Consider the following 230,686-nt stretch of genomic DNA (forward strand, 5'->3'; position numbering starts at 1 on the left):
ATTAGAAAGTGCAGCGATTGCTTATGGTGATTTGTCAGTTCTCACTAAGCGACAAGAAATTCAGCATTTAGAAGGCGGTATTATTGAAAAGCTATATGTACAGGAAGGGGATTTAGTCGAAAAAGGTCAGTTATTAATTCAACTTTCTAAGCGTCAAGCTATGGCTAAGTTGGACTCGTTAAGTGGTCGTTTTATCCATACTCTAGCAAAGGAAAACCGTTTAAGTGCGGAGCTTGATGAGCTTCCAACGATTGTATGGTCTGATGATCTTGAAAGCATTCCCCGTGTCGATATCGTACAAGAAGCACAACTGGTTCAAAACAAGATCTTTGAAGCGAGAAAGCGATTCTTTGATAGTAAACTGAGTATCATTGAGCAGAGTATTTCTGGAGCAAATTTAGAGCTTGAAAACCTTCAGCAAACCAAAGTGATTGAGACGGAACGGCTCAACTTTATTGCTGAAGAAATAGACAGCAACCAAGCCTTGGTGCAAAAAGGTTTCTCGGGAAAATCTACCTTACTTCAACTCAAGCGCTTAGCAGCGGAGGTGAGAAGTACCTTAAGCCAGTTAGACAGGCAATCGCTCACCGTTAGAAAAAGGTTAGATGAGAACCTAGCGCAAATTGAAGAGTTGAAGCTTGAAAGGCTGAATGAGATTGTCGAGGAACTACGAAATACCAAAACGGAAATTGTCGCAATTCGGGAAGAATATCGCTCCGCTCAAGATATTGTCGCAAGAACAACGATCAACGCACCTATTTCTGGTCGCGTAGTCAACATGCAAGTGTTTACCGAAAAAGGTGTGATTGGCTCGGGTGAAACGTTACTAGAACTCGTCCCGCAAGACGATAAGTTGTTAGTCGAGGCTCGTGTTAATCCTCAGGATATTGATTTAGTGAATCCAGGCCAGCAAGCGCATGTTCGTCTGACCGCTCTGAATGCACGGACGTTGGCACCTTTAGACGGTACAGTGCTGACGATTTCTGCCGATAAGCTCTCGCAAGAAAACCAAGAAGATTTTTATCTCGCTAGAATTGCAATTTCACCGGAAGATGTGACAAAACATCGTTTAACCTCAGGTATGAATGCCGAAGTGCTTATTTTATCTGAGCCACGAACGCCATTGAGCTACCTAATAAAGCCAATTACAGAAAGCATGAATCGCGCCTTCAGAGAGGAGTAATTTCAAAAAGACTTGAGTGAGCACGGACAACAGACAAAATAATTTGTTATCGTTAGCTGTTACTGGGCCGTATTTTTATTCGAGGGAGCCGTGGAATGGAGAAAGTGCAGTTAGTTGTCGATTTTCTTCTCACTCATAAATTGATTTTTACCGCACTGATCTTTGCGATTATGTGGTTAATTCGTCGTGCAATTTTATCGATGATTCGTGGTGATCACGCTTTTCTCTCAGAAGATCAGCGTAGTTGGATGTCCAGAACTAAAAATGGCACCTTTGCTGTTACATTACTGATTTTATTTATTTTATGGCAATCAGAAATTAACGAGTTTGCTCTGAGTGTAACGGCGATTGCCGTTGCCATTGTAGTGGCATCCAAAGAAATCATTTTGTGTTTTACGGGTTCGATTCAAAGAGCAAGTTCACGTTCTTTTCGCGTTGGGGACTGGATTGAGGTCGGGAAGTTATGCGGTGAAGTGATTGAGCACAATATGATGGCGACGGTGATTCAAGAGATCGACCTGCATCATGGGCAATATCATTACACCGGCAAAACAGCGACATTGCCTAATAGTATGTTCTTTACCTATCCAGTAAAGAACCTCAACTTCATGAAGCGGTACGTTTACCACAACTTTTCTGTAGTGGTGAAAGACTTCGTCAATTTGTATCCACTGCTACCGATTTTAACTGATAAAATTGAAGAACATTGCAGTTACTTTGCTGATGTTGCACATCGTTACAATGCGATGATTGAAAAACATGCCGGTGTTGACCTTCCTGGTTCTGAGCCACATATGCATATTTCTAGCAACATTAATGGTGAACAAATTCTGCACGTGATGATTTTCTGCCCAACCGATAAAGCGAACCACTTAGAGCACTTAATTCGTAAGGACTTTATGGAACTTTATGAGCAGCGTTTTCCTGTAGTGCGAGAAGAATAGAGCATCGTACTTCGCCTTTCATTTCAAACCCCGCTATCAAAATAGCGGGGTTTGTGTTTCTTAGCGTATTTTTAGGCAGTAACAATATTCCCAACTTAGCTGAATTTACTCTTCAGCATTAAAAATAGGAAGTAAGTGCTGCCTATAATAGCGACCAACGTGCCAGCTGCGACCTGACTTGGATAAATAGCGATTTGTCCTAGCCAATCTGCCCACAACATTAGGGTTGCGCCAATTAAGGCACCGACACACAGTTGCTCTTTCACTTTTCTTGCTCCTAACATCATCGCCATATGGGGAGCGACCAAGCCAACAAAAGATATTGGACCAACTGTAGCGGTAGAAAAGGCGCATAACAAAGCAACGATGGTGAGCATAAGCGTATTGGCTACGGTAGGGTTAAGCCCTCGTGCATTTGAGAATTGTCGCCCGATGGAAATTAGTGTTAGCCAACGAGAAATCGAGAATACAGCGGCAAGCAGAACTATTATGGCCAAACATAACATCAGTGCGGTGTCGGCTGTGACTCGATAAATAGAACCAGTTAGCCACAATAAAATTTTGTAACTGTCACCTGAGCCTTGAGCTAGCGAAAATTGAACGAGGGCTTCTAATAGTGCCGTTAGTGCGATGCCGGACAACACGAAGTTAGATGGATTAAAATGGCTTCGTTTACCGATAACCAGCAATAACATCAATACGGACATACTTCCGAAAAAAGCGATACCCCAGCTAAATGCGGAGAGAAGCGACCCAGCGATGACTCCTGTCGTAATAATGGCAAACGTGGCTCCGGAAGACACACCGAGAATATCGGGACTTGCCAGAGGGTTGTAAACTATGCGTTGCAAAATGATTCCGGCAACGGATAGCGCAATACCGACAGAAAGTGCGGTTAACATGCGCGGCCAGCGCAATTGCCATTGGAACTCACCTGGCACAGACCATTGAATTCCGTTTATACCATGGGTAACGAATGAGTAAGCTAGAATCCCAACCAGACTGAATAGCGCAATGCTGCATACCGCGCGTTTAGAAAGCGCCGTTTTTCCTTGGCTCATTGAAAGGTTAAGTTGATCGGTTGCCGTCAGTTTTTTACGAGTAAACCAAATTAAAGCGGGAGCGCCAATAGCTGCAGCCGCTACGCCGCTAGGAATGGTTTCCTCTAACCATAAGCTCAGCGAGATAGCGGCAGAGTCTGTGATGATTAGTAGCATTGCGCCCAAAAGCATGCTGCTGATCAATTCGTCGCGCGGTGTTCTTGCCCCCATCGCTCTGGCAATATTGGGTGTCAGTAATCCGATGAAGCTGATAATACCAACTGCGGTGATGGAGGCAGATACCAGCCAAATACCCATCACCATTAACGCACCAAACGCGGGTAATACCGCTAAGCCTCGGGCTGCTGCGCCTTCTTGTCCTAGTTTCATTAAGGTCAGAATACGTGGTGCGACGATCAAAATTACGATTGCGATAGCGCAGCGAGGCAATAACCACTCAAACCAATCCCAGCTGTATTGAGAGAGGTCTCCTGCTCCCCACATAAAAATATTCTGTGCGAACTGGGCGTTTAAAATAATAATGGCTGTGGCGATAGAACCGAGCAAGATATTGATCACCATCCCCGAAACGACCAACGGCAAACCTGTCATATTACGCACACCGGCAATTGATACGATCAGGCCAAACGCCACTAAAGCCCCAAACATTGCGGCTAATGCAGAGTAATCGGCGACCCAATCGACGAACCAAATGTTTACCACGACTAATGCAAGCCAAGCACCAGAAGAGGTGCCAAGAGTCAACGGCGAGGTGAGGTTATTCTGCGTTAATTGCTGCATTAAGCTGCCGGTGAGACCAAGCATGGCACCAACAAGCAGGGTCATACTTAACCTAGGAAGTTGCGCTTGCGTAAAGAATACATCACGAAACTCGGTTGCTACCTCTGGTTTTGTTAATAATTGCCATTGTTCGAAAAGTGATAAATTAGTATCAATTTGTAGGCTAAAGACGCTAAGTAACGTAATCAGCGCCAGATAACCAATATAATGTTTCGTTCTCATTGTTCTGGTGCCAACTCTATTAGACTGTCGGTAATCGCTTCAGCGGTGTATTGCAAAGACATGGCACCGCCATACGCCCACACTGCTCTGACTGAATTTACCCGCTGCTTTTTCACAAACGGCATCGCTTGCCAAAGTGGCGACTCTTTCAGTTTTCGTTCTTCTGGGAAAGGTTGTACGTAGAGAACGTAGCTGTTTTGAAGGCCCTGAAGCCGATTGATTCGATCTTGCTTTACTCCCCACGCTCGTGGGTCCTCTTTAATTGGAGCCTGTAATCCCAGTTTTCTAACCACGTAGTCAGTGGTGGAGTTTTCGGTTGCAAGTAATACAGTATTCGGAGTTGAAAATCGCATCACAAGAACGCTGAGTGGAGAAGAGTAATAGTGGCGAATTCGCTGGCGCATCTGCGCAAATGAAGCATCTAATTCTGCCAGTTTCTGTTCAGCAAGTGCCTCTTTATTGAATAGCTTGCTGAGCGTACGAAAGTGACGAATGGCCGTTTCAGCTGCGGCCTCATTTTCAGAAAAATTAGGTAAATAGATTACCGGAGCAATTTGTTTGAGTAACGGAATCAAGTCTTGCTGTGGAGACGCAGCAAGGATGACATCTGGTTTCAAACTGGCTATTTTTTCTAAGTTGGGTTCTGCTCGGGTTCCAATATCTTCAATTGACTCTGGTGCAGTTGGATTGACGACCCATTGGCGGTAGCCTGGTAAATTTGGGGCTGCGATTGGTTCTACGTTTAGCGCCAAAACTTGTTCTAAGATGTCCCAGTTTAAGGCTACAACGCGTTGAGGCGCTTGCTCAAAACTATGCTCGCCATATTCATCGGTAACGGTGATGACTGCATGTGCATTGGTCATAAAAAATGCGAGGAGAAAAGCAGATTGTGTAACCACAGTAAGTAAACGAGCTATTATGCGCATACAACAGCCACCTTTTGGCTCGCTAATGTGTTAGCCGGGCTTGGGTGTTCAATCAGCTTAATTGGTGACTCATATAGTTTAGAAAGGCGTGCCTCGTCTAACAACATGTCGGCGTTGCCTTCAAAGGCAATCTTACCTTTTTTGAGCGCAACAATGTGGGTGGCGTAGCGCAGTGCTAAGTTCAGATCGTGCAGGATCACGATAATGCCTACATTCTCGGTTCGATTCAGTTCTGCCAGCAGCGCCATTAGTTGAAACTGATGGTGAACATCGAGCGCCGAGGTTGGCTCATCGAGAATTAAAATTGGCGATTGTTGAGCCAGTAGCATAGACACCCAAGCACGTTGGCGCTCGCCGCCCGATAAGTCATCCGCCAAAGCTTGAGCAAAAGGTGTAACCCCTGTTCGTTCCATAGCCTGCGTGATGATCTGTTTGTCTTCAGCTTTCCAACGACCAAGTGCCCCACGCCACGGAAAGCGACCTAAGCGCACTAGCTCTTCTACCGTTAAACCAGCCGAAGAGGGCAGCTTTTGTGGCAAATAGGCGATCTGTTTTGCCAACTCTTTGGTTTTGAGTGATGAAAGGGAAGTATCGTTTAGTGTTACCGTGCCTTTATCTGGTGGCATTTGACCAGAAAGCAGGTTCACCAGTGTCGACTTACCTGAACCGTTATGGCCTAAAACGACCGTTAGCTCATTTGTTGGGATGTTAAGTTGTTCGATGCCGAGGATCTGACGTCCACCTCGCACGATCTCAATATTAGACAGTTGAAACATGGATGGCTCTTAGGAGAAAACTCCCCTCAATAGAGGGGAGTAGAAGTACAATTACCAGCGGTAGTTTGCGTTTAGCATAACAGAGCGAGACTGGCCGTAGTAACACCAGTAATCGCAACCTGAAACAAACTCTTTATCTAGGATGTTGTTCACGTTTAGCTGTGCTTGCCACTGTGAAGTGATGTCGTAAGTGACTGACGCATCCCAAAGAGTGACAGAAGGAACCGTTAGGTTCGAGCTCTTAGGGTTATCTTTTGACTCACCTACGTAGCGCACACCAGTACCGATATTGAGGCCTGGAATCAGGCTGTAGGCGCTGTAGTCTACCCATGCAGACGCTTGATGCTCAGGAATAAGTGCGGCTTGTTTTTTACCTTGGCCAAAGCTCTCATCTGTTTTCGCTTTAGTGTAGGTGTAGCTTGCCATCAGTTTTAGATCGTCGGTTAGCTGCGCCGTGCTTTCTAGCTCAATACCTTGAGATGTCACTTCACCTGTTTGTGTCGCAATCCATGTTGATGGGTTAGTGACCAACGCGTTCTTTTGCGTGATGTCGAACCATGCAAGGTTGATAAAGCCATCCATAAAGCTTGGCTCATACTTTACACCCACTTCTACTTGCTCGCCTTCCAGCGGTTTGTAAAGTTCATTGGTTGCCGCATCAATAGTGCTGATCACTTCAAACGACTGAGAGTAGTTTGCGTAAGGTGACAGGCCATTGTTTGCAAGGTACATCACACCCGCACTTAGAGAGAGCTGACCATCATCACGAGATTCACTTTGATCAACGGTAGCGCCTTTGCCAGAGTTTTCTGTTTTCACCCAGTCGTAACGAGCACCTATGTTACCAATCCACTGTTCATGCAGTTTCAATTGGTATTGTGAATAGAGACTTGCTTGAGATTTCTCAATCTCACGTTTCACGTTGTTGGCAGGATCAAGAGGGGTGAAGTTGCCGTAAACTGGGTTCCACGGGTTGATAGTGCCAAATGCATAGTTGTCTTGCTCGTCGCCATCGGTTTTGTGGAATTGCAGATCCATACCGATAAGCACTGTGTGCTCTGCGTTGTCTGTCATCCAGTTGCCGACAGCATTGTTATCGAACGTGATGCTCTGGTTTTTTCCGTCACGGAATACGATGCCTTGCGTTAACTCTTCTTTCGCTGGATCGTTGTTTGAGAACGCGTAAGAGCTGCGCAAGTACAACTCATTCGAACCGTAGTTGAGGTTTTGCGAGAGTGACCACATGTCATTGATGTCGTGCTCTAGTAAGTAACCTAGAGAAAACTGCGTGCGTTCGTATTTATCGTAGTTTGGCTGACCAAGGTTAGTCGAAGGATCGATTTTGCCAAAGTTAGAACCAATCAGAGTACCTGCTGCCGGGAAGAATGGGTTAGTTGGTACACCGTCATCATGAAGGTAAGTTGCCAAAACGGTCAGCATTGTACGGTCAGAAATGTCGAACTCGACACTTGGCGCTAGGTAGAAACGCTCGTTATTTGTGCCGTCCAGTTCACCATCTTGGCTTGTCATCAAGCCAACCAAACGATAGCGCACAGTGCCTGCGTCGTTTGCTTCGTCAGCAATGTCAAAACCTACGGATTGGTGTTGGTTGTTGCCAACTTCGACTTTTACTTCGCCTTGAGGCGTAAACGTTGGTTTTTTCTGAACAGCATTCACGATACCGCCTGGTGCCGATTCACCAAACAGAATAGCCGATGGACCTTTAACGACTTCTACACTTTCTAGGCCGTAAGGTTCGACCAACCATGTGTAGTAACCATCGCGGAATAGGCGGTTGCCGTTTAGGTAAGTCGCTGCATCAAATCCACGAACTTTGAACCAATCAGTGTCGTTGTCTGCGCCATAAGGCTGAGCGGTTACACCAGACGTGTAGCGTAATGCTTCATCTAGCTTTTTCGGTGCACGAACACGAAGTTCATCTTCAGAAATGATAGATACGCTGCGCGGCGTTTCTGCTGCCGGGGTTTCTACTTTAAGTGCTTGCGCGGTGACCGTTATGGTCTCCATGGCAATCACGTCATCTTGTACGACGTCTTCTTGAGCTTGTGCTGTGAATGCAACCACTGCTGTAGGTGCTAAAGCACAAACCAACGCGTTGCGGATAGCGATGGTCAGTGAGTTATTCTTTTGCATAAATCTATTCCCGATAATTATGATTAACGCTAAGCTTAATTGTAATTATTATCATTTGAGCTTTTGTTTCGGTATTTTACTGACTTTTGTATCAAAAGATAGTAAAACGTTCGCAAATTCATTCGCGGTACCTAAAGTCATTGTTATGTTCAATTGGTTTGAAAAGCTGACCCAACCCTTTCCCCAGATGGAAACCGAAAAGCCACCGAAGACGCTATTTGGCTTTTGTCGTTTTTACACTCGTGGCTTTGAAGCCCCTTTACTCGTTATGGCTGTGTTCAGTGCGCTTATTGCCATTACTGAGGTGACGCTGTTGCGTTATATGGGCGAGCTCGTCGATATTCTCTCTAATCAAGATCGCGCAACATTCTGGCAAGACCAGGGTGATCGCATGCTAATGATGCTGTTCTTAGTGGCGGTTGTGATGCCAGCTCTCGGTTTTGTCCACTCAATGGTGATGCACCAAACGTTATTGGGTAACTACCCGATGTCTATCCGTTGGTTGATTCACCGTTACTTGCTAAAACAAGCGGTTGGATTTTTCCAGCGTGACTTTGCAGGCCGAGTTGCGACCAAAGTGATGCAAAGTGCGTTAGCGGTACGAGAAACGGTCATGAAGCTGGTGGATGTACTGGTTTATATCAGCGTTTATTTTCTTTCGATGCTTTGGATGATGGGCGAAGCCGATGGTTTGCTAATGCTACCTATTGTGATTTGGATAGGAATGTACGCGGTTATCCAGTTCTACTTTATCCCTAAAATGAAACAAGTAGCGACAGAGCAAGCGGATGCTCGTTCTGTAATGACTGGGCGCATTGTCGATTCTTACACCAACATATCTACCGTAAAGCTATTCGCGCACTCGCAACGAGAGTTGGAATACGCAGAAAGCAGCATGAAGCAATTTTTGGTGACGGTTTACCGTCAAATGCGCATGGTGACTTGTTTACTGTTTAGTGTGGATGCCATCAACTATTTGCTGCTGATGTCTATTAGTGCCATTTCGGTTTATCTATGGCTAGATCACGCTGTAACAATTGGTGCTATTGCGATTGCCATCAGTATTGCATTGCGCGTACAAGGTATGTCGAAGTGGATCATGTGGGAAGTTAGCGCACTGTTTGAAAACATCGGTACAGTAGTAGACGGTATTAATACGATTTCAAACGATGTTGAAGTGAAAGACGTACCAAATGCTAAGCCTTTGCAAATCTCCCAAGGTGAGATCTGCTTTGATCACGTAGGTTTTAACTACAGTGACGAGAAGGCGGTATTTGAGAACTTGAACCTGACTATCAAACCGGGCGAAAAAGTCGGCATTGTCGGTCGTTCTGGGGCAGGTAAATCCACGTTGGTCAACTTGTTGCTGCGTTTTTACGACGTAAATACCGGTAAGATTTGTATTGATGGACAGGACATTTCTCAAGTCGAACAAGAGTCGCTTCGCCAACACATCGGTATGATCACGCAAGACACCTCTTTGCTGCATCGTTCAATTAAAGAGAACATTCTTTACGGTGATCCAGATGCTTCAATGGATGCCGTTATCGCAGCTGCTGAGAAAGCACATGCTCATGATTTCATTCAATCTCTACGAGACGAGCAAGGTAACGTTGGCTATGACGTTGAAGTGGGTGAACGCGGTGTGAAGCTGTCTGGTGGTCAGCGTCAACGTGTGGCGATTGCTCGCGTTCTGCTGAAAAACGCGCCAATTTTGATCATGGATGAAGCAACGTCTGCACTTGATTCAGAAGTAGAATCGGCAATTCAAGAAAACCTTGAAGTTCTGATGGAAGGAAAAACAGTGATTGCGATTGCTCACCGTTTATCAACGATTGCCGCGATGGATCGTTTGATTGTAATGGATGACGGCAAAATCATTGAGCAAGGCTCGCATTACGAGCTGCTGCAATTGGGTGGTGTTTACGCTCAGTTGTGGAAGCATCAAACCGGCGGATTTTTGTCTGAGCAAGGTGATGCTCAACTGCAAGTCATCTAATATGACGCTACACGAAAGAGGAGCAAATGCTCCTCTTTTTTGTGTCTGTCGTTTATACCGAGTAAGTAGGCGTTAATGGGCAACGTTAACTTGTGATTATTCATTGAGTTAGGCCAACTTAATGATGATTATGTTTATAACTCACTGTCGTTATTGAATTTTTTACGCTTTTTTTACGCGAACTCCGAATGGGCTTTTGCTAAAGTTTTCTACATCGAATTTTGGTTGATGTATTTTATGTTTGTTCAATGGCGAGATAACACCTCTCTCTTTTCTACTACCGTGATTGTTGGTGCGGTTGTCGTCTCATGGCTGTTAGACCAACTGTTTGGCTCTACAGCCGCAGTCCTGCTGATTTTACAGTTAGCGGTCGTGGTAGTGGCGTTTCAATGCAACTCGCGATTCGCTTATGCGGCGGCGGTGATCGAAGCGTTGAGCTTCAACTTCTTTTTCACGACGCCTCGTTACTCTTTGCAGATGTTTCGTCCGGAAGACATTTTTAATTTAGTCGTGTTTATGGTGGTGGCTTTTATCACCAGCACCTTTGCGGATCTTTATCGTCGGCAGCAGGGAGAGTTAAAACAAACCAAGCTGCAAAACAGCATCCTGCTATCGGTGTCCCATGACCTACGCACGCCGCTAGCAACCATTATTGGAACACTGACCACACTCAACGAGTACATGCCCAAGCTCGATGACTTAGAGCGTAAAGAATTGCTCGACAGTGCGACTTCAGAAAGCCATCGCTTGCATCAATATATCGAGAACCTCTTACAGGCGACTAAGCTCCAGCACGGCACATTAAAAATTACCAAAAAAGATGAGCCTATTGCGAATATTGTGCGGGATGCGGTTTCTCGTTTGCCGAATTACACCGAGAAAGTATCCATGAATATGGATGATGCCGTTGGCTATTTGTCAGTAAGTCGTTCGCTCATCGAACAAGCGATTTTTAATGTGCTGGATAATGCCATGCGATTTTCGCCAGAGAATGAATCTGTTGAGGTTTCACTTTCTAAGCAGGGTTCGTCGTGCGTGATTGATGTTCGGGACATGGGGATTGGCATCAAAGCTGAAGATGCGGAAAAAATATTCAACCTTTTCTATTCCGGCGCGAACAACAAATCGGCCGATTCAGGCACCGGAATGGGACTCGCGGTTGCCAAAGGCATCATCACCGCACACCAAGGATATATTCAATCTATGCCAGTATCAGAAGGGACGCTGATCCGCATTCGACTTCCACTCAATCAAGGAGCAGAGCAGGCGTGAGTTACAAAGTTTTAGTCGTGGACGATGAGCCTCGCATTCATACCTTTATTCGAATTTCGCTGTCTGCTGAAGGGTTTGATTACATTGGCGCGAGTACCATTGCAGAAGCCAAAGCGTGTTTCGAAGCGTATTCGCCGCACGTCATTCTGCTAGATTTAGGCTTGCCCGACGGCGATGGGGCGGAGTTTCTCACTACGCTTCGTCAGACGTATAAAACGCCAGTGCTAGTGCTGACAGCTCGCGATCAAGAAGAGGAAAAAATCCGCCTTTTAGAAGCAGGCGCGAATGATTACTTGAGCAAGCCTTTTGGCGTAAAAGAGCTCATCGCGCGCATCAAAGTGCTGGTTCGAGATTTGGTGGATGAGCAAACCGTCGCTGATGAGCTGGTGGCTGGCCGAGTCAAAATCATCAAAAGTACTCACCAATTTTGGTTGGATCAGAGGGAAATTCCACTCACCAAGAAAGAGTTTTCTTTCATTGAACAGTTGATTCTCAAGCCGGGAAAACTCATTGAGCAAACTCATTTGCTAGCGGTGATTTGGGGAAAAAGTCATGTCGAAGATACTCACTACTTACGTGTGTTAGTGAGTCAACTACGCAAAAAACTGAACGATAGTGCTGATGAACAGCGGCTATTAAAAACCGAGCCGGGGTTGGGTTATCGTTTAGTGCTAGAGGCGTCCAAGCACCACTAAATTCCAAATTTAATCAACGTTAATGCCAAGGTTTAGTGCTGGTTATCGGCACTCGAACAGGATTCGTGTTGCCTATTTTCCGTGACGGAAAATCAGTCTAACCCTTAACGCATTAGCATTTTCTATACATAAAACACAGTTAGGTATTGATATGGCTCACTTTACAGTAATTGGTCTAGGGCGATTTGGCGTTGCCGCCAGCTTAGAACTTATTCATCTTGGACACACCGTAACGGGGGTGGATAGCGACCCGAAAATCGTCGAAAAATACGTCGAAGAGTTAACGCAAGCGGTCATATGTGACGCAACAGACGAAGGTGCACTCAGAGAGTTAGCGTTAGCGAACAGTGATGTGGTGTTGGTGGCGATTGGCGAAGACATGCAAGCCAGTTTGTTGTGTACGCTGGCGCTGAAAAATCTGGGTGTGAAATCTATTTGGGTCAAAGCGAGCACCAAAGCACACCACACCATCGTGTCTAAGCTTGGTGTACAACGCATTATTCATCCGGAAGAGGAGATGGGCGTAAGAGTCGCGCAGGCACTCAACTATCCGATGGTGAACAACTATTTGGAAATGGGGCATGGTTTGTATGTGGTGGAAATCCACGTTAAATCCAATCTGCACGATACGCCGCTTTCTAAGTTGATCAGCCGAGGCAGTTACAACATTCAGCCTATCTTGGTGAAGCGCGAAGAAGCCGTCTACACCAATATCAATGATGAGTTTGTGCTTAATGAGTTCGACACGCTGTTGCTTTGCGGTAGTCGCGCTGAGCTGAAATACGTCGCTCCAAGGTTGGTGTAACATGGTTTTGTGGCATCCCTCTGTTATCCCAATCGAGCGAAAACCCAAAGCGGGCAAAAAATTGTTGGGCGCACCGCCATTAATACTTAGCCTCAGCTTTGCGTGCTTGATCATGCTCGGCACGGTCTTACTCAAACTGCCGATTGCCACCACAGAGCCCATCACTTGGATTCAAAGCCTGTTTACAGCAACATCGGCCATTACGGTGACGGGATTAGTTGTGGTGGACACGGGCACGGCGTTTACGCCTTTTGGGCAAGTGGTTATTGCTTTCCTGATTCAATGTGGTGGCCTAGGTTTGATGACGTTTGCTATCGTGACCTTGCTGGCTCTGGGCGGAAAAATTGGCTTTTTGGAGCGAGCAGTCGCGAGAGAGGCGTTCAACCAGACTGATTCATCGACACTCATTGCCACTGCTAAATCTGTATTGATGTTCGCTCTGCTCGTTGAACTTATTGGTTTCACTATTTTGAGCGTTTATTGGAGTGAAGAGCTGGGCTGGGAAACCAGTTTGTTCCATGGTTTCTTCTACACCATCAGTGCGTTTAACAATGCAGGTTTTGCGTTGAGTGCCGATAGCTTAATGCCTTACGTGGACGACCCGGTCGTTAACTTCACCATTACCAGTTTGTTCATTATTGGTGGTTTAGGCTTCTCGGTTTGGATTGACTTAAAACGCAATCGCCGTTGGCATCGACTCACCGTTTACAGTCGAATGATGATCTTAGGCACGATGATCATTAACGTGGTGGCACTTATCGCGATTTATCTGATTGAATATGACAACCCCAACACGCTTGCCCCGTTGAGCGAAGCAGGGAAATGGTGGGCATCGTGGTTTCAAGCGGTGACGCCAAGAACGGCAGGGTTCAACACTTTAGCTATCGATCAGTTGGAAGATGCCACAACGGCGATCATTCTGGTGTTGATGTTTATCGGCGGTGGATCATTGAGTACGGCAAGTGGCATTAAAGTTGTGACATTTATAGTGTTAGTCTTGGCGACTTACAGCTATTTGCGTCGCGATGAAGCAACCTATGCCTTTCAACGCGAGATTCCCAAAGAGACCATCAGCAAGGCATTGGCGCTGACTCTGATCTCGGTGGGGGTGACTTGGTTTGCCATATTCACGCTGTTACTGACAGAGAAAGCGTCTATGTTAGACATTATGTTCGAAGCGGTCTCGGCACTGGGTACGGTTGGGTTATCGCGAGGCTTAACGGGCAGTTTGTCCGAACCGGGTGAGTTAGTGATCATCTTCATGATGTTTATGGGACGATTAGGGCCTCTTACATTAGCGTACTTCTTAGCCAGTCCAAGAAAGAAAAAAGCGCGTTACGCGAGTACTAAACTGGCAATAGGGTAAATGGGCTAACTCGTACAAAGTGAGCAAAAGGCTAGACAAAAGAGGAGTAACTGCTCCTCTTTTTGTGCTCGTTGTAGCCACGAAACTGTATACGGCAGTCTCTCTCACAACAATTTATGATTCATCTCTATTTTTTATCATTTATAAATTGTCGTTTTTGAGGTGTTGTCCAGAATGGCATTATCCACGTGCAACATAAGATTGCCGGGAATAAAAATAATTACAATACTGCCTTACTGGAAGATACATGAAAATCAAACCCCTCCCACCTTTAAATAGCCTCGTTGCGTTTGAAGCGTCGGCGCGGCACTTGAGTTTTACATTAGCCGCTGACGAGCTAAACGTGACCCAAGGTGCTATCAGTCGCCAAATTAGACAATTAGAAGAATACTTAGGCAAGGCTATGTTCACGCGAGCCAATCGAAGCATTAATTTAACGCCTACAGGTCTTCAATATTATCAAGCTGTCAGCCAATCTTTGCTCGATATTGCTCAAATCACGGGTGAAGTGAAGAAGTGGCAGGGCGAACAAAAGATCACGGTTGCGACGACAAATGCAATGGCAGCCTTGTGGTTGTTGCCTAAGGTTGCTCAATTTCAAAATGAACATGATGACATCGATATAAGGATATTGGCCTCAGATAATGTGTTGGACTTACGCCGATTAGATTGCGATATCGCCTTGTTTTATTGTCGCACTCCACCTGCGGAAATGGACGTGACAACGCTATTTTCAGAAGAAGTATTCCCTGTGTGTAGCCCGCTTTATCTAGAGAAAATCGGCCAGCCTAGTAAGCCAGAAGAAATCTTCAATAAAACGTTACTCTATCTGGAAGAGTCTCAAAGAGATTGGGTGAATTGGGAGCAGTGGTTTGCGAGTGTAGGATTGCCAAATATTTCGCCTCGTAATCGCATGAACATCAATAACTATCCAATGCTGTTACAAGCGGCAATTAATGGTCAGGGAATCGCGTTAGCCTGGGGGTCATTAGTGGACGACTATTTACAAAGCGGTGCTTTAGTTAGGCCAGTCGAACACGTGCTTTCAACACCTTCCAATTTCTCTATGCTTGAACCTAAAAATAGAGGTTTAATCCCAGCAAGCGTCAAGCGTTTTAGAGAGTGGCTTTTGCAACAGTTGCCAGATGAGGTGGGTGATCGAGGTTTAGCCTAAATCAATAAGCAGAGAAAATAACAGAGTTTGGTCATGTTAAAAAGCGGGAGTACCAGTTCCCGCTTTGTTTTAATTGATTGATGAAACGACGCACTAACTTAGTACTGGTCCCTGATTGAGTGTGGAATCATCTTTTAGTGAGGATGTTGAAGCGATAGGCTCGGAAACCACTGTTTTGCTTTCAACAAGCGGTTCAACAGGACCATCAAGTTTCTCTTGCTCTGGGTGAACATGCTCAGGAAGCATTGCCCATGGCTTAGGTTCGCGTCGAATACTATGAAACAGCGTTAAGCTCATCACTGCGATAAAAATGGCGATAGGGAAACCGGCAATAATGGAGGCCGTTTGCATTGCTTTTAACCCTCCTGCGTATAGAAGTACTCCCGCAATGGCTGCGATCATGATCCCCCACAATACGCGTATAGAGGTAGGAGGCTCACTGTGCCCAGCGGCATCGAGGGTACATAGAACCAAGGTACCCGAGTCTGCGGAGGTAATGAAATAAGTACCGAGTAATAGACACGCAAGCACGCTAAGTAGTTTACCAAACATACCTGTATCTAGATTGTCGAATAGCGTAAACAAAGCGCGTGTCGTATCGGCTTTAGTCGCTTCAAGAATCGGGCCGCCAGAAAAATCCGCAGGTGGTGTTTGTTTGGCTTCTTGTGCCGCAGTGACTTGCTCTTGATGAGCAACACGAGCGTCTTGCTCTACCTTCAACGCTGCACCACCAAATACTGAAATCCATAAAAACGTGATTAGCGTAGGTACGATTAATGCGCCACCGATAAGTTCACGTATTGTGCGTCCTTTAGAGATACGAGCTACAAACATGCCAACGAAAGGCGCCCAAGTCATCCACCAAGGCCAGTAATAAGCCGTCCACCAGTTTTGCCAGCCAGAGTCATTCTGTGCATCGCTCCATAAGCTCATACCGACAATGTTTTGTGCATAAAGCCCCGTACTTTCGAGTAGCGTATTTAAGATATAGCGAGTTGGACCAATGTAAAGTACGACTAGCACGAGTGCGAGTGAAAGCAGCATGTTCCATTCTGATAAACGGCGAATACCTTTTCCTACACCAGATAGCACCGACGCAACCGCACAAGTACAAAGGGAAACGATAATAAAGAGTTGAATCCCCAAACTAATGTCTAGACCAAAGGCTTGATTCAAACCAGAGTTTATTTGGATAACTCCCATCCCCAAGGTTTGAGAGATACCGAAAGCAGTCACCGCGACTGTTAGGATATCAACCGTGTGCCCGATAGGCCCATAAATACGATCACCAATCAAAGGGTACAAGATAGAGCGTAGGGTAAAAGGCAGATCTTTACGGTAGGAAAAGTAAGCTAATGCGAGTGCAACAATGATAAAGACAGACCAAGGATGTAGACCCCAGTGAAAGAATGTCAGTTTCATTGATGTTGTTGCGGCTTCATTGGTCAGGCCTTGAGTAAATGGGTTGTCAGCGTAATGCCACATCGGTTCGGCGACCGACCAGAAAATTAAGCCTATCCCCATGCCTCCGGAAAAAAGCATGGATACCCAAGACAAATAACTAAACTCTGGTTTTTCGTCATCTTTACTCAAACGAATATGTCCATATCGACTAACCATAAGGTAAAGAAGAAAACCGACAACGAGTGAAACAAGTCCGATGTAAAACCACTTCATATTCTGCAGCAAAATGCCGGAAATCGTTTCGAAGTATTGGCCCGCTTGGTTGGCGAGAATGGCGCAGAAAAGTACAAAACCGATAACGACGATCTTTGATGCGATAGTCACAGTCGGATTGAGTCCTTTCAATATCCCAGATGTTGCTCTCATAGGCATCCCTCACAGTGCGTTTGTTTTAGCGTTATTGTTTGTTGCGTTATTGTTAATTTTTGAAAGAGAGTAGAGAGAGGGCTTTTGTGTTTCAACTGATTAATACTCATCGGTTAATGAGTATTAATCATGACAAGAAGATCATTGTTAATTAAAAGGTTATTTTTTTGTTCGAGATCAATGCATGAATGACAAAAACTCATCCAAGCCCGGCGAAAAAGTCGTTTGTTTGTTGCCGGGTTGTTAATCAAAATCATCTCCACTAACACAACACGATGTTGTACGCACTGGATGCAACTCGACTCTCGGAGATAAGAATATGAGCAATGTCAACCAAACCATTATTCCTGTTGAACTTGTTGATAATGTACTGAACCCAATCAGTGAAGCAACAGGAATGCCGAATCAGGCCTACACCAGCGAAGAGTATTTTACTTTTGAGCGTGATCAGGTGTTTGGTAACACTTGGGTATGTATTGGTTTTGCATCAGACCTGCTTAAAAATGGTTATGTGATGCCACTTGATTTCATGAATCTTCCACTACTCATGATGAGAAATCGCCAAGGTGAAGTCCAAGTTTTCCACAACGTATGTAGTCATCGTGGTATGAAGCTGGTGCATGAGGCAGGCGAAGTTCAAGGCATGATTCGCTGTCCTTACCATTCATGGACGTACGATCTTGACGGCAATCTAAAAGGCACACCACACATTGGTGGTATCGCAAAACACAAAGATGACCGATTTAAGTGTGAAAAACATGGCCTTAAGCCACTTCGTTCAGCCGTTTGGATGGACATGGTATTCGTCAACTTATCGGGCAATGCTGAAAGCTTTGAAGAGCATATCGCGCCGCTAGAGCAACGTTGGCAGCAATTCTTAGGTGAAGAAGGATTAGGGCTTCTTCGCCGCGTGAACATGGGTGGCAACTTAGAGATAGAAGTGAAAAGTAACTGGAAGCTTGCCGTAGAAAACTACTGTGAAGCTTACCACTTACCTTGGGTGCATCCGAGTTTGAACAGTTATTCTCGCCTAGAGGATCACTACAACATCATGTTTGCAGAGCGTTTCGCTGGCCAAGGTAGTCTCGCATACAACCTCTCTGATACTGCAGGTACACACTTACCTAAATTTCCAAGCTGGCCAGAAGATAAACTGCGTCATGCAGAATATGTTGCACTCTTTCCAAACGTGTTGCTTGGTATTCAAGCCGATCATGCCTTTGCAATGATGATTGAACCAATCACTGCGAATAAGAGTGTTGAGCACCTACGTGTTTTCTATGTGGGTGATGAAGCAACGAAAGATGAGTTCGCTGCGTGCCGTACTGCTACCGTTGAGTCATGGCGAGTCGTATTCGGCGAAGATATTGGAGCGGTCGAAGGTATGCAGGAAGGTCGTTACTCACCTGGCTTTGGTGGTGGCGTGTTCTCACCAGAAATGGATGTTCCGACGCATTTCTTTCAAACCTGGTTGGCAAAGCAAGTGAAAGCGGCACTGGAGCAGTAATATGATGCATTACCTTAATTATATTGATGGTGAGTGGTGCGATTCAGAGCAAGCGCTGACCGTCATGAACCCTGGCACAGCCGAAGCGTATGCGACGGTTGCAGAAGCCACTATCACCGATGCAGATCGCGCAATGGCAGCGGCACGTCGAGTAGTCAATCAAGGCGTTCTTTCGGACGTTCGTCCAGCCGTCAGAACCGAGTGGATGTTAAAAGCCGCCGCGGCTATTCGTGAAATGGTTGATGAAGGTGGGTTAGTTGCCTGCCGTGAAAATGGGAAATCTTTGCAAGATGCCAAAGATGAGTTTTTAGAATCGGCACGTTACTTCGAATACTACGCTGGCATGGCCGACAAGCTGGAAGGCACGTCAATTCCGTTGGGTAAAGATTATGTCGATTTCACCCAATATGTGCCGTTTGGTGTGTCAGTGCAGATTGTGCCGTGGAATTTCCCAGTTTCTATTTGTGCACGCTCATTAGCACCTGCATTAGCTGCTGGTAACGCAGTGGTGATCAAATCGCCAGAGATTTCCCCACTCGCTATGACGTTGTTGATTAAAGCGATTGAAAAAGCGGGTTTCCCAAAAGGCGCGATTAACTTGCTATGTGGCAAAGGCTCCGTAGTTGGCAGCCACTTGGTGCAGCATCAAGACGTTGATCAAATTGTCTTTACAGGTTCTGTGCCGACCGGCCAACGCATACTGAAAGATTCAGCGCAACGCGCCACACCATCTGTGATGGAGCTGGGTGGTAAATCGGCCGCTATCGCACTGAAAGATGTGAGTCTCGAAACGCTTTTACAAAGCGTTCAAGTCGGTATTTTCTTTAACGCTGGTCAAGTTTGTTCGGCAATGTCTCGTTTGCTAATTCAAAAAGAGCGTTATGAAGAAGTAAAAGCGGCGGTAGTGAAAATGGCGCAAGACCTAACCATTGGTCAAGGTGAAAGCCAGCCGGATATAACACCGTTGGTATCGGCTGATCAACAAGCGCGCGTGCTTGAAATGATAGAACAAGCAAAAGCCGACGGCGCGAACATCCTAACGGGTGGATACGCCCCTGATTTGTCGGGTTACTTTGTGGCACCGACGGTGATTGAAGCCTCACCAGATATGCGTATTGCTCAAGAAGAAGTGTTTGGTCCTGTACTGGTAATTACACCGTTTGAAACCGAGCAAGAGGCCGTTGAAATCGCGAATGGCACCGATTTTGGCCTGGTCGCTGGTGTCTTTGGTGAAAGCCTAAACCAAACATTGCGTGTGGCACAGCAACTGCGTGGTGGACAAGTGTTCATCAATGAATGGTTTGCTGGTGGCATCGAAACACCATTTGGTGGCGTGGGCTTGTCCGGGTTTGGGCGAGAAAAAGGACAAGAAGCGATTTATAGCTACGTCCAGACACGCAATATTGCCATTCGTTTGCAGCAAGACAGCAACGTATAGCTACCGTGTAACTGTATTTTCATCACCTCGTACCGGCTTGGATTTCAGACCACAAGCTAGGACGAGGTTGATGGAATCACAACAAATCTGACAGCGGTTTGTAAACACGGAAATTCTGAACAAGGTAGTTGGAGTATAAGTGATGAGAAAGTGGCTCTGTATTATTTGCGGCTTAATCTATGATGAAGCACAAGGTTGGCCATCCGATGGAATTGCACCAGGAACAGCATGGGAAGATGTACCGGATGACTGGTTATGTCCTGACTGTTTAGTGGGTAAGGCCGATTTTGAAATGATCGAAATCACCGACGATGCGCCACTAGAAGAGGTTGCAGCTGTGTCTTCGGTGTCGGTAGAAGCGTCTGTTCAGCCAAATACGGCTCAGCCTCTTCCATCTGAAGTTACTCAACCTGTATTCTCAAATGACCCTATCGTTATCATCGGTAGTGGCCACAGTGGTTACCAGTTGGCGGCGGCACTTAGAGCGCAATCTGAGACGGTTCCGATCACTGTCTTTACCGCTGATGATGGCGCTTTGTACAGCAAACCAGCATTGTCTAATGCACTGGTCATGAATAAAGACGGCGACGCGCTACAAAGTGAGAGCGCGTTGGAGTGGGAAAGCCGTCTCAATATCCGAGTTTACCCGCATACCCGTGTTGAACAGATCGATCGTGCCAATTCAACGTTACATACCTCCATCGGTAAATACGCCTACAGCCGCTTGGTACTGGCAACAGGTGCATCACCGATTGAAATCCCAATTGAGGGCGATCGCTCTTGGGTTATGAGTGTGAACGACTTAGTTGATTACCGCCGTTTCAGAGCGGAGCTGCAAGACAAAAAGCGCATCGCGATCCTAGGTGATGGCTTAATTGGCTGTGAGTTCGCAAATGATCTGATCGAAAGCGGTTATGAAGTAACAGTTATCGGTTTGGGTCAATGGCCAATGGAGCGTTTGATCCCGCAACAGTTGGGTGAATCATTACAAAGCGCACTTGCCGATCGAGGCGTGCAATGGGCTCTACAAGACAGTATCACCAGAATCGAACCAAGGTCGGAATCTAGTGCGGTTTTACATCTAAACAGTGGCAAGCAGATTGAAGCAGATCTAGTGCTGAGCGCGGTTGGACTCAAGCCAAATGTTTCTCTGGCTGAGCAAGCAGGGCTCGAAGTGGGCCGCGGCATTAAAGTGAATCAATTCGGCCAGACGAGTGATGAGAATATTTACTCGCTAGGTGACTGTGTTGAAACTGAGCAAGGTTGGCAGCCCTATATTGCACCGATTAATCAAATGATCCCTTCTGTAGCGAAAAGCTTGCTAGGCGATGTCGCCCCTATCTCGTTAACACCAACTCCAGTGATTGTAAAAACGCCGATTCTTCCACTCACGATTTTCACGGTAGCCGCTGAAGAACAGGGACAATGGTACATCGAGACCCAAGCAGATGAATTGACCGCTGCGTTTTATTCACCAGAAGGAGCAATGCTCGGTTTTGCGTTGCTAGGAAGAAAAGTACAGTCATTACGCGGCCCTTGGCTAGATCAATTGTCATTGAAACTGTCAGCAGCGTAGCGGAGAAAAAAGATGATTCATTTACCCAATGATGACGTGACGTGTGGTTGGTACCATGCGTTGCCAAGTATTCCAGAAAAATCGGCGTTAAAAGGTAAACAAAGTGCTGACTATGCCGTGTTAGGTGCCGGTTTCGCAGGCCTAGCTATGGCAAGACGTTTAGCTGAACTTATGCCTAATGCACGAATTATACTGATTGATGCGCAACGTATCGGCCAAGGGGCTTCAGGAAGAAATTCGGGCTTTGTTATCGATTTGCCTCATAAGTTTTCACTTGAGCATCCCGACCCTGAGCACAAGCAAAAGTTATTATCACTCAACCGTTCTGCGATTGCTCAGCTAAACACTTTAGTGTCGAAGCACAGTATTTCTTGTCAGTGGTCAGCAAAGGGCAAATATCAAGGAGCCGTAGGGGCGCGCGGTGAAGCGTATCTCGATCACTTTGAGCACCTAATGAAAGACCTTGGCGAACCATACTTCCATGTTAATGGCAGTGAGCTGGCGAAAGTCTTGGGAACAAACTACTACAGCCGCGCAATTTACACGCCAGGTGGTTATTTAATGCAACCTGCTGCTTTGGTGCGTGGGCTAGGGGAAAGCCTTCCAGAGAACGTCGAGGTGTTAGAGAACTCGCCAATCCGCAAGCTCAGTAAAGAAAACGGTTACTGGGTATTACATGGAGATAGTGGTTCTGTTGAAACCACTGAACTGTTACTTGGCACCAGCATTTTTACTCGGGAGTTTGGTTATCTTAAAAACAGATTACTGCCAGTGATGACGTTTGCAAGCTGGACGCGTCCATTGACCGACGCAGAAATGCAACGATACGGAGGTGAGCTGAATTGGGGCCTAACCCCAGCTGATCATGCGGGAACGACGTTACGTATGACCGCTGATCGACGTATTTTGATCCGCAATACTTACAAATACGTGCCGAAGTATGGCTCAAGCATGAACGATAAAGTCAGAGAGCAAATCCGAGACGATCATCGTCAAGTCTTTTTGGCGCGTTACCCCGAGCTGGCCGACGTACCATTTACTCACACATGGGGTGGGGTATATGCCATCTCTCGTAACTTTACTAACTTTTTTGGGCAATTAGATGAAGGTGTTTATGCCAGCGCTTGTGACAATGGTGTTGGCGCTGCGTGGGGAACCATTTCTGGAACGCTGTTAGCTGACTATGTCGTTGGTGCGACATCTAAATCATTGGATGACATACAGCAAGTGACAGGAATGCCTTGTTTGAATCCGCCAGAGCCTTTTTTAGGCATGGGAGTAAAAACGCGTATCCAATTAGCAAAATGGCAAAGCCGGAGTGAATTATGAAGCAAGTCAAACTCGTTGATAGTAAAAACCTAGATTTTAATGTTCGTGGTGATACGCCGGGAATGGCGTACGTAGCCCGAGCGTTAAGCCCGGAAATTTCACCAAACATTGGCGTAGGCTTTGCTAAATGGGAAGACGCTCAAGTGGCTTGGACGGTGCTTTATGATGAAGTTATTTTCGTGATTGAAGGCTGTTTCGAGCTGACCGCAAATGGTGAAACACATTTTGTGCACCCAGGTCAGATGCTGTGGATACCGGAAGGAACTGAATTGGTTTATGGTGGGCATGCTCTGTTCGGCTATGTGGTTCATCCAGGAAACTGGAAAGAGTTACATGGTATTGAATGACTTTTATCATTTAGTAGTGTCTCGGAAAGGCAAAACAAAAAACCGATTTTTACCCATGAGTTTTCGTAAAAGAACTTAATCTCAATGGAGCAAGGGTTTCTTACTTGCTATGTTTCTTGGTCACGTTTCCAGACGTGTTAGACCTTTCTCAATTGCTATTTTATCTATCAAAAAGGGAAGCCTTGGCTTCCCTGTAATGAGTCTTCTTTTGGCTTGGCTAAATCTTTTATTTTAGCTCAAATTTACCCTGCATGATTGCCCAGTGCCCCGGGAATGAACAGAAGAATGAATAGTCACCGCCGGCTTTCATTTTCTCAGTACTGAACGTAATGCTGGTGCTTTCACCGCCACCAATTACTTTTGTGTGAGCGTAGACGCGATCATCATTTGGTTTTACGTAGTTATTTTCTGCTCCAGCTGCCATGCCATCAGTACCGACTGCTTGCAGGTTGGCTGTGTCAGAGATGACCACGTTGTGACCCATCGATTGCGCTGGCATCTTACCTGTGTGATTCAGCGTCAGTTTTACCTCTTTACAAGTGGCTGGTACGCTCAATGTTTTAGTAGAAAACTGCATCATATCGTTAGCATCTAATGACACTTCACACTCGGCACTGGCTTGGGCACCAAAGCTCATTCCGACTAATGCGAAGGTTGTTGCTAATAAACGTAAAGACATATAACACTCTCCATTTTGTATTTTAGGCTGACTTGGATTGATCTTATCCAATAGTTCTCATTATCAGCCAATTTTCACTCCAAAAACGTGCTTCAATCGGTATATTGACGTTTTGTTGCAAGCTTGTACTGGTCAGTTCCGCTATTTGATCACTCAAATACCTTATTTCATGCGATTGCGTGAGTTAAATCAAAAATCGTGATGAACCAGAGTTAAGGTGAAAATAATCTCGCTAAGCGGGTGGCAGAATTGTTTGGTTTTACGGTATTGGAGAGGTTTCGAGAAAGAAGCTCAGCTAAATTGCTGAGCTTCTAGAGAACAGATGACAAGTAAACCTAGCGAGTTTGTTTTAACGTGTGCAACACATCATGCAGTGAAGGTGCGACGGTATGGCCTAATTGTTTTATTTCGTTGCAAGGCTCAACCAAATCAGGAATTTGATAAGTGATCATGTTCGCTGCTACCGCAGCACGCACGCCATTATTTGAATCTTCAAAGGCGAGACATTTGGTTGGATCTACGCTTAGACGACTTGCTGCAAGCAGGTAGATCTCTGGATCAGGTTTGCCGTGTGACACTTCACAGCCCGTCGTTAAGTTGTCGAAATACTTGCTTAGGCCCGCTAACTCCAACTTCTTCTGTGCCACTTCTTTTGCTGTAGAAGTGGCGACTGCAATTGGCAACCCTTGGCTTTTCAACCACTCAAGCAGCTCAATCACCCCTTCTTTTACTGGTATCGCTTGGTGCTTAACCACAGCGTCGTAACGGTCGCGCCACTCTTGGTGTAAGCGGTCAAGATCATCCCCATAAGCTTTACGAAAAATCACTTCAATGCCCGCTGCATTGCGACCAATGATTGAAAGATAAACATCTTTATAGAAGGGTAGGTTCTGGGCTTCACATGCTTCTTGGAAAATATGCATACAGACGCGCTCAGTATCAAGGAGCAAACCATCCATATCAAAAATAGCAGCTTGGTAGTTCATTACATTAAGACTTTTTGGTTGGGATGGCGCATTTTGACACAAGCAGATCGGTTTTTCTTCTAAAAATTAGAACTTGATTTTGATCCTATGAGTTCACATTGCCTTTGAACACACTATACACAGAGTCTATAAATTAGGTGTGAAATATAACATTTTTAAAATTACAAAAATTTCAGTTAAATAGATAAAACTCTATCTTAATATAAGCTAGAGTTTTATTAATATTCTATTGTCATTTTAACTATTGGATAATTTATTAATAGTTAAAATTAATAATAAAATAATACCAAGTCACGATTGTTTACGACTGCATGAGTGTACCAGCTCTTGACTTCAGATATTTGTTGCTCTGATAAGCCTCCGAAGTCAACATTATCTTGGTGAATATCTTGATTTTTTATCATAAAAACAACAGGGAAATCGTCAGGCAATGGGAATTTTATGGGATAATCGGTGTTAGTGAATGGGATATCGCAGAAATCGTTTACATCGCATGGATACCAAGAGTTATTGGACAAGTAATAACCAGTTATCTTACATATAGCTTCAAGCAAGTAAGCATAGGCGTAACCCAAGTGACTGTATTTTATCTCTTCAGACAGCATCTGCATAAGAAGCTCTTCAGCTCGGATGCTTTCGCCACTACTTTCCAGCATTTCATTAATCACTTTAAAGGAGTCTTGACACCTTTCCATGATGGCTTTTTCTAGCTCTGGATTACGCTCATTCTTTAGTACGTTAAAAACCTTTTCAGTATCTAATGAATATACTGTCGCCCCATATCCCATATTTTATTCTCCTCACTTTTATACAGTTAAATTCATTTAAGTGTTTTTATCGAAGGGATTATATTTTGATGTTTTTTGAAGGTAAAGTGTATACATAGAGGTTGTATTTATTATGATGAACTTTGAAAGTTTAGATTCTTAAAATAAATACTATATATTTAATTTTATTAGATCTGACTCATAAAAATACCTTAACTATTATTGTGTTTATTGTTAAGGGTTATTAAATCTGTGAGGTGGTTCAAGACAATAAAATTTAGAAGAAAATACCGTCAAACTTAGGTGGCTATTCTATCTGAGCACTCAGCCCACTACTTATAGTGGGCTGAGTGCGCGGTTGGGCATCAGGCACATTGTTTGGCGATGAATATGCCATATTAGGTGATATTCGTTAGTGTCTATTTTATCCCTAAGCGCTTCGCTAATCGGTGTAAGTTGCCGTTGTCCAGTTCCAACTGACGTGCCGTTGCTGCCCAGTTGCCTTGGTTTTCTTCCAGTGCTCGAACAATCATCGCTTTTTGGAAGGCATCTGTGGCAGGCTTTAATCCACCTTCTGGTAGCTCACGCCGAGAGTTTTGCTCCGTTTCTTCAACATTCTTGATGTTCTGATTCGGCGTTCGAATATCAAAATCTTGCTCAACCAACTCAATGTCTATGGCGTGAGTACGTGCTTTTGCCAAAACACCAGCACGTTTAATGACATGTTCAAGCTCTCGCACGTTGCCTGGCCATGAATAGTCTTTGAGTGCCTGCACCAAAGTGGGAGACAAACGAATGCTGTTCAATCCCAATTTGCTTCTTAAGCGTTCGGCGAAAAAGCCCGCTAACAACACCACATCGTCTTCACGTTCACGAAGAGGTGGAACATGAAGCGGGAAGACGCTTAGGCGGTGATATAAGTCGGCTCGGAAGCGACCAGCAGTCACTTCTTCATGCAATATACGGTTAGTGGCGGCGACAATGCGTGTGTTGACTCGAATATGGCGGTCATCACCCACACGTTGAATGTCTCCATATTGTAGAGCTCGAAGTAACTTGGCTTGCAGCTCTAACGACAGTTCGCCGACTTCATCCAAAAACAGTGTGCCGCCATCGGCTTGTTCGAACTTACCTTTACGATTGCTGATCGCGCCCGTAAATGCGCCTTTGATATGTCCGAACAACTCGCTTTCCGCGACTGATTCGGGCAGCGCTGCACAGTTGAGGTAAACCAAAGTATTGTTCGAGCGGCTAGAGCGATGGTGGATAGCGCTGGCAACCAACTCTTTACCTACGCCCGTTTCTCCCATGACCAACACAGACAATTCCGTATCGGCGACTGCATCAATCTGTTCTTGAAGATTCTTCATGCCCTGAGAGTTGCCAATGATTTCGTTACTCAACGTGCGTTTCTCAGCGTAAGAGTCACGTGGCAGGCTCGCTTGAGTCTCTAGTTGTTCTAGTAGGAGTGCAGTGTGCAAGCCACCTGCTGCCAACGCGCTGACAAAACGTAACTCTTGGTTGCGTAGCCCATCAAATTGGTTGGGGTCGAAGGCGTCAATCGTAATGGCACCAATCAGTTGATCGTCGATCAGCAAAGGTAAACCAATGCAGGAATGGACATGCAGTTTGTCATCGTGGTTTGGAATCAAGCCGTCGTATGGATCAGGTAAGTCGCTGTCGGAGGGAAAGCGCACGATATCGCCTGCTCGGGCAATGGCTTCTAATCTTGGGTGTTGCTCAATAGAGAAACGGCGTCCAAGGACCTCTTTCGCCAATCCATTGATCGCTAAAGGTTTAAAGTGCTGGTCTTCATACAAAAGAAGGGCTGAAGAGTCACACTTCAATACATCTCGAATCGCCGTTAATAACGTATCGAAGCGAGCCTGTTGAGTGAGCGCCGAGTTAAGGTCTTGCGTGATGTGTAGCCATTGCGCGATTAAAGAAGTCATAGCCAATACCGATTGTGTCAATATGACTATTGTAGTGTCTTAATGACAATTTTCAACTGTGTCCAAATGACACTTATCAAAGTTGGATTTTAATTAAGATATTGAAATATATAGTAATAAAAAGTTGGCATGCCCAGTGCAATACAAGAAGAAATTATTTTTGTTTATCCCGTCATTCAAGGTAGTAATTATGACAATTCACGTAAAAAACAACATCCACTGGGTAGGTCAACGCGATTGGGAAGTTCAAGACTTCCACGGCACAGAATACAAAATGACAAAAGGTACCAGCTACAACAGTTATCTAATTCGTGAAGAGAAAACCGTATTGATTGATACGGTCGATCATCGATTCAGTCAACAATTCATCCAAAATTTAGAAATGGAAATCGACCTTAAGTCTATCGACTTTATCGTGATAAACCATGCAGAAGAAGATCACTCAGGCGCATTGTCGGCATTAATGGAGAAGATTCCAAACACGCCAATTTACTGTACAGAAGCGGCGATTGAGTCGATTGTGGGTCATCATCACCATCCTGAGTGGAACTTCAAAACCGTAAAAACGGGCGATAGCATTGATATTGGTAACGGTAAGCAATTGGTGTTCGTGGAAGCGCCGATGCTGCATTGGCCGGACAGCATGATGACCTACCTAACTGGCGATGCAGTGTTATTCAGTAACGACGCATTTGGTCAGCACTACTGCGATGAACGCTTATTCAATGATGAAGTGGATCAAAATGAGTTGATGGAACAGTGCTTGCGTTACTACTCAAACATCCTAACGCCATTCAGCAGCTTGGTAACTGCAAAAATCAAAGAAGTGCTGAGCTTTAATTTACCTGTCGACATGATCGCTACGTCACACGGTATTGTATGGCGCGATAATCCAGTTCAAATCATCGAGCAATACTTGGCGTGGGCAGACAATTATCAGGAAGATCGCATTACGATTTTCTACGATTCTATGTCAAACAACACTCGAATGATGGCTGATGCCATTGCGCAAGGCATTCACGATGTCGACCCTGGGGTCGCGGTCAAAGTCTTTAATGTCTCTAAGCATGATAAGAATGAAATTCTCGCCAATGTATTCCGCTCAAAAGGCATCTTGGTTGGTTCATCTACCATGAATAACGTCATGATGCCGAAGATCGCTGGCATGCTAGAAGAAATTACCGGTCTGCGCTTTAAAGCGAAAAAGGCCGCTGCATTCGGTAGCTACGGGTGGAATGGTGGCGCGGTGGATCGTATCCATGCTCGATTGACCGACGCAGGTTTTGAAACCGCAGTGAGCTTGAAAACCAAATGGCGACCAGATGGTAAAGCGATGCGTGAATGTCGCGAACATGGTCAGAACATCGCGAAATTGTGGGCAAAGCATGACCTGACAAGTCCCGTTATTTCGCCGGCGATTGCTGCGTCTGCACCACAAGTTCAATCACAACCCGCTGCGCCAGCGACAACACAGGCGGTAGTAGATGCTGCTCCTAGCAACCCTAGTACAGAGGCGCATCCTGCAGATTGTCAATGCATGGTTTGTACGGTTTGTAATTGGGTATACGACCCAGCTAAAGGCGAGCCTAATCAAGGCGTTGAACCGGGCACGGCATGGTCTGAAGTGCCAGATTACTTCTTGTGCCCAGAATGCCATTTGGGTAAAGACGTCTTTGTCGAATACAACGGGTAAGGGGGCGAATATGCAAGCACCTATTGTGATTATTGGTAGCGGCTTTGCGGCTTACCAATTGGTGAAAACAGTGCGTCGAATGGACGCACATATTCCGCTGCAAGTGTTTACTGCTGATGATGGCGCGGAATACAACAAGCCCGATTTGAGTCATGTATTCAGCAACAAGCAAACCGCCCGAGACTTGGTAGTTAAAAGTGGTGAGGCGTTTGCACAGGAACACAACATCGAACTGTTCGCCCATACCAAGGTTGAGCATGTCGACGTGCAAGCTCAGCAAGTGGTCGCCAACGGCCAAACCTATCCTTATTCCAAACTGGTGTTTGCGACAGGCGCGAAAGCCTTTGTGCCACCAATATCTGGCGATGCAGCACCTGAGGTGATAACGCTAAACTCGCTACAAGAATATCAATTAGCGGAAGAGCAAATTAGCCGTGCGAAACGAATTCTAGTAATGGGTGGTGGTTTGATCGGCGTCGAGATCGCCATGGATCTCGCAACCAGTGGTAAAGCCGTTACGGTGGTTGAGCCAAATCCCCGTTTGCTCGCTAACTTGATTCCTGAATTTGTTGCATTACCGCTGGAGAATCAACTTAAGCAGCAAGGTATTCAACTTGCTTTGGAGACTGGAGTTGTCGCGATCAATCACTCGGAAGATTCGCTGGTGGCAAGCTTGAGCAAAGGTAAGGAAATCGAAGCCGATGTAGTGATTTCAGCGGCGGGTTTACGTGCAAACACTTGGTTAGCGAAGGCTTGTGGGATGAGTGTCAATAAAGGCATCGAGGTAGATGCTCGATTACAGACATCAGTTGCCAATGTATTTGCATTGGGCGATTGCGCCGAGATCCAAGGTCGAATGATGCCGTATCTCCAACCGATCGTGCTAAGTGCCAATGTTTTAGGGAAACAACTACTGGAGCAAGAAGCAGAGTTGAAACTACCGCCTATGATGGTAAAGGTCAAAACGCCGAGCTACCCAATTCAATTGGCAGGCGATTTTAGTTCGGTGACGAACTGGAGCGTGCAGATTTCTCAAACTGGCATTGCCGCGAAAGCAGAAGATGAAAATAGCCGACTCATGGGCTTCGTCGTGACGGGAGAACAAGTTACGCAAGCATTTCCACTACTCCGAGAGTTGTCTCAAGCCGCTCAGGCTTAACCGATTTTAACGAAAAGAATTGTAATTAGAGAGGGTATCATTATGTCGCATCTAAGAATTCCTAAAGACTGGACTGTTCAACGTTCAACGCCTTTCTTCACTAAAGACAATGTGCCACCAGCGCTACTGACTCATCATAATACCGCTGAGGGAGTGTTTGGACAGCTGTGCGTCATGGAAGGGCAAGTGACTTACTACGGCTTTGCTGATGAAAATGCCACAGAAGCAGAAGTGGTGGTGGTGATTAATGCAGGCCAGTTTGCTACAAGCCCACCGCAGTACTGGCACCGTATTGAGATGAGCGATGATGCTCAGTTCAACATCAATTTCTGGTCGAATAAGGACAAGAGTGGGCAAGCGATGTTCCATGCTAAGCAGTAGTAAACCTTTTTAAGTGCTTTGACTGTTATGCTAATCGTCAAGTAAAGGGGTGTAGAAGGCGCAATAAACGAACTGAAATACTGGATCATCGAGACCGTGGAAAGAGAAATCACGAGTAATGATTTCAATTCTTTAGTAGCATGTTACGAAACATTTCAGTCAGGTGAACTAAGGGAAGCGTGCAATGGAAAAACAACGAGTAGCATTTATTGGTCTGGGTGTGATGGGGTACCCAATGGCTGGTTACCTAAGTAAAGCGGGCTTTGAAACCAAAGTATACAACCGCACAAAAGCGAAAGCCGATAAGTGGGCTGAAGAATACCAAGGTGTGGCTTGTGAAACACCACGTGAAGCCGCAGAAGGCTGTGACATTGTTTTTACCTGTGTGGGTAATGATGATGACGTTCGTAGCGTTGTTTACGGTGAAGAAGGCATTCTGGTTGGTTTGAAAGCGGATGCAGTGTTAGTGGATCACACGACGACTTCTGCAGACCTAGCGGTTGAGCTGGCTGAAGCGTGTGCTAAGTATGGTAATCACTTCATTGATGCGCCAGTTTCTGGTGGTCAAGCGGGCGCAGAAAATGGTGTTCTAACCATCATGTGTGGTGGTGAACAAAGCATTTTTGACTGTGTGTCTCCGGCGATGGATGTGTACGCGAAGCAGATGACGCTACTGGGTGAAAACGGTCAGGGTCAACGCTGTAAGATGGTAAACCAAATCTGTATTGGAGGCGTTTTACAAGGCCTGAGTGAAGCTTTGCTGCTGGCACAAAAATCAGGCTTGGACATCGCTCAAGTTGTAGAAACGCTTAAGCATGGCGCTGCAGGTTCTTGGCAGATGGAAAACCGCGCAAATACGATGGCTGAAGACAAGTTCGATTTTGGCTTCGCTATTGATTGGATGCGCAAAGACTTAGGTTTCTGTCTGCAAGAAGCTGAGCGAGTGGGTCTAGAACTTCCACTGACTAAGAAAGTGGATGAGCAATACGCAGACCTTCAACGTGATGGTTTAGGTCGCATGGATACATCAGTACTGATCAAAGCGGTCGCTAAAAATCAGTAGTTGATGAATCAGTAATAGATAAACAGTTCTTTGGTATCAAAGAGCTTAAAGAAATCTAAGTTAATCATAATGAACCTCCTTGAGCATGGTTTATGACTTGTGATTAAGGATTAGTGATTTGAAATCAGGAGGTACTGTAGAGTACCTCCTTTTTTCGTCTTTAAATCACACAGTGTAATGATTGCAGCGTTCGCTTACTTGTTTAAGCCTAGTGCAATTTCAAGACCTTTGCCGTACGCTTCGTCCGCTTGGTATGCGTGTTGAACGTGGCGCTGTTGGATGAACTCTGGCACACCGTCCATTGCGCGAGCTGTGTTATCGAACAGAGTTTGACGTTGCTCTTCGCTCATCAGACGGAATAGGTCACCCGCTTGGCTGAAGTAGTCTTCGTCTACACGATGATCGTAGTGATCAGCGTTGCCGTTGATGCGTAAAGGTGGCTCAGAGTAATCTGGTTGCTCTGCCCATTCTTGTTTGTAGTTTGGCTCGTAACCTAGTGTTGAACCAAAGTTGCCATCAACGCGCATTGCGCCATCGCGGTGGTAGCTGTGAACAGGACAACGAGGTGCGTTCACTGGGATTTGATGATGGTTCACACCTAGACGGTAACGCTGAGCATCGCCGTAAGCGAACAGACGACCTTGTAGCATCTTATCTGGAGAGAAGCCGATACCAGGTACGACCGCTGCTGGGTTGAACGCTGATTGCTCAACTTCTGCGTAGAAGTTTTCTGGGTTACGGTTCAGTTCGAACTCACCAACTGGGATCAGTGGGTAGTCTTTTTGAGACCATACTCGTGTTAGGTCGAATGGGTTGAAGTTGACTTCATCCGCTTCTAGCTCAGGCATGATCTGTACGTACATCTTCCATTTAGGGAAGTCTTGACGCTCAATCGCTTCGTAAAGGTCACGGTGATGGCTTTCGCGGTCTTTACCTACGATTGCTTCTGCTTCTTGGTCAGTTAGGTTTTTGATGCCTTGCTGAGTTTTGAAGTGGAATTTCACCCAGTAACGCTCGTTTTCTGCGTTGATGAAGCTGAATGTGTGGCTACCAAAACCATGCATATGACGGTAAGAAGCAGGGATACCACGGTCACTCATTACGATAGTCACTTGGTGGAATGCTTCTGGTAGTGATGTCCAGAAATCCCAGTTGTTGGTAGAGCTACGCATGTTAGTGCGAGGGTCGCGTTTTACTGCGTGGTTTAGGTCTGGGAATTTTAGTGGGTCACGTAGGAAGAATACTGGTGTGTTGTTACCAACCAAGTCCCAGTTACCTTCTTCAGTGTAGAATTTTAGTGCGAAACCACGGATGTCGCGTTCTGCGTCTGCTGCACCGCGCTCACCAGCTACAGTAGTGAAGCGAGCGAATAGTTCTGTTTTTTTGCCGATGTCAGAGAAGATCTTAGCGCGAGTGTATTTTGTGATGTCGTGCGTTACTGTGAACGTACCGTAAGCACCAGAACCTTTTGCGTGCATACGACGCTCAGGGATCACTTCGCGGTCAAAGTGTGCCAATTTTTCAAGGAACCAAACGTCTTGTAATAGTTGAGGGCCACGAGGACCTGCAGTCATAACGTTTTGGTTATGTGCGACAGGGCAACCTGCTGCTGTAGTCAATTTCTTGTTTGTCATTTTTCTTCCCCCTCCAGGGCTCAATACCATAGAAACTGTAGAGGAGGTTATTACGGAAAAGCTGGAGGAGAAAACTGATATTGCTTATCAATTCAATAGATGGTGACTATGGTCGAAACTATATTAGAATCAGAAATTTACTACATTAGCTTGATTGACATAACAATCGACGTTCTCGAAAGCGATTGACTGAGGGGGAGCGCTATCCAGTTAGCGTGTCTGCGATGCCAGTAATATCGCCCCTTAAATGAAGTTTTACGTGTCATCAAAGGGGCGAAAGGGGGGAAGTAATTAAGAGTACTTCACTTCAAGTTGTTCAGCTTTTGCAAATGCTGGGTGTGTCGCGAGCTGTTTCCCATAACGTTCAATATTAGGGAAGTGATTAACTAAACCAAACTTTTGAACCAATTCGACAATGAAAGACATCATGATGTCAGCGCCAGTCAGACGCTCTTCTACTAGGTAAGTTTTGCCTTCTAAGGATTGCTCGAAGTAGCCTAGTACATTCATTGCTTCCTTGTCGGCATAGCCTGATAAAAACTGAGTTTCATTTGGCTCTTTGCTTACGAAGATTTTTAGCAGCATAGGTAAAATTGCAGAGCTTTCTGCAAAGTGCATCCATTGCAAATATTCTGTGTGTGCTTTTGTACCACGCTCAGGAGCAAAGGCTCCGTCACTGTATTTCTCAATCAAATATTCGGTCATTGCACCTGACTCAATGATAATCTCGCCGTTATCTTCAAGAACAGGTGACTTTCCTAATGGGTGAACACTTTTTAGTTCTGGCGGTGCCATGAAGGTCACGGAATCACGGACATAGGGTACAATCTCGTAATTTACATCTAGCTCTTCAAGTAACCAAATGATGCGCTTTGAACGAGACTGATTGAGGTGGTGAAGTTTAATCATTTACATATCCCTTTTTATAATGGGTCGTTAATCTGTACTACAAGCTTGCCGAAATTCTTACCTTCCAACAGACCGATGAATGCTTTTGGCGCATTGTCCAGTCCTTGTACTAGATGTTCGCGGTATTGGATCTTTCCTTCTGCCAACCATTGATTAATATCTTGCGCAAATTCACCGTAACGATGTCCGTAATCATCAAAAATGATGAAGCCTTGCACCTTGATTCGTTTGGTCAGGAGCTTACCCATTAGTAATGGAAGATGGTCGGTACCTTCAGGCAGCTCTGTCGCGTTGTACTGAGAAATCAAACCACAAAGTGGGATACGCGCATTTGTATTCAGAAGTGGCATTACAGCCTCGAATACTTTGCCACCTACGTTTTCGAAGTAAACATCGATACCTTTGTCACAGGCATTTTTCAGTTGTTCTGCAAAGTCTTCAGCTTTGTGATCAATACACTCATCGAAACCAAGCACCTCTTTAGCGTAACGGCATTTTTCTTCTCCGCCTGCTATACCAACAACTCGGCAACCTTTGATTTTACCAATTTGACCAACTGTTGCGCCTACAGGCCCCGTAGCAGCTGCTACCACGATGGTTTCCCCTGGTTTTGGCTGACCAATGTCGAGTAAACCCATGTACGCGGTAAATCCTGGCATACCTGCAACGCCTAACGCGTAAGAAGGGTTTTGCGGTTCTTTACCAAGTTTAATGACCATCTCACCAGTTGAGATAGCGTAGTCTTGCCAGCCAACAGTGTAGGCAAGAACCCATTCACCTGCTTCGTAATCTGGGTGGTTTGATGTTTCTACCTGACAAACTGTACCACCGACCATTACGTCATCAATTGCAACAGGGTCAGCGTATGATTCGGCATCACTCATGCGACCACGCATGTATGGATCTAGAGATAAATAAACCGTTCTCAATAGCATTTCACCCTCTTTCGGAGTCGGTTTCGTTACCTCTTCTAAACGAAAGTTTTCTTGTGTCGGTGCACCATGGGGACGTGACGCGAGTACGATTCTGCGATTTGTTGCGTTAGTCATATCTATCTCACTTGTTGATTAGACCGGTCGTCTAGTATTTGTTTCAAAATATCCCGCTTATTTAAAGCGGGAAGGTTTACTGTGTTAACACTGACGCTTTTTCTGACAGTGAAACGTGTGTAGGGTGTTCATTCTGCTTCCACGCCGCCCGTTATGGGCAAGTGCGCGTATTCTGCAGTAAGTGTTGAGTATAGGTCAGACTTTGCGTCAATGCTGCCTGATCTTGATAAAGTTTGTTCAGCAAGCTAGCGCCATTCCAAAGGTAGTATATCTGCCTTGCTAATAACGCACTGTCACCATTGGGGATTGAGCCATCTTGAATGCCGATGTCAATGCAATCCGCTATCGCTTGAATGGTTTTGTCTGCTCCTTGGCGTAATGCCAAGCGCATTGACTCAGAGAGATCGGAGACTTCTGCACTTAACTTAACCAATAAACATTTGTTCGCATTACACACGTCGTCTTCTACTTTGACCATTTCTTCGAAATAGCTCATTAGGCGTTGGTAGCCACTCAGTTCAGTATTGGTAAAGCGTGCGTTTAAACGCTCAAAATACTTAGTAAAGTAGTCTTGAATCATCGCTTCACCAAATTGTTCTTTGGACTTGAAGTAATGATAAAACGAGCCTTTTGGCACTGCGGCCTTTTTTAATAGCTCTGAAAGACCAACACTCGTGAACCCTCGGTTTACGATCAACTCGTATCCGACGTCGAGAATATGTTGGCGTGTGTCATTCGTCTTTGCGTTCATGAAGTTTACTATAGAATGAATTAGACCAGTCGTCTAGTATTTGTTGTGGGTTATTTAATCAGCTCATACTCAATAACAAAGAGCGTGTCGGTATTTGGGTAGATTTCTCTAATTAACTGCTTGAGTTTTGGTAGTTCGATGGCTTCTTGTTCTGCATGAAACTCATTAATATCTTCAAAGTGAAGTGGTTCTACAGAACGTATCTTGATATCGCAGACTTTACGATCCGTTTCTAAGGTAAAAACTTCGACTTCTGTATTGGGAACGTAATGGCTTTCTGATTCATCTCGAATCGTTATCGTCTTTTTGCCTGACGTGATCAACGGGGTTAAGAATTCAAAAAAAGTAATCTTGGTTGGATGAGATGGCATGATGTACTCGTTAGTCTGGTTGTTTGGCGTAATTATATACCCAAATCCCCCAGAGATTCCTGTATTACTAGAACGATCGAGTGCGGATGAAGCGAATTAACTTGGCACTAAAGTAACCTGAGATAACGCCTATCCAGTTGGTGCTGAGATCATCAAAACTAAATGATCGATTTGGAATAAAAAGTTGGCTTATTTCTTCCATTGAAACGATAGCCAACAGCAGTAGCAAAAGACGAATCCCAAAAACGTCGGTTTTATTCGAGCTCACCAGAGAAGGGAACGTGAAGACCGATAAAAAGCCGATCAATAAACTGAAAGTAAAGTGAAGCGTACTCGATCCGCCTAAGTAGGTTTCCATTTGCAGGTAAGCAGTATGGTGTAGGTCAGAGCTTTTCCACAAAGAGAGTGAAGCGGTTAGCATCAGGACTAAAACAAAACTCGTGCGTGCCAGTATTAAAGCCATAATTAACCTATTGGAAAGAAGCCTAAGTAACGTTTTACAAAGTACAGTGCAGCTAAATTCTGGATAGCCATGCCAATTGCCATTGCCCACGCTGCACCAATCACACCAAACATTTGACAAAGCGTAACAAGTAGGCAGATGGACACCGTACCGGAGGAAATTGTAATGTATTTCATGGTTCTCTCATGACCGCTCATTAATAATAAAAAACCTACTGAACCAGTCGCAACATTGACTAACTGCCCCAGAGAAAGGACGACTAATAGTGGTGCCGCGGCGAGAAACTCTCCACCAAAAAGTTGCATTACAAACTCGGGGAAGAGGGTGCAAATAATTACGGGTACAATCGCTAAACCAACATTGGCTCGGCACGCCAAGCGGCTCAGATTCTGCAGTTTGCGCATTTGGCGCTCTTTGTAGAGAGACGCAAACATCGGGGCGACCACAAAGTTAATGGTAATCAGCACAAAGCCAATCAGTAGTGATGTGCGTTGGGCTGCGGCTAACAAACCGAGTTCCGCTGTTGAGATAAAAAAGCCCGCAATAACAAGGCTTCCCCACTGAAGAACATTCGTGAAGATACTGCCAACCCAGACTTGCTTGGCAGAAGCGACCATTTTTTTGTTTGGTACGAAAGCCGATGTTTGATATTGATCTGAGCCCAGCCAATTGGCACTAGATATGACCGCGACACCTATGCTCGCTAAAAGCAGTGCGGTCATTAGATTGTTGATATTTTGCTGACCGATATAGTCTAGGGCAAAGACAAAAATGACCATCAACATGCTTACCCCAAGCTGCAACGCAAACAGAGATGATACGACTTTTCTACATGCTTGAAGCACCCGACTGTTGGTTTGCGCAAGCACCAAGAAAGGTATGCAAAGCAAGCATAAAATAATCGCATACATTGGTGATTGAGTCTGGTTTAGCTGCTCTGGAAACAGATTAAACCCTGCCAACAAAACGCCTATGACGAGCAAGCAAAATGCCATACTTCGATAAAGTGCGGTTTTATAGTTTTGGCTTTGTTCAAGCTTCTCTTTGTTATTAAAAGCGATCGCATTGTAACGAACTAACGAGACATCAAAACCTAGCTGAGAAACGACGGCGAGTAGCGAGACTAGGTTGAATAAAAAGAAAAATTGACCGGCCGTCGAAGCGTCACTGGTCTTCGATACAATCAGAGTCAGTAAAAAAGCAAATAGCGCACTCAACACACGCGTGATTGCGGTTTTTAATCCAGCAGATAACAAGCTTTTTTTACCGCTGGGCATCAACAGTAATTTTTGTTGAACAGTGTGAAACATAGGGGCATTTAACCGTAAAGTTTATTGAGTGCGAGGCGCTGTTTTTCTTCACTGAAGGCATCGTTTAATTCTGCTGTATATTGGCGAAAATCGATCTCTTCATAATGATTGACACAATGCGCGATCTGCTTGGCCATTTCTTCAGGTGTGAGCGCTAAAAACGGGTAGTTGAGATCTTTGGTTGCGCCGATGGTCCGAATAACCATAGGAAGATGTAACTTGGATGCTTCTAGAATGGTTAACGGCATCCCTTCCCATGCTGCAGTATGTAGATAAAGGTCTGAACCCTTGAGCTTTTCAACTACCTCATCGCGAGGCAGCATGCCCGTTACATCCACATTTTCAGTGCGTAATTTCTGTTCGAGTACGTGGTCACCGCCACCTATCCATGTGATCTCTATCGGGCGGTTAAGCGCATACCGATTAAGGAACTGCAATGTGCTGATAAGAAACTGAGGATCTTTTTGGGGCGCGACACGACCAAGTACAACGAGCTTCAGCGCTTCTTGCTTGTTTCGCTCTATACGATCTTCACTTTGATAAGACACGTAGTTGTTGAGCAGTTCGGCACGTTTCGCACCAATGCTAATGGCTAGGTCACACTCTCGTTGGCTACAGCCTGCAACCACATCAATTTTGCTCAGTTTTACTTTCTCTAGTGCTTTATAGATCTGGCGTGCAAGCTCTGAGATATCTTCACGTTCGAAGGCATAACAGTGCGGTGTGTAAACCAAGCGTGCCTTGCCAAGCTTTAGAAATCGGCCGAGAAATCCTGCTTTACTCGAGTGCAAATGCACGACGTCGGGGCCAAGTGATGCAATCTTGTGGTTTGCATCGCGAATAAATTGAAGCAAGCCGCCTTCTACCCACTTTGTCTGTACGAAAATGTGGTGGTTGTTCTCATTGGTCAAGTCGTTTTCTCGGGCTCTGGCTAGCAAGAAATGCTGATAAGGCTCGTCTCTGGATGAGTGAACATAACTATAGAGGGCGGTTTGAACGCCACCTCCAAATGCTTCTGTAACATGGAGTACTTTCTTCATGATGATTTTGTCCCTGGTGTTTGCATCCATTTGTGTTTAAAAGCATCACGCTCTTGCTCTGAATAAACGTGGCGATACAAGGGAAGATCGTACATATAGAACAGTTTTGAGAAGTCGTAGTGATTCTTAAAGTGTTGGTGGATATTGGAGTACCACTTGTTTTTCGCTTCGTTGCTGTTTTTCAGCACGAAGTCTTGCAACTCAAGAAACTCACCGATTTCTTTATCAAGAGAACTGAGCTGTTCGCATTTGATTAGCATGACGTTGGCCTGAGCGTTCTGGAATGTGAAGAAAGGTTGAGTGTTGTCCAGCTCTTGGCGCATCACATCGATATTGAAATTACGCTTTAACTCGTTGTCGAACCAGTCCGCAAAATAGTTGAGATTGATATAGTTATCAAAGCAATGCTCGAGGTGCTGATACGTGACTTCCATATCTCGGTGAATTGCATCATTCTTTTTGCCTTCGATAAATTGCAAATGGAGGTCTTGAAAGAAACGAGAAAAGACAGTTGCGATTGGATCGCGGACCAGCGTAACGATTTTAATCTGCTCGCGTTTTTGTAAGATACGTTTTCGCTGCTTGAGCACTAAGCGATAGAGTGCGCGGTTTCGGAAGTCGAAGAATTTACTCACGTCTTTTTTATTGTGATACATGTGAAATTCTTCGTGATCATCAAAGGTGTGGATGTGATAGCTCGGGATATTTTTCTCCCCTAGCGTGTGCTCAATTGATGAGGAGCCAACTTTGCCCATTTGGTAAACTAAAACAAAATTATCAGCTTGGAGTTCTCGGTTCTTTTCAAATTGTCGAGAGATTGAATACTTCATCTATCCTATCCTTGATTATTCATATTCGTGGTGATGGTTTACCGGAAAAGTATGAGCAATGGCCCTTGAGTCGTTGCTCATGCTGATCATGACGGGTAATAAGAGTATTAAAATTATGGTGGTGTTTACCGCAACGAAAAACACCATGATGAGGGCGTATATCGCAAGTAATAGGCTTTTTCTGTTTTCATTAAGACTACGGAAGCAAAAGCGAATAAAAAGAAAATAACCACCAAACAGCAGACCGATACCAAGCAATCCGTATTCAATTGCGGTATCTAACACAAAGTTGTGGGTGTAGATCGCCAGCTCATCATAATTAAAGTAACTGATCATAAAGTTGGGTAACATTTTCGCGCCGACACCTAACACCGGGTGTTGAAATAAAATATCTAGCCCATTGGCAAGTAAAAGTTTTCTATGAAGATTCGATACCCAGCGGGCTTCACTTTGGTTGGCAAATAAGACGTCTTCTTGGGTTATTTCCAATTTGTCTGCTAGCGTTTCAAACCCAACGTAGAGTGTGGTTGTGACGGCAGTAAACACAATGAAGCTTAAGGCTAATAAAATCGTCCACGTGTACGTTTCGCTGAGCGATTTTCTCATTAAGTTTTTTACGAGCAGTTGGTCAAAGAAGAAAAGCAGACAAAAACCAAGTAGCGCTTTTCTTTCTTGTGACAACACCAGTAATACTAAAGCTACGAGCATCAAAAGGTGGAAAGCGCGAATTTTATCTCGATAAAGGTACAGTAGCGAGCACAGTACACCGAACCCGTATTTACTTACCCCGAGTAACTTAAACCCGCTTTGATAGCCCTGAGCAAAGTGCCATAAGGCAACGAGCGTACAGATGAAAAACAACAGATACGTGAAGTAAACCATTACCCGTTCGTCATCAAACACGCCATAGGCGTACATTAGGCTCAGTAGGCACAAAATCGCTAACCATTGCACAGTTTCTATAACTAGCGGCATTAAAGGGACGCGATTTAGCAGACCATTTATGAACACATACCCAGTGAACAATATGAGGAACCCCATACAGGGATGCATGAGTTTTTCAGCTTTTCCTTCCAATACCACTAATGCAGTAAAACCAATGGACAAAAGGCTTGCGATGTCAGATGGGGCTAGCGCTATTCCTCCAGCACGAAACTTCATAGGAATAAAGAACAATGCTAATAGGCATGCTGCAAGCAATGAGGCGCGATGGCTCGATGGCGCGGAATTATTTGTTGGCGCAAAGCTGCTGGTAGATTCCATAGTAACCTTCACGAAATTTATCGATGGTGTAGAGAGAGGCCCTATTGACTGAGTATTGACTTGCAGCGTCATACCGCTCAACACTTTCACACAGTTGGAGAACTTTTTGGCTCAGTTCAGTGGCGTTACCAACTTGAAATAAATATTCGGCACGTCCGGTGACGTCATCCAAACCAGGTACGTCCGACGATAGTACGGGTAAGCCTGCTGCCATTGCCTCAACCGCCGCCAAACCAAAGCCTTCGACGTGCGACGATTGCACGTAAATATCCATGTCGTTCAAAAAGGCTGGAACGTCTGAAACTACGCCATGAAAGTGAACACGTTGCGCGACGTTGATTTTTGTTGCCAATTCTTGCAGTGACGATTTTTTTTCTCCATCTCCCGCAAGGTGGAGTTCGTATCGTCTTGGTAAATGGATAAGTGCTTGGATAAGCGTTTCATGATCTTTATGTTGGTGAAGTCGGCCCACCATTCCAATCTTGATAACTGGTTTGTCGATTAGGTGGCTGGCGCATCTTGGCGTCATAGAAAACCTTTTTAAATCAACGCCATTGTGCACCACGTGATATTTGTGTTGGTAGCGAGGCATGAACTTCACCAGTTCATCTTGTACTTTTTCACTAATACTGACCGTCAAGTCGTGGCCCCAATACAAGACGTATTCCATGAACTTAAACAGCGGATAGTCACGTCGACGGTTATAAGAACAGTGCTCAGTCTGGATTCGTTTTTTACCTACCGCCAATAGCGCTAGGTAAATGGAAGGGTAGAGGTGCCCGTGAACGACATCCGGCCAACGCAGCAAAGAGAATTTCTCACTCAATGGCAATGTGCGCCAGTTAAAACACTCTATGCCTTGGGCGGATAGCATTGGTAAGTAATCATTTTCATCACACAAGACCAAAATTTTGATTTCGTATTCAGGCTTATGTTCTAAAACAAGGTCGACTAAGAACTTCTGAGCACCGCCGTTCTGAGAAAGATCATTGATAATATGTAGAATCTTGGTTTTCATGATTAATTGGTCAGATATTGCTGTTTAAGGTCGGTGATTTCTGCATTTGAGAAAAAGTGCTTCGTCAATTTAGAATTCAGCATTTCTTCAACGTACTCGGGTGTAGGTTGAAATTGCGTTTTGAATTCTTTCATTAGTGGCGAGTACCATTTGTTGTCTGATTGATTTTCATAAACAACATCCACGGGGTAACCTAAAAAGTCTTCAACTGCGGAGTTAGCCTTCGTTAGCTTGTCACTTCGAATGACCAACAGTGAGAAGTTTTTGTTATGGTATGTTTGATAGCCTACTTCGTGATTAAAAGACTCGTTAAACACATCAATCCCTGTTAGTTGTTTGATCTCGTTGTCAAACCACTGCAGCGCATATTGATGATTCATGTGCTTATCAAATGCTTCTTGGAGTAATTGCGGTCGTTCGGTACGTATTGCGCTGTCATCCTTTAGATATTTGTCCGCCATCCAAAAAGGAAGTGCTTGAAAGAACATTGAGACATTTCGTCCGATCGGTTCACGCACCAGCGAGATAATTCGAACTTTTTTCTTACGCTTTAACATGCGGCTCATTGTTATGCGCTTTAGTCGTCGCTTTAACGCATTGATTTGAGGCTTATGCAATTGCGCTCTAACGGGGGATATTTGTTTTTGCGCATCGACGGTCATAAGGTCGTGCAAGTGAATCGAGTCAGGAATGGAATGCTCTAATGCACTCGAACCTACTTTGCCCATTTGATAGATCAATACCGGCTGCTCTTGGCTTTTCAATGTTTGGTACCAAGATAGGTTTACGCTAGTAGGCGTATTTCTGGACATAAAGCGTCTCTCCTTCCTTGGCCTTGGCTTGTGTGATTAAGACGCCAAGAGATGGAACTGAGTGTTGTATTTGTTTAGATAACGCAAGGTTAACCAGTGATGATTTTGTTGATTCTGAGCGAATGACGGTAATCAGACCATTGGCATACTGACCAAGAATAAGTGCGTCACTCACTGACAGTAGGGGCGGTGTATCGATAATGATCCGGTCATACTTATTTTGAAAATGTTCGAGCAACTTTTTAAAGCGATCAGAAGCCAGTAATTCCTGTGGGTTTGGCGGAATTAGGCCGGCCGATAATACATCTAAGTTGGCTTCTTTTATATGTGTAACACAATCTTTGATTGGCGTATCCATCGTCAGGATATGCGTTAAGCCAGGGCTTGATTCAGCAATACCGAATCGCTTTGCGATGGAAGGTCGACGTAAATCGCAGTCGATGATCAACACCTTTTCCATTTTTGAAAACGACACCGCCATATTGATACTGGTCGATGTTTTTCCTTCTTCTGGAATAGCAGAGGTAAAGGGCAATATCTTTTGCTTCGTGTTGGTTAATCTGAGCAGAAGCGAGGTTCTGACCGAGCGGCAAGCTTCACTAAATAGTTTTTCTTCATCATTTAAATACGCGGTATAACTGACGCCGTTTTTACGCAAATTGCGTTTTTTGACCATAGGAATCACACCTAAACACGTAACACCAAGTTTTTCCTGCACATCGGCTGCGCTTCGGATAACTTCTCGCATCGTTTCTAAGATGATGACTAGAGCGCAAGCAATGGCAAAGCCAAAAAAGGTGGCAATTAGTACCAGTTTGATTCGTTGTGGTGCCACCGGGAATAGAGGAATGATGGCTTTATCAGTAAAGCGAGCAGTGACATTCTTGTAGTCGCTGGTGGCGTTGGTCTCTTTCTCACGATTTAAGAACGCTTCATAGAGTGCCTTATTGGATTCAACCTCGCGTTTTAACTGTTCGTAACGCGCTTTTTGTGACCCTAACGATTGAAAGTCTGACTTTTTGTTATCGAGTTCTGCTCGAAGCATGTCCTCTTGCGCTTTTGCAGCAAGAAGGTCTTGTTGCTTACTGAAGGAAATGTCACGGATGAGTTGCTGGGTTCTTGATTGAATTTCAGCAAGCTGTGCTTTCGCCTGAATCATTCGATCATGCTTAGGTCCGTAGCGCTGTGCCAGTTCAGAGAGATTTTTGGCTGCCTGTGCTTCCGACAATTTTAGATCGCGGATTTGCGCTTGATTAGCGAATTCATCAATTGACAACAAGCTGTCTAAACTTTGCGAAGATTTACGTCGTAACAGTTGGATTAACGTCTGCGCTTCAATACGCTTATTAACAGCGATATTCAGCTTGCGAGTGAGTTCTTCTAGCTCATTTGCGTAAATTTCATCAATACCGTTTATATCGATCAACCCTTCTTTTAACAAGAATTCTTGCAGCGCTTGCTCCGAGTTACGTAATCGCTCCTCCAATTTTTGAGAGTTATTTGTCAACCAAGTAGCCGCATTTTGTGTAACGACCAATTTGGCTTCAAAATTTGCGTCAATATAGGCTTGGCCGACCGCGTTGGCGATTGTCGTAGCAAGCTTAGGATCGGTAGAACGAAAGCGAACTCTGACTAATTGGGTGTTACGTACTGGCTCAATATCGAGTTTACTTCTGAAAGCTTGAAGTGCCTGATAATAGGACTCTGAAAACTGCGCGGTTTCTTTTGGGCTTGGTGCCACATTCAGTAGGTCTTGAACAAAAGGAATCGACTTTATTTGGTCGATTTTTTTATTTAACCCCCCTGAGCTTGTGAATTCAGGTAATGGGGTGAGGTTCAGCTCTCTAATGACCTTATCTGCAATATGATTCGATTTTAAAATGGCGATTTGCGTTTGAAAGTACTCTTTTTTTGTCGTGTCGACGCCATATACTTCCTCGATTGAAAGGGCGCTTTTTTGCTCCTCTTGGATGAGTAGCGTAGCTGTAGCTTGGTATATCGATGCTTTGGAGTAGATATACCAAGTACAAGTTAATGAGAACAGAAGCGTGAATGCTGCGATGCTTAGCCAATTCTTTTTAATCGCTTTGAAGTGATGGCCAAAACGAATCAGTTCTACTTTGTTCATCTGGAGATTATTTGGATGAGTCCCGTTCATTTGATTCCCTGTCACTTAAAAGAAGCTCTGGTCAATAAATACAATGTCACCAGGTTCAACGTTGCGGTGCATACTGACTCCTTCCATCGTTTGACCCGTTTTATGCTTGGTGAGGTTAATGCCTTTGCGTGAGGCTCTGTCGGTCAAGCCACCTGCTAGAGCGATGGCCTTCTCTATGGTTAACCCTGGACGGTACTCAAATCCACCAGGTTTCCTGACTTCGCCATTAACGTAAAACAGACGAAAGTTATTGATGGTGACCATCACTTTTGGATTGATGAGATAATCGCCTTTTAAGCCCGTTTCTATTTCGTACTTGAGTTGTTTTGGTGTTTTTTTGATTGCTTTGATTCGGCCAAGGTAGGGGTAATCAAAATAGCCATCTGACGTTATTAGAATATTTTTAATCGTAAGATCTTCTTCACCATAGACCTGCACGGAAATGGTATCGCCAGTATCGAGTAAGTAATCTTCCTCGTTTGAGTCAGCGTTGACCAAAGTGCTAAATAGCAACAACGCTACACTCATGAATTTGATGAATGCCTTCATTAATAATCCTTTTTACAGAGAAAACTGTGCGCTTAAAGTCCAAATGTTTTGTTCGAAGCTATAACCCGATCGGCTAGAGTTTTTATCTTGGTATTGCCAATCGGCTTGCAGCTGTATCCAACGTTTGATCTGATAATCGATACCAAAAGATAGAGTGTACCGATCGTCGTTTCTGGAGATTCCCGTGTAATCATCTTGTTGATAAACAGCACCTAAGCGAGTTGCAAGGTAACTATTCCAATCGTGCTTCAGGTTCAGTCGGTAACGAGTTTGTAGGTTGTAATCGCCATCTTGATCGGGGTTAACCGCCGCTTGAGTGGTTTTCACGCTGACTAGAGTTTGTTCTTGAGGCAACCATTCAAAGCCGATATCCCAACTAAAGCCTTTAAATGTCTCTCGTTGAGCGCTGTCAAAATCTTTGATTTGATAACCGATTCGAGCGATGCCTTTGGTTTTTCCTGTGACTTCCCATTCGGCACCGGTGTAATAGAAACTGGTGTTGTTATCTTTCGATGGCTGCGCAGAATTTCGGTGCTGATACTCGGTTACGATTTGGTTTGTTCCGACTAACCAATAGGTTCTTGGCGTCGCTCTTAAATAGAACTCCAAATGTGCATTGGGAGCTCGAAAATCGTTGTATTTAGTTTTAGCGTTTGGGCGACCAGGCAAGCCGTCACGATAGTTTTGATAGGTTTTATCACTATAGCCTAAACCGAATTCGAGTCTGCCTTTGGCACCGTTAGATCCAAAGACATAATTGGTTTTTACATCGTTACGGTTGAACTCTATTGGTGAGTCGATTGCGCTACCATTACCTTCGGTAATATCTTCTCCTCGAACTTCATGCTGGGCGCGAAAACGGTAATCAACCACTAAACGATGACGATGATTAAATTCGAAAAAGTTGGAAAACTGAAAAGTGTGGTCGTCGAAGTCGTTGCGATCGTCAGATGAAAAGCCCGCTTTTAACTTATATAAAATATCTGCGCGATAGCGATTCCGTTCTATACGTGCTAGTAAGCTTGGTTCTATACCCCAAATATTGACCGATTCTACATTGCCGGATTTTTCCGCTTTATTGATGTTGTCATCTCCCTCGTAGAAAGTTTTTACGAGGGGAATCAACTCTATACCAGACTCGGTTTGGTAAGCCATCGGTTCTGCGAGCAAGTCAGTAGAAAACAGACTCAATGCTATTGCCATTGTCAGTTTCTTCATAATCTTAACCTTAGTAAGCGTTAGCACCAGTGAAGCCTTTGAAAACGGTCATAAAGATGATTTTGATGTCCATCCAAACCGACCAGTGGTGGATGTAATCCAAATCAAATTCGACTCTCTTTTCCATTTTTTCTAAGGTGTCGGTTTCGCCGCGATAACCATTAATCTGCGCCCAGCCAGTAATGCCTGGTTTTACTTTGTGACGTAGCATGTAGCGATCCACGATCTGACGGTATTCTTCATTGTGTGCCACGGCATGAGGGCGTGGGCCGACAATAGACATGGTCCCTTGCAGTACATTGATAAATTGAGGTAGTTCGTCCAAAGAGGTGCGACGTAGAAATCCGCCAAAAGGCGTAATACGAGGATCGTTCTTTGTCGCCTGTTTCACGTTGGAACCTTGATCCATGGTTGTCATTGAACGGAACTTCCAGACTTCAATCTTGCGTCCATCAAGACCGTAACGATGTTGTTTAAAGATGACAGGGCCTTTAGAAGTTGCCTTAATGCCAATCGCAATGACGAATAGAATAGGGGCGATTAAGACCAAAATAATGCTCGAAAACAAGATGTCTTCAAACCGTTTTACCCAAGAAGAAATTCCAGCAAAAGGTGTATCAAAGACACTTAGTGTTTGAACTTGGCCGATCTGCGCCCAACGAGAATGTAAAAGGTTATAAGTGAAGAAGTCGGGAATCAGATACGTATTTGCGGTGGTATCTGAGAATTGGTTAAGAAGTGACGCAATGCGCTCTTTTGCGTGCATTGGCATCGCGATATAGACGTAATCTACTTCCCCTTTTTTAGCTCGCTCAAGGGCGTGGTCAACAGCTCCTTTAATAGGATAATCAGAATTTGGCAATCTGTCGGAAGATCGTTCGTCGTAAAAGCCATCAAAAAGCACGCCGTGTTCTGTGTGGTTTTGAATTTCGTTAGCTAGGGTAATGCCGTGAGGAGTTTGGCCGATGATGATCGCAGTGCGAGTGTTGAATCCTTTTTTTCTCAAATAGGCTAATCCGGTACGGAATGTTACTCGCCATGCTAAGAGCAGAGCGGGCGTAATCGCAAACCACAGCGCTAAAATTGTGTTATCAAATAAGGTATGGACTTCAGAAAAATACAGCACAATAAAGATAAGTGCAGAAGTCACCGCCCAAGCAACACAGACAATAAACATCTGCTCTTTAAACGAACTGGTTCGCCAAGAGCGATACAGATTGCCGCTTTCTGCCATAAATAGAAAGGAGATGCCTCCAACGAAAGCCAATATGACGTAATCTTTCCCCATCGCAGTATTCATGTCTTTGAACACTAAAAGCAGCATAAAAGAGACGATGACAGCAAGATCTGAGATGCGATATAAAAAAGCGAACTCCATCTCATGAGAGCGGATAAGTCCTTTTTGTTTCATGACTCAGTTTCCCTTCTGACACGCTACCGCCCTTGGGTGTCTTCCCCAATTGCCGTGTCGTGAACGTTATTAGTAGTTAGTGCACAGAGCATTCTGTGGAATGCTGCTGAGTTTTTTGTCACGTGTAATTTCGTTGATAAGTGTAAAAATTTGCTTTGTTGAGGTAAGTGGAAATAAGAATGATATTTAGCCCTTTGGCTAAGTTTGGCGGGTTAGGAAAAAGCTGGTACTTACTTATGAGGAATGAGGAAAAGTATTAAAAATGAAGTATCAGTACAAAGACAATGGTTTATGTGAGGGTAGAAGAAACGGGTGATTTGATTCGTTCACGATTAATGATTTAGTATCGAATTGCTGATATTTATTAAGATAAAAAAATCCCTCTCACTTGAGAGGGATTTTTTTGAGTAAGGACGAATGAACTATTCGACTTCTACGCCGTTTTCTTTGTATAGGCGGCGGCATGCGCGACCATCACTGTGGAACAGGTGACAACGATGAGCTGGAATACCGATCTCGATTTTATCGCCAGTGTCGACTGCAAGCGTGTCCGGCTGACGGAAAATAACGTCGGCGTCCGCGCCTTCTAGATTTAGGTATACTTGAGTTTCGTTACCTAGCTTCTCAACAATCATCACTTCACCGTGAATACTTGCATCAGCTTCAGAAGCGGATAATAGGTGCTCAGGGCGAATGCCTAAAGACATTCGGTCGCCGCGGTTAACGGTTGTACCATCCACCGGAATCCAGAAAGATACGCCGTTAGATAGTTGAACTTTGACGCGCTCTGCTTCTACTTCATCAATGAATACGCTCATGAAGTTCATTTTCGGAGAACCGATAAAGCCAGCTACAAAGCGGTTTTGTGGGTAATGGTAAAGCTCAAGCGGCTTACCAACTTGCGATACATAACCGCCGTCTAGTACAACGATTTTATCTGCCATTGTCATCGCTTCTACCTGATCGTGCGTTACGTAGATCATGGTACAACCAAGTTGGCGCTGAAGTTTCGTGATTTGTGCACGCATGTTTACACGCAGTGCCGCATCCAAGTTTGATAGTGGCTCGTCTAGAAGGAATACATTTGGCTGCGATACCAATTGTTCGGCCAATCGCCACACGTTGACGCTGTCCACCAGAAAGTGCTTTTGGTTGGCGCTCAAGCAAGTGGCCTAGTTGTAGGATTTCTGCTGCTTGTTCAACAGCTTGTCGATTTCTGCTTTGTCTGCTTTTGCTAGTTTCAAGCCAAATGACATGTTGTCATATAAGTTAAGGTGCGGGTAAAGAGCGTAAGACTGGAATACCATACCAACACCACGTTTGGATGGTTCGACGTCATTCATGCGCTGGTCACCAATATACAAATCACCTGAAGTAATGTCTTCAAGACCGGCAATACAACGTAAAAGGGTAGATTTACCACAACCTGATGGACCTACGAAAACAACAAATTCACCTTCGTTGATTGTTAGGTCTACGTTCTTAGAAATCAGTACGTCGCCATACGCTTTACAAACATTTTTTAACGTGACACTCGCCATGTAGCTCGTCCTCGATCAATTTTTTATTATTCACCGCTCATCATTATATGAATTATCTAGCGAGCAGTAACAGTAGGAATCGGTAAGTTCTTGCGGTTGGTAAGAAAAGTAGGGTAGCACTTCAATAAAATGTCCTGAATAGAAGTGCTACCCATCATAGCCAAGTACGAGTTTCTCTCCCCCACATTATTCGTATTGTCTCCCCCGTGAAATAATTACCACAAACAACACTAATAATGACATTCCACTCGTCTGGCAATGCAAAACCAGCAAATCTTTTTCCTAATACGTAGGCACTGCTGGGAAAGGGTTCTTACCATCCACTCTTGGATGACTGCAGTTTCTAAGATTGTGCGTAGTGCGACATCCTCCTAATAGAAATAATTGTAGGGGGAGTAGAAAGGGAGGAGTAAAAAAGGAGGAGGAAGAAAGCAGTTGGTCGGAAATCACATTATTGCACCACCTAAAGTTGAAACCGATCACAGGAACTATCCATTTTGTGATTTGAGTCTCTTACCCTTGGCGATTTAGATCACGAAAATACGTCATAATTGTAAGGGCGTAGGGATTAGGAGGATGAGACATATTGGATTATTTCAGATGATATATGTCGAAATACGGCTGAACCTCAATGGACTAGCCCTACATCAAAAATATAAAAAGGATACGAACATGAAAAAGTTAAGCGCTGTAGCACTAGGTACTCTTGTTGCTTTGGGTTCTTTTGGTGCTAATGCTGCCATCGAAGAAGGACAACTTACTATCTGGATCAACGGTGATAAAGGCTACAACGGCCTTGCTGAAGTTGGTAAGAAATTTGAAGAAGACACAGGCATTAAAGTGACTGTGGCTCATCCAGATGGCCTTCAAGACAAATTCCCTCAAACTGCAGCGACTGGCGACGGTCCTGATATCGTATTCTGGGCTCACGACCGTTTCGGTGGTTACGCAGAAGCTGGCCTGCTAGCAGAAATTAAACCTTCTAAGAATATTCAAGAAGGTATCGTTGATTTCGCTTGGGATGCAGTACGTTACGACGGCAAATTGATCGGCTATCCAGTTGCGGTTGAGTCTCTATCTCTAATCTACAACAAAGACCTAGTTCCAAACCCACCAAAGTCTTGGGAAGAGGTTGCAGCATTAGATGCAAAACTTAAAAAAGACGGCAAGTCTGCAATCATGTGGAACCTAAAAGAACCGTACTTCACTTGGCCACTAATGGCGGCTGATGGCGGCTACGCGTTCAAATACACTTCTGAAGGTTACGATGTTAAAGACGCTGGTATCGCGAAAGAAGGCGTTAAAGACGCAATGAGCTTCGTAAAAGGCTTAGTTGATAAAGGCGTAATCTCTGCGGATATGGATTACTCAGTGTCTGAGTCTGCGTTCAACCAAGGCAAAACAGCGATGACGATCAACGGTCCATGGTCTTGGGGCAACATTGAGAAGTCAGGCGTTAACTACGGCGTGACTACGCTACCTAAGTTCCAAGGTCAATCTTCTAAGCCATTCGTTGGTGTTCTAACAGCTGGTATCAGCACTGCGTCTCCAAACAAAGACCTAGCGGTTGAGTTCATTGAGAACTACCTACTAACAAACGATGGCCTACGTATGGTTAACAACGATAAGCCTCTAGGTGCGGTAGCGCTTAACTCGTTCCAACGTGAACTAGATTCAGATACTCGTATCGCTGCGACTATGGATAACGCGATGAACGGCGAAATCATGCCAAATATCCCTCAAATGAACGCATTCTGGGGTGCGGCTAAGAACGCAATCATCAACGTAGTTGACGGTCGTCAAACTGTCGATGCAGCTCTTGCAGATGCAGAAAAACAAATGACTAAATAATTAAGTAAGACCTTTTTAAGGAGGAGGCAACTCCTCCTTACTTTTCTATATTTATTCTATATTCGCTAGCAGGTTCCCTATGCAGTCAGTTCAAGGTACAAATGCTATGACAGCACCAGAAGCCAGCCTTCCGAGCAGCAAAAAAGTGTTCATGAAATGGTCACTTTTAGGCACAGTCGGCATCATCAATGGCTACGCAACAATCCTTATGTATTCTCGCGGTGAGATTGCGTTTGCACTACTTACGCTCATTCTTACCGCTTTAGCGTTGTTCATCTTTGGTAGTAAAAAGACGTACGCACACCGTTACATCTACCCTGGTATAGCAGGGATGATCCTTTTCATTCTTTTTCCTTTGGCGTACACCATAGGTTTGGCGTTTACCAACTATAGCGCGAAAAACCAACTCTCTTTTGATCGCGCTCAGAACGTACTTTTGGACCGAACTTACCAAAGTGGTGATAGCTACCCGTTCACTTTGTATAAAACGGAGCAAGGCCATCAACTTGTGGTTGAAAAAGATGGTGAGCTACTTGCAAGCCCGACTTTTCAGCTTGATAACCTTTCAGCATCGGAGTTTGATCTTTCACCAATTGAAGAAGTAACGGGTGAAAAAGAATCAATCAAGGCGATTGTTAAGAACCGCAGTGCGTTGAGCAGTGTCGATTTACATTTGCCAAGTGGTGATGATATCCGCATGAGTGGGCTGCGCAAATTTGCTGCAGTTGTACCTTTGTACACATTACAAGAAGATGGTGAAACGCTTTACAACAACCGGACTGAAGAAACGCTACGTCCAAATATGGAAGTAGGTTACTACCAGCCTGTCGATGAAAACGGTCAATTTGTTGGTAGCACAGTGTCACCAGGTTTCGTGGTGAACATTGGTACCCACAACTTTGAGCGTGTTTGGAAAGATGATGGTATCAAAGAGCCGTTTATCAGTATCTTTATCTGGACCATTGTTTTCTCTGCGCTAACCGTATTATTTACGCTTGTTATTGGTCTTGTCCTTGCCAGTGTGGTTCAGTGGGAAGCACTTAAAGGTCGCTCAGTTTACCGTTTGTTGCTAATCCTGCCTTATGCAGTTCCGGCGTTTATTTCTATCTTGATCTTTAAAGGTTTGTTTAACCAAAGCTTTGGTGAGATCAACATGTTGTTGGAAGGCTTATTCGGCATTAGCCCGGCTTGGTTCTCTGATCCGTTCATGGCGAAAACCATGATCTTAATTGTTAACACTTGGCTTGGTTTCCCTTACATGATGATTTTGTGTATGGGCTTACTAAAAGCGATTCCAGACGATTTATATGAAGCATCAGCAATTGATGGTGCGAACTTTGTCACGAACTTCACACGTATCACACTACCAATGATGTTGAAGCCGTTAACACCATTGTTGATTGCGAGTTTTGCATTTAACTTCAACAACTTCGTACTTATCCAGTTGTTGACTGGCGGTGGTCCAAACATGATTGGTACATCAGAGCCTGCGGGTTACACCGACCTGCTAGTAAGTTACACCTACCGAATCGCATTCGAAGGTGCTGGTGGTCAAGACTTCGGTCTAGCAAGTGCAGTAGCAACGCTTATCTTCCTATTGGTTGGCGCATTGGCACTTATCAACCTACGCGTAACTAAAGTAGCTCAGGACTAAGGAGAAATTACAATGGCAATGGTACAAGGTAAGTCATTAAAGTATCGTGTTTGGGCTACTCATATTGCAATGTGGGCATTCTTGGCACTGATTATTTTCCCTTTACTGATGATCATCGCGATTTCATTCCGTGAAGGTAACTTTGCAACGGGTAGCCTGATCCCAGACAACCCAACACTTGATCACTGGAAATTGGCATTAGGTTTCTCGGTGACTAATCCAGACGGTACAGTTACACCGCCACCATTCCCAGTAATGACATGGTTGTGGAACTCGGTAAAAGTGGGTGGTATTTCTGCAATCCTAATCGTGGCGTTATCAACCACATCGGCTTACGCGTTTGCTCGTATGAAGTTCAAAGGTAAGAACACCATTCTTAAAGCGATGATGATCTTCCAGATGTTCCCTGCGGTGTTGGCACTGGTTGCTCTGTACGCGTTGTTCGACAAACTGGGTCAGTACATTCCTTTCCTTGGTCTGAACACGCATGGCGGTCTGATCTTCGCTTACTTAGGTGGTATCGCACTGCACGTTTGGACCATTAAAGGCTACTTCGAAAGTATTGACTCGTCTCTAGAAGAAGCGGCGGCTCTTGATGGTGCTACACCATGGCAAGCATTCCGTTTGGTATTGCTGCCACTGTCTGTGCCAATCCTAGCGGTAGTCTTCATCTTGTCGTTCATCATGGTAATTGGTGAAGTTCCTGTAGCGTCACTACTGCTTTCTGATGTAGACTCGTACACACTTGCAGTGGGTATGCAGCAATACCTATATCCACAAAACTACTTGTGGGGTGACTTTGCCGCAGCTGCTGTACTTTCAGCAGTGCCAATCACTGCCGTATTCTTACTTGCGCAGCGCTGGTTGGTTGGTGGTCTAACCGCTGGTGGTGTGAAAGGATAATCTCTTGTGGTCTGAGATTGATAAGAATAACTAGAAAAGGGCGACCACATGGTCGCCCTTATACTTAGCACGGATATTACAATTTTGGTTTGGCCGCCGATCAGTAATATCTTGGCTTTTATTGGCGTTACGCATAGCTGGCTGTTAGCTTAGTTCCTTACGATTCAATCACTAACAGTTTTTGTAACCATAACCTGAGTTTAGACTCAGGTTTTTTTATGCCTGTTAAAGGCAATTTTGCAATAAGTAGATAGAGATTAGCGGCTTTGCAATGGATTACACAGGGCTTGAATAATGCCCTGCGTAGCACTTCACATAAATAACTAGAGCTTAGTAAAAAGCTAAATTGAGGTAGGGAAGGAAGAGATTAAAACTCTCGGCTGGAAGGTGCGCATCCAACGTATTGAAGCAGCGTGTACAAACTTTCTTGCTGCAGTGCGACGCGACGAAATAGATTAGCAAAGGTAACGTCACCGCCAAAGCAAGTTTGAATGTAATGATTAATTTCTGTTTCGTTATACCCCTCGACGTACATGGTTCTCACCCACTGGTACTCGACCGCTTTTAAATTGGTCAACGTCTCTTCACTTAAGGTCGTTTCTTTTAGTCTCAAGATCCAAACTCTATCCAACTCTAAAATAATGAATGGATTTAAGCAAAGCTAGGTGAAGGATTTATGACAGAGAAGGGCGAGCGTGAAACAAATGGCAAAACCATGATGTTGCTCCACACTCTGGGTCTAGGTAACGTTGAGGTACTTAATAGCGTTCTTAACGGATGCCAGTTACTTGAGATATTTAACGTGTGCTTCCATTTCTTCCCCAATCTCTTTACGCATGTTCATAAGACGGATCGCGGATTGCTCTAAGGCTTTGTCTTCATCTGACTCTGGAATCCATTTCGGTACATCGGTTGGTTTTCCGTTTTCATCTACAGCAACCATGATAACGATACAGTGAGTGGTGAGTCTGTTTTTCATTTGCTTTGGATCACTAGCTTGCACGTCAATCGCAATGTGCATTGAGCTTCGTCCGGTATAAATGACTTTCGCGCTAACTTCGACTAAGTTGCCGACATGAATCGGAGCAACAAACCGAATGCCGCCAGCATATGCGGTAATGCAATATTTACCACTCCACGCTGCAGAACAGGCGTACGCTGCCAAGTCGATCCATTTCATTACGGCGCCGCCGTGCACTTTTCCGCCAAAATTTACGTCGCTGGGTTCTGCTAAAAAGCGAAGGGTAATGTCTCTTTGACCACTGCTCATCTGTCTTTCCTTGATGGGTTATTGTTTTCCCAATTTAGCAGCAAGATGAATTTTCGGGAATAGCGAATGAAACAAAATATTAACTTTTATTCGAACGCTGGAAGTGACAAGCCACAGCGTAGTTCTGTGGCTTGAGGTGTAGATGTTAATTGGCGGTAGAGGCAATCTCAGAATTGGACAATAGTTTTCTCTGTCTTACTTTTATTTGCGACAGGATAACGCCAGAGATGACTAACAACCCACCAATAATATGGTAAGCGTAAATTTTCTCACCAATTAGTGTTGAAGCAAGTATGACGGAAACCACAGGCATTAGGTTCATGAACATAGCACTTGAATCAGCACCAATTGAATCAATCGCTTTGACCCACATCAGCGGCGCGAAAATGGAAGCAGCAATACCAGCATAAGCGATTAATGGTAGCGCGTCTTGGCTTGGTAACAGTTGCTCACTAGAGAGCCAAAGTGGTGTGAGCATCAAAACAGAAAAGACGCCCTGCATGTAAACCAGAGTCAGACTACTGAATGGCATTTTCCAGCGTTTTAGCAGAACACAATAAGCCGCGTATACCATGGCAGCAACGAGCATTAAGCTGTCACCTTGCGTTAAGTCTTGATGTAAAAAGTAAGTGATATCACCGTGACCAAGCATAAATGCCAAGCCGCCGAGCGAAATGACACCACCGACGATACTTAACATTGATATAGATTTACCGAGCAATGGGACACTTAAAAACACACTGATCAAAGGAACTAAAGAGGTGATCAGGGCCATATTAGAGGCCGTTGTTGTTAAACCGGCATAGTATCCAAGTGACTGGTTGAGAACCATACCAAGTAACGCAAGAAACGCCAACTTAGCTAAGTAAGGTCGAATAATGTGTCGTTGTTTGATGATTGCAGGCAGGCAAAATGGCGTTAGGAGTACCATTGCGACAAACCAACGGTAGAAACTCATCGCACTTGGTTCAATGGCGCTCGCAGCCATCTTGTTCACAATTGAGTTACCACCCCAAATCATAACGGTGAAAAACGGAAGTAAATAAATCATGAGAACCCTATAGCACAATTATTGATGGAGCTAGTCTGGCAGGTCTTTATAATAAAAAGTATCTCTTAAAAGACATCGTAAGCGATAGGAAGACAATTTTGAAAAAGAGCGCCAGAAATCTTCACCCCTCCTTATCAATCGATCGTGCGCCATCAGATGTATTTATGAATTTCGAAGCGTTTCTCTCTAATACAGAAACACGAATTCATAGCCACCCTTGGGGGCAAGTGCAACTGATCAGCGGTGGGATTCTGGAGATGGATGCAGAAGACACAAGATTTCTAGCACCTCCACATCTTGCTATTTGGGTTCCCGCCGGAGTTCGTCACACTAGCTACAACCGTAAGCCAATCGAATATTGTTCTTTGAACATTGCCCCTGAATTGACGGCGCATTTTCCAACTAAAACGAGCTTGATCAAAGTGACTCCAATCGTGTCATCTATTATTGAGGACTTTCGTCAGCGAGACATTAACGTGGCGCAAACTGATGAAGACAAGCGCTTGGTACAAGTGTTATTGGACCAGCTTGCAAAGCAAGAAGTCGAACATCACTTTTTACCGACTACCGACAATAAGTATCTTGAACCGATTTTAAAAGCAGTAGAAGAATCGCCGACGGATGAGATCAGTTTGGCGGAATGGGCAGAGAAAGTGCACACCACTGAACGCACGTTAGCGAGGCATTGCCAGAGTGAGTTGGGCATGAGTTTTACTGAGTGGCGCTTACGTGTGCGATATTTACATTCTATGGAGTTGCTGCGTAAAGGGCAGACCGTAAAAGAAGTCGCTCTGACGTTAGGTTATAACCAAGCTAGCCCTTTTATCGCGATGTTCAAGAAATACTCCGGCATGACACCGGAGCAATACAAGAATCGATTGTTGTAAAAGTGTAGAGTCTATTTTAAAAAAATTGACAATGCGCTGTATGATGACCGACTCGAAAAGCTGATGGTATTGGAAAGACTTACGTCTATCTTGTGTCAGATTGAGTCAGAATTATAACCTTGAGAATTCGCTTTATTATTATTGCTTTACAACATGCCTGTAAGATTCTTTAGATGATACAATGTGCTAAAGTGACAAAAAACTCAATTGACACCGCTTAGATTTAAGTATTGATTGTTATTAGTTTCTTCAGCCGCCAATTTGTCCCTACTTTTCAAGGAAGTAGAGTTGTACTGTGCAACTATAACTCTTCTACCCTCAATCGTGAGTTCCAATGTGGGTGACCATATATTCTGATCGCGATGCGTCACAATAATCACGGTCGAGTTCAATGTTTGAATATGTTGAGCAATACTTTTTTCGGTTGCTTCGTCTAATGCTGCCGTCGCTTCGTCGAAAATGAGGATTGGCGCCTTTTTAATGAGAGCTCGCGCAATTGCGACTCTCTGTCTTTCACCTCCTGACAACCCTGAGCCTCTTTGTCCTACTGTTTGATGTATTCCTTTAGGAGATGAGTCAATAAGTTTGTCCAATTGTGCGTGTCTTGCAAAGCTCTCAACTTCATAATCACTTGCATTGGGATTACCTAACCGAATGTTATCCGCCAATGTGCCAGTAAAAATGACCGGTTCTTGAGCAACATAGGCTATATGCTGGGTGAGCACGTCATAAGGGATACTCTTTAGATCTATCCCTCCGAGCGAAATAAGACCTTGGTCAGGATCATCAAACCTTAGAAACAGGCCCAGTAAAGTGCTTTTGCCACTGCCACTGACTCCATTGATGACGACGGTATCACCTTGTTTGATCTCCGTGCTAGCATCTTCAAAGAGATCTAAATGGCCCACAAGGTTCAGTTCGAACTTATGGTTTTTGGGGGAGGTTGCAAATTGAGGATTAGGCTCAGGCAGAACAGGGACATTCGTTAACTGAGCGTAATTTTTAATTGAGGATTTTACGTCGTTAATCGCAAAGCCTGCCAACGCGAGTTCACCCAAAGGTGCAGCTGCACGGGTAATCAATATCAATAAAGCCAAGACTAATAAGGGTTGAGTAATCGGCTCTAGGACGAGATAGATGGCGATACCTGCAAGGGGTAAAATCGTTGCCAATCCTGATACTAAGGTTGCGATAGAAGCGTTACGATTAATAGTTGAATGAGCTTCTTCTTGTGCGTGCCAACTCTGTTCAATACGCTCGATTGAGCGCTCAGGCCCCGCTGTTGAGCGAAGTAACTCAAGGTGATCTATGAGCTCAAGTGTTGATTTAGTCGCTTGAAGCTCTGCGTCATGTCGGTCGCTATCTGAGCGACTTAGGTATCTTTGCGCCTTGTACTGAACGAGCAGTGCAACTAGTAACAATACGGCACTGAGTAGTGCAATTTCACCTCCTCCAACGACCCCAATACCGATAATTAAAAATATGGGTAACATTGGAGAGTGTAAAAATGTTTGTAGCTGATGAGCAGGAATGGCCATAAAGCCAGGTATTCCTCGTTCTGCTAGTTGAGTGAGCTGAGTTCTATGCTGATCATTAAACCAAGCTAACTTTGCTTTACTGAGCGAATGACCTACTGATGAATAAAGATCCCCAGCCAGTTTCGCACCAGAGAGAAATCCAGAACGAGTTACAATAACGGTAACTATCACAGTTAGAACAGCAGCTATTATGACGTTCAATGGTGAAGCTTGTTCGACAATAGATATTGCAAGAAATGTGTAAGCCGTTGCCTCAAATAATGCAACTAGTCCCCAACCTATAGCGACTCGATATAGACGGTGCTTTGCACTTTGTGGAATTGTCGAATTGGAATAGAGGGTATTGTGAGCCGTCATACTTCTTCATCCTGTCGTTGAGCCTTTCTGTTGAGCATCAATGTAGTGTCTGCAAGTTTCGCGAGTTCTGAGTCGTGAGTAATTATGATCAATATCTTGTCTTGTGTTTTCGCAAACTTCGCGAGATTTCTGATCACAGTGAAGGCCGTATTTTTATCGAGAGCACTGGTTGGTTCATCCAGTAATAGAACGTTGGCTTGAGTTAGAAATGTGTTAGCTATTGCGACACGTTGTTGCTCGCCTCCTGAAAGCACGCTTGCATCAGAATTGAGGTCAATCTTTAATTGAGCTTGTTGCAAAGCTTGGTTCAGCTCGTCGTCACTTGAACTTGGCGTTGATAGTTTCAAATTCTGCCTAATGGTAGTTTTGAGTACACCGATATCTTGGGGTACATAGCGTATGGCGGAGTATCGGGATATCTCAGAGAGTTTAGACAGTTGATTGCCTCCTAAGGTAACGAAGCCTGAAAGAGGTGTTTCTTGACCTGCTAATAGACGTAGTAACGTACTTTTGCCTGCTCCGCTAGGCCCCATGATGGCTGTAAATGAACCCCGTGGGAAGTAGTGGGAGAAGTTATCAATAATATTAACAGTTCCATTAGCCACTACGATATTTGATGCTTGTAGTGATAGCGGTTTTTCTCCCGCGCTCAAACTGCCACTTTCTATTTGTGGTTGCTGTAAAAAGTCGCTGATGTTCTTTGCAGCATTCTTTCCTGCGTTAACGTAGTCCAATCCATGGCCAAGCTTCAGTGCGGGTGATACGACGGCCAAACCAAAAAAGAATAGCGACGCCATTGCCACGGGACTTAATTCATAGCCAATGGTATAGGCCATTGCGAAAGTCGAAACCGCTTGAAGTAATGCGGTAGCAATTGCTGCTGGAAGGGCAACGCTACCAACCCATTTCACTATGCCGTGAGTAAAGCGTCTTGTGGCATCATTATAGCTGTCGAGTGCTCCTGCTTGCGTGCCGTAAATTCGATTTACTCGGATACCTCTTGTGTAGTCGTTTACTGCGGTAACGATATCACCCATTATTGTCATGCGCTCTTTGCCATGTTTAGCGGCGAACCTAGGTAAAAAGAGTAGGTAGTACAATGATGCAATTAGACCAGGGAGCAGAGTAAGCATCGCTACCGGACCTGTGAGATTCAACATGATAAAAATAGAAGTTGCGGGTACGACAATGAATGTCACGAGTTCTGAAGGCAAATGCGCAACCATGTGGTGAAGCGTGCTGATGTCTTCGGAAACTATGCGACGCAGTTGATTATCACCATATTGAGAGATGGTCTTGCTTGGCAAGCGCGTCAAGTGCTGAGCAACTTGGCGACGTAATCGAGTGGAAAACTGCGACTCGGCATCATGAACTAACCACGAGCCCACTGATGAGGCAAGTGCGCTAGCCGCCCAAAGTCCTATGGCACCGTAAATCCATTGGTTTGCAAATTTATCGATAAGGTTTATCAAGCATAGCAGTGCACCAACTTTTGCCACAGCGGCAAGTGCTTCACAAAACGTTCCCAAAGCAAGCTTCTTAATCGATGGCTTTAAGGCTGGCATTAAGCTAGGCGTAACGTAATGTTGGCTGATTTTACTTATCATATTGTCACCTTATCTAGCCTATCAAGCGAAAATAAGGAGAACGTGGTAGAGCATATTGAGCTCTTATCGTTTTTCATATAAAGCCTATGGAAGTGGACGTTGATGGATTATGTTTTGAATTAACTTTGGCCGTAGGTGTTGCGAGCTCTTTGTCTGCTTGAATGTTGAAGATGAGTACTTCCTTTGATTTGTTGTGAATTTTCATGAACAGCCAAATGGGAGTAAGTCCCCCTTAGAAGGCAGGCTAAAGGGGAGGTGGAGGGATTAGAAATCCGCAGTAGCTGACAGCATCACTGTACGTGGTGCGCCAAGAGCTAGGTCCGCATAGTGGGTGGTTGTCCAGTAATCTTCATCCAGTACATTGTTTACGCTAAGGCGCCAAACCACGCTTGTTTCAGCAATTTTTGAGTTGTAGCGTGCGCCAAGATCAAGAATAGTCTGTGCAGGTAATGCCTGAGTGTTTTGTGCATCAATGTATTGTTCAGACATATAGTTCGCTTGGCCGATAAGCGTGAGATCACGCATCGCAGGGAGGTTCCATTCTAATGCGAGTTTAGCTTGTAAATCGGGTAGCTTAGTTGCTTGTTTCCCCTCCTCTGTCACATCTGTTGCTTTTGTAATCTCTGCATCTGTATAGGCGATACCACCGATGAGTGTATAGTCCTTTGATAGTGTGCCGTAGAACCCCCATTCAATACCGCGATTGCGCTGTTCACCACCGAAAGAAAAAATGTTGGTATCCGGATCTTGGTACCCATTTGGCTTTTTAATCTCAAATAAACTGAACGTATGAGCAAAGCCGTCCAGGTCAAGCTTCACGCCTGCTTCAGTCTGTTTGGTTTTTTGGGGTTCAAAAGCCTCTCCTGCGTTTGCAGCGCTAGAGCCTGCTGTTTTCCCATTCGTTAAGCCTTCGGTGTAGTTACCATAAAGCGAAACTGAGCTCGAAACTTTGTATAATGCTGCAAGTGCGGGAGTGTAAGTACTTTCCTTAAACTTGGTGGTAGGAAGCGACATTCCGTTCATTATTATTCCAGATTCATAATCAATGCTCTGGTAACGCAAGCCGAGCGTGATTTGGTATTTCCCATCAACAAAAGATAACGTATCGGCAATGCCATAGCTGACCTGAGTTGAATCGATAGGTAAACCATAGTAGTTGTCGTAAACTGAATTTTCTGGTCCCCAAACAGGATCATAAATATTCGAGTTCCAAGGGGCTGGATTATTATTACCTGTTGGAGAATCATTTTTATCTTCTCTAAAGTAAATACTATTCAGTACAAGGTGGTGTTCTACTGGGCCAGTGTCAAAGTTGCTACGAACACCTATCTCACCTGAAGTCCGTTTGTTCTCAAGCTTAACTGATCCGAGAGATACCTCTAGGTTACCCTCGTTATCGATGATTTTGATTCGTTGCGGTATATTTGAATGAAAATCTGTACGGCTACCACCCAATGCGCTGTATACAGTTACAGAGTCACTAACGCTTAGCTCCCCGCGAATCATCATCCCTTTATCTTCGCTATCATTGTAGGCCCAACTTGGCGTCAATAATGTGTCAGATGGAGGAGGTGATGGGATTTTGAGACCAGAAGCGATGCTTAACCCACGGTTTGCACCTTCAACTCGCTCTGTACTGTAGTAAAAATCTGCTTCAAGGAAAGCAATGTCATTACGCCAATCAAGGCTTAATGATGCAAGTTGAGTTTTGTTGCTTTGGTTGTTTATCGCGGTGTCTCCATCTTTAAATGCACCGTTGAAACGAATACCAAATTCTTCATTTGTACCAAAGCGACGTCCAATATCGATATGTCCTCCGAATTGAGTGTCCGATAAGTAGCTGCCGGTGAAAGATGTGATTGGTGTTTCTTGTGCTCTTTTTGTCACTAAGTTGATGGTGCCACCAACAGATCCATTCGGTGGCATACCGTTGAGCAAAGAAGCAGGACCTTTAAGTACATCAATACGTTGATACATTTCAGGAGAGGTTCGGTAATAAGGAGCGATACCATACAATCCATTAAGCATAACGTCGCTAATGTCTGAGTTGAAACCTCTTATTTTGAAACTTTCTTTGTTTAAGCCGGTTTCACCGCTGGTGAAAACAGAGGGATCAGAAGCTGAGATTACATCTGAGATATCGCGTGCTTGTTGGTCTTGAATGTGTTTTTCTGTGTATCCAATCGTATTGAAAGGCGTTTCCATGAAGTTTTTGTCGCCAAGCATTCCTATATTACTCGCGTGAGAAACTTTGCCAGCGGCATAAACTCTGTTTGCTTCACCATAAACTGTCATTGATTCATCTACGACTTCTTCAGCTTGAGCGATACTAATTGGTACGACAAAAGTACTAAATTGAAGTGAAATAAAGAGGGCGATATGACATGGGCTTGGTTTGTTTTTCTGTGAAGAGTCCATCGCTATCTGATGATAGTCATGAGTCATTATAGATTCCTTTTCTTTGTTTGGGCTAGCTCACATCCGTTCTGACGTCGATTGAGTGTTGAATTACTTAAGATCCAACTCATTGTTATTAGATTTAGCTTTGGTAACCTTTTAGGATGTCTTCAATTATGATTTTCAGAGATGTGATGCTTGCTGAAGTGATGTACCAAGCATCGGCATCAACAAAAACGACGTTGTCGTTTTTCCATGCTTTGGTTTGACGGAGTAGTGGGTTTGCTAAGTGTTCCGCATCAATGACAGGCTTTCCTTCCATTACTGCTGTTCGATCAATGATGTAAAGAATGTCTGGATCAGCTTGGCTAATGAACTCGCTAGAAATTGGCTGACCATGCAAACCTGTCTCCACTTTTTCACTCGCTGGTTTTACCCCCAGAACATCGAAAACGAAGCCATAACGAGACTCAACGCCAAATGAGCTGAAAGCACCATTGTTATGCATGACAACCAAAGCTTTTTCAGAACGCTCTTTCGTAACAGCGCGCACTTCTGCGACTTTTGCATCGATTTCGGCAACTTTCTGTTGGGCTAGCTCCTGCTTTTCAAAGATCTCACCAAGCTCTACAAGGTGTTTCTTAATGGTATCGACGTGATGGTCACGACTATTACGGTAGTTGATGTCAAAATGTAAAGTCGGAGCGAGTTGAGAGAGTTCTTCATACTGATTAGCATGTAGCGGAGTCATCAATACGAGATCTGGTTTTAGGGCATAGATCTTTTCCATATTAGGCTGAACTATCGCACCAAGATCCGCTATCTCAGGTGTGTCTTTGTATTTCGCTAGAAAGTGAGGAACAAAGTCTTTCACCATTCCTGAGATTGGAACATTTAGCTGATCTAAAAAGTCCACTTCGTTCATATCTAATGCTGCCACTCGTTGAGGGCGATGAGAAATAGTAGTTGCTCCGAGATTGTGTTCAATCACGATGAGCTTTTCTAATGGCTGAGTATCTTCAATTTTAGTTATTTCCGGCTCGCAACCTGATAAGGTTCCTAGAGCGCAGCAAGCAAGCGCGATACTCAAACGTAGGGGGCTCTTAAACATGGGGTATTTCCTTTTTGTCAGTGAGTTGTCTTTAAACAGGCGAGTAACAGTTTTCATATTTGGCTTCTTGTTCTTATCGTGATGGCTAGGAAATATCCCCCACAAAGGACATTCACCAAAATAGAGACGGTGGTTTTAAAGTTAAATAAGTGCTCTACCAGAAGTTGACCAGACAAGAACATGACAATTGCAATAGCACAAGCAACGAGCAATATGTGTCTGTAGTTCGGTGCGCTAGTAACGGAATAAGCAATATTGGCAATAAAAATTCCCATAAAAGCCGTTGGGCCAATCAAGCTCGTCGAAATTGCTACTAAAATGGCGATTACAGCAAAGAACTTTGGTACATATTGCTTATCATTTAGTCCTAATGACATCGCTTGGTCTCGACCTAAACCTATCACATCTAGCTCGCGTGACCATCTGTTAGCAAAGAGTGCCAAAACGCTTAACGCAATACTGGAAAAAAGTAACGTAGAAGGTTTCGCTCGCTCAAACGAGGTATAGCTGAGCCCTTGAAGGATAGAGAATTCTCCAGGGCTTATTCTGAGCTGGATAAATTGAGCAAGAGTTGTCAGCACCATTGTCAAAACAAAGCCAATCAGCAGAACTTGGTGCATGTCATGTTTAAATCTATTGAGTACCCAAGATTGAATCGCTAAGGAATACAACAGAATGAGTATTGCAGAGACAGCGAAATTACCGACAACACCTAATGTAGCAATGCCAGAAGTGCCCCCTAGTAATAAGAGTAGGGTTTGCCAAACCAGATAAACCGACTCATATCCCATAATGGATGGCGTAAGAATACGATTACCAGCTAAAGCTTGGAAAATAACAGCAGAGATGGCCACGCAGCTGCCCCCAATAACTATGGCACCAAGTTTAATCAGCCTCTTAGGGATGACGTAATCAAAATCCCACCCAGAGCTTGTAAAGATAAAGGCGATAGACAGTATGCAAACGAGTATAATGCTCACTCGCATGTTTGAGTAATGTGATCTCATACTCGTGCTCCTTTCAAAAGAAACACAAGAAACATGACTCCCCCGATAGCACTGGCTGTTAATCCAATTGGGACTTCAAAAGGAAAGGCAACAACTCTGCCTATGACATCGCAAAAAATAAGTAACGAAGCGCCGCCTAGTGCAACGATTGGTAGGGTGTTTTTAAGGTGATCGCCATATTTTAGTGCGACTAGGTTAGGTATGACTAAACCGATAAAATGAATGGCACCTACGGTCACCACTGTTATAGCAACTGTCACGGAAACTAGCATTAGACCCAAGGCGGCAGTGAACGCAATATTAATTCCTAAGTTGGACGCAACATCTTCGCCCATTCCCATCACAGTAAACTTATGTGCATATAAGTAAGTCAGTAGGGTGATGGGTAAAATCAAGAAAATTATTTCATAGTGTTCTTGGACCACTTTGGAGAAATCTCCCATTAACCAACCGGACATACTCTGTAAGATGTTGTTTTGATAAGCATAAAACTCCGCTATAGCACTTAGTACACTACCAAACATAAGCCCAATCACAGGTATTAACGCAGAGTTACTGAATTTAATTTTTCGTACGATGGCAATGTAGATAAGGCCAGCGGCGAAGCAAAATAGTACGGCGAAGAGCATACGTTCAAGCTTGTCTGAGGATGGAAGCATGACGATAGATACCAAAATACCGAGCTTTGCCGCATCGATACCGCCTGTGGTGCCCGGCTCAACAAAACGATTTCTAACAATATGTTGAAGAATAACACCACATATTGCGAGACCAGATCCGGTAAGAATTAGTGCGATTAGCCTTGGTAATCTGCTAGCAGTAATCGGTAGCCAAGCTTTGTCATCCATGGTCAGCAATAACGACCAATCTAGTTGGTTTGCGCCGACGAAAATTGAAGTTAAGCACAGTATAAAAAACAGGCTTACTACGTGAATACTCATACAGAATCTGCCCCAAAATAAAGTGAGTTTCTCTTAACTTATGACTTGGGGATGGAATACGAATAATGAATATCTATTCGCATATAGGTTCTAAATTCCAACAAAACATAACCAAGTTATTTTTTATAAACATTAAGGTCACAATCCAGCCCTCAAAGTATCACTAGGCCATACCTAAAAATTCAACGTGCTGATTTAGCTTTAAAACTGGATTAACTAGCAAAAGAAAAGTGCCGCTTTCAATGCAAAGAGAAAGAGGTTCTCGATTTAAAATTAAAATACAAATGATAATTATTTTCATTATATCTTTGTTTTTTCGGTTAAGCAATGAGGTTCATATATGTTTCTCTAAAAAGATCAATCGCGTATAAAAAACAAGGCAATGGCTAATGCATGTGCTTTTGGGTAAGTGATTAAAAAATAAAGCCAAAGAGCATTAAGCTTTCTTATTGTTTAAGGATGTTTTTCGCTTCAGAAGCTCGTTGGTTGAGGTTTGATTTAAATGGTATGACGATAGTTTGTTCAGGAAGAGGAGTTAGTAGTGACGATGATGTCTAGATGTCGTTTGTATTTTAGGATTTATTAGATACCGCATTAAAATAGCGTCATAAAGTCGTGATGCTTCGCATCTTCAGTGTTAGCGATGTTAATGCGGTAATTTCTAATAAACTAGCGGATTAATGTCTCAACTTGCTTTTGGAGCAAAGTAAAGCTGATTCACAATTCAAAGACATCGTCAGTTGCTTTATTGTTAACCTGTGTTATTCGAGCTTACTTAGTACGTAATTCAAACCACCAACTACGGCTGCAACTTGCGCATCGTTGCATTCTTCGTCGGTCACCGTTGGGCTGTCTGGGTACACTTCCGTTGTCGTGCCGTAAACGCAATTTGTTACGCCGCCACACAGGCCCAGTTTTACCATTGGGTAGTTGATAACGCCAAACTGTACGACGGGTGAACCGATGATTTCGCCGTTTTCATCTGCTGGTGCAATGTGAGTCACTTTTGCAACTGACTCAATGACCGCTTTTTGGAAGTCAGGCTGAGGGTTTTCACTATCTCCCACCGTGTAAAAGCCATCTGGGATCATACCTTCAATGTACTCAATACCATCACGAGCAGCTAAGGCTGGACGGAACTCAGTTTCGTCAGAATCTGTCGTTTCATGTAGATCAATGTGCATTAACACATCGCCTAAAGTTGCAACTAGCTTTATGAGGTTAGCGGATTCTTCGGCAGGACTATCCTTATAGAAAGAGCGGTTTGGATCAATCGCGTTTGGATTCCAGCGGTTGATCACCTCGTAACCCCAAGGGCTTACGCAGGGGGCAACGACAATATTGAAATGCTCTGCATAGCGCTCTGCTTCCGTTTCTACAAACTTTAATGCGCCATGTACACCGCTGGTTTCGTAACCGTGCACGCCGCCTGTGACCAACACAACAGGTTTAGTTGAATCCCAATTGCGTGTTTTGATACAAAACAGAGGGAAGCGTGCCTCGTTGTATGAGAGCGCACCATATTGTTCAACATCAAAATGCCCGCGTAGGGCATCGATTTTACTGACGACTTCATCTTGGTAGCTACGTTTTACTTCTTGCGTTGCTAACCAAGCTTTACGTTCTTCTTCGGTCCAAGGTTGGCCAGGAGTACCGATCGGGTAAATGTATCCACTTTTCATCTATACTTTTTCTTTTGACTGCTGAAAGGTATCACAAGACTAGACCCGTCTTATCGTTACGGCAATATAAAACACCATTTGGGGTGGTATTCTTTGCAAAATCATCACTTTGATGAGTGATTCATTGGTGTTACATTTTGTTACTTACTCAATTTCATATAAGAGACCAAAAATGGCTGGAGCAAGTTTACTCACACTGTTGGACGATATTGCCACGGTGCTTGATGATGTCGCCTTAATGTCAAAAATGGCGGCAAAGAAAACCGCAGGTGTGTTGGGAGATGATCTAGCGTTAAACGCTCAACAAGTGTCTGGTGTTGCATCTGAGCGAGAGATTCCAGTAGTTTGGGCGGTTGCAAAAGGCTCATTCAAAAATAAATTGATTTTAGTTCCTTCAGCTTTACTTATTAGCGCGATTATTCCATGGCTTATCATGCCATTATTGCTAATTGGCGGCTTATTTCTCTGCTTTGAAGGGGCAGAGAAAGTACTTGAGAAAGTCTTTCCTCACTCGCATCCGCACGAAGAAAAAGAGGAGCTAGTTAATACTGGCGAGTCGATAGAAGAGTATGAAAGGCGTAAAGTTTCTGGTGCAATTCGAACAGACTTTATCCTTTCAGCAGAAATCATCGTGATTGCGTTAGGTACCGTGACAGGAGCCAGTCTTGTTACGCAAATTTTAGTTGTCAGTTTAATTGCAGTGATTATGACGGTTGGGGTTTATGGACTAGTCGCTGGGATTGTGAAGCTAGATGATTTAGGCCTTTACCTTGAAAGTCGCTCAAACGGTAAAGGTTGGGTGGCGAAAGTCGGAGGGGCCTTGGTCGCTTTTGCACCAAAGTTGATGAAGTTGTTAACCATTGTAGGAACTGCTGCGATGTTTTTGGTGGGTGGAGGAATTGTGGTGCACAACGTGCCAGCCATTCATCACTTTGTAGAGCCGATTATTATGAACTTTAGTGGCCATTCGGTTGCTACAGCCATTTTGCCTATTTTATTGAACGGTATTATCGGCTTTGTGGCAGGGTTAGTTGTGGTTGCGGTATGGACGATGGTTGAAAAGCTTCGTGGTCAATAATCACATCTAAAACATGAGACGATAGTAACAAGGGTCATGACTTCTTTTTACAAAAAGCATGACCCTGTTTTATAGGTGAAACGTCAGTAAAGTACTTACTTCACTTTCCACTCGATCTGTTCATTTGCTCGAATAGGCACAACGATATCATTGCCAAATGGCATCGTTTCTGGCACATCCCAAGCGGATTTTTCTAACGTTACCGTATCTGTGTTACGTGCAATGCCGTAAAAATCAGGACCGTTGAAGCTTGCGAAAGCTTCCAAGTTTTCCAACTTGCCTTCTTTTTCGAAGACTTCTGCATAAAGCTCTAGCGCTGCGTGTGCAGTGTAAGAACCAGCACAACCGCAAGCCGATTCTTTTGCCCCTTTCGCATGTGGCGCTGAGTCTGTACCTAGGAAAAACTTCTTGCTACCACTAGTTGCTGCTTCGATCAGCGCTTGCTGGTGGGTTCCGCGCTTAAGAATTGGCAAACAGTAGAAATGAGGTTTAATACCACCCACAAGCATGTGGTTACGGTTGAAAAGAAGGTGGTGGGCAGTGATGGTAGCCGCTACGTTGTCTGAGGCGTTGCTAACGAAGTTTGCTGCGTCGGCGGTGGTGATATGTTCTAGAACGATTTTAAGATTAGGGAAGTCATTGACGATAGGAGCGAGGACGGTATCAAGGAATTCTTTTTCTCGGTCGAATATATCAATATCGTGATGTGTTACCTCCCCATGAACCAAAAGTAACATTCCTACTTCTTCCATTGCTTCTAAAACGTGATAAATGTTTTTCGCATTGGTCACACCGGAATCTGAGTTTGTGGTAGCGCCTGCAGGATAAAGCTTGGCAGCAACAATGTTTCCGGTGGCTTTAGCCTTACGTACTTCGTCTGGTGTCGTGTTATCTGTAAGGTAAAGCGCCATTAAAGGCTCAAACTGCTCGCCATGTTGCTCTTTGAGAATTCGGTCACGGTAGGCTAGGGCGAGCTCAGTTGTAGTAACAGGTGGGACGGTATTTGGCATAATCAGCGCACGGCCATTGTAGCGGCTGATGTCGCGAACGGTGTCTTTAAGAACTTCCCCATCGCGTAAGTGAACGTGCCAGTCGTCAGGACGAGTGATAGTCAGTGTTGTCATTAATTGCTCCCACCATTGAAAAGTTGTCTGATTGGAGCCTAAGCGCCGTATTTGCTTTTGAGCAAACGCTTGCGCTTAGGCGACAGGATGATAGAGGAATTGCCCTCATATTTCATCCCATTTTTCAATTTTATAAAGAGTGAGAGTGTAAGTGGTTACTTCATTGTTAACCAAAGCGCGTGGATCGTACCTGGTAGAAAGAAGAAACACGTCAATATTAGATTAATCAAAAAGTCTTTATTTAGACCTTTCTCCATAAACACCGCGACAGGCGGAAGAAAGATACATAACAAAATCAGAACCAGTTTTCTTGTATCCATAATTAAGCTCCAAATCGATAAATGGGAGTAGTGATAACTTGGGTGAATTATGTGTGTCGTATCACACTTTATCAAACGGTATTTGGTCAGAACGGTGTTAAAAAACGCGAATGTTGAGTGTAGTAAATACTTGTCACTAAAACCAAATTTATAAGAATATGGTTTCGAGAAAGTTGCGATGGATGAAGAGGCAGTAGACTCTGCAACTTAATGTGATTTGAGTATACAATACCGCAACAAATAAAAAACACCCGTAGGAAGAAGGCAATGTCGCAACCCGTTTTATCCCAAATTAATGTTTTTCCGGTTAAGTCAGTTGGCGGATTATCGCTGTCGTCCGTATGGGTTGAGAAGCAAGGATTGAGCTTCGATCGTCGCTTTATGATTGCGAAAGCTGATGGCTCGATGATCACTGCGCGAAAGTATCCGCAAATGGTAACCATTAAGTCTGCCTTATTGTCCGATGGAGTGGTGTTTAGTAGTTTGGGTATGGAGCCACTTAAAATCCGTTACCAAGATTTCAAAATGCAGGAGACACCTGCAACGGTTTGGAAAGATACATTTACTGCCTATACCACGACAGATGATGCAGATGACTGGTTTAGTCGTGTTTTGGGGCAGCGCGTTGAGTTGTTATTTAGTGGTGAGCAATCGAATCGTGTCCGTGAAAAGCTAGGTCAAAACGTCAGTTTTGCTGATGGTTATCCGGTTTTAGTGATCAGCCAAGCTTCACTTGATGAGCTGAATCGAAGAAGTTCAGAGCTGCACTCAATGGATCAGTTTCGTACTAACTTAGTTGTCTCTGATACTAAGCCATTTGAAGAAGATTCATGGAAGCGCATACGAATCGGTGAGGTAGAGTTTGAGTCTCTCAAACCTTGCGAGCGCTGTATCCTGACTACGGTGAATACCCAAAGAGGCACATTCCGTGAGAGCAAAGAGCCGCTCAAAACCTTGCAACAGTTCCGTGCAAACGATGTCGGTGGTGTGTTCTTTGGCCAGAATCTTGTCGCGCGAAATGAAGGCATTATTCGTCAAGGCGATAAAGTTGAAGTATTGGAGTACAAAGAGCCGGAGTTTTACGCAGATAACTCGCCAGTGCGCATGAAGCTTACATGTGTTGAGCGTGAAGAAATTGCCCAAGACTTTGTGACCTTATGGTTAGAGCCAAACAAAGGTTCGTTGCCTAATTACTTGCCAGGACAACACCTGCCAATAGAGGTGAATATTGATAGTAAGAAAGTGGGTCGACGCTATACCTTATCATCCAGTCCTTCTCGTCCGGGTCGTTATGCTATTTCTGTAAAGCGTATCGCGGGCGGAAGAGTCTCTAACTCACTCTTAGACAACTTACAAGTCGGTGATGTTTTAGAGGCAGAACAACCTGACGGTCAGTTCCACCTTAAAACGCATGAAGCGCAGCCTCTGCTGTTACTCTCTGCGGGTAGCGGAGTAACACCAATGTTATCAATGGTGCGTTACTTAGCGGATCATAATCAGTTGGAGAACGTGGTTTTCTACCATCAATGTCGGACCGAAAATGATATTCCTTGTCGCTCAGAGTTGGAGCAGTTAAAGCGTGAGCACCCAGGGCTAGAAGTAAAAGTCTGTTTAACGCAACCTGCTGTTGATTGGTTTGGTTTGAAAGGGCGTTTAAGTTTGTCACACATTAAGCAAATCAAAGATGTTGAACAACGGCAGGTGTTTGTGTGTGGCCCGGATGGCTTTATGGATAAAGCAAAAAGTCTTCTACTAAGAAAAGGGCTGCCAGAGGAAAACTACCATCAAGAAGCGTTTGGAGTTTCTTCTCTTACGTCAAAGCCAGAGAAAAGTCTCGCTATTGACTTTAATGGAACGAAAGTCGTAGGCAACAACCAAAAAACGTTGTTAGATCAGCTCGAAGATGCTGGGAAGGTCATCAGCAATAGCTGTCGTGCTGGCTTATGCGGCGCGTGTAAAGTTCAGCTTACGTCGGGGCAAGTACATCATCCGGACGTGCCCGCGTTGACTGATGAGGAACGTGCAATGGGAACCGTATTGGCGTGTTGTGCTGTGCCAGAGACGGACGTAACAGTAACCAACTAGGCGAGAACGTCTTTGTCCTTCGACAAAAACTGCTCCTAGACAAAAAAACGCTGCTATTTTTAGCAGCGTTTTGAGTTTTAAAGAGAGCTGAAAATATCGCTTAGTCGTAAATCGTCGGGATTGGCTGGCGTTTGTGCTGCGTTGCTTTGTAAATCGCTACCAGACGGTCACTCACTTGCTGTGGAACAGGTTTGCCCTCTAAGAAGTCGTCGATTTGCTCGTAAGTTAGGCTTAGGGCATCTTCATCTGCTTTTTGTGGAGCAAGCTCTTCTAAGTCTGCTGTTGGCACTTTCTTCACTAGTTGCTCAGGTGCACCCAATGTAGCAGCCACTTCACGAACTTGGCGCTTACTTAATCCGAACAATGGTGCCATGTCACAAGCGCCATCACCAAATTTAGTGTAGAAACCAGTGATGTTTTCTGCTGAGTGATCAGTACCAAGAACAAGGCCGCCTACGTAGCCCGCGATCTCGTATTGAGCAACCATGCGAGCACGCGCTTTTACATTGCCTTTTACGAAGTCGACTTTTGCTGCATCAGTTGGTAAAAGACCTGTACCTTCTAATGCAACGTGAGAAGCCGAATGAAGCCCATCAACACCTGCTTTGATGTTTACCGATACAGAATGGGTTGGCTGGATAAAAGACAGAGCGAGCTGAGCCTCATCTTCATCTTTTTGCTCCCCATAAGGCAGGCGAACTGCGATAAATTGGTAGCTGTTGTTGCCCGCTTCTTCGTTCAGTTGGTCTACAGCCAACTGAGCTAAACGACCGCATGTCGTTGAGTCAACGCCACCGCTGATGCCAAGAACAAGAGACTTACAGCCCGCTTCTTGCAATTTACGCTTAATAAAAGCGACACGGCGTTCAATTTCAAAATGCGGATCAATTGAAGGGAGTACGCGCATTTCGTCACGGATGGATTGTTCCATTTAGGGTTCCTTTTCCTGCAAATATTTCAGACTCTAAAGCACATTTGCTCAAATGGTGATAAACCATACAGTTGAGGCTCATTAAACGCGACTTTAGGGTCAAAAGCTGTAAAGATTAGTAGTATCATACCGAAATCATCAGATTAGAAAACTCTCTTCAACCAGGTAATCACCGGATATGAAAAAAATCGCCATTTTTGGTAGTGCATTTAACCCACCTAGTTTAGGGCATAAAAGTGTTATTGAGTCTTTGAGCCACTTTGATCTTGTGCTACTTGAGCCAAGCATTGCACACGCTTGGGGCAAGAACATGCTTGATTACCCAACTCGGTGCAAAATGGTTGATGTGTTCATCAAGGATATGGGGCTTTCTAATGTTCAGCGTTCTGATGCAGAGCAAGCTTTATACCAACCTGGACAAAGTGTGACGACCTATGCGTTGTTAGAAAAAATTCAAGAAATCTACCCAACTGCCGATATAACTTTTGTCATTGGTCCTGATAATTTCTTCAAATTTGCTAAATTTAGTAGAGCTGAAGAGATTACGGAACGTTGGACTGTTATGGCATGTCCTGAAAAAGTAAAAGTCAGAAGCACAGATATTCGCAAAGCATTGGCCGAGGGTGAAGATATCGGCGCCTATACAACACCTTCCGTACGTGATTTATTACTTAGTAAAGGCTTATACAGAGAAACATTGTCTGGGAACTGAGAGGTCAGATTTTCATGGTCAGAGTCGTTTTATTTAGTGCATGTGCGCTGCTTGTGGTGACACAAGCTCATTCCGCGTGTAACTATTTTTCTGATCGTTCCGTGGTGTTTGAAGATAACACGCTTCCAATCTGTGAAGAAATTTTAGATTCCATCGGCGTGTTAAGTACTGAAGCATTGATTTGGTATGCAGCGGAAGCGAAGCTTGAAGGACCAACAGAAAACTATTGGGAGGAGTGGGCGATTAAGCCGGAAGACACCCCACTTCTAACTCAAAACTTAGAAAAGAATTACTTTGGTCTTGGTTTTTGGATGCCGGAAGAGCTCCGAGACGAAGAGAGTAAAATGGATACAGAAGAGTGGCTTCGTAGTCACGGGTTGATGTTCAGCGTTGGTTTTGGTGATAAATCCGACGGACAGCCAAGAATGCGGTTTGATTATCGTTGGCACGAATATTATGACGCTGACTGGATGATGCAGATAGAAGTACCTTTCTAGACACCTCAAGCAAATGAAAAAAGGGCGTACATTATCAATGTACGCCCTTTTTGTTTTTACTTGAATCTCTACTTTCTGTATCCGTAACTCTACGTAATGCTGAAAACGTAGCTTGTTAAAGAGCAAGTTATAGCGCTTCTCCAAAGACTAAAAAGCAAAGCTGTTCATATTCTTCGGTGTTACCAGCAAAAAGAGAGTCAACAATCTGCTCTTCCTTCTTCCCCGACAGTTTCATTTTTCTTGCTTCACGTAGTGTTAGTACCAAGCAAAGCTCTTTAGAAATATTCATGTCACAGCCAGGTGTCCACTGATTGATGGTTCTTGTTAATGTTGAGTGCGCTAGTTTAGGAGACAGCGTCAATACTTCATGCCTTACTACTGTCAGTAGATCGGTTTGCAGATCCGAGCGTTCGGCTGTTGTTGCTAGCTTCTCGACGAGCGCTTTTAGTAGCGGTGAAGGCTTCACAAAGCCCGCCTGTTGTGAGAAGTCGTCATTTAAACGCACAGAAAAATCACAACGATATATACGAGAATTAGGTAAAAAGGTGAGGGAGCTCAAACATCCTTGAGGAATCCAAAAATATTGGCCTGGTTCAATGGCATACTCCTGCTTACCCAATTTAATGACGGCTAACCCTTCGATGACAGACAATAGACTGTGCTTCAGTGCTTTTTTACGCGCAGCTACATCAAGAAAGGGGTATTTAGCGTCGTGAAATTCAATTGCGTAGTTCATTATGAGTACCAGTGTTTTTTGGCGCTAAGGGTAACGTTAAACCCATACGATTCCAACCTGCTGAGAGAATTTTTTAGCATGATAAATGGTGGCTTAACTGGTATGACCATGTTAAAAGTATGGGTTGAAATGCTGCTTGTCAGCAAAACTATGCGTAAAATGTGCCAGCTTTTTTTGATATGTAATGAACAATGACAGCCAATACCGATCCTTATATTGAAATTCGTCCTTACAACGACGAAGAAATTCCAGCAGCGCTGGATCGTCTAATCCAAGATGATGAATTTATCACTGCTATCCTAGAACATCGCTTTGCTAATAAAGCAGCGTGGTTCAAAACGCTAATGAGCCCGATCCTGCGCATCTACCTGAAAGCCAAGTGGAGCAAGCTTGATTCTGTCGAAGCAATTCAGATTGAAGTGAAGAAGTATCTGAAAGATACATTGAATAAGACAACGGATGGCGTCACTTTTTCTGGTTTGGATAAGCTGGATAAAAACACGTCATACCTATTCGTTTCTAACCACCGTGATATTGCGATGGACCCTGCGCTCGTAAATTATGGCTTGTACCAAAGTGGGCACCGTACAGTTCGTATAGCGATTGGCGATAACCTGCTGAAGAAGCCATGTGCGACAGAATTGATGCGACTCAATAAGAGCTTCATCGTTAAGCGCTCTGCTAAAGCGCCTAGAGAAATGATGAAAGCATTGGGACAACTTTCAAGCTATATCAAACATTCGCTTGATACTGGCAATTCAATTTGGATTGCCCAAAAGGAAGGCCGTGCTAAAGATGGAAACGACTTTACTGATCCTGCGATTTTAAAAATGTTCCATGTTGAAGGTCGTAAACAAAAGATCAGCTTTGGTGAGTACACGCGTTCTCTGAAAATCGTTCCTGTCTCGATTTCCTATGAAAATGATCCATGTGACATTGCCAAAGCAAAAGAGCTGTACGAAAAAGCAGAAAATGGCCGCTATGAAAAAGGCGAATTTGAAGATATCGAAAGCATCATTCAAGGTATCGTTGGCTATAAAGGCCGTGTACATGTTGCGTTTGGTGATGTGATTGAGCAAGAGTTTGAAACGCCGGAATCTCTTGCTGGTGAAATCGACCGCCAAATTCACAACAACTACAAGTTGTACCCAATCAACTTGTTAGCTGCTGGGCATGAAGATTCGAGCATCATTACGGAAGCGGTTAAGCGTCATCTCGCGGATAAGTTGGATCAGCTACCTGAAGGCGCAAGACCTTATTTGGTGGCGAGCTATGCTAATCCTGTGAATAACCAAGAGTAATCTTCGTCACTGAACTCGTTGATTCAGAATGCCTTAAAGCCTCGGTCTGACGGGGCTTTTGTTTATCTGCTCTTTAAGGTGCGACGGCGCCACCAAGGGTTAAACTGCTGGGCCATTTGGTGATTCTGTTACCACCTAAATAGATATTCCCTTTCACCGTCATTGTGTCTGGAAATACTTTCAGCGCTGATCCTCCAATATAGAGATTACCATCAACCACTAATCCTTCAGGAAGATCAGAAATGGGAGTGCGAATAACACTTAGATCACCTTTTACTCGAAGTTTAGCTGGAAGCGCTTTTAACGGTGTATCTGTCAGATTTAGGTAACCGCCTAGTTTGATGCCTTTAGGCCAGTTTTCGATCTTACTACCTAGTAGGTTTGCATAGCCTTTTATCTTTGTTCCTGAGCGAATAACTTTGAGTGCGCTGTTAGTTGCTTCCAGACTGCCTTCAACATCAAGCCCTTTGGGCAAGGTTTTGATAGGGGTTTGTGAGATGTTTAAGTTGCCCTTTACCACTAGGCCAGAGGGTAGTTGGGTGTAAGGCTTGTTTCTAAGATCAAGATTGCCGTAATTATCGATGTGACCAAACTTAGAATAGTAATCTAGCTCATATGCTAAAGGAGACGAGCAGAGCAGGATTGAAGTAAGGCATAGGGAAACAAAACGCATAGTCAAAGAGTTAGTTAAATACCGAGATCAACAGGTGCTTATCTTATACTTAAATAAACCTATTATGCATTTTTTGCTCACAGTTTTTGATTCATAACTTAAATATTCAAATTAGAGATACACGTTAAAAGTGTGCGCTTCTTTACTGAGCTAAGTAACTTCAAGCTTACTAAAATGAGATAAATTAAATGATTGAATGTGAAGCAGACCCAAGTGTAGAGGTGAGAAAAATATCAGTAGATATTTGAATAATATGAGATTCTTCCAAGAACTTCACAAGGGTCCTTGTTAGTATTATTGAGGTTTGAGGGAGATTTTCATGAAGTTAAAAAGTGTATCTATTTTTACCGCTGGTGTTTTTGCAGTACTGCTGTCGGGTTCCGTTTTTGCTAAATCATACAGTACACCAGAAAACAAAGCGCTAATAGTTGCTGACGGTAAGGTAGGTCAGCGTATCTGTTACTACGATGATAAAGCCTACACCACAGGGGCCGTGATTAATGTTGAAGGCGTATTACTGATGTGTACCGCTGAGAACGATTTTGAAACCAATGGCTCGTTAAAGTGGGTCGTGTTCAAAAAAGATAAATAAACGCGCCGAAGTTGTCTGTTTCATTTAGAGCGGTTTAAGATTAAGAGATTGGAAAAATAAAAAGCGAGCATCATGCTCGCTTTTTTCATTTTCAGCCCTAAACCACCTACTTCAGTAGGTGGTTATCATCCGTTTCGGCTTTGCCTGTAAAACTACTCATGCTAAATGCGTCTTTGATTTTTCCAGAAGTCAAAGAGGACAAATAACATGAGTAGATACAATCAAGCATCCCACGTATTTTGGCGTTGTCAATACCATATAGTGTGGACGCCAAAGTATCGATTTAGGATCTTGAAGAACAATATAGGTAAAGAAGTTTATCGATGTATTTATGTTTACTGTAATCAACTTGGATGTGAAGTCGTAGAGCTAAACGTACAAGTTGACCACGTACATTTAGTTGTAAAGGTCCCACCAAAGCTTTCGATATCCAAGTTGATGGGGGTATTGAAAGGCAAAATAGCCTTAAAGCTATTTAGCAAGTTTCCTCACCTTAGGAAGAATAGGCTTTGGGGTAATCACTTTTGGCAAAGAGGCTATTTTGTCGATAGTGTTGGAATCAATGAAGAAACAATACGCCGATATGTAAGACATCAAGAGAAGCAAGAGCGAGTAGAGCAGCAGCAATTGGCGCTGGACTAAACAAAGGCCCCCTTTTAGGGGGCTCACACAAAGCCACCTTCTTTAGAAGGTGGTAATTTACTAACGCGCGAGTGAGCGAGTTTTTAATTCAAAGATAAGTTTTTCAGCACTTACTTCAAATTTGAATCGAGCCGTCGCTTGGTTCGATTCTTCGGTTATTTCTGAAACATTGTATTCAACATCAGCACATACTGATTTAGCGAGCTCGATGTATTTTTGTAGTTCAGACTCTAGCTCTGTTTTTGTCTGTGCGAAAACCGTTACGTCGGCAACTTCGTCACCTTCTTTGATGATAAAGCCTATCTCGCCAGCACAGCCGCAGGCCTCACATACTTGGTTTTTTTCTAATTCGACACTCATAACGAATCCTCTTGTAAATACTAAGGGTATTCTATCAGGTATTTGATCTGTATCTACAAAAATGACGACTTTTGCGTAAAAAAGGAACAGAATAGGCACTTGTTAAGTAAGGGTTAAAGATTGGATTACTAAATCATCAAGAACGTTAATGTGATATATATCAACATTTAAAATCAATTAACGAACATAGTGACGAGATTTTGCTCAGTCCAGTTGAACTAATGGTTAATTTATAAGACTATTTCTTGATTGATTATTTTTAATAATTATCATTCTTGGTCTTTGAATAGTTTCGATGAATAATTGGCGCAAGGTTTTGATGAGACTAACTTTTCGCCTTATTTTGAGTAGCATGTATTGACAAAAACATAACTGAAAATTACACATTACGCAGTGTAAAGACGTTATGGTTTGGAACTCGACATGATATTAAATAGTCGCAATACATATACCCAAAGCGCTTTCAAGTGCAGCGCTTAGCAACCTGATTTCTAGGTTTTCGCTAATCGAACCGCATCGGCGAGCCGGGTATAATGCTAAGAATGATTTCATTCTGGCCTCATTTAATAGTGAGTTAGATGGATTTACAAAGAGAAGAGCTTAAAATATGCCAAAGCGTAGTAAAGAAGATACCGAAATCACTATCCAAAAGATCATGGATGCCGTTATTGATCAGCTACTCAGATTAGGTTACGACAAAATGTCGTACACGACGCTAAGCCAGCAGACAGGTATATCGCGTACCGGTATTAGCCATCACTTCCCTAAGAAAACGGACTTCACCGCCGCACTGGATGGCCGTATCTTTAAAATGTTTATTGAACACTTAGAGTTTGATAAAGGATTAAATGCATTTTCACAAAGTTGGATTAAAGCGCTGGAAGATGCTGAGTTTCTCGCGATTTTACGACTGCTATTCCATCACATTGTCACCGCTGAAAATGCGCAAGAATTTGCTGCTAATGGTATTGACCGCTTATACAAAATGGTTGAAAGCCAGTTTGGTGCGGGTGGTGACAAAGAGCTTGAGTGGTTGATTGGTCGATCATTGATCCAAATGAGCAAGTAATAGCCTTTAAAGCCCCAAATTCTGCCACTATCAAAGCAAAGGCCCGCAATTCTCATATTGCGGGCCTTTGTCGTATCAAAGTGTTTTAGAGACGGCTTAGAGGAGATACGCTTTATGCTGCGGCATGCACTTGAGGGAAGTCTAGCGTCGGATGTTTTGTCACAATAGAGCGATAGCCATAAACTTGCTCAATGCGCTCTGACGTTAGTGCATTCCATGGCGTGTCATCACAAACTAGTTTCCCGTTATGCAAGAGCACAAGGCGGTCTGCGTACTGAGAGGCTAGATTCAAGTCATGTAACACCACAACCACCGCAGCGTTCTGTGCTTTTGCCGTTTCACGAGCAATTTTTAACGTGTTGTGTTGATGGGCGAGATCCAACGCTGAGGTAGGTTCATCAAGCATTAAGATTCGTTTTTCGCCAGATTGATGTAGTTGTGTCATCACTCGTGCTAGATGCAGTCGTTGCTTTTCTCCACCAGATAAAGACGGGTACAGGCTTTCTGCTAAATGCAATACGTCGGTTTGTTCCATGTAATGTAAAGCCAGTTTAGTGGTTTCTTTATTGGACAGTGATAGCGGTATTGCCCCCAGCTCTACTACTTCTCTGGCTAGAAATGGGAAGGTTAAGGTGCTGTGCTGCGGGAGCATTGCAATATGTTTGGCGCTTTTTTCAGGCTCCCAATCATGCTTTTGTTTACCGAAGTAGGTGATGTGATGATTCGAAGAGATCTCACCGCATAGAAGCTTGAGTAAAGTACTTTTACCTGCGCCATTGGGGCCGAGTAGGGCGGTCACTTCACCAGCTCGGATATCAATGTTGATGTCATCGAGCACCACACGGTTGCCATACGTCATCGAAATGTTTTTCCCCGATAAAACGATCTGGTTCATTACAAAATCTTCCCTTTTTGCTGGAACAATAAGTAGATGAAAAAGGGCGCGCCAATCAATGCGGTCACGATTCCAACTGGTAATTCAGCTGGTGCCACGGCAACACGAGCAAACATATCTGCGGCAGTAAGAAGCAGTGCTCCCATTAAGGCAGATATTGGTAATAGCGTTCGATGGTCAGGCCCAGCGAGCATGCGCCCTAAGTGAGGAATCACGAGCCCAATAAAGCCAATTGCACCACTGATGCTCACCGTAATACCAACACCCAGTGCAGAAAGTAAAATAAGCTGACGTTTGAGTTTTTGAACCGGAACTCCTAAGTGTCTTGCTTCTGATTCCCCTAACAACAGAGCATTCAGCGCCATCGACTTCTTCTGAAACCAGAGCAATAGGATGACGAGTGTTATAGCAGATAGAGCAATCCCTGACCAATTTGCACCAGCTAATGAGCCCATCGACCAAAGCGTCAAATCTCGCAGCATCTGATCATCTGCGATAAAGTTCATGTAGCCAATCGCAGCCCCCGAGAGCGCGCTGATGGCAACGCCGGCTAACAACATAATTGTAACTGAGGTACCAAACTTACTTGTGCCGAGTTTATAAACGAGAATAGTCGTTAGTGCACCGCCAAGGAAAGCAAAAAGAGGCAGAGCCGCTAAGTTCATTAGTTGCGGATAGTTTTGGCTAAATTCAGCAAATACAACAATAGCGAATGCACCACCAAGAGCAGCGCCAGCAGACACACCAATGATACCAGGCTCGGCTAATGGGTTACGGAACAAGCCCTGCATAACCACACCACAAATTGCCAAAATGGCGCCGATGAACATACACAAAATGGTGCGAGGCAATCGGATTTCGTTAATGACCAACTGAATGTGAGGAGCGAGATCAGAACTGCCTCCCGTTAGGCTACGCAAACTGTCAGCAAAGCTAATGTTCATTGGGCCAACGGTAATAGAGGCGATAGCAATAAATGCTAAAAATCCACTAAGCACTGATAACGTCGTTGAAAGGGGGATGCGTCTTAACAACATGTCATGTCTCTATGGGTAAAGCAGTGCATTCAAGCGTTTAGCTTCTGCAAGGCTTTTAAGGCCCAAACCACCTACCAGAGCATGGCCATCAATCGTTATGATGTCTTTGTTCTTTCCAGCGGGTGTTGCAGCAAGAAGCGGCATTGCTTTTAAAATTGCATCGGCACCACCCAACGTTTCATAGCTGCGACCACTAACAATAATCACGTCAGGCTGCATCTCTACCATCGCTTCTGTGGATAGAGGCTTGTAAGACGAGAGTTGTGTAGCGGCTGGGTTTTGTCCGCCGGCGAGTTGAATAATTGCATCGGGTGTCGTTTGTGAGCCCGCAACATTTGCAGGTCGCCCTTCATGGATCAGCAGAAAGAGCACTTTCTTTTTCTTTGCTTGATTAGGCTGGTTTGCATTGAGTGCTTGTACTTGCGCCTGGACATCTTGCTTTAAGCTTTCAGCTTGAGCCTTGCGATCCATAAGGTTCGCAATTTGATCAATACGTTGATAAAGGCCCTCGACATTTGCATCAGTATTAACAATTTCTACATCTACGCCAGCCGATTTCAATTGGCTCAATGTTGTTTTCGGCCCCATCTCATCAGAACCAATGACTTTTGTCGGACGTAAGGCGAGCAACCCCTCCGCTGAAAGACGACGATGGTAGCCCACTTTAGGCAGTTCCATCCCTTTTGGTAATTGACTGGTGACGTCGATAGCAACCAAGCTATCTTTAGCGTCGAGTTCAAGCAAGAGTTCAGTGACGGCGCTGCCTGCGCTAACAACGCGCTCTGAGGATGGCGTTGCATTGGCAAAAAGTTGACTACTCGCAAGTAGGGAAATAGCTGCCGTGACAACAGCATGAATAGTGATGCGTGTGTTCTTCATTTTGAAAGGATCTCTATCTTACTTATTTTTATGATGGCTCTTCAGTGAGTAACTGAGTTGCTTGAATTCCGTTTTCTTGTAAAAAGCCGAGAAGTTGTACTAGCGACTGAATATTCGCGGTTTTTTCTGCTCCAATTACAATCGGTTTATCGCTTGACTTACTCTCTTCTAACAGCGCGAGGGTAAAGTTGTCCCAATCGATATATGTCTTGCCGTTAATAGCCCAGTAAGGCTCGTCTTTAAGAATATTTACCGTGATGGATTGCTTATCGACATCTGCAACAGCCTGAGATTCTGTGCTCGGTAAATTGACGTCTAATGAATCGAGTTTGACCGCTGCGGTTAACATCAGGAAAACCATGACGATAAAAATAATGTCTAACAGCGGTGTTAAATCGGGGGTTAAACCGTTACGACTATTATCTTGTGGTGTTTTAATCATTTAGTTGCTGCCTCAATCTTCTCAGAAGAGCGCAGTGTTACTTTTGAGTGGTCTGGCGAGACATGCTGTAACGAGATACCTTCAAGCCATAAGTTGACGTAGTTTAAAGTGTGCTCAAGCTTGGCGATTACACGATCCGCCCACAAACCAATGATCTGCGCTCCTGAAATGGCAGGAAGTGCGATAATGAGACCCGCGGCAGTGGTGCGCATAGCAAGACCTAGGCCGTCAGCCAAATCATTCGGAGTGATATTCCCCGTTGAAACCGCGATGCCTTTAAACATGTCAATTAAGCCAAGTACCGTACCAAGCAAGCCAATTAAAGGGCTGATGACGCCAATCAGCGTCAGCAAACGAAGGCCGGAATGCAACTGATGGCGTTTTTCTTGCAGCCAAATACCTGCGGCATCTTCTCTTAAAGATTTCGAGAAAGAATGATGAGCAAGCAACATCGCAACACCACGGTACAGAAGCGGCCGCTTATTCGACAACTCTTCAGCAAGTGCTTCAAGTTCGCTCCCATTTGTTGGGTCTAATCCTGTGAGCTTTTGGCGAATGGCTCGCTTTCCTACACCAAGGCTAATTAACACATGGAATAATCGCTCGGCGATGATCATCACGGTTAGAGCTGAGCAAATGATCAAAGGCCATGTCATCAGCCCAAATTGAGTTTGTAATTCTTGTAGTTGTTCCATTATCCATCCAACTTAAAACGAACAGGTACTTGTACTCGGTGAGCGACTTTTAGCCCACCTGAAATATGTGGTGTAAATTGCCACTGTTTGATCGCACGAAGTGCTGAGGCATCTAGCGACTCTGTGCCGGAAGACTCAATCAAAACCTGTTTAATCTGGTTACCATTCTCATCTAGCCATATCTCATACAAGGCTACACCTTCAATACCGCGTCTTTGTGCAGACCTTGGGTAACGGGGTTGTGTTGGTTGACTCACAAACGTTGGTTTGTCGACCAAGACAGGCTGAGACGTTGCCCCTTTGGATTGGCTCGCAGGTGCGGATTGTTGAGCTACCGTCTCTTTCTTCACTGGTTCCGTTTTTTTCTTTGGTTTCGCTTCGGGCTGAACCTTTTGCTTTGTTACGGTTTTGGTGGGCTCGACCGCTTTAGGTTTAGATTGTTTAACCGGTTCAGGTTTTTTCTCTACTACCTTCTTCTTAACAGCGTCTTTCTTGACGACCTGTTTTTTTACAATCTTCTTTTCTGGTTCAGGTTGGTCTTGAGGCTGCTGCTCTTTTGGTGGTGCTACATTTTCTGGTGTAGATTTTTCGACAGCGGGAGGAGCAGACACAAGATTTAGACTTACCGAACTTGCTGGGTTTCCAGCCGGCATCGCGAACACCTTTGTCTCTTGAGAAACAAAAAGAAGTGCGGCATGGATGGCAAGGGAAGCACCTCCTGCAATGACATATCTTTGTACGTTCACGGAATATCTCGGGAAACTATGAAAACTTGGGCAGATTATTACTTACAATGGAAATAAGATCAATTATCAATTGCATTATCATTACGCTCAAATTATGATTCTTGCAGAATTTTTAAGATCAGCTTCCATCCCTTACATGATGGGAGTTAAGCGAGTATATATGAGCGTCGATATCGATAAGCTTGATGAATCAGTGTTGGGCAGTGATAGTCCTGATCCATTGCGATTTGCTTTTGTTAAGAAGCATTCTGCACATGCCGGGGGAGCGAGCGTACCTGTGCCCTCGTCTCAACAACAGGCGATTTTTTCGAGTATTACGGCTAACTCAATTAAAGCGACCAATAAACGCTGTCTTTATATTCATGTTCCGTTTTGTCGCGTTCGTTGCACTTTTTGTAACTTCTTTCAAAATGCTGCAAGTCGCAAACTGGTTGATGAGTACTTTGAAGCATTAATGCAGGAGCTTAGAGAGAAAGCGGCATTACCTTGGACACAAAATGGTATTTTTCACGCCGTATATATCGGGGGCGGAACGCCAACGGATTTATCTCCAGTACAGGTTCGTGTGTTAGGCCAGGCTATCCGAGACCACTTTCCTTTGGCTGCAGACTGCGAAATCACCTTAGAAGGTCGCATCAATCGTTTTTCTGATGAGTTGTATCAAGGCGCTTTAGAGGGTGGTTTTAATCGTTTCTCTTTTGGTGTGCAAAGTTTTAATACACAAGTGCGCCGCAGCGCAAAACGTTTAGATGATAGGGAAGATGTCCTCAAACGAGTGAGCGAGATCGCCAAAGAAGACAAAATTCCGGTCATTATCGATTTACTCTATGGCTTACCTTATCAAACCAAAGAAGTGTTAGAGCAAGATTTAAATGATTTCCTCTCGACTGGTGCACACGGACTGGATTTGTATCAGTTAGTGGTTGGTGGGTCCGCTCCCATGCTCAACCTCGTAGAAAAGGGAAAAATCCCGCTACCTGCGACCACACCAGAAAAAGCGGGAATGTACGAGCTCGGTGTGAACTTTATGGCCAAACACCATATGAAGCAACTTAGCGTGAACCATTGGGCAATCGATAACCGCGAGCGTAGTTTATACAATAGTTTAGCCAAGACTTATGCAGAGGTATTGCCAATTGGCTGTGGTGCTGGAGGTAATATCGGTGGCTACGGGATGATGCAACACCGCACACTAGAGACCTATATTAAAGCGGTCAACGAAGGTCAAAGCACCATCGCGATGATGATGAAGCAAAGCCCTCTAGAACCGCTTTTTTCTGCACTCAAATCTGCGTTTGACTGTGGCATTGTTCAAGCAAATCAACTTCCATCATTTATGGGAGAGGGCGCGTTCGGGTTTTTATTGCCTCTATTTAAAGTGTGGCAAGCGAAAGGCTTAGTACAACTACATGAACGTAGCGCAGTCCTTACTCTTGCAGGCAGCTTCTGGGCAGTGTCATTGGCTCAAAGTTGTATTCAGGTACTCACATCAGAGATGAACGAAACCGTACCGAAAGCATCCAATAATTAATGAAAACAAATTGAACAAAAACGGAAGACACAATGGAATCAATCAAGCAACAAGTTGAAGTATTACTAGAGCAAGAACCACAATTATTGCCAGCTGCGATGGCAGAGCGTCTTGGCATTTCCGAGTTTGAGGTTGTTGCGGCTCTACCTCAGGAAATGGTGGCTATTGCACCAGGAGAGCAAGCGCAAAGCATCCTAGAAAGTTTGGTTGGTTTTGGCCCGGTGACGACCATCGTCCACTCTTTTGGTTCTATCTTTGAAGTTAAAGCGCCGTTTCCAAAAGGAAAAGTGGCGCGTGGCTATTACAATTTAATGGGTAGAGAAGGTGAACTACACGGCCACCTTAAATTAGATAACGTTAAAAATGTCGCATTAGTCAGTAAACCGTTTATGGGTAGAGAGAGTCACTATTTTGGTTTTTTCTCGGAGTGCGGAAGCAATATTTTCAAGGTTTATTTAGGCCGTAACGAAAAGCGCGAGTTGATTGAAGAGCAAGTAACCTCATTTCGCGCCCTACAAGCCGAATTAAAAAAGTAATCACAAACATAATCGAGGCTTAACTCGAATACTAATTAGTAAAGTCAGGTATCAATATGGATCAACAAGTTAAACAAGAGCGTTTGCAAGGTCGTTTAGGGCCAGAGATCAAAGAGTTTCGTCAGGAGCGCCGTACACTTCAGCTTGCAACTGTCGATGCAGAAGGTCGCCCGAATGTAAGCTACGCGCCTTATGTCCAAAACCAGGAAGGTTATTTCGTTCTCATTTCTAAAATCGCTCGTCATGCCCGTAACCTTTTAGAAAATCCAAATGTTTCATTGATGATGATCGAAGATGAAGAGTCTTCAAAGCAGCTGTTTGCTCGTAAGCGCTTAACTTTTGATGCGGTAGCAAATGTAGTTGAGCGAGACACAGAGATGTGGCAACAAGTTGTTGAACAAATGAAAGAGCGTTTTGGTGAGATTATTGATGGTCTAAGCCAGCTAGAGGATTTCGTTTTGTTCAACTTAAAGCCAGAATCGGGGCTATTTGTTAAAGGTTTTGGTCAGGCGTATCAAGTGTCTGGTGATGATTTAGTCGATTTTGTTCACCTTCAAGAAGGTCACAAGAAAGTCGAAAGTGCCTGATTGTAAACCGATCATATGAATGTCGATCATTTGGCATAATGAACGTTTAAAGGGAGTTAGGTTATACTGACTCCCTTTTTTATATTGGAACAAAAGCATGAAACCTGTAAGCAAGGAATTGAGCGAGATTTGCTATCCGTTTATTTACGAGGACAGTCCGGTTTGTGACTTTGAAATTACAGCAGATGAACTTTGTAGTCGTATTGGCCTTGTTCTCGCTATGGAGTTGGACGAGTTTAGCCGCGATATACTGACAAGAATGCAGCCTAATGTTTATCATCTAAATGGTTCGGTTCGCGGAAAATTAGCGATTACAGAGACGGAAGTTGAAGAGTTAAAGGCCGATTATGCTTTGCTCAAGCAACGTATTGATGGCGGCTTCAAAGGCTTTGTTCTACCCGGAGGGCACCCGGCAGCCAGTCAATTGCATTTGTGCCGTTGCCAAGCTAAAAAAACGGTACGAGCATTAGTTGCCGTTGAACATACAGGTAAGAAGCAGCCCGCACCTATTTTGTTTCGTTACGCGAACTTATTAGCGAATGTACTTTACAGCCTAGCTTCTTATATTAATCATGCTCACCAAGTCAAAGAGACGGAATTCGTTTCTCGTAGTTACGCGATGCCAAAGAAGTGAGCTGAGAAATTAGCGGATGTGAGCATCAGGGATAGGACAAGTACTGCATTATATTCTCAAATCAACTCGTCCAATAAGAGTTAAGAAGTCATAGCTTTGGCTTCTAGCTCTTTTGCTCCGCGAAGCATCGCTTCGATTAGTTCTCCTGCATTGAATTTCTCAAGTGCCTCATGCGCGCCAACTTGGTGAGCTCTGTCTACACAGATTTCGCTCGATAACGATGTATGTAAAATGCGGTATGAATGGTTCAGAGAGGAATTATTCTGAACTTCAAATGCTAATTCATAACCGTCTAATCCGGGCATTTCAATATCGCTGACCAGAATATCAATTGGGCGATGAGCCGCAGCGTCACTTTTCATCAGTTCCAATGCATCTAAACCATTTTTACAGATTTGATACCCAATATTGATGCTATCGAGTGCGTCACACAGCTGTTTACGAGCGATGGAAGAGTCATCCACCAATAGAATACTGAGTGCTTTTAGGCGTTCTCGCTCAATATCTGTCAGCATTGGGATCTTTGAATTCTCGTACTGCGGATAAATTTTGGAAAGTAGCAGCTCCACATCCAGCATTTGAACAGTTTTGTCCTCGTAGCGAGTAATTCCAGTCACGAAAATATTTTTTCCAGCGCTCGGAGGTGGCGTTTCAATAGCTTTCCAATCGCACTCAATGATCTTCTCTATACTACGAACCATAAAAGCTACCACGGTTCGCAAGCAATCTGTCACGATCAAGTAGCAGCTTTTATATTCTTCTTCACTTATAGGACGAAAGCCAACAGCCGCTGACATATCGATCACTGGTACTGTTAAGTTACGTATCGTAACGGTTCCAATGACGTGATGATGCGAGTAAGGGATCTTTGTCGTTGGCATGTACGGGACGATTTCACGGACTTTTAGCGTACCGATAGCGAAACTCTGTTGCAGGGTGAGCTTAAACATCAACATGCCCTGAGATTGATTCGCTTTGCTAACGACTTTTGCCATGAAAATAACCTTATAAATACCACCGAATTGTGTCTAATCTAATCTTATCAGACGAAGGCTTCAACCATCGGAGAGACAAATGTGAGCTTTTTAGACAATCTTTTAGAGAATAGTGATTAACTGAGCAAAACTTGTTTGTATTTTAAACTCATTATGTAGACGATTTTATATTCCTCGTGTATTTGGGCCTTTACCGCTGAGCTATTATTAAGAAATGTTTGGTCTGTTAAAAAGGATTGGGTACACTTGCGCGACCAGAATAGTGAGAGATAGATCAATGGCAAATACAGCAGCCGCATTACATATTCTTGTGAAGCACAAAGAGCAAGCGGAAGACATAATCAAGCAACTGAAAAAAGGCGCAAAGTTTCAGACGTTAGCGAAGAAGTATTCAACTTGCCCGTCAGGCAAACGCGGTGGTGACCTTGGTGAATTCCGCCGTGGTCAAATGGTACCTCAATTCGACAAAGTGTGCTTTTCTGGCGAAGTGTTAACGCCGCATTTAGTTAAAACCAAGTTCGGTTGGCATGTTGTAAAGGTGCTTTATAGAACATAAGGCTTGGTATCGACCTAAACATTGTCAGATGAAACCCACAAGCATTAAATATCATCTGTACGGTCTCTTTTCACCAATCACTACCGTTATGACATGGCAGATACATTCTGATCTGCCATGCTCCACCAAACGCCAATCTTTCCAAACTAGAAACTCATTTATATGCAGTTAACTTGGCTTTTCTCATAAGTCGTTATCCTATTTCAAGCTTTGGTATGAGAATACGTTGGCTGGTTGTATCAATTATCAATGCTATTCCTTGCTGGCGAACTTTGGTTCATGTTCGGGCGCCATTCGCATATGATAGCGACCTTATAAAAATTAACCCCGTTCATAATTTAAGATGTCCCTGACTCATAAAGACTATTTTAAAATCGCATTTCCTTTCATTGTTTCTACTGTTACCCAACCATTATTGGGGGCGGTGGACACCGCGGTGATCGGTAAACTCGGTGTGGCAGAGATGATTGGTGGTGTGGCGATCGGCACCGTCATCATGAATACTTTGTATTGGCTGTTTGGCTTTTTCCGCGTCAGCACTACCGGGCAAAGTGCAATCGCATTAGGTAAAAATAGCCCAGAAGATCAAGCGAGTAGCTTATTCCGTCCTTTCGTGCTTTCGCTCTGCCTTGGCTTGATTTTTATTGCGTTGCAGTCCGTGATTTGGATGGGGGCAGAGCTGATTATCTCCCCTGATGCAGTCGTGGCCGAAAACGCTAAGATTTACTTCGATATCATGATCTTTGGTGCGCCATTTGTACTTCTGAACTACACCGTGATTGGTTGGTTGATGGGGCAGGCGAAAGCCAAAGAAACCTTGTTCACGCAAGTGTTTGGTAACGTGTTGAACATCGTGCTGGATATCGTCTTTGTGTTGTACTTCGATATGGGCATTGCTGGCGTTGCGGTGGCGACACTTATCGCGCAAATTTCGACGTTTGTTATTGGTGCGGTGCTTGTGTTGAAAACCTGTCGCTTCCCGCTGTTTGATTACATTCAGACCGCAAAAATGACGCGTAAAGATCTTAAAGTTATCGCGTCTTCCAATATGGATCTGCTGCTTCGTACTGTGTGTCTATTGGTGTTCTTCAACATGATGGCGCGTGTAGGCTCTCAGCTTGGTTCTGATGTGCTTGCTGCGAACGCAATCATGATGCAAGTGACCTTTATCGTCAGCTACATGTTCGACGGTGTAGCGAACGCGTCGAGCGTCTTTGCAGGTAAAGCGGTAGGCCAGAAGAATCCGACATTGCTTGATAACGTGATTAAGCTAAACACGCAATGGACCGCGGCGTTCGTTGTTGTCTTGACCTTGCTGTTAGTGCTGTTCAAACACCAAGTGGTGATGTTGTTTACCACCTTGCCAAACCTTGTTGAACTGTATCTAGACATGAGCCCTTGGTTATTGGCATTCCCGTTGGTTGCTGGTTTTGGTCTTACGTTTTACGGCATCTTTACCGGTACAGGGACGACGCGACCAGTGCGTAACTCTACCTTTCTAACCATGGTGTTGTTCTTAGTGACTCAATTTATTGCGGTGCAATATTGGGGCAACCACGGTTTATGGCTGGCATTCACTTTGTTCTACGTTGGGCGCTTTGTCTTCTTGTTCCCATACCTCGAACAAGTCAAACAAAAGTGTCAGCAATTCAAACTGTCACAAACGACCTAATTTAGATGTTCTTATAACAAGGGTGGAGTCATCTGCCCTTGTTGATAAATCTGAAAAAGGTGATGAAATAACCTTTCCGACTGGTTTCCTTGCTTTAACCCGCATGATATTATTTGTGATGTTATATTATTACATTTAGTTTTATGCCGTGATTTCTCAACCAATACTCTCCGTTAATAATCTCAGCCTTACAGACTCAGAACGCACACTCTTCAAAGACATTTCTTTTGAGCTGTTTCAAGGTGAAGTTCTTGCCATTATGGGACCTTCCGGCATTGGTAAATCCATGTTGTCGAAAGCCGTCGCAGGATTTTTGCCGTCTGATATTTGGGTAGACGGAAGTATCCAGCTTAACAGCAGTGAAGTCTCACAAACTGCCATGCTGCAACGTAGTCGACCGCAGCGCCCCGCGGTCATTTTCCAAGATGCACTCAAAGCGCTGAACCCATTGGCGTCTGTCGAACAACAACTGTGTTTGGCATTGACGGGCAACAAAACACGCTTGTCTTCAGCAAACCGAGAAACGGTGACGACCTTGTTGTCTCAACTCGGATTTGCGGATCCAAAAGCAGCATTAGCGCAGCATCCAAGCCAGTTATCTGGTGGTCAGCGCCAGCGTATTTGTATTGCGATTGCGTTGCTTGGTAGTGCCAACTTGATCATCGCTGATGAGCCCACCAGTGCGCTCGATCCAATCACCGAAGCGGAGATCCTTGAGTTGTTTCGCAGTAGTGTTCAGCAACGCAACATCAGTGGTTTGTTGATCACGCACGATCTGTCTGCGGCTTTGGCGTGTGACAAAGTCTTGGTGATTGCGGACAACACCATGGTGGCTTATGGCGAACCATGGCAAGCCATTCAGCAAAGTTCGCATCCTTTCTGCCAACAACTTGCGCAACTGCTGCCTTAACCTCATCTTTGGAGCCTATTTTGACTAAGCACAACTTGAGCGGGCACACGCAGCCTAAATCGGCGGAAGTTCGCTTTGAGCAAGCCAGTGTTCACTATTACTCCAAACCAAGTTGGTTAGGGGGTAAACCGTTTAAAGCGCTCGAACAATTGGATCTTGCCATCGACACAAAGAACATCGCGATTGTTGGTCCTTCTGGTGCGGGTAAATCGACCTTGATTGAGCTTTTGTTCGGTCTTCGTAAGCCCACATCTGGTGAAGTGTATGTGTGTGGCTATCCGCTATCGCGTAGCTCGGCTAAGCAGCGACAAGAGTTGTGTCAGCACATTCAACTGATTCCGCAAGAGCCGCAGTCTAGCTTGAATCCGTATTACACCGTTCGCCAGATCTTACTGGAGCCGTTAAGCAACATTGGTTTGACGCAAGAGCTTAACGAGAAGGTGGAAAAGGTTTTGGCGGATGTCGGTTTGGATCTCACATTGCTGGATCGCAACCCGCAGCAATTATCAGTTGGGCAAGCGCAACGTGTGGCTATTGCCAGAGCTTTGATTGTCGAACCTTGTGTGTTGGTTGCCGATGAGCCAACCAGCAGCCTAGACCCCGTCAGTCGTAAACAGATTCTTGACCTGTTGGCAGGCATTCAAAAGAGTCGTCATATGCGTCTGATTTTGGTGACACATGACCTCGATGCGGCACAAACCCTATGCGATGAAATCCTAGTGTTAGACAAAGGACGCGTTGTCGAGCACGGCACGGCACAAAACGTGACAAATAACCCATCGCACTTGATCACGAGAGCCTTGATGAGCGCTCAACACAAAAGTAATGAATTCACAAAAACCATTGGAGAGGTTTCTTATGCACCTTAGTACTCCCAAGTTAGCTTTGTCGCTGGCTTTAAGCGCATTGCTGACGGGTTGTTTTGACTCTGGCGAAAGCAAGCCAGAAGCGGAAAAAGCAGCTGCACCGCAAGCAACGGAAATTCGCGTTGCCATGATGCAACCACCACGCACAGGTTTGTCACCACTTTCAGATGACGCGTTCAAACTGTCACGTTGGAGCACAGCAGAAACGCTAGTGAACCTAAACGATCAGTCGGTAGCAGAGCCTATGCTGGCAACGGAATGGGAACAAGTTGATCCGATGACGTGGCAATTTACAGTACGTAAGGGCGTTAAATTCCACGATGGTTCTGACCTTGACGCCAACGCGGTTGTGAACTCTCTACAAAAAGCATTAGATGCCGCACCTAAGCCACGCATTTTGGATGGTATCGAATGGCAAGTTCGCGCATTGGACGACTTCACTGTTGAAATCAAAACGACCTTTAACGATCCATTGTTGTCAAGCCGTCTATCTAGCCCACAGCTAGCGATCCTTTCTGGTGCTGCATATCAAGAAAACGGTCGTGTTGTGCCAATCAATGCGGGTACGGGTCCATTCGTTCTGACAGAAATCAACGGGACAACCAGCGCAAAACTGAAGCGTTTTGACGGTTACTGGGGTGAAAAAGCAAAAGTAGACAGTATCTTTGCTGAATACGTACCAAACGGTTTTGCTCGTGCTGCTGCACTGCGTACCGGTGAGGCGGATGTCGTTGAAGCGGTTCCTGTATCGCAAATCGCGATGATGGAATCTTCACAGCTGCACGAAGTCGCAATGCCGCGTACCAACACGCTTTACCTAAACAATAAATCAGACGTGTTTGGCCAGTTCGGTTTGCGTAAAGCTGCAGCTCAAGCGGTTAACCGTGAGCAAATCATCAAAACGGTTTACGAGAACCACGCCGATTCAGCGAAAGGTCTGTTAGGTCCAGCATTGGCATGGGCTCAACCAATTCGTGATGCGAACCCTCGTATGGAAACCATGGAAATGCGCCACGCGAACGGTGAGAAGATCACCATCGGTACATTTACCGACCGTGCTGAGTTGCCAGAAGTAGCGGTGCTGCTAAAGCAACAACTTGAAGCGGCTGGCTTTGTGGTTGAGCTAGACGTTCGTGAATACGCACAAATCGAAAACGATGCACTAGCAGGTAAGTTCGATGCGTTCTTGTTGTCACGTGCAACGGTGCTGGATTCTGGTGACCCAGTGGCGTACATGCAAAGTGACTTTAGCTGTAAAGGTTCTTACAACCTAGGTCAGTTCTGCTCTGAAGAAGTGGACGCAGCATTGAAACACGCTGATCGTCAGCCTTTGGGTGAGAAACGCCAACAAGCGATCATCGAAGCAGAAAGCAAAATCCTTGAGCAATACGCTGTGATTCCACTGCTTCACGAGCGTGTAATCCAAGGTGAGAGTGACCGCGTGAAGAATGCACAACGTGACCCACGTGAGCGTCGCCTGATCGACCAGTTTACTGAGGTGAACTAACTCGATGTCGTCTGTTGCCAACATGCGCTCTCGTTGGAGCGCTTGTATGCCTGAATGGTTTACGCGTTTTTTGTCGCGCTTCCTGTCACTCGGGGTAGTGGTTGTGCTGGTGGGTTTGATGCCGGATATTGCAGGTATCGACCCAAGCCAATCAATCCTCCGTGCTCGTGCGGGTGCTCAACAATTGCTGACGGCAGAAGCTCTGCAAGCAATTCGAGAAGATCTTCAACTTGACCGCAGCGCTGCTGAGCGACTGTGGGATTGGTTGACGCTTGCCATGCAAGGTGACTTAGGTGTCTCTTGGGTGAGTGGCGCATCCGTGATGGAGAGCGTTCAACAAACCGCAAAAACGTCGCTATTACTGATGCTTACAGCGCTAGGCATGGCATTTGTAATGTGTATGGCGAGCGTCCTTTACACTGTGCGTCGTTGGCAACAGAATCGTTTAGACAAACATCATGACACGCTCAGTTCGGTGTTGGTCTCACTGCCTGAATACGTGATTGCTTCGTTGCTGATCATGGTGTTTTCCATTTGGTTGGGCTGGTTCCCGCCTTATGGTTGGCAAGGCGTGCAAAACCTCTGGCTACCAAGTTTGGCAATGGCATTGCCTGCTGCTGGTTTGTTCGGGCGCTTGCTCAATGACAGCCTCAAGCGTGTATTGGATGAGCCTTGGGTGATCACTTGGCTATCGGCAAACGTCAGTAAGTTTCAAATCTTACGCTTTGCCTTGTGGCGTGCCGTTAGTAACTTGATTCCTCAAATCGCAATGACGGTGATTGGTTTAACCGGCGGCGCGGTTGCTGTGGAACAAGTGTTTTCCATTCCGGGCATCGGACGACTAATCTTAGGTGCAGCGAAGTCACAAGATCTGCCGATGCTGCAAGGCGGCTTGTTGGTGTTGTTGGTGTTCTCGATGTTAATCAGCAGTGCGAGCATCTTATTGCAACGTTGGTTACTCGGGCACAGTGTCACAAGTGGCAAGTTGATCAGCAGTCACAGCACGTTCCGTTTTACCCAAAGCACCACCAAACGTATCGTCAGTGCCACAATCTTTGTCTTGCTGATTGGTTGTGCTGGATGGGCGTTAATGCGCGATCCTTACACCATCCAATTTACCCGCCTTGAATCGCCAAGCTTAGCTGCCCCGTTTGGTGCAGATGCGGTCGGGCGAGATCTGCTTGCTCGCGTTGGCGGCGGTATGATGTCGACAATCAAAATGGGCATCATCGCAACGTTCCTAAGTTTGGTGATTGGTTTGCTGCTCGGCTTCGTGACTCGTTATAGCCAAGGCTTAATTGAGATCACCAAAGGTGTGCCATACATTGTGGCGGGTCTGCTGATTGCTGGTCTAACGGGGATGAACCCAAACAGTGCTTTGATTGCGATTGTTATGGTGTCGTGGGCACCATTAGCGGCGCACTGTGCGAGCTTGTTGATGGAAGCCAAAGCGCAGCCTTATACGCATCTTGCGCCCATTTGGGGAACCAGTCAGTGGCAAGTACTCCGTTACTACTTGTTGCCTTACGTACTGCCGCCATTGATTCGTCACGCGTTTCTACGTTTGCCATACATTACGCTCAGCCTGACGTCTCTGAGTTTTATCGGACTTGGCGTTAAGCCGCCAGAACCTGAGTGGGGCTTACTGATTGCAGAGAATCTGCCTTATATCGAGCGCTCACCATTAGGTGTCTTACTGCCAATCTCAGGTTTAGTTTTGATGGCAATTGCGGTGAATTTGATTTTTGATGACAAATGACGAGCAGCGATAAAGCGAAGTGAGCTTCCATATCCAGATGTAATAAGTAATTTGGTAATTTAGAAAACAAAAGGATGTGTTTTCTGCCAGAAAGTACACAGCACGGTCTATGTATATTGGAAGCACCTATAAATTAACGAGTATAAAAGTTACGCGAACTCAGATGTTTAGGTAGTGTTACTCTTTATACACACGTAATCCTTTATCCGTTAATTCTTGAGTGACCACTTCGGATAGGTTTCGATCGGTAATAATTCCGTCCAATTGCTCGATGTCTAATGCATGAAAGCTCGCTATCTGACCGTATTTAGTTGAGTCTGAGATCAGATAATTGGTTTGTGCCGCCTTGATGATTGCTTTTTTAACGAGAACTTTATTTTCATTAGGTGTTGATAAGCCTTTCAAGCTCCAAGATGAAGTCGAAATAAAGGCGATATCAATATTTAGCCCATTCAAGAACTCTGCGACTTTTCCACCAATGGTGGATTGGTTCTCGCGGTCAATTTTTCCCCCAGTGTGGTAAAGCTCACATTCACTGTGCGTCATAAGGAAAGCAGCAATAGAGAAGTCATTGGTGATCACTAAAAGATCATTACGATTTGCTATTTGATGGGCGATTTCTAGAGAGGTTGTTCCCGCATCCAAGTAAATCGTAGCGTCTTGACCAATTAACGTAGCCGCCAGCTTACCAATTTGAATTTTTTCATCCGCTTGTTGCTCGACCTTCGCATCATGGGAAAGTTCGGAATGTAGAGCTTGAGCGAGTTGCACTCCACCAGAAACAGAAACGACTTTACCTGAGGATTCAAGCTTCACGATATCACGACGAATGGTCATATGTGATACGCCAAGGTGGTCGGTTAAATCTGAAATGCTTAACACTTCTTGATGTGATAACAGGGATAATATGGTTCTTTGACGTTCTGCTGGGATCATAGTTTCACTTCTATATTCTTGTTTTTCAGTATCCTACCAATCTTTTCATTTGTTGTGAATATCTGTGAATTATGTTCTCAACGTTGTAAGAACAGCCTTCGCTTGTGTTAACTGCTCGGAATATCTCTGCCCATAAAGAGGTATATATCACGACATTGTTAATTTGTGTGAAAAAATGTGATTCAAAGCGAGGTCTTAGTATTAATCTTCACATATAATCACACCAACCAAACAAGAATTAACAAAGTTTAATAGACCAGAAGGCATTGTTTTTATGAGTGAAGTTCAATCTGTAGGTGTTATCGGTTTAGGCTCTATGGGAATGGGCGCCGCAAAGTCATGTGTGCGTGCAGGCCTAGATGTCTATGGTTTCGATTTAAATTCTCAAGCGCTTGAAGAGTTAGGTTCATTCGGTGCAAAAGCTGTTTCTACAAATGCAGTTGAGTTTGCAGATAAGCTTGATTCGGTTCTAGTTCTTGTTGTGAACGCAGCTCAAGTTAACACGGTCTTGTTCAAGACCGGTCTTGCTACAGCGCTTAAGCCGAATACGCCAGTAATGGTTTCAGCAACCATCTCAGCAGAAGACGCAAAACAAATTGAAGCGAAATTGGCAGAACACAATCTTGTGATGCTTGATGCACCGGTATCTGGTGGTGCTGCAAAAGCAGAATTAGGTGAGATGACTATTATGGCGTCGGGAGCGCAAAGCACATTTGATGCACTTGAACCAGTACTCAACGCAACGGCAGCTAAAGTCTACAACATCGGTGAAGCGATTGGCCTAGGCGCAACTGTGAAGATTATCCACCAATTGCTAGCAGGTGTTCATATCGCAGCTGGTGCTGAAGCAATGGCATTAGCGGCACGTGCAAACATTCCTCTTGACCTGATGTACGACGTGGTGACGAATGCAGCGGGTAACTCTTGGATGTTTGAGAACCGCATGAAGCATGTAGTTGATGGTGATTACTCCCCTAAATCTATGGTCGACATCTTTGTGAAAGATTTAAACCTCGTATCGGACACAGCAAAAGATCTCAAATTTCCACTTCCTCTATCAAGCACAGCACTAAACATGTTTTTGAGTGCAAGCAATGCTGGTTTTGGCCAGGAGGACGACAGTGCCGTTATCAAGATTTTTGATGGTATTGAGCTTCCAGGTGTAGAAAACAAACAGAAATAAGCGCACGTAAAACGGAGAAAAAATGATGTTATTAGGCGTTATCGCAGACGACTTTACTGGCGCAACAGACATCGCAGGTTTTCTTGTAGAAAACGGCATGCGCACAGTTCAGCTTAACGGTATTCCAAAAGAAGAGATTGATGTAAACGCAGATGCGGTCGTGATCAGTCTTAAATCTCGCTCTTGTCCTGTAGATGAGGCAATCGAGGATTCAGTAGCGGCGCTTAAGTGGCTGCAAGCAAATGGCTGTCAGCAGTTTTACTTCAAGTACTGCTCAACGTTTGACAGCACAGCAGAAGGTAACATTGGTCCTGTAACGGATGCACTGCTTGCAGAGCTAGGTGAAGCGTTCACCATTGTATGCCCATCATTACCAGTGAATGGTCGCACAGTTTACAACGGCCATCTATTTGTATTCCAAGACTTGCTAAGCGACTCAGGTATGCGTAATCACCCTGTGACACCAATGACTGATTCAAGCCTAGTTCGTATGATGGATGCTCAATCTCAAGGCAAATCTGGCCTGGTGAACTTCCAAATAATTGAACAAGGTCCAAAAGCGGTAATTGGGCGCTTTGAAGAGCTAAAAGTACAAGGCAACCGCTATGCAGTGGTTGATGCATTCAATGCAGAGCATCTTGTCACACTTGGTCAAGCGGCGAAGTCTCTAAAACTGGTAACTGGTGGTTCTGGTTTGGCTGCGGGTATTGCTAAGAACTGGATAGAGAACCTTGAAGATCAAAGTGATGCGAAGCAAGAGGGGAACCCTAAAAAGGCACCAACCGTTGTGTTATCTGGATCTTGTTCTGTCATGACCAACCAACAGGTCGCTGTTTACAAAGAAAAAGCGCCACACTTTGCTATTGATGTGAAGGCGTGTCTGACGGAAGAAGATTACTTAAATCAAGTGTTTGATTGGGTCATGACCAACATCGAAAGCGAGTTCGCACCACTGGTTTACGCAACCGCAGATGCAGCGGCGTTAAAAGCGATTCAACAAGAGTTTGGCGCGCATGCTTCAAGTCACGCGGTTGAACAATTCTTTAGCCAACTTGCAGTTAAACTTCAGCAGAACGGTGTGAAAAATTTCATCGTTGCGGGTGGGGAAACCTCAGGGGTTGTAACCCAAAGCCTAGCCGTAAAAGGTTTTCATATCGGTCCTCAAATCGCACCAGGTGTACCTTGGGTGAAGTCACTTGAAGGCGAGCTTTCTTTGGCTCTGAAATCGGGCAACTTCGGCGATGAACACTTCTTTGCCAAAGCACAGTCGTTTTTTGAATAGGTGAGGTTGTGATGAATAAAGAATTGATGACAGAACAACAACTGCGAGAGCAAATGGTCACTATGGCGCGCTCTATGTTTGAACGTGGCTATGCGACTGGCGGCGCTGGCAACCTTTCTCTAAAACTGCCTAATGGACACTTTCTGGCAACGCCAACTGGTTCTTCGTTCGGCCGCTTGATTGCTGAAGAGCTTTCGGTTGTGGATATTGATGGCAACCATATCTCTGGTGAAAAGCCATCAAAAGAAGTCGCTTTTCATCTGGCGATTTATCGAAATAACTCAAAGTGTAATGCGATTGTGCATCTGCATTCTACTTACTTGACGGCGCTTTCTTGTCTTGAAGGTCTAGATCGCGAGAATGCCATCAAAGCTTTTACACCTTACTTTGTAATGCGCATTGGCGAACTGCCAGTGATTCCGTACCTGCGCCCGGGCGACCCTCAGATTGCTGAAGAACTTGCGCAACGGGCTAGTGACTACCGAGCTTTCCTCCTGGCGAACCATGGTCCAGTGATCACGGGTACGGACTTTGAAGATGCAGTGGATAACGCAGAAGAGCTAGAAGAGACAGCGAAGCTAGCGTTCATTCTTAAAGACAGCAACATCCGCTACTTAACGGATACTGAGATTCAAGACCTAAAAGGGAGAGGTAAGTAATGGCTAAATTCGCGGCAAATCTGACAATGTTATTCACAGAAGTTCCTTTTCTAGATCGTTTCGAAAAAGCACACCAAGCGGGCTTCAAAGCGGTGGAATACCTTTTCCCATACGCATTCGAAGCGCAAGAACTAGCAAGCAAGATACAGCAGTTTGGTTTTGAGCAAGCGTTATTCAACATGCCTCCAGGTGATTGGGATGCAGGTGAACGAGGTTTTGCAGCTATTCCGGGGCGTGAGGATGAATTTAAAACGAGCGTCGAGACTGCGCTGATGTACGCCAAGGCACTGAACTGTAAAAAGGTTCACGCTATGTCTGGCATTGTTGATTCACGCTTCACTCGTGATCAGCATATTGAAACCTTTATCTCAAACATTCGTTATGCAGCGGATAAGTTTGCCGAACATGGTGTTGAGCTGATGATTGAGCCACTCAACAATCGCGATGTACCGAACTACTTCGTTGCACATCAACGTGAAGCGGTGGAACTCATCAAACAAGTGGCTCGTCCAAACGTGAAATTGCAGCTCGATCTCTATCACGCACAAATTATGGACGGTGATCTGAGTACGTTGATTCGCGATGTGGCGCCATACACAGGCCATATTCAAATTGCTTCTGTGCCTGAAAGGCACGAACCATCGGAAGGCGAACTGAATTACCCACACCTATTCAATGTTTTGGATGACTCTGGTTACCAAGGCTGGATCGGTTGTGAATACAACCCAAGGCATAGCACGCAGCTGGGCCTTAGTTGGGTTAAACCATACCTATAACAATTTTAATTTCTATCCATAAATAACTTGAAACCAATTACAAAAACAAAGGGTCGTGACTATGAATATTATCATAACTGGAGGGGCGGGTTTTCTCGGAACCCTACTTGCCAAATCACTACTAAAAGAAAACAAAGCTGAAAGTATTACTATTGTCGACATTCAAAAGTCGCGCTTAGAGGGCATTGATGACCGAGTCGTTTCTTTAGTCATGGATATGACAAAGCGAGAAAATATAGACCAAGTTATTACTGCCGAAACGACACACATTTTTCATTTAGCGGCAATTGTATCGAGCCATGCTGAGCAAGATTTTGATTTAGGCGTAGCTGTAAACCTGACGACCACACAGTTATTGCTTGAGCGTTGCCGTAAAGTAAACCCTAATATTCGTTTTACGTTTGCTTCATCTTTAGCTGTATTTGGTGGTGATCTTCCGGAAACGATTACACCAATAACAGCACTTCATCCTCAGTCATCCTACGGGACGCAAAAAGCTATAGGTGAGTTATTGGTGAACGACTATGCCCGTAAAGGCTTTGTTAAAGCTGTATCCGTACGTTTACCGACTATTTGTATTCGCCCTGGGAAACCAAACCTTGCCGCTAGCTCTTTCGTAAGCGGAATTATTCGTGAGCCTTTGAATGCTCAAGAATCAAATTGTCCTGTAGACCCTACGCTAAAACTTTGGATATCGAGCCCGTCTAGAGTGGTGGACAATATTCAATATGCAGGGCTAATGCCTTATGAGCAGTTAAATAATCTGTCCTATAGAACGCTTAATTTACCTGGTATTCAAACTACACCAGCTGAGATGATTCAAACAATGGACACTCTAATGGGTAAACAACTTTCTAATTATATTACCTATGAGCATGATGCGGGTATTGATCGTATTGTGAGTAGTTGGCCACAAAAAATTGATTGTACTAAAGAACTGGAGCTTGGATTTAAATCAGACAGTAATTTCAAGGATGTATTACAACAATTTATTTCTGTTAACAATATGGAGATTGTCTAATGTTACCAACCTCAGTAATTGGACTAATAGTAGCCGTATCAGTCCTTGTTTTTCTTGTATTACGTACAAAAGTACATGTGTTAATTGCGATGTTAATTGCGGCATGTATCGCAGGTATTATTGGTGGGTTAAGTGTTGACGACACGATTGCGACCGTTAGCAAAGGATTTGGTGGAACATTAGGCGGTATAGGGATTGTCATCGGTCTCGGCGTTATGATGGGGGCTATTTTAGAGGCTTCTGGAGCAGGAGAAAGTATTGCCTATAATTTTATAAAGTGGTTAGGAAAAAAGAAAGAAGAGGCCGCTCTTGCTGTAACTGGCTATATTGTTAGCATCCCAATCTTTGTGGATAGCGCGCTTATCATTCTTTATCCAATTGCGAAGTCTTTGTCAAAAACGTCCAATCGCTCGATTTTAACGCTTACGGTTGCTCTGGCGGGCGGCTTGGTCGTAGCGCATCACGCTATTCCGCCGACTCCAGGACCTTTGGGCGTTGCTGGTATCTTTGGTGTCGATCTTGCCAGCATGTTAGGTTTTGGTTTGATGATCGCAGCGCCTTGTGTCATGGGTATTGTTTGGTATGCAAGATGGTTAGAAAAGCAGTTTCCTGAATTCATTCCAACCGAACATTTCTCGAAGTCTAGTGAGCAACTGATTAATGATCACAAAGAGTACATTGCAAGTAAAGAAGCGAAAGACCTACCATCTTTAAGTAAATCTATCGCTCCAATTATTATCCCTATTTTACTTATACTTGCGAAATCAGTGATGGGTTTATTAGAGGGGACTTTCGGTTTCGAAGGGCTGACTGCAACAACATTTGGTCAATTTATCGCTTTTATCGGCAGCCCTACTATTGCACTATCAATAGCGACGTTACTAGCGGTTTACACATTGGGTAATAACCTTACCAAAGAAGAAGCGAATGAAAAGATGGAACAAGGAATCTCCACTTGTGGCATCATTTTGTTAGTAACAGGAGCTGGTGGCGCGTTAGGTGCCGTATTGCGTGAAACGGGTGCGGGCGCAGAGATTGCTAACCAAGTTGCAGGGCTTCCTATTTCTGCGGTTATGATTCCATTTATTATTGCGACGTTAGTTCGTATTATTCAGGGCTCTGGTACAGTCTCCATGATAACCGCTGCTTCTATATCTGCCCCAGTTTTAGTAAATATTCCTGACGTTAACCTTTTATTCGCAGCGACGGCAGCTACGATGGGATCTCTATTTGCTGGCTACTTTAATGACTCGCTATTCCATATTGTTAATCGATTAATGGGGGTGACTGAGGTTAAGAAACAACTCATTATTTGGACTATTCCAACAACAATTGCTTGGGCTATTGGTGGTTCATTAGTCATGATTCTTAACTTATTCTTCGGATCTCATGGTTCAATCTTTGATCCTGTGTTACCACTTGCTGTACTTTTGGGGTGTGTTGCATTTACAAAATCTTACAGCGCTAAGCACGTCGAATTACAAGAGGTATAAAGGTTTACTTGTACTCTTCCATAAAGTAAAAACCTATCACAATATGTATTTTTATCAGATAGTTTAGAGTTTTTTAATAATATGAACGGCCCTATGTTTGGGCCGTTTTAGTTCTTATAAATAAACTATTTAAATTGAACCGATATAGGTTCTATTCGAGTTTAACTCTAGTGATTTTACTCTAGCGAAGTAGGGTTACTTTATATAAGAGTCCAGTACTTTTAATACGACTTCCATATCTTTTTCACGTTGAGTTTTGTCTTCCTCAAGTACGACGTGTTCAAGTAAGTGACCTTTAATTACTTCTCGCATCAAACCATTTACTGCTCCCCGAATAGCGGCAATCTGCTGCAACACATCTTGGCATTCATGCTCTTCTTCCAGCATTTTTTTAAGTCCATTCACCTGACCCTGTATTTTACTGACTCGAGTGTTGAGCTTCTTTTGATCTCTGGTTGTATGCGACATGTCTTATCTTCTTTAAGTTACGGGCCGAGTTATTCTAACTGATAATGTAGCACTCAATTTATACTGGGGGGTAGTATTTAATACTAGGGGGGAGTATAGTTTGCGATAAATTAGAATCAATAACAGAGAACAACAATGGATTTTGTCGCGTTACTACAACAAGGTAATGGGTGGTTCTTTATTCCCAGTGCCATTTTGCTTGGCGCCTTGCATGGTTTAGAACCTGGGCACTCTAAAACGATGATGGCGGCGTTCATTGTCGCGGTGAAAGGAACGGTCAAACAAGCCGTGATGCTGGGTTTAGCTGCCACACTTTCTCACACTGCAATTGTATGGTTAATCGCTGTTGGCGGGATGTATATTAGCCAGAAATTCACCGCTGAAGCGGCTGAACCATGGATGCAACTTATCTCTGGGGTCATTATCGTGACAACCGGCGTATGGATGTTTTGGCGGACATGGAGCGATGAGCGAGCTTGGAACAAAGCTCAGGATCATGCTCGCGATTGGACGACGCAAGTTGTGGATACAGGACATGGGCATGTTTCGCTTTCGATTACAGAGGAAGGGGAGCATCACCGTTTCCAGTTGCGAACACTCAGCGGTAAACCTTTAACTGCTGAAGGTATCAAGGTTTCGGTATCGAGTGATGGTTATCAACCTGCTGATATTTATCACTTTATAGAGCGTGATGGATACTTGGAATCGGCGTCTTGCATTGAAGTCTCTAATGGACTTTCTGTCACTTTGAGCATCGGGCACCATGATCATACCCATGACTTTGATGTACATTTTCGTCCTGGTTCTCATTTAGAAAGCGAAGATAAGGAATATCAAGATGCTCACGAACGCGCTCACGCTTTAGACATTCAAAAACGCTTTGAGAATCGAGACGTGACGAATGGGCAAATTCTGCTGTTTGGATTAACGGGTGGTTTGATTCCATGCCCTGCTGCGGTAACGGTTTTGCTTATCTGTTTGCAGCTTAAGGCAATGACTCTTGGTGCGACTTTAGTTGTGTCATTCAGTATTGGCTTAGCCTTGACTCTGGTTGCTGTTGGCGTTGTGGCAGCAGTGGGCGTGCAAAAAGCGACATCTAAATGGAGCGGTTTGAATGATGTTGCACGTCGAGCTCCTTACTTATCGGGCGTCTTGATCAGTGCAGTTGGTTTATACATGGGTATGCATGGATACATATCGCTGACGAGTTAAACTCTGTGGTAAAGATTTTTTTCCTTTCTTTTTTATGGGCAATGGCTTCATGCCTTGGTTTGCCTATTTTGCTGCCGATTCTTGATTGAGAATTACTCGATCTGACATCGCTGCCATATCTACAAACCAAGTCATTCTCGCTTCACCAAACATCTCGTATTACAACCGCTGTGATTGTGGCTCTAATATCTGAACCTGAGATACTAAATGATAAAACGGGAGCACTGACCACAGCGCTCCCGACGGTCAAAACGCTAATTAGAAGTCTTTTCTTTAATGTTCGATACCAATTTGGTCGCATAGTTAAATTTAACTATGCAAACGTTTCCTTTTGCGTACTCGTCCCTTCGCCAAACCTCGTAGAAATGTGACGTTTTGAAGACTTTTTTTCCTTCTGTCTAAAGTAATCGGGAACAAAGCAGATACATAGTTATAAAGTTATGTCTTGCTCTGCCAAACAGACCCAAAATGCAGTTTGGTTGGTTTTGGAGAAGAAAGGCTTAGCGCTCGATTAATGAGCATCAATTGAATTGTATTGAGACAATTATAATGAAAAGAATCATCTTATTAGCAGTCTGCGCCATGTTTGGTATTGCTGTCGTGGCGAGTATGGCATCAACGTACCTAATTTCGAGTCAGAAAATCGATGACATCATCTTAAACAAATCCCAAGTTCAAGCTGAGTTTCTAGCGGGAAATGCGAGTTATATTTTGGAGAACTCAGCCAATCCAATGCAAGATTTACAATCGCTTGTTGAGGGGCTGAAACAACGTTCAGACGTGAGTTATGCCGTTGTAATTGATCGTAACGTGACGGCAGTAGCCCACAGTGATAAGCACAAGCTGAACAAAACCTATAACGATGAATATACTGTTGAAGGCGCGACGAGAGGTGTTCAACAGTACTCAAAGTGGTATGCCGATGTACAGAAAGTATGGGTGTTTGACATCATGGCACCAATTTATGTGGATGGTCAGTTATACGGTACTTTTGATATTGGTATTCCTATTACCGAAGTGAGCCAAGCGACGAATGGAATTATTACTTACCAGTTGATCTCTATGGTGGCGATCTTCGTTATGTGTGTTTTGATTCTGTCACTTCTGCTAAATAAACTGATGAGACCGCTTTCTGCGCTTAAAGACGCTCTACAAGACATCTCAAAAGGAGACGGAGACTTAACCGTTCGTTTGCCAGCGAAAGGTAATGACGAAGTCGCGCAAATTTCTTCTGCTTTCAACGTTTTTGTTGGGAAAGTACATGAGATTATTACACAAGTTGTAAATACTGGTGTGGAGCTTAATAGTTCAGCTGTCGCTTTGCGTGGGCAATCTCAACAAGCGCTCACAAGAGGGCAAGAGCAGAACGAGCAAACCATGCTGGTTGTCACATCCATGAACGAAATGATTGCGACGGTCAATGAAATTGCCTCCAATGCTGCTGGAGCGGCAAATGCTGCGAGTGCAGCAAGTAATGAAGCGCAAGATGGCTACACGACGCTAGAAAGAACCAAAACGGCGATGACTAATCTTGAAAACGAGATGAACAGCACTTCCAACATTATCGTGAGTCTTGCTGAAAATACTCAGTCGATTGGTAGTATTCTAGAGGTGATTAGAGGTATTTCGGAGCAAACCAATCTATTGGCTCTCAATGCGGCTATCGAAGCTGCACGCGCTGGTGATGCCGGCCGAGGTTTTGCAGTCGTAGCTGATGAAGTTCGCAACCTAGCGACTAAAACGGCTCATTCTACCGATGAAATTGACAATATGATTCACCAGCTACAAACTGAAGCTCAAAGTGCGGTGAATTCAATGAGTAATAGTAAGACTCTTATTGAAGAAGGAACGGCAGAAACTGAGTTAGCTCGACAGGCTTTAGAAGCAATAGCTGCACAAGTGACGACTATTTCAGATATCAATACTCAAGTAGCAACCGCAACAGAACAGCAATCAACGGTAGCAAACGAAATTAATATGAACATGGATACCGTCAGCCACTCAGTGAAAAGTGCGCTAACGGCGAGTGAGCAACTAGAAGCATCAAGTCAACAACTCGCGGAGCTATCGCGAACACTCGATCGTCACGTGGGAGCGTTTAGAATCTAAACGCCAACTGACCCTCTTTAATAAAAAGCCAGTAAATGTTAATTGCTGGCTTTTTTATTTGAAAAAATCGAGTCTCAAATCGCTTAGCGGTGTCTGTCCTTTCTAGACGATAAAACAAAATATGATAAATTAGTTGAGTAAAGCTTAGCTAGGCGTTAAGTTTTGCGTTTTGCTTTAAATGTTCAACAAACATAGATATTTTCTTCGCTACATGTTTTCTAGACGAGTAAAAGGCGTAAAGCACTAAATCCTCAGGTTCGTACTCTAGAGTGACGATTTCTAGCTCACCATTTTTGATCTCATTTTGGCATGACTCAATTGGCAATATTGCGTATCCAAGCCCTAATAACGCGCCATATCTGGCGAGATGACCGCTGTTTACTTTGAATGAAGATTGCACAGTTTGAGTAATATGGCCTCCAACAGGGTTTCTGAATACCCATGGTGCACCATTTACTGCGGTAAGCGTCGTGATGCAGGGAACATGACTTAGATCCGTAATTTTGTAAGGGGTGGCGTATTTCTCAATTAGTTGAGGCGCGGCTAAAATGGCACTGGGCCAGCGTTTTATCTCTCTCGCCACCCAGTTACTGTCTGACAAAGTCCCTCTATGAAAACTCAAAATGACATCAAAGCTGTCAATAACATCATCTTTAGGGTTTAGCGTTGTATCGCAAGACAAAGAGATTGACGGGTATTGCGTGCAAAAGGTGACAACCGCTTTGGCCAGTACAGGTGTGTCTGGCATAAGAATTCGCAGTTCCCCTGTTACCGTGTGCGAGTGGCGCGTTACCGTTTCTAGTGCGGCGTTGAGTTGCTCCAATAACGGACGAGTGCTGCTATAGAGCTCTTCTCCAGCCTCGGTAGGCGTCATTCGCCTTGTTGTTCTATTGAACAACCTAATGTTTAACTTTTCTTCAAGCAGGGCAATGTGTCGGCTGATATTTGATGTTGGTATATTCAAACACTCAGCGGCTCGCTTAAAGCTGTTGTTCTCATAAACACAGTGAAAACTTTTTAACCAGATTTGGTCAACGTTATCAAACATTTCATTATCCCACTTTATTGGATTATCAAGCCAGCATATCGCACTTTATCCCTGTACTAAGTTACATACAATTTTATTTACAAGTTTAAGCGAACAAACAACGAGATATCGCGCTAGAACGTAATCAATAGTGGTGAATTTATGAGCTGGTTAGAACGGTTATTTGAGAATAAAAATATAATAGGTTCGCGCAAAGCGTCTATCCCTGAGGGCGTTTGGACAAAGTGTCCTGAGTGTGAACAAATACTTTATCGTGCCGCGTTAAAAGAAAATTTGGAAGTATGCCCTAAATGCTCATATCACATGAGAATGGCTGCGCGTCAAAGGTTGATCTCTTTTCTGGACCATGGAACACAACAAGAGTTGGCAAGTGAGTTGGAGCCACAAGATATTTTGGGTTTTAAAGACTTAAAGCGATATAAAGAGCGAATAGCTTTAGCACAGAAAACGACTGGAGAAAAAGATGCGTTGGTGGTGATGGAGGGCAAGTTATTGGGGCTGCCTGTTGTTGCGTGTGCATTCGAATTCTCTTTCATGGCAGGCTCGATGGGCGCAGTGGTTGGCGAGAAGTTTGTCCGAGCAGTTGAAAGCGCAATTAATACAAAATCTGGGTTAGTATGTTTTTCCGCTTGCGGAGGGGCGCGCATGCAAGAGTCTTTGGTGGCACTAATGCAAATGTCAAAAACCAGCGCCGCGTTAAACCACTTATCTGAGCACAGATTACCCTATATCTCAGTATTGACGGACCAAACTTATGGTGGCGTCTCGGCGAGTTTAGCCATGTTAGGAGACATCAATATTGGTGAACCTAAAGCAAGTATTGGCTTTGCGGGAAGACGGGTCATTGAGCAAACGGTACGTGAAAAGTTACCAGACGAGTTTCAGCGAAGTGAATTTTTACTAGCGCATGGTGCGCTAGATATGATTGTCGATAGACGTGAAATGCGCGATCGCGTTGGCCGCTTACTGGCTAAGTTAACCAACGCGAGGGTGGTCTCAGAATAGGTTGTATTAAAATTAGACTTAGTACTTGCGTTTATTGAGCCGTAATCATTACAAACCGTTCATTTTGCCCCCATCTTGGTTCCGCATTCATTAGGCTGAGATCCAACGCCGTTTGGTATGGGTCAACAGCAAAATGGTTGCTTACTAACCCCCAGAGCATCCAGTTGATTGCGGTTTCATTCTCGGTAAGCTCTTCGAGTGGCGCTTGGAGGAAAAAGTACTCATCTTCGCCATCGTAACCGAGCCGATCATAGATAATGTTGCGTAGCTCTCGATCCAAATCATGTTGGAGGTTGATTGAGTCGTACAGTTGCTCTTCTGTTGGGCCATTCTCATGGTGATAAACATTGCGTTTTGACTCTTTGTGTAAAGTACCTGCGCCAGTTTCAATGCTTACTTTCTTTTGCGAGTGTTGCTCAAGAACTTGAATGATTTCATCCTCTAGTTGATCGAGTTTACTCAGCAAAACTTGATTGTTTATGTCACCAGCGGGGGAGGCCATCGTTTGGAAGGCTTTCACTCTCTCGTAGACTGCTTTCCCGTGAGGAAGGGCTGCAAAACACTGTTCTTGAAGCGCTTCATTGGCTTGCCAAATGCCCGAGTAGAGCTCGTAATCATGTGTATATGGTGGAAGCTCTTCAGTATCTTCCCCTAATAATTCTCGCCAGTGCTTTTGCCACTGTTCTTCGTTTGCGTGTTTTACACGCGCGTATTGCTTAACCCAGCGGTTACGAAGTTTTACCCCAAAAATGGCAAGTCCCCATGGAGCGAGCAAATAAAAATAATAGTGAGAAGAGTTATCCCAAAAGTAACCGTAAACGTAAACACCAAAAGCAAGCACCCAAGTTCCAATAGTACAAGCAATAACCCCGGACATTATTGATGATTGGCGCTTTGTTTCTCTTAATGTATTACCTTCAGAACATAACCAAAAAATGCCGCCAAAAACAAAGGCAAACGTTGTCATGAAGTAGGCAATCCCCGCTCCCCAAAATCCCCAAAGTGACATGTATTATCCCTAGCCAAATATCTGCTTTATTCACTCATCAATGACTGGAGGAGTAAATGTGTTTGATTTGGCGGAGAATTTACCATTAATGCCAACCTTTTGATATGCACTCTATGACTTATTGGGAATGAGTCACAAATAAAAATAGATGGTATCAAGCATCAAAATTTAATTTAGAACCTTTGATTGTCGTGAACTCTATCTGGAAGAGTTAAGGGGGGCGTTTAAGGACAATTTTCCTCATAAAGTCGTTATTTAGAAAAAGGTAAATTAATGTTTTTATTGATAATTGTGAGTTTTTTTGGAGTGGGACTGCTCCCATTTAATTAGAGTAAAAGACCTATTTTTGGGAGCGGTTTCATAAATTTTATGACACTGATTTCACTGTTTGAGCTGTAAAGAATATAAACCCCCACTCAATGTATGTTAATAATCAATGAGTGTTGTTATGTCTCATATCCGTTTTTTCCCGCGCCATCGTTTGGCGCTTGCTTGTATGCTAGCGAGTGTGTCTGGCTTCTCTTTTGCACAAAATCAGTGTGCTGTTGCTGATTTACAACAATCGCGAGATCTGGCTACTGCCGTTTCTGGTGCTGAGTATGATTGCTACCACACTTGGTTTTCAGCACCTTCAGAAACGCTGAATGATATCTATAGTGAAGCGAGCCTAAGCCGTATCCAAGTCGCGCTGGATCAAGAAATCGCTCGCTATCGTGGTGAAGCAGATCAAGCTCGTATTCTAGAGAACCTAGGCGAATTTATTCGAGCGGCCTACTACGTTCGCTACAACGCTGGTACTGGTACACCTGAGTTTTCGCAAGCGTTGAGTCAGCGTTTTGCTCAGTCGACGAACCTATTCCTAAACAACCCTCATGCTTTGGATCAAGGTCGTGAACAAGTTGGTGCAATGAAGAGCCTGACTTTGATGGTTGATAACGTTAAGCAGTTGCCGCTGACCATGGATAGCATGATGGCCGCGTTGATGCACTTTAATCGTGAAACCGCGCAGGACACGCAATGGGTCGATGGTTTAAACAACTTGTTCCGCTCTATGGCAGGCCATGCGGCGAACGATGCGTTCTACCGATACATGGCAAACAATACACACCATATTGATACGTTGGTGAAATTCGCATCTGATAATGCTTGGGCATTAGATACGGATGCAAGCTTTATCGTTTTCAATGCATTACGTGAAACTGGTCGTTTGCTCGCGAGCCCAGATCAGGAGACCAAACGCAAAGCATTGGCAGTAATGCAACAGGTGATGCAGCGTTATCCACTGGGTAGTGAGCATGACAAACTATGGCTTGCTGCCGTTGAAATGATGAGCTACTACGCACCAGAAGGCCTAAATGGTCTGAATATTGAGCAAGCCAAGCAAGATTTAGCTGCACGTGTAATGCCAAATCGTTTTGAATGTCAGGGACCTGCCATTATTCGCTCTGAGGATCTGACCGATGCTCAAGCAGCGAAAGCGTGTGAAGTGCTAGCGGCAAAAGAAGCCGACTTCCATCGAGTTGCGAATACGGGTAATCAACCTGTCGCTGATGATTTGAATGATCGTGTTGAAGTGGCGGTATTCGCGAGTAACACTAGTTACGTTGATTACTCTTCATTCCTATTTGGTAATACAACGGACAACGGTGGTCAGTACCTAGAAGGTGACCCTTCAAAAGCGGACAATACTGCGCGTTTCGTCGCTTATCGCTACGCGAATGGTGAAGATCTCTCTATCTTGAACCTAGAACATGAATACACGCACTATTTAGATGCACGATTTAACCAATACGGTTCGTTCAGCGATAACTTGGCTCATGGTCATATTGTTTGGTGGCTAGAAGGTTTTGCTGAATACATGCATTACAAGCAAGGTTACCAAGCTGCGATTGAGCTGATTGCAGATGGTAAACTGAGCCTTTCCACTGTGTTTGATACCACGTACTCTCACGATACCAATCGTATCTATCGTTGGGGTTATCTAGCTGTTCGATTCATGTTAGAAAATCATCCACAAGACGTCGAAAGCTTGTTGGCATTGTCGCGCTCTGGCCAGTTCGAACAATGGGCACAGCAGGTGACGTCTTTAGGTCAACAATACGATGCTGAGTTTGAGCGTTGGTTGGACACATTAAAAGTGGAACCTGAGCAACCTGATACAGACCCAGAAGAGCCAACAGAACCAACAAGCCCTGAAGCACAAGTGACTGAATTGACGGCGAACCAAAGCCTTCAGCTCAGTGGCGAAGCATACAGCGAAAAACTGTTCTACGTTGATGTTCCAGCCAACACCGTTAACTTCAATGTATCTATTGAGGGTGCGGGTGATGCGGATCTTTACATGAGCTACAACAAAGTCGCGCATTACTATGATTTCGAAATGAGTCAATATGCTGATGGCAGCAATGAAGAGATTGTGTTTGAACCAGAGCAAGATGGTTACGTTAAAGCGGGTCGTTACTACATCAGCTTAACTGGACGTGATAGCTATGACTCAGTAAATCTTGTGGCTGCGTTAGAAGTGGAAGCGCAAACACCGCCAACCCAAGTGCAAGATGATTTAGCACCTGTGGTACTAGAGTCTGGTGAAGCCAAAATGCTTACCGTTCACAAGCAGCGTTATGCAGCAGTTTATGTGCCTGAAGGTGTAGAAGAGGTTCGTGTATGGCTAACGGCTCACTCTCAAACTGGTAATGTCGATCTATACGCGAGTAGGGAGCATTGGCCTACAGTAGAGCAGCACGAGTATGCGTCCAACTATGCAGGCAGCAATGAATACCTTGCGATTCCTGTTACTGAAGCAGGGTACGTGCACTTCGCTCTTCAGGCTCCAGAGCAAGGCGATGACGTTGAAATGCTAGTGCACTTCAACTAAACAGGTTCGATTAGCTAAAGTCGAGATAAAACGTCGCTGATACAGCGACGTTTTTGTTTATATCGGACACGATTATAAACAAACAGCGGCGAATGCTAGTTAATCGGCTGATCTATCGAGTTATCAGTTGCCCTTTTTCTAAACGGCTTTAGGTTTGTATTGCAATTTACCGCGCACATAAACTTTTTTAGCGACGCGTTCTGTGACCTAGCTTCTGATTTGTGTTTCCCAAATGGATACAATATATATGCACCCCGTGCAATAAAGTGAAAAGGGAAAGACATGAAAACGCTTATTTATGAAACGTTGATTAGCCTTGCTAACCAAGAACCAGAACAACATGCAAGAATCCGACAAAATCTCTATGAACAGTTGGATCTGCCGTTCGATAAGCAGCTGGCTTTGTATTCTTGTGCCCTTGGTCCTGCAAGTTCAGGCAAGTTGGAGAGCAGTCAAGGCATTAACAACGCGGTAGATTGCGCGGTTAAACTGCTTGAAACTCCTGAGCGCTAATTCACTCGTTGTTTTAATCACGGCCCGAACCCCAAGGGCCGTTTTTAATTGCGGTTAAATTGATTTCAACGTCGTTATTGCTCTGCTCTTTCCGCTAGCACTTCTTTGAATGCAAACATGCCGTTTAATGCCGCGGGAAACCCTGCGTAGACGGACATCTGCAAAATGATCTCTTTAATCTCATCCTCGCTACAGCCTACATTCAGCGCTGCATTTAAGTGCACTTTTAGTTGCGGCGCGCAATTCCCCATTGCCGTTAGCGCGGCGACGGTTGCGATTTCTCTCGATTTTAGGTCTAAGCCCGGGCGAGCATAAATATCGCCAAACGGATACTCAATGGTGTACTGAGCTAAATCTGGACAAATATCTTGTAAGCTTTCGATGACATTATGACCAGCGTCGCCATCAATTTGAGAGAGTAGTTCTAATCCTTTGTTAAAGCGCGATTGTTCCATCGGTATGTTCCTAGTGAATAAACGTAAACACACCTTAATCGTTAGAGTTAACTCTAAGTCAACGAACTTTTCCGCTTTTATACAAGGCAATTTTTTCTTCTAGAGCCGATAAGTGCTTTTTCTGTTGTTCAATGTGGCGTTTGAGGTTTTCTTGGTGGCGTTCTAACAGGGCTTGACGTTGTGGTACAGATTGAGAGCCGACTTCCCTTAATTTGGCATACTCTAGAATCTCCTCAAGTGGCATTGCAGTTTCTTTTAAACGCTTAACAAAGCTTATCCAGTTTAGATCTTTCGAACTATACATTCGATGTCCACTCGCGTTTCTATGGACATGTTTAAGTAAACCGATTTTTTCATAGTATCGAAGTGTATGAGCAGATAGCCCGACGAGGTCAGAAAATTCTTTGATATTCATTATTATCCTCCAAGGTAGAGCATACCCCATAGAGATAAGCTAAGTTTCGCATTTTGAAGTCATTTCGGGACAGATACAAACGGAAATCTTTAGTCTTTTAACGCTAGGTATGGTGATTTACTGGATTTTTGAAACGCGCCAAACGTGATCCATCTGCCAGTTTCGTTTTATTAACAATTGATTACTCAACGGGTTGGCTTGGCTATTTTTATCCTTTGGGCCTATTTTAGGGCGTACATAGGTCTTATGTTCTATCTTTTTAAATTTAAGTTTTTGTTAATCAAAACAATGCCTTAGTTTTGTGTTGGTCTGTTCGGGTTGTATGTCGTGTGCCCGTTATTCACTCAGAACGATTTATCGCTGTGCAATGGATGAGTCGCTACGCCTTCGATTTCAGCCTTGAGTTAGTGCTAAAAGGGTGAGTGCCTCTGATGAATAGCTTTTATAATTTCGATTATTGAATTCACTCACAAAAAAATGCAAACAAGTAATCGTGAGTGGAAACGAGCAGGAGAACAACATGAGTGGCTCACAGGAAACACAATCATTCGGTGCAAACGTTATCTTACATGCGTTTGATTGGAAGTATGCTGACATTGCCCAACGAGCAAAAGAAATCCGCGAGCTTGGTTATGGCTCTGTGTTGGTTTCGCCACCAATGAAAAGCGCACACGATGAGCGCTGGTGGCAGCGTTATCAACCACAAGATTATCGTGTTATCGATAATGCTTTGGGTGATACCAAAGATTTTATTCATATGGTTCGTGAACTGGAGCAAGTTGGTGTGTGGGTTTATGCCGACGTAGTGTTTAACCATATGGCAAATGAGGCCCACCTTCGCAGAGACCTTCAGTACCCAAGACAAGAGGTCTTGGAGGAATACCAGAACAACAAACAGAAATATCAGTCGCTAGCGTTGTTTGGCGATCTATCTCAACCACTTTTTGATGAAGAGGACTTTGTTGAAGCATTCGGCATCAAAGACTGGAAAGATAAGTGGCAGGTTCAAAACGGACGTATCACAGGTGGGCCAACCGATCCTGGCTTGCCAACTCTTCGTGTTTGTGACCATGTAGTTGAGCAGCAGCGAGCGTACCTAAAGGCGCTGAAAGCTATTGGTGTGAAAGGTTTTCGTATTGACGCTGCGAAACACATGACGTTAGAGCATCTTAAGCGTGTTTGGACAGACGACATCACGCGGGATGTGCATATATTTGGTGAAATTATTACCGATGGCGGTGCGACGGAAGAAGAGTATCAGCTGTTTCTTGAGCCGTATTTACAGGAAACTCGCTTAGGCGCTTACGATTTCCCGTTGTTCTCGACCATTTTTAAGGCGTTTGCCAAAAAGGGCAGTTTCAAGTCGTTGATTGACCCATACTGTTTCGGTCAGGCCCTTTCGCCTGGTCGTGCGATTACATTTGCTATCACACATGATATTCCTAACAATGATGTCTTTCTTGATCTCATCATGGACGAGGAAAACGAATGGTTAGCTTATGCCTATATTCTAGGCCGAGATGGTGGTGTGCCGTTGATTTATACCGACTTAAACACTAGCGGTATTAAAGGTAAAAATGGTCAGCCAAGATGGCAGGGTGCATGGAGCGATCCGAGAATGGCAAAAATGATCCAGTTCCATAATATGACGCATGGCGAGCCGATGAGTGTTCTTGAAGGTAACGATGACATGCTCGTACTTAAGCGAGGTGACAAAGGTATTGTGGTGCTTAATAAATCACAGCGTCAACAGTCTTTGACATTAAAAATCAATGGTAATTGGGTTGATTTGATGACAGAACAAATCATTCCAACTGACGGTAAGTTAATCGTACCATCTAAGTCGTCGATGTTACTCGTCGCGAACTAGAAGATGTACACACCGAGGTTAGCAACTTCGGTGTGTATGTTTATCATCGTCATTCACGTTCTGCTGAAATTCAATATAAACTCAAACTCTCTCGTTTTTGCTAGAAATTTATGAGCACTCGTTAACGCAACATTCTGCTTTTAAAAAACCAATTACGTCATCTAAGCACTGATATTCTGCAACACAAAAAAGGGTTCTACCCTCACGGCGCTGGGTGAGAAGACCGGCTGAAGCAAGGCTCGAGATATGATGAGAGAGAGTGGATGCTGGAATGCCAAGCTTTTCTTGTACGCCGCCTACCGCGATACCTTTGTATCCCGCTTTGACGACTTCTTTGTAAATACTTAAACGAGTCGGATGCCCTAACTCTTTTAGTGCTTTAGCAACGGCTTCAAGCTCCATACTGACCTCTAAAGAATGACCACAGTAATTTTGTTTCGATAATAGGGAAAGTCTCGGTAAATGCCAACTATTACGATCTCAGAACAATTTAAATCAGATGAGATTCATACTGGCTCATGCCTTCATGACAACAATTGTCTGTTCTAATGAGACAGATCAATCTTCATTATTATTTCACGCCACGTTCAAAATCCCTCGTCTACACTCAATGTTGAGTTGTCAGTTGGCAGACCAAGGAGGCGGCCATGATTGCGGTTCATAGAGATTATTGTTTGTCTAACAGTTCGGAGTTACATGCCCACGTTAAAGTCAATCCTGTCGGTAAATTAGAAGTTGAGATTGTTGAACTTCAAGAGCGCCACACCACAGAGTTTGATGATTTGTCTTTTGAGAGTCGTGGGTGTGAAACTCGAATCTGTGGTAAAGAAGACACAACTCCGTGGCAGTTCAATCTTGCAGTTACTGATGCGTTAGAGCTTTCTCATTTAGTGGAAGAAGCAAACGAAGAGTATGAGATTTTAATGAATGATCTTATGTAATATCGAGAAGATCATTTTATCCTGCACGGCGTGTGGCTCTGTACTGAAAAAATAAAAACCTCCCAAGTGGGAGGTTTTTAATATGGAGTGCGTTATCGTTGGATAGGCTCTTCTCTTGGTGGTGTTAGCTCTTGGACGTTATCTTCATTAAAGTCATCGGCGTAACCTTTAGGTGGCGGTGTCCAACCACGTTCTGACCGCGATAGTTTGTCATGACGATCTTTTTGCATCTCTTCCGCCATTTTCTCCTCTAACTGAATAAACAGTTGTCGGAAATTGTTGTCATAGCGTTCACCTTCAGAATCATCCTCCCAAGCTTTGTAGAGTATTTCTGACTTACGTGCTTCAACACGCTTATATGTCGCCTTCTGTTGTTCAACAAAGAAGGGGTGAATGCCAAGGGCTTTCATTGTGTGACCGCCCATCTCCAATGCAGAATGGTAGGTCTCTGATTCAATAATATCAGCTCCCGCTTGACGCAAAAGATAGCCATGTCCACGGTCAAAGGCACGTGCAATCACTGTTACTTTTGGGTACGTGTGCTTAACGTACTTTACCAGTTCTACACTCGATTCTTGGTTATCAATCGCCACAACCAACGCAGCGGCGTGCTCAATGCCGGCTGTATGTAGCATATCTGGTCGAGTCGCGTCGCCAAAATAGGCGCGAGTGCCAATCTGGCGCATGTTATCGACTTGGTCAGATTGATGGTCAAGCACCACGGTAGTCACGCCGTTTGATACCAATAGGCGATTCACTATTTGTCCAAAGCGGCCGATGCCGGCGATGATCACCGTGCCTGTTTCCTCAATCGTATCGCTTTCGCGTTCATTTGACTGGCTTTCAAAGCGCGGCAGAATCACTCTATCAAACAGAATAAACAAACCTGGTGTCAGGAACATCGAAATCGCAACCACTAACGCAAGAGTTTGTGAGAGTTCAAATGGGATGACGTGGTTTTGCACTGAAAAGCTTAGAAGCACAAAGCCGAATTCACCTGCTTGAGCCAAGCTTAGGGTAAACAGCCAGCGGTTGCTGCCTTTCACCCTAAATATCAGTGCAAGAATAAACAGCACCAAGGCTTTCAAAACCATCACGCCAATGGTCAATGCCATGACCAACCAGAAATCACCAAAAAGGACCGAGAAGTTGATCCCTGCGCCAACGGTAATAAAGAACAGACCTAACAATAGGCCTTTAAATGGTTCGATATTGGATTCTAACTCGTGGCGGAATTCACTGTTCGCCAATACAACGCCAGCCAAGAAGGTTCCTAAGGCAGGAGATAAGCCCACTAAACTCATCAGTGCAGCGATACCAATGACAAGCATGAGTGCAGTTGCGGTAAAGATTTCTCGCAAACCAGAGCTAGCCACATAATTGAGCAGAGGTCGACTTAAAAAGTGTCCACCAACGACGACGATTGCTATCGATGCTGTGATTACGATGCCGTATGCCCAGCCGGGTAACCCCGCAACGAGGCTTAATTCTTCATGGTGCGCTGCGGCTGTTTGTGCTGCGGACTGTGCCTGTTCAATTAATTCAGGTAAGGCCAATAGGGGAATGAACGCCAACATTGGTATCACTGCAATATCTTGAAAAAGCAACACGGAGAAAGCGTTTTGTCCACCTTCCGTCTTCGTTAATCCTTTTTCGCTAAAAGTTTGCAAAACAATCGCAGTAGAAGAGAGGGCGAAGATCAAACCTATGGCTAAGGCTATGGTCCAAGGCTGGTCAAAGTATAAGGCAATACCCATAATCGCCGCGACGGTACCGCCGACTTGCAGACCTCCTAAACCCATTAAGCGATTGCGCATCGCCCACAACATTTTGGGTTCGAGCTCTAAACCAACGAGAAACAGCATCATCACCACGCCAAACTCGGCAAAGTGCTGGATTGTTGTTGTTTCTTCACCGACTAAACCGATAATTGGGCCAATGACCACACCTGCGATGAGATAGCCTAAAACGGACCCAAGTCCCAAACGCTTAGCAAGTGGGACTGCAATTACAGCAGCAATCAAATATACGAAGGCTTGTAAGAATATCCCTGTCATGAAGCCTCCTTAATGAGCTCTGGCAATGCGCTGTTAAGCTTGATTAATGACGCCGCAGCTTCAACATCCAACCTATCTTCGACTAAAGCTGTTAGCAGGCTCTTGTACCGCTCAACATGACGAGGGATTCGCCCTTCTTCATCTGCTGTACGTGCGCCAAACATCGCGAGAGGGGCAATGTAGCTCATGCCTGTCAGTGCGGACATTTGTTCAATAGGCGCAAGCAGTTGACGAATCGTAAAGTGGTTGTAGCCCTCTGCCTTATAAGCTTCTTCTTTACCCCCTGCAGACAGCACACAAAGCATGGTCTTACCTTGCAGTGCTGTGCCACCTGTACCGTAAGCAAAGCCATATTCCAAAACCAGATCTTGCCACTCTTTTAAAATCGCAGGCGTTGAATACCAATATAGTGGGAATTGGAAAATCACCACGTCATGCTCACGTAAGCGTTGTTGCTCACGGTCGATATTAATATCGAAACGAGGGTATTCGCCATAGAGATCAACACATGTCACGCCTTCAATTTTTTGAGCTTCTTTGAAAAGTGGAGTATTCACTTCTGAACGATGCTGGGAAGGATGAGCAAAGAGAATGAGTACTTTTTTATTTGCCATAGGGATCCTTGCTATCTAAATAACCATGCCCAGTAGGAGCGCGGGTTGGTTAGAAAATGTAACTCATAAATGATCGCCAAGCTAGTTTGGTAAACTGTTTAAGCTGTTTCAATATCAATAAAAAACCACCAAATAAATTGGTGGTTTTGGGAAGCGTTACGTTTTACTAATCATGAATAGGGACGACTAGAATATCCACCGGTGACTTGTTAATTAAGTGTCTGGAGTAAGAAATAATCTTGCTCCAGAAATCTTGGTGGTGACCACAAATCAGAAGATCCACTTCTTGCTCTTTAATGGTGACCTCTAATTTATCAGCCAAGTCGCCAGTACCTACGAAGAAATGTTTAAGTGGGTAATCCATGTAATCACTAAATGTTTTTAAACATTCCATTGAATGCTCATTCAACGGCCTTTGATCCGGGTTTTCTTTAATGTCTACAAGCTCACGATAGATTTCTCCGTGTGTACCATCAATATGAATAAAGGAGATATCGGAGTCGAGATAGTTTGCCATTGATACCGCTCTGTCGATAAGCACGGTGCTTTCATCTGACAGTTCGAGTGCAACAAGGATATGTTTGTATTTCATAACCACGCCCTTATGTGGATTATCTTTACCCTAAGCATAGTATGGCTTGGATAAAAATTGTGTTGCTAAGATCTCGAAATTGTTCAAAGCTTTGTTGAAAAGTTAATGTGATATAACAACTTACTGTGAAACTTTCTTTTTGTTCACATTTGGTTAGAAAGCTTGCTTTTTGAACAAAAAAGCCGCTACACTCTGCGCATCATTTCTCTAGGAGATTACGCCAACATGAAGAACTAAACCTGTCATCCATATTTTTACTTATTTTTTGGATCTGCAGGGTTAGTAGGCGTAGCTCACTTTCCGATATTTCTTTGCAACAAGACGACTTTTTGATTTGACGTATATCGTCGAGCTTTACATAGAGCTTAATGCGTTTGTGCACGCGTTTTGTTGCAATTTCAAATCATAGCTACGGCTGTTGTCCCTGTCATACAGGAGGCAAATTATGCCAGTTTTACAAGCTTTTAATGTTAGCCATCAGTTTGATAATGGCGATACGCTATTCCAGTCTATTTCTTGTTCCATGACTAAACGACGTGTTGGTTTGGTTGGGCGTAATGGCATTGGCAAGTCGCTTTTGGCTTCCATTTTAGCGGGAGAAATTCAGCCTGCCAGCGGTGTTGTGACTGCTCCCTCTTCTTTCATGATGTATCGCCAGCAGCCGTCTGATCTGCTTTCAGGTCAGCAATCGATCGCCCAGTTTCTGGGCAAAGATGCGGTCTTGCATGCTTTAAAGCAGATTGAACAAGGTGATGTTTCTGAACATTGGTTCGAACTGGTTGGCGAGCAGTGGGATATTGAATTAAAACTCAAACAGCAGCTCGCTGCGATGGGCTTGCCGCAAGACCCTGATTTCTCTTGTGCTCGGCTCAGTGGTGGTCAGTTGGCGCGTTTGCAGTTATGGCAGTTATTTGAAAGCGAAACGGAGCTTTTGATTCTCGATGAACCATCCAATCACCTCGATACCGAGGCGAAACAATGGTTGATAGAGTCTATGACGCATTTCAGCGGCGCGATTTTACTCATCAGTCACGATCGTGAGCTGTTGCGAGAGATGGAGGAAATTTGGGAACTCTCGGGCCTAGGTTTACAGGCTTTTGGTGGAAATTACGATGTGTACGCCGAGAAAAAACGCACTGAACTGCAAGCGGTCGAGAGGCAGTTAGCGCAAGTCGATAAACAGAAAAAACGGTTAGCCGAGCAAGCCCAGAAAAATCGCGAAAAAGCAGACCAACGCGCCGCGCAAGGGAACAAACTGCGCAAAGACGGCAGTCAGCCCAAAATTTTGCTTGATGGAAAAAAGGATAGCGCGACCGCCAGCGCTTCAAATCGCAATAAGAATGAGCAACTCAGACAAGCGCATTTACAAGCCAAAGAACAGGCGTTGCAATCGCGACATGAGCAACTCAAGGCGCAAAAGCTTTATCTTACAGATAATCCGAACCGTTCGCGAAAAGTGTTGTCGATACAAGAAGGTATATTACCTTTTGGGAATTCTACGCCTATCACGTTGCAGATTTTTGCGAACGACAAAGTCCATCTCAAAGGGAGAAATGGCTGCGGAAAATCAACCTTGTTAAAGACGTTGCTTGGCGAGTTATCGTTGCAGAGTGGTGAGTTGCAAGTGAATACGCCTTTGTATTATCTCGACCAACATTTTGGTGCAGTGAATCCAAATCTTTCGTTACTTGAGAACGTAATGGAGAGCTGCCAAGAGATGACGGAAAGTGAAGCGAGGACCTTATTGGCCGGGATCGGTTTTCGTCGAGATGCAGTGTTTCGATTGGGGCGCCTACTGAGCGGTGGCGAGAAGATGAAGCTCGCGATGCTGATAGTCAGCCACCAAAATTCTCAGCCTTTGCTGCTGCTTGATGAACCAGATAACCATCTCGACCTCGAGTCAAAAATAATGCTTAGTCAGGCGTTAAATGTATACAAAGGTGGATTTGTTCTGATTAGTCACGACCAAGATTTCGCTTCTGAGTCTGGGGTTTTGCGCCAAATCGAGCTGACTTAGACGAAAGAGAGTAAACGCCATCGTGGCTCTTCAGTATTGTTCCCAAGTTCTACACTTCCACTTACTAGTTTGTAGAACTGGAAGGAAATGAGGGAGTTAGGATGGCTTTCACAACTCGTTTAATGAAATTAGATTCATTTTGTCGATATATAGTAGAGTTCTGATGTATTGCACAAAAAGACAACAGAAAAATAAAAAGGAATTTCATGAAAAAGAACACCCTAGCACTCACAACGGCTCTCGCACTCGGAAGTGTGTTGTCTGTGGCGTATGCAAATGAAGCGGCGCAATCGTCGGTTGAACAGGTAACCCCGAAAACCATCACGTATCCAACCACACAAAAAGTGGATGTTGTCGATGACTACTTTGGTACAAAAGTGAGTGATCCTTATCGCTGGTTGGAAGACGATCTCAGCCCAGAAACCGCAGAATGGGTTAAGGCACAAAATGCAGTGACGTTTGATTATCTGTCGAAAATCCCTTACCGCGAGCAGATTGAAGAGCGCATCACTAAGCTCATGGACTACGAAAAGCAAAGCCAACCGTTCAAAGAGGGTAAGTTCACTTATTTCTACAAAAATGACGGGCTACAAAACCAAGATGTGCTTTATCGGCAGTTAGGTGATGGCGAAGCAGAAATTTTCCTCGATCCAAATACTTTTAGTGAAGATGGCACCACATCGTTAGCGGGAGTGAGCTTTTCACGTGATGGTTCTTTGGTTGCATACAGCATTTCGGAAGGCGGTAGCGATTGGCGCAAAGTCATTGTGTTAGACACAGAAACCAAAAAGCCCGTCGGCGAAACGCTGGTGGATATTAAGTTCAGCGGCATCAGTTGGCTCGGCAATCAAGGTTTCTATTACTCAAGTTATGACAAGCCAAAAGGGAGTGAACTTTCCGCGAAGACAGACCAACACAAGCTCTACTTTCATAAACTTGGAACGAAACAAAGTGAAGACCAATTAATTTTCGGTGGTGTAAAGGACGAAAAGTATCGCTACGTTGGGGGTTACACGTCGGAAGATGAACGCTACTTGTTTATCTCAGCCAGCGTATCGACGTCGGGCAACAAACTGTTCTTCAAAGACCTGAGTAAGCCAAATAGCCCGCTGAAAACCATTTTAGATAACACCAGTTCTGATACTTGGGTGATAGACAACCAAGGCACGAAACTGTACTTGGTTACGAACCTTAATGCGCCGAACAAACGCGTCGTGACGGTGGATGCAAGTCAGCCGCAACCCAAAAACTGGAAAGATGTGATTCCTGAAACAAAGAACGTGTTACGTGTTTCTACCGCGGGTGGCAATTTGTTTGCGAGCTATATTGTTGATGCGATCTCGATGGTGAAGCAATACGACATGAACGGCAAACTCATCCGAGAAATCAAATTGCCTGATATTGGCAGCGCATACGGTTTCTCGGGGAAAAAAGAAGAAACCGAAGTCTACTACTCTTTCACCAACTACAAGATGCCAAGCACTACCTATCGTCTGAACATCAAAGATGGTGATAGCGAGGTGTACTACAAATCTAAAGCGCCATTTGATCCAGCTTTATATGAATCTCGCCAGGTGTTTTACACCTCAAAAGACGGAACAAAAGTGCCGATGATCATCACCTATAAAAAGGGGACTCCGATGGACGGCAGCGCACCAACCATTCTATATGGTTATGGCGGTTTCAACATTAGCCTCACGCCATCTTTTAGCCCGACACGCGCGGCTTGGTTAGAGCTTGGTGGTGTTTACGCGGTAGCGAACATTCGTGGTGGTGGGGAATATGGCAAAGAATGGCACAACGCTGGCATTCAAATGCAAAAGCAAAATGTGTTTGATGACTTTATTGCTGCGGCTGAATTCCTAATTGATGAAGAGGTAACGTCATCAAACAAGTTAGCCATTAACGGTGGTTCGAATGGTGGCTTGTTAGTAGGGGCCGTTATGACGCAACGTCCAGAGCTGTTTAAAGTGGCGCTGCCAGCAGTCGGCGTACTGGATATGCTGCGTTACCATACTTTTACCGCAGGTGCTGGTTGGGCGTATGACTACGGCACGGCAGAGCAAAGTAAAGAGATGTTCCAATATCTGAAAAGTTATTCGCCGGTGCACAATGTAAAAGCAGGGGTGGAATACCCAGCAACATTGATTACAACCGGTGATCATGATGACCGTGTTGTTCCTGCTCACTCATACAAATTTGCAGCTGAGTTGCAATCGAAGCAAGCGGGTTCAAATCCGATCTTAATTCGCATCGAAACCAATGCAGGACATGGTGCAGGCACACCAACGCGTAAAATAATTGAGACAAATGCAGATATTTATAGTTTTGCACTGTTCAATATGGGAATAGAGAAACTGCAATAGTGCGAATTGTTTGCGTTTTAGTTATCGAAACGCATCGGCGCTTTATCGCTCGATAATAAAAGGGAATCACAGAGAGTGACTCCCTTTTTATTTATTATAGGCCTACTATTCTAATCTGATGCTAGGCTAATCAAACTAAGGTTTTTTAAATTATTATAATGTTCTAATTAATCTGAAGAGTGTTGTACGATCGAAATGAAACATTGATCGCGATCACCTAAATCCATTGCACTCTCTATTTATATGGTAAAATTAATTAATCATTTGTTCTAATGATAATTGAATTTTCATAAGTTTTAATATTTCCTTCTTCATTGGTATTACCAAATTTCAAGTTATATAAGATATAAGTAGCGGTGATTGAACTTTTACGATGCTTTATTTTATTTTAATTAAAACGTCGAATGTTTCGTCATTATTGAATTTGCTTTGATAATTTATGTTATCCAAAGCGAGTTGTGTTGCTTGCTATTTATGATGACCTCATGACGTGAATAATTTTATAATCATTAAAATGGATACAGTTTTATGAATTTAGTGAAACCGTCTGTTGCCATTATGGTTGCAGCCCTACAACTCGCGTCTTCTGCCTATGCGCAGACAAACAATAACGAAGAACTACAAGATATGTCTGACCCACTTGCGGTATACACCCAAGCTGGCTTTGGTATTACTGATAAAGGCGCGAACATCAAAATCGGTCAAACTTACCAATCTAGCCAGCCTGGTACCATGGCGATGAACATCATTGAAATGAAAGGCATTGGTGGTGAGCTATTTGGCATTCGCGACAATGACGATCCAATATATGCCAACGTTGATGACAGCATTGACTCTTTCAGACTACGTAATTTCCAAGTAGAAGTCGCAAAAGGTCTAGGCCGTCAATTAGATGTAAACTACGACGTTGATAACGATAAATTAGATGCATCTTATAGCTTTATTCAAGGTCTACCTAAGTTTGGTATGTTGCAGCTATTTCCTTTAGCTGGTGCGGGTGTCACTATTGCTAATGATTTTAGTGGTGATGACAAAGGTTATGAAATTCCAGGTACTTTCACTGTTGTGGGTATGTACTCAAAAATTGAATTAACCGATAAAATCTGGATTAACTACAACCCAATGTATATGCATACGTTGTCAGGGTCTAGTCAATATAAAGATACTTATTATGCGGGTGAAGATAATATCTTGACTCATGAGTTTGCGTTGTCTTATCAAATTAATCCTCGCGCAAATATTCGTTACTTTGCAAACTGGAATGAGCACGTTAATTTCGGTGATGGTGATCACCGCATCGAATTTAACTACCAATTCTAACTCCCTCGTTTATTTCCAGAATGGAAAGTGTGTTTATCCATATATTTAAATATTTAGGCCAAAGCACTTTCTACATAAAGTAGGTTTATCATGAAAGCCAAATATAAATTTGCGTTGGTATCTATTGCTATATCTTCTGCATTACTATCAGGATGCAAAACTGGCGATATCGTAACGAAAACAGCCCAAGCACCCTCTGTTGAAACCGTTACCCTAACCGAAACAAAAATCACTCCTTATCATAATTTTATCGGTCGAACTGAAGCGGTAAATGACGTTGATATTATGCCGCGAGTCGGTGGCGAATTAACCGCGATTCATTTTAAAGATGGCGATATGGTCGAAAAAGGCCAATTGTTGTTTGAAATCGACGACCGTCCTTACAAAGCGGCACTGGCGTATGCAAAAGCGTCGTTGCAAAAAGCAAAAGCGCAACTCGTTCAAACTACGCGTGATGCAGAACGTGTGAAGAAACTCATCAAAGATAAAAGCATCAGTGAGCAGCAATACGATGACGCCATTGCCGCGCAAGCCGCAGCGATTGCTTCGGTAGAAGAGGCGAAGGCGACGCTGGTTTCAGCAAGGCTCGATCTTGAATTTAGCTCTGTGCGTGCTCCTTTCTCTGGTCGAGTGGGTTTCAGCAACTTCCGAGTGGGTGACCGTATTTCGAAAATTCAACTCGTTCCTCTTGTTTCGATCACTCAAGTAGACCCAATTCACTTTGGCTTTGATGTGGATGAGAAGCTCTACCGCCGCGTAAGAAGTGCGATTGATGTAGCTCATCGTAACGATGACAAACTGGATGTTGATTTAACACTGACGCTTTCAGACGGTTCATTGTATCCGCTTGATGGCAAGATCTACGCCGTTGGCAATAAGATCGATTTAGAAACAGGCTCAATTCGAGCAGAAGCACAATTCGATAATCCAACTTACGCGCTTATGCCGGGTGAATATGGCAACTTGACCATCAAGCTGCGCAACAAAACCATTGATGGTTTGCTTATCCCATCGGCGGCTGTTCAACAAGACCAAGCGGGTGACTACGTCATGGTGGTTGGTGATGATCACGTGGTGTCTCGTCGTAACGTTGAACTCGGTCAGACCTACGGTGTGAAACGTGCTGTGCTGACTGGTTTGGCGGCTAACGAAAAAGTCATCGTCAATGGTCTACAAAAAGTGCGTCCGGGTGCAACGGTGAAAGACGTTGAGCTACAGAGTGAACAAGGCTGAGTGAGTACTGATGTTAAGTAAATTTTTCATTCACCGGCCGAAGTTTGCTTTGGTGATCTCACTGGCGATGACATTGATGGGTATGATCGCCCTGAAAGTCTTGCCAATTTCTGAGTATCCTCAAATCTCTCCAACGGTAATTACGGTGAGCACCATGTATCCGGGTGCAAACGCGGACGTGGTTAAAAAGACCGTAGCACAACCGATAGAAGCCAAAGTCAACGGCGTTGAAGACATGATTTACATGTCTTCTGTGATTGGTAACGATGGCTCATACACATTGCGTATTTACTTCCGAGTGGGCGCAGATGGCGATATGGCGCAGGTTCGTGTGAACAACTTGGTGGCACAGGCGACGTCGTCTCTACCACAAGAAGTAAACCAAATCGGTGTGACGGTTAAGAAGAAATCTTCCGACATGCTGGGCGTTATCACACTGCGTTCTCCGAAACAGTCTCACGACAGTATCTACCTTTCTAACTACGCGGATCTCAATATTGTCGAGCGTCTAAAACGTATCGAAGGTATGAGTGACATTACGCTGCTGGGTAAGAAAGACTACTCAATGCGTATTTGGTTGAACCCAAATAAACTGGCTACCTTGAAGCTTTCTGCTAGCGATGTTATTGGCGCAATTAAAACGCAAAACATCCAAGTGGCGGCGGGTAAGATCGGTGGTATGCCAGCTCCGGGTGATCAGCAATATCAATATGTTTTGCAAACCAAAGGCCGCCTTACTTCTGCGGAAGAGTTCGAGAACATCATCATCCGTGCGAGCAAGAAAGGTTCTCTGATTCGCTTGAAAGATGTGGCTCGTGTCGAAGTTGGCGCACAAGGTTACGAAGCTGATGGTCGTATGAATAACGAACCAGCCGCCGTTCTGGCCTTGTACCAGTTGCCGACAGCGAATGCGCTAGACGTGATGGAGCGGGTGAAAGAGGCCATGAAAGAGTACGAGAAATCGTTCCCAGATGATTTGGTCTATGACATCGCGTATGACTCTACCGAATACGTAGAGACATCGATTGATGAAGTGTACGAGACGCTGGTGATTGCGGTACTTCTTGTCACCTTCGTTGTGTACGTTTTCTTGCAGAACTGGCGAGCGACCATCATTCCAACCTTAGCGATTCCGGTTTCCATCATTGCGACTTTCGCAATCATGGGCGTGATGGGCATGACCATTAACACCATCTCGTTGTTTGGCTTGATCCTCGCCATCGGTATCGTGGTGGACGATGCGATCATCGTGGTAGAGAACGTGGAGCGGGTTATCCATGAAGAGCATTTAGACCCGATTCCGGCCACGATCCAAGCTATGAAAGAAGTGACGGGGCCAGTATTGGCAACAACGCTTATTTTGTTGGCAGTATTCGTACCGGTTGCGCTATTGCCGGGTATTTCCGGTCGAATGTTCAACCAGTTCGCAGTCACCATCTGTGTGTCGGTGCTGATCTCTGCGATCAACGCATTAACGTTAACGCCAGCGCTTTGTGCGTTGATGTTGAAATCTACTCACTCGCAACCTATTGCGCCTTTGCGTGCGTTTAATCGAGGTTTTGAAGCAATAACGCGCAAATACCAAGGTTTAGTTGGCTTCTTGAGCCGTCGTATTGTGCTGAGTATCGGTGTGTATGGCGCGCTTATTGCGGTGCTGGCATTTGCGTTCATGACCGTACCTTCTTCTTTCGTTCCGAACGAAGACAAAGGCGTGTTCATGGTCGAAATGCGTTTGCCAGACGCTGCAGCACTGCAGCGTACTGCACCATTAATGAAGAAGTACGTTGATGAGCTAAAACAGATGGAAGGTGTGGAGAACGTGGTTTCGGTTGCGGGCTTCTCGGTAATTAACATGGCGTCGATTCCAAACTCGGGCATCTTGATCATCAAACTGGATAACTGGAGCAAACGTAAAGACCCTGAACTACACCAACGCGCATTGATGAATAAAGTTAACCAAATGCTGAACTCAACGCCAGATGCCGCTTCGTTCGTTTTCGCGACGCCGGCAATCAAAGGTATGGGTGCGGTGGATGGTTTCAACCTTGTGCTGCAGGACAACTTGGGCCGTTCTCCACAAGAGTTGGCAAAAACAACCGCTGATTTTGTTGCCCAAATCAACCAACTGCCTGAAGTGGCACGTGCGTTCTCGATTTTCCGTGCGAATATTCCGCAACGTTACATCGATATTGATCGCGATAAAGCGATTTCGATGGGCGTACCGTTGAATGAAATCTTCAGCACACTGCAAGCACAGTTGGGCGGTGCCTACATTTCTGACTTCAACTTGTTTGGTCGTTCGTACCAAGTGAAAGTGCAAGCAGAAGAGCAATACCGTGACAACATCGACGACATCAACCATCTGTTTGTTCGCTCAAGCTCTGGAAAAATGGTGTCACTGGCAACACTAGTGAAAGTGAAGCCGATCTTTGGCCCTGATACCTTGTCGAACTACAACATGTTCAGTTCTGCAACCGTGAACGGTGCGCCAGCGCCAGGTTACAGCTCGGGTGATGTTGTAAAAGCCATTGAAAAACTGGCTGCGGAATCTTTGCCAAGTGGTTACTCATACGAGTGGTCAGGCATGACTTACCAAGAGATGAAAGCAGGCAACATGGCACCAATCGCGTTCGCATTGTCTTTGCTGTTCACCTACTTGTTCTTGGTGGCCCAGTACGAAAGTTGGACCATTCCTGCTGCGGTAATGATGGCGGTTCCAGTCGCGATTCTCGGCGCAATGGGAACGCTACTGCTGGTAGGACAACCGTTCGATTTGTACGTTCAGATTGGTGTGGTCATCTTGATCGGTATGTCCGCCAAAGTGGCGATTCTTATTGTGGAATTTGCCAAAGTTCTGCGAGAAGAAAAGGGCTTATCCATCATTGATGCTGCCAAAGAAGCTGCTCGAATCCGTTTCCGTGCAGTACAGATGACCGCATTCGCCTTCATCTGGGGGGTATTCCCGTTGGTGATTGCATCGGGTGCCGGTGCGGCATCTCGTCACTCACTGGGCTTTGCGGTATTCGGCGGCATGATTCTCTCTACGTTTGTTGGCACGTTACTGACGCCAGTGTTCTTCGTGATGATGCAATCTCTGCGCGAGAAGTTTAAGCGAAAGAAACCCACTGAACTTGAGGTGAGCGAGCAATAACGCTGATTTTAACTGACTGACTCCACAACACCCCCACGCTGTGTGCGATTGGCCAATGCCTTTCATTGATATACAACCACCGTCGCAGCGTGGGTTCCCCTAACAATAATAGGTTTTAGCATGAAAAATCTTTCAAAAATCGTCGTAGCGAGCTCTCTACTGACGTGTGCTGCTGCGCAAGCGGGTGGGTTATACCTTTATGAAACTACAGCATCGGATATTGGTTTGGCATCCGCTGGTATGGCGGCTCGTGCGCAAGATGCCTCAGTAATGGCAGCAAACCCGGCTGGTCTGGCGAATGTTTCTGGTAAATCTTTCTCTGGTAACCTGATTGGCCTTTACGGTGACGCGCAACTAGACACGATGACTAGCGATGCGGGCAACGTGATTGGTTTTGTTCCTATGGCGTCGGCATTTTACAGCCAACAAGTGAACGACAAATGGACGCTGGGTATTGGTCTGTATGGCAACTACGGCCTTGGCCTCGAGTACGAAGGTCTTTTGAATAATCATTTAGATATTCCTACAGCAACGACACAAGCGTTGACCATTCAACCTTCCGCTTCTTACCGCATCAATGATCACTGGTCTGTGGGTGCGGCGCTTGGCATTCAGTACGGTATGTATGAAGTGGAAACGAAGGGAGCCCTGAACTTCAATGACGAAGACCAAGATACTCAGGTCAACGGTCGAGTAGGTGTGCTTTATGAGGCAACACCAGGCACTCGTCTTGGTCTGTCTTACTCTTCTGAAACCGAATTTGAATTCGACAACAGCAACTCCATTGCTCCGCAACAACTGATCTTCAGTGCTTACCATGAAGTGAATGATGACCTAGCGGTGATGTGGAACGTGAACTGGCAAGACTGGAGCGAATACACAACCACGCTTAAGGCTGCAGAATTGGTCGATGTAGAGACACAAGACACTTACCAAATCGCATTGGGTACTCAGTACAAACTGAATGAAAAAATGATGTGGAATGCAGGTTTTGCATTCGATACCAGCATGTATGAAAGCCAATCAAACGGTGACATTACCGTTCCTACTGGCAAGGCGTACCGCATTGGTACAGGCATTGATTACAAATTGGATTCAGAAAACTCAATTGGTTTCGCGTTTGAAGCGATCTTGATGGAATCGTCAGAAACGCCACGCTTACAAGCTGGCTTTGATGAGCCTGCTCTGTACTTCATGAGCATGAGCTACAACTGGAAAAACTAATCATTCCTAATCGCTAAAACGCCTTCCTTACAGGCCATTCTACCCTAACTACCTGCACTGGATGCTGTCATGCCATCTAAGGTAGTTAGGGCGCTTCTGTCGCATCCAGTGAGTGATGATTCAAAAAGTATCTGCGCAGCTAAGTGCGGGTATTCAACATCTCAAAGGACTAAAAAATGAAAAATAAACTAGCGTTAGTGTGTACGACTTTGTTGGTCAGTACGCTGGCTCATGGTGCCGAGCATCGAGTAAAAGACAATAAAAACAAGTTGGCGGATGACCCAACAAAAGTCATCACGAAATTTGGCGCCTCGTACGCAAACAACTACGATTTTGATGATCAAAACATCTCATTCTCGGGCTCACTTGCGCTTGACCAAGCGCGCAAAATCAACCTGCGTATCAATGATGATGCGAGCGAGTGGCGTATTGGTGGCTCGTGGTTGTTTCCGGTCGGTATCGTGAACTTCAACTTCGGTAAAAATGAATACGTAAATGGCGCGGATCAAACCAACTACAGCGTTGGTACCTTTATGCCGCTAAGTTATTTCGGGATTGAGCCAGCAGGCTTCCAAATTTTCCCAATGGCAGGCTATACGTACAACACTGGTGATGTTCCTGTTTGTGACGGTGCAGAAAGTAGCCACTGTAGCGAGCCTAACTTTACGGGCACTCCAAGTGCAGAGAATGGCTTCAATATGATGAGCTCTTCAGGCAGTAGCGGTTACGTTGGTGCATTTGCGCTGAAATCGTTTACCAAAGAGCTGACGTTAATCAGCTTCGCAGCAGGCACTTACGGCTCAGAAAACAGTGAAGGAGAGAACTACAAAGGCTTCTTTGGTGGTATTGGTCTTGGTTACCTCGTGAGCAAACGCCACTCTTTTACCGTAATGACGTTTGTCATGGACAACAACACCTATTTGGATGAAGCAGACAAGCGCATCGTATTATCATATCAATATCAATTTGAATAAATAAAAACGCAGCCCAAATAGCTGCGTTTTTACTTTGATAGAATGAACTAGTGAATTGAGTTGTTTTCTTCGATCTTTTTCTGGTACTGGTGTTTTAATATATACATGCGCTTAACATCGCTGTAAGCGCCGTTAATAAAGTATTCTTCTACAAGGTGACCTTCTTCGATAAAGCCGCACTTTTTGTATAAGTGAATAGCGACTTCGTTATCCACTGCGACTAATAAGTAGATTTTACGTAGATTAAGAATTGAGAATGAGTAATCTAACGCACGATTAATCATTTCTGTCGCATAACCTCGGCCTTGATGCTCTGGGGCGATGATTATCTGAAATTCCGCGCTGCGGTGAATGTAGTTAATCTCGATCAGCTCAACTAAGCCAATTACGATGCCGTCTTCATCTTCGACGACAAAACGCCTTTCAGCGTCATCATGTATATGTTTTCGATAAAGTTCTTCGAGCTCGTCATAAGACTCGTAAGGTTCTTCGAACCAGTAGGCCATGATATTTCGGTTGTTATTCAGTTCATGAATAAAGCGCAAATCAGAACGCTCTAATGCACGCATTTTTAGGCCTTTCTTCATCATTTTTCTCCAATGAGGGCGGAGAATACCTCCGCACTTGATGCTAGAAAATATTACCGTATTTCACAAGAATAGCGCATCTTTTTTTGGAAAATATCCTGTGATTTTCAATGTGGAAACTTAGAGTTCACGACAAATATAAATTAATCTTTACGATAAAAAACTCGATTAGGTGCTTTGCCTAATATCGTATTAAATACCGCGCAACGACTTAGTGTCTTAATCTAAACAAACAAGGTATTCAATATGTTTTCAATCGGTGACGTAGTAGTAGCGACTAAAGGTATCGATCTTGGCGAAATGGTTGTTACAGGTTTAAGCAGTGGCGGTTTTTACACACATGTAAAAGCAGGCGAAAAAACACTAACTTACCCAGCTAAAGATCTTAAGAAAGCATAATTAAATTTGCTCATTCTTATTTTTAACTGGCTTAAAGTTCGTACTAGTTATTTTAAGCGGGTTAGAATCGATAAAAGGTAGCGCAATGAGTCGCTACCTTTTTTTATTTTTTCTACCTTTCTTCACCAATATGAAACTCAACGCGATTTCTTCCGGTTTCCTTTGCCTTGTAAAGTGCTAAGTCTGCGCGTTTAACAAGTGGTTCAAATGAGTCGTCGAGACGACAGACTTGAGTTACCCCAATACTCGCGGTGAAGCTCATATCACAACCTGAATGTTGAACGGTCGTCGTTTCTAGTGCATTACGAATCGTTTCTAATGTGTCTAGAGCTTGCTGTGATGAGCGACTTCTTAATACGATGGCAAACTCTTCACCACCAACTCTGGCAAGTAAGTCACAATCAAGTAGATGACTTTTAATAGTATTAACTGCATGGATCAGTGATTTATCGCCTGCGTCATGACCAAACCGGTCATTGAGGCTTTTAAAATTGTCGAGATCTAAAATAGCAACATGGAAGTCAATGCCCTGGGTTCGGTATTCATTTAGGCGGCTTTCGATTTGTCGCATGAACTCTCTGCGGTTTGGAATACCTGTTAGATCATCCGTCGTGGCGAGGTGCTCCATTTTCATAATCTGTATATGAAGGGCAATGTTCAAAGCAATCCAATTAGCGATGCACTGAAGCTGTGCCGCTTGTTCGTTTGTGTAAATGTGCGTTTGATGATGCGCAACATTAAGCGTTCCTAGGCAGACTTTACCGTGCATTAAAGGCGCGTCCATACACGTACCCATACCATTGGATGCGAGCATCACACAATCGATCTCATCAGATTGCGTAACATCGTCGCAGATCATCAGTTGTTGCTTTTTGAACACTCGGCCAACAAACGCTTGATGAATGGGCACTAAAAATTCAGCGGGAATCGCTTTACTACCAGAGAAAGAGTAGACCTTTAAATGATCATTGTTTTCATAAAGTGTGATACTCGCACGGTCAGAATTAAATATACGATTTATCCATTCTGCCACCGTATCAAGTACTTGCTGTAGTGTTTCCGATTGAGCTAAAAAGTGAACAAACCCTATCGGCATACATATCGGACTTTCCATGTTTTGCATCGATAAGTCATCAGGGTTAAAAGTTCTTTCAAGTCTCAATAGACATCTCCTTGGCAATGTTGCAAATACCAACAATAAATTACGTGAAGCTATTTTGTAGAAAATGTGCTTCTTGGTAAGAGTATGGTTCAATTATCGCCATTTGTGTGCATTTGGTTGCTTAATGTGGGCGTTAACTCACCCTAAATAAGTAAATCTTATACCTATTTATAAGTAAGTCATTACTCAATAAGTGGTGTTTTTAAGATGGAAGTACAGAATGAGCCCTTCTGGAAGAGAAGGGCTAGAAAAGGATACAAATAGGGTTAGGTGAGTGGTGACTTAATTGTCTTTGTACTTTTGTAAAATCAACTGACTTATCTGCGCAACGAGTTGGTCCCTAGCTTGAAGTGAGAGCTCGGTTTCTGTGACATAAATACTAATGTAAACAGGTCGATGATTTTCCTTCCATATAATCGCGTTAATGCCACGCGAACCATGACCTCCCGCACCAGAACGGTCTGCAATAGACCAACCTGTTGGTAATACAGAACGCATTAACGAGTCTGAAACTTTGTTGTCCTGCATCCAGATTTTTAATTGTACACGAGACTCATAAGACAACGTTTCGCCTTCGATCAAGGTTCGCAGAGTGTTTAGTATGGCGTTAGGTGTGGTTGTATCGCGGCTGTCGCCTGGTGTGGCTTCGTTCAAGCGAGGTTCTATTCTGTCTAGGCGCGTTGCTTTATCTCCAATTGTTCGCAGAAACATTGTTACGGCTTTAGGGCCGCCAATTTCATTTAATACCAAGTTGGCTGCAGTATTATCACTCATTAACATAGCGGCTTCACACGCGTGCTCTATGCGTGTGTTTTGGCCTGCGAGCTTATCCATCACTGGAGACCATACAACGATACTGCGCTCATCGACTTTTGCGGTCGCATTCTTACTTAGCTTACCGCTGTCCATATCACTTAGCATTTTGGCACAAGCTAGGGTTTTGAATGTGCTCATGAGTGGGAAGCGTTCATCGCCACGGTAGTCCCAACGCTCGTCTGCTTGGGTATCCCAAACTGACACCCCAATTCTGCTTGAGGTTTGTTGCTCGAGGAGAGAAATGTCCTCATTCAGTTGGGACGCGTAACTTAGGGTTGAGCAAACCATTAGCCCAGCCAACAAAAATAACTTTTTCATGGATCGTGTTCTTCAATTTTAGTTTTAGTTCGCACCGTAGCGATGTCACGTAAACTATAACGAGCCAATACTCTAAACACTGTTAAATCTATGTCTATTTTATGTAGGATTCTTTGCAATACGCTTATACGGTCTCAATATGAGGAGAAGAGTGTTGCTATCAAGGCCCGTAGTTTGGCTTATATATTACGTCGGTGATTCGGTCATAAAAATATCTTAGCGTGAGACACTGGCTCAGAATTTCTTATCATGAGCTAACGAATAGTTTGATCCAGAGAAATAAAAGGAGCTGAATCATCAGCTCCTTTGTCTAGTTGGATAATTACTTACAGTTCAATCTTTTTAACCATGCCCGATTCTGCATGGCCCGGAATGTTGCACGCGAACTCAACCTTGTTGTCACCGTGGAAGTGCCACAGTAATTGCTTCGCTTTACCTGGTTCTACCGTAACTGCGTTGCCTGAGTCATGCATGTGATCGCCACTCATTGTCTTCATCATTTCGCGATGTTCTAGCTGCTCTTTAGCCGAACCAATCGTAAACTCGTGGTTGATCTTACCGGTGTTCATGACCACAAATTGCACCACATCGTTTGGCTCAATCTTAACGTCTTTCTTGAACTTGATGGTCATATCATCATCCAAGATAACGTGTACCACCTTGTCTGGCTTTGCCCCTTTTGCTGGCATACCTACTGCCGACATGCCCGGCATATCCATCATGTTTGAATGGTCCATTTTACTGTGGTCCATCTTCATGCTGCCGTGGTCCATGTTTGAATGATCCATTTGGGCAAACGCAGTCGTTGTTGTTAGGGCTAGAGCAAGAGTGATTAGTGTCTTTTTCATTTTTATATCCTTGTTTTAATTCATTAATAACTTGGTTGCTTCCCCTCAAACGAATTGATTGAGGGGAAGGTAGGGATTAAGCGTTGTTACCAGTGCGACCTGTGCTGTCGGCGTTTTCGATTTGGTTCCCAGTTTGCGTGCTTGTTTGGCTCGAAGTTGAGTTACTTGGGCGCAACTCACGTTGTTTCCACAGCTTGAAGATGGCTGGAAGCACTAACAGCGTCAGCAGCAGTGCTGATGCCATACCGCCAATCATTGGTGCAGCGATACGTTGCATCACTTCTGACCCTGTACCTTCGCCGTACATGATCGGAATCAGACCAATAATGACCGTCAGTACCGTCATCATTACTGGGCGAACACGCAGGCCTGCACCTTCACGAATGGCATCGGTTAGATCTTTCGCCTCAAGCTTCTGTTGGCTCTCTTCCGCATCCAGCTTTTTGTAGTGCCATGCTTGGTTGAGGTAGACGAGCATGATGACCCCAATCTCAACTGCGACACCTGCTAGGGCAATAAAGCCGACCCCAACGGCAATCGAGAAGTTGTAGTTGAGGATATGCATGAGCCACAAACCACCGACCATAGCGAGCGGTAGGGTAAGCATGATGATCATCACTTCACCGACACGACGGAAGCTGAAGTAAAGCAGCAGCATAATGATGGCGATGGTGATTGGTACCACGACACTCAAGCGATCTTTCGCACGCTCCATGTATTCGTATTGACCAGACCAAGCCAGCGAGTAACCCGCAGGAAGTTCCAATTGATCAGCCACGACTTGCTGTGCTTCCACGACGTAAGAGCCAAGGTCACGCCCATCAATGTCGACAAATACCCAGCCATTCGGACGCGCGTTTTCCGTCTTGATCATCGGAGGGCCGTCTTCGTAACGAATGTCCGCGACATCAGCCAGCGCAATACGAGCGCCATTTGGTGTCACTAATGGTAGGTTTTGCAGTTTAACCACTGAATCACGGTAGTCTTGTGGGTAACGAACGTTGATTGGGTAACGCTCCAAGCCTTCGATGGTTTCACCTACATTCATGCCGCCCACCGCGGTCGAGATCACCCGCTGAACGTCTTTGATGCTCAAGCCGTAACGCGCTGCTGCACGACGTTTAATGTCGATCGTGACATAACGACCACCTGCTACACGTTCTGCGTAAACCGATGCCGTGCCTTGTACGCCATTAAGAATTGGCTCCAACTGAGAGCCGATCTTCTCAATCACTTTCAGATCGGGTCCGGCGATCTTAATGCCGATAGGGGTTTTGATGCCCGTTGCCAGCATGTCGATACGCGTTTTGATCGGCATTACCCAAGCGTTAGTAAGACCAGGGAACTGAACCAGCTTGTCGAACTCTTTGCGCAGTGACTCGGTTGTTACCCCTTCACGCCATTGGTCGCGTGGCTTCAACTGAATCACGGTTTCAATCATGGTGAGTGGCGCTGGATCGGTTGCAGTTTCAGCTCGGCCAATCTTGCCCCATACGGTTTTCACTTCTGGAACGGTTTTGATCAGCTTGTTGGTTTGTTGTAGAAGCTCGCGTGCTTTACCAATTGAGATACCCGGATAGGTTGTTGGCATGTACATCAAGTCGCCTTCATCCAGCGGAGGGATGAACTCGCTACCCAGTTTACTGGTTGGGTAGTAAGCCGACGCCATTAGACCTAATGCGATAACAATCATGGTCTTAGGGTATTTTAAGCTGGTGTTCAACAGTGGGCGGTACAACGCGACCAAACCACGGTTAACTGGGTTTTTGTGTTCCGGTAACACCTTACCTCGAATTAAGTAGCCCATAAGAACAGGGACGAGTGTGATTGCCAAACCTGCTGCCGCTGCCATGGCGTACGTCTTAGTGAACGCAAGCGGCGAGAACATCTTGCCTTCCTGACCTTCTAAGGCAAACACCGGTACAAAGCTAAGAGTAATGATCAGCAACGAGAAGAACAGCGGTGCGCCAACTTCTTCTGCGGCTTTGCCAATTACTTGCCAGCGGTTTTTGTCGGTCAGTGGCGTTCGTTCAATGTGCTTATGAACGTTTTCAATCATCACGATTGCACCATCCACCATGGCACCGATAGCAATCGCAATACCACCCAAGGACATGATGTTGGCGTTGATGCCTTGCCAATGCATCACGATAAATGCAGTGAGAATGCCAACCGGTAGGCTCAGAGCGATAACCAACGAAGAACGAATGTGGAACAGGAACAACGCACACACAATCGCAACGACGATGAACTCTTCTGCGAGCTTCTTCCAGAGGTTTTCTACCGCTGAATCGATAAGGGTAGAGCGGTCGTAGGTTGCAACAATTTCAACGCCTTCTGGTAGGCTGCGTTGTAGGTCTGCAAGTTTGTCTTTGACTTTCGCAATCACTTCACTGGCGTTTTCACCAAAGCGCATCACGATAACGCCACCGACCGCTTCACCTTCGCCATTCAGCTCTGAGATACCACGGCGCATTTGTGGACCAAGGTTAATGTCTGCGATGTCTCCTAATAGCAACGGCGTGCCTTTCTCAGTGACTTTTAGCGGCAGTGATTTGATGTCTTCAATGCTGGTTAAGTAACCCGTGGTACGAACCATGTGCTCCGCTTCCGCAACTTCGATAACGGACGCGCCGGTTTCTTGGTTACCGTTTTGGATTGCCATGTTCACTTGTTGCAGAGTGAGGTTGTACGCACGCAGCTTGGCAGGATCAATCTGCACTTGATACTGCTTCACCATACCGCCTACGGTAGCGACTTCAGAGACACCATCAACGGTTTGCAACTCGTACTTCAAGAACCAGTCTTGCAGGCTGCGGAGATCCGCCAAATCATGCTTGCCGGTTTTGTCTTGTAATACGTAGCTGTAAACCCAGCCCACGCCCGTTGCATCAGGACCTAGCGTTGGTTTTGCGTTCGGTGGCAGCTTGGGTGCTACTTGGCTTAAGTACTCCAACACGCGTGAACGTGCCCAGTACATGTCGGTATCATCGTTGAAAATGATATAAACGTAAGAGTCACCAAAGAAAGAGTAGCCACGAACCGTCTCAGCACCCGGCACGGCAAGCATGGCGGTGGTGAGTGGGTAAGTAACTTGATCCTCGACGACTTGAGGAGCCTGACCCGGATAGCTTGTCTTGATGATCACTTGCACATCAGAAAGATCCGGAATCGCATCAACAGGCGTATTCTTTACACTGTAAAGTCCGCCTAATATAAGGGCTAAGGTCGCGACCAACACTAGGAATCGGTTGCTCAGTGACCAACGAATAATAGCATTGATCATAATTAACCCTCGACGACTGTTGTTGCAGGAACTAACTGTTTAAGAACGTAGTCAGATCCTTGTTTTTCAACTAGAAACCGAACTTTCTGTCCTTCTTCAAAACCCGTTAGATCAACCTCTTCACCCACAGAGAAGTTCATCTCGCCTGCATCCCAGTTCCATTCTGCAACCGGTAGGTGGTTTAAGGTGATCATGCCAAAATCAGCCATCAGCATGCTAATGTCACCAGTTAGCCAAACTTCTGCTGCAATGACGCTGTTGTCTGCCTTATAGTCAACGATTTGGTACTGACCGGAATCTGTCTTTTGCATTTCAAATTCGATAGCCTGACCTTTTTTCAAGTCACCCATCTCAACGCCATCTGCAAAAGTGAAGTTCATTACCATGCCCGGCCAATCCCATTCTGGTACAGGTTGGTGGTTGATGGTCAGCATGCGGTGATCTTTCATTACGTCTGTGATCTCACCTTTAGCCCATGCCGTTTCTGCCGCTGCTTCTACACCATTGATGCGAGACAGATCCGCCGACTGGCTTGATTCAGAATCGAGCATGAAGTGAGATGACGTAACGATCTTATCGCCTTGTTTAAGTCCTTGTAATACTTCGATTTGTTCGCCAGCTTCGCGGCCAACTTCAATTCGAGCAGAACGGTATTTGCCATCACCTTCCGCCAGAACAACGCGAGTCATACCGCCAGAGCGGATAACAGATGATTTAGGAATCGTTAATACTGCATCGTCAGTGACAGGCTGCAGGGCAATATTGGCGAACATATTTGGCTTCAATGCGCCATCTGGATTAGGGAATTTAAGACGCACACGTAACGTACGTGTTTTCGGATCGAGGATTGGGTACACGTAATCTACGACACCTTGCCATTCATTGCCCGGAATCGCGTCAAGGGTCATCGTGGCTTGAGAACCTGCTTTCATCCAGTGTGCTTGACGCTCAAAGACTTCCGCATCAACCCAAACATTGTCCAAGGGACCTGCACTGATCACCGCTTGAGCAGGGGACAAATAGCCACCTTCACGCACGTTTAAGCTCGCGATAACGCCATCAGCAGGCGCTTTGATTTCAATTGTTTGTGATGCTTTACCACTACGAGTAATGGATTTGATTTGAGCACGGTCAACACCAAGTGTTACCAAGCGTTCGGTCGCCCCTTTTACAAGACCTTTGCGGCCAGTGCGGTAAGCGTTCAGCAATTCTTCTTGTGCTTTAACCAGTTCAGGAGAGTAGAGAGTGAAAAGCACATCGCCTTTCTTCACTTTCTCACCCACAGCATTGATGTAAAGCTTCTCTACCCAACCCGCCACACGAACGTTGGTTTGCCATAACAGACTTTCATCAAAGGCAATATAGCCAACCGTTTCGATGCGTGGTGATAGCTGTTGCAGTGTCGCGTTTGCGGTTTTAACCCCGAGGTTGTTTTCTACTGAAGGGTCAATAGTCACTGTACCCGGTGCGTCTTGTTCACCGGATAGATCTTCTGCGTAAACCGGGATCAAATCCATGCCCATTGGGGATTTACCCGGCTTGTCGCGTTTGTAGTTCGGATCCATTGGGGCAACCCAGTAAAGCGGATCATTAGAGCTTGCAGCAGATTCGCCACCCATCGCACTTATGTCATGAGTTGAGCCCGTAAGAAAATGATTAGCACCAAACCCTAAAGCACCACCAACAATCAGCGCGATGGTTGCAATTTTTAATGTTTTCATTGTTTTACCTTATTTTCCCCCTTCACATTTGACGCTACAGCGTTGTTGCCTGCTCTCGTTCACCCAAATCACATAGCAGATCCCTTAGTTTGTTAGGGAAAGTGCTCATGGGATTCTCTCGTTTGCCGCCTAGCTGTAGCCCCAACTGTCTTGGGGAATCACAAATTAATATGTCGAAATAGAGCGAGCTTCCGGTGAAGCCACTTGGTAGTCGAAACCACCGAGTAGGGTGGCTAAATTGCTGTTTGCGATGTTGAGATCGGTCAGCAGACGTTGTTGCTCTAATTGCAGAGCCAACTCGTCAGTCGTGGCAGAAATCACATCGTTAAACTGCGCTGTGTTGTTTTGATAACCTCGCTCAACGGCTTGAATGCGCGCTTTCGCTTGAGGCAATAAGGTGGATTGATAACGTTCTAAACGCTGGGTTAAGTTGCTGCGATCAACCAGCAAAGTGTTAACCTTGGCATTCATCTGCGTTAGTAAGGTGTCTTTTTGTGATTGTGCCGCGCCAACTTGGTATTGAGCGGCCGCGAGATTGCGATCTTGGCGGTCACCCGTAAACAACGGAATGTCCATGGTTAGGTAAGCGCTGACCAAATCGGAGGCAGGTTCACCCATCATGTTGTCGGCTTGGCGGTAGGCGTACATTACTTCGACGCCAAATTGTGGGTTGTAGGCTTGCTCAGCAATTTCCACCTGAGTTTTATTGGCAGAAATGCTGACGTCGGCCATCTTAACCATCGGGTGTTGGCTGAGTTGCTGATAATGCTTGGTGGAACCCTGACTCGCAGCAAGTTTGCTGTTCAGTGTGTCCCAATTAAGTTGATTGCTCGCGTGCAGAGCCTGTTCGTTTGCCAACCAATCTGACCCCAACCATTCGGAGAGTTGAGAGATAAGACGACGTTGCATTTGTGCATTGGCTTGCAGTTTCTCATCCAACTTGCTGACTTGAAGTTGGGCGTTGAGCAGATCTTGCGCTTCACTCTTACCAATCGAATAGTTGGTTTGAATAAAGCTTTCCATTTCCTTCATCAACTTGCGGTTCTCAAGCATGATTTGCTCAGCGCGTTGCTGGTAACCAAGTTCTAACCAAAGTTGAGTCATGCTGTTGGCTACCTCAAGCTCACGAGCATGCACTTGAAGACCAAGGCCGTCGGCTTGTTGATTGGCTTTCTTCTGCTGTAAATCAAGCGTAGAGCCACGCTCAAACTGCTGCATTAAACCAACGGAGATGTTGGTCATTGGGTCTTCATCGAATTTGAAGCTGTCGACAGGCAAGCCACCAAAACCCACTTTCAGTTTTGGGTCCATCAAGGTTGCACTTGCGACGCCCGTTTCACGCATGGCAGCAGATTGCGCAGAGTATTGCTTACGATTGCCATCGTTACTCAAAGCGACGTTGATCAGTTGGGCAAGCTTGGTCGTTGAAGCTCGCTCACTTGATGCGGAATTTTGCGCTGCGTGCGTCTCTTTACCTGCGGCGTTAACCAAGGTTGGCGCAGCGACCAGAGCCACCATAAAAATAGGTGCAGCTAAGCGGTATGGTTTGATATCCATAATCTAAATCCAGTGTTCGCCGGATCGATGGAGGCGCGGATTTTATTGCGGGAACAGTAAAGCCTTGTTACCTCATCGTTCAGGCGCATTAAAACAACCTGCGATACACGCGCAGGGTCGAATGCTAGGACGGATTTAGGCTATAGGAGGTCGGTATAGGTCGCGGCTGACGTGTACGACAGGGGAAGCAACTTCAGGAGTAATAGTTGCGCGATAGACAACGGGCATTGGGCTATTGATAGGATTCGGTAGGGGGACGAAAACTATCGTACACGCGGCAGTGCAGCAGGTATGAACCATGCCAGAGCCTCCACCACAGTTCATGCTGGTTTCTCTTGCATCGCCATTTTCTGCTACGGAAGCTTCGGACATAGAACCGTCTGTCATGGAGACGTCCATCATGCCGGGCATACCGCAGTGTTCGCTGTCACTCATCATAGAAGGATGATGAGCCATGCCAGTAGACATCATTTGAATATTCATCAACGGCTGACTGTTCGCCACACTAGATACCAATAGCACTAGCGTCGTGAAGAGAGTTAACCAGATTGTATGCAGCGATTTTAAGTGCATACCCTTTCCCATGTGTTTGATGAAAATGATGAAAACCCTTCGATTCTAAAGGTTAACCTAAGGGTAAGGTCAATCATTTATTGCTCTTATTATCAAAATAGTCCAACCCTTCAGTTTTCGCACTTTCGAGGGAGTAAAACGTTTGTTAAACACCGAGTGTTGAAAGTTAGCGAAAGAAGCCCTCGCTTTTTATGACACGTGAAAAATGTGGTTTATAAGTTTTACATCACACTAACTTGTCTTACAAATGATTATCCTTATAGAATGCATGGTTTTACTTGTGCAGATTTGGATTTGCTTTGCTGCGGGGGTTGCATGATAGAAATTGTCATCGATGGAAAATATAGAATTGTAGAAGAGGGTCTAACCCTTTTAGAAGCAGCAAAAGTGTGTGGGGTCGAGATCCCATCGCTATGCGGAATGAACAAAAGTAATGAAAAAGTACCGTGTGACTTGTGTGTAGTTGAAGTCGAAAGTGGCGGTACTAAGCGTGCGTGTGAACTCGAAGTTTACCGCGGCCTTAATGTGGTCACGCAATCAGAACAATTAAGCGAGCACCGCAGAAAAGCACTCAACCGCATCATGACGGACCATTACGCCGATTGTGAAGCGCCATGTAAAACCGCGTGTCCTGCGGGCGTTGATATTCAATCGTACCTTTATCACATCGCACAGAACGATCATCAAAAAGCGATTGAAGTGATTAAGCGTACGCTTCCTATGCCGTTATCGATTGGCCGCGTATGCCCAGCATTTTGTGAGAGCGAATGTCGCCGCTCGTTAGTCGATGAACCTATCGCAATTCGTCAGCTAAAACGTCATGCCGCGGATGCAGATCTGTCTGCGCATGAAGCCTATGTGCCAGAAAAGAAACCAAGCAAAGGTTTGAGCATTGCCGTTGTCGGCAGTGGCCCTGGTGGTCTGACAGCTGGCTACTACCTATCGAATGAAGGCTATGACGTTAAGGTCTTTGAATCCATGCCAAAAGCGGGCGGTTGGTTGCGTTATGGCATCCCAGAATACCGTTTACCAAAAGACATTCTCGATAAAGAAATCGAACTGATGTGCCGCAATGGCATGCAAGTTCACAGCAATCAAAAGCTGGGTGTAGATTTCACGCTTTCTCAATTGAGTGAAGAATACGACGCGGTGTGTTTGGCTGTCGGTGCGTCTCAAGCGGTTGAAATGCATTACACAGGCAGTGACCTTGAAGGTTGCTACTTAGGTGTTGATTACCTCAAAGATTACGTTACTGAGCAAAACTACGTCACGGGTCAGAAAGTCGCGGTGATCGGCGGTGGTAATACGGCAATTGACTGTGCTCGTACTGCGCGTCGTGCTGGTGCAGACACCACGTTGATTTACCGTCGTACCCGTGACGAAATGCCGGCAGAAGACTACGAGATTGTCGAAGCGGAACACGAAGGGGTGAAATTCCACTTCTTGACCAACCCTGCAGAAAACCTTGCCGATGAAACCGGACACGTGAATGCGATTCGTCTAGAGCGCATGGCGTTGGGTGAGCCGGATGCATCTGGTCGTCGCAGCCCTAAACCAACTGGCGAGTTCTTTACCGAAGAGTTCGACACCGTGATTGCGGCAGTATCGCAAAAGCCAGATCTGAGCTTCCTCGAAGGCGAAGATTTGTCGATTCCACTTACGCGCTGGAATACTTCTGATGCCGATGAAAAGACCATGCACACCGGCACGGGCAACATCTTCAGTATTGGTGACTTCCGCCGCGGTCCTGCAACGGCAGTTGAAGCGGTGGGTGATGGCCGCGTGGCGGCAAAAGCCATTGACCTGTTTTTGAATGGCGATATGGCGGATATGCCAAAGGCGGCGTTCAACTCGCGCAAAGAGAAGAAACTCTCTCAAGTCGATCCACTTCACTTCGAGAACATCCAAAAAGTCGCTCGCTCTATCATGCCTGAACTGACTCCAGCACAACGCGAGCAAAGCTTCGCTGAAGTGGAGTTGGGCTTTGATAACGAAGAAGCGATGAAGGAAGCTGCACGCTGCCTTGAATGTGGCTGTCAGGCAAATACCGATTGTGCGCTGCGTGATTACTCCACCGAATATGAAGCTGAGCAAAGCTTTGACTTCTCCTTACAGATTAAATCGCATCAAGATTGGTTAGATCTTCGTGCGAAAGACTTGCGTCATAAGTACGAAGTTGACCGTAGCTCTGAGTTTATTGAGTTTGATGCTAACCGCTGTATTAGCTGTGGTCAGTGTATCCAAGCGTGTCGCGACAAAGCCGTGCACGGTGTACTGAACTTTGTGTGCGATAAACAAGGTCGTCCAGCATTACGTCCTGACGACCGTCCACACTTCGGAAGTAACAAGAATGGTTTAACCCTAATGGGCGATTCGAACTGCGTGCAATGTGGCGCGTGTGTTCAAGTGTGTCCAACGGGCGCAATGGTCGATAGTCGTGACCGTTCGCAAGGCCGTACTGAAGATCTGAAAGCGGTCGACACCATTTGTACATACTGTGGTGTGGGTTGTAAGTTGACTATGTTCGTGGACGAAGCAACCAATACGATTCGTTACGTGAAAGGCGGTGACTCGCCGGTTAACCAAGGCATGCTGTGTGTGAAAGGGCGCTTTGGTTTTGACTTCATTGGCAGTGAAGAGCGTCTTACCACGCCATTGATCCGTAAAGATGGTTGGTTGCAGCCTGCAAGCTGGGAAGAGGCGATTCAACTGATTGCGAGCAAGTTCTCTGGCATCAAGCAAGATTTTGGCAGCAACGCATTGGCGGGTTTCTCTTCAGCGAAAACCACTAACGAAGACAACTACGCGTTCCAAAAATTTGTCCGTCGTGAACTGGGCACTAACAACGTCGACCATTGTGCGCGTTTGTGCCACGCATCGAGTGTAACCGGTCTTGAAGCGTCACTGGGTAGTGGTGCAATGACCAACGACATCCCAAGTATTAAGCACTCGGATGTGATCTTTATTATTGGTTCGGATACCACATCAGCACACCCGATCATCGCTTCACACATTAAACAAGCAATTCGTCACCACGGCGCTCGTTTGATTGTGGCTGACCCGAAACGTGTCGATATGGCAGAGCATGCTGAGCTGTATATGGCGCACCGTCCGGGTACGGATGTGATGCTCCTAAATGGTGTCATGCAGCAGATCATCAAGAACGGTTGGTACGATCAAGAGTACATCGAAGAACGTGTCGACGGCTTTGATACCTTACTGCAAGAAGTGATGTCGCCAGCTTATAACCTCGATAAAGTGGAGTTGGTTACGGGCGTAAAAGCCGAAGACATTCAAGCAATGGCGCGCATGATCGGTACAGCAGATCGTACGGCTGTTTACTACTCGATGGGTATTACTCAGCACACGACAGGTCATGACAACGTGCGTTCTATCGCTAACCTGCAATTGCTGTGTGGCAACATCGGTATTGAAGGTGGTGGTATCAACCCATTGCGTGGTCAATCAAACGTGCAAGGTGCGTGTGATATGGGCGCGTTGCCAAACAGCTTCCCGGGCTATCAAAAGGTATACAACCCAATTGTGCGTCAGAAGTTTGCGATTGAATGGAACGCACCAAATCTGCCTTCTGAGCAAGGTCTAACCCTGACAGAAATCATTGATGCGGCTTGCCATCGTGACGTTCGTGGTATGTACATCATGGGTGAGAACCCAGTGTTGAGTGACCCGAACCAAGCGCATGTGATTGAAGGTTTAGAAACGCTCGACTTCTTGGTGGTTCAAGACATCTTCTTAACGGAGACTGCACAATACGCGGATGTGGTTCTGCCTTCTTGCTCATTTGCAGAGAAAGCGGGTCACTTCACCAATACGGAGCGTCGTGTTCAGCGCGTGAATCCGGTTGTCACGGCGCCGGGTGAAGCGAAAGAAGATTGGTGGATTATCCAAGAGATCGCCAATGCAATGGGTAGTGATTGGGATTACCACTGCGTGTCTGATATCACTAATGAAATCGCACGAGTGACGCCTCAATACGCGGGTCTTCGTTGGGATGCAATTACGCCAAACGGTGTGCAATGGCCAAGCAACAAGAACAACCCGGCAGGTACTCGCATCATGCACCAAACCCAGTTTACTCGTGGTAAAGGGCAGTTGGTGGGTGTACCGTTCCGTTATGCGGCTGAGTTGCCAGATGAAGAGTACCCACTTGTGTTAACGACGGGTCGCGTACTTGAGCAGTTCCACACTGGCACCATGACGCGTAAGACCAAAGGGTTGGATAAACTTGCTGGCCCTCGCGCGATGGTGAGCGCGGAAGACGCAGAAGCGCTAGGCATCAGTAATGGTCAGCGTCTGACAGTGTCTACACGTCGCGGCAGCATTGAGATTGATGCTTTTGTGACTAAGCGTATTCAAAAAGGTGTGGTGTTTATTCCTTTCCACTTTGTTGAATCGCCAGTCAACCGCCTAACGACAACGGCGACGGATCCGCATGCGAAGATCCCTGAGTTCAAGGTCGCTGCGGTTAAAGTGGAAGTGAGCGAAAAAACAACGCAGACAGAGTCTCTCGAAGATAGTTACCAACACGTTTAAATTCGGCGAGTCACGTTGTTGTGGTCACTGACAATTTGAGCCTAGTTGATGGGCGGATAATCTACTCTTGATTTCCGCTCTCACTACATTCACTCGGATTGTCTTTTTCTTCAAACTCCTTTTACTTTTCTGTTATCACCGCGCTCCGGTTAGTTTTCCTTTCTTACTTCTTACTTCTTACTTCTTACTTCTTACTTCTTACTTCTTACTTCTTACTTCTTGCTGTCTCTGTGGCGTATTTTTGTTCAAGCCCATGATGAGAGTGCAATAAAGTTTGTTGTTGAGCTTGTCATAGAATTGACTGTCTCTGACTGTCCCCTGTTATTTGGGCAAGTTCTATAACCTAAACTTTGCTCGCTTCCTATACTGAATTAACGAAGCAAGATTTTTATAACAACAAGAGGAAGCTTGTATGACAAGAACAACCTCATTTGCACTCGTTTTATTACTTATGTGCGCATACTTTGGTTACAACCGTTATTATGTATACCCCCAGCAGTTGGAAACACAGGCGAAGTCGATGCTAATACAAATGGCAAATCGCGAAGAGTGGGTAGATGTGTTTGAGATGATGAATCGCGTAGACGCGCATAAGGGCCATTTGGAACTTGTTGCTGACGTGACATCCTCTGATGGTCAGCGTGCGTACAGTGAAGGTATTATCACGTATACGGATCGCGAAGGCGTTGTCTGTAAACAGGTAGTGTTCAACTTTAAAATAAACTCTTTGAAAAACTACAATATTTCCGATTTACGAGATTGTTCCTACGGCGAGTACTATTAATATTGTCGGAGAGTTGAGCTCGATAGCACAGTGTATGAATACAGAAACAAAAAATAGCCCTTCGTTGGGGCTATTTTTTGTTTTTTAAGGAGTGAACGCAATATCGTGGGATTAGTCGAGTGATTTTTTGAAGCGAAATGAAGCTACAATAAGGCCGATAACGGTGAATCCAAGTAACCAAACTGTATCTCGCCATAGCTCCATTAGGTCTGCACCACGCAACACCACACCACGAATAATGCGCATAAAGTGAGTGGCTGGTAGGGCTTCTGATATCCATTGTGCCGCGACGGGCATTCCTTCATAAGGGAACATAAATCCGGACAGAAGAATCGATGGCAAAAGAATAAACACCGTCATCTGCATGGCCTGAAGTTGTGTCGTCGCAATGGTGGATATCACCAAACCTAAGGTTAAACTCGCGGCGATAAACAGCAGCGTGCCAAACAATATCTGACTAATGGCGCCGTTTATAGGCACGCCAAATATCCAGTGCCCTAAGCCTAAAATGATAAACACCTGAATCAGACCAACAAAGATGTAGGGAATGATCTTCGCCACCATGAGTTCGATGGAGTGAATTGGCGTAGTAATCAGTAACTCCAAATTGCCGCGTTCCCGCTCTCGAACAATGGCTGCACTGGTGAACAAGATCATCGTCATAGTCAGAATCACGCCCAATAAACCGGGGACAATGTTCACCGCCGAGCGTCGACTTGGGTTGTAATACAGCGCAACTTCAAAGGTTTTGGTTGGGGCAGGGCGTATCTCAAAATCAAAATCCGTTAACGGCATGGTTTGTAGCGAGAGAATCGCAGAGCTGATCATGGTGTCTGAACCATCCACAATCCATTGGCCAAGCTCTCGCCCTTGCACCATACGTTGGGTTAGGTCGCTAGGCAGAATTAAAGCCGCTCGCACCAAACCGTCTTGAATGGCTTGCTCGGCTTCTGAAGCGGTAGCAAAGGTTTCAACCACATCGACCACTTGCGTGACTTTGACGGACTCGGTGATCACACGCCCAGCAGTACTGCCACTTTGATCGACGACACCAACGGGAATGTTGCGAATATCGGTATTAATGGCGAAGCCGAACAGCAAAAGCTGAATCAACGGGATCATCACGACCATGCCAAAGGTAATTCGGTCACGTGAAAGCTGACGGATCTCTTTGATCATTACCGCTTTCATACGGGCAATAGATTTCATCATTGGCGACCTTCTCCCGTCACGCTGACAAACACATCTTCCAAGCTCGGGCGAGCAATGTTCATCTCGCAGCCATCAAGCTCAGGAAAGGTTTGGGTTAACCATTCGATCGGTTCTTCGATGTGCTGGTGGATTAAAATGCGTAAGCGAATTCCGAGCTGTGCGGCCGAGCGCACCTCTTCACGCTGAATGACTTTCTCTTTTAGCTCGCGTAAGTTATCCGCTTTGACTTCGACGATGTTAACGCCCATTTGCGCCATGAGCTCTTCTGGCTCACCATCGGCGCGAATTTCGCCCGCTTCCATAATCGCCAGACGATGGCAACGCTCTGCTTCATCCATGTAGTGCGTAGTGACCAAAATCGTCGTACCTTGGTCAGAGAGATCAAACAACTGCTCCCAGAAATCGCGTCGGTTCTCTGGGTCAACCGCAGATGTGGGTTCATCGAGAAACAACAGTTCTGGTTTGTGCATAGTGGCTGCGGCGAGAGACAAGCGTTGTTTCTGGCCGCCACTCATTCCGCCCACGCGCTGTTTACGCAACTGGTCGAGACCGTAGGTGGATAGCTGTTCTTCGATGCGAGCTTTCAGGGCCTTGGTTTCCATACCAAAGATTTGTCCAATAAACTCAAGATTCTCCTGAACCGTCAGGTCATCATAGAGGGAGAACTTTTGTGTCATGTAGCCAATCTTAAGGCGTAGAAGCTCAGATTGTTTTGGGATCTCTAGCCCGAGTACATCGACATTGCCCTCGCTTGGGCTAAGCAAGCCAGTCAACACACGAATGGTTGTCGATTTACCGCAACCGTTAGGGCCAAGAAAACCATAAATACTGCCTTTGGGCACATTAAGCGTGATGTTGTTGATGGCGGTGAAGTCACCAAACTTCTTCACCACATTTTCAGCTTGAATCGCGTATTCGGTCATTGGCTTACTCCACCAAATCCACTTGCGCTGGAATGCCCGAAGGCAAGGATTGTGCGGAGTCTTGTAGGTCGACTTCTGCAAGGTACATCAAACGCGAGCGTTCTTCTTCGGTAAGCGCGAAATAAGGCGTGAATGAAGGCTCAGTCGCAACCCAACGAACGGTGCCGCTATATGGTTGCTCAACGCCATCTACATGCACGTTAACCGTTTTACCCGGCACAAAGTCGACTCGATAGTTAGCAGGAACATAAACACGAGCGTATGGGACGCGGCTGGCTTGTATTACAGCAACCACGCCATTCACCGGAACGCGTTCACCAAGGTTAAACGGTAGGTTATCTACAAGCCATCTCGCGTGGCCGTGATGGTGAGTTCTGCCAGTTTCTGTTCTTGCAGTGCCACATCAGCTTTTGCTGCCATGAGTGCGGCTTTCGCTTGTTCAATATCTTCAGGACGAGAGCCAGCGGTCAGTTTGCTGAACTCTTCTTGTGAGGAGTCTAGCTCTGCACGGGCAGAATCTCTGGCTGCTAAAGCGGTGTCTTTCTCTGATTGGCTGATGAGTTTCTTACGAACTAACTCTGCTTTACGTTGGTAGTTCTTTTGCGCTTCAACCAATTGAGCTTCCGCTCTGGCAACGCGTGCTTGCGCTGCGGCAATGTCTTCCGGTCGCTCGCCATTGGTCAATTTCAAAAGATAAGCGTCAGCCTTGGCTTGTTCGGCAACGGCGTGAGCTAAAACGGCTTCTTGGTTCTTTGTATCGAGCTGAACCAGCACTTCTCCTTCGGTGACTTGGCTGCCTTCCTTAATGGGTAGGGCACGAATTATCTCGCTAGATGTTGCAGTGAAGGTTACACGGTCACGTTCTAGTGTGCCAAGGGCTTGCTGTCCGTCATCTTTGGAACAGGCAGTTAAAAGAGTCAGGGCTAGGGTGCCAAGAATGATTCGCTTCATCATGCGACGCTTCCTCTAAGAAGGTGAGCTCGAATTCGTATCAAGCTATAGAAGAGTATGGGACTGCATTCAGTGTAACGTGAGTCAGTTTTGTCCGGCTAGGAAGTTAATTCCTTCAATATTCATCAATTGATTAATTATTGAAGCTGGGCTCACTTTTGAATGGGTCTCTAAGAATATTCTCATTCAAATATAGTGGGTTACCGTGATGATGGTGGGATTAGGAAAGATAAATTGAAGAATCGAGACAAGGATCAGGTTTACCGTGCACACGTAAAGAAACGGCTAGATAAAGCAAAGCCCGAGGCTGAACATCGGGCTTTATTGTTTGAGTTTTATGAGCGAGATTTTGGGTATCTAGACCACGTTGGTTTAATCACCAAGAGGCTGTCTTTCCAAACCGCCACGGTAAGAGTCAAGGGCAACTTTGAGTCGACGAAGTTTATCGCGCGAGCGTCGCTTATGATTAACGGCTAACGCCATCGAAAGTACATCAACCAAAGCCAACATCGCGTAACGAGAAGCCGATGGTTTATAGATGAAGTCCGTCTCTTGGTGTTCAATAGGCAGAACCAAATCGGCTTGCTCAGTCAAAGGCGTGTCTTTCGGAGTAATCACAATAACTTTCACGCCGTACTGCTTGGCTAATTGCGCGGTTTCTATGATGGCAGGGGTATAGCCAGTGGCTGAGATCATGACCAACACATCGTTCGCGTCTGCCGTCGCCGCAATCATGCGCGATAACAAGCCATCGTTGTACGCCACAACAGGATAGCCCAGACGGAACAAACGATGCTGCATCTCTTGTGCTGCAATGGTTGAGCCGCCACCCATACCAATGCAGATCACTTGTCTTGCGTTGTGCAGCCAGTTCACGGCAGTGTCGATATCTTCTTCAACAATCAAACTGCGGTTTACATCAAGGGATTGCTTGATCGACTCATAGATGCCTTGGTAGCCACTTTGATCAGGCGGCTCAAGGATGAATCGTTGCCCAACCGTTAAGGTTTGTGCCAGTTTGATCTTCATATCACGCACGTTTTTGCAGCCAACAGCTTTAGCAAAACGGGTGATGGTGGCTTCACTCACTTCTGCGCTTTCTGCCAGTTCAGTAATGCTGGCATTGGCGGCAGTTTGAATGTCGTCCATGATCAACTTCGCGACCTTCTTTTCGGCATCGCGCAGCGCACTGAAACGTTCAGTGATTTGAGAGATAATATCGACTTCTAAACTCAAGCTGTGTTCCTATCTTTTACATGGAGACGATTGTGCCACCTCCACTGGTTTGGCATGAAGTATAACGAAAAGCCTCACTAAGCTCATCATCAGAAACGGGTTTTCACCCAATGAGTGACTTGATACTCATCATTACAAATCGCCACGGCACGCCACTTATCAAACGTTAGACATGGATGAGAGGTTGAGAAGGCAATCATATCACCCACTTGCAGGTCGCTGTTTGCGTCTACTTCGATGAACGCGTGCTGATCCATCACCGCGGTCGTTACCGCACTTTCAATAGAGATTGACGCACCATCGCGGTATGCGCGCTCAGGGATTGGCAATCCAGCATCAAACGCCACGTCACGTTTGCCAAAGCCGGCAACTAGCTTGGTTGGCTCGGGGCGAGAAATGACATAAGCCCAAAGCTCTAGTGCCGATTCCAAGTCACCACCTAAATCACACGCTGCACCTTGGTTATTTTCAGCGCGCTGCATGACTTTGTTTTGTGCGTCTAGGTAAATGCCTGTGTCATGAATCGCGTAGCAACCTGGGCGAATGACGGCATCAAAATCTTCTAGGTTGGCAAAGCATTCAGAAACTACGTCATACCAAGCAGAGCCTGCGCCAGTAACAAGAGGTTTGGACTCAATCAACTTGTCGTTTTGTAGTTGGGCTGCGATTTCTAATGTGGTGTTGAGGAAGTCACGGATGTCCTGCTCAGCATTGTCACCATGAATGACACCTTCGTAAACCTCGATACCTTTTAGCGTGAGGTGAGGTTGCTGGTGGATGAATGTGGCGAGCTCAACCACATCTTGTTGATTACGGCATCCACAGCGACCGCCTTCGACACCAAACTCAATCAGTACATTAAGCGGCAATTGATGCTCAGCGAAGGCACGCTCTAGCGCTTTGACGTTTCGGCTTGAATCCACACAGCAATAGAAGTTGATTCCATGGGTTTCAATCAAGTTGGCGATGATAGTCATGTTTGCGCGCCCAACTAGTTGGTTCGCCATGATGATGTTTTTCGCTCCGCCTAGCGCCGCAATCTCTGCCTGAGCTGGCGTTGCGACGGTAATGCCCCAAGCGCCGTTTTCTAATTGCTGCTGAAAGAAAGCGGGAGTCATGGTGGTTTTACCGTGCGGTGACAACTTCACTTTGTGCTGATTGGCAAAACGCTGCATCCAATCGAGGTTGTTCTTCAATGAAGAAGATTTGATCACCGCAGCGGGCAAGGTGATCTCTTCATGGATCAAACTGTGTAACCCATCGGAATTACACGCAACAGGTTGAGCTTTCTCTCCGTAACCTGGCGTGGTAACACACTCATTATGATAGTTTTTATCACACTTTTGGCGATTGTCTTTCATGGCGTACCTACTTCTAACATGGTCTAAGTGATTGATATTAAGTGTTTGTTGCTAACTACCATAAATAATATGTTAGAAAGTATCAAACAAATCTGAGTTTTTTGTGTGTTTCTTCACTGTTTAAATTTCAAGAATTATTAAGATGGAATCATGTTAACGACGGACGAAGAGAGTGAAGTATGTTGTTCGATACCATTATCAAAAGCGTAGAGGTATTTGACGGTACGGGTGCAGCACCATTCATTGCTGATGTTGCGATTCGTCAAGATCGTATTGAGCAAGTAGGGCAGCTAGACGAGCTTTCTGCAAAGAAGGTTATCAACGGTCAGGGTCTTGCGTTGGCTCCGGGATTTATTGATGTGCACACGCACGATGACACCAATGTGATTCGTTACCCTGACTGCTTGCCAAAGATCAGCCAAGGTGTGACGACAGTAATCGTAGGCAATTGCGGAATTAGCGCGAGCCCTGCGGTACTCAGTGATACTCCGCCAGACCCAATGAACCTATTGGGCAAGCAGGAAGACTTCAAATACCCAACTTTTGCGGAGTATGCGAAGGCGGTACAAGCGGCGAACCCTGCGGTCAACGTCGCTGCGTTGGTCGGTCACACAACTTTACGTAACAACGTGATGGATGACTTACTGCGCACGGCTACTGATGAAGAAATCGAGCAAATGCGCCAAACACTGGCACAAGCGATGGAAGAGGGTGCATTGGGTTTGAGCTCGGGTCTTGCTTATGCGAGTGCCAAGCAAGCCAACGCGGATGAAGTGATGCGTTTAGCGGAAATTCTCGGTCATCACGGTGGTATCTACACCACACACATGCGCACCGAGTTTGAAGAAATCATCAGTGCAATGGAAGAAGCCTTTGAAACTGGGCAGTACGCCAAAGTGCCCGTGGTAATTTCTCACCTTAAATGCGCTGGTGCAGGTAACTGGGGACGTACGGTAGAAGTGCTGGATTTGATGGATAAGGTTTCTGAGCATCAAGACGTGTCTTGCGATTGCTACCCATATTCTGCAAGTTCTTCAACGCTGGATTTAAAACAGGTGACGGATGAAATCGACATCTTCATCACTTGGTCTGAAAGTAAACCTGAACACGCTGGCAAGATGCTGAAAGACATTGCTGACGAGATGCAACTGCCTCTTATGGAAGCAGCAAAAGCGTTGCAACCTGCGGGCGCGGTTTATCACTGCATGGATGAAAACGACGTCAAACGTGTCCTTAAGTATAAGTTGACCATGGTGGGCTCGGACGGATTACCAAACGACCCGCACCCACATCCACGTTTGTGGGGCACATTCCCGAAAGTCTTGGGGCATTACTGTCGTGAAGAACAGCTTTTCCCATTGGCAGAAGCGATTCACAAGATGACGGGGATGTCAGCAACACGCTACCAATTGAAAGATCGTGGGGAAATAAAAACAGGCGCTTACGCAGACTTGGTTTTATTTAACCCAAATACAATTAAAGATACTGCAACGTTCGAAAATCCAATTTCCGTCGCGCAAGGTATTGAATCTGTATTTGTAAATGGCGAACTATCTTATTTAAAAGATAAAGTCACCGAAAATAGAAATGGCGTATTTATTTATAGAAATAATACCCGTCAATAACTTATTAAATAAATTAATTTTATAGATTAAGCATTATCACTGGAGAATATTATGTCAATTAAACGTTATGGTGTAGAAGGCGGTGTAGGTACTGGCGGTCAACATTTACCATTTGCACGAGCAACAGAAGCGGGCGGCTTCTTATACGTATCGGGTCAAACACCAATGACTGACGGCGAAGTGGTAGAAGGCGGTATCGTTGACCAATCTCGCCTAGCGATTCAAAACTGTGTCGATATTATGGAAGAAGCAGGCTACACACTAGCTGATGTGGTGCACGTAAAAGTGGTACTAACGGATTCTCGTTACTTCCAATCGTTCAATAAAGTGTTCAGAGAGTTCTTTGGTGATCACCCACCTGCACGTATTTGCATGGTGTGTGATCTCGTGGTGGACGTGAAAGTCGAAGTCGATGTGACTTGCTACCGCGAAGATCGCCGATAGAAATCACACTTTACCTAATTAAATAAAATAGAGTGCCGGAAATAATTACTTTCCTGTTATTATCTTTTTGGCACTCTCACTCCCTACATAAATATAATTTCATAAAGCAGTAGTGCCTAATATATTTAGCAAAAGCTATAAAAATAAAATTAGATAATTTCTGGAATAAAATCTAATACTTGCTGCTGGAATTATATCAATCTGAAAGATGGATTTTGATATGAGAGGTGTTCAATGAACAGTACACTTTTTCTTACCGGCTTCGGTGCGTATGTCTTATTTTTAATTTGGTTGGGATGGTTTGTCTCTCGCAATCAAAAATCAGGTGAAGACTTTCTACTCGGTGGTCGAGGCTTACCTCTGTTCCTCGTATTAGGTACCACGGTAGCAACCATGGTTGGCACGGGCTCTAGTATGGGCGCGGTTGGCTTTGGTTACTCAAACGGTTGGGCTGGTGCGCTGTACGGCATTGGCGGCGCAATTGGTATCTTGTTATTGGCACTGTGGTTCGCGCCAGTTCGTAAACTCAACTTTATGACCATGAGTGAAGAGCTCGCATATTACGTAGGCGCAAACCGCATCGTGAAGAACGTGGTTGGTCTGCTTATCTTTATCGCTTCTATTGGCTGGTTGGGTGCACACATCCTTGGTGGTGGTATGTACCTAGCATGGATTGCCGATATTGAGCTGAGCACTGCGAAGATGATCATCGCAGCTGCGTTTACCATTTACGTGGTTATTGGCGGCTACACTGCGGTGGTTTGGACAGACACCATTCAAGCTATCATCTTGTTTGTTGGCTTCATCCTAATGGCGGTACTGTCTGTGCAACACATTGGCGGCTTGGATAACCTGTACTCAGCCATGGACCCAGAAGCGGTTAGCTTCCTTGCGATTGATAAGCTTGGTTTAATCCCAGCGGTTTCTCTTGCTGTTGTGATTGGTGTGGGTGTACTTGCAACGCCTTCATTCCGCCAACGTATCTACTCAGGTAAAGACGTATCAACCATCCGCCGTTCGTTCGTGGCTTCTGGTGTGCTGTACTTGTTCTTCTCCATCATCCCAGCAGTCATTGGTATGGCGGCGCATGCGATTGACCCTGAACTGAACAACGCAAACTTTGCTTTCCCATACATCGCGGCAACAGTATTGCCAGTAGGTGTTGGTCTTATCGTTCTTATTGCAGGTCTATCGGCAACCATGTCGAGTGCAAGTTCCGATGCGATTGCGGGCGTGTCTATCTTACTGCGTGATGTGTACGTTATGTTCACCGGTCGCGTGCCAAACAAAGAATCCATGTTGAATTACTCTCGCTTGGCTTTGGTTGTAGTGATCGGTTGTGCATTGCTGTTCGCGCTAACCTCTAACGACATCATCGGCTACATCACTAAGATGATCTCGACAGTTATGTCTGGCATGTTCGTGTGCGGTATGTTGGGTCGCTTCTGGAAGCGTTACAACTGGCAAGGTGCATTGGCAACATTGGCAGGTGCGTCTATTGCTTCATTTGCAGTAATGCTTAGCCCAGACCTGACTGCTTTCTGGGGCAACCCAGTGATTCCATCTTGCTTGTTTGCCCTAACTGCTGGTGTGGCAGTAAGCTTAGTGACTCCAGCTAACCAAGTGTCACCAGAAATGGCACGAGCAATCCTTGATGATGAGCGTGCTCTGATGGAAATGGAACTGTCTGACAAAGGCGTTCTGGAAGAAGATGTTTCATTAAAAAACCGCACAACAGCAAATCAAAACGCTTAGCAGCAAAGAGTTTCGGCTCGAACAGAAACTCGCTCATAAGCTCCTGACAAACTGGTGGCTCCCCCGAGCCACCATTCTAAATTTATCCAAAGTAGGTGAACGATGACCGATTCATCCCAGACTAAAATTGCTTTCTTTGGCGAATGCATGATTGAACTGAGCGGCGACCCAATTCGCAAAAGCTTTGGTGGCGACACGCTCAATACCGCACTTTACCTCTCTCGACTAACGGCTCAACAACCTGTCCAAGTGTCTTACGCGACCGGTCTTGGGGAGGACGTACTTTCTCAAGTGCTTCTGGAAAACTGGCAACAAGAAGGCATTGCGACTGATCTTGTCGAGATCTTCCCAGCTCAGCTTCCGGGTTTGTACATGGTGCAGACTGACCAAGAAGGCGAACGCAGCTTTCTTTATTGGCGTGACAGCGCAGCCGTTAAAAGTTACTTCTCTACCTCTTCGCTCAACAAATTAGAAGCCGCGATTGCGAACCGAGAGCTGCATTATCTCTATCTGAGTGGCATCAGCATTGCGATTCTAAATGACGATAGCAAAGTAAGGCTTAAAAAGGCGTTAACCCAGTTCTCGCAAGGTGGAGGCAAGGTTATCTTCGATAACAACTTCCGTCCTCAACTTTGGTCTGCAACAGAGGCAAAGCATTGGTACAGCCAAATTCTGCCTTTAGTCGACATTGCGCTTATCACTGAAGACGATGATGTCTTGGTATGGGGTGAAGAGGAAAGGGCCGAGCAGCGCTGCCTTCGCTTTGGTTGCCAAGAAATCGTGATTAAACGTGGCTGTGAGCCTTGCAAACTGGTTTGGTCGCATGGTGATGACAAGCAAACCGCTTACATAGCCGCCGAGAAGGTTGTCAAAGTAATCGACACTTGTGCCGCTGGCGATTCATTTGCTGCTGGTTACCTTACAGGTCGATTGACCGGGCAAAGCTGTGAGCAGTCAGCCCAACTCGGTCATGCACTAGCGGCAACCGTTATTCAATATCCTGGCGCGATCATTCCAAACGACGCCATGACTCATCTAATTCAATAATTTCCGAGAACGTATTATGTCCCAAGCAATGATTCAGCAACTTCAGCAATTCAAAGTTATTCCTGTTATTCAAATCAATAAGGTTGAGCACGCAATTCCATTGGCGAAAGTGTTAGTAGAAAACGGTCTGCCAGTCGCGGAAGTGACGTTTCGAACAGAAGCCGCTGCCGATGCGATTAAAGCCATGCGCGATGCTTACCCGCAAATGTGCATCGGTGCTGGCACGGTACTGACGCCAGAGCAAATTACCCAAGCGAAAGACGCGGGTGCAGAGTTTATTGTCGCGCCGGGTTTGAACCCCAATACCGTGCGTCGCTGTCAAGAAATCAACATGCCAATCATACCGGGTGTGAATAACCCAAGTCAGGTTGAACAAGCACTAGAGCTGGGTTTGAACTTCCTCAAATTCTTCCCGGCAGAAGCGAGCGGTGGTATCGCGATGGTGAAGTCGCTGTTGGCTCCATACGTTGATGTGAGTCTGATGCCGACAGGCGGTATCGGTAAGAGCAACGTCAATGATTACCTAGCCATCGACCGTGTGGTTTGTTGCGGTGGTACTTGGATGGTGGCACCGAGCTTAATTGAAAACGAGCAGTGGGATGAAATTGGCAAGCTGGTTCGTGAAGCAGTAGAGCTGGTTGCGTAACTCAAACAGAGCTCTTATACCCAAGTCGCGAGACCCCATTAAATAGCGTGACTTGGGTTGAACAATAATAACAACGACAGGATGGCGCGGATGAACAAAGGTACATTAGCACTACTCATTTCAGGCTTAATCACAATTCCAACGGCAGCGATGGCGATGACTCCCAACACCGATCTTAACCTAATGCCTTACCCACAAAATGTAGAGTTGGGGCAGGGTAAAATCACACTGGATAAATCCTTCAGCATTTACATCAAAGGCTACGATTCACCGCGCGTGCAGTTCAACGCAAAGCGCACTATGGACCGTCTGTATCGCCAAACCGGCTTACCGATGTTGAACTGGCATGCCGAGTCGGAAAAAGACGCGACCTTGGTGATTGATATTCGGAATGCACCCAAGTCAGAGGTGCAAGACATTAACAGTGATGAATCGTATCAACTTGAATCGCGTAATGGTCAGATCATCATTCGCTCCGAACGCCCTTACGGTGCTTTCCATGGTTTAGAAACCTTCTTGCAGTTGGTGACTACGGACGCGACTGGGTACTTCGTGCCTGCGGTGTCGATTCAAGATGAGCCGCGCTTTCCTTGGCGTGGTGTTTCTTATGATACTTCTCGTCACTTCATTGAACTCGACGTGATTCTTCGTCAACTCGATGCGATGGCATCAGCAAAAATGAACGTCTTCCATTGGCATATTTGGGATGACCAAGCGATTCGTATCCAGCTCGATAATTACCAAAAGCTGTGGCAAGACACCGCAGATGGTGATTACTACACCAAAGATGAAATTCGCTATGTGGTGAATTACGCGCGTAACCTTGGGATTCGAGTTATCCCTGAAATTTCTTTGCCGGGACATGCTTCGGCAGTAGCGCACGCTTACCCTGAATTAATGTCTGGTATGGGTGAGCAATCTTATCCGCATCAACGTGGCTGGGGTGTGTTTGAGCCGTTAATGGACCCGACCAACCCTGAACTCTACAAGATGCTGGCGAGCGTGTTTGACGAAGTGGTTGAGCTCTTCCCAGATGAGTATTTCCATATCGGCGGCGATGAACCAAATTACCAACAGTGGAAAGACAACCTGAAGATTCAGCAATTCATCAAAGACAACAATCTGGATGGTGAGCGTGGTCTGCAATCGTATCTGAACACCAAGGTTGAACAGATGCTGGAACAGCGCGGCAAGAAGATGACTGGCTGGGATGAAATCTGGCACAAAGACCTTCCAACCTCGATTGTGATTCAAAGCTGGCAAGGGCATGACAGTATCGGTCGAGCAGCAAAAGAGGGCTACCAAGGTATTCTCTCGACAGGCTATTACCTAGACCAACCACAACCAACCAGTTACCACTATCGCAATGACCCAATGCCGAAAGGAATCAGCGTTGATGATCAACTTCATAAAGGTGAGAAGTTCGCGACTTATGACTGGGTGAAACCGCGCAACAAAGGCGGCCCGCGCACTGGCAATCTAACCATTATCGAAGCAACAGACGGCAGCTACCGTGCGTTTACCGATTACAACGGTAAGTCCCGCGAAGAGGTGTTCATCATTGAGTATGTGTCGGGTGTGAAGTTTAAAGGCCACTTCGATAACTTTATGTCTTACACCGAATTCAACTATGACTTTGCGGATGGCAAGTTGAAAGACACCAGTTACCAATTGATTGGTAATGTTCGTTGGCCTGCGACTGGAGAATTGGTCGCGAGCAGTGACATGCAGGGGAGTGTCATTCCTGAGCCGAATGGCGGCTATCCGGCTGAGCTGACCGAGAAAGAACAGCAGCTAATTTTAGGTGGAGAAATTACCATTTGGGGTGAGAACCTCGATTCAATGACCATCGAACAACGCTTATGGCCGAGAAGCTACGCAATTGCTGAGCGTCTATGGTCGAGCCAAGACCTGACCGATGAGCGCAGCATGTACAAGCGTATGAAGGTGATGGATACGTGGTCTGAGATCTCACTTGGTCTACGCCATCACGCCGATGCCAATATGATGCTAAAACGTCTTGCCAATGGTGCGGACGAAACGCCGCTGCAAACGTTAGCGAAGTACATCGAGCCGGCTCAATACTACGCTCGTCATTGGGAGAAATGGATCTCTACGCCAATTGAAGGTGATTTATACAATCAGTATGAGCGACTAAACCGCTTTGCGGATGCATTGCCAGTAGAAAGCCTAGCAGTGTACAAGATGAAAGATTTGGTCGCAGTTTATGCTCAAGGTGATACCGCAGCTTTGGATGCGTTAGCGATGCACTATCAAAGCGTTAAGTTGGCGGCGCAGCAAGCCAAACCTATTTTCGCGGCCAACGTGGTGTCGGTAGAAACGGTGCCAGTTGCAGAAGCCGCAATCAAAGTTGCCGATTTAGGTTTAACTTTGATTGAGCTTGCTAAGCAGGGCAGTGGTATTAGCCAATCTGACGCTGAAGTGTATCAACGCATCATCAATGAAAATGCGATAATTTTTGATGAAACCATTGTCGCCATAGTGTCACCAACTGAGTTGTTGCTTCACACTTTAACCGATTGATAACTAAAAGGGATTGCCGTATGGTAACGCAGGCGGCATCTTATCGGTTAAGCACTCTTTTATCTCCTAAAGGTTTCCCATGATAGTAAATGGTCACTTACATTTTTATGTAGGCACCTATACCGATTCACCAAGCCAAAGTCAGGGCATTGCGTGTGTTTCTCTCGATACTGCTACTGGCGCATTAACGCTCACCAATGAACTTGTTCCAGAAGCGGTGAAAACGGTTCGTAACCCTTCTTACCTTGCGCTCAAAGGAGAGGGGTTATATACCTTTAATGAAGTCGATCGCTTGGAAGGTGCAGAGCTAATATTTTCTGAAAAAACAGACAGCTATGCATTGCCAATTGAAGGTGATTACCCTTGCCATATCGACATTAAAGAAGAGTTACTCGCTGTTGCAAACTACGGTTCCGGCAATGTAAGTGTTTACCAACTTGATGAGCAAGGTAAGCCTTTGAAATCCATTGCAGAATTGTATGTAGAAGGCAATGGACCCAATATTGACCGTCAAACTTCGCCTCATGCCCACCAAGTCACTTTTCTAAAACAATCCGCTCAATTGGCTGTGGTCGATTTAGGCACAGACAGTGTTTATTTCTATGACTACGACAATGATGGTGAGACAGTCAAGTTTTCACTTTCTCAAAGCATCGCTATGCCTGCTGGCTCTGGGCCTCGTCATTTGATCTTCAATCGTGATGAGTCTGTCGCGTACGTTGTTTGCGAATTGTCTGAAACGCTGGTGGTACTTCGCAAGCAAAACGGACAATGGAATCTGACTCAGCAAGTTAAACTGCTAGCCGATGAAGAGAACAAAGAAGCGGCGTCTGCGATTCGCCTCTCTGCGGATGAGCGCTTTGTCTATGTCTCATGCCGCGCGCAAAATCTGATCAGTACATTTGATGTAACGAGCAATACTCCGGTTCAAATTGCGGCGTCCGATTGTGGTGGCGCGTTCCCAAGAGATTTTGTTTTATCCCGTGACGGGCAGTGGATGCTCGTTGCTAATCAACATTCACATAATGTCGCTAGCTTCCATAGGAGTCCGGAGACTGGCGCTATCACTCCAACCGGATATTCGTGCGACATCGGTGCGCCTGTGTGTTTGGTTGAGAAGCCGTAATTAAGAGAAATAACATGACAATTCATCGTATTAATCCATGCAAACGTTGGTCAGATGTAACGGTATTCAATGGCATCGCCAACTTTGTTGAAGTGGCGGAAGCTGACACCACTGCGGATATGAAAGGACAAGTAGAACAGATTTTCGACCAAGCCGAGCAAATGCTAGCCAGTGTTGATAGCGATAAGTCGCGCATTCTATCTGTGACGATTTACGTGACGGATTTTGCTAACTTTGATGCGCTTAACGAAGTGTGGGATGCGTGGTTCCCTGAGGGCTGCGCACCAAGCCGTGCTTGCGTCAAAGTTGAATTGGCGAACCCAGAACTGTTGGTAGAAATGGCGTTCGTTGCTGCCGCGGGTGAGAAGTTCCAGTAGTTCGACATCACCCTAATTAAACCATCAAGCCCAGCGTTATATAGCTCAATAACGCTGGGCTTTGTTTTATTGGGATAATGCTAAAGACAAACTAAAGGTCTACACAAAAATCTTGCGTTTCATGTAGAGCACGCCGTCGCCAGATACTCTTACTTGTTCGCCAGTAACTTCACAGTGCAAAATGCCTCCGCGCTGAGAAGCTTGGTAAGCGACCAGTGATGTTTTGCCTAACGCTTCTGCCCAGAACGGTGCTAACCCAGCGTGAATCGAGCCAGTTACGGGGTCTTCGTCACCACCATTTGCAGGCCAAAAGTAACGCGATACAAAGTCTTGTTGATCACCTTTCGCGGTAACGACCACATCGTAAGGAGCGAGTGTCTTGAGGTGCTCTGAACGGTATTGAACCTCAAGTACCTCCTGCTGGTTGCCGACCACCACGAAATACGCTTGAGGGCTAAGCAGTACGCGTTCCACATCGCAACTTAGGCCATCAATCAATGCCGAGGGAATATCAGAAACGGCTTTTGGAGGACGAGCAGGGAACGTCATCTCGATCTTACCTTGCGCATTCTTCTCTACGGTGAGGGTCCCTACTTCCAGAGTATGAAATTCAATCGTGCCATTAATGCCAAACTCATCAAACAGAACTAACGAAGAGGCCAGTGTTGCGTGTCCACAGAAATCGATTTCAGTAATCGGAGAGAACCAACGAATCTCATATTGGTTTGCGCCAATGGACTTTAGGAAAGCCGTCTCTGATAAGTTGTTTTCTGTCGCGATATTTTGCATCAATTCTGGGGCTAGCCATTCCTCTAACGGTATCACCGCTGCTGAGTTGCCTTTGAATTGCGTATCGGTGAAGGCGTCCACCACGTAGATATCCAATTCCATTTTCCTTCCTTATTCCGTGAGCGATTAATTAGCATAAACCAAGTGCAATTAAGAGAGTAAGAAATTTGTGTTAGAATCTTAAAGTGTCAAAATTATAGATTATTTTGTGTTTTTTGATACTTACTGACAATGATTCGGACTGCTGGGTATTTAGACTAGTGTTGAATTCATTGAAAGGAAGAAAAACATGAAAGCGATCTACAAGTCAGTTTTGGTATTGAGTGTTTTTGCGGTCGGTTCTGCCCATGCATTTGAACTCGTGAGTAGAGATATTCAAGAAGGCCACCCGATGGCGAAGACATTTGAATACTCTGGTTGGGGATGTGATGGCGGGAATCAATCACCACAATTGATGTGGAAAGAAGCTCCAAAGGGCACAAAAAGTTTTGCGATCACCGTGTATGACCCCGATGCACCAACAGGCAGTGGTTTTTGGCATTGGATAGCGTTTAATATTCCATCCACCGTTAGCGAGCTGCCTCGAGGCATTGATATGAACAAGTTAGGCGGCAAAGAATCTCGTATTGACTACGGCACAACGGGGTTCGGCGGCGCGTGTCCTCCAAAGAATGATGGGATGCATCGTTACCAGTTTACGGTGTGGGCATTGCCAACTGAAGAACTGAATTTGGATGAAAACACGCCACCAGCCATTGTAGGGTTTACTTTGAATAGTGTTGCTTTGGGTAAAGCGACATTAACCACGACTTACACGCGATAATTGAATATAAGGGGGAGAGAATGGGTCACCAATATCAGGTTACGCTGTTTCGTGCGGAGCAGCAGCAGAAGCTTCGTAATGTCAGGATTCACTCCCCAAGCCTTATTCAGATTGTTAAGGGGAGTAAACATCTTTTCTGGAAAGATGAAGTACTCGACATCCATCATCCAAATATCATGCTTTGTGAAGCAAATGCATCCCTAAATTTTGAAAATCTTCCTCTACAAGGGCGATTTCTTTCTCGAATGTTCAGTTTTCACTGTGTGCCTAGCGATGAAATGTTGGAGCTAAGCATGAGCAACGCATTAGGAAACTATGTACCCGTTGTTGAGACAGATAAAGCATTGCAAGCGACGTTAAATGCTTTGTTTTCGTTTGAGCGGGAAAGCTTAAGTGAAGCGACACAACGCTATTGGATTATGGGCCTATATCAGCAGCTAGCTGAGAGAGGGTTATTGCATCGGTTGTTCTCGAGTTCACATATCTCTTTTAGTCAGAAACTTAGTCGTTACTTATCGCGCTCTCCAGGGGAGGAGCATCCATTAGATATGGTCGCGGGGCACTTTGCTACGAGCCGAGCAACATTGATACGAAAACTGAAACAAGAAGGTACCCAGTATCGTGAAGTATTGGCAGAAGTGCGCTTAAATCACGCACTTTACTTGATGCAAAATGGCTCGTATAACGTTGCTATGCTCGCACAGTTGTGTGGTTATCAGTCAGAGGGGCGTTTTAGCCAACGCTTTAAAAGTAAGTTCGGCCTAACGCCCAGCGAGTATATTAAAACGGTAGTGAGTTAATGTTTTACCGCTTTTTTATTTTTTGTGCTTTTTAGGTTAGCCATAATATTTGGCTTTCATTCGCAATGCTACGTTCACCAAAGCAATCAATACAGGCACTTCGATCAGTGGACCAATGACACCAGCAAAAGCTTGGTCTGAGTTTAGGCCAAACACCGCGATAGAAACCGCAATTGCCAATTCAAAGTTGTTGCCCGTTGCCGTGAAGGCAATCGACGCATTTTTGTCGTAGTCGATACCCATTTTCTTACCAACGAAGAAGCTGACAAAGAACATCAATACGAAGTAGATAGCCAGTGGAATTGCTACACGGAATACATCCATTGGCAGTTCAAGAATCATTTCACCTTTCAAGCTGAACATCAGTACGATGGTCGCAAGTAGGGCGATAAGCGTAATTGGTGAAATGCGTGGGATGAACACGTCGTTGTACCATTGTTCACCTTTCGCAGCGACCAGCCATTTACGGCTTAGGAAGCCCGCTAGGAATGGGATACCAAGGTAAATCAGAACGCTTTCCGCGATGTCCATCATCGAGATATCAACCACGAAACCTTCGTAACCAAAGACTGGTGGCAACACAGTGATGAACAACCATGCCATCACACTGTAAGTTACGATTTGGAAAGCGCTGTTTAATGCAACTAGGGCTGCGCCGTATTCTTTGTTACCACCACCGATATCGTTCCATACCAATACCATCGCGATACAACGAGCAAGACCGATCAGAATGATACCAACCATGTAACCCGGATGATCACCTAGGAAAGTCAATGCAAGGATGAACATTAAAATAGGGCCGACAATCCAGTTCATGACTAAAGACAGCGTGATCGCTTTTTTATCTTTCGTCACTGTACCTAGCAGGTTGTAGTTCACCTTTGCTAGCGGCGGGTACATCATCAAAATCAAACCAATCGCGAGCGGTACGTTCGTGCTGCCGACTGACATTGACTCATTCCACTCAGCAACTTGAGGGAATGCTGCGCCAATACCTACACCGATTGCCATTGCCACAAAAATCCACACCGTTAGGTAACGGTCCAAGAAGCTCATTTTGTCGCTGGCACTATTTAAAACTTGAGTAGTCATAGTGTTCTCTTATTCGTTTATCGTCGAAAGGCGATAGTTAAAGGTATAGTTTATCTCTGCACGCCTGACCAGCGTGCAAAGGGAATTAATCAAATAACTTGGAAAAGCCTAGATTGAACTGATCAAACGCGTCGCGTTGAATGCGGTAACACACCTTAGGTGGGTTTGGCTCGGCGCTGATAAAGCCTGCTTGCTTTAGAATACGCAAGTGCTCGGAAACAGTAGATTGCGCAAGACCCAGTTCAGAAACCAAATCACTGTTCAAACAACCGCCCATGGTATCGAGCGTGTGCAGGATATGCAGAATGCGCAAACGTGCTGGATGCGACAAAGCTTTTGCTTGCGCTGCGAGAGTTTGTTCTTTCTCGAGCTGTTGTTGTGTTGTCTGAAAAACAACTTCGCACGTGTCCTTGCACTTATCACTCATTCGCTGGCCTTAATAGTTAATCGTCGAATTGCGATAAAGTGTACGCCTGCTCTGTGGAAGATGCAACAACTCGATGAAAAAATTAATCGTAAAATAACGATGAATAAAAAATTGAAAAAATATATGTTTTAAAAACAGTGATATAATAAAAAATTAAGTAGGTTACTAAAAGTTAACTAATTGCACTATATTTCTAGGTTACCATAATAAACCACATCCGACGCACAATGGTTACTGCGTCATCTTGTGAACTTATTTAAAGGTAATCCCATGAGCAACGTACTGATCATCAATGCACACGAACCATCACCATATTCAGAAGGTCGTCTAAATGCTTCTCTTGTCGACAAAGCACAGACGTTTCTGCAAGCAAAAGGCCATGAGGTTCGCGTTGTGACAATGCAAGATGAGATCAACGTAGATGAACAACTCGCACACTTTGAGTGGGCTGATCGCGTGATCATCCAAAGCCCAATCAACTGGATGTCTGTGCCTTGGTCATTCAAAAAATACATGGACGACGTGTTTACTGCGGGTATGGGCGGCGCACTATGTGCATTCGATGGCCGTAGCGCAGAAGAACCAAAGAAAAACTATGGTACAGGCGGCACTCAAACCAACAGCAAATACATGCTGTCACTGACATTCAACGCGCCAGAAGAATCGTTTGATGATGAGAACGAATACCTATTCCAAGGTAAAGGCGTGGACGATTTGATGTTCCACATGCACGCTAACTTCCGCTTCTTTGGTATGTCAGCATTACCTACATTCGCTTGTTATGATGTGATGAAGAACGCAGATATCGAAAACGATTTTGTTCGTTTCGAAGCTCACATTAACGAAAACTTCTAATCCTTTTAGAAAGATAGTGCGAACTGAATGATGAATTGAGATGGACTGCTGTACGCGGTCCATTTTTATTTGTTTGCGGCGAGGTGACGTTTTTATTACTCTAAAGCACTAAATGTATCTAGCTTACTTTTCGTTACCTAGATTAGGTGCGTATCTTGAGGTGTATTGTGGAAAGCAGAATCAGTGTAGATAGCAAAGGTCGTAAGTCAGTGGCGAACGTATGTGCGGAGCCATGTGCTATCGAGAAAGGGATGCGTTTAATTGGTGGTAAATGGAAAGGTTCTCTGATTTATCATTTGAAAGACGGCCCAGTTCGTTTCAATGACTTAGCACGCATGCTAGGCGGTGCAAGTAAAAAGATGATCGACCAACGTCTTAAAGAGCTAGAAGCGGAAGGTATGGTGGTGCGTAAAGTGATCAGCGACCGCCCAATTGCAGTCAGCTATGAACTAACAGAGTTCGGCCGTACCGCACTTAAGATTCTTGATGATTTGCGAATTTGGTCTGAAAAGCATCAAATTGAGCTTCGTTAAGACCAAAGTAGTTAATCGCAAACGTCACTCTCTTTTGAAAGCTGATTAACAATACATCGCCGTTTATACCCAAGTAACTTAGATGTGCTTTATTCAAATCGTAATTTGTTTCGTAAAACAACGTACTCTTTCTAGTCAGGCATATCGAAGCTACTTGAGCATAATCGTACTTTTTAAGTTTTTGATTTTTAGTTATTATTTTATCATGCTTAATAAGTTGTAGAATAAATCACTCACTTCAGTTGAATTTAAAAAAGCACTATTTAATTCCAGTTTCTTTTCAAAATCGGAATATTTATCGAATTCCTCTTTCTCAACTAAACCTATTGGTGAGTTGTCGTTAACGTGGCTTTTATATTTTTTGATGGTATATAATTTAGACTTTTCGTCAAAATATTGAATTATCTTAATGTTAACGTCAGGTCTCTCCGTATTATACGTGATCGTAATTTTTTCATAATCTTTATTAATCGGAGTCGTAAGCCCTGTAGGGTAGATGATTTTAAACCTATTAATGTCATTCTTCTTCGTGCTTTTATAATGTTTTGAGTATGAAAAGTTTTCAATTGCACTTTTAGTGACGATAATTGACTCACCTTTCTTTAAACCGTATTCGGTACATTCATAATCGTCGACAACCGTAGAATTTCTTTTCTTTTCAATCAGGTAGGACATAGTTGCAGATGTCCCTCCGTGTTCCAGTTTTTGTTGGTTTACAGAACAATAGAAATGACCTTTGTCCACCGTCATTGCGTTGACTTGTTCCGGATTTGAAATGGTGGGATGTATATCTTTTGCTGGATCGTTGTCGCTTCCTCCTGAACCGCATCCAACTAATCCGATACAAACGGCCATATAAAGCAAAGAGATTTTATTCATACTGTATTTCTCAATTAAGATGTGTGATTGCAAATAACGATTAATTACATTTTTATAAAGTGAAATGTTTTTTATTTTAATTGAACGGTGTTTTATTAGTAATTTAATCGTTTGCTTTTATTTTGTCTCTTACGGTATCTATGTTTTCATTTATGGTATGAATTATTAGAATTGCACAATTTTGAGTTGCAATAGGATAATAATCGCTAGCCAACTACTTGTGTAGGTACCGTTATGATTTATATATCCGTTAAGTCTAAGTTTTTAGTCTTAATTTCATGTATTTATCGTGAAAGTGACTTAGAAGTAAATAACTAACGTTGTTTGAGGGGAGCCTGGGCTTCACTGATCTTGTTTTTCATCAAGGCGTTGTATAATGAACAAGGACTCTATTTCCAACTTGTTGATACATATCAGATCTCACGGATCTGATATGCATTCTAAGTTATTCTCACCAAGGCAAGAATCCTAGCTTATTTAAGGATAGAAAGTTTACTTGGGTGTAGAAGATATTAGTAATCCAATGTGCCACGGATAGGGTAGTTATTGTTTGGATCGCGAATCCATGCCAATCCGCGTGATAGTGCGCCAAGCTCAGGGCGAACAAACGGGTTGTTTGAAATATCCACCACGTGTAAGTCGCCGTGTTCATTCACCACAAACAGACCTGGTTCTGCGAAATTATGATCGGTTTCCTGTTCAGATCGAGGAATAGATACATACAAGCCTAGCGTTTTCATTTGTTCTTCGGTCAGGCCGTAAGCGATAGGGAAGCTGATTTCGAGTTTCTCTAGATGCCCCTCTAGCTGTGCTTTTGAATCGCCAGAAACGGCAAGAATATCGACGCCAGCATCAGCGAAAGCCTGTTTGTAACTCTCAAGCTCGTTGAGGTACTTAGTACAAAGAGGGCAGTGTTTACCACGATAAACGAATACTGCTTGCCAAGTCGCATCACCTTGCGGCTGACCCAACGTTACGCTTGAACCATCTAGCAAAGTGGCTTGAAGATGAGGGAAGCTGTCGCCCGCTTTAAGTTTCACTGAAGTTGCCATATTGACTCCCGAATTGGTGGTGTATATCCATGAATGCCCCTTTCTCAACAAAGCGATTGGGGGATGAGACTTCAATGTAGACTCTGTTTTGCGGTGTTTCAACTAGTTAACTTTTAGTAACCTGCAATAAGGTATTAGAGTGCAAAAGATGAAAAAGCAGAACTTAAGATACAACGAAGTGGGGGTGTAGTATCAGGAGCTAAGTTCTGCTTGAGGTTAGGCTATGACCACTGGAACATATCGTTAAGATAGACCAGAGTCATCACTTCTATTTTATTACTCGATTGAGCTAGGCGTTGCTGAAAAAAGTACGCCATCATTGGCTTCTTCATTTCTTCCTCCTTTACGCTGACGAGTAAATTATGTGTATAAAAGGGGATATAAAAAAGAGAGTGCTTTTGTTGGCTTTTTTCCTAATAACGTAAATATATGGGGCTTTAAAGCCGAATTTGGAGGTTAATTGTGGAAAAGGGGAACAGATAATTAGGAAGTTTTCTTATTTTATTACCGCCAACTTAAGTAAACTATTCCTATCCACAAACTTCACAGATCTAAGGTTGATTCAGTGTCTGATCTCAATTTGTTTCGCTATTACCAACGATTACTCTCGTTTAGCGTTGGTGATGAAACAAAAACCACGTTACAGGACATTGCCGACATCATGTTCACTTCTTCTCGGCATGCTCGTAGCCTGCTAACGCAGATGCAGCAGAAGGCGTGGTTGAGCTGGCACCCGAAAGCTGGGCGGAATCAACGATCGACTCTTATTCTGAATATGGAGTTAGACGTTTTAAAAGAGAGCTTGGCTCTTGAACGTATCAAGTTAGGCAAGTATGAAAAAGCACTGGCGATATTAGATGAAGACGAAATGGCATTTGGCCGTTTGTTAAAAACAACGTCTGGTGCTTCTGTTCAAGAAGGACAGCTCAATATTCAATTAACCTATAAGCGAATGTTTGAGCGCGTCGTTCCACATCAACTTCAGCGTAGCAGCGAACGTTTCTTATTAAGGCAAATCTATTGTTGCTTAGTTTCGAGTGATCACAATGGGAAAGTGCAACCAGAACTCGCACATCACTGGCGTTATGACGAAGACACCTACGAATGGACTTTCTACCTTCGTCCAGGTCTGACTTTTCATAATGGTAATTCCATTGATGCAGAAACAGTGGTTAGCTTGTTTGCAAAATTGAGTTCACTACAGTATTACGAAAAAGAGTTGGCACATGTTGCTAACATTACTGCGCCAACGCCATTGAAGGTTGTTTTTAAGCTTAATCGAGCTGACTTGGGCTTTGCTGGACTTATTTCTGGTGTGAAATACGGCATTCAACCAGTAAGCCAAGTTAACGTAGCGAATAACAAGCTGGTGGTCGGAAGTGGCCCATTCTCTGTTGTCGAGCACAATGAAAGTCGTTTAAAACTGCAAGCATTTAATGGTTACTATGCATGTAGAGTTCTAACGGATTTGGTGACTATCTGGATTGTTAATGACGAGCAAATGGAGAACCCGTCATTGGCAGCAAATACGTTGCAAAGGGATACTTCGCCCGAGGAGGATTTGTGTGGACACTATATGTCGACGCAAAACCGAGAAAACTCATCGGCGAGCAAGCGTAGTCGAATAGAAGATGGTTGCTTATTCGCCTTATTTAATCAGCACGCTAAGCACAAACTCTCTTTAGCGCAGCGCCGTTATATTAGTGAGCTAATTCAACCTGAGCGCTTGGCCGAAGTGATGCGCCGCGAGAATATTGTATTTGGGAGTATACCCGCTTATAACCTGCTACCAGGTTGGAAGCCAGTGCTCCGTCCGTTCAGTGAGCCGCTTAAGTTACCTAAACACATTACGATAGCAGGATATAACTATACCGCGTTGCGTCGCTGTGCGCGGGCTATTTCTAATCGTTTGGCGAGTGTTGGCAGTAAAGTAGAAATTGTTATGTATTCCTACCGTGAGCTGAACGAGAAGGCTAAGAACGGTGAGCTAAATGAGACAATGGTCGTAACGAACATAAACCTAGATGATAATCGTCATGCCTCTGCGTTCACGAACTTCTTCAGCAACGCTGTGCTATTCCACACTTTGGGAGAAAAGAACGCAAAATGGTTAGATGAACAACTACAGAGAGTCAGATCTTTCGTTCCACTTGAGGACTACCTTAATGCATTGGAGCCAATTGCATCGACGTTGATCAGCGAGTATTGGATTGCACCCATGTTCCACCATACACAAACTTTGCGTTTCCAAGGTGTTTTAGAAGACGTCGCTCTTACTAACTGGGGTTGGCCAGATATTCGCTCGGTGTGGTCGGCGGATTAACTGCTTTAGTTATTGAGCAAAGTGCTGCTTCACAAATTCAATGAAGGCTCTGGTTTTCGCCGATTGATAGATAAGTTGTGGGTACACCAAGTACACCGCGTTGTGCTGGTGGTCGGTTTCTTCCGATAAAACCTGCACTAGACGGCCGTGCTCAACGTCTTGTTCGACAAAGTAACTTGCTAACCGAGCAATGCCATTGCCAGACAGGGCTGATTCTTTGAGTAAGCGGTTTTCATTGCTTGAAAGCCAACCTTGGGTTTGAACTGTTCCCGTTTTTAACGGCCACTCTTTTTGATGCAATGTGGTTAAGCATTGATGCTGTTTTAAATCTGCTAACGTCTCTGGCGTACCTTCTTCTTGCAGATACTGAGGAGAGGCAACCAGCCAGTGGTGGTAGTCCAAAAGGTGATGCGCAATCATATTCTCGGGCGGCGTTCTTGTTGCTCGAAACGCAAAGTCGACGCTGGTTTCCGTCAGATTAAACGCTTGATAGCTAGAAAGAATCTCGAACTCTACGTTTGGATGTAAAGCGCGAAACGCCACACACAAATCATGCAGCACCGCTTCGGCAAACATCTTGGGAGCAGTAAGACGAATCAGACCGTCTACTTGCTCAGATTGCTGACTTAAACTCTTTTCCATTTCCATTACGCGGCGTTTGAGATCTTCCGCTTGTGCAAAGATCGATTCACCTTCTGCCGTCAATCTCACGCTGCGTGTGGTTCGAACAATCAAAGGCGTGGCGAGTTCCGATTCCAATCGCTTGATTTGTTCCGACAGGTAACTTTTAGAGATACCAAGTTGCTCTGCTGCTCTAGAAAAGTTGAGTGTTTGAGCCACTTCAGCAAACAGCATCAGTTTTTCGATTCTCTTATAATCTGCCATCTTTATTGCTCGCTTTAATTGTTCGGTAACGAGGATAATGAATTCGATTTTACGGTATTAAACTAATTTTTACGAACGGTAAGATGGTTCGAGTTAATTTAAGAAATTGAAGATGCAGAAATCGGAAAAGTGAGAATAACGATGAACAATCCAACACTACCGCTCGCCAAAACCTTACCTAACGTTAGCCGCTTGGTCTTCGGCTGTATGGGACTTGGAGGGGAGTGGAATCGCAACCCATTAACCGCCCAAGATGAAAACCAAGCTTATGCCGCTGTAGAGGCAGCATTAGAGGTTGGCATCAATCTCTTTGATCATGCGGATATCTACAAATTCGGTAAGGCTGAAGAAGCGTTTGGGTGCATCTTAGCCAATGACTCAACCTTACGAGAACGAATGTATCTGCAATCAAAGTGCGGCATCCGTCTAGGAGATGAGCAAGGTGTTAAGCAGTATGACTTCTCTGCCAAATGGGTGACGGCTTCTGTTGAGGGCATTCTTGAACGCCTTGGCGTGGAAAATCTTGATGTTTTGATGCTGCATCGTCCTGATCCTTTGGTTGAATTTGAAGAACTGGGCACAACGCTAAAAGCCCTGAAACAAGCTGGCAAAGTTAACCACTTCGGTGTTTCTAACATGAACAGTGCTCAAATTGACCTTCTTCAACAAGCAACGGGCGAAGTTGTTGTGGCGAACCAGTTGGAAATGAGTCTGGCTAAGTCTGAGTTTATTAAGCAAGGCATGGGGCTTCCTTCGTCGGAATCTGACTACGTTGCGGGAACACTGGAACATGCCCGTAAGCATAATATCCAACTGCAAGCGTGGGGCAGTATGGCGCAAGGAAGATTCTCAGAGCGTGGTTTACATTCTGATGATCACAACACCAGACAGACGGCGGAGATGGTAATGGCGCTAGCAGCTGAATATGGCGTGTCGTCTGAAGCGATTGTTTTAGCCTTCCTGACGCGTCATCCAAACCAAATTCAGCCTGTTATTGGTACTGCAAACCCACAGCGTATTCGCGCTTGTGCTCAAGTAGAGAACGTCACGCTATCACGTAGCCATTGGTATGGCTTGTTCGAGAAAACCCTTGGTCATGAGATCCCGTAGGAGAGAAAAATGAAATACGTACAAGTTCAAACTCTGATTCAAACGGCATTGGAAATTGCGACTGCTCGCAAGCAAAACATTGCGGTTGCCGTGGTTGATACACATGGAGAATTGCTCGGTTTTGCCCGAATGGATGATGTGAGTGTGCAAGCAGGTTTGTTGGCACAGAACAAAGCTTACACCTCGGCTAGAGACCGTCAGCCTAGTGGCAATCTGGGCGCTTGGGCTCGTGAGACAGGTAAGCAGTTGAGTTATTGGACTGACCCAAAGATCACTGGCTTTATGGGTGGTGTACCTGTAGAACAAGAGGAGAAAGTCGTCGGTGCAATTGGCATTAGCGGTTTAGCTGAGCAAGATGATGAAGCACTGGCGATGGAAGTATTAAACGCGCGTGAGTATAACGTTTATCAGTAGGTGTGATGCTTTGTCCAGCTTTGTACTCACTGTAGGGACTCAAGTTCACAGGCTTCGTCGAGTCACAATGCTATCTAATAGCCTGAAGTAAGCAGAAGTTGAAATCGCGAACTATGATTAATTTATTTGAAAGCTTTGAGGCCTAAATATGTTTCATAGGGTATTCGTTTCGCTATTTTTTGTTCTCCTCTCAGGCTGTGGTACGAGTGACAGCGCGTTAAAAGAGAGCGGTTATGATGAAGCTTATATCCAAGGCTTTCATGACGGTCGGCATAGTGGTATGCAAGAGGCAGGGAATGATTTTGAACACTATATTAAGGACGAAACAAGGTATCAAACCGACTCAGATTATCGACAAGGCTGGGATGCTGGTGAGGTAGAGGGTAACAAGTTACAAAAGCAGGCGACCGCGATAGGACAAGGCATGATTGATAATTCATATGAAGAACGTGATGTCTTTGATCCTGATAAAGTGGCGAAAGATGCAATAAAAGGCGTTGATACATCGGAATTGAAAAGCCTAGAGTAACGGACTGATATAAAGAATAAAACTCGTCATTTGACGAGTTTTTTTGTCTAAACGATTCATGTTTCAACGCTCAACAGGGCATTCATCGTTTGGGTATGAGCAATGTCGTTAATCACCTTTCTTGTTCTTTTGTTCAAGGACTAACGATAATAGGCGAACGAGCAGGGACTGAGCTTCCGGTGAGAGCAATCTCGCCACGGCCGTTAGGTCATTTGCTGTGACATGCTGAACATCACGTACATCTAAAGCAATATCTAGGTCAGTCAAATGAAGCGAACGCAATATGGCACGATATTGTGAGAGTTTAAGATCGGACTCTCCGCGCTCGATCCTTTGATATGTTTTTACGCTCATTCCAGCGATGTTTGCCATTTGCTCACGGGAGAGGCCATTCGATTTTCGTCTTGCGATCAGTGCTTGAATTATAGGGTCTACCTGCATGTGCTCTCCTGAAAGGACAGTTTTGACCTAAACGGAGCAAGAAGTGGACCAGTTTAACCACCACATATTTACCTGCTTTGCAATCAGTATAAAAATAACTGTCTTATAAAAACGTAAATATTTTAGTCAGTTATTAACTCAATGGAAAAGTATCAATCATACAAATCAATAGAAACGAAAGCTTCTATTCGCAAAATGCAACGCATTTTAGATCATTTACTTAGTGAAATTGATCAGCAACATCGTGAGACTAAAGAGAATGTTGTGACACTGATTCAACAGTCACAACAGCGATTGATGAACTACAAAGAGCTTTACCTTCACAAAGAGTCGATAAGTGAAGTAGAGCTGCGGGTGGCGCATGAAAATATGAGTGAGACTGAGAAGCAGGTCGCCGATATGGGTATTCCAGTGTTAACTTATATCATTGGTGCGCTAGATAAAGCGTATTAACACAGCCGTAAAGTCGGGCGATACAAGATTTATGCAATTTCGATCAATTGATGACATCTAAAAGAAAGGATGCAAATGCTGGGGAACCACACCCAGCATTCGGACACTCATTTACCTATATTTTCGAACCGTAAATCAGTGTTTAGAGGTATGTGAACCGAACGTGTCGGTACGCAGCGAATAATAGCGATATTGTCCGATCTAGGCTACGTCCTTGGAATCTAACACCTTCACTTAAACTGTAAATTAATCTGTACACCCAGCCAAATTGAGCCATTGAGCACGTTCTGCCTTCTCTTTAAGCGATAAAAGACTAATTAGTGACGAAAAAAACAACACATCTTAGGTAAAAGATAAGAGTTGTTAAAATATATCGCTATAAGATTGACCTTTTGCTTTTCAATCGTCCTGCTTATGCCTTACAATCTTTTCGAACCAAATCCATTCATAACGAATGGGGTTGATGAATTAAGATGAACAATTTTGCTTCGAACCCAAAGTTGCGCACATTTCATCAACGATGACATCGCCAAAAACGACTCTCAAGTGTTCATGTGCAAATGATTAACCACCTTTTGTTGCATGTTTTCTTAGCCATACAGGGCTCTTGTAACATAGTGCTCTTGTAACCAAATTTTGACTAAGTCGGAGCGTTTTGTTGTGTGCTTTAGCTAAAGCACAACTGGCGAGAAATTAACGGATTGAATTTAGAGGTATTAACCGTGAACCTAAAACTTGTCGGCAGCTCCCTGATCGTTGCAGGTACTGCTCTTGGCGCTGGTATGCTTGCTATACCAATGGTGCTTGCTCAATTTGGCCTCCTTTGGGGCACTCTTCTTATGTTGTTCATCTGGGCTGGAACGACTTATGCTGCGCTGCTCCTTCTTGAAGCCAGTTGCAAAGTAGGTGGTGGTGTGAGCATGAATGCAATTGCTCGCGAAACGCTTGGTAAAGGAGGCCAGTTGGTAACCAACAGCTTGCTTTACGCCCTGTTAGTTTGTCTATTAATGGCTTACATCATTGGTGCGGGTGATCTGGTACAAAAAGTAACAGCCTCAATTGGGCTTCCAACATCCACGATCGCAAGCCAAGTCGGTTTTACTCTTTTAGTTGGTATCATTGTTTCGGCAGGTACAGGGGTAGTAGATAAGCTTAATCGCGGTTTGTTCCTAGGCATGATCGTAGCGCTGATCCTGACACTTTTTGCGCTTGCACCAAGCGTCTCGTTTGAAGGACTTGATGAGGTTGTGAGCGACGATAAAATGGCACTTATCAAAACCAGTTCGGTGCTTTTCACCAGTTTCGGTTTTATGGTCGTGATCCCATCGCTTGTAACTTACAACAAAGAAGCGAGTAAAACACAGCTGCGTAATATGATTATCGTGGGCTCAACTATTCCGCTTGTTTGTTACCTATTATGGTTGTTAGCGGTTGTCGGCAATCTACCACCTCATGAGCTTGTTCAATACTCCAACGTAACAGAGTTGATCTCGGTACTAGGTCAGCAATACGAGGGCTTAGAGTTCATCCTATCCATGTTTACTGGTTTGGCACTGCTAACGTCGTTCTTAGGTGTTGCAATGGCGCTATATGATCAAAATGCAGACCTACTGAAAGCAAGTAAGCCAGTGATTTTTGTTACTACTTTTGTGCTACCACTATTAGGTGCTGTATTTGCGCCAGAACACTTCCTAGCTATTCTCAGCTACGCGGGGATTATTCTTGTGTTTCTCGCGGTCTTTGTCCCATTATCAATGACCATGAAAGTGCGCCGAGTGCCGGTAGAAGATGACAATATTTATGAAGCTGGTGGCGGCGCAATGGGAATGAGCATGATCTTCCTATTCGGCTGTTTCTTGCTGTTTGCCCAAGCAGTATAAAATCACGCTAGCTTATTTAAAAACTGAGCCGCTCGTAGTCAAACGGGCGGCTTTTTTGTATTCATAGCCGAACCCAGGCCACTCGAAGTCATCAGCATTTGTGATGTTTGACGTTTCTCTGATAATCACGGTTAGCGCTGACTTTTTAGTAAAACTCCTTAGCGAAAGGCTGACATGTACAGTGATTCACCCTTCTATTATATCGATGTTGATATGAATAAGAGGCTCTGTTGTGTCAAAGCAATTATCTTTTGCCATGGTTGGCGTTATGTTGTCTTTAGGTGTGTTGAGTACAGAAGCGGTGGCTGACCCGAAGCATAAGCATGGACATCGGTACGATCACCATCATGCTCATCACCACCATCATAAACACAAGCGCAAGCACAAGCATAAACACAAACATCGTGACGTTATTTATGTGGAGACCAGACGACCAAGGCGCAGTTACTATTACCATGACCGAATTCCTCGGAATAGTACCTACATAAAGATTGGAGATTTCACTTATCTAAAAGTGGACGACCGTTATTATCGCCGTTCTAATGATCGCTATATCCATGTCGAGTTCAATTAAACTTGAAAGGGCACATAGTCGGCGTTCTTGTAATGTTGAGCTTAATAGCAACAACATGGCACATGTAACATCGACCAATACTAGGGTTGAGGGTTAAAAACAAAAACAGCGAGCCGGTGCTCGCTGTTTTTGCTTAGATGAGTGTTAGACAGTAAATCTATTTAAGATTTGATCTTGTTTATGTACATCTTCTTGTTGCGCCTGCATCGCGTCGTTGGTTCGATTTGCCGATTCGGCGACTTGAGTCGATAGGTCTTTAATATTCACCGTATTGTTGTTGATCTCTTCAGCGACAAGGCTTTGCTCTTCCGCTGCTGAGGCAATTTGCAAGTTCATATCGGAAATACGCTGAATCGCGTCACGAATGCGTTGTAACGCACTATTTGCTAAACCCGCTTTTTCAACGGCCTCTATAGCACTACCTTTGCTTTGATGCATGGCATTTGCCACAGATGAAGCGCCAGATTGTAGTTGCTCAATCATAGTACGAATCTCTGTTGTCGACTCTTGAGTACGTTGTGCCAGTGTACGTACTTCATCTGCAACAACGGCGAAGCCTCGGCCAGATTCTCCCGCACGTGCAGCCTCGATTGCGGCATTCAACGCGAGTAAGTTTGTTTGGTCCGCAATATCGTTGATGACTTTTAGAATCGTTTCGATATTGGCGGTAGCAGATTCCAACACTTGTACTTCTTCGACTGCAAGGTCAATGCTATCGGAAAGCATGTTTATCGTTTGTGTCGATTCACCAACGATAGAAGACCCCTCAACCGTTGCTTGGTCGGCTTCTTTAGCTGCACTTGCCGCACCTTGCGCATTATTAGCAACCTCTGTCGCGGTGACAGACATCTCATGCATCGCGGTAGCAAGTTGTTCTAGCTCTTGCAGCTGAGTGTGAATTGCGCCTGCCGAGTCTTTTGCGCCCTCAGCGGTGATTTGAGTTCCGTTTAAAATTTGATCAGAAATACGTTTCGACTCAATGATTTGCTGTTGTAAGTTCTCCATGAACGTATTGAAGTTTGTGGCAAGCTCAGAAAACTCTTGGTCAGTATCTGTTTCGAGGCGTTGTGTAAGGTCGCCTTTCCCTGATGCTACATCTTTAATCGCATTGTTTAGCGTGTCCAAAGGACGCATGAGAGTGCGAATCAACAGAGTTAGGGCGATAATAGATGCAATCACGGCAATGATTGAATAAATAATAGCGTTGTTACGAAGCTCTCCTACGGCAGAATAGGCAACAGCTTCATCGATCACCGAACCTACGTACCAGTTCTCGCCAGGAATGTGAGTCAGGTTAACCATGTAGCGGTTGCCATCAATCTCAACATGTTGTGCTGATTGCGTAAGTTCGATTTGCGGGAGGTAGCTACCGACTTTCTCGCCGTTATACTTACTTTGAGGGTGAGCAATGGTTGTGCCATCAGCGGTGATCAGAAATAAGTAACCAGCATCAAACAGATTCACTTGGTTGACCAGATCAGAAAGGGTAGTTAATTCGAGGTCATAAAACATACCGGCTAAAAACTGGCCATTTTCTTTTACTGGCGTACCAACAGAGATGATAACGTTTTTCGAAGACGCATCGACGTACGGATCGGTTACGACCAAATCGCCTTTGCTCTTAGCTGCAATAAACCAAGGACGCTGACGTGGGTCGTAGTCTGGACCCGCATCCCAGCCGTCGTCATTTTCAATCACAAAGCCATTACTTTCATAACCAAAACCGATGGCAAGGAAGCTGCTTTTTGGCGTCGGTCTTTCAAGTATGTTTTGAACATAGCTATGTGAACTGGGATCAAGCTCAATCACTTCAGTAATGGAGCGAGCGAGATCCTTCTTTGCATTCATTTCTGATTGCACAGTGTTACCAACACTGGTCAATATCTCGTTTACACTTGAGTCGATTTGCTCCTGAGTTTGGGAGCGGATGGTCATAACTTGTTGTGTCGACAATAACGACACGGTAATTAGCAGCAAAAATGAAGAGGCTGTGACAACCTTATGTCTGAATTTCATGAGCTTTCCTCTGATTCTCCCGGTTGGTTCCACTTTGCTTTCGCCTCTTTTAAACCGAGCGAATTGGGCGTAAAGAGAAACCTATTGTGTTTGGTTATATTTTTATCGACATCTTTGTCAAAAACATGAACTCATTTGTCGTCTTTTTTAACTAAATTTAAACAAACCGACAATTTACGTTAAAACTTGTGAGTGTGATCATGTTTGCGAGCTCAATTAATGAAATCGTCATAATGAAAAGAATTGCTTAACAAACAGTGGCATTAACTGGCTTTACAGGTGAGGTGATGAAAATTTTGTTGGTGCTGACAGGTGTTTTGTTGAAGTTTTGTCTTTGTAAATTATGAGCTTTTTACTAAAAGCCTAATGTGGACGGAGTTTTAGGTATAAAAAAGGCCCCGACGATGCGGAGCCTTTGTTAATTGACGTCTCGATTTTAGAAAATAAGATGAGCAACGCCAGCAATCACAGGTAACGTGATTAACGTACGTAAAATGAAAATTACGAAGAGCTCTACAATGTTTACTGGAATTTTGCTGCCTAACAGTAGGGCACCTACTTCCGACATGTAGATAAGCTGAGTTACTGACATTGCTGCAATAACAAAACGTGTCATTTCGTTATCGATTGAGGCCGCTAAAATTGCTGGAATAAACATATCCGCAAAGCCAACAACGATTGTCTGTGATGCTGCAACAGCTTCAGGGACTTGCAGTAGCTCTAGGTATGGGATAAACGGTTGACCCAGAATTGCAAATACAGGTGTGTATTCTGCAATCACCAATGCAACGGTACCAAGACCCATCACTACAGGTAATACGCCAAATACCATGTCGACTGCGTTGTGTACGCCTTCTTTAAATACAGACTGAACCGATGTGACTTGACCAGCACGCTTAAGAGCTAGATCCATACCCCAAGAGAATGTGGTGTGGCCTTCTGGCACTGCATCTGCGTCTTTATCAGGGTTGCTGCCGTCAATGTAGCGATCTTTCTTCAGACTAAGCGGAGGCAGGCGAGGAATGACAATCGCAGCTACGATACCAGCTAGACAGATAGCGCCGTAGAAAGGCAAAAATAAGTGCTCTAGTTTTACCTGAGCGATAACAACTAAGCTAAACGTGATCGATACTGCTGAGAAAGTGGTCCCGACAACAGCCGCTTCACGCTGAGTATAGAACTTATTTTCGTATTGCTTGCTGGTTAGCAAGATACCAACACTTCCGTCGCCTAACCAAGATGCCATACAGTCAATTGCACTGCGGCCAGGTAGGTTGAATACCGGACGCATTATTTTACTGAGTAACGCACCAAATAGCTCCAGAAGACCGAAGTTCAAAAGAAGCGGAAGCAGTAAACCCGCGAAAATGAAAACGGCAAACAGAGTAGGTAGGAGACCAGTAAGAACAAGCCCGCCAGTGTTCTCTTCCCAAATTGCTTTTGGACCCACTTGGAAAAACGTCATTAACACGGCAGCGCCGCCGATTAAACGAACAACGAGCCAAAGTGGAGATGGGTTGAAGAGACCGTTTAAAAAACCATTACGTAAAATTGCAGCTGGCTTAAAAATTTTGCAAAGAACAGAAGCAACGGCCATGAAAGCGATGATACTGGTGACGATAGCAATCAAGGTATCGCCTAACACCGCTGGGATGACTTTTGCCATCACTGCAACGGGAATGGTTAGGCCGCCATCGTAAGAGATCGGAGCCATAAAGAGTAGAAGACCAATTAGGGAAGGGATGAAAAACATCCAAAAGTTGCCCTTAGGAGCTTCAGTAGCATTAGTGGTGTTATGCATAGTTGTCTCGTGTTACTACTAGTCAATACTTGCCATTTCCATGACATAAATATTCACTAAACATCCGTATTTAATCACAGTTTTGCGGAGGGTACCCGCAAACTGCATCCATTGCAATACTATTCATTAAATACATCTAGTTATTCAGCCGATTTGTCGGGTAATTGGTCAAATAACGTCTAAGTGTATGCGAATATGTTGCGTGTGTTAGAAAATTGTAGCACGAGAGGCGAATTGCGCAGTGAATTATGGGGCGCATTGTGACTGGAATAATAAAATGGTAAACAAATGTGATTTTGATCTGACTAACTTCTTAGCCAGAAATTCAGTTAGCCTTATCTATTCTAAGGTTTTTAGCAGTGTCAAAATGCCGTTCAGCGTTTCTTGTACCGTTGCAGTGTGAACCTATTGAGCCAAATCCGATTGAAGTATGTCGCTTCAATCGGATCGAAATTTTATGCTTTTTGTTGACGGCTAAGTATGTATAGGTAACTCCAGTAAATCAGAGCTGTAGAAAAAGCCAATATTGCTGGGAAAACCAGCGTATATAAACCATATACCGTAAATAGAGCCGCTCCCGCGACGCCGCCAAACAAAAAGCCAAAGAAAATGAATAGGAATAATTTTGCTTTACGTCGGTCAAATTGACGACCTCTCAAGCTCTCTCCAATCATAATCCCTAGATCGGTGATGATTCCGGTCATATGTGTGGTTCTGACTACTGCGCCGCTAAACGTGGTGATCATTGCGTTTTGTAATCCACATGCTGCTGATGCTAGATATTGGCCGTACAAATCCCCTTGCACCAAAAAGCCCAAGCTGAGTAAGAGCAAGCTTCCTTCTATGCACAGTGCAACACCATATCTTCGTCCTAGCTTTAACGCACTGCTTTCAATAAAAAAGCCGCTAAAGGCAGCGCCAATCAAAAAGCTAAATACGATGAAGAGCAGGTGAATGGAGCTATCCACACCTGTTAGCAAGCTGTTCCCTAGCTGAGTTACGGTTCCCGAAAGATGAGTTATCGCTTGGTGTTGAAAGCCGAGAAGACCAACGGCGTTGACGCAGCCCGCGAGAAGAGCTAGTAGAAACGCGCCATATTCCACCCAACGAGGAAGTCTGGAAATCACAATAAACCCCCACCAAATATTAGGAGCCGATTATAACGCTCACACCGAGTTACGAAACCCTTTACAGTAAAACTCGATTGATCATTCTCAAAAAAATCTCACTTATAGGGTGTTTGTCCGAGCCAAAGTAAATACGTGAACGAGGATTGCTTGCTAGCAGATGTGTTCCGTTGTGCATTCGAAACTCACCCACCCGTGTTTCATTTGTTCATAGACTGAAACCGTAGGTTGGTGGAACTCTTTATCGGTAAATAGACCGACGGGAATGATCATGATTTCTGGATATGCAGAAACAAACAACCTCATTGTCGTGCCGCAGGATGGACAAAAGTCATACTGAACCTCACCGCCATCATCGCCAATTCGGGTATAGTTAGTGACTTCACCGTTTAAAGTGACGTGCTCTTTTTCAAAGCGAGCTTGTACCCCAAAAACACTGCCAGTTCGTTTTTGGCATTCGAAGCAATGGCAGACAGACGTGTGGGTGGGCTCTCCCTTACAACGGATCTCAACTAAACCGCAGGCGCACTCGCATGTATGAATGGTTTTTGTCATCGTGATTACCTATTTGTCCCAATACACCAATACACCAATACACCAATAGACCTAGAGCACAGAGCTTGTGTCACTAGCTCGTTATGAGCTCTGGACTTGAAACTATTTGGATACAATCAGTTTAGTTTAATTTTGAAACACTTGAAGAGGTGAAATCATTTGGGTATACAATGGTATACTCGCTTTTCGTTTATACCTTGAAACAAGGAACTCTTCATGACTCACAAAAAAATCCTGCCGATACCACTTATTCTACTTATTCCAATCGTTTTATTAGTTGTGGTTGTGATCGCAGGTGTTTATCGTTTTAGTTTGTCTGATGACGAGATCATGGCTAAGTTTCCTCAAACAGAAGTAGAAACTAACGTTATTGTGCAAGAGACGCTTGGCATCACTGCACGTAATCCTTGGACGATACAAGTCCCCGAGCAGGGTGCGGTCACTTTTCTTGATGAGTGGGATAAAGAAAACGGCTATTTGATAGGTGACTATGATGCAGGTGCGACGAAAGGTCAGGTACTTGTTCCAACTGCGTCGATTAGTCAGCGTGAGATTGAAGGTGTTTCATGGGTTGTTGCACCGATGATTGTAACGACACAAGGTAGCGGTTCGTTTAACTATGTTGGCTTGTTCAAGTTTGACCCCGTGCCGAGCCGAGTTGTCCTTTTAGACAGTATTTTTGTTGGTGACCGCGTGAAATTTACTCAGCTCGAATGGAAAAGTGATACAACTATCACGCTTTCATATTTAGCGCACGGTGACGATCAAGCAATGGCAGACACGCCAAATCAATTCAATTCATCCACATTACAGCGTGTAGGGAATAACTTACATATGCAACAGTGATGAATTTTTTTTGAGTTCTGTAAAAATTCAGTATTTTCTGCGCTAGATCTCGAAATTTCCTAGTGATTTCTTATTCGGGAATGCATAAGCTATGAGCCTTGTTTGAAAGGAGATAGTAATTCCCGTGTCTACAAATGAAATTACAAGACGGTTGCCGAATCTGACAAGTCGTAGAGCGCTGCTGTTATACTCCTTGCCAGTTTTAGTTGCGATTGGTGTTTCTCACTCTCTCAAAGAGTCATCTTTAACCAAAACCATCGCATTGAACCTACCTGAATCTCAGGTCGTTGAAAAAATTCTTGATGCGACAACTGCCGAAGTTGTCACTCCCCCGAACTTCGAATATCAAATCCAAGCAGGTGACAACCTAAGCACTATTTTTAGTCAGCTCGGTTTCGGTTACAGCTCGTTAATGAAAGTAATGGAAACGGATTTGAACTACTTGGCACTTGATACACTTAAGCCGGGCAATACGCTCCGTTTCTGGCGTGATGATGCGACAGGCGAGTTAGCGAAAATGGAACTGCAATTTTCTATTGCAGATAAAGTGGTCTACAAGCTGAATAGTGATGGTAGCTATGACTTTACTGATATTTCCATTCCTGGCGTGTGGAGCCAAGAACCTTTAGTTGGCGTTATTCAAGGCAGTTTTTCTTCTTCTGCGAGTCGTTTAGGTTTAACGTCGGCGGAAGTGAGTCAAGTCGTAAGCTTACTCAAAGAACAACTTAACTTTGGACGTGACCTTCGTGCAGGTGATCGATTTGAAGTTGTTCGTCGCTCACAAAGCATCAATGGTGTACCAACAGGTAAGAACGAAATTGAGGCGATTAAGATTTATAATCGCGGCCGCGAGATCACCGCTTACCTTCATACTGATGGTCAATTCTACAATGCCAAAGGTGAAAGCTTACAGCGCGCATTCCAGCGTTACCCTGTAAGTAGCCGTTGGCGTATCAGTTCTGGCTTCAACCCTAATCGTTTACATCCAGTAACGGGGCGTGTTGCGCCGCACAACGGCACTGACTTTGCTGTACCAACCGGTACACCAGTCGTTTCTACTGGTGATGGTACAGTGATCATGACTCGTAAACACCCCTATGCGGGTAACTACGTGGTTGTTGAGCACGGCAGCAAATACAAAACCCGTTACTTACACCTAAGTAAGATTTTGGTGAAGAAAGGGCAAAAGGTTTCTCGAGGCCAGCGTATCGGTCTTTCTGGTAAAACAGGTCGAGTGACTGGGCCACACCTTCACTATGAGTTGATTGAATACGGCCGTCCAGTTAACGCTATGCGAGCAAATATCCCAATGGCGAGTTCTGTTCCTAAGAAAGAGATGGCTACTTTTGTCGCGAACAGAGATGAAATGGATAGACTATTACGCGATAAAGAGAAAGCAGTGCTGTAATAAAGTACTTCGCTTAAAAAACAAAAAGAGACTAAGCATAGCTTGGTCTCTTTTACTTTGTGCATTAACTAGATTTGAATTCTATGACAGCAGTCTGTTCAGTACGTTAGGCACTCCGCACTTCACGTTCATTTATCAGGTGTACGATTTCTTCAACACTGTGTGGACGAGAGTAAAAATAACCTTGGATGTAGTGGCAGCCCATTTCAATTAACTTTTGTAGTGCTCTATCGTCTTCTACGCCTTCGGCAATCAAATCCACATCAAGCAGCTCTGCCAATTGCGCTATCAAAAACACTACTTGTTCAGAGGTTGTATTTGAGAGCATGTTCTGCACAAAGGTAGCATCGATTTTGATGCTATCAATTGGATAATTGTGTATATAGTTCAAGCTTGAGTATCCCGTACCAAAATCATCCAGTGCGACTTTAAAACCCAAGTATCGCAACGAGTTAAGTACCATCTGTTCACGGCCACTTTGTGAGAGTAAGACGGTCTCGGTGAGCTCTATAACAAAGTCTTTTGCTTCGTGCTGATACTTTTCAACCATGTTGGTTAAGTGATTAATATAACGGTTGGAATCAACCAGCTCATACGCTGAGCAATTGATGGAGAGTTTGACTTTATAGCCTAGGTTCGCTTCGAGTTCTTGCTTTGCGATACACGCGAGTTCAATAATCCGTTCACCTAACTCGATAATCAGGCCTGATTGTTCGGCAGCTTCAATGAACTCCGCTGGAGAGATATTTCCATAGATATTGCTATTCCAACGAGTCAAAATTTCAAAGTAATTCCAGCGGTCGCTCGTGATATCGACGATCGGTTGAACCACTACATACAACTCATCGCTGTCTTGTATATCAGTACTTAGCTGGATTCGCATTGCCTCAATAAGCTGCGTCCTACGGTGGTATAAAGCACTAAGGTGTGTGTCGTAATGCTGAATCCGTGTATCGCGGTGTTTTTTACAATCTTTGAGAGCGAGACTGGCATTCAAAATCAGCTCATCGCTGTTCAACATATGTACTGGGGCACGTGCAATACCAATACTAACGGTGAAAGAAATCCGGTTAGATTTGTCGCTGTAGCCGCTTTCAATTTTGTCGAGTACTTCCTGACACACGGCGACAGGATCTTCGTCGTACGTGATGAAGGCGAATTCATCTCCTGCAACACGGAACGCATTGTTTGGCGACGACAAGCTCTGTTGAATGGCGTTAGCTGTGAACTTAATGATTTGGTCGCCGATATAGTTTCCGTTGATATCATTGATCGATTTGAAATTATCGATATCAAGATACGCCAAACTGAATGGGCGAGTCGCCTGCTGCGTTAATGTCTCCAAGGTATCAGCTAAACAGCTACGGTTGAGCAGTCCAGTTAGGTTATCATGCGATACCTCATAGCTAAGCTGATTAAGAAGCTTATCTGAACGTTCACTGACCCACTTTTCACGTAAGCTATGAATAATGACATTGGCATAAAATCGGTGGAAGTCGAGGATATCTTGCGCTTCTTTCGCGTGGATGCTTCGGGTAAAGGTAGACAGTAAAATTCCCAGAACTTCGCCATTTTGTGTCTTCAATGGCAGGCCAATGTAAGCTTGAATGCCATCTTCTTGAAACATCTGATCTTCAGGAAAACGCTTGTATACCTGGTCTTGATAGAAAATATGTTCGCCAATGTCTTTCGCCACTTTTTCACAGGGGGTGCCTGAAAGGTGGTAGCTTAGGTTGTCTGTAATTTTTCCATTGCTGGCGAAGGAAATGGTATGAGCCGAATGCTGAAGATGCGCAACTTCTACAACGCAAGTGCAATGGCTCTGCAAGTGTTGATGAATATCTAGCGTGACTCGGTTTAGCTGAGCCGTGCCGTTTAGCTTCAATATCTCATCAATTTTGTGGAAACTGATTTGTACCTGACCCATTGAGCATTTCACCTAGCGTTGTTATTTACATATCGTGTAAGACACGACGAATTATTATTTGATATGCATCAAATAAACTATCGGTTACTAAGGCAGATTTTTCAAATTTTGTGAACGAACAAATCATTATTTTCATGTTTTTATGCTTGAACCTTTTAAAGCTATAGCGATAAAAACGCTAAGCTAGGCGCGCTTCTCCTCTTCTAATCGTGATTTGAGATAATCGAGGAATAGCTTAGTTCGGGTATGCTGATAATCCAGCTTTGGATAGTAGGCATATACAGTGGCTTTATCCGCTGTGATATCGGGCAGGATAGGGACTAACGCGCCGGATTTGAGGTCATCTTTGATCATGACGTTGTTCGTCATCAAAATACCCATGCCTCTTTTGGCACCATGAAACAGCGCTTCTGGGTTGGTCGTGGCAAAGTTACCGGACAAGCTGATACGTTTGCCTCGATTTGTTTTGATTTCTCGTGAGGGTTTTTCTCCCCAAATCAGGACATTATGCTCTGTCAGATCCTCAACGCATTGTGGGGTGCCGTATTTTTTTAGGTAACTAGGCGCAGCGTAAAACTGGGCTTTATGTTCGAAAAGCGCAGTGGCTTTGAAACTCAGAGAGTTCAGTTGCTCTAATTCCCGGCTAATAAACAGGTCTAAGCTTAGCTCTGGCAATTGACCTGGTAGCGTTGTTGTTAATTGAAGTGTGATGTCTGGATATTTATCAAGAAAATCATCAAGATAATGAACTAGAAATTTAGAACCAACGGCCAACGTTGCCCCAATCTTTAATAGCCCCGCTGGTGATTGGTTGACTGAGCGAGTTTCATCTAATACCGATTGCCATGAATCAAGCTGACTTTTTGCTCGTTGATAAAACAGAGCACCAGCTTCAGTTTGGCTAATTGAGCGGGTCGTACGTTTGAGTAGTTGAACGCCAATTTTATCTTCTAGCCATTGAACTCGCTTACTGATAGCTGAGCTGGTGGTATTGAGTTTCCGCGCTGCGGCATTAAAGCTACCTTCTTCGACCACACGAATATAACTCTTCACGCTTTGAATCCAGTCCATTGTATCTCCTTGGGAATTAATTCCTTTCCAACTTAGCTGATTATCATCTTTGAGTATCAAATATACACTGTTTGCCATCAATCTGTCACAAAGTAGGAGGAACGTTTGCGTAAAACACCATTGTTATTAGCGATGATGATCATTGCCACAGGCCAAGTTGGCGTTAGTATTTATCTTCCTTCTTTGCCATTGATTGGTCATGACTTGAATTTGCCGCAACATTCGATTCAGAATCTCGTCACGCTATTTCTCGTTGGCTTCGGTATCTCTCAGCTTTTTTACGGCCCATTGTCTGATGCGATTGGTCGTCGGCCGGTGTTTATTCTGGGGCAAAGTGTATATTTAGTTGGTACGGTTATTTGCATCGCGTTTTCGGACAACATTGTTGCCCTTGAAGCGGGACGGTTACTGCAAGGCCTAGGAGCGGGCAGCGCTTCGGTACTTGGTCGGTCAGTACTGCGTGATAGTTATGACGGTATGCAACTAACCAAAGCGCTATCTTATATTTCAGTCACTGCTTCAGTGATGCCAATTATTGCTCCGCTGTTTGGTGGCTGGATCGCTTTTCACCTGAGTTGGCATGCTGTCTTCGTGTTTGTGCTGATTTACTTAATGGCAATTTTTACACTTGGTTTATTGGTGCTGCCAGAAACGCTGCCTTATCCGAAGAGAAAATTTAAAGTAGGCGAAGTAAGCGCGAACTATTTGCGTCTGTTAACGAATACACAAGTGATTGGTAGTGCGAGCTACAACTGGCTTAGTTATTTATCGGCTCTGGTTACTCTCTCCTTGTATCCATTTTTAATGCAACAAGAGTTAGGATTAACGGCGGCAGATTACGGCTCTTTGATGATCATACCATCAGTTGGTTTGCTGACGGGTAGCTTAGTGCTGAACTTGATCAATGCTCGTTACAAAGCTCAGCAAATCTTGCTGATGAGTTTCGCGATTGTTGCTGTTGCAGGCTTCATGTTGTTGGTTACCCCCTTCAGTGTATTTTCATTGCTGACGGCATTCACGTGTTTAAGTTTTGCTCAAGGAATGTCATTCCCGGTATCGATCAGTTTGCTACTTTCCCCACATAAGCAACAGGCAGGCGCGGTTTCTGCGCTATCTGGTTCTATTCAAATGTGTTTAGCAGGTTTGTTTGGTGGGTACTTAGTAGACTCATGGGTTACGAATCAGCAGCAGCTTGGGGTGTTTTATTTGTTTATTGCGTTACTTTCTTGCTTTGTTCTTGTACTAAGCCAATTTCGTAAAGTGCCAGAAGGGACGGTTCAAGCAGAAACTTCCATCTGAATATACTTGCAACCAGAAGGTCGGCTTTCTAAAATGCGCAGCTAAATTAAGTCTGGCCTGTTGTGTATACTGAATGACTTGGTTTGAAAGGAAGAGGGCGAACCTTGATACTTCTCTCAAGCTTGGAATACATTTCTGCCCAATGGCTATCCGATCTCTAATCGTTAGGTGAAAGAATGCAACAAAACGAATTTGAAACACTGGTAAAAGAAATTACTCAGCAAGAAAGCATGCCAAAGGCACTTGAAATCTTGAAGGCGTGTGAGGAAGAAGAAGTTGCACAAGCGGCGCAATCCCTAACGGGTCAGTTTGGCCTTGCAGAAGTTGATGGTGAGAAACGTATTTACCATATTACCACTCAAGAAGATGAGTCCGGAGAAGAGCAAGAATACGTAGAGCACGTCATGAATGAAGGCGATCACTTGATCAAGTTTGCTGCGTGGTTCTTTGAAACATTCTTTGAAATCAAACAGAAAGATACGTACGTCGCAGCGGGTAAAACATACCAACAACCTAAGCGATAGACGCTCATTTCAAGAAATCCACGAAAATCAAACTGAAAGTTAATTACAAAATAAATGTGACTGGAGTCTTGTTTTTATTTAATTGTGGTGTAAAATTACAACATAGTTAAGTCAATACATTCAGGAGAAGGTCATGGGTAACGAACTTGGTGGTGCTTATATTGGCCAGATGATTGCAAAAGACGCGATGCACAAAGCGCTTTACGGTAAAGCGAAGAAGAAAAAAGCTTCTGTTTTTGCTCGTGTTATTAAAAAACTGGCGAAATAATTTAAAAAGCCCTGATTGAAAAATCAGGGCTTTTTGCTTTTCTCTGTTTTGTTGTTAGTAAGTAGCCAACATATTGCACAACATTGGCAAAACGCTACTCAAAGACTGATGACATTTAAATCTAGAATTACGCGGATTGGCTTGGTATCTCCACAACATTGTTAGGCACTTTATCTAGCCCCTTTGCTGATAACCACTTTTCTAAATCGTCAGCGCCTCCAATATATTTTCCATCTAACCAGATTTGCGGCACTGTTACCGGTGTTTTTTCGCCAATGATGGCTTTTACTTCAGGAATCATGCGGTATAAGGCGGCGCTGTCTTTAACTACATCATGGTACTCATACTGAACGCCAGCCTCGTCAAGTAATTGTTTGGCTTTGACACAGTAAGGGCAAGTTGCTTTACCATAAACAATGTTGCCTTTTAGCTCATCGCGTTTTACCCACTCAGCAATAACAGACTGTACAAGCACACCCCGATTCAATGCTTCTCCTTGACTGATAACTTTCCCTTCGACAAGAATAATGGGTGCATGCCAAGCACCAGCTTTTAATGGTTCCCACCAGTGCGATAACCAATCTTTTACTTCAAGTTCAACGGGCACATCGGCTAGTTCGTTTTCAAAAGTATCCTTTAAAATATCCTTGGTTAATGTACATTCACCACAAGGAATATTGACTTTGAATGGGCCCCAACTACCAGCCCAGCGATACAGTGTAATTTTGATTGGTTGACTCATATGGGTTCCTCATTTCCTTTCCTGAAAATATAGAACTTTTAAATTAGATTTTTCTTTCAACTAACTTTGTCTTTTTCGCTTCCCAATGCGTAATAAACGCAATAGATGCAATAATAATCGCAGCACCTAACCATAAACGACCAGGTGGCACCCAACCAAACACCAACCAACCAGCAACAACATTCAAAGGCAGTTTGGCGTGATCAAATGGTTGCACAAATGAGGCGTCTGCTACTGCATATGCTTTAACGATAGCCCACTGAGCGAGTGCTGTAAGTGCACCTGCGGCTAAAAGCACACCCCATATCGTCCACGTATCTGGCATAGTAAACGTCGGTATCGCTAACAAGATATTAAATGGCGTTATCAGCAGTAACAAATAGACGACCATGGTTGAAGGCGGATCGTTTACCGACATTTTTTTAACCATTAATGAATACGCTGCCCAGAAAAATGCGGCGCCAACAGGGAGCAGGGTCGCCCATGTAAATGAGTCTGCCCAAGGCTCAAGAATGATCATGGCACCAACAAACCCCGTCAATGTAGCGAGCCAGCGTGCAGTACCTACTTTCTCTTTGAGTAACAAGCCAGAACCAACTGTGGCAAATAACGGGGAGGTCATGAGAAGTGCAATACCTTGCCAAATTGGAACTGGGTAAGCGAGAGCCCATAACCAAAGTTGAATCCCGATAACAGAGAAAAATGCGGAATGCATGCCAGCCAAAGTGTTGGGTTCTTAAAGAACGTCTAATCCCAAGTGTACGTAGGTAGGGCAGAATAACAAATAAGGCGATTGCATATTGGAATAACGCAAATGTGGTGGAGGAGACACCAAAGTTGATGCTAGCAATTTGGGCGAAGCTGTTCACTATGGCGAATGCCAAGCCAGCTGTTAGCATCCAGGACGCACCTTGAACAGGATGATGATTCAATTGAAAAATTCCAGTTTGATAGAGGTGGCGGGATCATACGTCCTATTGTTTTTCGCGCCAATAAAAAAATGCCTCCCAGAGGGAGGCGACATTACCAATTCAAAGGACGTGCCTGTTATAACAGGTACAAAGAACGAGAAGCACAAACGCTGCCATGCATTTGCATAAATAACATTGCAGAACACGTGCCAACTTTTATGTGTTTGATTTTAAATGGTTTTTTGGTTTTTCTATGTTGTCGATTAGATGAAATGCACTAACTTAGTGATCAATCGCATTAAAAGAGGGCAGAAGTAGGCGTCGTTACGGTCGTTTTTCATTGCTGAGCGATGCTTGGATAGTGTGAAAACTTATCGAGTTATGTTGGGTTACATAAAAAATGGCCAGCAAAGGTGCTGGCCAAGTGGACTCGCTCTTAGGACAAGAGTGAATTAGAAATCGTAACGTACGCCTAGGCGCAGTGTATCTTCGCCTTCTGTTACTAGACCTGTTGTTGCATCTTTTGCTTCATCAAGTTGGTTGATGTAGTAAGACAGGTAAGTACGGAAGTTGCTGTTTAGTTTGTAGTAACCAACAAGCTCGATACCTTCAACGGTGTCGTACTTTGAACCGTTGTCTGGATCATTCTCTTGAGCTGTGTATAGAGCTGCAAGTGTCACTTTGCTTGCTACTTTGTAGCTTGCGACTAGCTCGTAAGCCGTAAAGTCTTCAGAGTCAGTCAGGGAACCTTGAGAATAAGTACCTGCTAGGTAAAGGTTGTCCATCGAGTAAGCGATACCACCTAGAATTTGATCTTCAGAGTTATCTTTATCTACATCGCCACCAGAGTATGCAAGACCAAAGTCGAGGCCCATTGGTAGTGAGTACATTCCAGAGATGCCGTATTTATCTTCGTTATCGCTAGAGTTTGCTTGGTAGGTTGCTTGAAGTTGTAGTGCATCAAACGCACCACGGTATGCGAAAACGCTGTCTTGCTTATCAGAAGACGAATCAATAACTTGCTGAACACCAGAGAATTCAGTGATATCCGTCATGTCAGAGATGATGACGGCAGCCATGTCTTGACGACCTACAGAGAAAGCACCGATATCAGAGTCGACGCCTGCATACATGTAGCGGTTTTTGAATTCACTCTTGCCCGTTTTTTGTTCGGCTTCGTAAACACCGAAAGCAGAAAGGCCGTTGCCGATGTCTGTTTTACCTTTTAGGTTTAGACGAGCACGGCTTTTATCTTCCATGGAACCTTCAACTTCAGCACCGTCTGAACCGATGAAGTCACCACGAAACTCAACGCGGCCGCCAACTTTTAATTCAGTACCGTCGTTTTTGTATACAGTTGCTGCGAATGATGGTGCTGATACCAATGCTGTAAGAATTGCAGTAGTTAGTGCTGCCTTTTTCATTTTCTTATTACCCTAGTTGTAATCGATGGGCTTTCTTGCCCGATGTGTTGATGACGCTAAGGTAAAGGCTGAAAATGAAAGATAGATTTCTGTTAAGTTATGATTTGATTGCACTTTTATTGCTGGAAAGAATAAGTTCCCCTTCTCATACCACTTATAAAAAGAAAGGTTTATCTTTTTTGAGGTTTTTTCCTCTCCGTTAAAGACTGTGTTTTTTTCAAAAAGTTCCTGAATTGCTTCTTGACCCTAAATGTAAGTAAACATTTCAATTTGGCAGGGAAGTTTGGCCTAAAAATAGCGAATCATCAGCTATTTGTGAGCTAACTCTCTCTAAAGCATTTCTTATTGTAAGGTTTTTATTTCTCGATTTCTTAAAGACTAAGTAAACGATTGCTTTTTAGGTTTTGTCTGAGATCTTTTCACTCGGTTGTCAGGAACTAATCAAATAAAGTGTCGGCAGTTGTTACACAAAGGTAAAAGTAATCTGGTGGAAACGATGCCTCGGATAGCCTTTGTATTCCTCTCTTTGTTCATCATTTCGTTTTTACGAAAGTGAACCAAAGCCGGGTCTAAAACTGACTAACCAACTAATAAGTAATGGATTTAGAAATGAATAAAAAATTATTAGCAGCGGCAATCGCGGCAGCAACCTTCGGTACTCAAGCAGTTGCAGTGGAACTATATAATAACGATGGCACAACATTTTCGATGGGCGGCCACGTTTCTGTTAATTTAAATGGATCAGAGCAAGGTGACACGGATGTGGGTACTAACTCTCCTCGTATCAATATCTCTGCGACACAGGATTTGGGTAATGGCTTCACCGCAGACGCACGTGGTGAATGGGCGCTAAACTACTTAGACGGTGGTGAAGAGTCGTTTAAAACTCGTCTAGGTTACTTAGGTATAACACATGAGGTTTATGGTCGTGCAGTAGGTGGTACGCAATGGTCACCTTACTACGATGTCGCAGGTATTGCAGATATGCCAATCGCGTTTGCCAACGACTTCATCTATGACGATCATGGAAACCTTGGCACTGGCCGTGCGGATAAAATGCTTTCTTACCGTAATGCCATCGAGCTGGGTGAAGCGGGTGTGATCAACTTTGGTCTTGGTTGGCAGGGTGCAAACGATGATTACACGCGCAACGATGCTGGAGTTATAACTGGCGGTGCTAAATACGATGACCGTGTGCAAGCTGCGCTTTCTTACTCAATCATGGGCGCTAAAATCGGTTACTCTTACAATGGCGGTGATTTCCAGCACCCTGCATATGCAGGTAAGCACACGGCGGAATCACACGTTGTATCAGCATCTTACGGTGCGTACGGCCAAGGCCTATTCCTTGCTGCAGTTTATGGTTCAAACGAAAACATGAACTTCAGTGCAAAAGGTGACCGTTTAGAAGAAAGTGATGCGTACGAGGCGATCATCGCATACGCTCTGGCGAACAGCCTAAACTTGAGTGTTAACTATGAGATGGTGGAAGGTAAAGAGTTTAAGAACTCTAAAACAGAAACTGCTCGTGAAGAAATGGCACTACAAGCAGAATACAACTTCACGCCTAAATTTGTTGGTTACGCGGGTTACCAGTTTGACCTAAATGACGACAATGGTCGTGAAACTGATGACAAATGGGCGTTAGGTGCTCGTTACTACCTATAATAGGGTTTAGCGAGAACTATTATTCAAGCTCATTGATCTAAAGCCAGCCTCGTGCTGGCTTTTTTGTCTATTTGTTTTACAAATACTTTGCTGTTTCAATTAGATGATACAAAACTCAAAACGGGGTGAATGTCTTATTTTTTACACTAGAGGTTGCTATTTAGTGTCGTTAAGTCAATAGGTTAGATTATGATGGGATTTTTGTTTTGCAGGGAAGAATGATGAGTGTTATTCAAGTTGAAGAAAAGAAAGTAGAAGTGGGTAAAGTGCTTTGTGTTGGACGAAATTACGTTGAACACATTCATGAGCTTAATAATGCAATGCCTGAGCAAATGGTTGTATTTAATAAACCCGCAACTTCCGTATCAACAACTCTGCGTTCATTCCATCAAGAGCCCCTTCATTATGAGGCTGAAATCTGCTTTTTGATCAAGGATGGACGTTATTCAGCGGTTGGTTTGGGATTGGATCTGACCAAGCGTGGTTTGCAATCCTCGCTTAAAAATCAGGGGTTGCCGTGGGAGCGAGCTAAGGCATTTGATGGCTCTGCTGTGTTTAGTCGGTTTGTCTCTTTGGATAACATTGATATCAATGATCTTAACCTTGAGCTCTTAATCAACTGTGTTCGTGTACAAAAAGGTCACGTTAACCAAATGCTCTATCCGCCGCTAACTATCCTGGATGAATTAACCAGTTACACAACACTTCAAGATGGCGATGTAGTGATGACTGGTACACCAAAGGGCGTTGGTGAGGTACATGAAGGTGACATCTTCCTTGGTCGATTAAAGTGTGGCGATGTCACCTTGTTGGAGATTGAGTGGTTGGCGGATTAAAGCCAAATTCGTAGAACGAGAAATACCACCATACTGATAACCGTCGTTAAAAGAACATTTTTAGTAAAATACGCGATTAAAGCAGCCAGTACGGCAGCCAGTAAAAATGGGTTTTGCACATTGACGCTGAGCTCCCCATCGGGAATGAAAACGATCGGTGCCCAGATCGCAGTCAGTACTGCGGGGCTAGCGTAATTGAGTACTTTTTGAGTGCGCGTCCCTAATCGCAATGGTAGCTTGGGTTCTAAAAACAAGTAGCGGCTGGTGAAAACAAGTACCGTCATCAGCAAAATAGCCAACATGATCATTAGCGTTTCTCCTTTACTTGTTCCACAAAGTAACCAGTAAGCATGGCTAAAATGCTCGAAATCATCAAACTTCCCTCAATTTGATAATAGGTTAGGGCAACTGAGCTCACCAAAGCCACAATAACACTCGCGAGCACCGCTGCATTTTTAATGGTGGGTACTACTATCGCGATAAAAGTAGCGGCTACAGCAAATTCCAAACCCATTTCGTTCAGTTCAGGGATTAGACTTCCCGCAATAATGCCCGTCAATGTCGCGACATTCCAAAACAGGTAAAAACTCAGACCAGCCCCAAGTGCATACCAGCGATTAAATTGTTTATCGGAATGGTGGCCTACAATCGCAAACAGCTCGTCAGTAAGTAAGAAGCCGAGTGATAATCGCCATTTTAGAGGGAGCGGTGCAATTTTACTGCGCATCGATACACTGTAGAGGAAGTGTCGAGAGGTGATAAAAAACGTTGTCAGTAACATGGTCACTAGACCTGCTCCCGTTTTAATCATACCCATCGCGACGAGCTGTGCAGAACCTGCGAACAGAATGGCGGATAGTGCTTGTCCTTCCAAAGGGTGAAGCCCAGTATCAATTGCGAATGAGCCTGCGAGTAAGCCCCAAGGGAGCACTGCGATACTCAGAGGCATCATCGCAAGTGTACCTTGCCAAAATAGCGTGGCTTTTGATTCTTTTTGTAACGGCAAAGTGTGGTCCATAGTTTCTTCTTATTTATTCCTAAATCAGATTACCAAGATAGCTCGGTAGTCGCATAACGCCTTGTACAATATTGCTGCTTTAGCTGTGACGGACGTATTGGCCGGGAGTGACGCCCATGGCTTTTTTAAAGTGTCGATGCAGATGGCTTTGATCATGGAAGCCGCATTCTTGTGCCACGTCTGAAATTTTTTGTCCCATTTTTAGTAGCTTCTTCGCCATACGTAAACGTTGCTGAATTTGATAGGCATGAGGCGGAAAGCCAAATTGCTTTTGAAACTCTCTCAGCAGATGAAAAGGGCTTAATCCAGACAGTTTGGCGAGTTCTTCTAGTGAGACGTCCGTTTGTGGAAAGTCTTCCAAAAATTCTCTGACTAGCTGCACTTGTCGCTGAGCTCTGGTTGACTCTTTCAGTGGTGCCCGATGAGTGCTGTGTTTACTGGCTAGCTTGATCAACGTGCCGTAAACCAAAGTTTCTCTCAATAAACGGTTGTCTGATTGTTCTAGTGTTTCAAATACCAATCGTAACTGACTAGCCAGCTCAGGATCGTAAACCACAGGTTGAGGGAAATAGGGCAGAGCTACATTTGGTGAACCAAGCTCTTGTCCTAAAGTTTGAAACTGCTGAGGTACAGGGTACATTGCTTTGTATTCCCAACCGCCTTCCGAGGCTGAATGCCCGTTGTGTACTTCATCTGCATTAACAAGGATGATGCTGTCCTGTGGCGCGATATGATTCCCGCCCGTCCTAAAAAATTGTTGTGCCCCTTTTTCGATGACACCAATAGTGTAACCTTCGTGGCTATGGCGTGAAAAATTCTGCTTCTCATACTTTGCATCGAGAAGTTCTAAACCGCCGAGCTCTTGAGCTATCTTGAAGGTAGCGATTTCCTTATTCTTTTCTTTCATCTTTATCCGGTCTGCTCAAGAAAATCATTTTAGAAGTGTAACGGATCCATCGTGCTTATTTTTGTACAAAATTGCTATTCGATTTTGATAAACAGGCGAATTGATTGCTACTTTTCAACTGGGCAAACTATGATTTTTATTTTTTGACTTATCTTGGCTATTTTGGGCTGGATGATGTTATTTTGTTGGTATAACATTCGCCGCCTTGTTGTAGAAAAGCGGTTCCATCATGATTGATTTATCTGTACTTCCTGTTTATCTCACCGCAGTAGTGGCTTTGTTGCTGTTACCAGGGCCCGATATGTTGCTGATAGCGAGCTCTAGTATGAGTTACGGTAAGAAGGTCGGTCTTTTTGCTAGCTTAGGCAATGCGACGTCTGGTGTTATTCTTACTTTGCTTGCTGCGATGGGAGTATCTACCCTGATTGCCATGAGCCCAATAGCCCTTAAAGTCCTTCATCTACTAGGTGGCGCTTACTTGTTAAAAATGGGTTGGGACTGCTTACGAGCTGAGGCATCTTCGGCTCCAGAGCTTGATGGTCAAAACAAAATGGCATCAACTTATTATCAACGTGCTTTGATGAGTAATTTGCTCAACCCTAAAGCCTTGGTCTTTTTTGTAATGTTTTTGCCGCAGTTTGTCTCAAGCAATATCACGGCATCTTCCGGTGAGCAGATGCTAGCGCTAGGGTTATTGTTGAACGTTCTTGGCTTGTCATTCAATTTATTACTTGTTGGGTTAGCAGGCACATTGGGCAAAGGGCTGCTCGAGAACGAAAAATTCCGCACGTATCAACATAAACTAATGGGGTTAGTGTTTGTTATTCTGGCGTTGTGGATGCTGAGTAGTTTCGCCTTGTAAAGTTATCATATTCCATCAGAAAGCCAGCAATTGCTGGCTTTTTGTTTTAGGATATTGGTGTTTCCTAAGGAGAGGATATATGAAGCTTGAATTTTGTTTAAATCCAGATCAAACAGACCTTGATTTTGTTCGTGAAGGTATTCGATCTTATAACCGACTGCATTTACCTGAAGGGGAAGTGCATGCTGTAGGCTGTTTCGCAAAAGATGAGAATGGCAAGATCATGGGTGGCTTGACTGGCGAAATGTTTAAAAATACGGTGTTTGTTGAGTTTTTGTGGGTAGACGCTGAAAGTCGAACCTCTGGTCTCGGTAGCCAATTAATGTCGATGCTAGAACAAAAAGTAAAGCCTCATGGGGTTACCCATGTTTATTTGGATACCTACAGCTTTCAAGCTCTTGAGTTCTATCTCAAATTGGGTTTTGAGAAAGTGGGGCAGTACTCAGGCTATCCTGCAGAGGGCATCCACAAGTACTTTCTACAAAAGGAAATTGTAGGCTAGGGAAAGCACGGGTTAGCTTGACTTGTTCTAGTGAAAATCAAAAAAGAGGCGCGAATTTGCGCCTCTTGTTGTATCAAATATCTATGTTTCTCTTTGACTTACAAACTTTGCTGGTGCGCGTCGATAAGTTCGTTCATCTTCGCTTCTGCTGCTTGCTGTGCTTGTTCATAGCTCATATCCGCAGGGAAGAGGTTGATGACTTCGTAGTAACATTTTAGTTTTGGCTCAGTACCAGAAGGACGAACAATCACGCGTGATTGATCTTCTAGGTGATAAATCAATACGTCACTTGCTGGTAAGTCAATGGATTCTTCAGAGCCGTCGTCAAACATGCGAACCGATGTTTTAAGATCTTCGGTTACTGCAACTTTTTTACCAGCAATCTCTGTTGGTGGATTGGCTCGGAGTTTGTCGCCGATTGGTGGAGAGTTCGGGTCGAGAGCGATGCTGCGTTGTGCGTTGAAGTAGAAACCGTGCTCGCGGTACAGCTCTTCCAGTTTATCCCACAGTGTTTTGCCTTGCGCTTTAAGCTTGCCTGTTAGCTGTGAAAACGCGACGATTGCAGATAAACCATCTTTATCCCACACCTTGTTACCCACGGTATAACCGAGCGCTTCCTCATAAGCAAACAAGAATGGGTTGGTTTCTGTCTCTTGTTCCATGGCAACGTTAGTAAGCCATTTAAAGCCAGTTAATGTTTGATAGTATTGTGCGCCATGTGCCTTAGCGATGCTGCTCAGCATTCTTGAGGATACGATGGTGTTGCCAACCAAAGCGTTAGGTTGCTGTTCCAGCAAGTAATCGCCAAACAGTGAACCCACTTGGTCGCCGGTTAACATCTGATACTCGCCATCTGGGCGTTTAACTGCCACGGCAAAACGGTCTGCATCTGGATCGTTCGCGCAAGCGATATCGGCATCTACGGACTTACCTAATGCCATCACCATGTCCATTGCACCGGCTTCTTCAGGGTTTGGGAAGTTGACGGTTGGGAAGCTTCCATCAGGTTCGCGCTGTTCCTTAACACTTGCCACTTTTTGGAAGCCTGCGTCGGCAAGTAGCGTTTCCGCCATATTCGCGCCAACGCCATGCATCGCAGTGTAAGCGATAGAAATATCGGTGTTGTTGTCAGGAGTAAGCAGCGCGTTTTCATTCATTGTCTTACGGTAAGTTTGGTAGTAGTCGTCTTCCAACCAAACTAACAAACCGTGCTGTTTTGCATCATCGAGAGACATTAAAGGTAATGGCTTCGTTGTTGCGTCATCAATTTTCGCTGCGATTCCAGAGTCGTGTGGAGGAATAATCTGTGCGCCATTTTCCCAATATACTTTGAAGCCATTGTATTCTGGTGGATTGTGGCTGGCAGTAACAACAACAGCGGCCGCAGCATTCAATGTACGGACACCAAACGCAACAATTGGGGTTGCTGCAACGTCATACGTTAGGTAAACCTTGATACCAAGGGCCGTCAGTACGGATGCGGTATCATGCGCGAATTGTTTTGAATCGGGACGACCGTCGTAGCCAATAACGACACCACGACTCGCGGCATCTTTGACTTGCTCAAGCAAATAGTTCCCTAAACCAGTGGCGGTCTCTTGAATCACCAAGCGGTTCATTCGGTTTGGACCTGCGCCCACTTTGCCACGTAAGCCTGCAGTACCAAAGGCAAGGCGTGAGCCAAAGCGATCAGTAAGTTCTTGTTCATTGTTCGTATCGACGAGGTGTTGTAGCTCTTCACGAGTCTTAGGATCAGGGTCTCGTTCTAGCCATTGCGTAATTAGTGCTGTCATATCAGTCATTCCTTAGTAGGGGGAGCCTACTTTCTTGGACACTTCGTTTGGTAAGTATCTCAATGTTTTCTTTTAAATCAATGTAAATGGTTCTCAATTACATTTCAAAGAGGGCAATCGATAAACCGAATTAATTTTTCTTATCCGAACAAAATTTAATCATATTTAATTTCTTGAAGAACCTTGGAACTATAACTAGCCTTTTAACATAAATATAACAAACCGTGTCGAAATCGTAGTTTTTGTGATTTTTCGTAAAGTTGTTCGATATTTGCATCGGGACGCAAGGAAGCTCGCGTAGGCGTAGCGGCTGAGCAGAGGAGAGATCTTTTGAAAAGATTAACGACTACTCTAGCCTTATCACTGAATGTGATTTTAATCACATTTTCCTCTTTTGGTTGGTCAAAGGAAAATGACTACAACATGACAAAAGGGGTCACAGAGATAAGTGGGCAAGTGTATGAATTACATATGCTGATTTTCTATATCTGCTGTGTAATTGCTTTGATTGTTTTTGGTGTGATGTTCTATTCCATCTTCCGTCATCGCAAGTCAAAAGGAGCAGTTGCCGCACATTTCCATGAAAGTACAAAAGTGGAAATTATTTGGACGGTCATACCCATCATCATTCTTGTCGCTATGGCGATTCCCGCAACGAAAACTTTAGTCGCAATGGAAGACACAAGCCAATCGGATATCACGGTCAAGATCACAGGCTCGCAATGGAAATGGCATTACAGCTATTTTGGCGAAGATGTTGAGTTTTTTAGTTTGCTTGCCACCAGCCAAAAACAAATTGATGGAATCGAAGCTAAAGGCGCACATTACTTACTGGAAGTAGACAACCCTTTGGTGTTGCCTGTGAATCGCAAAGTGCGTTTTTTGATGACTTCTGATGATGTCATTCACTCTTGGTGGGTACCGGACTTTGCCGTCAAGAAAGACACCATTCCAGGTTTTATTAATGAAGCATGGACAAGAATTGATGAGCCAGGCGTATATCGCGGCCAATGTGCGGAGCTATGTGGTCGTGCACACGGATTTATGCCAGTGGTGGTGCATGCGATGGAAGAAGAAAAGTTCGATGAATGGCTAGCGAGTAAGAAGGAAGAACTCGCACTTCAAAAAGCGGCGGCACAAGAAGCGCTCTCTCAAGACTTATCTATGGATGAATTGATGTCGCAAGGCGAATCGATATACACGGCGCGTTGCGCTGTGTGTCATCAGGCAAATGGTGAGGGGATTCCGGGTGCATTTCCCGCGATTAAAGGCAGTCCTATTGCAACCGGAGATGTTACAGAGCACATAGATATTATTGTCAACGGTCGCCCGGGCACCGCGATGCAGGCTTTTTCTAATCAGTTAAGTGACAAAGAAATTGGCGCGGTTATCACATATCAACGAAATGCATGGGGCAACGATACTGGCGATACAGTGCAAGCATCCGATGTGAATGCCTTTAAAGCACAAGGCAGTGCTAAGGAGGAAATATGAGTAAGCCAATAGATAAGGCAGTGAAGTCTGCGCCAGCAGAAGCCAGTGCGAACAGTACCATTGCGATTGATGATGGTCACGAGCATCATGCACCCCAGGGCATCACTCGTTGGTTGTATTCTACAAGCCATAAAGACATAGGCACCCTCTACCTTTGGTTTAGCTTTGCGATGTTTCTAACAGGTGGTGCGATGGCTATGATCATTCGTGCCGAACTGTTCCAGCCAGGGCTACAGCTAGTCGATCCGCAGTTTTTTAATCAAATGACCACGGTACACGGTTTAGTGATGGTATTTGGTGCGGTGATGCCAGCATTTACGGGGCTTGCTAACTGGATGATCCCGATGATGATCGGCGCTCCAGATATGGCGCTGCCGCGCATGAACAACTTGAGCTTTTGGATCTTACCTTTTGCATTTCTCATCTTGTTGAGCTCGTTGTTTTTACCTGGCGGCGGTCCTGATTTTGGTTGGACGTTTTATGCTCCGCTGTCCACGACTTATGGCCCGGATAGCACTGCGCTGTTTGTATTCTCTGTGCATATCATGGGTATCAGCTCCATTATGGGCGCGATCAACGTTATCGTGACGATCGTAAATATGCGAGCTCCGGGAATGACTTGGTTCAAGTTACCAATGTTTGTTTGGACTTGGTTAATTACCGCTTTCTTGCTAATCGCGGTTATGCCGGTATTAGCGGGTGCGGTGACCATGGTTCTTACTGACAAATATTTCGGGACTAGCTTCTTTGACGCAGCTGGTGGTGGTGACCCGGTAATGTTCCAACACATCTTTTGGTTCTTTGGTCACCCAGAAGTGTACATCATGATTTTACCGTCGTTTGGAATCATCTCCGCCATTCTGCCTGCTTTCAGTGGTAAGAAGCTGTTTGGTTATCATTCGATGGTTTACGCGACGTGCAGCATTGCATTGTTATCTTTCCTTGTGTGGGCGCACCACATGTTTACCACGGGGATGCCAGTTTTTGCTGAGCTCTTCTTTATGTATTGCACTATGCTGATTGCGGTACCAACGGGGGTTAAAGTCTTTAACTGGGTTGCCACCATGTGGCGTGGAGCTCTGACATTTGAAACGCCAATGTTGTTTGCCATTGCCTTTATTGTGCTTTTTACTATTGGCGGCTTCTCGGGACTGATGTTGGCGATTGTGCCGGCGGATTTCCAATATCATGACACTTACTTCGTGGTTGCCCATTTTCATTATGTGTTGGTATCTGGTGCGGTATTCTCGATCATGGCAGCGGCATACTACTGGCTACCTAAGTGGACGGGCAATATGTACGACCACAAGCTGAGTTTATGGCATTTCTGGTGCTCAATTATTTCCGTCAATGTCCTGTTTTTCCCAATGCACTTCCTCGGCTTAGCGGGCATGCCAAGACGCATACCGGATTACGCCATTCAGTTTGCTGATGTTAATCAAATAGTATCAATTGGTGGGTTTGCATTCGGGTTGTCACAACTGATCTTCTTATGGTTGGTGATCAAGTGTATTCGTGGCGGGGAAAAGGCTTCTGCAAAACCGTGGGAACGTGCGGAGGGCTTAGAGTGGACAGTGCCAAGCCCTGCGCCGCATCATACGTTTACTACACCGCCTAAGATTGACTAGCAAAGAGTGGGGTGAGTGACATGAAACCGAATCCATCAAACAAGAAGCTCACAGTGAAGTTGCTTTTGGCGACCCTGTTAATGTTTGGCTTCGGCTATGCACTGGTCCCACTTTATGACGTGATGTGCGACGCACTGGGAATCAATGGAAAGACAAGTGAAGTGGCCGCCATTCAACCGACAGGTATGCAACCGGACATGAGCCGAACTATTCGCGTGGAGTTTATGGCGCATGTCAGCCCAGATATGCCTTGGGAGTTTAGACCCAAAGTGATTTCGATGGATGTTCACCCAGGTGAAGTCGTACAAACCGAATACCTTGCATTTAATGAAAGCGGGCAGAAGTTGGTGGGGCAAGCCGTTCCTTCTGTTTCTCCCGGGACTGGAGCTGCTTACTTCAATAAGATTGAGTGTTTTTGCTTTAACCAGCAGCCTCTGGATGGTAAACAGCAAGCTCAAATGCCGTTGATTTTTTATATCGAACCGGACTTGCCGGAGTCTATACACACGTTAACGCTGTCTTACACACTCTATAAACTTCCCCCTCCTACAGGCTCTTAGCCACTCAGGGAGAGAGATACAGACCAAGGTTGGTCAGTAAGGAGAGAAATTATGAGTAACAAGCCAGGAACATATTATGTTCCCGCTCAAAGTAGCTGGCCGATCATCGGTGCATTTGCTCTGTTTTTGGTTGCTGTTGGCGCAGGCATGACCGTCCAGGGGACACAAAGTGACGGTGCAGTGGGAACCATTGGTGGCATTGTGCTAGCGGTGGGCTTCTTGTTCTTGCTTTACATGTTGGCTGGTTGGTTTAGTAATGTGATTACTGAATCACTGAGTGGAAAATACAGCTCGCAAATTACTCGTTCTTTTCGCCAAGGAATGAGCTGGTTTATCTTTTCTGAAGTGATGTTTTTTGGTGCCTTTTTTGGTGCCTTGTTCTACGCCAGAATGATTTCTGTGCCTTGGTTAGGTGGGGCAGATAATAACTTCATGACTAACGAAGTCCTGTGGCCAACCTTCGAAGCGATGTGGCCACTCACACTGACGCCGGGAGGAGAAACAACACAAGCTATGCCGTGGCAGGGCATACCCCTTACCAACACTATCTTGCTGCTATTGTCGTCTATTACGCTACATATGGCGCATATAAGCCTTGAACAAGACAAAAGAACGGCACTGATTGTTTGGTTAGAGATAACCATCGTACTTGCTGGCTTTTTCCTATATTACCAAGCGGTTGAGTATGTTCATGCTTATCAAGACATAGGGCTCACGTTGCAGTCCGGTATTTACGGTAACACGTTCTTCATGTTGACGGGATTCCACGGTTTACACGTTTGTCTTGGGACTATCTTCTTAATCGTGCTGCTGTTCAGAATCGCTAAAGATCACTTTTCGCCAAAGAACCATTTTGCCTTTCAAGCGGGCAGCTGGTATTGGCATTTCGTGGATGTGGTTTGGTTATGTCTGTTTGTGTTTGTTTACGTACTTTAGGCTCAGTGTGAACTCTTGGTTCGACTAATAAGGGCGAGGGTTTGGTGCTAGCCAACCCGAGCTGAGCGCAATAAGCAAAAGGACGACCACCAAAGCGGAGAACATGACTCGACGGCCTAAGTAATGACTCATGGGTTTGTCTCTTTTTTCAGGATTATCTGGGTCTTCACGAACCATTTCGATAAGCGCTTTTGCGAGGTTGAAGATAATGAAAAGCAGCAAAAGGACAAGCGTCAGTTTGAATAGAAATACGGTGGACATGGCACCTCCGGTTTCATCATTGTTGTTATCAAGACAATTATGGCTATCGAAACGGTTTTGGGTTGCAGTTGGTTTAACTGTGGTTGTGTTTTCTCTTTTGGTCAAACTGGGTTTTTGGCAGTTTGAGAGAGGGCAAGAAAAACAAGCATTGGAACAAGCCATTCTCGCGCGTGCGGATAGTGCGTACCAAGCACTAAGCGTCGTTCTTGAAGACAACGACTGGCGAGAGGAAAGTATCCTCGGGAAAAAAGTGGAAGTTAATGTTGTTCCTCAGGCGTTTCCCGTAATTTTGTTAGACAACCAAACGAACCAAGGCAGTGTGGGATATTTAGCATTTCAGATTGTATTGACGAGCGATGAGCCTAGTACCTATGCGTTATTGGAGCTTGGTTTTGTCGAGGGAAGAGCAGATCGCTCAATGTTACCAACGGTCACCAAACTCGATAATTCGATTTTCATCACAGGACGCCTGTACCGAAAATCTACTAATCCACTGAGCTCAGAGTTAATGCCGGAAGTTGGCGATGTTATTCGCGTGCAAAACCTAAACATCGCGCAATTGAATCAGCTACTGAATATTGAACTTATGCCCGCAGTCTTGCAGCCAGACAATTTAACTCGTTGGCCCTATGACTTTCCTTGGAATCCATTACCACTCAATAGTGCCAAACATTTTGGCTATTCGATTCAATGGTTTTCGATGGCAGGTGTTTTCTTAATACTGACTTTAATTGTTTTTGTTCGTTGGCAAAAAAAGTTGCGTCACATGGAGGTGAAGCATGACATCTAAAGTAACCAAAGGACGACTAATGTTGATTGCGCTGGTTTGTACGTTCGCGCTTCCCGCTGTCATTGCAAAAGTCATTCTCACACAAGGGTGGTATCAAAGCGGAGTGACCAATAGAGGCGAGTTAGTCGAACCATACACGACGTTAGAGCAGCTTGGTCAAGAGTCACCTCTCAAAGACCATGGTTGGCAACTCGCTTATGTATTGCCTAACGAATGCACTGAACAGTGTAAACAGCAGCTTTACCTGCTTCAGCAAAGTCATGTTGCTTTAGGTAAGTATCAAGAGCGAGTAGTGCCAGTCGTTTGGCAGACTGAGCATTCAGATCCCATGGAAGTATCGATGTTAGCGATGCAAATGAATGAATTGGTTACCGCTAAAGTGAAACCTGGGCAAATATTGATCGTTGATCCTCTTGGGCAACTGGTGATGTCTTACTCGCCGAAACCAAATGAGGACTTAGTCCTATTGAATAAAGGTATGTTGGCGGACTTACGCAAGCTCTTAAAACTGTCACGAGTCGGTTAGAGGAAGTGCATATGAAATTAATTCAGTTGGTTAGATTCAGTTTGCTGCTAACTCTCGTGGTGATCATATTAGGGGCATATACTCGCCTTTCAGATGCAGGGTTAGGTTGCCCGGACTGGCCTGGTTGTTATGGGCACTTTTCTGTACCGCATCAAGAAGAAGACGTCATACGTGCTAACCTGAACTTCCCCGAGCGGGCAGTAGAGCATGAGAAAGCATGGCTTGAGATGATTCATCGCTATTTTGCGGGAACGTTAGGTTTAGTCATTTTTGCGATGGCAGCGATATCAGTAAGGTCTGAGCGTGTAAATTCAACCATTCCGATGTTGCTAAGCGTATTGGTGATTGGGCAGGCACTTTTGGGAATGTGGACAGTTACTCTTAAATTAATGCCCGTCATCGTGATGCTTCACTTGCTCGGTGGTTTTGTTTTATTGGCGTTACAGGCGATTTTTTACTGCCAATTAAAAGCGCAAAACAATCTCTATTTCTCTCCATCTTCTAGCTCTCTGAGAGGCTTTTCATTGTTGGTTTTTCTGGTTGTTTTGGTGCAAGTGCTCCTTGGAGGATGGACTTCGTCAAATTATGCTGCGCTGATGTGTACCACACTGCCGATTTGTGAGGGAGACTGGATGAGCCATCTCTCATGGAAAGAAGCGTTTTCTTTCTGGCAAACTGGATTCGAGAATTATGAATTTGGTGTCTTGGAGTATCCGGCAAGAATGACTATACACGTCACTCATCGTATAGGCGCTATTGTTACCGCCACCGTGGTATTGGCTTATAGTATTGGGCTTATGAGGCAAGATTCTCATCATTCACAGAGAATTGGAGGGTGGTTGTTATTCACTCTGGTGTGCCAAATTATGCTGGGTGTAAGCAACGTAGTATTTCAACTTCCTATCTATGTCGCGGTGGCGCACAACCTTGGTGCCGCTGTTATGTTGAGTCTCGTTTGTGTTAGCCAGTTTTACTTGTGGCAGGGTAAAACGGCTTGGAATTACACCGCGAAAGGAGTTCGCTATGAGTAAAGAAATCGCGCTGTCGTTAAATGGGCGAAAGCGACTAAGTTCCGTTTATTTGAAGTTAACGAAACCTAAAGTGGTGGCGTTAATGTTGGTGACGGCAGTAGTAGGTATGAGCTTAGCCCCGGTTGATGATTTCCCCTGGTTGCAGGCGGTAGTTGGCCTAACGGGGATTGGTCTGATGGCAGGGTCTGCGGCAGCGTTTAATCATCTAATTGACCGCCGAATTGATGCGAGAATGGCACGTACACACAAACGACCATTGCCATCGGGTGAGACTAAACCATCATCGGTGATAGCCTTCGCTACAGTTTTAGGTGTCTTAGGGTTTGTACTTCTCTATGCGATAGTCAACCCGCTGACGGCATGGTTGACTTTGATGAGTTTGCTCGGCTATGCGATGGTATACACAATGTACCTCAAACGTGCTACGCCCCAAAATATCGTCATTGCAGGGATTGCCGGTGCGATGCCGCCTCTTCTCGGTTGGACTGCTGTAACAGGGCAATTACATGCGAATGCTTGGCTGCTCGTGATGATCATTTTTATCTGGACGCCACCACATTTTTGGGCTCTGGCTATTCATCGTGTCGAGGATTACCGCAAGGTAGATATTCCCATGCTGCCAGTGACACACGGCATTGAGTACACCAAAACTTCTATTCTGTTGTATACGGTGCTATTGACTTTGGTTTGTGTCCTACCGGTTTTGGTTGGTATGGTCGGCGTGGTGTATCTTTTTGCCTCGCTACTCCTCAATGCTGGCTTTATGTACCATGCATGGAAGCTAAAATATGCACCAGAGCCAAATACCGCGATGGAGACGTTTAAATTCTCTATCTATCATCTTTTGGCGTTGTTCATTGCATTGCTTTCGGATCACTATATTGGTTTTTAACCTTTCTTAAAACAGAAAACGCCGCGTGGTTCGCGGCGTTTTTGGTTTTGATACTTTGGCTTTAAGACAAAGCTTTCTAGATTTATTGAATTTCTAGCAGTTCAACATCAAAGATCAAAACACTTGCTGGTGGAATTGGGCCAGAGCCACTCTTACCATAGCCAAGCGTGCTTGGTACGAAAAGGCGGATTTTCTCACCTTCTACCATGTATTGTAGACCTTCTTGCCAGCCTTTAATGACTTGGTTAAGACCAAATGAAATCGGCTCACCACGATTAACAGAGCTATCGAATACCGTGCCATCAATCAAGGTGCCGTGGTAGTGTACTTTTACTTTACTTGTTGCCGTTGGGTGAACCTCACCTTCGCCTTTTTCAAGAACCATGTATTGAAGGCCACTTTCTGTTGTGATGACGCCTTCTTTTTTCGCATTTTCTAGTAAGAATGCTTGGCCTTTGGCAAAGTTTTCATCTGCTACTTTATGGTTTGTCCAAGTACGGTAAATGAAAAAGCCCGCCAAAATAAAAATAATAAGAGGAAACAAAAATTTAGACACGTAATCTCCTTGTCTATTTAGGTTGTTTTAGCAAAAAGTTGATGGTTTCTGCCATGGCTTCAACGCTGTCATGACCACCAGTAATTACTTGATATTTTCCGTTTACGATAAAGGCTGGAACGGAGTTAATTTGGCCTCGCGTGGTGATCGCTTCTGCCTTAGTGATGTACTCAAACAGCGCTTTTTGCTGTGCTTCATCTAAATGGTAAGGGCTGATAAGGTTGCGAGACTCAAAGGCTTTCTCAACAGCGATTTGGCGTTCCTCAGCCGTTGCATCGGCACCCATTTGCACAGCAGTAAAAAGATCTGCCATAAACGCTTTATCTGGTGTTGATTCAAGCTGCATTACGGCAGTATAGAAGATGATGGCGCTCACTTGTGCACTTTCATTGAACGTTACATGCATTTTTTCAACGCTTTGATCGGTCAATGATTCAATTTGAGGGACAAACTCTTCCATTGAGCGGCAGTGGCCACAAGTTAAAGAGAATGCTTCAGTCAGGGGAGCTAAATCATATTCTTCAAGGGATACTGGCAAAACTTCGTATTGTTTGCCTTGCTGAGGCTGACTCTTGCCGCTATCGCATGCCGACAAAGCCATTACGGCAACAACAACAGCAAAGCCTTTCGATATGGTTTTTAACATAGTAGTGCTCTAAATGAGAAATTTGCGTTAGTTTATCGGTTAACGATAGTGACTAAAACCATTAAATAACAATAAAGTGAGACCATTGGTAACAGACTTTGCCTGACGTATGGGCTGCAAGGGTAGGGTATTTTAGTGTTGCTTTTTATTTGAGAGATGATTTTGCATTGACTCCAGTGGCATGAACGCTGCATAGACAAACCAATCGGTGAACAAAAGCGCTAAAGATTCGGCGTGTTTTGTCGACACAATGAACAAGAGTTTTTCTACGTTGGTAATGGTATGAAGCATTGGTTTTTAATTGTTTGTGGCATTCTGGCCGGGTGCAGCAGCCTCGATCAAGATATGGTCCCAGGTGGGAACATTTTAGATACAGCTCCTAAATCAAACACTGATCTGAGACACCCAGAGTGGGGATACCCGAGCGTATCCAATGTGGCTTCTTCCTCTCGTTCATATCAAACGGCGAGGGCGTCAGTAAAAAAGTCGCAAAACGTGACCTCTCTGGAAATGTTCCTGAGCAGGCATAACATTCCTCACGAGACGCTCAGTGGTGGCCACCTGATGATACGTTTGAAAGAGCAAGTGCATTTTCAAACGGGCTCAGCAAGATTATCTGCTCAATCTCAAGACTGGATTCGAAACATTGGTCACTATCTGGCGGGAAGAACTGATGTTGATGTCGTGATTGATGGTCATGCGGATAGTACGGGAGCTGAAAGTTTCAACGACACGCTATCTGAAAAGCGAGCTCGTGAAGTAGAAAAACAACTATTGGCGACGAGTATTCCACGTCAACGAGTGTTTTCTAGAGGCTTCGGAGAGTATGTACCGAAGTGCAGCAATGCGACAGCGAGTGGTAAAGCTTGCAATCGGCGCGTAGAGCTAACATTGATCGTGGATGAATAACGCAGACGTTGGGCGGTAATCTTCGTTGTGTTGTTCTTGCATACCCGTTATTTGCTTAGTGGAGTTTAAGTTCGGAGTTGAGCAAGAAGACTGAATAAGGAAAGCTCGCACGGCAACATCTAGCTAGAAAAAATAGAAAAGAGGCACCGTTAGGTGCCTCTTTTACATCCGCCAATGTTCATAGGGGGAACTTAGGCAAATTCTTTTTCAACGTAAGCGACGATGTCAGATGACTCGTATAACCACTGTGTCTCGCCATCTTTTTCGATACGAAGACAAGGGACTTTAACTCGCCCACCACCTTGCTCTAGTTCAGCTCGATGAGTCGGGTTATTTTTTGCATCACGTAGCTCAATGTTCACCGATTGACGCTTCATTGCACGGCGGACCTTTACGCAAAAAGGGCAGGCTTCAAATTGGTAAAGTGCGTATTGTTTCGCTTTTTTATCAATACGTTGCTGTTCTTCTGCGGTGCGCTTAATACCACGAGGTGAGAACACCACGTTCAGCAATAAGATAACCTTGCCTAAAATCCAACGGATAAACTTCATAATGATCCCTTGATGTTCATTGGGTAATTGTCCTTTAAGAATGCAATCATGATGCTTGTTGCACTGAACGTGAAGTCTATCAGTTGTTTGAAATGGATAAAACCATGTATTTTATGCGGAAAATAGGCGTTTAAACCAACCCCAAAAGCCACTTGCTGAAGCCGGACGGGCTTCTTTACCTTGATAAAAACTTTGCATGAGTTCGGTTCTGAATGCATCAACGTCCATGCGTTTTATGACAAGCTCATGCTGCAATGTATTTTGAGTCTGCTCGGCATGATCGTGCGCCAAGCTGAAATCCATATTTAAATAGCCTTGCGTGTATAACCAAAGGTGGGTGACTAAGATTAGGTCTTCAGCAGATTGGTTAGTAAACTTATCCGCGAGCTCATTACCCAAGGAGTCAGTCAGAACTTGCTGCATACGCTGGGTAGAGTGAGCATGTTGCTCGTAGTTAGCACTTGCTTCAATATGTGATTTGGTCAAAAGGCCAAGCAGGTGAAGAGTAGGTGCTGTTGTGGGTTTGTTCTCACAAACTTTTGTAAATAGTTGTGACTGTTCTTTTAACCAACGTCGCTTTGCTGCTTTATGTTCTTTAACAAAGAGGATTTCTTCAAATCCCATCTCTTGACTCAGTTCACTAAGAGACGTCATGGTTTTTTAGTTCCTTCACCGTTACTTCGATATGTTGATCATTGATATCAACAAAAATTGAGCTGCCAGTAATCATAACAGAAAGGCTAGTACCTCGGTCAAGGTGCTGACAAATCAAGTCGATAGCGTCATAGTCAAAGCTCTCTACGTTGACGGGAAGCATTGAGAACTTTCCTGACATTTTGTCCCACCAGACAGCCGCTTTGGTGTTATAAGTGTAAACTTTTACATGCTTTGCTAGGCGAGAAGCTTTCTTAATTCTGTCTGGTTCTGGTTCGCCAATTTCAATCCAGTGAGTAATGCTTTGATCATCGCCAACATGCCATAAATCAGGCTCTTCAATCGTAGAGAGTCCTTTTGTAAACTCCAGATTGCTTTGAGCATTTAAACAGTAAGCTAGAATGCGAGCCAACATTCGTTGCGGCTTTTCAGAAGGGTGGAGGGCGATAGTTAGATTTTTAGAATCGTAATAGTCATTATTCATATCGGAAATGGCGATACGAAATTTGTAAATGGTTGGTTTAAGAGCCATAGATTTATATCGTTTTGTTGGCAAAATAAGTTTTAGGCAAAAAAATAGCCAGCTTTAAAAGCTGGCTATCGTATCAAATTCTTTAAGAATTAAAGTACTTTGATTTGCTCTGCTTGAGGGCCTTTTTGACCTTGAGAGATAACAAATTCTACTTTCTGGCCTTCAACTAGAGTACGGAAGCCGTCACCAGTGATTGCAGAGAAGTGAGCAAATACGTCAGGACCGTTTTCTTGTTGAATGAAACCGAAGCCTTTAGTTTCGTTGAACCACTTAACTGTGCCAGTAGCTGTGTTAGACATGTCTATTTCCTAAATATCTAAATAATGTAATCTTTCGCCTCAACGGCGCTTATAGCGTGGAAAAATAAATTGCTATTGCGTACCACAGGACGACGGGTTACAAGTAATCCAACGAAATGTGAAAACAAAGAACTTTCTTTCTAGCCGTGTTTGAGTCTAGGTTAATTCCACGAAGAGTCAACATATATTAGTGCTTTATGGACAAATATTTGTATTTAGTCACTATTTAACCAGCATGTTTTTGATTAAATTTCAAATAAATGACGGTGATGTGAAGTTTTTTAGCATAAAATTCAACTAAATCTATAAATTTGACTTATTTATATAATTATTGTCCAATCTGGTTCGACCATTAAGGAGGATTTATGGCAAAGCGTAAAATCAGTCCTCAACCGAGTGGCTCACAACATGAGACCGACTTCGGCAGAGGTGAAATCAAAGACAACGCGTTAAAAGCGGTTGTTACCAGTCAGCTGTTCCAAACACGAGTCGTTAAAGCGAAAAAAGGTAAAGGTAGCTTCAGCCGTAAAATGAAGCATAGAGGCAAAGAGCCCTATTCAAAGTTCTCCCCAAGGTGGATTTTGAATAGGGCTTTTTTGTTGGTACTAGGTGTTTGCAAAACTGATGATATTCAATTTTTAGTACCAGATAAGTTTTCCTAATTTATCATGTACTGCTTCAACTGCTTCAACTGCTTCAACTGCTTCAACTGCTTCAGCGAGCTAGGCGTTGAAAGTACCAATTAAGTACTAAAACTTACTAAGTTAGATTCATATCAATAAGCGTCACTTCCTGTCTTATGCAACTCTACTATATCTTTAGTCTAATCAAACAGCCGAGATTATGGTTTAAAAAGACTGGTGAGAAGTAGGTATGTCATCGACGAGTTATGGTACTTATGGTTGCAAATGTAAAAAAGCGTGTGCTTCTTTATTACTACTGTGGCTGTCCATTTGTCCGATGGCGCATGCACACAAGTCAGAGTCTCATTCTTTAATTGTTGCTAACTCCAAAGCGTGGAAGCCGTTCTCTTACCTTAGCCCAGATGGTGAACCTAAAGGTATTTTAATCGACTTTTGGAAAGAGTACGCGGCGAACAACCAAATCGACGTTCAGTTTCTCCTTTTGGATTGGGATGCTTCTTTACAAGCCGTAAAAGAGGGTAAGGCTGACTTTCACGGAGGACTTGTCTACTCGCCCGAAAGAGCGAAGTATATGGACTTTGGCGCAGTCATAATGCCTATCCAAACCAAACTGTACGTAAATAAAGATGTACTTTCGGTTGATATCAGGAGTGTTTTAACTGGCGAAATGACGCTGCCAATTGGCGTTGTTAAAGGAAGTTACGAGTCTGAGTTTGTTCAGACGAATTATCCGAATGCACCTATCGCAGAATACATTAACAATGATTCGATGATACAAGCCGCCGTCGATAAAAAGGTGCTGTACTTTGTTGCAGACCTGCAAGTTGCTAACTTTTATATGGCAACCACGCCGGGAGCGGGTATGTTTGTCCCGACAATTAGCTTATATAGTAAAGATCTTCGGATTGCAGCAGGAATGCACAGTGCAACTTCCATTTTAGAGGTATCAAGAGCGTTTGAAAAAGTCATCGATACGGATCGTGAGCGGATCCTCACCCGTTGGAGTGTGGTGAAAACGGTTTATCCACTTTATCTTTTCCCTATTGCTATTTTCATTATGGCGGTTGCAACGCTTTATCATATTTTTGCCCTCAAACGTATGGTTGCTCTTCGGACAAGGCAGTTAACGATTGCCAATCAGCAATTGCTAGAGATGACGTTGACGGATTCTCTCACAAAGCTATACAACCGTAGACACCTGATTGAGCAATTGGCGCTACTGAATCATTTGAAGCGAAACTTAACGGTGATGGTGTTTGATATTGATGATTTTAAATCAATCAATGATCGATATGGCCACCTTGCTGGAGACCGAGCAATAGTTGCCATCGCAGAAGCCGCTAAGTCGATGACTGATGACCGAATGACATTGGCGAGAATTGGAGGAGAAGAGTTCGCACTCGTTACGTCTTCTCTGTCAGAGCGAGAAGCGCTCAATTTTGCCAATATGCTTTGTAAAGCCGTTTACGATCAGCCTGTTATACTGGGCGGACAAGCAATTCATTTGAGTATCAGTTTGGGCTGTGCTTACTATCCTGAGTTTACCCACATCGTGAGCTTGCAAGATGCTGACGAGTTGATGTATCAAGGTAAGTCTGAAGGAAAGAATCGTGCAGTTTTCCAAGTTATAACAGACTGTCAGCTTCAACCTGCGCTTCGTCAAGTGAATTAGGTCTCGCTAATTCAACTGATACTTCAAACCATCCTCAAGCCTCAAAGTTTTAGTCAGAGTAAGGTGGTAAGCGTTGACGATCACGTTGCGTTGTTTTCTTTGAGGCCAATTTGCGTACAAATACTATCACTTTCATATATATAAACCCCCGCTTGCTCACGTTTTTATCATAGAAGCAGTAATTGTTTTAAAGTGATAAGTGATTTCTTGGTAAAGATCAGAACCCCTGTCTACACTCAGTGTAAAGTAATGCATATAAAGCATGATGCATACGGTGTTGTACAAAAACAATTAAAGAAGATAAGAAATAAGTTGGCTTGAGAAGGACGGGGAATGAACAACGAATGCTTTGCTAGGTTCCGAGCTGTCACGGATGAACTGTCAATGAAAGAATCGTTGTCAGTTGGGAAAGACCCTTATGCTCACTATCTCAAAGATATTGTGGGGATTGATTTGTTGTCTCGTGAAGAGGAGTTGCATTACGCCAAACTTAATCGAGCTGGTGATGAAGAAGCGCGCGAAATGTTGATTGAGTCTAATCTTCGACTTGTTGTGAAAATCGCAAAAGGCTACCTCAAACGGCCAGGCAATAACTTTACTCTGCTCGATTTAATAGAAGAAGGTAACATTGGTTTGATAAAAGCGGTCGATAAGTTCGATCCTGAGCCAGGCTACCGTTTTTCTACTTATGCGGTATGGTGGATTCGCGAGAATATAGAAGCGGCATTAATGAACAATGGCCGCACGGTACGTTTACCTGCTCATGTGTGCAAAGAGATAAATAGCCTGGCTTTAAAAAAGCTCGATGCGTCAAAAAGTGAGAGCAAGGAGTTGTCTATTTCTGAACTCTCACGCTGCTCAGGGGTGAAAGCAGAGCGTATAGATGAACTTGTTGCTCTTAGTGGTTTTATTGATGTATCGACCACTGCGGACCTTCATCGTGTTCCATTTGTTCTTGAACTGTGTGAAAGTGAGTATACGCCAGATCCACAACAAGACTGTGAAAACCAGTGCTTTACTCAAGCTATTGAAAATATTATTAAAACCTTGCCAACTAAGTTGCAGAAAGTCTTAATCCATCGATTCGGATTATTTGACCAGAGAGTGAAAACCTTGTCGGAAATAGGCCTGTTGTTAAACGTGTCTAACGAGCGTGTTCGTCAGATGCAGATAGAGGCGGTTGAACGCGTGCAGAAACGTCTCCGGTTCGATGGTTGGGTTTAAGATTTTTAGCCCCTTATCCTAGCCGATTAATTTACTGGCTTGCTACTCTGTTCTTCCGTAAGTAACAGCAGCTCAAGCTGTGCTTTAGCTGCTGCCTCCAATCTCCATACACTCAATAATCGGTTAAGTGCTGCGCGATAAGTACGACTTTTGAGTAAAAAAGCGAGCGTACTTGTGTAGTTGTTTACGACTTGCGCTTGTGTCTCGACTAATGCGGTTTTGTTTTCGATGTCGATGTGTTGAAGGTTAAAGTCAGGAAGAAACGCACACTCATACCATACCTCTACAATTTCACGAATTTCGAGTTCTTCTTCAGGCACGTCAAAGTCTTGTAACTGGTAGTTTTCTGGTATCGTTGATAAATAAACCACATCCAATTTGTCTGCAACAAATGTATACATCGGATTCCTTAGTGTACGCGCTTACAGAGTAAATAGTCTCATCGTTTACATTTTTGTCAATGACCGTGCTCAATTATGAATGATGAACCACACCACATTCCGAACTTAACTTAGACTTTTTAAGTACTTATCGGTTAACCCGAAATACTTCAAGTTGCCATCTGGCTCCAAGACTAAGCTCATATTGGAAGTAGAGATCATGCCCGGATCATTCGTTGAGAAAATAACGGTCTTATTGAGTAGTTTGTCGCTGAATAACCGCTTGAAGTAGTGCGAGTTTTCTTGCTCTGCACCATTAAATGGCTCGTCAATGATAATCAAAGATTGTTCGCAGTTACCTAGCCCTAATGCGAGCCGCAGTCTTTGTTGAATACCATTTGGTAAACTTTTACAGATATCAACGCTCAATTGAGTGTCCAGGCCTTGTGGCAACCATGTATCGAGCTCAAAGAAACTCACCATTTCACGCATTTTTTCTGTTGGGATTAACCCATTATGCAAGATGAAGTTAGTCTCCAAGGAGCCTTCAAAAATATGCAGGTTAAACGGGATGTAGTTAATCGAGGTTCGATAGCGGTAACTGTTGAATTGTTTGATGTTATAACCGTCCACCGAAACTGAGCCTTGATAGCGTTCCTCTAGCCCAGCGATAATAGAAATGAGAGTCGTTTTACCGCAACCTGTTGGTCCACAAATCACAACTTTTGCGCCCGGTGGAATTTTAAAACCAAGATTAGTTAAGCCTGTTGCCGCACCACTATAACGATGGCTCACACCAGAGCCGACGATACTACCTTGAAATAGGCGAATAGGGGGGCTTTTCTCTAACGTTAGCTTATCGTCATTCATCGCCATAAGGTTGTTGATTTGCGCAGAAGACGCCTTAATGGATTGGAACTTAGAAATAGAGTTGTAGATGCCCATAATAGGCCCCAACGCCTTCCAGACTAAAATTACGGTAGCAAGCATTGCACCTGCATCGGAGGTGCCGTCCATCACGCCGATAACGGCCGCGACGATACTTGCGGTACCAATAACCTGAATCAAACTCCCGCCTGCTGCCTGAACCCTGCTATTAGTCACTGAAACATGTTCTGCATCGCTGGTGCTTTGTAAATGCGATGCGCTAAAGCGGGACTGGATAACACGCAATAATGGCAAGCCTTGGATGGTTTTTATACCACGAAGAATCTCATTCCATTGGTAAGAAACCATGGCGTTGGCGCGAGAGCTCTTGGACGTGGCTTGCGAGTAGATGTAACGAGAATAAACACAGAACACCAACATTAGAATCAACCCCGCCATAACGACTAGCGCTGCGGTACCAGACATAAGAGCAATGGCAATAATGAATACGATAACAAACGGCATGTCGAAGTAGCTTAATGTTGACTCTGCGGTTACCAAACGGCGGAAAGTGTCGATGTCCTTCAATCGTGCTAACTGAGAAGAGACACCAGCGGTAGATGTCATCGAATAAGGAAGCCACAACAGTTTGGATATTACGTTTTGAGAAATATGCACCGCCAAATCCTTTCCTGATGTGGCGATGATGTTGACCCGCATTTTCTTGAAAAAGTATTCCGAGAACCCAACAATCACAGCAAATAACGTGAGCCAATAAAGCGTGGCTTGCGAGCTAGAGGTTAAGGCGAAGTTGTACACACTCATAATAAAAAAGGGCTGGAGTGCGCCGAGAATGCTGACCACGAAGCTGAGAATAATCAGGCTTTTGAGTTCATTGTTGTAGCGATAAAACGCGTATTTAATCCAGTTACTGCGGTCTTGAGATTCAGGTGGCGGTTCTCGGAATAAGCGGGAGTATTCGCTGATCGAGACCAACAAGCACGGCTTCTTGCAGAGCGGGTATTCAATGGTGTTGTTATTTGTGTAATCAAACAGGATCAGTTTGCCGTCTTTAGTGCCCAAGAAAATCGCAGTGAGGTTTTCTATCTCGATAAAACAAGGATGAGGATGCCCCTCGATGTGCTCCAACGTTTTTAGTTTGGTGACGTCACAACGGTAACCAAGGCGTTCAATCGTAGCGATAAAACTGTCGCTGTCTTTTGGTTTAGGGATAAAAGCGTCGCTGAGGATAGAAGGTGTGCCTTCCCATTCAAGCGCTATGAGGGTGTAAGCTAAACCACGAATCAAAGGTGACTCATTGTATCGCTCGTCATAACTGCGAGCCTCAAAGTCCAACAAGCGCTGAGGGACATTATTAAAATCAACCAAAATACTCATTGGTCACCTCCGGTAAGTTTGACGCGTTTGAGGCGATGATTGAGTTTGTCCATCTTGTTGCTGACGATGATGAGGATTTTGTCGTTGGCGCGATAGGCGGTGCTGGTCAAAACCAATCGAGCAAAGTCGTCATCATAAACACAGTCGATGTCGTCGAAGATCAACACACGTTTGTTCGCGAGTAAGGCACGCACTAACAACAAGGCATAAGCGACTTGGCGCGAGAATGGGTTGCGTAAATGTCCTTTAAGCTCGGTGTAAAAACCAGCGGGAAGGGCATCGATTTGTGCTTTGATGTTCATGGTTTCGCAAAGCGCAAATGCCGTGTTATTTAAGCTCGGGCGGAAACAAGTCAAGTTGTCGATGATGGTGCCTTCGACGAACGAACTGGTTTTGTCGACCATGAGCACGCTATTGCGCCAGACGTTGTAATTGACGTCATCGAGCGGTGTCTCGTTGATTTGGATATCGAGCTTGCTGTCGGTGTTTTGCCGCGTAATGCAATTGGCGAGGTGGGTTTTGCCTGCGCCGCTTTTCCCCGTCAGCAAGTAAGCCTGACCGCGTTCAAACTCAATGCGTTGTTTTTCCGAATACTTCACCGAGATGCGCTCGACTTCCGTCGTGTCGTTTTGTTGTTCTATAGATGCAGCAAGCTCAAGCAGCTCGGCGATACGTTGAATATGAAGCTTGTTCAACTCCCATCGACTCACCGTGCGCATTACTTGCTGGTATGGCGCGAAGTAGCGGTTGGTAAGCATGATGATGGCAGCCATGATGCCTTGGCTCGATTGCATGTTGATAACTGCTGTTGCCAAAACCACCACCACACAAGCGATGGAGAGCTGTTGTATGAGCGACAAGATAAGGTTGAAGTTTGATTCAATTTGCTCGTATTTGATGTTCTCGACTTCACGTTCTTCCACCATTTGTGTCATCAAGCTCTCAACGCGATATTCCATATTGCGCGCTTTGATATCGAGTGGGCTAGAGATGATCTCGATGATTTTAGAAGTAGTTAAGCCTTCGATGTCGGATTTGTTTTCTAAGCTGTTGATTTTCTGCTTGGAAAGACTGAGTGCGAACACCGCCAAAATGATGGAGGCGAGCAAGATGGTCACCCCTGCCCAGATGTTGATCAGACCGATAATCAGAATGGTCAGTATACTGACGGCAAGGTTGATCAATGCCCGTACAGATTCTCCGCCAAAGAAGGATTTAATCTCTGGAATGGTGGCAATACGCTCTAGGTATTCACCGGGTTCTAGACGACGAAACTTCGAAATCTCAGCCAAACAGATGGATTGAAACACCTTGTTGGTTAAGTTGGTTTCGAACTGCTTCATGATCACCGACGAAATCTTCTCTTCCTGATTTTTTAAGTGATAGTCGAGGAGGATGGTGATCAAGATAATGGCAAACAGAAGAAACAGTGTGTCTTTGGCTTGGTTAGGTAAAACACGGTCAAAAATAATCAGGATCGAAAAGGGCAGTACTAAACCAAACAGCGTTGAGATGACCGTGGAGAAAGTCAGGTAACACTTGTCAGCAAAGTGAATCTTTTGGGAAAAATGCTCAGTTTGCATTGCGACCTCCTTTCTTAATCGATGGTTTGGAGAGAAGGTGTTTTGGAACTAAGTCTTGATTGCTTCTGCCTTCGATATCGCTCATCAATTGCATGATGCTTTCGATGGATTGCACCGACAGCATGCCTTTGATTTGCTCAAGATTGATCGATTCAATGATGTAGTCATAACGCGCGCTCTCGTAATCACGTAGCGCGCTAAACAGTTTACTTTCCGCTGCCAGTAAGTCGGTAATGGTTCGCGTACCAAGCTGATAGGCGCGTTGAATGCCTTTGTAGGAAGCGTAGTTGGCACGGATGATGTTCTCGTAACTGCTAATAGCTCGGGAGAAGTCGTTAATGTTGAGTACTGAGGTGTTAACGCTATTGCGCGTCGCGAACAATGAATCTTGGTACAGCAGCTCGGTTCGCTCGATGGCAGTCGACGATTTTTGATAACCGTAGTAATCCGAACCGCCGGAGAAAATTGGCACATTCAAGTTCAACCCGACGCTGGTCGAGTTACTGTCCCCTGTTGCGGTTGGGTCGGTTCGGTCATAGTTGTTCGCATCGTCGTAACGGTAACTGGCAGAGAGCGATACGGTCGGCACAAAGTTTGAACCGCTTTCTTTCAAGCCTCTTCGGCTGCGCTCGACGGTTTTCTTCGCAACCAATAAGTCGTTATTGAGCTTCAAAGCTTGTTCAAGAATCTCACGTTGTTCGGATTCGCTGATTTCCTCCAAGGGAACACTTTCGTAGATGTCTTGTGATGGGGTGACTGGGTATTGAACTTGAATCTCTAAACCGTTCAAAATTACGCGCCGGTCTTTCTCTAAGGTTCTTAAGCGATTGGCAATGCCTTCTTTCTGGGCAATTACCTCATACAACTCGCTCGCCGCAGTGTTGCCAAGTTCCACGTTGCGACGCATTTGGCGCTCACGTGTTTCAGACGATTTAAGTTCTACTTGGGTGGCTTTGATTTGCGCGTTGTTTTTGAGGTATTCGAAATATTGCGTCGCGATTTCAGAAATGGTGCTCTGGATTTTGTTCTCGTGTTTGATTTCCTCAATGTTGAAATCCAGCTTCGCGGTGCCGTATTTGAAGATGTCGCCAAGGTTAAACACCGATTGCGATAAAGACACGCTGTAGCTATTTGAGTTGTAGCTTGAACGTTTATCTGGTGTTCCCGTTAATATGGTCTCGTTTTCATTCCATGTTGTATCAGCGGCACCGTTTAAAGAAGGCAGGAACTTAGAACGGCTAATGTCGATGTTGTATTCGTTTTCTTCCACGCCTTTGTCACTAGCGCGCAGAGATAAATTGTTTTCCAAGCCGAGTTTGACCGCCTCAAGCAAGGTGGTCGCCATTGCCGAAGGAGCATTGCTCAATGTAAGCGCTGCCAATACGCAGCTAGTTAAGTTTCTGTACCGCCACATACTTGTTGATCACCTTGATGATTTCGTCGTTTTTATAAGGTTTGCTGATCACGTAATCCATTCCAGCTTCGATACAAGCTTGGTGTTCATTACTGCTGGTCAATGCTGTCGCGCCTATGATGGTGCAAGGGTTTTGTCCGCTCTCTTGTTCGTATTGTCGAATGCGTTTGGTTGCTTCAATACCGCCCATGCCAGGCATGATGCAGTCCATAAAAATGATGTCCGAGCGCTGATTCATGAAGTGCTGAACAGCGTCTGCGCCATCGCCAACGGTGTCGGCTTCGTATTCTTGCTTGCTCAAAATACGTTTGAGTAGAATCTGTTGAACACGGTCATCTTCCACAATCAGGAATGAGCTGTTCTCCATCTGATCTTCTGAGGCTTCCGCTTCCATGATTGCTAAAAGATTGGGGATAAACTCATACGGAATCGCAGGGGAGTTCAGAATCTTGTCGACAAAGGTATGGCTCTCTTGCGCTTGCTGAGTGCTAGTGACCGAGAGCAGCAACTTGGTGTTCGGGTGATTGCGCAGTTGCGATTTCACCGTTTTGCTCAGTGAGGGCAGCTTGTTTGGCTCGAACGTGTCGGTCAGCATGATGGCATCGTATTCGCCAAAGGTTTTTGCCGCAGAGAAGAGTTCGTTCGGCGTTCGAATTGGCGTAATCTCTAAGCCCAAGTTGACTAACATTTTGCTCATCACATCAATGCGCAGCTGAGAGTTGGCACACAGTAATAGGCGCTTATTGTCGAAGCGAGTTTTCTCGGTGTGGAAGCTTTTGGCTTTCAAATCGAGCTGAATTTGAAAACGTTCCTGATTGCCCGATTGATACCAATGGCTCTCGTAATAGCCATAATCTTTCAACACGCTTTTCGCCAAATCGTCTTTGGTTGCAGTGTGCTGTTTATGGTCGCTCCAGTGTAGGGTATTGAGCTTGGCAAACGGCACATCCAGCGTGGTTAAGAAGTTTAGATTGATGGTCAGGCGGGTATTTTCAATGTCTGACGCCGCACCTGATTCAATGGTGACAAACAGTTTCTTGTCGGCTTTGAGTTGGATGGCATTTGATAGCTGAAGGAACAACACCCAGAATAAGCTGGTGGATTGTCCTTCAACACGGTTTGGTAAGTTATCCGAGATAAAGCAGTCTAGCTCACCTTCATTTCGCTGCACTTTTGAACTGATGTGAATCATCAATTCAGACAGTACATTCAGTAGTGAAAACTCTTTCGATTTGCTCTCGGTCCCTTGTGAAATGAGTCGGTTGTAGTTCTCTGCCAATTCAGACAGGGTATTGGCAGCCGAGGTTATATCTTGCGCCATCAACACGCCGCTCTCATCGGTCTCTTGAACGAGATATTGCACGCCGCCGTTAATGGTGTTGGTGATGCCACGAATCTCGTAACCAATCAGAGCATAGAGCTGCTTGTAGAGATCGTTATTGCGTTTTTGCTCTTCGAGGTTGCTGAAAATCAGTTTTAGGTGTGAGTAGATCTGACGCTGCTTCGGATTGATGCTCACTTCATTGAGCAACTCTTCCAGCCTTTGTAAATCCAGTTGTTTGAGCTCTTGATAAAGCCCATCAAATTCTTGGTCAATGTCTCGCTCATTCGAACTGGATTTTTTCAGTTTAAGGATTGCCACCAAGTTCGATAGCACTGCGATACCAACCAGTACGACAACGACCACAAACAACCAAATGAAGAACTCGTTTTTCTCCATCATTAGGTCGCTCGCATGGTTGTTAAATATGGTCCGGTAGTTGTCGTCCATTTGTAGGTAGTTATTGGTGAGCGAGAGGTATAGTGCCAACACATCGTCGCGTGTTTTTTGGCTGTCTGAGAAGCGATTGATTGCCAGTTCAAGCTGCGTGTATTCGGTCGCGCCCACCAAGCTAAACTCGGTTTTGTTGAGTGACGCGAGCGACTTAAATTGGTCAATTTCGTCTTTCAGAACCTCAAAATCAAGCTCTGTTGTACTGCAATAACGTGCGCTTAAACAGCGTTGAAGCGTTTGAATATCAAACTCGATAGTTTGGTTGAGCTGTTGAGCTTGAACCAACAGAGGCGCGTTTTGCACTTTCTCGACTGAATCCACTTTTTCCCAAGAGATATACAAATAAAAGGCGAGGGCAGCCAGCATCAAGCTGAAAGCGATGCTTAGGCGCATAACAGGAACGGAAATATTGTAAGAAGGTTTGCTACTCATCCATCACCTCTCATCGAATGCGTCTTCGATAGCCGACATAACCGGCTTCGCTGCGTATTCGATCACCCGGCGTGAACCTGTTTTCACGTCTGCGGTAAACTCCATATAAGGGGACAGCTTGTATTGTGTGCCTCCGCGCTCTAGATAGTTTTGACTGATTTGGATTTCCGCGAGATAGAATTCTGCGTCTTCTTCTTCATAAGAAGAACGGCTGATCGATGCAATTCGACCTTCCAAAAATCCGTATTTGGCAAAGTTGTAGGTATCCATCTTCACTTTGACCGCTTGTCCGATTTCTACAAAACCCATGTCTTTACGCGGGATCTTCGCCTCTCCGTGAAGGGCGTTATTGATCGGTGCAATGTCCGCGATGCTTTCACCTGGCGGTATCACAGCGGAGCGGAAGTTGAAGTGCACTTTATCTACTACACCGTCAATAGGGGCGTAAACCACGAGGCGATCCACTTTATCTGAGTGTTGAGGACGTAATATACGCTTCAACTTTAAGTCCTTGTTTGCTTGAATGATTTGTGCTTGATACTCGGCATTACGATTCTCCACCAAGTCTCGGTACTGCTTCTCTAGTTTGTCGAGTTGGAAGCGCTCATTCATGACCGACTCATCAAGGTTTTCTATCTCACGCACCATGTTTGACTCTTGAACCTGCATATTCAGAACATCGACGTAAGACGCCATTTCCTCTTTGTACAAGGTGTTCTTAATATTGAGCTGCTTGCGTATCAAGGAGAGCTGGTTCTCGGAGCTTTTACGGCGCTTGAGCATTGAATCAATAAGCGAATTCTTATGTTGGATATCGTGAGTGATCAACTCTTCATTGGAACGGTTTTTAGAAAATTCTTGCTGCCAGGTATTCATGTTGACTTGCACTAATTCTGGGTACTTTTCGATGTAGGCAGAAAAATCGGGTTCCACCATATCGCGCAGGCTTTCGTAACGAATCTTGTCTAGCTCTAGCTGAATGATCTCTGTGTTTACCGTATCGAGTTGAGTGTTTCTATCCAGAGAGCGAAGGCGTGCAATAGGCTGACCTTCGTAAACTACTTCGCCTTTGCGCACTAGCATTTCTTCTAGAATACCGCCTTCAAGGTGTTGCACTTTTTCGATGTCAGATTCGAGCAATAGCTCACCGCGCACCGACACCACAATGTCGATACGAGCCTGAGATGCCACGGCGATAGCCACCATGGAAAGCAAAAAGATAACCAGCAAGGTTTTGTGTACGCTGGTCATTGCACTGGCTAGCACGATTGTATCGTCTGTTGTTACCTTCGAAGCTTCGTTGTTCGAAACGAGCGCCTTTTTGAGGTGATGTTCTATTTGCTTATTACTCATGAGCCACCCCTACGATTCACTACCTGTGCGGCTATCGATTGAATTTTCGATTTTTAACAGCTGGCTAATTTGTTTGTTTACGTTGTTAAGCTCGGTTTTAACGTCCTCAATCAATTCATTAGGAGCAGGGAAATGGTGTTTGTTTAAGTGTTCAAGCTTTGCCAATTTTGGTGGTAAGTCGTCATCACATAACAAGACGAGAATGGTCTTTAGTCTTTTTGAATAACATCTGAGTGCTTCAAAACGGTTTTGTTTATGCAGCATCTCAATATCAATCCCTGCGTCACTGAAATCTTGGTAAAAATCGCCTAATAGCAATTGCAGCCCTTTATGGCTGTTGTCGACTGAGCGCAACAGATTTGTCATATTTATCATTATCCCACCGCACTAATTGCTTTAATGACAACAAGTAAGGATCTTTATACTGGGTTTTCAAATTTTTTTGTTTTTATGGAACTCGAAAGGTATGAAAAAAGTTGTATAAAAAAGTTGGTTTCTAAAAATGGTGTCCTTTACTGCCTCTAAATACGATCAGTTAGCTAAAAAGCAACGGAGGCTGTAATGGCAGGCGACACTAATCAAGAAAAAGACAATGAAAAGCTTAACGATGCGGTAGAGCAAACAGAAACGAA

206 protein-coding genes and 3 pseudogenes (2 of these 209 running past the window's edge) are annotated in these 230,686 nt (G+C 44.6%); 103 read left to right on the plus strand and 106 right to left on the minus strand.

Annotated features, from left to right (window positions below):
- Positions 1–1,183 carry the 3' portion of an HlyD family type I secretion periplasmic adaptor subunit gene (locus J4N43_RS17225; protein WP_005383906.1) on the plus strand. The gene continues 158 nt to the left of window position 1, outside the view, so 1,183 of the gene's 1,341 nt are visible here — the last part of the coding sequence; its start codon lies off the left edge, out of view; it ends in the stop codon at positions 1,181–1,183.
- A 95-nt stretch (positions 1,184–1,278) separates the two neighbouring features.
- Positions 1,279–2,127 carry a mechanosensitive ion channel family protein gene (locus tag J4N43_RS17230; protein ID WP_005375171.1) on the plus strand — a complete coding sequence of 283 codons (849 nt, stop codon included), beginning with the start codon at positions 1,279–1,281 and terminating at the stop codon, positions 2,125–2,127.
- A gap of 95 nt (positions 2,128–2,222) precedes the next feature.
- Here J4N43_RS17230 and fhuB read toward each other — a convergent pair whose 3' ends face one another.
- Genes fhuB through J4N43_RS17250 form a run of 4 tightly spaced genes read right to left on the minus strand, consistent with a single transcriptional unit; the run spans position 2,223 to position 8,046 of the window.
- Positions 2,223–4,190, minus strand: coding sequence for a Fe(3+)-hydroxamate ABC transporter permease FhuB (gene fhuB / locus J4N43_RS17235; protein WP_005383903.1), 1,968 nt, complete (start codon positions 4,188–4,190; stop codon positions 2,223–2,225).
- Positions 4,187–5,116, minus strand: a complete 930-nt coding sequence (locus J4N43_RS17240) for an iron-siderophore ABC transporter substrate-binding protein (protein WP_017635312.1) — start codon at positions 5,114–5,116, stop codon at positions 4,187–4,189. The genes fhuB and J4N43_RS17240 overlap by 4 nt, the downstream gene beginning before the upstream one ends.
- Positions 5,107–5,892, minus strand: a complete 786-nt coding sequence (locus J4N43_RS17245) for an ABC transporter ATP-binding protein (protein WP_017635311.1) — start codon at positions 5,890–5,892, stop codon at positions 5,107–5,109. The genes J4N43_RS17240 and J4N43_RS17245 overlap by 10 nt, the downstream gene beginning before the upstream one ends.
- 51 nt (positions 5,893–5,943) lie before the next feature.
- Complete coding sequence (locus J4N43_RS17250) at positions 5,944–8,046, minus strand: TonB-dependent siderophore receptor (protein WP_054578633.1); 2,103 nt, start codon at positions 8,044–8,046, stop codon at positions 5,944–5,946.
- Positions 8,047–8,191: 145 nt separating this feature from the next.
- On the opposite strand from J4N43_RS17250, the gene J4N43_RS17255 reads away from it, so the two are divergent.
- From J4N43_RS17255 to gcvA, 6 genes are all read left to right on the plus strand, one after another.
- Positions 8,192–10,045, plus strand: a complete 1,854-nt coding sequence (locus J4N43_RS17255) for an ABC transporter ATP-binding protein (protein WP_033906862.1) — start codon at positions 8,192–8,194, stop codon at positions 10,043–10,045.
- Between the two features lie 237 nt (positions 10,046–10,282).
- Positions 10,283–11,317 carry a sensor histidine kinase gene (locus tag J4N43_RS17260; RefSeq protein ID WP_053304026.1) on the plus strand — a complete coding sequence of 345 codons (1,035 nt, stop codon included), beginning with the start codon at positions 10,283–10,285 and terminating at the stop codon, positions 11,315–11,317.
- On the plus strand, positions 11,314–12,012 hold the full coding sequence (locus J4N43_RS17265; RefSeq protein ID WP_062730914.1) for a response regulator transcription factor: 699 nt from the start codon (positions 11,314–11,316) through the stop codon (positions 12,010–12,012). The genes J4N43_RS17260 and J4N43_RS17265 overlap by 4 nt, the downstream gene beginning before the upstream one ends.
- Before the next feature lie 151 nt (positions 12,013–12,163).
- Positions 12,164–12,817: a potassium channel family protein gene (locus J4N43_RS17270; protein WP_005375180.1), complete on the plus strand. Its 654-nt coding sequence runs from the start codon at positions 12,164–12,166 to the stop codon at positions 12,815–12,817.
- Position 12,818: 1 nt separating this feature from the next.
- A complete protein-coding gene (locus J4N43_RS17275; RefSeq protein WP_062730915.1) occupies positions 12,819–14,183 on the plus strand; it encodes a TrkH family potassium uptake protein in 1,365 nt (454 codons plus the stop codon).
- 247 nt (positions 14,184–14,430) lie between these two features.
- Positions 14,431–15,357 (plus strand): transcriptional regulator GcvA, encoded by a 927-nt coding sequence (gene gcvA / locus J4N43_RS17280; protein ID WP_017635307.1) that lies wholly within the window; start codon positions 14,431–14,433, stop codon positions 15,355–15,357.
- 93 nt (positions 15,358–15,450) lie between these two features.
- On the opposite strand, the gene J4N43_RS17285 is transcribed toward gcvA, so the two are convergent.
- A complete protein-coding gene (locus tag J4N43_RS17285; protein ID WP_044129598.1) occupies positions 15,451–17,187 on the minus strand; it encodes a BCCT family transporter in 1,737 nt (578 codons plus the stop codon).
- 319 nt (positions 17,188–17,506) lie between these two features.
- Between J4N43_RS17285 and J4N43_RS17290 the strand changes: the two genes are divergently transcribed.
- The 5 genes from J4N43_RS17290 to J4N43_RS17315 all read left to right on the plus strand — a co-directional run bounded on the left by J4N43_RS17290 (position 17,507) and on the right by J4N43_RS17315 (position 23,384).
- On the plus strand, positions 17,507–18,694 hold the full coding sequence (locus J4N43_RS17290; RefSeq protein ID WP_053307899.1) for an aromatic ring-hydroxylating oxygenase subunit alpha: 1,188 nt from the start codon (positions 17,507–17,509) through the stop codon (positions 18,692–18,694).
- 1 nt (position 18,695) lies between these two features.
- Positions 18,696–20,132, plus strand: coding sequence for an aldehyde dehydrogenase family protein (locus J4N43_RS17295; RefSeq protein ID WP_005385881.1), 1,437 nt, complete (start codon positions 18,696–18,698; stop codon positions 20,130–20,132).
- A 142-nt stretch (positions 20,133–20,274) separates the two neighbouring features.
- A complete protein-coding gene (locus J4N43_RS17305) occupies positions 20,275–21,708 on the plus strand; it encodes an FAD-dependent oxidoreductase (RefSeq protein ID WP_062730916.1) in 1,434 nt (477 codons plus the stop codon).
- 12 nt (positions 21,709–21,720) lie between these two features.
- Positions 21,721–23,037, plus strand: a complete 1,317-nt coding sequence (locus J4N43_RS17310; RefSeq protein ID WP_053350066.1) for an NAD(P)/FAD-dependent oxidoreductase — start codon at positions 21,721–21,723, stop codon at positions 23,035–23,037.
- Positions 23,034–23,384 (plus strand): EutQ-related cupin domain-containing protein, encoded by a 351-nt coding sequence (locus J4N43_RS17315; RefSeq protein ID WP_053350067.1) that lies wholly within the window; start codon positions 23,034–23,036, stop codon positions 23,382–23,384. The genes J4N43_RS17310 and J4N43_RS17315 overlap by 4 nt, the downstream gene beginning before the upstream one ends.
- 226 nt (positions 23,385–23,610) lie before the next feature.
- Here J4N43_RS17315 and azu read toward each other — a convergent pair whose 3' ends face one another.
- From azu to norR, 4 genes are all read right to left on the minus strand, one after another.
- The gene (azu, locus tag J4N43_RS17320; protein ID WP_005375211.1) at positions 23,611–24,063 is read right to left on the minus strand and encodes an azurin; all 453 of its coding nucleotides are present in this window, start codon (positions 24,061–24,063) and stop codon (positions 23,611–23,613) included.
- Positions 24,064–24,398: 335 nt separating this feature from the next.
- Positions 24,399–25,049, minus strand: a complete 651-nt coding sequence (locus J4N43_RS17325; protein WP_053350068.1) for an HAD family hydrolase — start codon at positions 25,047–25,049, stop codon at positions 24,399–24,401.
- A gap of 269 nt (positions 25,050–25,318) precedes the next feature.
- The gene (locus tag J4N43_RS17330; protein WP_053307894.1) at positions 25,319–25,837 is read right to left on the minus strand and encodes a DUF7691 family protein; all 519 of its coding nucleotides are present in this window, start codon (positions 25,835–25,837) and stop codon (positions 25,319–25,321) included.
- 398 nt (positions 25,838–26,235) lie between these two features.
- Entirely contained in the window at positions 26,236–27,768 is a 1,533-nt protein-coding gene (norR, locus tag J4N43_RS17335; protein WP_053350069.1) for a nitric oxide reductase transcriptional regulator NorR, read from the minus strand.
- A gap of 190 nt (positions 27,769–27,958) precedes the next feature.
- Between norR and norV the strand changes: the two genes are divergently transcribed.
- The 4 genes from norV to J4N43_RS17355 all read left to right on the plus strand — a co-directional run bounded on the left by norV (position 27,959) and on the right by J4N43_RS17355 (position 32,064).
- Positions 27,959–29,461, plus strand: coding sequence for an anaerobic nitric oxide reductase flavorubredoxin (gene norV, locus J4N43_RS17340; RefSeq protein WP_158159414.1), 1,503 nt, complete (start codon positions 27,959–27,961; stop codon positions 29,459–29,461).
- Positions 29,462–29,471: 10 nt separating this feature from the next.
- A complete protein-coding gene (gene norW / locus J4N43_RS17345; RefSeq protein WP_053350071.1) occupies positions 29,472–30,620 on the plus strand; it encodes an NADH:flavorubredoxin reductase NorW in 1,149 nt (382 codons plus the stop codon).
- Between the two features lie 42 nt (positions 30,621–30,662).
- Positions 30,663–31,001: a TehB family protein gene (locus J4N43_RS17350; protein WP_005375231.1), complete on the plus strand. Its 339-nt coding sequence runs from the start codon at positions 30,663–30,665 to the stop codon at positions 30,999–31,001.
- A gap of 184 nt (positions 31,002–31,185) precedes the next feature.
- Entirely contained in the window at positions 31,186–32,064 is an 879-nt protein-coding gene (locus J4N43_RS17355) for an NAD(P)-dependent oxidoreductase (RefSeq protein ID WP_017635296.1), read from the plus strand.
- 194 nt (positions 32,065–32,258) lie between these two features.
- Here J4N43_RS17355 and katE2 read toward each other — a convergent pair whose 3' ends face one another.
- The 17 genes and pseudogenes from katE2 to malK all read right to left on the minus strand — a co-directional run bounded on the left by katE2 (position 32,259) and on the right by malK (position 50,391).
- The gene (gene katE2 / locus J4N43_RS17360; RefSeq protein ID WP_017821260.1) at positions 32,259–33,698 is read right to left on the minus strand and encodes a catalase KatE2; all 1,440 of its coding nucleotides are present in this window, start codon (positions 33,696–33,698) and stop codon (positions 32,259–32,261) included.
- 291 nt (positions 33,699–33,989) lie between these two features.
- The gene (locus J4N43_RS17365; protein ID WP_005375238.1) at positions 33,990–34,607 is read right to left on the minus strand and encodes a glutathione S-transferase family protein; all 618 of its coding nucleotides are present in this window, start codon (positions 34,605–34,607) and stop codon (positions 33,990–33,992) included.
- Positions 34,608–34,621: 14 nt separating this feature from the next.
- Positions 34,622–35,656, minus strand: coding sequence for an NADPH-dependent curcumin/dihydrocurcumin reductase (gene curA, locus J4N43_RS17370; RefSeq protein WP_053350072.1), 1,035 nt, complete (start codon positions 35,654–35,656; stop codon positions 34,622–34,624).
- A 151-nt stretch (positions 35,657–35,807) separates the two neighbouring features.
- Complete coding sequence (locus tag J4N43_RS17375; RefSeq protein ID WP_005385858.1) at positions 35,808–36,407, minus strand: TetR/AcrR family transcriptional regulator; 600 nt, start codon at positions 36,405–36,407, stop codon at positions 35,808–35,810.
- Positions 36,408–36,457: 50 nt separating this feature from the next.
- Positions 36,458–36,778: a N(4)-acetylcytidine aminohydrolase gene (gene yqfB / locus J4N43_RS17380; protein WP_005385855.1), complete on the minus strand. Its 321-nt coding sequence runs from the start codon at positions 36,776–36,778 to the stop codon at positions 36,458–36,460.
- Between the two features lie 67 nt (positions 36,779–36,845).
- The gene (locus J4N43_RS17385; RefSeq protein ID WP_053350073.1) at positions 36,846–37,241 is read right to left on the minus strand and encodes a VanZ family protein; all 396 of its coding nucleotides are present in this window, start codon (positions 37,239–37,241) and stop codon (positions 36,846–36,848) included.
- 2 nt (positions 37,242–37,243) lie between these two features.
- Positions 37,244–38,551, minus strand: a complete 1,308-nt coding sequence (locus tag J4N43_RS17390; RefSeq protein ID WP_053350074.1) for an oligosaccharide flippase family protein — start codon at positions 38,549–38,551, stop codon at positions 37,244–37,246.
- 8 nt (positions 38,552–38,559) lie between these two features.
- Positions 38,560–39,591 (minus strand): glycosyltransferase family 4 protein, encoded by a 1,032-nt coding sequence (locus J4N43_RS17395; protein WP_053307886.1) that lies wholly within the window; start codon positions 39,589–39,591, stop codon positions 38,560–38,562.
- Positions 39,588–40,421, minus strand: a complete 834-nt coding sequence (locus tag J4N43_RS17400) for a putative capsular polysaccharide synthesis family protein (RefSeq protein ID WP_017821256.1) — start codon at positions 40,419–40,421, stop codon at positions 39,588–39,590. Before J4N43_RS17400 ends, J4N43_RS17395 begins: the two co-directional genes overlap by 4 nt.
- A 15-nt stretch (positions 40,422–40,436) precedes the next feature.
- Positions 40,437–41,684, minus strand: a complete 1,248-nt coding sequence (locus J4N43_RS17405) for an O-antigen ligase family protein (RefSeq protein ID WP_053307885.1) — start codon at positions 41,682–41,684, stop codon at positions 40,437–40,439.
- Positions 41,650–42,702 (minus strand): glycosyltransferase, encoded by a 1,053-nt coding sequence (locus J4N43_RS17410; protein ID WP_017821254.1) that lies wholly within the window; start codon positions 42,700–42,702, stop codon positions 41,650–41,652. Before J4N43_RS17410 ends, J4N43_RS17405 begins: the two co-directional genes overlap by 35 nt.
- A 2-nt stretch (positions 42,703–42,704) precedes the next feature.
- Positions 42,705–43,514 (minus strand): putative capsular polysaccharide synthesis family protein, encoded by an 810-nt coding sequence (locus J4N43_RS17415; RefSeq protein ID WP_053307884.1) that lies wholly within the window; start codon positions 43,512–43,514, stop codon positions 42,705–42,707.
- Positions 43,492–45,672: a GumC family protein gene (locus J4N43_RS17420; protein ID WP_172677728.1), complete on the minus strand. Its 2,181-nt coding sequence runs from the start codon at positions 45,670–45,672 to the stop codon at positions 43,492–43,494. The genes J4N43_RS17415 and J4N43_RS17420 overlap by 23 nt, the downstream gene beginning before the upstream one ends.
- A gap of 15 nt (positions 45,673–45,687) precedes the next feature.
- On the minus strand, positions 45,688–46,221 hold the full coding sequence (locus J4N43_RS17425; RefSeq protein ID WP_005375265.1) for a polysaccharide biosynthesis/export family protein: 534 nt from the start codon (positions 46,219–46,221) through the stop codon (positions 45,688–45,690).
- Between the two features lie 12 nt (positions 46,222–46,233).
- Entirely contained in the window at positions 46,234–47,439 is a 1,206-nt protein-coding gene (locus tag J4N43_RS17430) for an outer membrane beta-barrel protein (RefSeq protein ID WP_047102587.1), read from the minus strand.
- 10 nt (positions 47,440–47,449) lie between these two features.
- Positions 47,450–48,850: an undecaprenyl-phosphate glucose phosphotransferase gene (locus tag J4N43_RS17435; protein ID WP_033906767.1), complete on the minus strand. Its 1,401-nt coding sequence runs from the start codon at positions 48,848–48,850 to the stop codon at positions 47,450–47,452.
- A gap of 422 nt (positions 48,851–49,272) precedes the next feature.
- A pseudogene (gene malK, locus J4N43_RS17440) lies at positions 49,273–50,391 on the minus strand (maltose/maltodextrin ABC transporter ATP-binding protein MalK).
- A gap of 672 nt (positions 50,392–51,063) precedes the next feature.
- Here malK and malE point away from each other — a divergent pair.
- The 3 genes from malE (at position 51,064) to malG (ending at position 54,799) form a co-directional block, all read left to right on the plus strand.
- Complete coding sequence (malE, locus tag J4N43_RS17445; RefSeq protein ID WP_005375272.1) at positions 51,064–52,242, plus strand: maltose/maltodextrin ABC transporter substrate-binding protein MalE; 1,179 nt, start codon at positions 51,064–51,066, stop codon at positions 52,240–52,242.
- A gap of 79 nt (positions 52,243–52,321) precedes the next feature.
- On the plus strand, positions 52,322–53,896 hold the full coding sequence (gene malF / locus J4N43_RS17450) for a maltose ABC transporter permease MalF (protein WP_005375273.1): 1,575 nt from the start codon (positions 52,322–52,324) through the stop codon (positions 53,894–53,896).
- Positions 53,897–53,908: 12 nt separating this feature from the next.
- A complete protein-coding gene (gene malG / locus J4N43_RS17455; RefSeq protein ID WP_005375275.1) occupies positions 53,909–54,799 on the plus strand; it encodes a maltose ABC transporter permease MalG in 891 nt (296 codons plus the stop codon).
- A gap of 367 nt (positions 54,800–55,166) precedes the next feature.
- Here the strand turns inward: malG and J4N43_RS17460 are convergent, their stop codons facing one another.
- The 3 genes from J4N43_RS17460 to J4N43_RS17470 all read right to left on the minus strand — a co-directional run bounded on the left by J4N43_RS17460 (position 55,167) and on the right by J4N43_RS17470 (position 57,120).
- Positions 55,167–55,412 (minus strand): hypothetical protein, encoded by a 246-nt coding sequence (locus tag J4N43_RS17460; protein WP_005375277.1) that lies wholly within the window; start codon positions 55,410–55,412, stop codon positions 55,167–55,169.
- Positions 55,413–55,583: 171 nt separating this feature from the next.
- Positions 55,584–56,069, minus strand: coding sequence for an acyl-CoA thioesterase (locus tag J4N43_RS17465; protein WP_005375279.1), 486 nt, complete (start codon positions 56,067–56,069; stop codon positions 55,584–55,586).
- A 145-nt stretch (positions 56,070–56,214) separates the two neighbouring features.
- Positions 56,215–57,120, minus strand: coding sequence for a DMT family transporter (locus J4N43_RS17470; protein ID WP_053350079.1), 906 nt, complete (start codon positions 57,118–57,120; stop codon positions 56,215–56,217).
- Positions 57,121–57,218: 98 nt separating this feature from the next.
- On the opposite strand from J4N43_RS17470, the gene J4N43_RS17475 reads away from it, so the two are divergent.
- Positions 57,219–58,007: an AraC family transcriptional regulator gene (locus J4N43_RS17475; protein ID WP_053350080.1), complete on the plus strand. Its 789-nt coding sequence runs from the start codon at positions 57,219–57,221 to the stop codon at positions 58,005–58,007.
- 203 nt (positions 58,008–58,210) lie between these two features.
- Here J4N43_RS17475 and J4N43_RS17480 read toward each other — a convergent pair whose 3' ends face one another.
- The 7 genes from J4N43_RS17480 to J4N43_RS17510 all read right to left on the minus strand — a co-directional run bounded on the left by J4N43_RS17480 (position 58,211) and on the right by J4N43_RS17510 (position 68,647).
- Positions 58,211–59,902, minus strand: a complete 1,692-nt coding sequence (locus J4N43_RS17480) for an ATP-binding cassette domain-containing protein (protein ID WP_053350081.1) — start codon at positions 59,900–59,902, stop codon at positions 58,211–58,213.
- The gene (locus tag J4N43_RS17485) at positions 59,899–61,509 is read right to left on the minus strand and encodes an ATP-binding cassette domain-containing protein (RefSeq protein WP_005375287.1); all 1,611 of its coding nucleotides are present in this window, start codon (positions 61,507–61,509) and stop codon (positions 59,899–59,901) included. Before J4N43_RS17485 ends, J4N43_RS17480 begins: the two co-directional genes overlap by 4 nt.
- Positions 61,510–61,773: 264 nt before the next feature.
- On the minus strand, positions 61,774–63,954 hold the full coding sequence (locus J4N43_RS17490; protein ID WP_062730917.1) for a TonB-dependent receptor: 2,181 nt from the start codon (positions 63,952–63,954) through the stop codon (positions 61,774–61,776).
- Between the two features lie 94 nt (positions 63,955–64,048).
- Complete coding sequence (locus J4N43_RS17495; protein ID WP_054701806.1) at positions 64,049–65,017, minus strand: siderophore ABC transporter substrate-binding protein; 969 nt, start codon at positions 65,015–65,017, stop codon at positions 64,049–64,051.
- Positions 65,018–65,070: 53 nt separating this feature from the next.
- Positions 65,071–66,024 carry an iron chelate uptake ABC transporter family permease subunit gene (locus J4N43_RS17500; RefSeq protein WP_053307879.1) on the minus strand — a complete coding sequence of 318 codons (954 nt, stop codon included), beginning with the start codon at positions 66,022–66,024 and terminating at the stop codon, positions 65,071–65,073.
- Positions 66,021–66,965 carry an ABC transporter permease gene (locus J4N43_RS17505; protein ID WP_033906772.1) on the minus strand — a complete coding sequence of 315 codons (945 nt, stop codon included), beginning with the start codon at positions 66,963–66,965 and terminating at the stop codon, positions 66,021–66,023. The genes J4N43_RS17500 and J4N43_RS17505 overlap by 4 nt, the downstream gene beginning before the upstream one ends.
- A gap of 761 nt (positions 66,966–67,726) precedes the next feature.
- Positions 67,727–68,647, minus strand: coding sequence for a M14 family metallopeptidase (locus J4N43_RS17510; RefSeq protein ID WP_054578652.1), 921 nt, complete (start codon positions 68,645–68,647; stop codon positions 67,727–67,729).
- Between the two features lie 172 nt (positions 68,648–68,819).
- Between J4N43_RS17510 and J4N43_RS17515 the strand changes: the two genes are divergently transcribed.
- Positions 68,820–69,725 carry a DUF808 domain-containing protein gene (locus tag J4N43_RS17515; RefSeq protein ID WP_062730918.1) on the plus strand — a complete coding sequence of 302 codons (906 nt, stop codon included), beginning with the start codon at positions 68,820–68,822 and terminating at the stop codon, positions 69,723–69,725.
- A gap of 95 nt (positions 69,726–69,820) precedes the next feature.
- Here J4N43_RS17515 and pyrC read toward each other — a convergent pair whose 3' ends face one another.
- Together pyrC and J4N43_RS17525 are read right to left on the minus strand one after the other, a co-directional pair.
- Positions 69,821–70,849, minus strand: coding sequence for a dihydroorotase (pyrC, locus tag J4N43_RS17520; RefSeq protein WP_053350086.1), 1,029 nt, complete (start codon positions 70,847–70,849; stop codon positions 69,821–69,823).
- Between the two features lie 155 nt (positions 70,850–71,004).
- Positions 71,005–71,169 (minus strand): YqaE/Pmp3 family membrane protein, encoded by a 165-nt coding sequence (locus tag J4N43_RS17525; protein ID WP_005375297.1) that lies wholly within the window; start codon positions 71,167–71,169, stop codon positions 71,005–71,007.
- Positions 71,170–71,436: 267 nt separating this feature from the next.
- Between J4N43_RS17525 and J4N43_RS17530 the strand changes: the two genes are divergently transcribed.
- Entirely contained in the window at positions 71,437–73,254 is a 1,818-nt protein-coding gene (locus J4N43_RS17530) for a hybrid-cluster NAD(P)-dependent oxidoreductase (RefSeq protein ID WP_062730919.1), read from the plus strand.
- Positions 73,255–73,354: 100 nt separating this feature from the next.
- On the opposite strand, the gene nadE is transcribed toward J4N43_RS17530, so the two are convergent.
- A complete protein-coding gene (gene nadE / locus J4N43_RS17535; RefSeq protein WP_053350088.1) occupies positions 73,355–74,185 on the minus strand; it encodes an NAD(+) synthase in 831 nt (276 codons plus the stop codon).
- Between the two features lie 178 nt (positions 74,186–74,363).
- Here nadE and J4N43_RS17540 point away from each other — a divergent pair, with 178 nt between their 5' ends.
- The gene (locus tag J4N43_RS17540) at positions 74,364–74,897 is read left to right on the plus strand and encodes a nicotinate-nicotinamide nucleotide adenylyltransferase (RefSeq protein ID WP_053307875.1); all 534 of its coding nucleotides are present in this window, start codon (positions 74,364–74,366) and stop codon (positions 74,895–74,897) included.
- A gap of 14 nt (positions 74,898–74,911) precedes the next feature.
- On the plus strand, positions 74,912–75,394 hold the full coding sequence (locus J4N43_RS17545) for a hypothetical protein (protein ID WP_017635276.1): 483 nt from the start codon (positions 74,912–74,914) through the stop codon (positions 75,392–75,394).
- Between the two features lie 127 nt (positions 75,395–75,521).
- On the opposite strand, the gene J4N43_RS17550 is transcribed toward J4N43_RS17545, so the two are convergent.
- Positions 75,522–76,130: a cupin domain-containing protein gene (locus J4N43_RS17550; RefSeq protein WP_053350089.1), complete on the minus strand. Its 609-nt coding sequence runs from the start codon at positions 76,128–76,130 to the stop codon at positions 75,522–75,524.
- Between the two features lie 191 nt (positions 76,131–76,321).
- Here J4N43_RS17550 and J4N43_RS17555 point away from each other — a divergent pair, with 191 nt between their 5' ends.
- Positions 76,322–77,431, plus strand: coding sequence for a 1-acyl-sn-glycerol-3-phosphate acyltransferase (locus J4N43_RS17555; protein ID WP_053350090.1), 1,110 nt, complete (start codon positions 76,322–76,324; stop codon positions 77,429–77,431).
- A gap of 73 nt (positions 77,432–77,504) precedes the next feature.
- Here the strand turns inward: J4N43_RS17555 and J4N43_RS17560 are convergent, their stop codons facing one another.
- Positions 77,505–78,104, minus strand: a complete 600-nt coding sequence (locus J4N43_RS17560; RefSeq protein WP_053350091.1) for a leucine-rich repeat domain-containing protein — start codon at positions 78,102–78,104, stop codon at positions 77,505–77,507.
- Between the two features lie 319 nt (positions 78,105–78,423).
- On the opposite strand from J4N43_RS17560, the gene J4N43_RS17565 reads away from it, so the two are divergent.
- Both J4N43_RS17565 and tnpA read left to right on the plus strand, forming a co-directional pair.
- On the plus strand, positions 78,424–78,696 hold the full coding sequence (locus J4N43_RS17565; protein WP_005375306.1) for a YnjH family protein: 273 nt from the start codon (positions 78,424–78,426) through the stop codon (positions 78,694–78,696).
- 207 nt (positions 78,697–78,903) lie between these two features.
- Positions 78,904–79,338: an IS200/IS605 family transposase gene (tnpA, locus tag J4N43_RS17570; RefSeq protein WP_062730726.1), complete on the plus strand. Its 435-nt coding sequence runs from the start codon at positions 78,904–78,906 to the stop codon at positions 79,336–79,338.
- 60 nt (positions 79,339–79,398) lie between these two features.
- On the opposite strand, the gene J4N43_RS17575 is transcribed toward tnpA, so the two are convergent.
- Complete coding sequence (locus J4N43_RS17575) at positions 79,399–79,698, minus strand: YfcZ/YiiS family protein (protein ID WP_005375307.1); 300 nt, start codon at positions 79,696–79,698, stop codon at positions 79,399–79,401.
- 607 nt (positions 79,699–80,305) lie between these two features.
- Between J4N43_RS17575 and J4N43_RS17580 the strand changes: the two genes are divergently transcribed.
- Positions 80,306–80,767, plus strand: coding sequence for a TetR/AcrR family transcriptional regulator (locus J4N43_RS17580; RefSeq protein ID WP_005385033.1), 462 nt, complete (start codon positions 80,306–80,308; stop codon positions 80,765–80,767).
- Between the two features lie 112 nt (positions 80,768–80,879).
- Here the strand turns inward: J4N43_RS17580 and J4N43_RS17585 are convergent, their stop codons facing one another.
- Genes J4N43_RS17585 through J4N43_RS17610 form a run of 6 tightly spaced genes read right to left on the minus strand, consistent with a single transcriptional unit; the run spans position 80,880 to position 85,461 of the window.
- Positions 80,880–81,662, minus strand: coding sequence for a heme ABC transporter ATP-binding protein (locus tag J4N43_RS17585; RefSeq protein WP_005385036.1), 783 nt, complete (start codon positions 81,660–81,662; stop codon positions 80,880–80,882).
- Positions 81,662–82,699 (minus strand): FecCD family ABC transporter permease, encoded by a 1,038-nt coding sequence (locus J4N43_RS17590; protein WP_053350537.1) that lies wholly within the window; start codon positions 82,697–82,699, stop codon positions 81,662–81,664. Before J4N43_RS17590 ends, J4N43_RS17585 begins: the two co-directional genes overlap by 1 nt.
- 9 nt (positions 82,700–82,708) lie before the next feature.
- Positions 82,709–83,578, minus strand: a complete 870-nt coding sequence (locus J4N43_RS17595; protein ID WP_053350536.1) for a heme/hemin ABC transporter substrate-binding protein — start codon at positions 83,576–83,578, stop codon at positions 82,709–82,711.
- 28 nt (positions 83,579–83,606) lie between these two features.
- On the minus strand, positions 83,607–84,020 hold the full coding sequence (locus J4N43_RS17600; RefSeq protein ID WP_053350535.1) for an ExbD/TolR family protein: 414 nt from the start codon (positions 84,018–84,020) through the stop codon (positions 83,607–83,609).
- Positions 84,017–84,715, minus strand: a complete 699-nt coding sequence (locus J4N43_RS17605) for a MotA/TolQ/ExbB proton channel family protein (protein WP_005375324.1) — start codon at positions 84,713–84,715, stop codon at positions 84,017–84,019. The genes J4N43_RS17600 and J4N43_RS17605 overlap by 4 nt, the downstream gene beginning before the upstream one ends.
- Positions 84,715–85,461 carry an energy transducer TonB gene (locus tag J4N43_RS17610; protein WP_064354554.1) on the minus strand — a complete coding sequence of 249 codons (747 nt, stop codon included), beginning with the start codon at positions 85,459–85,461 and terminating at the stop codon, positions 84,715–84,717. The genes J4N43_RS17605 and J4N43_RS17610 overlap by 1 nt, the downstream gene beginning before the upstream one ends.
- Before the next feature lie 160 nt (positions 85,462–85,621).
- Between J4N43_RS17610 and hutW the strand changes: the two genes are divergently transcribed.
- From hutW to J4N43_RS17630, 4 genes are all read left to right on the plus strand, one after another.
- Complete coding sequence (gene hutW / locus J4N43_RS17615) at positions 85,622–86,992, plus strand: heme anaerobic degradation radical SAM methyltransferase ChuW/HutW (RefSeq protein ID WP_062730920.1); 1,371 nt, start codon at positions 85,622–85,624, stop codon at positions 86,990–86,992.
- 32 nt (positions 86,993–87,024) lie between these two features.
- Positions 87,025–87,528 (plus strand): heme utilization cystosolic carrier protein HutX, encoded by a 504-nt coding sequence (hutX, locus tag J4N43_RS17620; RefSeq protein ID WP_053350533.1) that lies wholly within the window; start codon positions 87,025–87,027, stop codon positions 87,526–87,528.
- 56 nt (positions 87,529–87,584) lie between these two features.
- Positions 87,585–88,115 (plus strand): heme utilization protein HutZ, encoded by a 531-nt coding sequence (gene hutZ / locus J4N43_RS17625; protein WP_017635270.1) that lies wholly within the window; start codon positions 87,585–87,587, stop codon positions 88,113–88,115.
- Between the two features lie 97 nt (positions 88,116–88,212).
- Positions 88,213–88,749 (plus strand): ATP:cob(I)alamin adenosyltransferase, encoded by a 537-nt coding sequence (locus J4N43_RS17630; RefSeq protein WP_005375333.1) that lies wholly within the window; start codon positions 88,213–88,215, stop codon positions 88,747–88,749.
- A gap of 80 nt (positions 88,750–88,829) precedes the next feature.
- Here the strand turns inward: J4N43_RS17630 and J4N43_RS17635 are convergent, their stop codons facing one another.
- Entirely contained in the window at positions 88,830–89,744 is a 915-nt protein-coding gene (locus tag J4N43_RS17635) for a chemotaxis protein (RefSeq protein ID WP_005385059.1), read from the minus strand.
- Positions 89,745–89,958: 214 nt separating this feature from the next.
- On the opposite strand from J4N43_RS17635, the gene ppiC reads away from it, so the two are divergent.
- The 6 genes from ppiC to J4N43_RS17665 all read left to right on the plus strand — a co-directional run bounded on the left by ppiC (position 89,959) and on the right by J4N43_RS17665 (position 97,014).
- Positions 89,959–90,300: a peptidylprolyl isomerase PpiC gene (gene ppiC, locus J4N43_RS17640; RefSeq protein ID WP_080276970.1), complete on the plus strand. Its 342-nt coding sequence runs from the start codon at positions 89,959–89,961 to the stop codon at positions 90,298–90,300.
- Between the two features lie 343 nt (positions 90,301–90,643).
- Complete coding sequence (locus tag J4N43_RS17645) at positions 90,644–91,972, plus strand: MATE family efflux transporter (protein WP_053350532.1); 1,329 nt, start codon at positions 90,644–90,646, stop codon at positions 91,970–91,972.
- Between the two features lie 148 nt (positions 91,973–92,120).
- Positions 92,121–92,882: an ATP-binding cassette domain-containing protein gene (locus J4N43_RS17650; protein WP_080996863.1), complete on the plus strand. Its 762-nt coding sequence runs from the start codon at positions 92,121–92,123 to the stop codon at positions 92,880–92,882.
- Positions 92,883–92,902: 20 nt separating this feature from the next.
- The gene (locus tag J4N43_RS17655; protein ID WP_053350531.1) at positions 92,903–93,751 is read left to right on the plus strand and encodes an ABC transporter ATP-binding protein; all 849 of its coding nucleotides are present in this window, start codon (positions 92,903–92,905) and stop codon (positions 93,749–93,751) included.
- Entirely contained in the window at positions 93,741–95,255 is a 1,515-nt protein-coding gene (locus J4N43_RS17660) for an ABC transporter substrate-binding protein (protein ID WP_158159413.1), read from the plus strand. Before J4N43_RS17655 ends, J4N43_RS17660 begins: the two co-directional genes overlap by 11 nt.
- Before the next feature lie 4 nt (positions 95,256–95,259).
- Positions 95,260–97,014: an ABC transporter permease subunit gene (locus J4N43_RS17665; RefSeq protein WP_158159412.1), complete on the plus strand. Its 1,755-nt coding sequence runs from the start codon at positions 95,260–95,262 to the stop codon at positions 97,012–97,014.
- 177 nt (positions 97,015–97,191) lie between these two features.
- Here J4N43_RS17665 and J4N43_RS17670 read toward each other — a convergent pair whose 3' ends face one another.
- Positions 97,192–97,950 carry a DeoR/GlpR family DNA-binding transcription regulator gene (locus tag J4N43_RS17670; RefSeq protein WP_005375354.1) on the minus strand — a complete coding sequence of 253 codons (759 nt, stop codon included), beginning with the start codon at positions 97,948–97,950 and terminating at the stop codon, positions 97,192–97,194.
- Positions 97,951–98,224: 274 nt separating this feature from the next.
- Between J4N43_RS17670 and ltnD the strand changes: the two genes are divergently transcribed.
- The 6 genes from ltnD to J4N43_RS17700 all read left to right on the plus strand — a co-directional run bounded on the left by ltnD (position 98,225) and on the right by J4N43_RS17700 (position 104,364).
- Positions 98,225–99,133, plus strand: a complete 909-nt coding sequence (gene ltnD, locus J4N43_RS17675) for an L-threonate dehydrogenase (protein WP_005375356.1) — start codon at positions 98,225–98,227, stop codon at positions 99,131–99,133.
- Between the two features lie 25 nt (positions 99,134–99,158).
- The gene (gene otnK, locus J4N43_RS17680) at positions 99,159–100,415 is read left to right on the plus strand and encodes a 3-oxo-tetronate kinase (RefSeq protein ID WP_005375358.1); all 1,257 of its coding nucleotides are present in this window, start codon (positions 99,159–99,161) and stop codon (positions 100,413–100,415) included.
- Positions 100,416–100,426: 11 nt separating this feature from the next.
- Complete coding sequence (gene otnC, locus J4N43_RS17685) at positions 100,427–101,074, plus strand: 3-oxo-tetronate 4-phosphate decarboxylase (RefSeq protein ID WP_005385078.1); 648 nt, start codon at positions 100,427–100,429, stop codon at positions 101,072–101,074.
- A complete protein-coding gene (gene otnI, locus J4N43_RS17690; RefSeq protein WP_005375365.1) occupies positions 101,074–101,850 on the plus strand; it encodes a 2-oxo-tetronate isomerase in 777 nt (258 codons plus the stop codon). Before otnC ends, otnI begins: the two co-directional genes overlap by 1 nt.
- Before the next feature lie 61 nt (positions 101,851–101,911).
- Complete coding sequence (gene denD / locus J4N43_RS17695) at positions 101,912–102,871, plus strand: D-erythronate dehydrogenase (RefSeq protein ID WP_005375367.1); 960 nt, start codon at positions 101,912–101,914, stop codon at positions 102,869–102,871.
- Positions 102,871–104,364: a GntP family permease gene (locus J4N43_RS17700; RefSeq protein WP_005375369.1), complete on the plus strand. Its 1,494-nt coding sequence runs from the start codon at positions 102,871–102,873 to the stop codon at positions 104,362–104,364. The genes denD and J4N43_RS17700 overlap by 1 nt, the downstream gene beginning before the upstream one ends.
- Before the next feature lie 195 nt (positions 104,365–104,559).
- Here J4N43_RS17700 and rcnR read toward each other — a convergent pair whose 3' ends face one another.
- Positions 104,560–104,832, minus strand: coding sequence for a Ni(II)/Co(II)-binding transcriptional repressor RcnR (gene rcnR / locus J4N43_RS17705; RefSeq protein ID WP_005375370.1), 273 nt, complete (start codon positions 104,830–104,832; stop codon positions 104,560–104,562).
- A gap of 135 nt (positions 104,833–104,967) precedes the next feature.
- On the opposite strand from rcnR, the gene J4N43_RS17710 reads away from it, so the two are divergent.
- Together J4N43_RS17710 and J4N43_RS17715 are read left to right on the plus strand one after the other, a co-directional pair.
- A complete protein-coding gene (locus J4N43_RS17710; protein ID WP_042521547.1) occupies positions 104,968–106,044 on the plus strand; it encodes a nickel/cobalt efflux protein RcnA in 1,077 nt (358 codons plus the stop codon).
- Positions 106,045–106,593: 549 nt separating this feature from the next.
- Positions 106,594–108,153 carry a methyl-accepting chemotaxis protein gene (locus J4N43_RS17715; RefSeq protein WP_031778895.1) on the plus strand — a complete coding sequence of 520 codons (1,560 nt, stop codon included), beginning with the start codon at positions 106,594–106,596 and terminating at the stop codon, positions 108,151–108,153.
- 148 nt (positions 108,154–108,301) lie between these two features.
- Here the strand turns inward: J4N43_RS17715 and J4N43_RS17720 are convergent, their stop codons facing one another.
- A complete protein-coding gene (locus J4N43_RS17720) occupies positions 108,302–109,201 on the minus strand; it encodes a LysR family transcriptional regulator (protein WP_005375376.1) in 900 nt (299 codons plus the stop codon).
- 141 nt (positions 109,202–109,342) lie between these two features.
- Between J4N43_RS17720 and accD the strand changes: the two genes are divergently transcribed.
- Positions 109,343–110,206 (plus strand): acetyl-CoA carboxylase, carboxyltransferase subunit beta, encoded by an 864-nt coding sequence (accD, locus tag J4N43_RS17725; protein WP_017821534.1) that lies wholly within the window; start codon positions 109,343–109,345, stop codon positions 110,204–110,206.
- Positions 110,207–110,237: 31 nt separating this feature from the next.
- Here accD and J4N43_RS17730 read toward each other — a convergent pair whose 3' ends face one another.
- Positions 110,238–111,215 carry a hypothetical protein gene (locus J4N43_RS17730; RefSeq protein WP_158159411.1) on the minus strand — a complete coding sequence of 326 codons (978 nt, stop codon included), beginning with the start codon at positions 111,213–111,215 and terminating at the stop codon, positions 110,238–110,240.
- Positions 111,216–111,663: 448 nt separating this feature from the next.
- Here J4N43_RS17730 and J4N43_RS17735 point away from each other — a divergent pair, with 448 nt between their 5' ends.
- Both J4N43_RS17735 and J4N43_RS17740 read left to right on the plus strand, forming a co-directional pair.
- Complete coding sequence (locus J4N43_RS17735; RefSeq protein WP_062730922.1) at positions 111,664–114,090, plus strand: M9 family metallopeptidase; 2,427 nt, start codon at positions 111,664–111,666, stop codon at positions 114,088–114,090.
- 282 nt (positions 114,091–114,372) lie between these two features.
- Entirely contained in the window at positions 114,373–114,603 is a 231-nt protein-coding gene (locus J4N43_RS17740; RefSeq protein WP_005375384.1) for a PAS factor family protein, read from the plus strand.
- 74 nt (positions 114,604–114,677) lie between these two features.
- Here J4N43_RS17740 and J4N43_RS17745 read toward each other — a convergent pair whose 3' ends face one another.
- Positions 114,678–115,058 (minus strand): carboxymuconolactone decarboxylase family protein, encoded by a 381-nt coding sequence (locus J4N43_RS17745; RefSeq protein WP_054728771.1) that lies wholly within the window; start codon positions 115,056–115,058, stop codon positions 114,678–114,680.
- Positions 115,059–115,116: 58 nt separating this feature from the next.
- Positions 115,117–115,473 (minus strand): MerR family transcriptional regulator, encoded by a 357-nt coding sequence (locus J4N43_RS17750; protein WP_047101703.1) that lies wholly within the window; start codon positions 115,471–115,473, stop codon positions 115,117–115,119.
- Positions 115,474–115,993: 520 nt separating this feature from the next.
- Here J4N43_RS17750 and J4N43_RS17755 point away from each other — a divergent pair.
- Positions 115,994–117,343: an alpha-amylase family protein gene (locus J4N43_RS17755; RefSeq protein ID WP_062730923.1), complete on the plus strand. Its 1,350-nt coding sequence runs from the start codon at positions 115,994–115,996 to the stop codon at positions 117,341–117,343.
- Positions 117,344–117,451: 108 nt separating this feature from the next.
- Here the strand turns inward: J4N43_RS17755 and J4N43_RS17760 are convergent, their stop codons facing one another.
- Positions 117,452–117,745, minus strand: coding sequence for an ArsR/SmtB family transcription factor (locus J4N43_RS17760; protein ID WP_005375388.1), 294 nt, complete (start codon positions 117,743–117,745; stop codon positions 117,452–117,454).
- A 245-nt stretch (positions 117,746–117,990) separates the two neighbouring features.
- On the opposite strand from J4N43_RS17760, the gene J4N43_RS17765 reads away from it, so the two are divergent.
- Positions 117,991–118,284, plus strand: a complete 294-nt coding sequence (locus tag J4N43_RS17765) for a hypothetical protein (protein WP_005375389.1) — start codon at positions 117,991–117,993, stop codon at positions 118,282–118,284.
- A 92-nt stretch (positions 118,285–118,376) separates the two neighbouring features.
- Here the strand turns inward: J4N43_RS17765 and J4N43_RS17770 are convergent, their stop codons facing one another.
- From J4N43_RS17770 to J4N43_RS17780, 3 genes are all read right to left on the minus strand, one after another.
- Complete coding sequence (locus J4N43_RS17770) at positions 118,377–120,341, minus strand: monovalent cation:proton antiporter-2 (CPA2) family protein (RefSeq protein WP_005375390.1); 1,965 nt, start codon at positions 120,339–120,341, stop codon at positions 118,377–118,379.
- The gene (locus tag J4N43_RS17775) at positions 120,338–120,955 is read right to left on the minus strand and encodes an NAD(P)H-dependent oxidoreductase (protein WP_062730924.1); all 618 of its coding nucleotides are present in this window, start codon (positions 120,953–120,955) and stop codon (positions 120,338–120,340) included. The genes J4N43_RS17770 and J4N43_RS17775 overlap by 4 nt, the downstream gene beginning before the upstream one ends.
- A gap of 166 nt (positions 120,956–121,121) precedes the next feature.
- Positions 121,122–121,547 (minus strand): universal stress protein, encoded by a 426-nt coding sequence (locus J4N43_RS17780; RefSeq protein ID WP_005375398.1) that lies wholly within the window; start codon positions 121,545–121,547, stop codon positions 121,122–121,124.
- Positions 121,548–121,992: 445 nt separating this feature from the next.
- On the opposite strand from J4N43_RS17780, the gene J4N43_RS17785 reads away from it, so the two are divergent.
- The 7 genes from J4N43_RS17785 (at position 121,993) to J4N43_RS17815 (ending at position 133,832) form a co-directional block, all read left to right on the plus strand.
- Positions 121,993–123,564 carry an ATP-binding cassette domain-containing protein gene (locus tag J4N43_RS17785; protein ID WP_062730925.1) on the plus strand — a complete coding sequence of 524 codons (1,572 nt, stop codon included), beginning with the start codon at positions 121,993–121,995 and terminating at the stop codon, positions 123,562–123,564.
- A 206-nt stretch (positions 123,565–123,770) separates the two neighbouring features.
- Positions 123,771–125,930, plus strand: coding sequence for a prolyl oligopeptidase family serine peptidase (locus tag J4N43_RS17790; protein ID WP_053350524.1), 2,160 nt, complete (start codon positions 123,771–123,773; stop codon positions 125,928–125,930).
- A 528-nt stretch (positions 125,931–126,458) separates the two neighbouring features.
- Complete coding sequence (locus J4N43_RS17795) at positions 126,459–127,250, plus strand: hypothetical protein (protein WP_017635247.1); 792 nt, start codon at positions 126,459–126,461, stop codon at positions 127,248–127,250.
- A 90-nt stretch (positions 127,251–127,340) separates the two neighbouring features.
- Entirely contained in the window at positions 127,341–128,483 is a 1,143-nt protein-coding gene (gene vmeP / locus J4N43_RS17800; protein ID WP_005385108.1) for an efflux RND transporter periplasmic adaptor subunit VmeP, read from the plus strand.
- Between the two features lie 10 nt (positions 128,484–128,493).
- Positions 128,494–131,634 (plus strand): efflux RND transporter permease subunit VmeQ, encoded by a 3,141-nt coding sequence (vmeQ, locus tag J4N43_RS17805; protein ID WP_158159410.1) that lies wholly within the window; start codon positions 128,494–128,496, stop codon positions 131,632–131,634.
- Between the two features lie 120 nt (positions 131,635–131,754).
- Positions 131,755–132,858 carry an OmpP1/FadL family transporter gene (locus J4N43_RS17810; RefSeq protein WP_053350522.1) on the plus strand — a complete coding sequence of 368 codons (1,104 nt, stop codon included), beginning with the start codon at positions 131,755–131,757 and terminating at the stop codon, positions 132,856–132,858.
- Between the two features lie 176 nt (positions 132,859–133,034).
- Positions 133,035–133,832 carry a hypothetical protein gene (locus J4N43_RS17815; RefSeq protein WP_053350521.1) on the plus strand — a complete coding sequence of 266 codons (798 nt, stop codon included), beginning with the start codon at positions 133,035–133,037 and terminating at the stop codon, positions 133,830–133,832.
- Positions 133,833–133,879: 47 nt separating this feature from the next.
- Here the strand turns inward: J4N43_RS17815 and speG are convergent, their stop codons facing one another.
- A complete protein-coding gene (speG, locus tag J4N43_RS17820) occupies positions 133,880–134,419 on the minus strand; it encodes a spermidine N1-acetyltransferase (RefSeq protein WP_005375417.1) in 540 nt (179 codons plus the stop codon).
- Between the two features lie 246 nt (positions 134,420–134,665).
- Between speG and J4N43_RS17825 the strand changes: the two genes are divergently transcribed.
- Positions 134,666–134,818, plus strand: coding sequence for a hypothetical protein (locus J4N43_RS17825; RefSeq protein WP_005375418.1), 153 nt, complete (start codon positions 134,666–134,668; stop codon positions 134,816–134,818).
- Positions 134,819–134,930: 112 nt separating this feature from the next.
- On the opposite strand, the gene J4N43_RS17830 is transcribed toward J4N43_RS17825, so the two are convergent.
- The 7 genes from J4N43_RS17830 to J4N43_RS17860 all read right to left on the minus strand — a co-directional run bounded on the left by J4N43_RS17830 (position 134,931) and on the right by J4N43_RS17860 (position 145,099).
- Positions 134,931–135,980 (minus strand): sensor domain-containing diguanylate cyclase, encoded by a 1,050-nt coding sequence (locus J4N43_RS17830; RefSeq protein WP_053303796.1) that lies wholly within the window; start codon positions 135,978–135,980, stop codon positions 134,931–134,933.
- A gap of 282 nt (positions 135,981–136,262) precedes the next feature.
- Entirely contained in the window at positions 136,263–137,114 is an 852-nt protein-coding gene (locus J4N43_RS17835) for a carbenicillin-hydrolyzing class A beta-lactamase CARB-56 (RefSeq protein WP_017821520.1), read from the minus strand.
- A 326-nt stretch (positions 137,115–137,440) separates the two neighbouring features.
- Positions 137,441–137,962, minus strand: coding sequence for a copper-resistant cuproprotein CopI (gene copI / locus J4N43_RS17840; RefSeq protein ID WP_158159409.1), 522 nt, complete (start codon positions 137,960–137,962; stop codon positions 137,441–137,443).
- Positions 137,963–138,038: 76 nt separating this feature from the next.
- Positions 138,039–141,248, minus strand: a complete 3,210-nt coding sequence (locus J4N43_RS17845; RefSeq protein ID WP_158159408.1) for an efflux RND transporter permease subunit — start codon at positions 141,246–141,248, stop codon at positions 138,039–138,041.
- Positions 141,249–141,250: 2 nt separating this feature from the next.
- Positions 141,251–142,969: an efflux RND transporter periplasmic adaptor subunit gene (locus tag J4N43_RS17850; protein WP_158159407.1), complete on the minus strand. Its 1,719-nt coding sequence runs from the start codon at positions 142,967–142,969 to the stop codon at positions 141,251–141,253.
- A gap of 165 nt (positions 142,970–143,134) precedes the next feature.
- Complete coding sequence (locus J4N43_RS17855) at positions 143,135–144,526, minus strand: TolC family protein (RefSeq protein ID WP_158159406.1); 1,392 nt, start codon at positions 144,524–144,526, stop codon at positions 143,135–143,137.
- Positions 144,527–144,661: 135 nt separating this feature from the next.
- Complete coding sequence (locus J4N43_RS17860) at positions 144,662–145,099, minus strand: hypothetical protein (RefSeq protein WP_158159405.1); 438 nt, start codon at positions 145,097–145,099, stop codon at positions 144,662–144,664.
- Between the two features lie 315 nt (positions 145,100–145,414).
- On the opposite strand from J4N43_RS17860, the gene fdhF reads away from it, so the two are divergent.
- Positions 145,415–149,653, plus strand: a complete 4,239-nt coding sequence (fdhF, locus tag J4N43_RS17865) for a formate dehydrogenase subunit alpha (RefSeq protein ID WP_158159404.1) — start codon at positions 145,415–145,417, stop codon at positions 149,651–149,653.
- A 412-nt stretch (positions 149,654–150,065) separates the two neighbouring features.
- On the plus strand, positions 150,066–150,437 hold the full coding sequence (locus J4N43_RS17870) for a hypothetical protein (protein WP_005375433.1): 372 nt from the start codon (positions 150,066–150,068) through the stop codon (positions 150,435–150,437).
- A 111-nt stretch (positions 150,438–150,548) separates the two neighbouring features.
- Here J4N43_RS17870 and J4N43_RS17875 read toward each other — a convergent pair whose 3' ends face one another.
- The 5 genes and pseudogenes from J4N43_RS17875 to J4N43_RS17895 form a co-directional block, all read right to left on the minus strand.
- The gene (locus tag J4N43_RS17875; protein WP_017635233.1) at positions 150,549–151,646 is read right to left on the minus strand and encodes an ABC transporter permease; all 1,098 of its coding nucleotides are present in this window, start codon (positions 151,644–151,646) and stop codon (positions 150,549–150,551) included.
- Complete coding sequence (locus J4N43_RS17880; protein ID WP_020194754.1) at positions 151,646–152,572, minus strand: ABC transporter ATP-binding protein; 927 nt, start codon at positions 152,570–152,572, stop codon at positions 151,646–151,648. Before J4N43_RS17880 ends, J4N43_RS17875 begins: the two co-directional genes overlap by 1 nt.
- Before the next feature lie 4 nt (positions 152,573–152,576).
- A pseudogene (locus tag J4N43_RS17885) lies at positions 152,577–153,526 on the minus strand (HlyD family secretion protein).
- A gap of 369 nt (positions 153,527–153,895) precedes the next feature.
- Positions 153,896–154,759 carry a MurR/RpiR family transcriptional regulator gene (locus J4N43_RS17890; protein WP_005425077.1) on the minus strand — a complete coding sequence of 288 codons (864 nt, stop codon included), beginning with the start codon at positions 154,757–154,759 and terminating at the stop codon, positions 153,896–153,898.
- Between the two features lie 89 nt (positions 154,760–154,848).
- Entirely contained in the window at positions 154,849–156,120 is a 1,272-nt protein-coding gene (locus J4N43_RS17895) for an amino acid deaminase (RefSeq protein ID WP_158159403.1), read from the minus strand.
- A 179-nt stretch (positions 156,121–156,299) separates the two neighbouring features.
- Here J4N43_RS17895 and J4N43_RS17900 point away from each other — a divergent pair, with 179 nt between their 5' ends.
- From J4N43_RS17900 to J4N43_RS17935, 8 genes are all read left to right on the plus strand, one after another.
- Positions 156,300–157,745: an N-acyl-D-amino-acid deacylase family protein gene (locus tag J4N43_RS17900; RefSeq protein ID WP_158159402.1), complete on the plus strand. Its 1,446-nt coding sequence runs from the start codon at positions 156,300–156,302 to the stop codon at positions 157,743–157,745.
- Between the two features lie 51 nt (positions 157,746–157,796).
- The gene (locus tag J4N43_RS17905) at positions 157,797–158,189 is read left to right on the plus strand and encodes a RidA family protein (protein WP_005425100.1); all 393 of its coding nucleotides are present in this window, start codon (positions 157,797–157,799) and stop codon (positions 158,187–158,189) included.
- Positions 158,190–158,423: 234 nt separating this feature from the next.
- Entirely contained in the window at positions 158,424–159,944 is a 1,521-nt protein-coding gene (locus tag J4N43_RS17910) for a sodium:solute symporter family protein (protein WP_038899555.1), read from the plus strand.
- Positions 159,945–160,046: 102 nt separating this feature from the next.
- Positions 160,047–160,991 carry a sugar kinase gene (locus J4N43_RS17915; RefSeq protein ID WP_158159401.1) on the plus strand — a complete coding sequence of 315 codons (945 nt, stop codon included), beginning with the start codon at positions 160,047–160,049 and terminating at the stop codon, positions 160,989–160,991.
- Between the two features lie 16 nt (positions 160,992–161,007).
- Entirely contained in the window at positions 161,008–161,637 is a 630-nt protein-coding gene (locus J4N43_RS17920) for a bifunctional 4-hydroxy-2-oxoglutarate aldolase/2-dehydro-3-deoxy-phosphogluconate aldolase (RefSeq protein WP_158159400.1), read from the plus strand.
- Positions 161,638–161,727: 90 nt separating this feature from the next.
- The gene (locus J4N43_RS17925; RefSeq protein WP_158159399.1) at positions 161,728–164,181 is read left to right on the plus strand and encodes a beta-N-acetylhexosaminidase; all 2,454 of its coding nucleotides are present in this window, start codon (positions 161,728–161,730) and stop codon (positions 164,179–164,181) included.
- A gap of 79 nt (positions 164,182–164,260) precedes the next feature.
- On the plus strand, positions 164,261–165,307 hold the full coding sequence (locus J4N43_RS17930; RefSeq protein ID WP_158159398.1) for a lactonase family protein: 1,047 nt from the start codon (positions 164,261–164,263) through the stop codon (positions 165,305–165,307).
- A 14-nt stretch (positions 165,308–165,321) separates the two neighbouring features.
- Positions 165,322–165,684, plus strand: coding sequence for a RidA family protein (locus J4N43_RS17935; RefSeq protein WP_158159397.1), 363 nt, complete (start codon positions 165,322–165,324; stop codon positions 165,682–165,684).
- Positions 165,685–165,783: 99 nt separating this feature from the next.
- Here the strand turns inward: J4N43_RS17935 and J4N43_RS17940 are convergent, their stop codons facing one another.
- On the minus strand, positions 165,784–166,575 hold the full coding sequence (locus J4N43_RS17940; protein WP_005385139.1) for a PhzF family phenazine biosynthesis protein: 792 nt from the start codon (positions 166,573–166,575) through the stop codon (positions 165,784–165,786).
- A gap of 187 nt (positions 166,576–166,762) precedes the next feature.
- Here J4N43_RS17940 and J4N43_RS17945 point away from each other — a divergent pair, with 187 nt between their 5' ends.
- Positions 166,763–167,296 carry a YbhB/YbcL family Raf kinase inhibitor-like protein gene (locus J4N43_RS17945; protein WP_017635230.1) on the plus strand — a complete coding sequence of 178 codons (534 nt, stop codon included), beginning with the start codon at positions 166,763–166,765 and terminating at the stop codon, positions 167,294–167,296.
- 20 nt (positions 167,297–167,316) lie between these two features.
- The gene (locus J4N43_RS17950) at positions 167,317–168,096 is read left to right on the plus strand and encodes an AraC family transcriptional regulator (RefSeq protein ID WP_199266788.1); all 780 of its coding nucleotides are present in this window, start codon (positions 167,317–167,319) and stop codon (positions 168,094–168,096) included.
- A gap of 36 nt (positions 168,097–168,132) precedes the next feature.
- Here J4N43_RS17950 and arsB read toward each other — a convergent pair whose 3' ends face one another.
- The gene (gene arsB / locus J4N43_RS17955; protein WP_005385145.1) at positions 168,133–169,188 is read right to left on the minus strand and encodes an ACR3 family arsenite efflux transporter; all 1,056 of its coding nucleotides are present in this window, start codon (positions 169,186–169,188) and stop codon (positions 168,133–168,135) included.
- 85 nt (positions 169,189–169,273) lie between these two features.
- Positions 169,274–169,615, minus strand: coding sequence for an ArsR/SmtB family transcription factor (locus J4N43_RS17960; protein WP_005375451.1), 342 nt, complete (start codon positions 169,613–169,615; stop codon positions 169,274–169,276).
- 270 nt (positions 169,616–169,885) lie between these two features.
- Here J4N43_RS17960 and J4N43_RS17965 point away from each other — a divergent pair, with 270 nt between their 5' ends.
- Both J4N43_RS17965 and J4N43_RS17970 read left to right on the plus strand, forming a co-directional pair.
- Complete coding sequence (locus J4N43_RS17965; RefSeq protein WP_054578681.1) at positions 169,886–170,470, plus strand: NAD(P)H-dependent oxidoreductase; 585 nt, start codon at positions 169,886–169,888, stop codon at positions 170,468–170,470.
- Between the two features lie 167 nt (positions 170,471–170,637).
- Positions 170,638–171,003 (plus strand): winged helix-turn-helix transcriptional regulator, encoded by a 366-nt coding sequence (locus tag J4N43_RS17970; protein ID WP_005375456.1) that lies wholly within the window; start codon positions 170,638–170,640, stop codon positions 171,001–171,003.
- A 195-nt stretch (positions 171,004–171,198) separates the two neighbouring features.
- On the opposite strand, the gene J4N43_RS17975 is transcribed toward J4N43_RS17970, so the two are convergent.
- A complete protein-coding gene (locus J4N43_RS17975; protein ID WP_158159396.1) occupies positions 171,199–171,882 on the minus strand; it encodes a hypothetical protein in 684 nt (227 codons plus the stop codon).
- A gap of 512 nt (positions 171,883–172,394) precedes the next feature.
- Entirely contained in the window at positions 172,395–172,934 is a 540-nt protein-coding gene (locus J4N43_RS17980) for a redoxin domain-containing protein (RefSeq protein ID WP_005385152.1), read from the minus strand.
- Between the two features lie 565 nt (positions 172,935–173,499).
- Between J4N43_RS17980 and J4N43_RS17985 the strand changes: the two genes are divergently transcribed.
- A complete protein-coding gene (locus J4N43_RS17985) occupies positions 173,500–175,257 on the plus strand; it encodes an SgrR family transcriptional regulator (protein ID WP_053307851.1) in 1,758 nt (585 codons plus the stop codon).
- Between the two features lie 9 nt (positions 175,258–175,266).
- On the opposite strand, the gene J4N43_RS17990 is transcribed toward J4N43_RS17985, so the two are convergent.
- On the minus strand, positions 175,267–176,142 hold the full coding sequence (locus J4N43_RS17990; protein ID WP_053307850.1) for a LysR family transcriptional regulator: 876 nt from the start codon (positions 176,140–176,142) through the stop codon (positions 175,267–175,269).
- Positions 176,143–176,283: 141 nt separating this feature from the next.
- Between J4N43_RS17990 and J4N43_RS17995 the strand changes: the two genes are divergently transcribed.
- The 3 genes from J4N43_RS17995 to J4N43_RS18005 all read left to right on the plus strand — a co-directional run bounded on the left by J4N43_RS17995 (position 176,284) and on the right by J4N43_RS18005 (position 178,195).
- Entirely contained in the window at positions 176,284–177,252 is a 969-nt protein-coding gene (locus tag J4N43_RS17995; protein WP_053307849.1) for an aldo/keto reductase, read from the plus strand.
- Positions 177,253–177,261: 9 nt separating this feature from the next.
- Positions 177,262–177,666: a GlcG/HbpS family heme-binding protein gene (locus J4N43_RS18000; RefSeq protein WP_005385161.1), complete on the plus strand. Its 405-nt coding sequence runs from the start codon at positions 177,262–177,264 to the stop codon at positions 177,664–177,666.
- A gap of 148 nt (positions 177,667–177,814) precedes the next feature.
- Positions 177,815–178,195, plus strand: a complete 381-nt coding sequence (locus tag J4N43_RS18005; protein WP_031780944.1) for a hypothetical protein — start codon at positions 177,815–177,817, stop codon at positions 178,193–178,195.
- Between the two features lie 108 nt (positions 178,196–178,303).
- On the opposite strand, the gene J4N43_RS18010 is transcribed toward J4N43_RS18005, so the two are convergent.
- Positions 178,304–178,636, minus strand: coding sequence for a helix-turn-helix transcriptional regulator (locus J4N43_RS18010; protein ID WP_031780945.1), 333 nt, complete (start codon positions 178,634–178,636; stop codon positions 178,304–178,306).
- Between the two features lie 141 nt (positions 178,637–178,777).
- Between J4N43_RS18010 and J4N43_RS18015 the strand changes: the two genes are divergently transcribed.
- From J4N43_RS18015 to J4N43_RS18025, 3 genes are all read left to right on the plus strand, one after another.
- Positions 178,778–179,089, plus strand: a complete 312-nt coding sequence (locus J4N43_RS18015; protein WP_031780946.1) for a hypothetical protein — start codon at positions 178,778–178,780, stop codon at positions 179,087–179,089.
- Between the two features lie 722 nt (positions 179,090–179,811).
- Positions 179,812–180,969, plus strand: coding sequence for an amino acid permease (locus J4N43_RS18020; RefSeq protein ID WP_005385167.1), 1,158 nt, complete (start codon positions 179,812–179,814; stop codon positions 180,967–180,969).
- Positions 180,970–181,201: 232 nt separating this feature from the next.
- Entirely contained in the window at positions 181,202–181,543 is a 342-nt protein-coding gene (locus tag J4N43_RS18025) for a VPA0510 family protein (RefSeq protein WP_080276968.1), read from the plus strand.
- Between the two features lie 144 nt (positions 181,544–181,687).
- On the opposite strand, the gene J4N43_RS18030 is transcribed toward J4N43_RS18025, so the two are convergent.
- From J4N43_RS18030 to J4N43_RS18045, 4 genes are all read right to left on the minus strand, one after another.
- Positions 181,688–183,559 carry a methyl-accepting chemotaxis protein gene (locus J4N43_RS18030; protein ID WP_025768473.1) on the minus strand — a complete coding sequence of 624 codons (1,872 nt, stop codon included), beginning with the start codon at positions 183,557–183,559 and terminating at the stop codon, positions 181,688–181,690.
- Between the two features lie 436 nt (positions 183,560–183,995).
- Complete coding sequence (locus J4N43_RS18035) at positions 183,996–185,360, minus strand: YjiH family protein (RefSeq protein WP_005385171.1); 1,365 nt, start codon at positions 185,358–185,360, stop codon at positions 183,996–183,998.
- 455 nt (positions 185,361–185,815) lie between these two features.
- Positions 185,816–186,487: a YoaK family protein gene (locus J4N43_RS18040; RefSeq protein WP_005375484.1), complete on the minus strand. Its 672-nt coding sequence runs from the start codon at positions 186,485–186,487 to the stop codon at positions 185,816–185,818.
- A gap of 153 nt (positions 186,488–186,640) precedes the next feature.
- The gene (locus tag J4N43_RS18045; RefSeq protein WP_158159394.1) at positions 186,641–187,042 is read right to left on the minus strand and encodes a GFA family protein; all 402 of its coding nucleotides are present in this window, start codon (positions 187,040–187,042) and stop codon (positions 186,641–186,643) included.
- Positions 187,043–187,258: 216 nt separating this feature from the next.
- On the opposite strand from J4N43_RS18045, the gene J4N43_RS18050 reads away from it, so the two are divergent.
- Positions 187,259–187,888, plus strand: coding sequence for a hypothetical protein (locus J4N43_RS18050; RefSeq protein WP_017635850.1), 630 nt, complete (start codon positions 187,259–187,261; stop codon positions 187,886–187,888).
- 124 nt (positions 187,889–188,012) lie between these two features.
- Positions 188,013–189,296 (plus strand): peptidoglycan DD-endopeptidase ShyA, encoded by a 1,284-nt coding sequence (gene shyA / locus J4N43_RS18055; protein WP_025768471.1) that lies wholly within the window; start codon positions 188,013–188,015, stop codon positions 189,294–189,296.
- Positions 189,297–189,402: 106 nt separating this feature from the next.
- Here shyA and J4N43_RS18060 read toward each other — a convergent pair whose 3' ends face one another.
- Both J4N43_RS18060 and J4N43_RS18065 read right to left on the minus strand, forming a co-directional pair.
- Entirely contained in the window at positions 189,403–191,223 is a 1,821-nt protein-coding gene (locus J4N43_RS18060; RefSeq protein WP_005375494.1) for a putative bifunctional diguanylate cyclase/phosphodiesterase, read from the minus strand.
- A gap of 183 nt (positions 191,224–191,406) precedes the next feature.
- A complete protein-coding gene (locus J4N43_RS18065; protein WP_025768470.1) occupies positions 191,407–192,294 on the minus strand; it encodes a LysR family transcriptional regulator in 888 nt (295 codons plus the stop codon).
- 105 nt (positions 192,295–192,399) lie between these two features.
- Here J4N43_RS18065 and J4N43_RS18070 point away from each other — a divergent pair, with 105 nt between their 5' ends.
- From J4N43_RS18070 to J4N43_RS24570, 3 genes are all read left to right on the plus strand, one after another.
- Positions 192,400–193,593, plus strand: coding sequence for a multidrug effflux MFS transporter (locus tag J4N43_RS18070; protein ID WP_017821607.1), 1,194 nt, complete (start codon positions 192,400–192,402; stop codon positions 193,591–193,593).
- A 176-nt stretch (positions 193,594–193,769) separates the two neighbouring features.
- Positions 193,770–194,117 carry a hypothetical protein gene (locus tag J4N43_RS18075; protein WP_005375501.1) on the plus strand — a complete coding sequence of 116 codons (348 nt, stop codon included), beginning with the start codon at positions 193,770–193,772 and terminating at the stop codon, positions 194,115–194,117.
- A 133-nt stretch (positions 194,118–194,250) separates the two neighbouring features.
- A complete protein-coding gene (locus tag J4N43_RS24570; RefSeq protein ID WP_017635854.1) occupies positions 194,251–194,385 on the plus strand; it encodes a hypothetical protein in 135 nt (44 codons plus the stop codon).
- Positions 194,386–194,512: 127 nt separating this feature from the next.
- Here the strand turns inward: J4N43_RS24570 and J4N43_RS18080 are convergent, their stop codons facing one another.
- The 3 genes and pseudogenes from J4N43_RS18080 to J4N43_RS18090 form a co-directional block, all read right to left on the minus strand.
- Positions 194,513–195,127 (minus strand): glutaredoxin domain-containing protein, encoded by a 615-nt coding sequence (locus J4N43_RS18080; protein WP_158159393.1) that lies wholly within the window; start codon positions 195,125–195,127, stop codon positions 194,513–194,515.
- A gap of 43 nt (positions 195,128–195,170) precedes the next feature.
- A pseudogene (locus J4N43_RS18085) lies at positions 195,171–196,026 on the minus strand (DMT family transporter).
- A gap of 464 nt (positions 196,027–196,490) precedes the next feature.
- Positions 196,491–197,462, minus strand: a complete 972-nt coding sequence (locus tag J4N43_RS18090; RefSeq protein WP_005375535.1) for a porin — start codon at positions 197,460–197,462, stop codon at positions 196,491–196,493.
- Between the two features lie 609 nt (positions 197,463–198,071).
- On the opposite strand from J4N43_RS18090, the gene J4N43_RS18095 reads away from it, so the two are divergent.
- Positions 198,072–199,130 carry a porin gene (locus J4N43_RS18095; RefSeq protein WP_017821605.1) on the plus strand — a complete coding sequence of 353 codons (1,059 nt, stop codon included), beginning with the start codon at positions 198,072–198,074 and terminating at the stop codon, positions 199,128–199,130.
- Positions 199,131–199,351: 221 nt separating this feature from the next.
- Positions 199,352–199,966, plus strand: a complete 615-nt coding sequence (locus tag J4N43_RS18100) for a fumarylacetoacetate hydrolase family protein (protein WP_017635857.1) — start codon at positions 199,352–199,354, stop codon at positions 199,964–199,966.
- On the opposite strand, the gene J4N43_RS18105 is transcribed toward J4N43_RS18100, so the two are convergent.
- From J4N43_RS18105 to J4N43_RS18115, 3 genes are all read right to left on the minus strand, one after another.
- Positions 199,963–200,274, minus strand: a complete 312-nt coding sequence (locus tag J4N43_RS18105) for an AzlD domain-containing protein (RefSeq protein WP_005385193.1) — start codon at positions 200,272–200,274, stop codon at positions 199,963–199,965. The two genes, J4N43_RS18100 and J4N43_RS18105, sit on opposite strands and share 4 nt — an antisense overlap.
- Positions 200,274–200,984, minus strand: a complete 711-nt coding sequence (locus J4N43_RS18110; RefSeq protein WP_005375526.1) for an AzlC family ABC transporter permease — start codon at positions 200,982–200,984, stop codon at positions 200,274–200,276. Before J4N43_RS18110 ends, J4N43_RS18105 begins: the two co-directional genes overlap by 1 nt.
- Positions 200,985–201,063: 79 nt before the next feature.
- On the minus strand, positions 201,064–201,891 hold the full coding sequence (locus tag J4N43_RS18115; RefSeq protein WP_017821604.1) for an AraC family transcriptional regulator: 828 nt from the start codon (positions 201,889–201,891) through the stop codon (positions 201,064–201,066).
- A gap of 229 nt (positions 201,892–202,120) precedes the next feature.
- On the opposite strand from J4N43_RS18115, the gene J4N43_RS18120 reads away from it, so the two are divergent.
- Positions 202,121–202,753 (plus strand): LysE family translocator, encoded by a 633-nt coding sequence (locus J4N43_RS18120; RefSeq protein ID WP_005375522.1) that lies wholly within the window; start codon positions 202,121–202,123, stop codon positions 202,751–202,753.
- A gap of 79 nt (positions 202,754–202,832) precedes the next feature.
- Entirely contained in the window at positions 202,833–203,255 is a 423-nt protein-coding gene (locus J4N43_RS18125; protein ID WP_005375519.1) for a GNAT family N-acetyltransferase, read from the plus strand.
- Between the two features lie 98 nt (positions 203,256–203,353).
- Here J4N43_RS18125 and J4N43_RS18130 read toward each other — a convergent pair whose 3' ends face one another.
- Entirely contained in the window at positions 203,354–205,048 is a 1,695-nt protein-coding gene (locus tag J4N43_RS18130) for a phospho-sugar mutase (protein ID WP_025768465.1), read from the minus strand.
- A 330-nt stretch (positions 205,049–205,378) separates the two neighbouring features.
- Between J4N43_RS18130 and coxB the strand changes: the two genes are divergently transcribed.
- The 4 genes from coxB to J4N43_RS18150 are packed head-to-tail and all read left to right on the plus strand — an operon-like array spanning position 205,379 to position 209,666.
- Positions 205,379–206,542 carry a cytochrome c oxidase subunit II gene (gene coxB, locus J4N43_RS18135; RefSeq protein WP_005385208.1) on the plus strand — a complete coding sequence of 388 codons (1,164 nt, stop codon included), beginning with the start codon at positions 205,379–205,381 and terminating at the stop codon, positions 206,540–206,542.
- Positions 206,539–208,170 carry a cytochrome c oxidase subunit I gene (gene ctaD / locus J4N43_RS18140; RefSeq protein WP_005375510.1) on the plus strand — a complete coding sequence of 544 codons (1,632 nt, stop codon included), beginning with the start codon at positions 206,539–206,541 and terminating at the stop codon, positions 208,168–208,170. Before coxB ends, ctaD begins: the two co-directional genes overlap by 4 nt.
- A gap of 20 nt (positions 208,171–208,190) precedes the next feature.
- On the plus strand, positions 208,191–208,730 hold the full coding sequence (locus J4N43_RS18145) for a cytochrome c oxidase assembly protein (protein WP_017821600.1): 540 nt from the start codon (positions 208,191–208,193) through the stop codon (positions 208,728–208,730).
- 51 nt (positions 208,731–208,781) lie between these two features.
- On the plus strand, positions 208,782–209,666 hold the full coding sequence (locus J4N43_RS18150; protein WP_005385214.1) for a cytochrome c oxidase subunit 3: 885 nt from the start codon (positions 208,782–208,784) through the stop codon (positions 209,664–209,666).
- A 24-nt stretch (positions 209,667–209,690) separates the two neighbouring features.
- On the opposite strand, the gene J4N43_RS18155 is transcribed toward J4N43_RS18150, so the two are convergent.
- Positions 209,691–209,927, minus strand: a complete 237-nt coding sequence (locus tag J4N43_RS18155) for a DUF2909 domain-containing protein (protein ID WP_005375504.1) — start codon at positions 209,925–209,927, stop codon at positions 209,691–209,693.
- Between J4N43_RS18155 and J4N43_RS18160 the strand changes: the two genes are divergently transcribed.
- The 4 genes from J4N43_RS18160 to cyoE are packed head-to-tail and all read left to right on the plus strand — an operon-like array spanning position 209,926 to position 213,166.
- On the plus strand, positions 209,926–210,717 hold the full coding sequence (locus J4N43_RS18160; protein ID WP_172563880.1) for an SURF1 family protein: 792 nt from the start codon (positions 209,926–209,928) through the stop codon (positions 210,715–210,717). The genes J4N43_RS18155 and J4N43_RS18160 overlap by 2 nt on opposite strands.
- Entirely contained in the window at positions 210,707–211,243 is a 537-nt protein-coding gene (locus tag J4N43_RS18165) for a redox-active disulfide-containing membrane protein (RefSeq protein ID WP_158159391.1), read from the plus strand. Before J4N43_RS18160 ends, J4N43_RS18165 begins: the two co-directional genes overlap by 11 nt.
- Positions 211,244–211,254: 11 nt before the next feature.
- The gene (locus tag J4N43_RS18170) at positions 211,255–212,274 is read left to right on the plus strand and encodes a COX15/CtaA family protein (protein ID WP_064376784.1); all 1,020 of its coding nucleotides are present in this window, start codon (positions 211,255–211,257) and stop codon (positions 212,272–212,274) included.
- Positions 212,267–213,166, plus strand: a complete 900-nt coding sequence (gene cyoE / locus J4N43_RS18175) for a heme o synthase (protein ID WP_042521489.1) — start codon at positions 212,267–212,269, stop codon at positions 213,164–213,166. Before J4N43_RS18170 ends, cyoE begins: the two co-directional genes overlap by 8 nt.
- 82 nt (positions 213,167–213,248) lie before the next feature.
- On the opposite strand, the gene bamJ is transcribed toward cyoE, so the two are convergent.
- Together bamJ and J4N43_RS18185 are read right to left on the minus strand one after the other, a co-directional pair.
- Positions 213,249–213,722, minus strand: coding sequence for a BamJ family beta-barrel-assembly machinery protein (gene bamJ, locus J4N43_RS18180; protein ID WP_005375638.1), 474 nt, complete (start codon positions 213,720–213,722; stop codon positions 213,249–213,251).
- Positions 213,723–213,735: 13 nt separating this feature from the next.
- Positions 213,736–214,368: a thiol:disulfide interchange protein DsbA/DsbL gene (locus tag J4N43_RS18185; RefSeq protein WP_042521488.1), complete on the minus strand. Its 633-nt coding sequence runs from the start codon at positions 214,366–214,368 to the stop codon at positions 213,736–213,738.
- A gap of 282 nt (positions 214,369–214,650) precedes the next feature.
- Here J4N43_RS18185 and J4N43_RS18190 point away from each other — a divergent pair, with 282 nt between their 5' ends.
- The gene (locus tag J4N43_RS18190) at positions 214,651–215,277 is read left to right on the plus strand and encodes an OmpA family protein (RefSeq protein WP_158159390.1); all 627 of its coding nucleotides are present in this window, start codon (positions 214,651–214,653) and stop codon (positions 215,275–215,277) included.
- A 191-nt stretch (positions 215,278–215,468) separates the two neighbouring features.
- On the opposite strand, the gene J4N43_RS18195 is transcribed toward J4N43_RS18190, so the two are convergent.
- The 4 genes from J4N43_RS18195 to J4N43_RS18210 form a co-directional block, all read right to left on the minus strand.
- The gene (locus J4N43_RS18195) at positions 215,469–215,828 is read right to left on the minus strand and encodes a glutaredoxin family protein (protein ID WP_053350481.1); all 360 of its coding nucleotides are present in this window, start codon (positions 215,826–215,828) and stop codon (positions 215,469–215,471) included.
- A 111-nt stretch (positions 215,829–215,939) separates the two neighbouring features.
- Positions 215,940–216,482, minus strand: coding sequence for a hypothetical protein (locus tag J4N43_RS18200; RefSeq protein WP_158159389.1), 543 nt, complete (start codon positions 216,480–216,482; stop codon positions 215,940–215,942).
- Entirely contained in the window at positions 216,469–217,014 is a 546-nt protein-coding gene (locus J4N43_RS18205) for a YaeQ family protein (protein ID WP_005375627.1), read from the minus strand. Before J4N43_RS18205 ends, J4N43_RS18200 begins: the two co-directional genes overlap by 14 nt.
- A gap of 89 nt (positions 217,015–217,103) precedes the next feature.
- On the minus strand, positions 217,104–217,313 hold the full coding sequence (locus tag J4N43_RS18210) for a cold-shock protein (RefSeq protein ID WP_005375625.1): 210 nt from the start codon (positions 217,311–217,313) through the stop codon (positions 217,104–217,106).
- 365 nt (positions 217,314–217,678) lie between these two features.
- Between J4N43_RS18210 and J4N43_RS18215 the strand changes: the two genes are divergently transcribed.
- The 3 genes from J4N43_RS18215 to J4N43_RS18225 all read left to right on the plus strand — a co-directional run bounded on the left by J4N43_RS18215 (position 217,679) and on the right by J4N43_RS18225 (position 220,853).
- A complete protein-coding gene (locus J4N43_RS18215; RefSeq protein ID WP_017635870.1) occupies positions 217,679–217,975 on the plus strand; it encodes an alternative ribosome-rescue factor A in 297 nt (98 codons plus the stop codon).
- A 211-nt stretch (positions 217,976–218,186) separates the two neighbouring features.
- Positions 218,187–219,629, plus strand: a complete 1,443-nt coding sequence (locus J4N43_RS18220) for a transporter substrate-binding domain-containing diguanylate cyclase (protein ID WP_017635871.1) — start codon at positions 218,187–218,189, stop codon at positions 219,627–219,629.
- A gap of 333 nt (positions 219,630–219,962) precedes the next feature.
- Entirely contained in the window at positions 219,963–220,853 is an 891-nt protein-coding gene (locus J4N43_RS18225) for a sigma-70 family RNA polymerase sigma factor (protein ID WP_017635872.1), read from the plus strand.
- A 26-nt stretch (positions 220,854–220,879) separates the two neighbouring features.
- On the opposite strand, the gene J4N43_RS18230 is transcribed toward J4N43_RS18225, so the two are convergent.
- From J4N43_RS18230 to J4N43_RS18260, 7 genes are all read right to left on the minus strand, one after another.
- The gene (locus J4N43_RS18230; RefSeq protein WP_005375619.1) at positions 220,880–221,254 is read right to left on the minus strand and encodes a hypothetical protein; all 375 of its coding nucleotides are present in this window, start codon (positions 221,252–221,254) and stop codon (positions 220,880–220,882) included.
- Between the two features lie 105 nt (positions 221,255–221,359).
- The gene (locus J4N43_RS18235) at positions 221,360–223,498 is read right to left on the minus strand and encodes an ATP-binding cassette domain-containing protein (protein ID WP_053307837.1); all 2,139 of its coding nucleotides are present in this window, start codon (positions 223,496–223,498) and stop codon (positions 221,360–221,362) included.
- Positions 223,495–225,081: an ATP-binding cassette domain-containing protein gene (locus tag J4N43_RS18240; protein ID WP_158159388.1), complete on the minus strand. Its 1,587-nt coding sequence runs from the start codon at positions 225,079–225,081 to the stop codon at positions 223,495–223,497. The genes J4N43_RS18235 and J4N43_RS18240 overlap by 4 nt, the downstream gene beginning before the upstream one ends.
- Entirely contained in the window at positions 225,071–226,495 is a 1,425-nt protein-coding gene (locus J4N43_RS18245; RefSeq protein ID WP_062730940.1) for a TolC family protein, read from the minus strand. Before J4N43_RS18245 ends, J4N43_RS18240 begins: the two co-directional genes overlap by 11 nt.
- Complete coding sequence (locus tag J4N43_RS18250; RefSeq protein ID WP_158159387.1) at positions 226,470–228,701, minus strand: ATP-binding response regulator; 2,232 nt, start codon at positions 228,699–228,701, stop codon at positions 226,470–226,472. Before J4N43_RS18250 ends, J4N43_RS18245 begins: the two co-directional genes overlap by 26 nt.
- Before the next feature lie 3 nt (positions 228,702–228,704).
- The gene (locus tag J4N43_RS18255) at positions 228,705–230,054 is read right to left on the minus strand and encodes an HlyD family type I secretion periplasmic adaptor subunit (RefSeq protein WP_005375593.1); all 1,350 of its coding nucleotides are present in this window, start codon (positions 230,052–230,054) and stop codon (positions 228,705–228,707) included.
- Between the two features lie 9 nt (positions 230,055–230,063).
- Entirely contained in the window at positions 230,064–230,432 is a 369-nt protein-coding gene (locus tag J4N43_RS18260) for a hypothetical protein (RefSeq protein ID WP_031777210.1), read from the minus strand.
- Between the two features lie 183 nt (positions 230,433–230,615).
- Here J4N43_RS18260 and J4N43_RS18265 point away from each other — a divergent pair, with 183 nt between their 5' ends.
- Positions 230,616–230,686, plus strand: the 5' end (the start) of a protein-coding gene (locus J4N43_RS18265; protein WP_252094194.1) for a tandem-95 repeat protein. The gene runs 19,180 nt beyond the window's last position; 71 of the gene's 19,251 nt are visible here — the first part of the coding sequence; the start codon lies at positions 230,616–230,618; the stop codon falls past the right edge of the window.

This window comes from Vibrio sp. SCSIO 43009 (assembly GCF_023716525.1).
Classification (GTDB): Bacteria; Pseudomonadota; Gammaproteobacteria; order Enterobacterales; family Vibrionaceae; genus Vibrio; species Vibrio alginolyticus.

Excerpts from the sequence above, each read along its gene's own strand:
- J4N43_RS17230 (WP_005375171.1), top strand. The coding sequence starts at position 1,279 with ATGGAGAAAGTGCAGTTAGTTGTCGATTTTCTTCTCACTCATAAATTG.
- fhuB (WP_005383903.1), bottom strand. The coding sequence starts at position 4,190 with ATGAGAACGAAACATTATATTGGTTATCTGGCGCTGATTACGTTACTT.
- J4N43_RS17240 (WP_017635312.1), bottom strand. The coding sequence starts at position 5,116 with ATGCGCATAATAGCTCGTTTACTTACTGTGGTTACACAATCTGCTTTT.
- J4N43_RS17245 (WP_017635311.1), bottom strand. The coding sequence starts at position 5,892 with ATGTTTCAACTGTCTAATATTGAGATCGTGCGAGGTGGACGTCAGATC.
- J4N43_RS17250 (WP_054578633.1), bottom strand. The coding sequence starts at position 8,046 with ATGCAAAAGAATAACTCACTGACCATCGCTATCCGCAACGCGTTGGTT.
- J4N43_RS17255 (WP_033906862.1), top strand. The coding sequence starts at position 8,192 with ATGTTCAATTGGTTTGAAAAGCTGACCCAACCCTTTCCCCAGATGGAA.
- J4N43_RS17260 (WP_053304026.1), top strand. The coding sequence starts at position 10,283 with ATGTTTGTTCAATGGCGAGATAACACCTCTCTCTTTTCTACTACCGTG.
- J4N43_RS17270 (WP_005375180.1), top strand. The coding sequence starts at position 12,164 with ATGGCTCACTTTACAGTAATTGGTCTAGGGCGATTTGGCGTTGCCGCC.
- J4N43_RS17275 (WP_062730915.1), top strand. The coding sequence starts at position 12,819 with ATGGTTTTGTGGCATCCCTCTGTTATCCCAATCGAGCGAAAACCCAAA.
- gcvA (WP_017635307.1), top strand. The coding sequence starts at position 14,431 with ATGAAAATCAAACCCCTCCCACCTTTAAATAGCCTCGTTGCGTTTGAA.
- J4N43_RS17285 (WP_044129598.1), bottom strand. The coding sequence starts at position 17,187 with ATGAGAGCAACATCTGGGATATTGAAAGGACTCAATCCGACTGTGACT.
- J4N43_RS17290 (WP_053307899.1), top strand. The coding sequence starts at position 17,507 with ATGAGCAATGTCAACCAAACCATTATTCCTGTTGAACTTGTTGATAAT.
- J4N43_RS17295 (WP_005385881.1), top strand. The coding sequence starts at position 18,696 with ATGATGCATTACCTTAATTATATTGATGGTGAGTGGTGCGATTCAGAG.
- J4N43_RS17305 (WP_062730916.1), top strand. The coding sequence starts at position 20,275 with ATGAGAAAGTGGCTCTGTATTATTTGCGGCTTAATCTATGATGAAGCA.
- J4N43_RS17310 (WP_053350066.1), top strand. The coding sequence starts at position 21,721 with ATGATTCATTTACCCAATGATGACGTGACGTGTGGTTGGTACCATGCG.
- J4N43_RS17315 (WP_053350067.1), top strand. The coding sequence starts at position 23,034 with ATGAAGCAAGTCAAACTCGTTGATAGTAAAAACCTAGATTTTAATGTT.
- azu (WP_005375211.1), bottom strand. The coding sequence starts at position 24,063 with ATGTCTTTACGTTTATTAGCAACAACCTTCGCATTAGTCGGAATGAGC.
- J4N43_RS17325 (WP_053350068.1), bottom strand. The coding sequence starts at position 25,049 with ATGAACTACCAAGCTGCTATTTTTGATATGGATGGTTTGCTCCTTGAT.
- J4N43_RS17330 (WP_053307894.1), bottom strand. The coding sequence starts at position 25,837 with ATGGGATATGGGGCGACAGTATATTCATTAGATACTGAAAAGGTTTTT.
- norR (WP_053350069.1), bottom strand. The coding sequence starts at position 27,768 with ATGACTTCTTTAATCGCGCAATGGCTACACATCACGCAAGACCTTAAC.
- norV (WP_158159414.1), top strand. The coding sequence starts at position 27,959 with ATGACAATTCACGTAAAAAACAACATCCACTGGGTAGGTCAACGCGAT.
- norW (WP_053350071.1), top strand. The coding sequence starts at position 29,472 with ATGCAAGCACCTATTGTGATTATTGGTAGCGGCTTTGCGGCTTACCAA.
- J4N43_RS17350 (WP_005375231.1), top strand. The coding sequence starts at position 30,663 with ATGTCGCATCTAAGAATTCCTAAAGACTGGACTGTTCAACGTTCAACG.
- J4N43_RS17355 (WP_017635296.1), top strand. The coding sequence starts at position 31,186 with ATGGAAAAACAACGAGTAGCATTTATTGGTCTGGGTGTGATGGGGTAC.
- katE2 (WP_017821260.1), bottom strand. The coding sequence starts at position 33,698 with ATGACAAACAAGAAATTGACTACAGCAGCAGGTTGCCCTGTCGCACAT.
- J4N43_RS17365 (WP_005375238.1), bottom strand. The coding sequence starts at position 34,607 with ATGATTAAACTTCACCACCTCAATCAGTCTCGTTCAAAGCGCATCATT.
- curA (WP_053350072.1), bottom strand. The coding sequence starts at position 35,656 with ATGACTAACGCAACAAATCGCAGAATCGTACTCGCGTCACGTCCCCAT.
- J4N43_RS17375 (WP_005385858.1), bottom strand. The coding sequence starts at position 36,407 with ATGAACGCAAAGACGAATGACACACGCCAACATATTCTCGACGTCGGA.
- yqfB (WP_005385855.1), bottom strand. The coding sequence starts at position 36,778 with ATGCCATCTCATCCAACCAAGATTACTTTTTTTGAATTCTTAACCCCG.
- J4N43_RS17385 (WP_053350073.1), bottom strand. The coding sequence starts at position 37,241 with ATGGCTTTAATACTGGCACGCACGAGTTTTGTTTTAGTCCTGATGCTA.
- J4N43_RS17390 (WP_053350074.1), bottom strand. The coding sequence starts at position 38,551 with ATGTTTCACACTGTTCAACAAAAATTACTGTTGATGCCCAGCGGTAAA.
- J4N43_RS17395 (WP_053307886.1), bottom strand. The coding sequence starts at position 39,591 with ATGAAGAAAGTACTCCATGTTACAGAAGCATTTGGAGGTGGCGTTCAA.
- J4N43_RS17400 (WP_017821256.1), bottom strand. The coding sequence starts at position 40,421 with ATGAAGTATTCAATCTCTCGACAATTTGAAAAGAACCGAGAACTCCAA.
- J4N43_RS17405 (WP_053307885.1), bottom strand. The coding sequence starts at position 41,684 with ATGGAATCTACCAGCAGCTTTGCGCCAACAAATAATTCCGCGCCATCG.
- J4N43_RS17410 (WP_017821254.1), bottom strand. The coding sequence starts at position 42,702 with ATGAAAACCAAGATTCTACATATTATCAATGATCTTTCTCAGAACGGC.
- J4N43_RS17415 (WP_053307884.1), bottom strand. The coding sequence starts at position 43,514 with ATGTCCAGAAATACGCCTACTAGCGTAAACCTATCTTGGTACCAAACA.
- J4N43_RS17420 (WP_172677728.1), bottom strand. The coding sequence starts at position 45,672 with ATGAACGGGACTCATCCAAATAATCTCCAGATGAACAAAGTAGAACTG.
- J4N43_RS17425 (WP_005375265.1), bottom strand. The coding sequence starts at position 46,221 with ATGAAGGCATTCATCAAATTCATGAGTGTAGCGTTGTTGCTATTTAGC.
- J4N43_RS17430 (WP_047102587.1), bottom strand. The coding sequence starts at position 47,439 with ATGAAGAAACTGACAATGGCAATAGCATTGAGTCTGTTTTCTACTGAC.
- J4N43_RS17435 (WP_033906767.1), bottom strand. The coding sequence starts at position 48,850 with ATGAAACAAAAAGGACTTATCCGCTCTCATGAGATGGAGTTCGCTTTT.
- malE (WP_005375272.1), top strand. The coding sequence starts at position 51,064 with ATGAAAAAGTTAAGCGCTGTAGCACTAGGTACTCTTGTTGCTTTGGGT.
- malF (WP_005375273.1), top strand. The coding sequence starts at position 52,322 with ATGCAGTCAGTTCAAGGTACAAATGCTATGACAGCACCAGAAGCCAGC.
- malG (WP_005375275.1), top strand. The coding sequence starts at position 53,909 with ATGGCAATGGTACAAGGTAAGTCATTAAAGTATCGTGTTTGGGCTACT.
- J4N43_RS17465 (WP_005375279.1), bottom strand. The coding sequence starts at position 56,069 with ATGAGCAGTGGTCAAAGAGACATTACCCTTCGCTTTTTAGCAGAACCC.
- J4N43_RS17470 (WP_053350079.1), bottom strand. The coding sequence starts at position 57,120 with ATGATTTATTTACTTCCGTTTTTCACCGTTATGATTTGGGGTGGTAAC.
- J4N43_RS17480 (WP_053350081.1), bottom strand. The coding sequence starts at position 59,902 with ATGACGGCTCACAATACCCTCTATTCCAATTCGACAATTCCACAAAGT.
- J4N43_RS17485 (WP_005375287.1), bottom strand. The coding sequence starts at position 61,509 with ATGATAAGTAAAATCAGCCAACATTACGTTACGCCTAGCTTAATGCCA.
- J4N43_RS17490 (WP_062730917.1), bottom strand. The coding sequence starts at position 63,954 with ATGACTCATGACTATCATCAGATAGCGATGGACTCTTCACAGAAAAAC.
- J4N43_RS17495 (WP_054701806.1), bottom strand. The coding sequence starts at position 65,017 with ATGTTTAAGAGCCCCCTACGTTTGAGTATCGCGCTTGCTTGCTGCGCT.
- J4N43_RS17500 (WP_053307879.1), bottom strand. The coding sequence starts at position 66,024 with ATGAGATCACATTACTCAAACATGCGAGTGAGCATTATACTCGTTTGC.
- J4N43_RS17505 (WP_033906772.1), bottom strand. The coding sequence starts at position 66,965 with ATGAGTATTCACGTAGTAAGCCTGTTTTTTATACTGTGCTTAACTTCA.
- J4N43_RS17510 (WP_054578652.1), bottom strand. The coding sequence starts at position 68,647 with ATGAAAAGTGGATACATTTACCCGATCGGTACTCCTGGCCAACCTTGG.
- J4N43_RS17515 (WP_062730918.1), top strand. The coding sequence starts at position 68,820 with ATGGCTGGAGCAAGTTTACTCACACTGTTGGACGATATTGCCACGGTG.
- pyrC (WP_053350086.1), bottom strand. The coding sequence starts at position 70,849 with ATGACAACACTGACTATCACTCGTCCTGACGACTGGCACGTTCACTTA.
- J4N43_RS17525 (WP_005375297.1), bottom strand. The coding sequence starts at position 71,169 with ATGGATACAAGAAAACTGGTTCTGATTTTGTTATGTATCTTTCTTCCG.
- J4N43_RS17530 (WP_062730919.1), top strand. The coding sequence starts at position 71,437 with ATGTCGCAACCCGTTTTATCCCAAATTAATGTTTTTCCGGTTAAGTCA.
- nadE (WP_053350088.1), bottom strand. The coding sequence starts at position 74,185 with ATGGAACAATCCATCCGTGACGAAATGCGCGTACTCCCTTCAATTGAT.
- J4N43_RS17540 (WP_053307875.1), top strand. The coding sequence starts at position 74,364 with ATGAAAAAAATCGCCATTTTTGGTAGTGCATTTAACCCACCTAGTTTA.
- J4N43_RS17545 (WP_017635276.1), top strand. The coding sequence starts at position 74,912 with ATGGTCAGAGTCGTTTTATTTAGTGCATGTGCGCTGCTTGTGGTGACA.
- J4N43_RS17550 (WP_053350089.1), bottom strand. The coding sequence starts at position 76,130 with ATGAACTACGCAATTGAATTTCACGACGCTAAATACCCCTTTCTTGAT.
- J4N43_RS17555 (WP_053350090.1), top strand. The coding sequence starts at position 76,322 with ATGACAGCCAATACCGATCCTTATATTGAAATTCGTCCTTACAACGAC.
- J4N43_RS17560 (WP_053350091.1), bottom strand. The coding sequence starts at position 78,104 with ATGCGTTTTGTTTCCCTATGCCTTACTTCAATCCTGCTCTGCTCGTCT.
- J4N43_RS17565 (WP_005375306.1), top strand. The coding sequence starts at position 78,424 with ATGAAGTTAAAAAGTGTATCTATTTTTACCGCTGGTGTTTTTGCAGTA.
- tnpA (WP_062730726.1), top strand. The coding sequence starts at position 78,904 with ATGAGTAGATACAATCAAGCATCCCACGTATTTTGGCGTTGTCAATAC.
- J4N43_RS17575 (WP_005375307.1), bottom strand. The coding sequence starts at position 79,698 with ATGAGTGTCGAATTAGAAAAAAACCAAGTATGTGAGGCCTGCGGCTGT.
- J4N43_RS17580 (WP_005385033.1), top strand. The coding sequence starts at position 80,306 with ATGCCAAAGCGTAGTAAAGAAGATACCGAAATCACTATCCAAAAGATC.
- J4N43_RS17585 (WP_005385036.1), bottom strand. The coding sequence starts at position 81,662 with ATGAACCAGATCGTTTTATCGGGGAAAAACATTTCGATGACGTATGGC.
- J4N43_RS17590 (WP_053350537.1), bottom strand. The coding sequence starts at position 82,699 with ATGTTGTTAAGACGCATCCCCCTTTCAACGACGTTATCAGTGCTTAGT.
- J4N43_RS17595 (WP_053350536.1), bottom strand. The coding sequence starts at position 83,578 with ATGAAGAACACACGCATCACTATTCATGCTGTTGTCACGGCAGCTATT.
- J4N43_RS17600 (WP_053350535.1), bottom strand. The coding sequence starts at position 84,020 with ATGATTAAAACACCACAAGATAATAGTCGTAACGGTTTAACCCCCGAT.
- J4N43_RS17605 (WP_005375324.1), bottom strand. The coding sequence starts at position 84,715 with ATGGAACAACTACAAGAATTACAAACTCAATTTGGGCTGATGACATGG.
- hutW (WP_062730920.1), top strand. The coding sequence starts at position 85,622 with ATGAGCGTCGATATCGATAAGCTTGATGAATCAGTGTTGGGCAGTGAT.
- hutX (WP_053350533.1), top strand. The coding sequence starts at position 87,025 with ATGGAATCAATCAAGCAACAAGTTGAAGTATTACTAGAGCAAGAACCA.
- hutZ (WP_017635270.1), top strand. The coding sequence starts at position 87,585 with ATGGATCAACAAGTTAAACAAGAGCGTTTGCAAGGTCGTTTAGGGCCA.
- J4N43_RS17630 (WP_005375333.1), top strand. The coding sequence starts at position 88,213 with ATGAAACCTGTAAGCAAGGAATTGAGCGAGATTTGCTATCCGTTTATT.
- J4N43_RS17635 (WP_005385059.1), bottom strand. The coding sequence starts at position 89,744 with ATGGCAAAAGTCGTTAGCAAAGCGAATCAATCTCAGGGCATGTTGATG.
- ppiC (WP_080276970.1), top strand. The coding sequence starts at position 89,959 with ATGTTTGGTCTGTTAAAAAGGATTGGGTACACTTGCGCGACCAGAATA.
- J4N43_RS17645 (WP_053350532.1), top strand. The coding sequence starts at position 90,644 with ATGTCCCTGACTCATAAAGACTATTTTAAAATCGCATTTCCTTTCATT.
- J4N43_RS17660 (WP_158159413.1), top strand. The coding sequence starts at position 93,741 with ATGCACCTTAGTACTCCCAAGTTAGCTTTGTCGCTGGCTTTAAGCGCA.
- J4N43_RS17665 (WP_158159412.1), top strand. The coding sequence starts at position 95,260 with ATGTCGTCTGTTGCCAACATGCGCTCTCGTTGGAGCGCTTGTATGCCT.
- J4N43_RS17670 (WP_005375354.1), bottom strand. The coding sequence starts at position 97,950 with ATGATCCCAGCAGAACGTCAAAGAACCATATTATCCCTGTTATCACAT.
- ltnD (WP_005375356.1), top strand. The coding sequence starts at position 98,225 with ATGAGTGAAGTTCAATCTGTAGGTGTTATCGGTTTAGGCTCTATGGGA.
- otnK (WP_005375358.1), top strand. The coding sequence starts at position 99,159 with ATGTTATTAGGCGTTATCGCAGACGACTTTACTGGCGCAACAGACATC.
- otnC (WP_005385078.1), top strand. The coding sequence starts at position 100,427 with ATGAATAAAGAATTGATGACAGAACAACAACTGCGAGAGCAAATGGTC.
- otnI (WP_005375365.1), top strand. The coding sequence starts at position 101,074 with ATGGCTAAATTCGCGGCAAATCTGACAATGTTATTCACAGAAGTTCCT.
- denD (WP_005375367.1), top strand. The coding sequence starts at position 101,912 with ATGAATATTATCATAACTGGAGGGGCGGGTTTTCTCGGAACCCTACTT.
- J4N43_RS17700 (WP_005375369.1), top strand. The coding sequence starts at position 102,871 with ATGTTACCAACCTCAGTAATTGGACTAATAGTAGCCGTATCAGTCCTT.
- rcnR (WP_005375370.1), bottom strand. The coding sequence starts at position 104,832 with ATGTCGCATACAACCAGAGATCAAAAGAAGCTCAACACTCGAGTCAGT.
- J4N43_RS17710 (WP_042521547.1), top strand. The coding sequence starts at position 104,968 with ATGGATTTTGTCGCGTTACTACAACAAGGTAATGGGTGGTTCTTTATT.
- J4N43_RS17715 (WP_031778895.1), top strand. The coding sequence starts at position 106,594 with ATGAAAAGAATCATCTTATTAGCAGTCTGCGCCATGTTTGGTATTGCT.
- J4N43_RS17720 (WP_005375376.1), bottom strand. The coding sequence starts at position 109,201 with ATGTTTGATAACGTTGACCAAATCTGGTTAAAAAGTTTTCACTGTGTT.
- accD (WP_017821534.1), top strand. The coding sequence starts at position 109,343 with ATGAGCTGGTTAGAACGGTTATTTGAGAATAAAAATATAATAGGTTCG.
- J4N43_RS17730 (WP_158159411.1), bottom strand. The coding sequence starts at position 111,215 with ATGTCACTTTGGGGATTTTGGGGAGCGGGGATTGCCTACTTCATGACA.
- J4N43_RS17735 (WP_062730922.1), top strand. The coding sequence starts at position 111,664 with ATGTCTCATATCCGTTTTTTCCCGCGCCATCGTTTGGCGCTTGCTTGT.
- J4N43_RS17740 (WP_005375384.1), top strand. The coding sequence starts at position 114,373 with ATGAAAACGCTTATTTATGAAACGTTGATTAGCCTTGCTAACCAAGAA.
- J4N43_RS17745 (WP_054728771.1), bottom strand. The coding sequence starts at position 115,058 with ATGGAACAATCGCGCTTTAACAAAGGATTAGAACTACTCTCTCAAATT.
- J4N43_RS17750 (WP_047101703.1), bottom strand. The coding sequence starts at position 115,473 with ATGAATATCAAAGAATTTTCTGACCTCGTCGGGCTATCTGCTCATACA.
- J4N43_RS17755 (WP_062730923.1), top strand. The coding sequence starts at position 115,994 with ATGAGTGGCTCACAGGAAACACAATCATTCGGTGCAAACGTTATCTTA.
- J4N43_RS17760 (WP_005375388.1), bottom strand. The coding sequence starts at position 117,745 with ATGGAGCTTGAAGCCGTTGCTAAAGCACTAAAAGAGTTAGGGCATCCG.
- J4N43_RS17765 (WP_005375389.1), top strand. The coding sequence starts at position 117,991 with ATGATTGCGGTTCATAGAGATTATTGTTTGTCTAACAGTTCGGAGTTA.
- J4N43_RS17770 (WP_005375390.1), bottom strand. The coding sequence starts at position 120,341 with ATGACAGGGATATTCTTACAAGCCTTCGTATATTTGATTGCTGCTGTA.
- J4N43_RS17775 (WP_062730924.1), bottom strand. The coding sequence starts at position 120,955 with ATGGCAAATAAAAAAGTACTCATTCTCTTTGCTCATCCTTCCCAGCAT.
- J4N43_RS17780 (WP_005375398.1), bottom strand. The coding sequence starts at position 121,547 with ATGAAATACAAACATATCCTTGTTGCACTCGAACTGTCAGATGAAAGC.
- J4N43_RS17785 (WP_062730925.1), top strand. The coding sequence starts at position 121,993 with ATGCCAGTTTTACAAGCTTTTAATGTTAGCCATCAGTTTGATAATGGC.
- J4N43_RS17790 (WP_053350524.1), top strand. The coding sequence starts at position 123,771 with ATGAAAAAGAACACCCTAGCACTCACAACGGCTCTCGCACTCGGAAGT.
- J4N43_RS17795 (WP_017635247.1), top strand. The coding sequence starts at position 126,459 with ATGAATTTAGTGAAACCGTCTGTTGCCATTATGGTTGCAGCCCTACAA.
- vmeP (WP_005385108.1), top strand. The coding sequence starts at position 127,341 with ATGAAAGCCAAATATAAATTTGCGTTGGTATCTATTGCTATATCTTCT.
- vmeQ (WP_158159410.1), top strand. The coding sequence starts at position 128,494 with ATGTTAAGTAAATTTTTCATTCACCGGCCGAAGTTTGCTTTGGTGATC.
- J4N43_RS17810 (WP_053350522.1), top strand. The coding sequence starts at position 131,755 with ATGAAAAATCTTTCAAAAATCGTCGTAGCGAGCTCTCTACTGACGTGT.
- J4N43_RS17815 (WP_053350521.1), top strand. The coding sequence starts at position 133,035 with ATGAAAAATAAACTAGCGTTAGTGTGTACGACTTTGTTGGTCAGTACG.
- speG (WP_005375417.1), bottom strand. The coding sequence starts at position 134,419 with ATGAAGAAAGGCCTAAAAATGCGTGCATTAGAGCGTTCTGATTTGCGC.
- J4N43_RS17825 (WP_005375418.1), top strand. The coding sequence starts at position 134,666 with ATGTTTTCAATCGGTGACGTAGTAGTAGCGACTAAAGGTATCGATCTT.
- J4N43_RS17835 (WP_017821520.1), bottom strand. The coding sequence starts at position 137,114 with ATGAAAAAGTTATTTTTGTTGGCTGGGCTAATGGTTTGCTCAACCCTA.
- copI (WP_158159409.1), bottom strand. The coding sequence starts at position 137,962 with ATGAAAAAGACACTAATCACTCTTGCTCTAGCCCTAACAACAACGACT.
- J4N43_RS17845 (WP_158159408.1), bottom strand. The coding sequence starts at position 141,248 with ATGATCAATGCTATTATTCGTTGGTCACTGAGCAACCGATTCCTAGTG.
- J4N43_RS17850 (WP_158159407.1), bottom strand. The coding sequence starts at position 142,969 with ATGAAAACATTAAAAATTGCAACCATCGCGCTGATTGTTGGTGGTGCT.
- J4N43_RS17855 (WP_158159406.1), bottom strand. The coding sequence starts at position 144,526 with ATGGATATCAAACCATACCGCTTAGCTGCACCTATTTTTATGGTGGCT.
- J4N43_RS17860 (WP_158159405.1), bottom strand. The coding sequence starts at position 145,099 with ATGCACTTAAAATCGCTGCATACAATCTGGTTAACTCTCTTCACGACG.
- fdhF (WP_158159404.1), top strand. The coding sequence starts at position 145,415 with ATGATAGAAATTGTCATCGATGGAAAATATAGAATTGTAGAAGAGGGT.
- J4N43_RS17870 (WP_005375433.1), top strand. The coding sequence starts at position 150,066 with ATGACAAGAACAACCTCATTTGCACTCGTTTTATTACTTATGTGCGCA.
- J4N43_RS17875 (WP_017635233.1), bottom strand. The coding sequence starts at position 151,646 with ATGAAATCTATTGCCCGTATGAAAGCGGTAATGATCAAAGAGATCCGT.
- J4N43_RS17880 (WP_020194754.1), bottom strand. The coding sequence starts at position 152,572 with ATGACCGAATACGCGATTCAAGCTGAAAATGTGGTGAAGAAGTTTGGT.
- J4N43_RS17895 (WP_158159403.1), bottom strand. The coding sequence starts at position 156,120 with ATGAAAGACAATCGCCAAAAGTGTGATAAAAACTATCATAATGAGTGT.
- J4N43_RS17900 (WP_158159402.1), top strand. The coding sequence starts at position 156,300 with ATGTTGTTCGATACCATTATCAAAAGCGTAGAGGTATTTGACGGTACG.
- J4N43_RS17905 (WP_005425100.1), top strand. The coding sequence starts at position 157,797 with ATGTCAATTAAACGTTATGGTGTAGAAGGCGGTGTAGGTACTGGCGGT.
- J4N43_RS17910 (WP_038899555.1), top strand. The coding sequence starts at position 158,424 with ATGAACAGTACACTTTTTCTTACCGGCTTCGGTGCGTATGTCTTATTT.
- J4N43_RS17915 (WP_158159401.1), top strand. The coding sequence starts at position 160,047 with ATGACCGATTCATCCCAGACTAAAATTGCTTTCTTTGGCGAATGCATG.
- J4N43_RS17920 (WP_158159400.1), top strand. The coding sequence starts at position 161,008 with ATGTCCCAAGCAATGATTCAGCAACTTCAGCAATTCAAAGTTATTCCT.
- J4N43_RS17925 (WP_158159399.1), top strand. The coding sequence starts at position 161,728 with ATGAACAAAGGTACATTAGCACTACTCATTTCAGGCTTAATCACAATT.
- J4N43_RS17930 (WP_158159398.1), top strand. The coding sequence starts at position 164,261 with ATGATAGTAAATGGTCACTTACATTTTTATGTAGGCACCTATACCGAT.
- J4N43_RS17935 (WP_158159397.1), top strand. The coding sequence starts at position 165,322 with ATGACAATTCATCGTATTAATCCATGCAAACGTTGGTCAGATGTAACG.
- J4N43_RS17940 (WP_005385139.1), bottom strand. The coding sequence starts at position 166,575 with ATGGAATTGGATATCTACGTGGTGGACGCCTTCACCGATACGCAATTC.
- J4N43_RS17945 (WP_017635230.1), top strand. The coding sequence starts at position 166,763 with ATGAAAGCGATCTACAAGTCAGTTTTGGTATTGAGTGTTTTTGCGGTC.
- J4N43_RS17950 (WP_199266788.1), top strand. The coding sequence starts at position 167,317 with ATGGGTCACCAATATCAGGTTACGCTGTTTCGTGCGGAGCAGCAGCAG.
- arsB (WP_005385145.1), bottom strand. The coding sequence starts at position 169,188 with ATGACTACTCAAGTTTTAAATAGTGCCAGCGACAAAATGAGCTTCTTG.
- J4N43_RS17960 (WP_005375451.1), bottom strand. The coding sequence starts at position 169,615 with ATGAGTGATAAGTGCAAGGACACGTGCGAAGTTGTTTTTCAGACAACA.
- J4N43_RS17965 (WP_054578681.1), top strand. The coding sequence starts at position 169,886 with ATGAGCAACGTACTGATCATCAATGCACACGAACCATCACCATATTCA.
- J4N43_RS17975 (WP_158159396.1), bottom strand. The coding sequence starts at position 171,882 with ATGAATAAAATCTCTTTGCTTTATATGGCCGTTTGTATCGGATTAGTT.
- J4N43_RS17980 (WP_005385152.1), bottom strand. The coding sequence starts at position 172,934 with ATGGCAACTTCAGTGAAACTTAAAGCGGGCGACAGCTTCCCTCATCTT.
- J4N43_RS17990 (WP_053307850.1), bottom strand. The coding sequence starts at position 176,142 with ATGGCAGATTATAAGAGAATCGAAAAACTGATGCTGTTTGCTGAAGTG.
- J4N43_RS17995 (WP_053307849.1), top strand. The coding sequence starts at position 176,284 with ATGAACAATCCAACACTACCGCTCGCCAAAACCTTACCTAACGTTAGC.
- J4N43_RS18000 (WP_005385161.1), top strand. The coding sequence starts at position 177,262 with ATGAAATACGTACAAGTTCAAACTCTGATTCAAACGGCATTGGAAATT.
- J4N43_RS18005 (WP_031780944.1), top strand. The coding sequence starts at position 177,815 with ATGTTTCATAGGGTATTCGTTTCGCTATTTTTTGTTCTCCTCTCAGGC.
- J4N43_RS18010 (WP_031780945.1), bottom strand. The coding sequence starts at position 178,636 with ATGCAGGTAGACCCTATAATTCAAGCACTGATCGCAAGACGAAAATCG.
- J4N43_RS18015 (WP_031780946.1), top strand. The coding sequence starts at position 178,778 with ATGGAAAAGTATCAATCATACAAATCAATAGAAACGAAAGCTTCTATT.
- J4N43_RS18030 (WP_025768473.1), bottom strand. The coding sequence starts at position 183,559 with ATGAAATTCAGACATAAGGTTGTCACAGCCTCTTCATTTTTGCTGCTA.
- J4N43_RS18035 (WP_005385171.1), bottom strand. The coding sequence starts at position 185,360 with ATGCATAACACCACTAATGCTACTGAAGCTCCTAAGGGCAACTTTTGG.
- J4N43_RS18045 (WP_158159394.1), bottom strand. The coding sequence starts at position 187,042 with ATGACAAAAACCATTCATACATGCGAGTGCGCCTGCGGTTTAGTTGAG.
- J4N43_RS18050 (WP_017635850.1), top strand. The coding sequence starts at position 187,259 with ATGACTCACAAAAAAATCCTGCCGATACCACTTATTCTACTTATTCCA.
- J4N43_RS18060 (WP_005375494.1), bottom strand. The coding sequence starts at position 191,223 with ATGGGTCAGGTACAAATCAGTTTCCACAAAATTGATGAGATATTGAAG.
- J4N43_RS18065 (WP_025768470.1), bottom strand. The coding sequence starts at position 192,294 with ATGGACTGGATTCAAAGCGTGAAGAGTTATATTCGTGTGGTCGAAGAA.
- J4N43_RS18075 (WP_005375501.1), top strand. The coding sequence starts at position 193,770 with ATGCAACAAAACGAATTTGAAACACTGGTAAAAGAAATTACTCAGCAA.
- J4N43_RS24570 (WP_017635854.1), top strand. The coding sequence starts at position 194,251 with ATGGGTAACGAACTTGGTGGTGCTTATATTGGCCAGATGATTGCAAAA.
- J4N43_RS18080 (WP_158159393.1), bottom strand. The coding sequence starts at position 195,127 with ATGAGTCAACCAATCAAAATTACACTGTATCGCTGGGCTGGTAGTTGG.
- J4N43_RS18090 (WP_005375535.1), bottom strand. The coding sequence starts at position 197,462 with ATGAAAAAGGCAGCACTAACTACTGCAATTCTTACAGCATTGGTATCA.
- J4N43_RS18095 (WP_017821605.1), top strand. The coding sequence starts at position 198,072 with ATGAATAAAAAATTATTAGCAGCGGCAATCGCGGCAGCAACCTTCGGT.
- J4N43_RS18100 (WP_017635857.1), top strand. The coding sequence starts at position 199,352 with ATGAGTGTTATTCAAGTTGAAGAAAAGAAAGTAGAAGTGGGTAAAGTG.
- J4N43_RS18105 (WP_005385193.1), bottom strand. The coding sequence starts at position 200,274 with ATGATCATGTTGGCTATTTTGCTGATGACGGTACTTGTTTTCACCAGC.
- J4N43_RS18110 (WP_005375526.1), bottom strand. The coding sequence starts at position 200,984 with ATGGACCACACTTTGCCGTTACAAAAAGAATCAAAAGCCACGCTATTT.
- J4N43_RS18115 (WP_017821604.1), bottom strand. The coding sequence starts at position 201,891 with ATGAAAGAAAAGAATAAGGAAATCGCTACCTTCAAGATAGCTCAAGAG.
- J4N43_RS18120 (WP_005375522.1), top strand. The coding sequence starts at position 202,121 with ATGATTGATTTATCTGTACTTCCTGTTTATCTCACCGCAGTAGTGGCT.
- J4N43_RS18125 (WP_005375519.1), top strand. The coding sequence starts at position 202,833 with ATGAAGCTTGAATTTTGTTTAAATCCAGATCAAACAGACCTTGATTTT.
- J4N43_RS18130 (WP_025768465.1), bottom strand. The coding sequence starts at position 205,048 with ATGACAGCACTAATTACGCAATGGCTAGAACGAGACCCTGATCCTAAG.
- ctaD (WP_005375510.1), top strand. The coding sequence starts at position 206,539 with ATGAGTAAGCCAATAGATAAGGCAGTGAAGTCTGCGCCAGCAGAAGCC.
- J4N43_RS18145 (WP_017821600.1), top strand. The coding sequence starts at position 208,191 with ATGAAACCGAATCCATCAAACAAGAAGCTCACAGTGAAGTTGCTTTTG.
- J4N43_RS18150 (WP_005385214.1), top strand. The coding sequence starts at position 208,782 with ATGAGTAACAAGCCAGGAACATATTATGTTCCCGCTCAAAGTAGCTGG.
- J4N43_RS18160 (WP_172563880.1), top strand. The coding sequence starts at position 209,926 with ATGGCACCTCCGGTTTCATCATTGTTGTTATCAAGACAATTATGGCTA.
- J4N43_RS18155 (WP_005375504.1), bottom strand. The coding sequence starts at position 209,927 with ATGTCCACCGTATTTCTATTCAAACTGACGCTTGTCCTTTTGCTGCTT.
- J4N43_RS18165 (WP_158159391.1), top strand. The coding sequence starts at position 210,707 with ATGACATCTAAAGTAACCAAAGGACGACTAATGTTGATTGCGCTGGTT.
- J4N43_RS18170 (WP_064376784.1), top strand. The coding sequence starts at position 211,255 with ATGAAATTAATTCAGTTGGTTAGATTCAGTTTGCTGCTAACTCTCGTG.
- cyoE (WP_042521489.1), top strand. The coding sequence starts at position 212,267 with ATGAGTAAAGAAATCGCGCTGTCGTTAAATGGGCGAAAGCGACTAAGT.
- J4N43_RS18185 (WP_042521488.1), bottom strand. The coding sequence starts at position 214,368 with ATGTTAAAAACCATATCGAAAGGCTTTGCTGTTGTTGTTGCCGTAATG.
- J4N43_RS18190 (WP_158159390.1), top strand. The coding sequence starts at position 214,651 with ATGAAGCATTGGTTTTTAATTGTTTGTGGCATTCTGGCCGGGTGCAGC.
- J4N43_RS18195 (WP_053350481.1), bottom strand. The coding sequence starts at position 215,828 with ATGAAGTTTATCCGTTGGATTTTAGGCAAGGTTATCTTATTGCTGAAC.
- J4N43_RS18200 (WP_158159389.1), bottom strand. The coding sequence starts at position 216,482 with ATGACGTCTCTTAGTGAACTGAGTCAAGAGATGGGATTTGAAGAAATC.
- J4N43_RS18205 (WP_005375627.1), bottom strand. The coding sequence starts at position 217,014 with ATGGCTCTTAAACCAACCATTTACAAATTTCGTATCGCCATTTCCGAT.
- J4N43_RS18210 (WP_005375625.1), bottom strand. The coding sequence starts at position 217,313 with ATGTCTAACACAGCTACTGGCACAGTTAAGTGGTTCAACGAAACTAAA.
- J4N43_RS18215 (WP_017635870.1), top strand. The coding sequence starts at position 217,679 with ATGGCAAAGCGTAAAATCAGTCCTCAACCGAGTGGCTCACAACATGAG.
- J4N43_RS18220 (WP_017635871.1), top strand. The coding sequence starts at position 218,187 with ATGTCATCGACGAGTTATGGTACTTATGGTTGCAAATGTAAAAAAGCG.
- J4N43_RS18225 (WP_017635872.1), top strand. The coding sequence starts at position 219,963 with ATGAACAACGAATGCTTTGCTAGGTTCCGAGCTGTCACGGATGAACTG.
- J4N43_RS18230 (WP_005375619.1), bottom strand. The coding sequence starts at position 221,254 with ATGTATACATTTGTTGCAGACAAATTGGATGTGGTTTATTTATCAACG.
- J4N43_RS18235 (WP_053307837.1), bottom strand. The coding sequence starts at position 223,498 with ATGAGTATTTTGGTTGATTTTAATAATGTCCCTCAGCGCTTGTTGGAC.
- J4N43_RS18240 (WP_158159388.1), bottom strand. The coding sequence starts at position 225,081 with ATGCAAACTGAGCATTTTTCCCAAAAGATTCACTTTGCTGACAAGTGT.
- J4N43_RS18245 (WP_062730940.1), bottom strand. The coding sequence starts at position 226,495 with ATGTGGCGGTACAGAAACTTAACTAGCTGCGTATTGGCAGCGCTTACA.
- J4N43_RS18250 (WP_158159387.1), bottom strand. The coding sequence starts at position 228,701 with ATGAGTAGCAAACCTTCTTACAATATTTCCGTTCCTGTTATGCGCCTA.
- J4N43_RS18255 (WP_005375593.1), bottom strand. The coding sequence starts at position 230,054 with ATGAGTAATAAGCAAATAGAACATCACCTCAAAAAGGCGCTCGTTTCG.